This is a genomic window from Priestia sp. 3CA3, from assembly GCF_056836725.1.
Genome location: NZ_JBXENJ010000001.1, coordinates 691125 through 921810, shown reverse-complemented (window position 1 = coordinate 921810; position 230686 = coordinate 691125). Strand labels below are relative to the sequence as shown.

The 230686-nt window shown below is 38.8% G+C and carries 230 protein-coding genes, 1 pseudogene and 2 riboswitches (1 of these 233 running past the window's edge); of the genes and pseudogenes, 32 read left to right on the top strand and 199 right to left on the bottom strand.

The window, feature by feature from the left end; translation table 11 throughout:
- From AC1VNJ_RS04710 to AC1VNJ_RS04685, 6 genes are all read right to left on the bottom strand, one after another.
- Positions 1 to 399: the 5' portion of a GNAT family N-acetyltransferase gene (locus AC1VNJ_RS04710; protein WP_028415070.1), read on the bottom strand. Its footprint begins 48 nt before the window's first position; only the first 399 of its 447 coding nucleotides appear in the window; it begins with the start codon at positions 397 to 399; the stop codon falls past the left edge of the window.
- Positions 400 to 480: 81 nt separating this feature from the next.
- Positions 481 to 921 carry a hypothetical protein gene (locus AC1VNJ_RS04705; protein ID WP_028415071.1) on the bottom strand — a complete coding sequence of 147 codons (441 nt, stop codon included), beginning with the start codon at positions 919 to 921 and terminating at the stop codon, positions 481 to 483.
- A gap of 107 nt (positions 922 to 1028) precedes the next feature.
- Positions 1029 to 2018 carry a glycosyltransferase family 2 protein gene (locus tag AC1VNJ_RS04700; RefSeq protein ID WP_049166047.1) on the bottom strand — a complete coding sequence of 330 codons (990 nt, stop codon included), beginning with the start codon at positions 2016 to 2018 and terminating at the stop codon, positions 1029 to 1031.
- A 12-nt stretch (positions 2019 to 2030) separates the two neighbouring features.
- The gene (locus AC1VNJ_RS04695; protein ID WP_155010507.1) at positions 2031 to 3716 is read right to left on the bottom strand and encodes a DUF6044 family protein; all 1686 of its coding nucleotides are present in this window, start codon (positions 3714 to 3716) and stop codon (positions 2031 to 2033) included.
- A gap of 37 nt (positions 3717 to 3753) precedes the next feature.
- Entirely contained in the window at positions 3754 to 4173 is a 420-nt protein-coding gene (locus tag AC1VNJ_RS04690) for a GtrA family protein (RefSeq protein WP_033579883.1), read from the bottom strand.
- Positions 4174 to 4331: 158 nt separating this feature from the next.
- The gene (locus AC1VNJ_RS04685; protein ID WP_033579882.1) at positions 4332 to 5657 is read right to left on the bottom strand and encodes a metallophosphoesterase; all 1326 of its coding nucleotides are present in this window, start codon (positions 5655 to 5657) and stop codon (positions 4332 to 4334) included.
- Positions 5658 to 5878: 221 nt separating this feature from the next.
- Between AC1VNJ_RS04685 and AC1VNJ_RS04680 the strand changes: the two genes are divergently transcribed.
- Positions 5879 to 7264: a protoporphyrinogen oxidase gene (locus tag AC1VNJ_RS04680; RefSeq protein WP_033579881.1), complete on the top strand. Its 1386-nt coding sequence runs from the start codon at positions 5879 to 5881 to the stop codon at positions 7262 to 7264.
- A gap of 474 nt (positions 7265 to 7738) precedes the next feature.
- Here AC1VNJ_RS04680 and AC1VNJ_RS04675 read toward each other — a convergent pair whose 3' ends face one another.
- The 4 genes from AC1VNJ_RS04675 to AC1VNJ_RS04660 all read right to left on the bottom strand — a co-directional run bounded on the left by AC1VNJ_RS04675 (position 7739) and on the right by AC1VNJ_RS04660 (position 11166).
- Positions 7739 to 8590: a VOC family protein gene (locus AC1VNJ_RS04675; protein ID WP_034270678.1), complete on the bottom strand. Its 852-nt coding sequence runs from the start codon at positions 8588 to 8590 to the stop codon at positions 7739 to 7741.
- 207 nt (positions 8591 to 8797) lie between these two features.
- Positions 8798 to 9661 carry an MBL fold metallo-hydrolase gene (locus AC1VNJ_RS04670; protein ID WP_482640353.1) on the bottom strand — a complete coding sequence of 288 codons (864 nt, stop codon included), beginning with the start codon at positions 9659 to 9661 and terminating at the stop codon, positions 8798 to 8800.
- A 99-nt stretch (positions 9662 to 9760) separates the two neighbouring features.
- Positions 9761 to 10687 (bottom strand): DMT family transporter, encoded by a 927-nt coding sequence (locus AC1VNJ_RS04665; RefSeq protein ID WP_098626900.1) that lies wholly within the window; start codon positions 10685 to 10687, stop codon positions 9761 to 9763.
- Complete coding sequence (locus AC1VNJ_RS04660; protein ID WP_033579878.1) at positions 10684 to 11166, bottom strand: GNAT family N-acetyltransferase; 483 nt, start codon at positions 11164 to 11166, stop codon at positions 10684 to 10686. Before AC1VNJ_RS04660 ends, AC1VNJ_RS04665 begins: the two co-directional genes overlap by 4 nt.
- Before the next feature lie 220 nt (positions 11167 to 11386).
- On the opposite strand from AC1VNJ_RS04660, the gene AC1VNJ_RS04655 reads away from it, so the two are divergent.
- Positions 11387 to 12007 (top strand): LysE family translocator, encoded by a 621-nt coding sequence (locus AC1VNJ_RS04655; protein ID WP_049166051.1) that lies wholly within the window; start codon positions 11387 to 11389, stop codon positions 12005 to 12007.
- 275 nt (positions 12008 to 12282) lie between these two features.
- A complete protein-coding gene (locus tag AC1VNJ_RS04650; protein WP_028415081.1) occupies positions 12283 to 13716 on the top strand; it encodes an alanine/glycine:cation symporter family protein in 1434 nt (477 codons plus the stop codon).
- A gap of 61 nt (positions 13717 to 13777) precedes the next feature.
- On the opposite strand, the gene AC1VNJ_RS04645 is transcribed toward AC1VNJ_RS04650, so the two are convergent.
- Together AC1VNJ_RS04645 and AC1VNJ_RS04640 are read right to left on the bottom strand one after the other, a co-directional pair.
- Positions 13778 to 14230: a CBO0543 family protein gene (locus AC1VNJ_RS04645; RefSeq protein WP_028415082.1), complete on the bottom strand. Its 453-nt coding sequence runs from the start codon at positions 14228 to 14230 to the stop codon at positions 13778 to 13780.
- Between the two features lie 157 nt (positions 14231 to 14387).
- Positions 14388 to 15353, bottom strand: coding sequence for a bile acid:sodium symporter family protein (locus AC1VNJ_RS04640; protein WP_048019912.1), 966 nt, complete (start codon positions 15351 to 15353; stop codon positions 14388 to 14390).
- Positions 15354 to 15645: 292 nt separating this feature from the next.
- Here AC1VNJ_RS04640 and AC1VNJ_RS04635 point away from each other — a divergent pair, with 292 nt between their 5' ends.
- Complete coding sequence (locus AC1VNJ_RS04635; protein ID WP_025750169.1) at positions 15646 to 16752, top strand: mechanosensitive ion channel family protein; 1107 nt, start codon at positions 15646 to 15648, stop codon at positions 16750 to 16752.
- A 40-nt stretch (positions 16753 to 16792) separates the two neighbouring features.
- On the opposite strand, the gene safA is transcribed toward AC1VNJ_RS04635, so the two are convergent.
- From safA to AC1VNJ_RS04610, 5 genes are all read right to left on the bottom strand, one after another.
- Positions 16793 to 17416 carry a SafA/ExsA family spore coat assembly protein gene (gene safA / locus AC1VNJ_RS04630; RefSeq protein WP_074677042.1) on the bottom strand — a complete coding sequence of 208 codons (624 nt, stop codon included), beginning with the start codon at positions 17414 to 17416 and terminating at the stop codon, positions 16793 to 16795.
- 137 nt (positions 17417 to 17553) lie between these two features.
- Positions 17554 to 18918 (bottom strand): hemolysin family protein, encoded by a 1365-nt coding sequence (locus tag AC1VNJ_RS04625; protein WP_028415084.1) that lies wholly within the window; start codon positions 18916 to 18918, stop codon positions 17554 to 17556.
- Positions 18919 to 19531: 613 nt separating this feature from the next.
- A complete protein-coding gene (locus AC1VNJ_RS04620; RefSeq protein ID WP_016765278.1) occupies positions 19532 to 19762 on the bottom strand; it encodes a YuzI family membrane protein in 231 nt (76 codons plus the stop codon).
- A 114-nt stretch (positions 19763 to 19876) separates the two neighbouring features.
- Positions 19877 to 20596, bottom strand: coding sequence for an NAD-dependent protein deacylase (locus AC1VNJ_RS04615; protein ID WP_154991787.1), 720 nt, complete (start codon positions 20594 to 20596; stop codon positions 19877 to 19879).
- A 12-nt stretch (positions 20597 to 20608) separates the two neighbouring features.
- Positions 20609 to 21007, bottom strand: coding sequence for a universal stress protein (locus tag AC1VNJ_RS04610; protein ID WP_013058676.1), 399 nt, complete (start codon positions 21005 to 21007; stop codon positions 20609 to 20611).
- Between the two features lie 158 nt (positions 21008 to 21165).
- Between AC1VNJ_RS04610 and AC1VNJ_RS04605 the strand changes: the two genes are divergently transcribed.
- Positions 21166 to 21309 carry a hypothetical protein gene (locus tag AC1VNJ_RS04605; RefSeq protein WP_013058677.1) on the top strand — a complete coding sequence of 48 codons (144 nt, stop codon included), beginning with the start codon at positions 21166 to 21168 and terminating at the stop codon, positions 21307 to 21309.
- Positions 21310 to 21335: 26 nt separating this feature from the next.
- Here the strand turns inward: AC1VNJ_RS04605 and pfkA are convergent, their stop codons facing one another.
- Positions 21336 to 22295 carry a 6-phosphofructokinase gene (pfkA, locus tag AC1VNJ_RS04600; protein WP_028415086.1) on the bottom strand — a complete coding sequence of 320 codons (960 nt, stop codon included), beginning with the start codon at positions 22293 to 22295 and terminating at the stop codon, positions 21336 to 21338.
- A 345-nt stretch (positions 22296 to 22640) separates the two neighbouring features.
- On the opposite strand from pfkA, the gene AC1VNJ_RS04595 reads away from it, so the two are divergent.
- Positions 22641 to 23318, top strand: a complete 678-nt coding sequence (locus AC1VNJ_RS04595) for a C40 family peptidase (protein WP_016765281.1) — start codon at positions 22641 to 22643, stop codon at positions 23316 to 23318.
- Between the two features lie 134 nt (positions 23319 to 23452).
- Positions 23453 to 23995, top strand: coding sequence for a 5' nucleotidase, NT5C type (locus tag AC1VNJ_RS04590; RefSeq protein ID WP_028415087.1), 543 nt, complete (start codon positions 23453 to 23455; stop codon positions 23993 to 23995).
- 150 nt (positions 23996 to 24145) lie between these two features.
- Here AC1VNJ_RS04590 and AC1VNJ_RS04585 read toward each other — a convergent pair whose 3' ends face one another.
- The 3 genes from AC1VNJ_RS04585 to AC1VNJ_RS04575 form a co-directional block, all read right to left on the bottom strand.
- Positions 24146 to 24271, bottom strand: a complete 126-nt coding sequence (locus tag AC1VNJ_RS04585; protein WP_013058681.1) for a hypothetical protein — start codon at positions 24269 to 24271, stop codon at positions 24146 to 24148.
- Between the two features lie 586 nt (positions 24272 to 24857).
- Positions 24858 to 24983, bottom strand: coding sequence for a hypothetical protein (locus AC1VNJ_RS04580; RefSeq protein WP_016765283.1), 126 nt, complete (start codon positions 24981 to 24983; stop codon positions 24858 to 24860).
- 103 nt (positions 24984 to 25086) lie between these two features.
- Positions 25087 to 25491 carry a secondary thiamine-phosphate synthase enzyme YjbQ gene (locus AC1VNJ_RS04575; protein WP_251440033.1) on the bottom strand — a complete coding sequence of 135 codons (405 nt, stop codon included), beginning with the start codon at positions 25489 to 25491 and terminating at the stop codon, positions 25087 to 25089.
- A 118-nt stretch (positions 25492 to 25609) separates the two neighbouring features.
- Between AC1VNJ_RS04575 and AC1VNJ_RS04570 the strand changes: the two genes are divergently transcribed.
- From AC1VNJ_RS04570 to AC1VNJ_RS04560, 3 genes are read left to right on the top strand one after another with little or no spacing between them, the layout of a single operon-like run.
- Complete coding sequence (locus AC1VNJ_RS04570) at positions 25610 to 27040, top strand: spore germination protein (protein ID WP_098626902.1); 1431 nt, start codon at positions 25610 to 25612, stop codon at positions 27038 to 27040.
- Positions 27041 to 27061: 21 nt separating this feature from the next.
- Positions 27062 to 28165, top strand: coding sequence for a GerAB/ArcD/ProY family transporter (locus tag AC1VNJ_RS04565; RefSeq protein WP_034270713.1), 1104 nt, complete (start codon positions 27062 to 27064; stop codon positions 28163 to 28165).
- On the top strand, positions 28162 to 29289 hold the full coding sequence (locus tag AC1VNJ_RS04560) for a Ger(x)C family spore germination protein (protein WP_328132241.1): 1128 nt from the start codon (positions 28162 to 28164) through the stop codon (positions 29287 to 29289). The genes AC1VNJ_RS04565 and AC1VNJ_RS04560 overlap by 4 nt, the downstream gene beginning before the upstream one ends.
- A 5-nt stretch (positions 29290 to 29294) precedes the next feature.
- On the opposite strand, the gene AC1VNJ_RS04555 is transcribed toward AC1VNJ_RS04560, so the two are convergent.
- Positions 29295 to 29663 (bottom strand): hypothetical protein, encoded by a 369-nt coding sequence (locus tag AC1VNJ_RS04555; RefSeq protein WP_033579870.1) that lies wholly within the window; start codon positions 29661 to 29663, stop codon positions 29295 to 29297.
- Between the two features lie 230 nt (positions 29664 to 29893).
- Between AC1VNJ_RS04555 and AC1VNJ_RS04550 the strand changes: the two genes are divergently transcribed.
- Positions 29894 to 30496, top strand: coding sequence for a DUF3885 domain-containing protein (locus AC1VNJ_RS04550; protein WP_013058688.1), 603 nt, complete (start codon positions 29894 to 29896; stop codon positions 30494 to 30496).
- A 38-nt stretch (positions 30497 to 30534) separates the two neighbouring features.
- On the opposite strand, the gene AC1VNJ_RS04545 is transcribed toward AC1VNJ_RS04550, so the two are convergent.
- From AC1VNJ_RS04545 to AC1VNJ_RS04525, 5 genes are all read right to left on the bottom strand, one after another.
- Complete coding sequence (locus tag AC1VNJ_RS04545) at positions 30535 to 31230, bottom strand: hypothetical protein (protein WP_033579869.1); 696 nt, start codon at positions 31228 to 31230, stop codon at positions 30535 to 30537.
- Positions 31230 to 32099, bottom strand: coding sequence for an ABC transporter ATP-binding protein (locus tag AC1VNJ_RS04540; RefSeq protein ID WP_028415094.1), 870 nt, complete (start codon positions 32097 to 32099; stop codon positions 31230 to 31232). Before AC1VNJ_RS04540 ends, AC1VNJ_RS04545 begins: the two co-directional genes overlap by 1 nt.
- Positions 32096 to 32464 carry a GntR family transcriptional regulator gene (locus AC1VNJ_RS04535; protein WP_028415095.1) on the bottom strand — a complete coding sequence of 123 codons (369 nt, stop codon included), beginning with the start codon at positions 32462 to 32464 and terminating at the stop codon, positions 32096 to 32098. The genes AC1VNJ_RS04540 and AC1VNJ_RS04535 overlap by 4 nt, the downstream gene beginning before the upstream one ends.
- A 105-nt stretch (positions 32465 to 32569) precedes the next feature.
- Entirely contained in the window at positions 32570 to 33325 is a 756-nt protein-coding gene (locus tag AC1VNJ_RS04530) for an alpha/beta family hydrolase (protein ID WP_033579868.1), read from the bottom strand.
- Between the two features lie 214 nt (positions 33326 to 33539).
- Positions 33540 to 34430 carry a YitT family protein gene (locus AC1VNJ_RS04525; protein WP_014458576.1) on the bottom strand — a complete coding sequence of 297 codons (891 nt, stop codon included), beginning with the start codon at positions 34428 to 34430 and terminating at the stop codon, positions 33540 to 33542.
- A gap of 260 nt (positions 34431 to 34690) precedes the next feature.
- Between AC1VNJ_RS04525 and AC1VNJ_RS04520 the strand changes: the two genes are divergently transcribed.
- The 3 genes from AC1VNJ_RS04520 (at position 34691) to AC1VNJ_RS04510 (ending at position 37067) form a co-directional block, all read left to right on the top strand.
- Positions 34691 to 35500: a DUF4397 domain-containing protein gene (locus AC1VNJ_RS04520; protein ID WP_034270733.1), complete on the top strand. Its 810-nt coding sequence runs from the start codon at positions 34691 to 34693 to the stop codon at positions 35498 to 35500.
- On the top strand, positions 35497 to 36120 hold the full coding sequence (locus AC1VNJ_RS04515; protein ID WP_028415098.1) for a class F sortase: 624 nt from the start codon (positions 35497 to 35499) through the stop codon (positions 36118 to 36120). The genes AC1VNJ_RS04520 and AC1VNJ_RS04515 overlap by 4 nt, the downstream gene beginning before the upstream one ends.
- Before the next feature lie 128 nt (positions 36121 to 36248).
- Complete coding sequence (locus AC1VNJ_RS04510; RefSeq protein WP_482640352.1) at positions 36249 to 37067, top strand: glycerophosphodiester phosphodiesterase family protein; 819 nt, start codon at positions 36249 to 36251, stop codon at positions 37065 to 37067.
- A 27-nt stretch (positions 37068 to 37094) separates the two neighbouring features.
- Here the strand turns inward: AC1VNJ_RS04510 and AC1VNJ_RS04505 are convergent, their stop codons facing one another.
- The 12 genes from AC1VNJ_RS04505 to AC1VNJ_RS04450 form a co-directional block, all read right to left on the bottom strand.
- Positions 37095 to 37781 carry a hypothetical protein gene (locus AC1VNJ_RS04505; protein WP_014458572.1) on the bottom strand — a complete coding sequence of 229 codons (687 nt, stop codon included), beginning with the start codon at positions 37779 to 37781 and terminating at the stop codon, positions 37095 to 37097.
- Between the two features lies 1 nt (position 37782).
- On the bottom strand, positions 37783 to 38625 hold the full coding sequence (locus tag AC1VNJ_RS04500; RefSeq protein WP_033579865.1) for an ATP-binding cassette domain-containing protein: 843 nt from the start codon (positions 38623 to 38625) through the stop codon (positions 37783 to 37785).
- Positions 38626 to 38744: 119 nt separating this feature from the next.
- Positions 38745 to 39254, bottom strand: coding sequence for a GNAT family N-acetyltransferase (locus tag AC1VNJ_RS04495; protein ID WP_033579864.1), 510 nt, complete (start codon positions 39252 to 39254; stop codon positions 38745 to 38747).
- 35 nt (positions 39255 to 39289) lie between these two features.
- A complete protein-coding gene (locus AC1VNJ_RS04490; RefSeq protein WP_034328202.1) occupies positions 39290 to 40495 on the bottom strand; it encodes a TolB family protein in 1206 nt (401 codons plus the stop codon).
- Positions 40496 to 40596: 101 nt separating this feature from the next.
- Positions 40597 to 41415 carry a membrane protein insertase YidC gene (yidC, locus tag AC1VNJ_RS04485; RefSeq protein ID WP_014458568.1) on the bottom strand — a complete coding sequence of 273 codons (819 nt, stop codon included), beginning with the start codon at positions 41413 to 41415 and terminating at the stop codon, positions 40597 to 40599.
- Between the two features lie 505 nt (positions 41416 to 41920).
- On the bottom strand, positions 41921 to 43300 hold the full coding sequence (locus AC1VNJ_RS04480) for a sucrose-specific PTS transporter subunit IIBC (RefSeq protein ID WP_028415103.1): 1380 nt from the start codon (positions 43298 to 43300) through the stop codon (positions 41921 to 41923).
- Positions 43301 to 43478: 178 nt separating this feature from the next.
- Complete coding sequence (locus tag AC1VNJ_RS04475) at positions 43479 to 44306, bottom strand: PRD domain-containing protein (RefSeq protein WP_033579862.1); 828 nt, start codon at positions 44304 to 44306, stop codon at positions 43479 to 43481.
- Between the two features lie 37 nt (positions 44307 to 44343).
- Complete coding sequence (locus AC1VNJ_RS04470; protein WP_028415105.1) at positions 44344 to 44841, bottom strand: PTS sugar transporter subunit IIA; 498 nt, start codon at positions 44839 to 44841, stop codon at positions 44344 to 44346.
- Positions 44842 to 45075: 234 nt separating this feature from the next.
- A complete protein-coding gene (locus AC1VNJ_RS04465) occupies positions 45076 to 45273 on the bottom strand; it encodes a hypothetical protein (protein WP_372452798.1) in 198 nt (65 codons plus the stop codon).
- Between the two features lie 133 nt (positions 45274 to 45406).
- Positions 45407 to 46033 carry an FMN-dependent NADH-azoreductase gene (locus AC1VNJ_RS04460; RefSeq protein ID WP_028415106.1) on the bottom strand — a complete coding sequence of 209 codons (627 nt, stop codon included), beginning with the start codon at positions 46031 to 46033 and terminating at the stop codon, positions 45407 to 45409.
- A 140-nt stretch (positions 46034 to 46173) separates the two neighbouring features.
- Complete coding sequence (locus tag AC1VNJ_RS04455) at positions 46174 to 46629, bottom strand: transporter (RefSeq protein ID WP_482640351.1); 456 nt, start codon at positions 46627 to 46629, stop codon at positions 46174 to 46176.
- Between the two features lie 158 nt (positions 46630 to 46787).
- Positions 46788 to 47333: a hypothetical protein gene (locus AC1VNJ_RS04450; RefSeq protein ID WP_028415108.1), complete on the bottom strand. Its 546-nt coding sequence runs from the start codon at positions 47331 to 47333 to the stop codon at positions 46788 to 46790.
- Positions 47334 to 47998: 665 nt separating this feature from the next.
- Between AC1VNJ_RS04450 and AC1VNJ_RS04445 the strand changes: the two genes are divergently transcribed.
- On the top strand, positions 47999 to 49165 hold the full coding sequence (locus AC1VNJ_RS04445; protein ID WP_014458560.1) for an FtsW/RodA/SpoVE family cell cycle protein: 1167 nt from the start codon (positions 47999 to 48001) through the stop codon (positions 49163 to 49165).
- 243 nt (positions 49166 to 49408) lie between these two features.
- Here AC1VNJ_RS04445 and AC1VNJ_RS04440 read toward each other — a convergent pair whose 3' ends face one another.
- Together AC1VNJ_RS04440 and deoD are read right to left on the bottom strand one after the other, a co-directional pair.
- Positions 49409 to 50857 carry a SulP family inorganic anion transporter gene (locus AC1VNJ_RS04440; RefSeq protein ID WP_482640350.1) on the bottom strand — a complete coding sequence of 483 codons (1449 nt, stop codon included), beginning with the start codon at positions 50855 to 50857 and terminating at the stop codon, positions 49409 to 49411.
- Between the two features lie 214 nt (positions 50858 to 51071).
- Positions 51072 to 51776, bottom strand: coding sequence for a purine-nucleoside phosphorylase (gene deoD / locus AC1VNJ_RS04435; protein WP_482640349.1), 705 nt, complete (start codon positions 51774 to 51776; stop codon positions 51072 to 51074).
- 194 nt (positions 51777 to 51970) lie between these two features.
- Here deoD and AC1VNJ_RS04430 point away from each other — a divergent pair, with 194 nt between their 5' ends.
- Positions 51971 to 52123 (top strand): hypothetical protein, encoded by a 153-nt coding sequence (locus AC1VNJ_RS04430; protein ID WP_013058712.1) that lies wholly within the window; start codon positions 51971 to 51973, stop codon positions 52121 to 52123.
- A 51-nt stretch (positions 52124 to 52174) separates the two neighbouring features.
- Here the strand turns inward: AC1VNJ_RS04430 and AC1VNJ_RS04425 are convergent, their stop codons facing one another.
- From AC1VNJ_RS04425 to AC1VNJ_RS04405, 5 genes are all read right to left on the bottom strand, one after another.
- Positions 52175 to 52498: a hypothetical protein gene (locus tag AC1VNJ_RS04425; RefSeq protein WP_013058713.1), complete on the bottom strand. Its 324-nt coding sequence runs from the start codon at positions 52496 to 52498 to the stop codon at positions 52175 to 52177.
- A gap of 246 nt (positions 52499 to 52744) precedes the next feature.
- Positions 52745 to 53371: a phosphatase PAP2 family protein gene (locus AC1VNJ_RS04420; RefSeq protein ID WP_028415110.1), complete on the bottom strand. Its 627-nt coding sequence runs from the start codon at positions 53369 to 53371 to the stop codon at positions 52745 to 52747.
- Positions 53372 to 53606: 235 nt separating this feature from the next.
- Positions 53607 to 54377 carry a sporulation protein gene (locus AC1VNJ_RS04415; protein ID WP_028415111.1) on the bottom strand — a complete coding sequence of 257 codons (771 nt, stop codon included), beginning with the start codon at positions 54375 to 54377 and terminating at the stop codon, positions 53607 to 53609.
- On the bottom strand, positions 54364 to 55197 hold the full coding sequence (locus AC1VNJ_RS04410) for a serine/threonine protein kinase (protein ID WP_482640348.1): 834 nt from the start codon (positions 55195 to 55197) through the stop codon (positions 54364 to 54366). Before AC1VNJ_RS04410 ends, AC1VNJ_RS04415 begins: the two co-directional genes overlap by 14 nt.
- Before the next feature lie 6 nt (positions 55198 to 55203).
- Positions 55204 to 55458 (bottom strand): hypothetical protein, encoded by a 255-nt coding sequence (locus AC1VNJ_RS04405; RefSeq protein ID WP_080754470.1) that lies wholly within the window; start codon positions 55456 to 55458, stop codon positions 55204 to 55206.
- Between the two features lie 117 nt (positions 55459 to 55575).
- Here AC1VNJ_RS04405 and AC1VNJ_RS04400 point away from each other — a divergent pair, with 117 nt between their 5' ends.
- Positions 55576 to 56637, top strand: a complete 1062-nt coding sequence (locus AC1VNJ_RS04400; RefSeq protein WP_033579858.1) for a DUF2515 family protein — start codon at positions 55576 to 55578, stop codon at positions 56635 to 56637.
- A gap of 58 nt (positions 56638 to 56695) precedes the next feature.
- On the opposite strand, the gene AC1VNJ_RS04395 is transcribed toward AC1VNJ_RS04400, so the two are convergent.
- The 3 genes from AC1VNJ_RS04395 to AC1VNJ_RS04385 form a co-directional block, all read right to left on the bottom strand.
- Entirely contained in the window at positions 56696 to 56866 is a 171-nt protein-coding gene (locus AC1VNJ_RS04395) for a YozD family protein (RefSeq protein ID WP_013058720.1), read from the bottom strand.
- A 265-nt stretch (positions 56867 to 57131) separates the two neighbouring features.
- On the bottom strand, positions 57132 to 57818 hold the full coding sequence (locus AC1VNJ_RS04390; protein WP_013058721.1) for a hypothetical protein: 687 nt from the start codon (positions 57816 to 57818) through the stop codon (positions 57132 to 57134).
- Positions 57819 to 58048: 230 nt separating this feature from the next.
- A complete protein-coding gene (locus tag AC1VNJ_RS04385) occupies positions 58049 to 58264 on the bottom strand; it encodes a YozE family protein (protein WP_013058722.1) in 216 nt (71 codons plus the stop codon).
- A 408-nt stretch (positions 58265 to 58672) separates the two neighbouring features.
- On the opposite strand from AC1VNJ_RS04385, the gene AC1VNJ_RS04380 reads away from it, so the two are divergent.
- Both AC1VNJ_RS04380 and dat read left to right on the top strand, forming a co-directional pair.
- Positions 58673 to 59710, top strand: a complete 1038-nt coding sequence (locus AC1VNJ_RS04380) for an acyltransferase family protein (protein WP_013058723.1) — start codon at positions 58673 to 58675, stop codon at positions 59708 to 59710.
- 121 nt (positions 59711 to 59831) lie between these two features.
- Positions 59832 to 60677, top strand: a complete 846-nt coding sequence (gene dat / locus AC1VNJ_RS04375) for a D-amino-acid transaminase (RefSeq protein ID WP_028415114.1) — start codon at positions 59832 to 59834, stop codon at positions 60675 to 60677.
- A 35-nt stretch (positions 60678 to 60712) separates the two neighbouring features.
- Here dat and AC1VNJ_RS04370 read toward each other — a convergent pair whose 3' ends face one another.
- The 13 genes from AC1VNJ_RS04370 to AC1VNJ_RS04310 all read right to left on the bottom strand — a co-directional run bounded on the left by AC1VNJ_RS04370 (position 60713) and on the right by AC1VNJ_RS04310 (position 73699).
- Positions 60713 to 60991, bottom strand: coding sequence for a YokU family protein (locus tag AC1VNJ_RS04370; protein WP_013058725.1), 279 nt, complete (start codon positions 60989 to 60991; stop codon positions 60713 to 60715).
- Between the two features lie 14 nt (positions 60992 to 61005).
- Positions 61006 to 62418, bottom strand: a complete 1413-nt coding sequence (gene kamA, locus AC1VNJ_RS04365) for a lysine 2,3-aminomutase (RefSeq protein ID WP_482640347.1) — start codon at positions 62416 to 62418, stop codon at positions 61006 to 61008.
- A 67-nt stretch (positions 62419 to 62485) separates the two neighbouring features.
- Positions 62486 to 63334 carry a putative beta-lysine N-acetyltransferase gene (gene ablB / locus AC1VNJ_RS04360; protein WP_482640346.1) on the bottom strand — a complete coding sequence of 283 codons (849 nt, stop codon included), beginning with the start codon at positions 63332 to 63334 and terminating at the stop codon, positions 62486 to 62488.
- Between the two features lie 26 nt (positions 63335 to 63360).
- Complete coding sequence (locus AC1VNJ_RS04355; RefSeq protein ID WP_482640345.1) at positions 63361 to 64626, bottom strand: peptidase; 1266 nt, start codon at positions 64624 to 64626, stop codon at positions 63361 to 63363.
- Positions 64627 to 64639: 13 nt separating this feature from the next.
- Complete coding sequence (locus tag AC1VNJ_RS04350; RefSeq protein WP_029715086.1) at positions 64640 to 65302, bottom strand: 3-oxoacid CoA-transferase subunit B; 663 nt, start codon at positions 65300 to 65302, stop codon at positions 64640 to 64642.
- Positions 65287 to 65988: a CoA transferase subunit A gene (locus AC1VNJ_RS04345; RefSeq protein ID WP_028415119.1), complete on the bottom strand. Its 702-nt coding sequence runs from the start codon at positions 65986 to 65988 to the stop codon at positions 65287 to 65289. The genes AC1VNJ_RS04350 and AC1VNJ_RS04345 overlap by 16 nt, the downstream gene beginning before the upstream one ends.
- Entirely contained in the window at positions 65989 to 67338 is a 1350-nt protein-coding gene (locus tag AC1VNJ_RS04340) for an aspartate aminotransferase family protein (protein ID WP_482640344.1), read from the bottom strand.
- A gap of 108 nt (positions 67339 to 67446) precedes the next feature.
- Positions 67447 to 68682, bottom strand: a complete 1236-nt coding sequence (locus tag AC1VNJ_RS04335; protein ID WP_033579852.1) for a dicarboxylate/amino acid:cation symporter — start codon at positions 68680 to 68682, stop codon at positions 67447 to 67449.
- A 180-nt stretch (positions 68683 to 68862) separates the two neighbouring features.
- A riboswitch (cyclic di-AMP (ydaO/yuaA leader) is annotated at positions 68863 to 69017 on the bottom strand.
- 603 nt (positions 69018 to 69620) lie between these two features.
- Entirely contained in the window at positions 69621 to 71090 is a 1470-nt protein-coding gene (locus AC1VNJ_RS04330) for an NAD(P)/FAD-dependent oxidoreductase (protein ID WP_221783451.1), read from the bottom strand.
- 217 nt (positions 71091 to 71307) lie between these two features.
- A complete protein-coding gene (locus AC1VNJ_RS04325; RefSeq protein WP_482640343.1) occupies positions 71308 to 72708 on the bottom strand; it encodes an ATP-binding protein in 1401 nt (466 codons plus the stop codon).
- Between the two features lie 153 nt (positions 72709 to 72861).
- Positions 72862 to 73035 (bottom strand): YjcZ family sporulation protein, encoded by a 174-nt coding sequence (locus tag AC1VNJ_RS04320; RefSeq protein WP_080518349.1) that lies wholly within the window; start codon positions 73033 to 73035, stop codon positions 72862 to 72864.
- 87 nt (positions 73036 to 73122) lie between these two features.
- The gene (locus tag AC1VNJ_RS04315) at positions 73123 to 73548 is read right to left on the bottom strand and encodes a hypothetical protein (RefSeq protein ID WP_232217062.1); all 426 of its coding nucleotides are present in this window, start codon (positions 73546 to 73548) and stop codon (positions 73123 to 73125) included.
- On the bottom strand, positions 73538 to 73699 hold the full coding sequence (locus tag AC1VNJ_RS04310) for a hypothetical protein (protein WP_176544773.1): 162 nt from the start codon (positions 73697 to 73699) through the stop codon (positions 73538 to 73540). The genes AC1VNJ_RS04315 and AC1VNJ_RS04310 overlap by 11 nt, the downstream gene beginning before the upstream one ends.
- A gap of 214 nt (positions 73700 to 73913) precedes the next feature.
- Between AC1VNJ_RS04310 and AC1VNJ_RS04305 the strand changes: the two genes are divergently transcribed.
- The gene (locus AC1VNJ_RS04305) at positions 73914 to 74669 is read left to right on the top strand and encodes a DUF4397 domain-containing protein (RefSeq protein WP_205664291.1); all 756 of its coding nucleotides are present in this window, start codon (positions 73914 to 73916) and stop codon (positions 74667 to 74669) included.
- A 30-nt stretch (positions 74670 to 74699) separates the two neighbouring features.
- On the opposite strand, the gene AC1VNJ_RS04300 is transcribed toward AC1VNJ_RS04305, so the two are convergent.
- From AC1VNJ_RS04300 to ilvA, 7 genes are all read right to left on the bottom strand, one after another.
- On the bottom strand, positions 74700 to 75272 hold the full coding sequence (locus AC1VNJ_RS04300; protein WP_028415126.1) for a YpmS family protein: 573 nt from the start codon (positions 75270 to 75272) through the stop codon (positions 74700 to 74702).
- A gap of 12 nt (positions 75273 to 75284) precedes the next feature.
- A complete protein-coding gene (locus AC1VNJ_RS04295; RefSeq protein ID WP_028410895.1) occupies positions 75285 to 76169 on the bottom strand; it encodes an SGNH/GDSL hydrolase family protein in 885 nt (294 codons plus the stop codon).
- Positions 76170 to 76405: 236 nt separating this feature from the next.
- Positions 76406 to 76984, bottom strand: a complete 579-nt coding sequence (locus AC1VNJ_RS04290; protein ID WP_028410894.1) for an SCO family protein — start codon at positions 76982 to 76984, stop codon at positions 76406 to 76408.
- Between the two features lie 24 nt (positions 76985 to 77008).
- Positions 77009 to 78625, bottom strand: coding sequence for an ATP-binding protein (locus tag AC1VNJ_RS04285; protein ID WP_482640342.1), 1617 nt, complete (start codon positions 78623 to 78625; stop codon positions 77009 to 77011).
- Positions 78626 to 78775: 150 nt separating this feature from the next.
- Positions 78776 to 79618, bottom strand: a complete 843-nt coding sequence (locus AC1VNJ_RS04280) for a DegV family protein (RefSeq protein WP_028415129.1) — start codon at positions 79616 to 79618, stop codon at positions 78776 to 78778.
- A 169-nt stretch (positions 79619 to 79787) separates the two neighbouring features.
- The gene (locus AC1VNJ_RS04275; protein ID WP_013058743.1) at positions 79788 to 80039 is read right to left on the bottom strand and encodes a YpmP family protein; all 252 of its coding nucleotides are present in this window, start codon (positions 80037 to 80039) and stop codon (positions 79788 to 79790) included.
- Positions 80040 to 80200: 161 nt separating this feature from the next.
- Positions 80201 to 81472, bottom strand: a complete 1272-nt coding sequence (gene ilvA, locus AC1VNJ_RS04270) for a threonine ammonia-lyase IlvA (RefSeq protein ID WP_013084697.1) — start codon at positions 81470 to 81472, stop codon at positions 80201 to 80203.
- A gap of 231 nt (positions 81473 to 81703) precedes the next feature.
- Here ilvA and AC1VNJ_RS04265 point away from each other — a divergent pair, with 231 nt between their 5' ends.
- A complete protein-coding gene (locus AC1VNJ_RS04265; RefSeq protein ID WP_482640341.1) occupies positions 81704 to 81922 on the top strand; it encodes a hypothetical protein in 219 nt (72 codons plus the stop codon).
- Between the two features lie 294 nt (positions 81923 to 82216).
- On the opposite strand, the gene AC1VNJ_RS04260 is transcribed toward AC1VNJ_RS04265, so the two are convergent.
- The 12 genes from AC1VNJ_RS04260 to AC1VNJ_RS04205 all read right to left on the bottom strand — a co-directional run bounded on the left by AC1VNJ_RS04260 (position 82217) and on the right by AC1VNJ_RS04205 (position 96236).
- Positions 82217 to 82702: a dihydrofolate reductase gene (locus AC1VNJ_RS04260; protein WP_028415131.1), complete on the bottom strand. Its 486-nt coding sequence runs from the start codon at positions 82700 to 82702 to the stop codon at positions 82217 to 82219.
- Positions 82699 to 83493, bottom strand: coding sequence for a thymidylate synthase (locus AC1VNJ_RS04255; protein ID WP_013058746.1), 795 nt, complete (start codon positions 83491 to 83493; stop codon positions 82699 to 82701). Before AC1VNJ_RS04255 ends, AC1VNJ_RS04260 begins: the two co-directional genes overlap by 4 nt.
- A gap of 267 nt (positions 83494 to 83760) precedes the next feature.
- On the bottom strand, positions 83761 to 84663 hold the full coding sequence (gene purU / locus AC1VNJ_RS04250; RefSeq protein ID WP_028415133.1) for a formyltetrahydrofolate deformylase: 903 nt from the start codon (positions 84661 to 84663) through the stop codon (positions 83761 to 83763).
- Positions 84664 to 84948: 285 nt separating this feature from the next.
- Positions 84949 to 86754 (bottom strand): IucA/IucC family protein, encoded by a 1806-nt coding sequence (locus AC1VNJ_RS04245; protein ID WP_033579849.1) that lies wholly within the window; start codon positions 86752 to 86754, stop codon positions 84949 to 84951.
- Positions 86751 to 87905, bottom strand: coding sequence for an MFS transporter (locus AC1VNJ_RS04240; RefSeq protein ID WP_033579848.1), 1155 nt, complete (start codon positions 87903 to 87905; stop codon positions 86751 to 86753). The genes AC1VNJ_RS04245 and AC1VNJ_RS04240 overlap by 4 nt, the downstream gene beginning before the upstream one ends.
- A gap of 3 nt (positions 87906 to 87908) precedes the next feature.
- Positions 87909 to 89198: a lysine N(6)-hydroxylase/L-ornithine N(5)-oxygenase family protein gene (locus AC1VNJ_RS04235; RefSeq protein WP_049166069.1), complete on the bottom strand. Its 1290-nt coding sequence runs from the start codon at positions 89196 to 89198 to the stop codon at positions 87909 to 87911.
- The gene (locus tag AC1VNJ_RS04230; RefSeq protein WP_028415137.1) at positions 89177 to 89770 is read right to left on the bottom strand and encodes a GNAT family N-acetyltransferase; all 594 of its coding nucleotides are present in this window, start codon (positions 89768 to 89770) and stop codon (positions 89177 to 89179) included. Before AC1VNJ_RS04230 ends, AC1VNJ_RS04235 begins: the two co-directional genes overlap by 22 nt.
- Positions 89767 to 91521, bottom strand: a complete 1755-nt coding sequence (locus AC1VNJ_RS04225) for an IucA/IucC family protein (protein ID WP_482640340.1) — start codon at positions 91519 to 91521, stop codon at positions 89767 to 89769. Before AC1VNJ_RS04225 ends, AC1VNJ_RS04230 begins: the two co-directional genes overlap by 4 nt.
- Positions 91499 to 93019 carry a pyridoxal phosphate-dependent decarboxylase family protein gene (locus tag AC1VNJ_RS04220; protein WP_155007685.1) on the bottom strand — a complete coding sequence of 507 codons (1521 nt, stop codon included), beginning with the start codon at positions 93017 to 93019 and terminating at the stop codon, positions 91499 to 91501. Before AC1VNJ_RS04220 ends, AC1VNJ_RS04225 begins: the two co-directional genes overlap by 23 nt.
- Before the next feature lies 1 nt (position 93020).
- Entirely contained in the window at positions 93021 to 94385 is a 1365-nt protein-coding gene (locus AC1VNJ_RS04215) for a diaminobutyrate--2-oxoglutarate transaminase (RefSeq protein ID WP_480381465.1), read from the bottom strand.
- 262 nt (positions 94386 to 94647) lie between these two features.
- Entirely contained in the window at positions 94648 to 95340 is a 693-nt protein-coding gene (locus tag AC1VNJ_RS04210; protein WP_014458532.1) for a copper homeostasis protein CutC, read from the bottom strand.
- 251 nt (positions 95341 to 95591) lie between these two features.
- Positions 95592 to 96236 carry a hypothetical protein gene (locus tag AC1VNJ_RS04205; RefSeq protein WP_482640339.1) on the bottom strand — a complete coding sequence of 215 codons (645 nt, stop codon included), beginning with the start codon at positions 96234 to 96236 and terminating at the stop codon, positions 95592 to 95594.
- 165 nt (positions 96237 to 96401) lie between these two features.
- Here AC1VNJ_RS04205 and AC1VNJ_RS04200 point away from each other — a divergent pair, with 165 nt between their 5' ends.
- Both AC1VNJ_RS04200 and AC1VNJ_RS04195 read left to right on the top strand, forming a co-directional pair.
- Positions 96402 to 97829, top strand: a complete 1428-nt coding sequence (locus AC1VNJ_RS04200; protein ID WP_482640338.1) for a cryptochrome/photolyase family protein — start codon at positions 96402 to 96404, stop codon at positions 97827 to 97829.
- Positions 97830 to 98068: 239 nt separating this feature from the next.
- Positions 98069 to 99274, top strand: a complete 1206-nt coding sequence (locus tag AC1VNJ_RS04195; protein WP_033579817.1) for an ATP-binding protein — start codon at positions 98069 to 98071, stop codon at positions 99272 to 99274.
- A 36-nt stretch (positions 99275 to 99310) separates the two neighbouring features.
- Here the strand turns inward: AC1VNJ_RS04195 and AC1VNJ_RS04190 are convergent, their stop codons facing one another.
- Positions 99311 to 99805 carry a metal-dependent hydrolase gene (locus AC1VNJ_RS04190; RefSeq protein WP_228459494.1) on the bottom strand — a complete coding sequence of 165 codons (495 nt, stop codon included), beginning with the start codon at positions 99803 to 99805 and terminating at the stop codon, positions 99311 to 99313.
- A 107-nt stretch (positions 99806 to 99912) separates the two neighbouring features.
- The gene (locus AC1VNJ_RS04185) at positions 99913 to 100080 is read right to left on the bottom strand and encodes a hypothetical protein (protein ID WP_165573659.1); all 168 of its coding nucleotides are present in this window, start codon (positions 100078 to 100080) and stop codon (positions 99913 to 99915) included.
- Between the two features lie 123 nt (positions 100081 to 100203).
- Here AC1VNJ_RS04185 and AC1VNJ_RS04180 point away from each other — a divergent pair, with 123 nt between their 5' ends.
- Entirely contained in the window at positions 100204 to 100446 is a 243-nt protein-coding gene (locus AC1VNJ_RS04180; protein WP_482640337.1) for a hypothetical protein, read from the top strand.
- A gap of 36 nt (positions 100447 to 100482) precedes the next feature.
- On the opposite strand, the gene AC1VNJ_RS04175 is transcribed toward AC1VNJ_RS04180, so the two are convergent.
- The 3 genes from AC1VNJ_RS04175 to gabT form a co-directional block, all read right to left on the bottom strand.
- Positions 100483 to 101907, bottom strand: a complete 1425-nt coding sequence (locus tag AC1VNJ_RS04175; RefSeq protein WP_482640336.1) for an NAD-dependent succinate-semialdehyde dehydrogenase — start codon at positions 101905 to 101907, stop codon at positions 100483 to 100485.
- A gap of 31 nt (positions 101908 to 101938) precedes the next feature.
- A complete protein-coding gene (locus AC1VNJ_RS04170) occupies positions 101939 to 103309 on the bottom strand; it encodes a sigma-54 interaction domain-containing protein (RefSeq protein WP_028411358.1) in 1371 nt (456 codons plus the stop codon).
- A gap of 148 nt (positions 103310 to 103457) precedes the next feature.
- Positions 103458 to 104813 carry a 4-aminobutyrate--2-oxoglutarate transaminase gene (gene gabT, locus AC1VNJ_RS04165; protein WP_482640335.1) on the bottom strand — a complete coding sequence of 452 codons (1356 nt, stop codon included), beginning with the start codon at positions 104811 to 104813 and terminating at the stop codon, positions 103458 to 103460.
- A 276-nt stretch (positions 104814 to 105089) separates the two neighbouring features.
- On the opposite strand from gabT, the gene AC1VNJ_RS04160 reads away from it, so the two are divergent.
- On the top strand, positions 105090 to 105515 hold the full coding sequence (locus tag AC1VNJ_RS04160) for a DUF2621 domain-containing protein (RefSeq protein ID WP_028411360.1): 426 nt from the start codon (positions 105090 to 105092) through the stop codon (positions 105513 to 105515).
- Between the two features lie 31 nt (positions 105516 to 105546).
- On the opposite strand, the gene AC1VNJ_RS04155 is transcribed toward AC1VNJ_RS04160, so the two are convergent.
- From AC1VNJ_RS04155 to AC1VNJ_RS04145, 3 genes are all read right to left on the bottom strand, one after another.
- The gene (locus AC1VNJ_RS04155; protein ID WP_013084715.1) at positions 105547 to 106038 is read right to left on the bottom strand and encodes a CcdC family protein; all 492 of its coding nucleotides are present in this window, start codon (positions 106036 to 106038) and stop codon (positions 105547 to 105549) included.
- 104 nt (positions 106039 to 106142) lie between these two features.
- Positions 106143 to 106712, bottom strand: coding sequence for a DUF2179 domain-containing protein (locus AC1VNJ_RS04150; RefSeq protein WP_482640334.1), 570 nt, complete (start codon positions 106710 to 106712; stop codon positions 106143 to 106145).
- 211 nt (positions 106713 to 106923) lie between these two features.
- Positions 106924 to 107631 carry a cytochrome c biogenesis CcdA family protein gene (locus AC1VNJ_RS04145; RefSeq protein WP_033579815.1) on the bottom strand — a complete coding sequence of 236 codons (708 nt, stop codon included), beginning with the start codon at positions 107629 to 107631 and terminating at the stop codon, positions 106924 to 106926.
- Between the two features lie 139 nt (positions 107632 to 107770).
- On the opposite strand from AC1VNJ_RS04145, the gene AC1VNJ_RS04140 reads away from it, so the two are divergent.
- On the top strand, positions 107771 to 107947 hold the full coding sequence (locus AC1VNJ_RS04140) for a Spo0E family sporulation regulatory protein-aspartic acid phosphatase (protein WP_482640333.1): 177 nt from the start codon (positions 107771 to 107773) through the stop codon (positions 107945 to 107947).
- Between the two features lie 22 nt (positions 107948 to 107969).
- On the opposite strand, the gene AC1VNJ_RS04135 is transcribed toward AC1VNJ_RS04140, so the two are convergent.
- The 8 genes from AC1VNJ_RS04135 to yneA all read right to left on the bottom strand — a co-directional run bounded on the left by AC1VNJ_RS04135 (position 107970) and on the right by yneA (position 116037).
- Positions 107970 to 109775, bottom strand: a complete 1806-nt coding sequence (locus AC1VNJ_RS04135) for an ABC transporter ATP-binding protein (protein WP_482640332.1) — start codon at positions 109773 to 109775, stop codon at positions 107970 to 107972.
- Positions 109765 to 111528 carry an ABC transporter transmembrane domain-containing protein gene (locus tag AC1VNJ_RS04130; RefSeq protein WP_482640331.1) on the bottom strand — a complete coding sequence of 588 codons (1764 nt, stop codon included), beginning with the start codon at positions 111526 to 111528 and terminating at the stop codon, positions 109765 to 109767. Before AC1VNJ_RS04130 ends, AC1VNJ_RS04135 begins: the two co-directional genes overlap by 11 nt.
- Positions 111529 to 111618: 90 nt before the next feature.
- The gene (locus AC1VNJ_RS04125; protein WP_013058772.1) at positions 111619 to 111831 is read right to left on the bottom strand and encodes a YneF family protein; all 213 of its coding nucleotides are present in this window, start codon (positions 111829 to 111831) and stop codon (positions 111619 to 111621) included.
- Between the two features lie 90 nt (positions 111832 to 111921).
- The gene (sirA, locus tag AC1VNJ_RS04120) at positions 111922 to 112362 is read right to left on the bottom strand and encodes a sporulation inhibitor of replication protein SirA (protein ID WP_028411364.1); all 441 of its coding nucleotides are present in this window, start codon (positions 112360 to 112362) and stop codon (positions 111922 to 111924) included.
- Positions 112363 to 112511: 149 nt separating this feature from the next.
- Complete coding sequence (gene tkt, locus AC1VNJ_RS04115) at positions 112512 to 114518, bottom strand: transketolase (RefSeq protein WP_050689598.1); 2007 nt, start codon at positions 114516 to 114518, stop codon at positions 112512 to 112514.
- Between the two features lie 167 nt (positions 114519 to 114685).
- Entirely contained in the window at positions 114686 to 114916 is a 231-nt protein-coding gene (locus AC1VNJ_RS04110; protein WP_013058775.1) for a DUF896 domain-containing protein, read from the bottom strand.
- Between the two features lie 69 nt (positions 114917 to 114985).
- Positions 114986 to 115654, bottom strand: a complete 669-nt coding sequence (locus AC1VNJ_RS04105; protein WP_482640330.1) for a YneB family resolvase-like protein — start codon at positions 115652 to 115654, stop codon at positions 114986 to 114988.
- A gap of 53 nt (positions 115655 to 115707) precedes the next feature.
- On the bottom strand, positions 115708 to 116037 hold the full coding sequence (yneA, locus tag AC1VNJ_RS04100) for a cell division suppressor protein YneA (protein WP_028411366.1): 330 nt from the start codon (positions 116035 to 116037) through the stop codon (positions 115708 to 115710).
- 146 nt (positions 116038 to 116183) lie between these two features.
- On the opposite strand from yneA, the gene lexA reads away from it, so the two are divergent.
- Both lexA and AC1VNJ_RS04090 read left to right on the top strand, forming a co-directional pair.
- On the top strand, positions 116184 to 116801 hold the full coding sequence (gene lexA / locus AC1VNJ_RS04095; RefSeq protein ID WP_013058778.1) for a transcriptional repressor LexA: 618 nt from the start codon (positions 116184 to 116186) through the stop codon (positions 116799 to 116801).
- A gap of 210 nt (positions 116802 to 117011) precedes the next feature.
- Positions 117012 to 118457, top strand: coding sequence for a hypothetical protein (locus AC1VNJ_RS04090; RefSeq protein WP_482640329.1), 1446 nt, complete (start codon positions 117012 to 117014; stop codon positions 118455 to 118457).
- A 67-nt stretch (positions 118458 to 118524) separates the two neighbouring features.
- On the opposite strand, the gene AC1VNJ_RS04085 is transcribed toward AC1VNJ_RS04090, so the two are convergent.
- Positions 118525 to 118659 carry a hypothetical protein gene (locus tag AC1VNJ_RS04085; protein WP_275210797.1) on the bottom strand — a complete coding sequence of 45 codons (135 nt, stop codon included), beginning with the start codon at positions 118657 to 118659 and terminating at the stop codon, positions 118525 to 118527.
- 282 nt (positions 118660 to 118941) lie between these two features.
- On the opposite strand from AC1VNJ_RS04085, the gene AC1VNJ_RS04080 reads away from it, so the two are divergent.
- Genes AC1VNJ_RS04080 through AC1VNJ_RS04070 form a run of 3 tightly spaced genes read left to right on the top strand, consistent with a single transcriptional unit; the run spans position 118942 to position 121834 of the window.
- The gene (locus tag AC1VNJ_RS04080; RefSeq protein WP_328172310.1) at positions 118942 to 120447 is read left to right on the top strand and encodes an ArnT family glycosyltransferase; all 1506 of its coding nucleotides are present in this window, start codon (positions 118942 to 118944) and stop codon (positions 120445 to 120447) included.
- Positions 120448 to 120467: 20 nt separating this feature from the next.
- Positions 120468 to 120860, top strand: coding sequence for a GtrA family protein (locus AC1VNJ_RS04075; protein ID WP_028411369.1), 393 nt, complete (start codon positions 120468 to 120470; stop codon positions 120858 to 120860).
- Positions 120857 to 121834 (top strand): glycosyltransferase family 2 protein, encoded by a 978-nt coding sequence (locus AC1VNJ_RS04070; RefSeq protein ID WP_028411370.1) that lies wholly within the window; start codon positions 120857 to 120859, stop codon positions 121832 to 121834. The genes AC1VNJ_RS04075 and AC1VNJ_RS04070 overlap by 4 nt, the downstream gene beginning before the upstream one ends.
- 40 nt (positions 121835 to 121874) lie before the next feature.
- Here AC1VNJ_RS04070 and AC1VNJ_RS04065 read toward each other — a convergent pair whose 3' ends face one another.
- The 7 genes from AC1VNJ_RS04065 to hflX form a co-directional block, all read right to left on the bottom strand.
- Positions 121875 to 122852 carry a cation diffusion facilitator family transporter gene (locus tag AC1VNJ_RS04065; protein ID WP_028411371.1) on the bottom strand — a complete coding sequence of 326 codons (978 nt, stop codon included), beginning with the start codon at positions 122850 to 122852 and terminating at the stop codon, positions 121875 to 121877.
- A gap of 109 nt (positions 122853 to 122961) precedes the next feature.
- Complete coding sequence (locus tag AC1VNJ_RS04060) at positions 122962 to 124788, bottom strand: APC family permease (RefSeq protein WP_028411372.1); 1827 nt, start codon at positions 124786 to 124788, stop codon at positions 122962 to 122964.
- 162 nt (positions 124789 to 124950) lie between these two features.
- Positions 124951 to 125094, bottom strand: a riboswitch (cyclic di-AMP (ydaO/yuaA leader).
- A 191-nt stretch (positions 125095 to 125285) separates the two neighbouring features.
- Complete coding sequence (locus AC1VNJ_RS04055) at positions 125286 to 126326, bottom strand: N-acetylmuramoyl-L-alanine amidase (protein ID WP_014458506.1); 1041 nt, start codon at positions 126324 to 126326, stop codon at positions 125286 to 125288.
- 923 nt (positions 126327 to 127249) lie between these two features.
- Positions 127250 to 128584, bottom strand: coding sequence for a type I glutamate--ammonia ligase (glnA, locus tag AC1VNJ_RS04050; RefSeq protein ID WP_013084732.1), 1335 nt, complete (start codon positions 128582 to 128584; stop codon positions 127250 to 127252).
- An 83-nt stretch (positions 128585 to 128667) separates the two neighbouring features.
- Complete coding sequence (locus tag AC1VNJ_RS04045) at positions 128668 to 129075, bottom strand: MerR family transcriptional regulator (protein WP_014458504.1); 408 nt, start codon at positions 129073 to 129075, stop codon at positions 128668 to 128670.
- Between the two features lie 182 nt (positions 129076 to 129257).
- Positions 129258 to 130520, bottom strand: coding sequence for a methionine gamma-lyase family protein (locus AC1VNJ_RS04040; protein WP_033579808.1), 1263 nt, complete (start codon positions 130518 to 130520; stop codon positions 129258 to 129260).
- A gap of 14 nt (positions 130521 to 130534) precedes the next feature.
- A complete protein-coding gene (hflX, locus tag AC1VNJ_RS04035) occupies positions 130535 to 131797 on the bottom strand; it encodes a GTPase HflX (protein WP_482640328.1) in 1263 nt (420 codons plus the stop codon).
- A gap of 277 nt (positions 131798 to 132074) precedes the next feature.
- On the opposite strand from hflX, the gene AC1VNJ_RS04030 reads away from it, so the two are divergent.
- A complete protein-coding gene (locus tag AC1VNJ_RS04030) occupies positions 132075 to 132686 on the top strand; it encodes a trimeric intracellular cation channel family protein (RefSeq protein ID WP_013058789.1) in 612 nt (203 codons plus the stop codon).
- Positions 132687 to 132717: 31 nt separating this feature from the next.
- On the opposite strand, the gene spoVK is transcribed toward AC1VNJ_RS04030, so the two are convergent.
- The 94 genes and pseudogenes from spoVK to flgB form a co-directional block, all read right to left on the bottom strand.
- Complete coding sequence (gene spoVK, locus AC1VNJ_RS04025; protein ID WP_223546698.1) at positions 132718 to 133656, bottom strand: stage V sporulation protein K; 939 nt, start codon at positions 133654 to 133656, stop codon at positions 132718 to 132720.
- 205 nt (positions 133657 to 133861) lie between these two features.
- On the bottom strand, positions 133862 to 134086 hold the full coding sequence (gene hfq / locus AC1VNJ_RS04020; RefSeq protein WP_013058791.1) for an RNA chaperone Hfq: 225 nt from the start codon (positions 134084 to 134086) through the stop codon (positions 133862 to 133864).
- A gap of 32 nt (positions 134087 to 134118) precedes the next feature.
- The gene (miaA, locus tag AC1VNJ_RS04015; RefSeq protein WP_034265185.1) at positions 134119 to 135069 is read right to left on the bottom strand and encodes a tRNA (adenosine(37)-N6)-dimethylallyltransferase MiaA; all 951 of its coding nucleotides are present in this window, start codon (positions 135067 to 135069) and stop codon (positions 134119 to 134121) included.
- A gap of 100 nt (positions 135070 to 135169) precedes the next feature.
- Positions 135170 to 137047, bottom strand: a complete 1878-nt coding sequence (mutL, locus tag AC1VNJ_RS04010; RefSeq protein WP_482640327.1) for a DNA mismatch repair endonuclease MutL — start codon at positions 137045 to 137047, stop codon at positions 135170 to 135172.
- A gap of 18 nt (positions 137048 to 137065) precedes the next feature.
- Positions 137066 to 139723 carry a DNA mismatch repair protein MutS gene (mutS, locus tag AC1VNJ_RS04005; RefSeq protein ID WP_028411377.1) on the bottom strand — a complete coding sequence of 886 codons (2658 nt, stop codon included), beginning with the start codon at positions 139721 to 139723 and terminating at the stop codon, positions 137066 to 137068.
- A gap of 163 nt (positions 139724 to 139886) precedes the next feature.
- Positions 139887 to 141284 carry a branched-chain amino acid transporter BcaP gene (gene bcaP, locus AC1VNJ_RS04000; protein ID WP_033579805.1) on the bottom strand — a complete coding sequence of 466 codons (1398 nt, stop codon included), beginning with the start codon at positions 141282 to 141284 and terminating at the stop codon, positions 139887 to 139889.
- Positions 141285 to 141461: 177 nt separating this feature from the next.
- Positions 141462 to 142007: an outer spore coat protein CotE gene (locus AC1VNJ_RS03995; RefSeq protein WP_013058796.1), complete on the bottom strand. Its 546-nt coding sequence runs from the start codon at positions 142005 to 142007 to the stop codon at positions 141462 to 141464.
- A gap of 225 nt (positions 142008 to 142232) precedes the next feature.
- Complete coding sequence (locus AC1VNJ_RS03990) at positions 142233 to 142664, bottom strand: YlbF/YmcA family competence regulator (RefSeq protein ID WP_013058797.1); 432 nt, start codon at positions 142662 to 142664, stop codon at positions 142233 to 142235.
- Between the two features lies 1 nt (position 142665).
- A complete protein-coding gene (miaB, locus tag AC1VNJ_RS03985) occupies positions 142666 to 144195 on the bottom strand; it encodes a tRNA (N6-isopentenyl adenosine(37)-C2)-methylthiotransferase MiaB (protein WP_025601388.1) in 1530 nt (509 codons plus the stop codon).
- Positions 144196 to 144449: 254 nt separating this feature from the next.
- A complete protein-coding gene (locus AC1VNJ_RS03980) occupies positions 144450 to 145316 on the bottom strand; it encodes a 2-oxoacid:ferredoxin oxidoreductase subunit beta (RefSeq protein WP_013058799.1) in 867 nt (288 codons plus the stop codon).
- Positions 145303 to 147060: a 2-oxoacid:acceptor oxidoreductase subunit alpha gene (locus AC1VNJ_RS03975; RefSeq protein ID WP_482640326.1), complete on the bottom strand. Its 1758-nt coding sequence runs from the start codon at positions 147058 to 147060 to the stop codon at positions 145303 to 145305. Before AC1VNJ_RS03975 ends, AC1VNJ_RS03980 begins: the two co-directional genes overlap by 14 nt.
- A 17-nt stretch (positions 147061 to 147077) precedes the next feature.
- Positions 147078 to 147254: a hypothetical protein gene (locus AC1VNJ_RS03970; RefSeq protein ID WP_155278273.1), complete on the bottom strand. Its 177-nt coding sequence runs from the start codon at positions 147252 to 147254 to the stop codon at positions 147078 to 147080.
- Between the two features lie 182 nt (positions 147255 to 147436).
- Positions 147437 to 148354 (bottom strand): dipeptidase, encoded by a 918-nt coding sequence (locus tag AC1VNJ_RS03965; RefSeq protein ID WP_033579803.1) that lies wholly within the window; start codon positions 148352 to 148354, stop codon positions 147437 to 147439.
- 75 nt (positions 148355 to 148429) lie between these two features.
- The gene (spoVS, locus tag AC1VNJ_RS03960) at positions 148430 to 148690 is read right to left on the bottom strand and encodes a stage V sporulation protein SpoVS (protein ID WP_003181955.1); all 261 of its coding nucleotides are present in this window, start codon (positions 148688 to 148690) and stop codon (positions 148430 to 148432) included.
- A 223-nt stretch (positions 148691 to 148913) separates the two neighbouring features.
- On the bottom strand, positions 148914 to 149711 hold the full coding sequence (locus tag AC1VNJ_RS03955) for a TIGR00282 family metallophosphoesterase (RefSeq protein WP_028411380.1): 798 nt from the start codon (positions 149709 to 149711) through the stop codon (positions 148914 to 148916).
- Positions 149712 to 149792: 81 nt separating this feature from the next.
- On the bottom strand, positions 149793 to 151352 hold the full coding sequence (gene rny / locus AC1VNJ_RS03950; RefSeq protein ID WP_482640325.1) for a ribonuclease Y: 1560 nt from the start codon (positions 151350 to 151352) through the stop codon (positions 149793 to 149795).
- 280 nt (positions 151353 to 151632) lie between these two features.
- The gene (gene recA / locus AC1VNJ_RS03945; RefSeq protein WP_028410857.1) at positions 151633 to 152670 is read right to left on the bottom strand and encodes a recombinase RecA; all 1038 of its coding nucleotides are present in this window, start codon (positions 152668 to 152670) and stop codon (positions 151633 to 151635) included.
- Between the two features lie 199 nt (positions 152671 to 152869).
- Positions 152870 to 154111, bottom strand: coding sequence for a competence/damage-inducible protein A (locus AC1VNJ_RS03940; RefSeq protein ID WP_482640324.1), 1242 nt, complete (start codon positions 154109 to 154111; stop codon positions 152870 to 152872).
- A gap of 16 nt (positions 154112 to 154127) precedes the next feature.
- Positions 154128 to 154712 carry a CDP-diacylglycerol--glycerol-3-phosphate 3-phosphatidyltransferase gene (gene pgsA / locus AC1VNJ_RS03935; RefSeq protein ID WP_028411382.1) on the bottom strand — a complete coding sequence of 195 codons (585 nt, stop codon included), beginning with the start codon at positions 154710 to 154712 and terminating at the stop codon, positions 154128 to 154130.
- Positions 154713 to 154856: 144 nt separating this feature from the next.
- Positions 154857 to 155840, bottom strand: coding sequence for a helix-turn-helix domain-containing protein (locus tag AC1VNJ_RS03930; protein WP_223546233.1), 984 nt, complete (start codon positions 155838 to 155840; stop codon positions 154857 to 154859).
- Positions 155841 to 155852: 12 nt separating this feature from the next.
- Complete coding sequence (locus AC1VNJ_RS03925; RefSeq protein ID WP_013058808.1) at positions 155853 to 156644, bottom strand: DUF3388 domain-containing protein; 792 nt, start codon at positions 156642 to 156644, stop codon at positions 155853 to 155855.
- Between the two features lie 213 nt (positions 156645 to 156857).
- A complete protein-coding gene (locus AC1VNJ_RS03920) occupies positions 156858 to 157118 on the bottom strand; it encodes a DUF3243 domain-containing protein (RefSeq protein WP_013058809.1) in 261 nt (86 codons plus the stop codon).
- Between the two features lie 65 nt (positions 157119 to 157183).
- The gene (ymfI, locus tag AC1VNJ_RS03915) at positions 157184 to 157909 is read right to left on the bottom strand and encodes an elongation factor P 5-aminopentanone reductase (protein WP_034265198.1); all 726 of its coding nucleotides are present in this window, start codon (positions 157907 to 157909) and stop codon (positions 157184 to 157186) included.
- A 63-nt stretch (positions 157910 to 157972) separates the two neighbouring features.
- Positions 157973 to 159256, bottom strand: a complete 1284-nt coding sequence (gene yfmH / locus AC1VNJ_RS03910; protein ID WP_025750276.1) for an EF-P 5-aminopentanol modification-associated protein YfmH — start codon at positions 159254 to 159256, stop codon at positions 157973 to 157975.
- Complete coding sequence (gene yfmF, locus AC1VNJ_RS03905; RefSeq protein WP_028411385.1) at positions 159243 to 160538, bottom strand: EF-P 5-aminopentanol modification-associated protein YfmF; 1296 nt, start codon at positions 160536 to 160538, stop codon at positions 159243 to 159245. The genes yfmH and yfmF overlap by 14 nt, the downstream gene beginning before the upstream one ends.
- Before the next feature lie 258 nt (positions 160539 to 160796).
- Complete coding sequence (locus AC1VNJ_RS03900; protein WP_013084750.1) at positions 160797 to 161756, bottom strand: ABC transporter permease; 960 nt, start codon at positions 161754 to 161756, stop codon at positions 160797 to 160799.
- Positions 161753 to 162814, bottom strand: coding sequence for an ABC transporter permease (locus AC1VNJ_RS03895; RefSeq protein WP_014458483.1), 1062 nt, complete (start codon positions 162812 to 162814; stop codon positions 161753 to 161755). Before AC1VNJ_RS03895 ends, AC1VNJ_RS03900 begins: the two co-directional genes overlap by 4 nt.
- The gene (locus AC1VNJ_RS03890; protein ID WP_221817782.1) at positions 162811 to 164340 is read right to left on the bottom strand and encodes an ABC transporter ATP-binding protein; all 1530 of its coding nucleotides are present in this window, start codon (positions 164338 to 164340) and stop codon (positions 162811 to 162813) included. The genes AC1VNJ_RS03895 and AC1VNJ_RS03890 overlap by 4 nt, the downstream gene beginning before the upstream one ends.
- Before the next feature lie 119 nt (positions 164341 to 164459).
- Entirely contained in the window at positions 164460 to 165548 is a 1089-nt protein-coding gene (locus AC1VNJ_RS03885) for a BMP family lipoprotein (RefSeq protein WP_028411388.1), read from the bottom strand.
- Positions 165549 to 165681: 133 nt separating this feature from the next.
- Positions 165682 to 166407, bottom strand: coding sequence for a GntR family transcriptional regulator (locus AC1VNJ_RS03880; RefSeq protein WP_482640323.1), 726 nt, complete (start codon positions 166405 to 166407; stop codon positions 165682 to 165684).
- Between the two features lie 639 nt (positions 166408 to 167046).
- Positions 167047 to 169404, bottom strand: coding sequence for an FtsK/SpoIIIE family DNA translocase (locus AC1VNJ_RS03875; RefSeq protein ID WP_482640322.1), 2358 nt, complete (start codon positions 169402 to 169404; stop codon positions 167047 to 167049).
- Between the two features lie 138 nt (positions 169405 to 169542).
- Positions 169543 to 169752 (bottom strand): YlzJ-like family protein, encoded by a 210-nt coding sequence (locus AC1VNJ_RS03870; protein WP_028411391.1) that lies wholly within the window; start codon positions 169750 to 169752, stop codon positions 169543 to 169545.
- Positions 169749 to 170501: a ClpP family protease gene (locus AC1VNJ_RS03865; RefSeq protein WP_013058820.1), complete on the bottom strand. Its 753-nt coding sequence runs from the start codon at positions 170499 to 170501 to the stop codon at positions 169749 to 169751. Before AC1VNJ_RS03865 ends, AC1VNJ_RS03870 begins: the two co-directional genes overlap by 4 nt.
- 105 nt (positions 170502 to 170606) lie before the next feature.
- On the bottom strand, positions 170607 to 172274 hold the full coding sequence (locus AC1VNJ_RS03860; protein ID WP_482640321.1) for a ribonuclease J: 1668 nt from the start codon (positions 172272 to 172274) through the stop codon (positions 170607 to 170609).
- 194 nt (positions 172275 to 172468) lie between these two features.
- Positions 172469 to 173341, bottom strand: coding sequence for a 4-hydroxy-tetrahydrodipicolinate synthase (dapA, locus tag AC1VNJ_RS03855; RefSeq protein ID WP_482640320.1), 873 nt, complete (start codon positions 173339 to 173341; stop codon positions 172469 to 172471).
- A gap of 75 nt (positions 173342 to 173416) precedes the next feature.
- Positions 173417 to 174649 (bottom strand): aspartate kinase, encoded by a 1233-nt coding sequence (dapG, locus tag AC1VNJ_RS03850; RefSeq protein WP_028411393.1) that lies wholly within the window; start codon positions 174647 to 174649, stop codon positions 173417 to 173419.
- Between the two features lie 39 nt (positions 174650 to 174688).
- A complete protein-coding gene (asd, locus tag AC1VNJ_RS03845) occupies positions 174689 to 175732 on the bottom strand; it encodes an aspartate-semialdehyde dehydrogenase (RefSeq protein WP_013058824.1) in 1044 nt (347 codons plus the stop codon).
- Positions 175733 to 175923: 191 nt separating this feature from the next.
- On the bottom strand, positions 175924 to 176529 hold the full coding sequence (locus tag AC1VNJ_RS03840) for a dipicolinate synthase subunit B (protein ID WP_013058825.1): 606 nt from the start codon (positions 176527 to 176529) through the stop codon (positions 175924 to 175926).
- On the bottom strand, positions 176529 to 177428 hold the full coding sequence (dpaA, locus tag AC1VNJ_RS03835) for a dipicolinic acid synthetase subunit A (protein WP_013058826.1): 900 nt from the start codon (positions 177426 to 177428) through the stop codon (positions 176529 to 176531). The genes AC1VNJ_RS03840 and dpaA overlap by 1 nt, the downstream gene beginning before the upstream one ends.
- Positions 177429 to 177616: 188 nt before the next feature.
- Positions 177617 to 177883 carry a YlmC/YmxH family sporulation protein gene (locus tag AC1VNJ_RS03830; RefSeq protein WP_013058827.1) on the bottom strand — a complete coding sequence of 89 codons (267 nt, stop codon included), beginning with the start codon at positions 177881 to 177883 and terminating at the stop codon, positions 177617 to 177619.
- 98 nt (positions 177884 to 177981) lie between these two features.
- Positions 177982 to 179226, bottom strand: a complete 1245-nt coding sequence (locus tag AC1VNJ_RS03825) for a M16 family metallopeptidase (RefSeq protein WP_028411394.1) — start codon at positions 179224 to 179226, stop codon at positions 177982 to 177984.
- A 28-nt stretch (positions 179227 to 179254) separates the two neighbouring features.
- Positions 179255 to 180235, bottom strand: a complete 981-nt coding sequence (locus tag AC1VNJ_RS03820) for a polysaccharide deacetylase family protein (RefSeq protein ID WP_033579798.1) — start codon at positions 180233 to 180235, stop codon at positions 179255 to 179257.
- A 142-nt stretch (positions 180236 to 180377) separates the two neighbouring features.
- Positions 180378 to 182504 (bottom strand): polyribonucleotide nucleotidyltransferase, encoded by a 2127-nt coding sequence (gene pnp / locus AC1VNJ_RS03815; protein WP_014458473.1) that lies wholly within the window; start codon positions 182502 to 182504, stop codon positions 180378 to 180380.
- A 168-nt stretch (positions 182505 to 182672) separates the two neighbouring features.
- Entirely contained in the window at positions 182673 to 182942 is a 270-nt protein-coding gene (rpsO, locus tag AC1VNJ_RS03810; RefSeq protein ID WP_013058831.1) for a 30S ribosomal protein S15, read from the bottom strand.
- A gap of 149 nt (positions 182943 to 183091) precedes the next feature.
- Entirely contained in the window at positions 183092 to 184048 is a 957-nt protein-coding gene (gene ribF / locus AC1VNJ_RS03805; RefSeq protein WP_042991925.1) for a bifunctional riboflavin kinase/FAD synthetase, read from the bottom strand.
- Between the two features lie 28 nt (positions 184049 to 184076).
- Positions 184077 to 184994: a tRNA pseudouridine(55) synthase TruB gene (truB, locus tag AC1VNJ_RS03800; protein ID WP_182420401.1), complete on the bottom strand. Its 918-nt coding sequence runs from the start codon at positions 184992 to 184994 to the stop codon at positions 184077 to 184079.
- 92 nt (positions 184995 to 185086) lie between these two features.
- Positions 185087 to 185452: a 30S ribosome-binding factor RbfA gene (rbfA, locus tag AC1VNJ_RS03795; protein WP_013058834.1), complete on the bottom strand. Its 366-nt coding sequence runs from the start codon at positions 185450 to 185452 to the stop codon at positions 185087 to 185089.
- Between the two features lie 14 nt (positions 185453 to 185466).
- Positions 185467 to 185745 (bottom strand): DUF503 domain-containing protein, encoded by a 279-nt coding sequence (locus AC1VNJ_RS03790; RefSeq protein WP_013058835.1) that lies wholly within the window; start codon positions 185743 to 185745, stop codon positions 185467 to 185469.
- Positions 185742 to 187610 (bottom strand): annotated as a pseudogene (gene infB, locus AC1VNJ_RS03785) (translation initiation factor IF-2); the annotation flags it as partial. The pseudogene infB and the gene AC1VNJ_RS03790, both read right to left, overlap by 4 nt.
- A gap of 22 nt (positions 187611 to 187632) precedes the next feature.
- The gene (locus AC1VNJ_RS03780; RefSeq protein ID WP_028411400.1) at positions 187633 to 187932 is read right to left on the bottom strand and encodes a YlxQ family RNA-binding protein; all 300 of its coding nucleotides are present in this window, start codon (positions 187930 to 187932) and stop codon (positions 187633 to 187635) included.
- The gene (gene rnpM / locus AC1VNJ_RS03775) at positions 187932 to 188213 is read right to left on the bottom strand and encodes an RNase P modulator RnpM (protein ID WP_013058838.1); all 282 of its coding nucleotides are present in this window, start codon (positions 188211 to 188213) and stop codon (positions 187932 to 187934) included. Before rnpM ends, AC1VNJ_RS03780 begins: the two co-directional genes overlap by 1 nt.
- 13 nt (positions 188214 to 188226) lie before the next feature.
- On the bottom strand, positions 188227 to 189339 hold the full coding sequence (nusA, locus tag AC1VNJ_RS03770) for a transcription termination factor NusA (protein WP_028411401.1): 1113 nt from the start codon (positions 189337 to 189339) through the stop codon (positions 188227 to 188229).
- A 37-nt stretch (positions 189340 to 189376) separates the two neighbouring features.
- Positions 189377 to 189847: a ribosome maturation factor RimP gene (gene rimP / locus AC1VNJ_RS03765; protein ID WP_482640319.1), complete on the bottom strand. Its 471-nt coding sequence runs from the start codon at positions 189845 to 189847 to the stop codon at positions 189377 to 189379.
- A 364-nt stretch (positions 189848 to 190211) separates the two neighbouring features.
- Positions 190212 to 194522, bottom strand: coding sequence for a PolC-type DNA polymerase III (locus AC1VNJ_RS03760; RefSeq protein WP_028411403.1), 4311 nt, complete (start codon positions 194520 to 194522; stop codon positions 190212 to 190214).
- A 118-nt stretch (positions 194523 to 194640) separates the two neighbouring features.
- Positions 194641 to 196338: a proline--tRNA ligase gene (locus tag AC1VNJ_RS03755; RefSeq protein ID WP_482640318.1), complete on the bottom strand. Its 1698-nt coding sequence runs from the start codon at positions 196336 to 196338 to the stop codon at positions 194641 to 194643.
- Positions 196339 to 196442: 104 nt separating this feature from the next.
- Entirely contained in the window at positions 196443 to 197702 is a 1260-nt protein-coding gene (gene rseP / locus AC1VNJ_RS03750; RefSeq protein ID WP_028411405.1) for an RIP metalloprotease RseP, read from the bottom strand.
- A 78-nt stretch (positions 197703 to 197780) separates the two neighbouring features.
- Complete coding sequence (gene dxr, locus AC1VNJ_RS03745) at positions 197781 to 198929, bottom strand: 1-deoxy-D-xylulose-5-phosphate reductoisomerase (RefSeq protein WP_482640317.1); 1149 nt, start codon at positions 198927 to 198929, stop codon at positions 197781 to 197783.
- 35 nt (positions 198930 to 198964) lie between these two features.
- Positions 198965 to 199756, bottom strand: a complete 792-nt coding sequence (locus tag AC1VNJ_RS03740) for a phosphatidate cytidylyltransferase (protein WP_033579794.1) — start codon at positions 199754 to 199756, stop codon at positions 198965 to 198967.
- An 18-nt stretch (positions 199757 to 199774) separates the two neighbouring features.
- Complete coding sequence (locus tag AC1VNJ_RS03735) at positions 199775 to 200557, bottom strand: isoprenyl transferase (protein WP_028411408.1); 783 nt, start codon at positions 200555 to 200557, stop codon at positions 199775 to 199777.
- A 134-nt stretch (positions 200558 to 200691) separates the two neighbouring features.
- Positions 200692 to 201249: a ribosome recycling factor gene (frr, locus tag AC1VNJ_RS03730; RefSeq protein WP_013058847.1), complete on the bottom strand. Its 558-nt coding sequence runs from the start codon at positions 201247 to 201249 to the stop codon at positions 200692 to 200694.
- A 2-nt stretch (positions 201250 to 201251) separates the two neighbouring features.
- Positions 201252 to 201974, bottom strand: coding sequence for a UMP kinase (gene pyrH, locus AC1VNJ_RS03725; RefSeq protein WP_028411409.1), 723 nt, complete (start codon positions 201972 to 201974; stop codon positions 201252 to 201254).
- Positions 201975 to 202050: 76 nt separating this feature from the next.
- Positions 202051 to 202932, bottom strand: a complete 882-nt coding sequence (tsf, locus tag AC1VNJ_RS03720; RefSeq protein WP_013058849.1) for a translation elongation factor Ts — start codon at positions 202930 to 202932, stop codon at positions 202051 to 202053.
- Between the two features lie 107 nt (positions 202933 to 203039).
- The gene (rpsB, locus tag AC1VNJ_RS03715; protein ID WP_013058850.1) at positions 203040 to 203759 is read right to left on the bottom strand and encodes a 30S ribosomal protein S2; all 720 of its coding nucleotides are present in this window, start codon (positions 203757 to 203759) and stop codon (positions 203040 to 203042) included.
- A 158-nt stretch (positions 203760 to 203917) separates the two neighbouring features.
- Positions 203918 to 204445: a hypothetical protein gene (locus AC1VNJ_RS03710; RefSeq protein ID WP_033579793.1), complete on the bottom strand. Its 528-nt coding sequence runs from the start codon at positions 204443 to 204445 to the stop codon at positions 203918 to 203920.
- A gap of 15 nt (positions 204446 to 204460) precedes the next feature.
- On the bottom strand, positions 204461 to 205222 hold the full coding sequence (locus AC1VNJ_RS03705) for a FliA/WhiG family RNA polymerase sigma factor (protein WP_025750299.1): 762 nt from the start codon (positions 205220 to 205222) through the stop codon (positions 204461 to 204463).
- 56 nt (positions 205223 to 205278) lie between these two features.
- On the bottom strand, positions 205279 to 205773 hold the full coding sequence (locus AC1VNJ_RS03700; RefSeq protein ID WP_165635194.1) for a chemotaxis protein CheD: 495 nt from the start codon (positions 205771 to 205773) through the stop codon (positions 205279 to 205281).
- Between the two features lie 50 nt (positions 205774 to 205823).
- Positions 205824 to 206252 (bottom strand): chemotaxis protein CheW, encoded by a 429-nt coding sequence (locus AC1VNJ_RS03695; RefSeq protein ID WP_014458457.1) that lies wholly within the window; start codon positions 206250 to 206252, stop codon positions 205824 to 205826.
- A gap of 30 nt (positions 206253 to 206282) precedes the next feature.
- Positions 206283 to 208262 (bottom strand): chemotaxis protein CheA, encoded by a 1980-nt coding sequence (locus tag AC1VNJ_RS03690; RefSeq protein WP_098626921.1) that lies wholly within the window; start codon positions 208260 to 208262, stop codon positions 206283 to 206285.
- A 14-nt stretch (positions 208263 to 208276) separates the two neighbouring features.
- Positions 208277 to 209320: a protein-glutamate methylesterase/protein-glutamine glutaminase gene (locus AC1VNJ_RS03685; RefSeq protein ID WP_098626922.1), complete on the bottom strand. Its 1044-nt coding sequence runs from the start codon at positions 209318 to 209320 to the stop codon at positions 208277 to 208279.
- A 9-nt stretch (positions 209321 to 209329) separates the two neighbouring features.
- Positions 209330 to 210199 (bottom strand): MinD/ParA family protein, encoded by an 870-nt coding sequence (locus AC1VNJ_RS03680; RefSeq protein ID WP_482640316.1) that lies wholly within the window; start codon positions 210197 to 210199, stop codon positions 209330 to 209332.
- Positions 210192 to 211292, bottom strand: a complete 1101-nt coding sequence (locus tag AC1VNJ_RS03675) for a flagellar biosynthesis protein FlhF (RefSeq protein ID WP_482640315.1) — start codon at positions 211290 to 211292, stop codon at positions 210192 to 210194. The genes AC1VNJ_RS03680 and AC1VNJ_RS03675 overlap by 8 nt, the downstream gene beginning before the upstream one ends.
- Entirely contained in the window at positions 211292 to 213328 is a 2037-nt protein-coding gene (gene flhA, locus AC1VNJ_RS03670; protein ID WP_482640314.1) for a flagellar biosynthesis protein FlhA, read from the bottom strand. The genes AC1VNJ_RS03675 and flhA overlap by 1 nt, the downstream gene beginning before the upstream one ends.
- A 30-nt stretch (positions 213329 to 213358) precedes the next feature.
- Complete coding sequence (gene flhB / locus AC1VNJ_RS03665; RefSeq protein WP_033579789.1) at positions 213359 to 214441, bottom strand: flagellar biosynthesis protein FlhB; 1083 nt, start codon at positions 214439 to 214441, stop codon at positions 213359 to 213361.
- 2 nt (positions 214442 to 214443) lie between these two features.
- Positions 214444 to 215220, bottom strand: coding sequence for a flagellar biosynthetic protein FliR (fliR, locus tag AC1VNJ_RS03660; protein WP_033579788.1), 777 nt, complete (start codon positions 215218 to 215220; stop codon positions 214444 to 214446).
- A 2-nt stretch (positions 215221 to 215222) separates the two neighbouring features.
- Positions 215223 to 215492, bottom strand: coding sequence for a flagellar biosynthesis protein FliQ (gene fliQ, locus AC1VNJ_RS03655; RefSeq protein ID WP_033579787.1), 270 nt, complete (start codon positions 215490 to 215492; stop codon positions 215223 to 215225).
- A gap of 10 nt (positions 215493 to 215502) precedes the next feature.
- On the bottom strand, positions 215503 to 216171 hold the full coding sequence (gene fliP / locus AC1VNJ_RS03650) for a flagellar type III secretion system pore protein FliP (RefSeq protein ID WP_028411420.1): 669 nt from the start codon (positions 216169 to 216171) through the stop codon (positions 215503 to 215505).
- Positions 216164 to 216805: a flagellar biosynthetic protein FliO gene (locus AC1VNJ_RS03645; protein ID WP_328173622.1), complete on the bottom strand. Its 642-nt coding sequence runs from the start codon at positions 216803 to 216805 to the stop codon at positions 216164 to 216166. Before AC1VNJ_RS03645 ends, fliP begins: the two co-directional genes overlap by 8 nt.
- Before the next feature lie 63 nt (positions 216806 to 216868).
- On the bottom strand, positions 216869 to 217231 hold the full coding sequence (locus AC1VNJ_RS03640) for a response regulator (protein ID WP_033579786.1): 363 nt from the start codon (positions 217229 to 217231) through the stop codon (positions 216869 to 216871).
- Positions 217232 to 217252: 21 nt separating this feature from the next.
- On the bottom strand, positions 217253 to 218383 hold the full coding sequence (gene fliY / locus AC1VNJ_RS03635) for a flagellar motor switch phosphatase FliY (RefSeq protein WP_328575404.1): 1131 nt from the start codon (positions 218381 to 218383) through the stop codon (positions 217253 to 217255).
- Positions 218373 to 219374, bottom strand: a complete 1002-nt coding sequence (gene fliM, locus AC1VNJ_RS03630; protein ID WP_482640313.1) for a flagellar motor switch protein FliM — start codon at positions 219372 to 219374, stop codon at positions 218373 to 218375. The genes fliY and fliM overlap by 11 nt, the downstream gene beginning before the upstream one ends.
- Before the next feature lie 20 nt (positions 219375 to 219394).
- Positions 219395 to 219826, bottom strand: a complete 432-nt coding sequence (gene fliL / locus AC1VNJ_RS03625) for a flagellar basal body-associated protein FliL (RefSeq protein ID WP_028411424.1) — start codon at positions 219824 to 219826, stop codon at positions 219395 to 219397.
- Between the two features lie 3 nt (positions 219827 to 219829).
- Positions 219830 to 220039 (bottom strand): flagellar FlbD family protein, encoded by a 210-nt coding sequence (locus AC1VNJ_RS03620; protein WP_025750317.1) that lies wholly within the window; start codon positions 220037 to 220039, stop codon positions 219830 to 219832.
- Between the two features lie 35 nt (positions 220040 to 220074).
- A complete protein-coding gene (gene flgG / locus AC1VNJ_RS03615) occupies positions 220075 to 220899 on the bottom strand; it encodes a flagellar basal body rod protein FlgG (protein ID WP_014458441.1) in 825 nt (274 codons plus the stop codon).
- A 25-nt stretch (positions 220900 to 220924) separates the two neighbouring features.
- Complete coding sequence (gene flgD, locus AC1VNJ_RS03610) at positions 220925 to 221353, bottom strand: flagellar hook assembly protein FlgD (protein WP_063248582.1); 429 nt, start codon at positions 221351 to 221353, stop codon at positions 220925 to 220927.
- 9 nt (positions 221354 to 221362) lie between these two features.
- Positions 221363 to 223603: a flagellar hook-length control protein FliK gene (locus tag AC1VNJ_RS03605; RefSeq protein WP_482640312.1), complete on the bottom strand. Its 2241-nt coding sequence runs from the start codon at positions 223601 to 223603 to the stop codon at positions 221363 to 221365.
- Between the two features lie 17 nt (positions 223604 to 223620).
- Positions 223621 to 224253, bottom strand: coding sequence for a MotE family protein (locus AC1VNJ_RS03600; protein ID WP_482640311.1), 633 nt, complete (start codon positions 224251 to 224253; stop codon positions 223621 to 223623).
- A gap of 9 nt (positions 224254 to 224262) precedes the next feature.
- Positions 224263 to 224706 (bottom strand): flagellar export protein FliJ, encoded by a 444-nt coding sequence (gene fliJ, locus AC1VNJ_RS03595; protein WP_028411429.1) that lies wholly within the window; start codon positions 224704 to 224706, stop codon positions 224263 to 224265.
- Between the two features lie 2 nt (positions 224707 to 224708).
- On the bottom strand, positions 224709 to 226022 hold the full coding sequence (fliI, locus tag AC1VNJ_RS03590; protein WP_482640310.1) for a flagellar protein export ATPase FliI: 1314 nt from the start codon (positions 226020 to 226022) through the stop codon (positions 224709 to 224711).
- Entirely contained in the window at positions 225997 to 226785 is a 789-nt protein-coding gene (fliH, locus tag AC1VNJ_RS03585; protein WP_482640309.1) for a flagellar assembly protein FliH, read from the bottom strand. Before fliH ends, fliI begins: the two co-directional genes overlap by 26 nt.
- Positions 226778 to 227797, bottom strand: a complete 1020-nt coding sequence (fliG, locus tag AC1VNJ_RS03580) for a flagellar motor switch protein FliG (RefSeq protein ID WP_025750326.1) — start codon at positions 227795 to 227797, stop codon at positions 226778 to 226780. Before fliG ends, fliH begins: the two co-directional genes overlap by 8 nt.
- A gap of 11 nt (positions 227798 to 227808) precedes the next feature.
- Complete coding sequence (gene fliF, locus AC1VNJ_RS03575) at positions 227809 to 229389, bottom strand: flagellar basal-body MS-ring/collar protein FliF (RefSeq protein WP_482640308.1); 1581 nt, start codon at positions 229387 to 229389, stop codon at positions 227809 to 227811.
- A gap of 49 nt (positions 229390 to 229438) precedes the next feature.
- Complete coding sequence (gene fliE / locus AC1VNJ_RS03570; protein WP_028411433.1) at positions 229439 to 229729, bottom strand: flagellar hook-basal body complex protein FliE; 291 nt, start codon at positions 229727 to 229729, stop codon at positions 229439 to 229441.
- 12 nt (positions 229730 to 229741) lie between these two features.
- Positions 229742 to 230191, bottom strand: coding sequence for a flagellar basal body rod protein FlgC (gene flgC / locus AC1VNJ_RS03565; RefSeq protein ID WP_014458431.1), 450 nt, complete (start codon positions 230189 to 230191; stop codon positions 229742 to 229744).
- Positions 230192 to 230193: 2 nt separating this feature from the next.
- The gene (gene flgB, locus AC1VNJ_RS03560; RefSeq protein ID WP_028411435.1) at positions 230194 to 230583 is read right to left on the bottom strand and encodes a flagellar basal body rod protein FlgB; all 390 of its coding nucleotides are present in this window, start codon (positions 230581 to 230583) and stop codon (positions 230194 to 230196) included.
- Between the last annotated feature and the right edge of the window lie 103 nt (positions 230584 to 230686).

The following is a 230686-nucleotide window of genomic DNA, read 5'->3' as shown; positions in this document are numbered from 1 at the left end:
AAATCCAAGTTCACGGTACACATGCTGTGCAAAATTCCCAGCATGAACGCTGAGTCTGATTTCAGGGTATCCTTTGATAGACAATTCATCAATTGCTTTTTGCATTAACGGCTTGGCTAGACCTTGCCCGCGGTATTCTGGTAAAACATATAACTCGTAGATAAAGCCAATTTCTGCTTTTGAAAAGAAGTCGGCAGATGGACCGACAAAAACCCAGCCTGCAAGTTTATTTTCTTGTCTAGATACTAAATAATAACACCCTTTTTCAAGGGCATTATCAATTAGTTCATTTACGCGTTCAGTTGACGGTTGAAACTGATGCGTTGTTCCTTCAAACAGCGCATCAGCAGATTTCGTCCGAATTTCCTGTATTTCTTCTTCAGTAGCTTTTGCAATCATCACAATCTCTCCTTTCGTGTTCGTTTTCCACATACAGAGATAAATTCCTGCAAAAAAAAGTCTTCGCCTAAGCGAAGACTTTTATTTAAATTCAAAATGTTCTTGATGGTTGCCTTGTTCATCCGTCCAGTTAATCATGATGTCTAAGCCTGCCGCTTTTCCAGGAACAGCAAAATTGGCATAGCGAAAACGCTGACCGCTTTTGCTTAAGTTAGACCTTTCAATAGGAGAAAACAAGCTGTATTTCGCCTTATTTTTTCCTTCGTGCCGAAAAGCTTGGACCTGCACACGCTCTACGTCTTTTCCAATGTTTTCAACGGTTAATCCATATGTATGATAGACGTTATTTTTCCACTTTAGCTGATTATCTCCCGTCATGCTCGCTTTTGTCAGTTCGACCGACCATTGTTCAGATGATTTCTTCATTGGAAGTTTCTCAATCGAAAGAGCGCTGACATGAATGGTTGCAAAAGCAAGCCAAACAAAACAAAAAGTGCTGACTGTATAAAGTAGTCTTTTCATAGATTTTGATCTCCTTAGAAATTTTAGTAGTAGCATCTCCTATTACCTTAAAAATTATGATAAACACTTTAACAAAAAAGCCTCTCCATTCAGGAGAAGCTTCTTAATTAATGCATCAGCAAATCTTTTTGTGTGTCTAACGAGTGTTTTGTATATAAATCTCTTTCAATCGCATATTTAGGACGCTGTTTCACTTCGTTGAAAATCTTGCCAATGTATTCTCCGACAAGACCTATTCCCATTAGCTGCAGGCCGCCTACAAGCCAAATTGATAAAATAAGAGACGTCCAGCCAATTTGTGTATGATCTAAATATTTTTGAATCAGCGCATAAATGCCAAACAAAATACTAAAGAGAAACGAAGCTCCTCCAAGCAGCGTCAGTAAGCGTATAGGTGCTACGCTAAAAGACGTAATCCCGTCAAATGCAAAAGCGAGCATTTTCTTTAGCGGATATTTTGACTCACCCGCCGTCCGTTCTTTGCGGTCATATGTGACTTCCGTGGAGCGAAATCCTACTAATGGTACAAGGCCCCGCAAAAAGACGTTTCCTTCTTTATATTTCATGAGTTCACCAAGAGCACGTTTGCTCATAAGGCGAAAATCAGCGTGATTTTGAACGAGCTGAATTCCTAGCTTGTTCATAAAACGATAAAACCCTACTGCCGTGGTTCGTTTGAAAAATGTATCGGTTTCTCTGCTGTCTCGAACGCCATATACAACTTCATACCCAAGCCAATATTTCTCTACAAAAGTACGAATGACGCTGATATCATCTTGCAAATCCGCGTCAATGGAAATGACGCAGTCAGATTGCTTATGAGCTACTTCTAGTCCTGCAAGCAAAGCATTTTGATGTCCTACATTTCGCGCTAACTTTAACCCTTTTACAAACAAATTGCTGCAGCTTTCTTTTTCAATAAGCGACCACGTGCTGTCTTTACTTCCATCGTCTACAAATAAAATGGTGCTTTCACTTGATACAAGTCGTTCATTAATTAGTTCTTTTACTACAGTAGTTAATTGAAAAGACGTCTCTGTGAATACTTCTTCTTCGTTGTAGCATGGAACCACGATCGTTAAAATAGGTCTGTTCATGTTATTGCCCCCTTACTTTGCTTCATATACATACACTTTCCAAGCGGACTGTTTATCGTTAAATGCTTTTAAAAAGTGCAAACCGTCGCTTTCAGCATTTTCAATTGGCACAGCTGAAAAAATATAGCGACCGCCCATTTTCTTAAATTGGCTGATATTAAGCTGCAAATGACGGATTTTTTTCGTTGAGTCTTTTCGGTAATCATATTTTTTCCCTAGCTCGCTAACAAACACATAGCAGCGATTGCCCCAATGATCATAGTAGCTTTCTAGTTTTTTATTTTTATCAAGCTCTTTGGCAATAATTTTGCGAAACTCATGTTTATATGTTAATGGATAGAAGTTGTTATACGTATCTAGCGTATAAAAGCCGTTATACTGAGCAATTGATGGATGAAGCCCTATGCTCGCTACGCGATAAGATGATTTAGGTTTTCCAATATATCTGCTTATTTCATCAAATTGATGCACAGCATAAAATTCTTTGACTGAAGGCTCGTGATTGTAGCGATAGTAAAGTTCAGGATTTGCTATAAATAACACAAGCAGCTGTAAAATCAAACATGCCCACACAAACTTTTTCCACGCCTTGCTCCTTTTCCATAAAACATAGCTGCCAACGGCAAACATCAAATAAATAATGAGCGGGCGTAAAAAGTGAAATCTAGCAAAGTTGAACGTATTAAAAAGCTGATATTTTTCTTTTAGCGGCTCCCAACCTTTATAAAACCAAAACGCATACCAAATCGACAGTAGTAGATTAAGAATAAATAACTGCAAAAACGTTTTTTCAAGCTTTTCCTTGCGATTTCGAGCAACAAACCACAATACGACAAAAGAAAGCGGTAAAATGACAAAAGTATGAAGCGTCATTACATGCGTATGCCCGAGCGTATAGTTCTTCAAAGCAAGGCGAACGGAATGTCCAAAGCTTAGAGTAGAGCTCAAAAATTCATTTCGACTCGTCGGGGCCTCCGGAAATAAAAGCGAATCAACAAGTCGGTATTCAATGAGCAGAAAGACAGCAGTCATCGCTGCAATACTGCTTAAAAAAGGAATATTCCACGCTCGTTTTTTTACTACGTCTCTTAGCCATAGCAGCCCCATCGCTGCTAAAAAGAAGAAAAACCCGAGCACAAAGCTCGCGTAAAACGGGAGCAGTAAAAGTGTAAGCCATTCCTTCCACGTTCCTTCGCGGTTTCGAATGGTTAAAAACGCCCACAGCGCCAGCGGCTGTCCTAATGTACTCAGCATGCCCGAAGGCCAAAATGGCGTAAGTGCAAAAGCAAGCGATACAAGCACTCGAATCGCATACGCATCCTTGCTTTTAATAAAATGCTTTTTTAATAATAAATACATTCCAATTAAAGCAAATACGCGCGTGATCGTTTGACTCAGGCTGTATGCAAGCATGGTCGGGAATACACCATACAGCCACTGGATACCGCTAAATTCTGTTCCAAACGTATTCCTCGGCAATCCGTTAATAATTTGAGGTAATACGGCATGACTGGAGCCAAACAGCTCTCCGCTTCGATGCAGAACTTTATACCACGTAATATTTGAGTCTAAATTATCATGCACGCGTATATGTGAATTTTCCCCAAGCAAAAACATAGGAGATACATACGCAAGCAGCAAAAGGAAAGCGATAATAAGCAATGTTTTTTCTTTATTCATAGCTGTTTCTTTCTTCATCTGTTAACACCTATTTCCATTTCATAATGACTAAAAGCTAATCGTGGACGACTGCTTCTTTTTTTGTATTAAATACAAAGTATTTTTGACCCGTATAATTTAAAAGCGTATACAGACCTGTTCCAATTAATATACCGACGTCTTTTTTGAACGGATGCACCGCAACAGGAAGTTGATGCAATAACCAGCTGGAGAACTGCAGTCCAATATAGTAAGACAAGCCGTAGCAAATGCCAATAACTAAAATAAAACGCAGTATGCTTTTTGATAAATGAACTCCGCTTTTAAACGTAAATATTCGATTTAACACGTAGCTGACGACTGCCCCCGCTGCATTGCCAACGAACGTCGCTATCCAGTAATGATGAAAGATATGAAGCAACACATACATAATGGAGAGACCTACTGCTGTATTGACCAGTCCCACTACTAAAAAACGTACAAAAGATCCTTTCATATAAACTCCTTTTGATTTTGATACTTTCATAAAAATTACATATTATGACTTTAAATACAGTTTCAGTGTAGCAACTCCACTTAAAAATCTAATGAAAATAACATTAAAAACAGATGAAAAAAAGCTAAAAGAATCAATAAAAATCAGGATTCTTTCAGCTATTTAGTAGAGCCTTCAATCATTAATTTTTGATCGCTTTGATTATCAAACGCATCCACTGCCGCTACTTCTATTTGATACGCAGTATGAGGCTGCAAACCGGATAACGGAAGACTTAAAACATCCGGAACAGGATCGCTGTAATATTGAGAAAATGCATTATATGTTTTGACCACTTTTCCAGTTTCTTTATTTTTGACGGTAATGCGATAAGAATGAACCATCAGATTATCCACCGCTTGCGTAAACTGGATATAAAGCTGATTTGCTGAAGCTTTTTCTTGTATAACAGAAATAGTAGAGCTTGGAAGAAAAATCGGTTTTACTAAATCTCGCTCATTCGTGTAGTGAAATTTTTTTGTATCTGCAGGTATGTCAATTTCCCACGCTTCTCCCGTCCACTTATTTGCGTGAAAATCCCGCCTTTTAACGACTACTTTTCGATTATAAACCTCTACAAGAAGACCTTGACTCACATCTCGGTAGCCAGGAGGAAGTTCACCTTGTAAATATCCAGCACCAGGCCATATATACCGAACAGAAGACGTTGCAAGAGAGGTGAAATCTCTTTGAAAAATAGTACGAGGGTCGTCCAACGGATGGTGGGTATGACCAGAAAACGTAATGACCTGCGGATAAGGTTTTAACGTATTGTAAAGAAGCTGTTCATTCACTTCTATCCCCCATCTGTTTTTCCCGTACAATGTATTGTTAATAGGCTGATGAATAAAGACAAAAATCGGTTTTTTAGGATCGTCTCGCTTTGCTATCTTCAACTGTTCAGCAAGCCAGTTAATTTGTTTGATTGAATAATCACCGGCGGTCAGACGGCTTTCTGTTCCAAGCATGATAAAATGATATCCTTTTATCACTTGATGAAAGTAAAGAGACTTCATTTTGGTTTTAGATAAAAAACGCTGCTGCGCTTGCTGATTGGTTACACTGTCCCGGTATTCATGGTTGCCAATTGTAAAAAGAGACACGGCCTGCGACTGTTTATTTTGATTATAAATAGAAAAAAAGCGATCGTATTCTTTTAACGCGCCTGTGTCGGCCAAATCTCCTACGACTACAAATGCATCTTGTTTCGGTGCCTGTTCATTTAATTGCGTTAATGCATGTTGAAAAGTACGCAAATCAAGCGTTCCTGTTTCCTTAATATGAACATCACTGATCACAGGAAAAACTAGCTTTGGTTCGATGTATCCGCTTCGTCCGCTCTTCTCTTCAGCTCGTACATTTAAGGTAATCCCGCATATAAGAACACTTATTAATACTAAAGCGAGCCAGTCTTTTTTCAGCGTTTCCATAAAACCGCCGAGCATGATGCTTCCTCCTTCCTTCACTGCTGCGTCTCAGTCATTTTCTCTACGTGTATGAGCTTTTATTTTATGTAATTTCAAAATATCTAATCGTATAGTTTCAATATTTCTTTTCGTGTTTGCATACACTATGTTCACAATCAATTCATTACACTTTTCCTAGTCATAGTGGTATGATTTTCGTATATTACAGACTAATTGTTGAAAATGTAGGAGTGAATATTTTGAAAACGGTCGCTGTTATTGGAGGAGGAATTACGGGCTTAACCACTCTGTACTATTTGCAGAAACTAAAACGAGAACGTAATCTTCCGCTTAAATTATTATTACTAGAGAAACATCCCCATCTAGGAGGGAAAATCAATACGCGTGAAGCTGGGGAATTTATTATGGAAACAGGGGCGGATTCTATTGTGGCTCGAAAAGAAAACGTTATGCCTCTGCTAGAAGAGCTGTACTTAACAAACGATTTAGTCTATAACGAAACGGGCAAATCATTTATTTACTCTGCTAATGAGCTGCTTCCAATTCCTGAAGATACCATGTTCGGTATTCCAACAAGCGTGGAATCTCTTTTTAAAAGCGAGCTGATTTCTTCAAAAGCGAAAATTACAGCTTTAAAAGACTTAATTACTAAAAATACAACGTTTACGAAAGACAGCTCGATTGGACTCTTTTTAAAACATTTTTTAGGAGAAGAGCTAGTAGAAAAGCAAATTGCACCTATTTTATCGGGCGTCTACTCTGGCGATTTAGACAAGCTCACGATTTCTTCAACTCTCCCGTATCTGCTCGACTACAAAAACACGTACGGCAGCATCATCAAAGGAATGGGCGCCAATGAAAAAAAATTTAAAACGGCAGGAAATAAAAAATTCATTTCGTTTAAACAAGGTTTATCAACGATTATTCACCGCTTAGAAGAAGAGCTTTCTGATGTAACGATTTTAAAAGATACGCCAACCACCAGTATAAAACGGAACGGTGAACGCTACCAAATCAGTACGCCGGGGCAAGCCCATTCAGCGGATTACGTGGTGTTAGCTACACCGCACACGGCTGCTCAGCACCTGTTGAACGATCCCGAATTAAACGAAGACTTTGAGCAGTTAAAAGATTCTTCTCTCATTAGCGTGTACATCGGCTATGACGTTCCAGACGAATACCTTCCCGCTGAAGGCACCGGGTTTATTGCTTCTCAATCAAGCAACTTAATCGCCAATGCCTGCACGTGGACGAGCAAAAAATGGGCTCACACCTCTAAGCGAGGGAATTTGTTAGTTCGCCTGTTTTATAAAAGCACGAGTCACCACTTTGACAGCCTGCGGACGATGTCAAAAGAAGAGCTGCTAGCAGTGGCACAAAAGGACATTAAAAACAGCTTAGGGATCAAAGAGCAGCCCATTGAAAGCGACGTAACAAATTGGGATAAATTGATGCCTACCTATCACCTTAAACACGGTGAACTCGTACGCAGCTTGACTCAAAAATTGTATGACAAGCACCCCGCTATTACATTAGCCGGCTGTTCTTACTATGGAGTGGGGATTGCAGCGTGTATAACAAACGGCAAACAAACGGCCGAAGCTATCTCTCAACAGTTGACTTAAACAAGGTTTGAAAACAATAAAAGGCCTGAAAATAAATATATTATTTTCAGGCCTTTTATTACCTTTTCGTTAGCATATAAAGCTACTTTCCTTACTATTAACAACTCTTTTATCGCTTTTCTTTTTGCAAAGCAGCAGTAGCAAACAATACAAGATAGCGCTCGTCTGAAGTTAATCTAAGCCAATGTTTCACTTTATATCTCACAGGTTTCCGCTCCCTTCCTTCAAGGTTTTATATGGAAAGACTTTATATAAAGATTTAATAATGATAAGAAATGATGCTTGATATGTATTTTATTCCCACGCACGCTTGTTTACAAACTTTTTTAAGCATAAGACTCTTCGTTTATTTCCCTGAAAATAACACTATTTTCGCCATTATCATCTTACTATTTGAGAAAAAAGTGTACATTTCTTGCCTATTTTGACGAACATTGCGATAAATAAAAGCTGCCAACTGCGGCAGCTTTTATGTTAAAGGACTAATCTAATTATATTTCCTGATGGATCTTTTGTGATGAAATCTTGGTTTTCTTTAGACACAGCTGCTCCAATTTCACGAAGCTGATTTATTGCCTGCTCCCTTGCTTCTTCATCTGGAAAAACAAGTGTAAATGAGTCCAAACCAACGCTGTTTTCAAGAGGACTAGGCGCTCCAATTCCATTCCAAACGTTTAGTCCGATATGATGATGATAGCGCCCAGTTGAAATAAACAAGGCTTGATTATGGTAATTGCTGACAACCTCAAAACCTAATCCATTTCGATAAAAGTTTTCCGTTTGCTCTAATTCAGAAACGTGAAGGTGAATATGTCCCATTAAGGTAGCTGAAGGTAATCCTGTCCATGGTTTACCGTTTCCTTCAGATAATATCGCTTCTGCGTCTAAAGGTTTTGTAGCCATTACTACTTCACTGTCGTTCCATTCCCATGTACTTGACGGACGATCTCGATAAATCTCTATGCCGTTTCCATCTGGATCTGCCAAGTACAGCGCTTCACTCACTAGATGATCAGACGCCCCTTGAAGCGGATAACCGCTATTTAACAGATGCTGCAGAATACTTCCTAAATCAGAACGAGTCGGCAACAATAGAGCAAAATGATATAAGCCTGTTGTACGAGGCTGTTTTGCTGTAACGTTTTCCGGCTGTTCAATCGATAAAAGCGCCGTGCGTCCATCAGCTGTTAACAAGGCTTTGTTCTCTTTTCTCCCTAAAAGTTTAAACCCGATTATTTGCTGATAAAAAGCAAGTGAACGCTCTAAATTTTCTACTTTTAAATTTACTTTCCCAACAAATACATGGGGTGCACGGTGAAAGTTCATGATTATTTCTCCTTTTAAATAGATCATTTTTTAATTAACTTACTTTATGTAACTTATTATATTTTTATAACTTTGTTTCGTCAAGTTATTTATTTTACTATCATAACTTAAAACTCATATCACAGCATAACCAATTAAATAAGCCCGCCTGCTCATAATATAGTATGAACAGGCGGGCTTACTTACCATTAGGCTATGCATAAACTATCAAAATAGTTCTCTGCTTTTACGTTTGACATTTCCATTAACAAAATACTGTATTCTCTCTTTTTGCTCATTTGTTGGCTTCTTATACGTTTCACATTCAAACTGAAAACATGCTTTTTCTAAATCGACTTCATTTCCTACAATTTCTCCAATCGCACTCAATTGGTTTAAATCTCTCCAAAGTTCCTCAGAAGTTTCAGGGTCAAAATGAGATGAAAGATAATACTGCGCATCATATTTTTTAAGTTCTCTCTGAATCCGCTCAAGGTCTTCTTTATCATAACTCCAGTCACCGCTATAAAAATCTGGACATAGACAATCACCTAAAAACAGTACTTTTTCTTTTGGGACGTAGACAACGGACGAGTCCTGCGCGTGTACCCCTCCAATATGCTGAATGCAACAAGTGATTCCACCTAGGTCAACTTCCATATGATGATGAAACGTTACGTCCGGCTCCCGTAAAATTAACGTCTCTCGACACGGCATTTCTTTCTTTATCATATCCCGGCAAAATTCGATTTCCTCCCCTTCCTGGACGCGTTTATCCAAGGAATCATCGTCCCAGCGCAGTGTCTTTAAATAGGCCAGCTTTTTCTTCGTCAAATGATGGCTGATTGTATATTTGTTCATTGCATGAATGCCAAATGTATGATCCCAGTGCCAATGCGTAATAGCTACTCCTTTGATTGGAGGGGCTCCCATTTTTTCCACTTCTTCTAAAAATGATGATGCATGCGCAGGAGAATTCCCAGCATCTACGAGGAAACTATACTTCTCCCCGCATATAAGCCCGAGCACCGGCCGATCCGTTTCTTCAGAATGAGGAAAGTAATAAACGTGGTCCGTTAGTTTTTTCAGCATATTTACACCTGCTTTATGTAGTTTAATAAAAACCTCTTTACTAAATGGTAAATAATGATAAGTAAACTGTATCATACTCGGTGCTGCTTGCCTATCCCATTAGCTGATATTCGACTTTTCTTGAAAAGCTATAACTTTTTCGGGCTCTGCTGCTTTGTACTTTAAGAAGATCATCACACTAATCATCACAATCATTCCTCCCGCTAGCTGAGAAATGGTTGTCATTTCTCCAAGCAAGAAATAGGCGAGAATGATGGCACCAATTGGCTCGCCTAAAATAGCCATCGAAATCGTTGTAGCACCTACATACTTTAACAGCCAGTTAAATAAGGCGTGACCAAAAATATTAGGAATAAGCGCTAAAAGCAAAAAGATCCACCAATCCTTTGTGTCATACTGAGTCAGCGATACGTTTGTACAAATATTGTAGACAAATAGAACCAGTCCACCGATTAAAAAAACGGCGAAGCTATAGAAGATTGGAGGCATTTTCCTGCATAGATCTTGCCCCGCCAGCATATGAACAGAAACGGCCACTGTACCTAAAACAGAAAGTAAGTCTCCGTAAAGAGCCGTTTTAGATACTCCGATATCGCCCGATGCGATAATCACCGAGCCGCTAACAGCCATTAAAATACTGATGACTCCTACTTTGCTTGTTTTTTCTTTAAATAAAAAATAAGCTCCAATCACTACGAAGACCGGCTCGAGCGCAGTCAAAATCATAGCGCTAGCAACTGTTGTATGTGAAAAAGATTCCATCCAAAACAGAAAGTGAAGCCCTAAAAACACGCCTGATACAGCTAGCATTAGCCATTCTTTTACCGTGCTGTTTTTAAAAAGAATTTTCATTTTTCTCCATGGTAAAAACGGTAAAAATAAAAGGACGGTAAACAGCAGTCTATACATTCCTAAAATAGAAGCAGGCGCATCCGACCATTTAATTAAAATAGAAGAAAAGGAAACGGCTAATACACCGATTAAAAGAAAGACAGGAGGCGGTAAAGGAAGAGTTAATTTATTCATGCCATTACTCCTTTTAGAATCTCTTTTTTCATATTTACTACGGGAATATTCACTCCCCCTCTATGTACGATTTCTTTTTCCTCTATGTAAAAGCCGATTGATTCATATAAAGCTATATTACGAGAAACACTCATTCTCACCTTGCATGATAAACTTTCCTTACCACACTCTTTGGCGTATGTTTCTAACCATTGAATAAGCCGTTTAGCCAGTCCTTTTCCTTGAAAAGCAGGAATAACAGACAGACGGTAAAAATATAAGCTCGTTTCTTCTAGCGTAAAGCGCGCCATCGCTACGGGCTTATTTTCGACGTATAAAATGACAGCTTCTTTTCCATGCTTTAACGATTGCATAATAGATTCCGTTGTTTCATCAAGAGCACTGGAAGGTGGGACAGAATCGCGATAGACGGAGAAGGCTTGCAGCATAAGATCGTGAACTGTAGCAGCGTCCTCCGGCTGTGCTAAACAGTAGTTCATAAATTTTACCTTCTTTCTATAAAAATTAAGTATATCGAATTATTATACAACACCACCTATTTTTTTCCTACACCTTTTATTGATTTTTATTAAGGAGAATAACCTCTTTTTACGCTCTTATACCTTCTTAGCTTTACTCCATTAAACCATTAATTCATTAGCACACACTCTTGAGAACTTTTTGTCGAAATGGTTAAAATTCTGTTGGGAGGGAATTATCATGACATTTTCTTGGCTTATACCTTACATAGCCGTGTCACTTATCATTGTCTTAATACCAGGACAAGACATGATTTTTGTAATGACACAAAGTATTGCTTCAGGCGTCAAAGCAGGCATCAAAACCGTACTGGGATCCATTACGGGAACATTTGTACATACTCTTTTAGCCGCAGTGGGGCTATCTATTATCTTTCAAAAATCAATTATTGCCTTTACGATTCTAAAGGTTGTAGGTGTTCTGTACCTTCTGTTTTTAGCCTACCAATCGTTTCGCGAAAAAAGCGGTCCGTTGGAATTAACAGAAAACGTTCAGCACCACCATCACTTTAGAAAAGGATTTGTTAGCAACTTAACCAATCCAAAAGTAGCTATTTTCTTCATTACGTTCTTACCGCAGTTTGTTAATTCGTCTCTTGGACATGTAAGTTTGCAGATGATTTTGTTTGGGATCATCTTTATCGCCGAAACGCTCATCATCTTTTCACTTATTGCGCTATTTGCTTCTGGCCTTGGGAAAAAAGTCAAAAGAAGCCGTATCTTTCAGCACACATTAAAATATGTAAAAGGAACCGTTTTTGGGGTACTTGGCCTAAAACTTTTATTTTCTAGCAACAATTAAGTAAAACAAAATGAAATTTCTTTCATCCCTGCTGTTATCACCTTTTCATACCCGCTTCATTTGTCATATCACCCTATTTTTCCATGTGAGGTTAGTTGACAAAAGACCAAAATTATTATTTTATATATATAAGGTTCAGATTTAGCAACAAGATTCGACAAGGATAATGAAGAAAAACAGCGGGGAAATAGGGAGATCTATCTAAATAGAGGGAAAATTCTATAAATTCACGTTTTTTATTATTATTCTACTATAATTCATGAAGAGGTGAAACTATGCAAGAAGTAGTTCAAGGTTTTGTTAGTTCAATCAACGAATTTCTTTGGTCCTACTTACTGATTGCGATGCTGATTGCATTTGGTTTGTTTTTTACATTCAGGTCAAAGTTTTTACAAATTCGGTTATTAAGAGAAATGATTCGTGTATTAAAAGAAGGTGCGGACAGCTCTTCTAAAGACGGAATTTCGCCATTCCAAGCGTTTTGTATCAGTATGGCAGCCCGCGTTGGTACGGGGAATATTACAGGTATTGCGATTGCGATCGCTTTAGGGGGACCTGGTGCTGTATTTTGGATGTGGGTACTTGCCGTTATTGGTTCAGCTTCAGCATTTGTCGAAAGTACGTTAGCACAAATATACAAAGTAAAAGACAAAGACGGCGGCTTCCGAGGCGGACCGGCTTACTATATGGAAAAAGGGTTAAAAAAGCGCTGGATGGGCGGACTGTTTGCTGTCTTAATCACTTTATCCTTCGGCTTAATTTTTAATGCTGTACAATCAAACACGATTACCCTTGCGTTTGAAAATGCGTTCGGAACGAATCGTCTAGTGTTAGGAATTATTATGACAGTGGCTTTCGCTGCCATTATTTTTGGCGGAGTTAAGCGTATTGCAAAAATGTCAGAATACATTGTTGTGGTACTAGCTGTTGCCTACATTGCAGTAGCACTCTTCATTATTATTATGAACATTCAAGAAATGCCCTCTCTTATTGCGTTAATCGTTAAAAATGCATTTGGTTTCGAGCAAATTGCTGGCGGTTCTCTTGGAGCAGCTCTTATGCAAGGAATTAAACGCGGATTATTCTCAAACGAAGCGGGTATGGGTAGTGCGCCAAACGCAGCCGCAGCTGCAACAACAAGCCACCCGGTAAAACAAGGATTAATTCAAGCCTTTGGTGTATTAACGGATACGCTTATTATTTGTAGTAGTACTGCCTTTATCATTTTACTTTCAGGTGCTTATACAAATAAAAATTTAAGCGGTATTGAATTAACACAAGCTGCTTTAAGCACTCATATTGGTTCTTGGGCAACAGGTGCTCTTGCAATTATGATTTTCCTATTTGCGTTTAGTACATTAATTGGTAACTACTACTACGGAGAAACAAATATTGAGTTCTTGAACACAAATAAAGCTTGGCTGATGACTTATCGTGTTGCTGTGCTTGCAATGATCGTGTTCGGTTCTATTTCTCAAATTCAGCTTGTATGGGACTTAGCAGACCTGTTTATGGGCTTTATGGTAGTAGTCAACTTAATCGCAATTCTCCTGCTCTCGAAAGTAGCCTTTGCCGCACTCAAAGATTATCTTGCCCAAAAGAAAGCTGGAAAAGACCCTGTCTTCTATCAAGACAGCATTTCTGGACTTGATAATATTGATGCATGGGATCATTCAAAAGATAAATCTAGCTCGAAAGAAGCGATCTAATAAAAAAAGCCGTGAATATTCACGGCTTTTTTTATTGTGCAAATTTACTTCTTTTTTTCTTCTAGTGAAGCAGTCTAAGACTAACCAAATACCTATAGTATAAATAAATTACGCTGTACGGAATCCAGTAGGAAAAAAATGTCCAGCCGAGATTCCATCCGTTTCCGTATATAACTCTTTCCATATACATATACGTTCCTTCTAAAAATGTTGTAAACAGCGCTATAAGAAAAATAAAAAAATGAGGCTTTCCGATTCGCTGGATTAAAAAAATCATATAGCTGGCCAATACAGGATAAACACCTAAATTAAAAGGCAGCGCTTCTAATGCTTCATTTTCTAAAGAAGTCCGGAGTTTCCAAAAGCCATAATAGCTCCCTAATTCATTGATAACGATTGCTAAAATGCAAAAAGCAGTTCCTACTAAAGGCAGTAAACGACGATTTCTAGGATGTAAATAGAGGGTGCCAAAAATCCAAGGTAAAACAAACGCCAGCGCTATATTGATAAGCAAAAATATCCGACCTTTTTCTTTCTAGTATGCCACACCGCACCTTTTTCTAATCATCTCATTATCTTGAACGCAGCAAGTGTAAAAGTATCTTATCTCTGATCGTTAAAACAGAGTGCTTACTTTATGATTACTGTGGTTCGTCCCTTGCTTTTTTCATTTATTTTAATGAAGCAAATTCAGCGTCTTTTTTCTGGTAATAGTTTTGAACTAAACGCCCTGATAAAGCAGCTAATACCTGCTGAAATAACATCCCTAATACGACCGGTACAGCAACGGGAGCTGGAAAATAAGATACGGCTAATACGGCTCCGGCGCTAATATTTCTCATGCCTCCGCAAAACGTAAGCGTCACAACTTTTGCTCGGTCCCATCTTAGCCATTTGCCAATCATCCAGCTGAAGAAATAACCAGCTGAACTCATTAAAAAGACGATCACGATAATAAACAGCAGTTTTTTATCAATATGTTTTAAATAAGGTGCAATCACTCCCCCGTTTACCATAACCATCACACTTAACCCTATTTTCGAAACAGGTGCCAGCTTTGGTCCTAAGGTCTGCTTAATTGTTCCTTTTGTATATTGATTTAAGCACATGCCTAACAGAGATGGAAGGACAATCATAAAACATAAATCTTTGACTAACTTTAGCGCTTCCAAATGCACAGTGTCTCCAACCACCAATAAAAGCGTATAAGGAACGATAAGCGGTGCTAAAAGAGTATCAATTAAAATAATGGATAGTGCAAGAGGAATGCTTCCTTTGTAAATCGAGACCCATATAAAACTAGTCACTCCCGTTGGAATAATTGCTGCTAGCAAAAGACCCGTGCTTGTAAATACATCATGTGGAAAAATCACTTGGCCAACGCTCCAAGCCCATGCTGGCATAAAAATATGTAAAACAAACAGAGCCATAATGATTGGAAATGGACGGTGTATCGTGGCATTTAACTGGTGAAAGTTTGAATTCAAACTTCCGGCAAACGTCATTAATGCAAAAAGCCATGGAATTAAGAAGGTATACTGACTTAATGATGAACCGATAAGAACTCCTATGAGCAAGCTGACCGGCGTAATAAACGGCATCAATTTTTCTAGCATTCTATTTAATTGACTTAACAAAGCTTTCTCCCTCCAACGAACGTTTTAAATAAATAATAAGATAAATTAATGTTTATAATATCACCTATTTATTATACAACTTATTTTCAGACTATTGTCTGTCTCTTTTACTAAAAAGAGATATATTCATAATTATCACTTAAATAGATTTACAGGTATTTTTGTGCTATTTTAATAGGGAAGAAGCTTTTAAAAAGCATGAATTTAGGGTAAAGAACACTCTACATAGGAATGCTTTCAATTGACGGATATAAATGGACTGTAGCACAGTTTTGGTAACTAGGAGGATTGTATGGATTTTTTGAAGTCTCTATCATCATTAGATGATTGGAAAAAAATCGTGATTGCGATTGGGATCTTTTTGATCTTTTTAATTCTTCGCAAGCTTTTCACGACTTATTTGTTTAAGTTTATTATTGGTTTTGTCAAAAATAAAAAAATCAATTTAATTACGAGCGTTTTAGAAGCTTTTGAAAAGCCGCTGCGCTGGATTTTTGTGATTATTGGTTTCAAGCTTGCTCTTCCCTATCTTCCCTTTGATGTTTTAACAGCCGACACGGAAAGACATTTAGTTCGTTCAGCTTCTGTTGGCCTTGCAGGATGGGGCTTGTATAATTTAGCTGCTTCTACCAATTTATTTTTTGCAACGTTTGCCAAAAATTTTGATATCCAAGTGGATCGAATCATTATTCCTTTTATTGAAAAGTTTATCCGCATCGTTGTTGTTATGCTTTCTATCTCCATCATCGCAGAAGAATGGGGTTTTAACGTAAACGGCTTTGTAGCGGGTCTTGGCTTAGGTGGTCTTGCTTTTGCCCTAGCCGCAAAAGACACCGTTAGTAATTTATTCGGCGGAATCGTAATTATTACTGAAAAGCCTTTTACCATTGGAGATTGGATTAAAACACCAAGTGTTGAAGGCGTTGTAGAAGATATTACATTTCGAAGCACCAAAGTTCGAACGTTCGCTCAAGCAGTCGTAACGGTTCCAAATGCTACTCTTTCTAATGAACCTATTATTAACTGGGCTAAAATGGGGAAACGTCAAATTGCCTTTCATTTAAACTTGAATTATAATACACCAAAAGAAAAGTTAGAAACCGTAGTGGCAAGAATTAAAAAGATGCTGACTGAGCACGAAGAAATTCACAATGAAACGATTCTTGTAAATTTTGACGGTTTCTATGAATCTAGTTTAAATATCTATCTGTATTTCTTTACAAATACAACCGTTTTTGCTGATTACTTAGATGTAAAAGAAAATATAAACTTCGAAATTATGGACATTCTTGAAGAAGAAGGCGTAGAATTTGCTTTCCCTACGCGCACACTCATCGTTGAGCAGGACGGAAAGCTTTCTGGCAATCCAAAAGAATTTCTAGAAAGTGCTCGAAGCTAAAAAAAGCTGACTTAGTAGTCAGCTTTTTTTCCTTTCTTCTTTAGTTTGAAATGAACATTTGAGTCCAGTAATGACCGTAGCTTCCGCCTTTAGCGTAACCTACTCCGATTTCGGTAAATTGACTTGATAGTATGTTTTTACGGTGACCTTCGCTATTCATCCATGCGTTAACCACTTCTTTTGGAGTTGCTTGTCCAGCAGCGATATTTTCACCTGCTGTACTGTATGTAATGCCAAATTTTTTCATCATGTCGAACGGACTTCCATACGTAGGCGATGTATGACTGAAATAATTTTTATCAATCATATCCTGCGATTTATAGCGAGCCACGCGAGCTACTTCCCAATTAGACTTTAAAGGCTTAAGCCCTACTTTAGCACGTTCTTGATTCACTAGCTGAACCACTTGCTCTTCGTATGAACTTCCCGCTTTATCTGTTGGTATGGTAATTTTTTGTCCCGGATAGATCGAATTAGGGTTTTTAATAGCAGAATTCGCTTCAATCAGCTCGGAAACACCCACCTGATATTTTACTGCTATTTTCCACATCGTATCTCCCGATTGAACGGTATGTACGGTTGCTGCTTGCGCAGTGTTATTAAGACCAAAAGCTAGAGTGACAGACAACAATGTTACTAATAAAAGTTTTGATAGAGTTTTCATACTTTTATTAAAGCAAATTGATTTCAAGATTCATAGCGGTAATATTATCCCATAGTTCCATCATATGACTTTGTCATCTTCCCTCCACACTTTCTTTATAAAAAAGACGCACTGCTCTTTCGCAATGCGCCTTCTTATTATGAAGATAAAGCCTGTGACTGGTTCATGTCCGACACATTAACCGCTTCATCCGTACTTTGATGTACCTGACGTTTTTTAATCACATCAATATATTGAATGTGATGGCCTTCCATTTTCGTAACGGTAAAATCATACTGATCAAAGCTAAGGCTTTCTCCTTGTTTGACGTCATATTTTTCCGTTAAGACCCAGCCTCCAATTGTATCAACATCCGTATCATCAATTGTCGTGCCAAGCAGCTCGTTAAGCTCACTTACTAATAATTTTCCATCTACAATATAATGATCGGGTTTGACTTTCTGAATTAATGGAAGTTCATCCGCATCAAATTCATCACGAATTTCACCGACAATTTCTTCTAAAATATCCTCTACTGTTACAATCCCTGCTGTTCCACCGTATTCATCAATTAAAATAGCCATATGGATGCGTTCACGCTGCATCTTAAGCAATAAATCATGAATAGGAATCGATTCAATTACTTCAATAACAGGACGGATATACTGTTTTAAATCTATTTTTTCCTTGCTGTTGTTCATGACAATCTCGGTTAAAATTTCTTTCATATTGACCATTCCAATAATATGGTCTTTATCTCCATCGATGACCGGATAGCGGGTAAACCGTTCTTCTTGGACCATCTCAAGGATGTATTCGACCGTATCTTCCTGGTCAATTGAAACGACTTCCGTACGCGGCACCATAATCTCCTTGGCAACGCGATCATCAAAGTCAAAAATTTTACTTACATATTTAAACTCCGATTGATTGATTTCACCGCTTTTATAGCTTTCTGATAACAAGATGCGAAGCTCTTCTTCACTGTGTGCAAGCTCATTTTCTGAAGCAGGCTTTAGACCAAATAACCCTGTTATTAAACGAGAAGAACTGTTTAATAGCCAAATGAAAGGATAGGTTACTTTATAAAAGAGTATAAGCGGACGAACAAATAATAAAGTGACTTTCTCTGCTTTTTGAATTGCAAATGTTTTCGGAGCAAGCTCTCCGACCACAACATTTATAAATGTAACAACCGCAAAAGAAATCGCAACAGATAGTACTTTTGTTAACGCTCCGCTTATCCCTAGTTGATCAAGTAATGGTGACAGGAGATGCGAAAGCGTAGGCTCTCCTAACCAACCAATTCCCAGCGCAGTAATCGTAATACCAAGCTGGCACGCAGATAAGTATTCATCTAAATTTGAAATAACTTGCTTCGCAGCTTTTGCATTGCTGCTCCCTTCTGCTATAAGCTGATCCACTTTGGAACTCCTCACGCGAATAATCGCAAACTCGGTAGCAACGAAAAAAGCAGTTAATGCAATCAGTACCGCTAGTAAAATCAAGTTAAATATGTCCAATCAAGTTCCTTAGCTCGTTTAAAAACGAGTAAGGACTCACCTCCTAAAAAATAAAAAATTTGGATAAAGAACTCTATCCCTGTACTGATCACTTGGAAAAGTGCATATAAGGAGGAATCACATGATAAATGTATAAACATTTTTATATGGAGCAAAACTGCCAGCCTTTCTTCCTTATCTCACGTTTCACTCGTTAATGTAGCAGGTCATTCTTTATTCTGCTGTTCTAGATGTGAAGCAATGGCTCACATCGCTTCATTTCATGATGTTGCTTCAGCGCTGATTCTCTCTTCCAATTCATTTATAAAAAATTTAGTAGTTTCCAATCTTTATAAAGTTAAAGTCTGTTAACGCCTTAAAAGAGCGATTATGTGATAAAGAGCGATATGCGTGAAGCAAATGTAGGTTTGTATAATACTGTATTGTACGCTTTGACACTGGTGCATATAATGCTACTTCGCCAACGTGGTACACTGCCCCATCCAATCACCTCTATTTCCGTATATCTAAAAAGATTCAGGAATAATTATCCTATTTCTTTTTAAACTTATTGACTTTATTTTAAATGTTAAAAACTTTGCAGTCAAACGTTTTAGTTAGTCTCCTGCCCTTGCTATTTACTGGTGCGGCGATTTTTAGCAGGCAAATAAAAGCTTGCTGCTACACAAAAAAAACCAAGGACAAAACAGATAATGGGGAGTTTCATACCTATCGCTTCAGCATAATAAGTGAGACTCCTTCCGTGAATAGGGACAAGATTCATTTCAAAAATCAAAGTCAAAACAGCTGTCACTTTGAGTGCAATACCAACAATGAAAAGACAAACTCTCAGGCCTCCACTCATATGCAAAAACATCCCTTCTATCCATTAGCGAATGGATGATGTACTACACCATATGATACATCCCTACACTTTATCACTAAATGCTAAAAAAGCGCTATGTCCATGCATAGACGCTTATAAATTTGCAACCACTTGTCCAATGGAATCATAGATAACCAAATCAAACAAATAATCGTAATGCGTAGGTTCTTTATTAATGATCACCATATTTGTACGATTGTACCGGCTCACAAGCAGCGGAATCTGATTAATCGGTGCTACTTCAAGCGATGAACCAAGCACGATGAATAAATCAGATGACAGCGCTGCTGTAACTGCTTCATCGAACTGATGAATGGCATCTCCAAAGAGAACAACATTTGGCTTTAAAAGGCGCTCACACGCTGTACATTGTGGAAGAGCTGACTGATTTAAATACGCTAAGTCATACTCTTTTTTACACCTCGGACAATGAGCTCTCTTAATGGAACCATGAATTTCAAAAACGTTCGTGCTTCCTGCATCTTGGTGCAGCCCATCGATATTTTGCGTAATCACATGCACGGTTTTGGCGTCTTCTAGTTCAGCAATAAAGCGATGGCCCGTATTTGCTTTATAATGATGCAGCATTTTAATATGAAAAATTTCTTTAAACAGCGGCCAAAATTCATGAGGATACTGTTCATAGAAGTCAGCAGCTACTATGTCCACAAAGCTTTTGTTTTGGCGATATAAGCCATTTTGAGAGCGAAAGTCAGGTATGCCCGACTCTGTGCTCATTCCTGCTCCCGTAAAAAAACAAATGTGTTTAGCATTATCAATGAGCTGTTTTAATTCTTTGTACTGGTTTGACATTGCATTTCTCTCCTATTTAACAATTAGCACAGGAATTGTTACTTGCTGTGCTATCTTAGAACTAACGCTTCCAAGCAGCATGCCTTTTACAGGATTTAACCCTCTGCTTCCTATTACTACAAGGTCAAATGAATTTTGATTAGCAAATTGAATCACTGTTTTAGCCGCGTCTCCGTGCATAAAGGTAATCTCATACTCCACGTTTCCTTGCTTTAAAATTTCATCCGTTGTATGTATCCGACTTTCCCGTTCCTCGTCGCGGCTAAGTGATTTTAATCTTGAATCACCTTCTACTGCATAAATAACTTGAATAAAACTGTTTTCCGTAAGCTGAGCCAGCTGAACGGCTTTTTCTGTTGCTTTAGCTGCATGCTCTGAGCCATCTGAGGCAAGTAAAATTCGTTTAAACATCACGCTTCCTCTCCTCTTTTATAAAATGGTCTTCTCTCTTTACTATATCACTCGCTGTTCAAATGTAATCATTTTTTTGATTATTTCTATAATTTTTAAAATTATTTGTCTACTTTTATGATAAACTGAAAGAAAACGTGTACAGAGGGGATGAACCAATGTTTGGTTTTGAATTAATTTGCACTTTTTGCAAAGGGCTCGGAAAGCTAGCTGTTATTCCTGGTATCGGTTACATGAAAACATGCAAACACTGTGAAGGGACAGGCATGCAATCAAAAAAAGACGAAACTCCTTCTATATAAGAAGCTTCGCCTCAGAAACACTGGGATTAAATTGAAAGTTCTTTAGATAAACGGTACATATCAGCATTGATATGGTGAGGTTCACCTAAAATTTCCATAATATCATAATCTACAATTTCATTTTTACGGATACCGATTGCACGGCCGCCCTTACCTTCTAGTAGAAGTTCGACTGCGCGACCGCCGAAACGGCTTCCTAGCACACGATCTTGAGCAGTTGGAGAACCACCGCGCTGAATGTGTCCTAATACTGTTACACGCGTTTCAATACCTGCAGCTTCATGAAGCTGCTTCGCTACTTCATTACCATTAGCTACACCTTCAGCTACTACGATAATGCTGTGCTTTTTACCGCGCTCTTGTCCTTTTCTCAAACGATCAACCATTTCTTGGAACTCATCTTTTGCTTCTGGGATAAGGATTGTTTCCGCACCGCCAGCAAGACCTGACCAAAGAGCAATGTCTCCTGCATTACGCCCCATAACTTCAATAATAAACGTACGCTCATGAGAAGTCGCCGTATCACGGATTTTATCAATTGCATCGATAACCGTATGAAGAGCCGTATCAAATCCTAATGTAAAATCTGTTCCTGGAATGTCGTTATCAATCGTTCCTGGGATGCCGATACAAGGGAAACCAAGCTCTGTTAGTTTTACAGCTCCCATATATGATCCGTCTCCACCAATAACTACTAAGCCTTCAATACCGTGCTTCTTAAGGTTTTCAATACCTTTTAAACGCCCTTCTTCTGTTTTGAATTCTGGACATCTTGCAGAATAAAGCATCGTTCCGCCGCGTTGAATGATGTCACCAACATCTCCAACTTCTAGCTTTTTAATATTTCCTTCTATTAATCCTTGATATCCTTGGAAGATACCATAAACTTCCATACCTTCATGAATTGCTTTACGCACAACAGCACGAACCGCAGGATTCATACCTGGAGAATCTCCGCCGCTTGTTAATACACCTATTCTTTTCATTACTTTCACCTCATCAAAGTCACATATATGACTACTATATTATAGTTCTACATTTTACCCGAGTTCGAACTTTTTGTGTAGTAATTCACAACATATTTCTTTGTTAAATTTTAAATGTACATACTTTTTCATATCTTTTAGTTATTTACCGTCAAATATTCAAAGTTTTTCTAGCAATATTACACATCTAAAGAACCCTTTTAATTACAGCTTTTATAAGACTATATTCACCTTTATATTTCATTTTTTTCATATATGTAATGAAATTGTAACGTAGAACACTGTCGAAAGATGATATGATGAATTTACTCAAATCAGGAAAAATTTTCAGGGGGTACTAGTTTTATGAAAAAAGTAATAGCAGCTCTTACGCTTGCTGGCGTTATTGTTTCTACTAGCCCGATTGTCAGCCAAGCGGCTCTAGGCGACCAAACGCTTCGCCAAGGCATGAATCACCAAGATGTTAAACAACTACAACAAACGTTGAAAAATAAAGGTTATTTTAAAGGGAATACGACTACATACTTTGGGACTGTTACAACTTCTGCTGTAAAATCATTTCAGCGCAAAAATGGACTAGCAGCAGATGGTATTGTCGGAAAAGGAACGTACGCTAAACTAGGCGTTTCAGCAAAGGGCAAATCGCCTTCTAGCTCAGCGCGCTATAACCCTAACGCAGTGATTAACAAAGGAAAACAGTACATGGGCGTTCGCTATCGCTGGGGCGGAACAACGCCAAGCGGCTTTGACTGCAGCGGTTTTATTGGCTATGCGTTCAAACATGGCGGCGGGGTTCAGCTTCCTCGAACAGTAGCTCAGATTTATCAAAAAGGAACGCGCGTCTCAAGTCCAAAAGCTGGAGATATTGTGTTCTTCCAAACCTATACAAAAGGGCCTTCTCATGCAGGAATTTATTTAGGAAACAACCAGTTTCTTCACTGTTCTTCATCTAAAGGTGTGAGCATCTCTTCTCTAAAAGAGAGCTATTGGAGCAAACGCTATTTAGGTGCTAAAAGAATGTAGTTTCGATAAAAAGGGCAAGCTGTGCGATTTTGATGCGGCTTGCTCTTTTTCTGCATGTAAAAGATTTGGTATAGTAGAAGCAGCGCATTGCAAAACCAAGCGTGTAGATGAATACTGTAAAGGAAGTTGAATAAATGCACACCCTTTTAATTGACATGGATTCTGTCATTTGTGATCTTATGACGGATTGGCATAACCAATATAACAAAGATTATTGCGACAGCTTATCGGTTGAAAAGTTAAAATGCTGGGAATCAGAAAAGTATGTAAAGCCGGAATGCGGCACAAAGATTTATGACTACCTCGATCAGCCGGGGCTTTTTTTACATTTACAACCTCTGCCTCATGCTGTTGAGGTTCTTAAACGACTTTATGAAAGGTTTTCCATTTTAATTGTCACAAGCAGCCGTACCTATGCTTATACAGAAAAAGAGCAGTGGGTTGAAAAACACCTTCCGTTTATCGGAAAGTACAATATCGTGTTTACACACCAAAAAGATAAAATATACGGAGACTTGCTATTTGATGATGCACCTCATAATTTGAAGGCTTTTCAAGCTACAGGCCGCCATGCTGTTGCCATGAGCTACCCGTATAACGAAGAAGTAAATGTTCCTCGCGTGGACGATTGGCTTCAGTTTGAACAGTACGTAAATACTTATTTTAACGAATGTTAATCAAAAAAACACGTAGACTTTGTCATCAGAGAATGAATGCAGTGCGTTTGTGAGCACAGCTATAAGCCTAAAAAAACCGCCTTTTGGGCGGTTTTTGACGGATAGCCCGCTAAGGGCTATCCGCTTTTTATTTAAAAAAGATATCGTTTTTTAGTACTTATCAGCTGATGAAAAAAAGTCCATAATGGCATGGATAATTTCAACGGACTGAAAAGAAAACAATGATATGGCTGTTAATGAAAAGAAACCAATCATGGCCATACGTACAAGTAACATAGACTAATCGCCTCCCTGTTTTGAACTAAATGAACGCACCCAAAACAATTCGCTATCTGTCTTTGTTTGTACGACGTTTTCGCCAAGCAAAGGCAGCTCATTCACTGCGTGTAACAATGACAATGAATCTTCATCTTTCTCTTAAAGACTAAGCGTATAGTTAGTATATCAAATGAAACTTTTTCTTCAAGGCTATACTAGCGGTAAAAAAGGAAATAGTATGAAACGATGCGTTTTATCTTTATTTCATACAATTCAGTACCCTAATATTTATTATATTAAACCTTTTAGAAAAATTGCTACTATTATATCTTTTTTATAAAAAAGATATTAAGACCTAACTAAATTATTCCAATCCAAAGACGAACAAACGAGATAAATGATCTCAACTGCTTGTTACGTTGCTGTTGATTTCCTTGTAAGACTTCGCTTTCCCCAGGAGGCTGATGAGCCTCCTCGTCTACATACATAAAATCTACGTTCACTATATCAATGAAAAAATCCGAATGCGTTGGATTCTCCAGCAAGAATCTAACTCATTCGGATCTTCTTTCAATTAAAATAATTTTGTCTCAGTCTCTTCACTTTACCGACACGTACTGTAATACTCGTTGACAATGTCTAAAATAGTTGGGTATTCTTCCACCCATGTAAAATTTGTTTTTTCGTTTTCTTTTTTTACTGTTTCTTGTTCTGCACCTATCTTTTCCATTGTTCAATCTCTCCCTTTAACTGTTATATAACATTTATATTAAACTAACTTTGTTTTATAACAATTTTCAGAAGAAAGTTGGACAATGACGTATGAAAAAAAGTTATTGTAGGGATAAAATTTTCACATAATACGTACGAGTCCTCGGTCCATCAAACTCACAAAAATAAATTCCTTGCCACGTTCCTAGCAGCAGCTGCCCATCGTGAATGATTATATGCTGAGAGGGGCCGACCGTGCTCGCTTTGAGATGTGCCGCCGTATTTCCTTCCATATGAAGATCTAACTTATGTTCCCAAGGATATACTTCATCGAAGCGTCGGATCATATCCGTTTTTACATCGGGATCCGCATTTTCATTAATTGTTATACCAGCGGTTGTATGAGGACAGTAAACAACTACAGCCCCTTCTTTTAATCCTTTTGTTCTTATTACTGCTTGTACCTGACTCGTAACGTCGATTATTTCGTCACGCTTATTCGTTTTTAACGTAAATGAATGTAGCATGCCATCATCTCTTTTCTTTACCATAACATATCTTTTCTATTCTTCCACATTTTTCGCATAACTCGTTTTTACATCGTAAACACTAAGCTCATTAACACAACAGGCGGTGAGTTTATTTATGCTTGATTCAAAATTTCAGCCCAATGCAGACTACACCGTTCAAACGTTTCTAGATTTGGTGGGTCAAAATACAGATGTTGGTTCCAAAAAATTATGGCTGTCCCCCACAAAATATATATGCATTATTTATCTCCAAGGATTAGTCGACGGAGAAAAACTTGATAATCTCACTCAGCATATTGTTGAGACCAAAGCAAAAAGTGAAACGCAAACACTCGATGACATCGATTCGTTTATTTCTGTCATTAAAGACAAAGAAGTTTATACATACAAGCAAGCGATCTCATGTTTTTTTAAAGGTCAGCCCTTGCTGTTCATTAGCGAAAGCACCACGGCATATTCGCTGAATATGTCTATGACCAAACAGCGCTCTTTAAGTGAACCTACAACAGAAAAAGTAGTGCGTGGCCCTAAAATTGCGCTTATCGAAAACTTAGATGAAAACCTTGGTCTTTTAAGGCAGCGTTCTACCGAAGAAGAAATGGTTATTGAAGACATTTACATTGGAAATACAAAGGAACATCGAACAAGTATCGTTTTTCATAATAAACACTGTCAAACTCACATCGTGAATCAAGTCCGAGAGAAATTATTAGACATTCCTTTAGATAACATTCAAGACTCAGGAATGATTGAAGAATTTTTAGAAGAAGCACCCTACTCACCGTTCCCTCAAGTGCAAAATACAGAAAGACCGGATCGGGTTCTCGCCGCGGTGAATGAAGGGCGAGTAGCCATTTTAGTAGATGGCTCTCCTTTTGCTCTTTTAGTGCCTACAACTTTCGATATGATTATGAAATCACCCGATGATTATTACGAAAGATGGATAGCGGGTTCATTGCTAAGATTACTAAGGTACTTGTCTATTTTTATTACCCTATTCTTTTCAGCTATTTATATTTCACTCGTTTCGTTTAACCAAGGTCTGCTTCCGACGGAGCTAGCTATTACTATTGCGGCTACACGAGAAAACGTTCCTTTTTCTCCTTTTATAGAAGCAGTGGTCATGGAAGTGACGCTTGAATTGTTGCGCGAAGCCGGGCTGCGTCTCCCTACTCCTGTCGGACAAACAGTTGGACTTGTAGGCGGAGTTGTGATTGGTCAAGCAGCGGTGGAAGCCCATATCGTTAGCTCTGTGATGATTATTGTTGTATCCGTATCGGCAATTGCGTCCTTTACTGTTCCTCAGTACGGAATTGGCCTTTCGTTTCGAATTTTGCGTTTCGTATCTATGATGATTGCAGCAATCTTTGGATTATACGGAGTTACCATGTTTTTCCTTGTTCTTGTCATTCATCTAACCAAGCTCGAAAGTTTTGGTATGGCTTACTTCAAACCGTTTTTTGCGTTAAATAAAAAAGCGTGGAAAGACTCTTATATTCGTCTGCCAAACAAAAGTCTAAAACAGTCTAAAAATAAAGCGAAATAAAACTGACAAAAGGAGGACCATATGGAACAATCACAGTCACAATCAAGCAAGCTTCTTTCAGACTTTTATGCCATTTCAATTATCTCTTCAACCATGCTTGGCGTCGGTTTATTAACACTGCCAAGCAGCATTACAAACCAGACAAATAATGCAGACGGATGGATTGTACTTATTATGGACGGCCTTTTGTTTATTGGAATTGTTCTTTTTTTAGTCTGGATGGTTAAGTATTTTGCAATTAGCTGTATGTTTGATTTCACGCAAGAAGTAACCGGTAAGCTGATTGGAAATATCTTCAACTTCGCCATAGTCGTTTATTTCACATCTGTAGCAAGTTTTGAAGTAAGAGCTATGGCAGAAATGATTCATTTTTATTTACTGGAAACGATGCCCATTGAGTTAATTATCCTTTCGTTTATTTTGACAGGCGTCTATCTAATCACTGGCGGTATCAATTCTATCGGAAAAGTAATGGCGCTATGTTTTCCTGTAACGGTCATCATTCTTCTTATCTTATATCTTCTTAGTATCGGAATGGTCGATTTAAAAAACTTACAGCCCGTTTTAGCCGATGGATTCAGCCCGCTTCTTTCTGCCTTTACAACCGTCTCTGTTTCTTTTTTAGGAATTGAAACGATTGTCTTTCTTCCAAAGCATATGAAAAACAAAAATCATTTACGAAAAGTTTCTATCATCGGATTTTCCATTCCTTTGCTTTTATATATTATCACTTACGTATTAGTTGTCGGCGCGTTATCCGTTCCGGAGGTAAAAACGACCGTCTGGCCTACGATTGAATTTGTTCAGACACATGAAGTAAAAGGAATTTTCTTTGAGAGGCTTGAATTATTTTTACTTATTGTCTGGCTTCTTCAGTTTTTTTTAACTTTTGTAATGTATTTCTTTTTAGCTGTTTCAGGATTTAAAAAGATTTTCAAAAACCGGTCAACTACTAATATTATCTTTCTTGTACCCGTTTTATTTATGAGCTCTTTAGCGCCCAAAACAGCAAGCGACGTGTCGAATTATTCAACTGTTCTAGGCTGGGCATTTTTAGTAACATTTTTGGTTATCCCTCTTTTTTTCAGCATGTTAATGAAAATAAAAAAGGTTGTGTTCAAATGACGAAAAAATGTCTTCCTGTCATAATGACCATTTTTTTATTGTGTGGCTGTACAAATCATCGAAACATTGAACAACTTGCTCTTGTTATAGGAGTGGCAATGGATATTACATCGAAAATCGAACCAAAAACAGGAAAAAACCAGCTTGTGCTGACTCATCAAACGTTAACCGAAACGGAATCCGGAAATATGTCTTCTTCCATTCCATACAAAAACATTACAACAGCCGGCCCTACCATTCATGAAATCACACGAAATATTTCGCTGAAATCTGACCCTATATACAGCCAGCATCAGCGAGCACTTTTAATAGGAGAAAAAGCGAGCAAGACAATCCCTCTTGATGCGCTTATTAATCAGTTTGTACGTGATAACGAGATACGGCGCAGCAGCCTTGCGTTTGTTACAAAAGGCGATGCTAAAAACGTTTTAACGATTCAAGGAATGTCTGTGCCTCCAGTCAACTTAATTTACGAGCTTGTTTACAATAAATTCAAAACGAATAAAATTCTAAATCCCTTAACTATGGGAGAGCTATCTGCTAAGTTAAAAACAGATCAAAGCTTTTTAATACAGCGGCTTTCTAAAATAAAAAACAGCGTTGAAATAGACGGCGCGGCAATTATAAAAGATAAAAAAGCAAAATTCATCTTAACTCAGCACCAAGTAGAGGCTTTAACGTGGTTAACGGGGAATATTAAAGGCGGAATTATTTACGGCAAACACGGTCCATATCCCTTTTCCTATGAAATCGGAGATGTTCAGCAAGATGTGAAGGCCCGCATTGATTCAAATCACTCCGTTCATTTTGACATCAACGTTCAAACAAGCGGCAGGCTATCAGAAGATTGGGAGACTTCAAAACAGGCTCTTGCCGCCTCTAATGTAAAGAACACCGAAAAAAAAATAGAAAAAATTATTCGAAAAGACGCGAAAAAAACACTTCGCTTATTACAAAATAATTACAAAGCTGATGTGATTGACCTGCATGATTACGTACGAATTCATCATCCTCATTTTTGGAAAAAACATCAGCATGAATGGGATGAAATATTTAGCCAGTCGACCATCGACTATCATATTGATGTTCAAATTAAAGATTTTGGTACACAGGGCAGAGATTAGTCTTATTACTCAACGCCAGCTTCAGTCAGCTCTTTTTTCTTTAGTTCCATAATCGTGAACTTATCGGTATAGTTTTTGCTGACGAACAGCTGGCGTTCATCATCGTTATTAAAATAAAACTTTTTATCGTCTTGATATTGAAAATTCACTTTTTTCTTTTTCATTTGTTTAATAAACGTTAAATAGTCATTTGAATGAATGAGGTACCTCTTAGGCTTATCAGATATTTGAACAACATCTTCACCTGAAGACTTTAATTTTACAATACTCCATGCAATGGGAAGAGGATTACCTTCTTGAAAGATCGTTTTGTGAAAAATAAGCACAAAGAAAGCAGCTGTAACAATTGAAATAAGAACAAGCTGTTTTTTCACCGTCTATCACCCTTTCTTCACGTCGTTACTACGTTAAGTAATACGACAGGCGTATGAAAAAACCTGTTCATCCGCAAAGGTTGTGTAAAGAAATAATGCAAAATCAACAAAATATAACAGTTTGGTTACCTTTTGATTAAATAACATTACTTCTTTACAAATTTAGCTAATCACGTGATAGACTAAATTCAACATATTAAGTCAGGACTAAACTAAATGAGGTGTTGCGTATGACCACAATGCGGCTTCAATCATACTTAACAACAATGTTTCCAAATGTTCAAATGAAAAGACCTCTTTTTTATAACGCGCCCGCGGGTATTCGCTTTACGCTTACCAATCAAAAAGGCGTATGGGAACGAGAATACATGAAAAATGTGTACGCACGCGCTTACGAAATTTTTGAGACACTCCATGAAAAAAATGATGAGCTGCTGCTTGTTTTCAAAGCGAATGCTGCACAGGATGATTTACTTTTAAAAAAGAAAAAAGAAACAGCTATTAAAAAATTCATCCGCTCTCGCCTGAAGAAACAAGAAGTTCAATCCGTAGCATTATTAAATAACGCTGAGTATATTATTGCCTGTAAAACAAATGATGTGAAAGAAAAGCTTCTTTTGCAATCAATTGCCAACCGTGATCTTCATATTCATCCGGCTATTGAAGAAGAGTGTTACATTGTGAATTTGAATAAAGAAACCATCTTCCACCTATACGACGAGCGCGGCCTGGACATCGTATCAAACAATCAGTCTTCTCTTCAACTGCTTCAGCAAAAGTTTCACGACTGGATTCTAGATATTGATGCAGCTTGTTCAAAAAAAGTACAGTAAAAAAGCAATCATTCAGTAAAGGAATGATTGCTTTTTTATTAGGCTTGATGGACAGGAGACGCTTTTTTTAAAAACAGCCAGTTGATAAGAAAGAGTAGGAAGCTTACGATAACCATTGTTCCGAATGTAAGCAATAACGACCCGCTCGAAAAGCTTTTTATAAAATGAATAATCGGCTCTTTTGTTACTGGAATTGTGAACAGTAACACCAGAACAGCACCGCTGATCATCCCTCCTGTTTGCCCGAATTTGTAGACAATGCTGCCAAGCAAACACGCGGCTGCTGTAATAAAAAAGATAAAGACAGCGTCCGTTAAAAAGTGAACAGCGAGAGTAGGATCATGGAAGATAAAATCACTTGCATAATAAAGCTGAACATTCATTAAATTCAAACTATTAATCACCTTCATTGAAATGCTCATGATGACAACATTGATAAAAGACATTACAATTGCAAATAGAGCAAAAACACAGGTCATCGTTGAAAGATATGCTTTACGAGTAGCTCCTAACTTTAAGCAAAAGGAAAAACTTTTTCGAATGATAATAAAACTGACAATACCTGAAAAGATATACTGCGGCATACTTGTTACTAACAGAAGATGCTCATTCACCTGACTGAACACTAAAATATCTACTGCAACAAAAGCTAGCAGAATCGTCCAAAAGCGAATCATTAAATACTTTAGTTCAACGTAGAGCGAATAACTAATGGCTGCAAACTGTCCTTTCATTACGCTACACCTCCACGATTGGCTGTAAGATAAATCATAATATCCTGTATGTGAACGGCTTCTACATGAAACGAACTGTCGACAAGTTCTTCAGCATAAATATCTTCATTAAACAGCACTATTTTTTTCTCTCCCCCGAATACTTGTTCATGGATGACTTGCTTTCCTTTTTCATATTCTTCAATTTGACTTTTAGGTCCTTTCACACTTACACAGCGCTGCTGCAAATTTTCTGCTGTATCCTGAAGAATCAGCTTTCCTTTTTGCATAATAAGTACTTCTTCAAACAAATTACTTACTTCATCAATTAAGTGCGTTGAAATAATGAACGTGCGTGGATATTCTTCATATTCATCCAATAAAAGCTCATAAAAGCGGGCTCGCATCGCAGCATCAAGTCCAATATAAGGTTCATCAAAAATTGTGATGCTTGTGCGAGAAGATAACCCAACAATAATTCCTAACGCTGATTCCATACCTTTAGACAATGCTTTCACTTTCCTATTACAATCTAAATCGAACTCTTCCATAAGCCTCTCAGCAGCTTCCTGGCTCCAATAAGGATAAAAAAAGGAGGCAATTTTTAGCACGTCTTTGACTTTTAATGTTTTTTTGAAATTTCCGCTTTCGTTAATTAAGCAGATGTTTTGTAGAACAGAGCGGTTTTCAAACGGAGATTGATTTCCCACTTTTACCTCTCCTGTTGTAACTGGAATATGTCCGGCTACAATTTGCATCAGAGTCGTTTTACCCGCTCCGTTTCTACCTAGCAGTCCGTATATTTTATTTTGTGCTAGCGTAAGTGAAATATCCTTTAACACTTGCTTAGATCCGTAGCATTTATTTAACAGCTGCGCTTCTATATTCATTCTATTTCCCCCTTGTCTAACAGCTCTTTTAACTCGGTTACCGTAATTCCTAAATGCTGTGCTTCTTTTTTCAGCGGAACGATAAAACGGTTATAAAATTCTTCTTTTCTTTGTGTAAGCAACACTTCTTTGGCACCCGCACATACAAACATCCCGATCCCTCTCTTTTTATACAATATTCCGTGGTCAACTAGCTGATTAATTCCTTTAGCTGCCGTTGCAGGGTTAATGCGATACATTTTGGCAAATTCATTCGTAGACGGTACTCTTTCTTCTTCTGGAAAAGCATCATTTAAAATATTCTCTTCGATGGTTTCTTTGATTTGTTGAAAAATTGGTCGCTGATGATCTAATGATTGTTTCATTTTGACTACCTCACTTAAGTGGTTCATTACTCATGTAACTAACTATATAACTAACTGGTTATTTTTTCAAGTATTATTTCCAAAAAAAGAAAAAAAGTCCGTCAGTTAGTTACTGACGGACTTTTTCATTTGACTGTTTAACCACTTGACCGTTCTTTTTACTAGCTCATCCTGCTGCTCTTTAGGAGAAATACTGGCTTTGTTGTCGCCTTTTTGTTTCCCGTACATTCCAAACTGTGCGTGATTAGCTCCTTTTACTTGGACCAGCTCCGTATTTTTTGAAAGTAAATGCTTGGTTTCTTTAATTTTTTCAGGGGTCGACAAACCATCTTTCTCACCGGTTAAAGACAAAATAGGGTAAGTGGAGGTTGAAAAATCATTTTTATTCATCGGATACGATGCTAAAAGAACTAAGCCTTTTATTGAGTTTTGATGATCATACGCATAAGACGCTGCACTCACTCCTCCAAGGGAATGCCCTCCGATAAACCATGCGGCAATCTTCGGGTAGCTCTTCACAATATCCGTCGCTTTATTTTGACTAAAGAAGCTCATATTAAACGGAGAATCTACAACAGCAACAAGATATCCTTCATTTGCAATTTGCTGAGCATAATAGCCATATGCTAACGGCTCTACTTTAGCACCTTGATAAATAATATAGCCGGCCTTTATCTCTTTGTTCGTTTGAGGCTTAAATACGTAATAATCGTCTTTTTTCACTACTTTTTTCTCATCTACCAGTGAGTGAAGCTGTTTTGAAGGTTCATAATCAAAACCCGACCATATAACAAAAAAAGCCGCGGTTACTGCAACAAGAACGGCAAGACTGACTCCTAGTATTTTTAACGTTTTTTTCATGTCACTCCCTCTTTCTGTTTTTTTACTATGTACTCTTTTTATATCTTTTAGACATTTTACATGTTTGTTTCAAAGACATACAAGAAAAAAGAGGGGCTCAATATGCATGAAGCAGCAAAAGTAACGTAAACCATTACAAACAATCAAGCAGAGAAAGCTAAAAATTCGGCTGTAAGCTATAATAAGGGGCAGTCTCATTAGCAGACAACCTTCATTAATGAATATCTCGTTTCTTAAACCTTCCTCCCCTGACTTCAGCAATAGCTGCTACAGCAAAAAAAGCAGATGGATCTATCTCATCGATAATTGCTTTTAACTTTGCTTCTTCAAGCCTGGTAATAACACAAAAAATCACTTTTTTATCATCTCCCGTATACGCACCTTCCCCGTTTAAATACGTGACACCTCTCCCTAAACGAGCAAGGATTGCTTCACCAATTTGTTCATATTGTTCGCTAATAATCCAAGCTGACTTGGACTCATCTAAACCTTGAATCACAATGTCAATCGTTTTAAAAGCAATGAAGTAAGCCATTAAAGAATACATAGCGCGGTCCCAGCCAAATACAAAACCGGCACTTCCCAAAATAAATAAATTAAAAAACATAATCGTCTCACCTACGGAGAACGGCGTACGCTTATTAAATAAAATAGCTAATATCTCGGTTCCGTCTAAAGAACCTCCGTATCGAATAACAATTCCTACTCCCACACCGAGAACAATTCCGCCAAACACAGTTGCTAAAAGAGGGTCGTCTGTTAAGACCGGCAAGTCGTGAAAAATAGAGGTAGCAATGGATAGAATGATAACACCTAATAGCGTAGATAGCGCAAATGTTTTTCCAATTTGCTTGTATCCAATAAAAAAGAATGGAAGATTTAATACGAAGATATAAAAGCCGATTTGAACATCCGTTAAGTGGGATAAAATAATAGATATACCTACAATTCCACCGTCAATAACCTCATTAGGGACAAGAAAAAATTCTAGCCCGACGGCCATTAAAAGGGCCCCCACTAAAATAAATAGCATACGCTTTACAATCATTTTAGCTGATAGCGAACGATGAACAACCTTTTTTATTTCATGATTCGTTTGCAGCACATAACTTCCCCTCCTTTTTGTGATAGAGACATCAATTACTAACTAAACGCTCTATTTTAATATTATCACAAAATTCAAACTATTTATCTGCTCTTTTACAAAAATTTCATCTAATGAAATAAATTATGCATATATTGGATAAAATTGTAGATGATAACAAGTGAATAAATGCCCGAGTACGTTCAAAAGTGAATGCACCCCGACCACTTTTCATACGGGATTAACAGGACAAACTTAGATTAAAAGGAGAGTAAAACGTTATGAACCGTGTAAAGATTATTGCTGCTTCTTTACTCGCAGTTTTATTGCTAGCTTTTTCAGATAATTTCACTTCTGCAGCTGTGCAGGAGGCAATGATACGAGTTGTGCATGCATCACCTGATGCACCTGAAGTAGATATATATGTGGACAATCAAAGCATCGTAGTCGGCGCATCGTTTAAAGATGTGACAGATTACCTTAAGGTACCTGCGGGGTCTCATAAAGTAGAGGTATATGCTATAGGTACAAAAGGAAAAGAAAAACCTGTCATTTCCACTAATGTAACCGTCGAAGCAAACAAAGCCTATACCCTTGCTGCTATTAACCAAGTTGCACACTTAGAATTAAAAGTAGCTCAAGATGATATGAACGTAGCTAAAGGAAAGAGTAAAATCCGAATTGCTCACTTTTCTCCAGATGCTCCCGCTGTTAATGTAGGTATTAATCACGGCCCTGCTTTGTTTAAAGACACTGCTTTTAAACAAATGACAAATTATTCTGAAGTAAATGCCGGAACTTATGATTTAACCATCGCAACTAGTCAAGACAATAAAAAAATACTGGAAATTCCAAACCTTAATTTAGAAGCCAACACGGTCTACACGGTGCTCGCTATTAACAAAGCCGACAGCCTTGAAACGCTGTTATTAAAAGATAATACCGCTATGCCTTCCGAAATGCCAAAAACCGGTATGGGCGGTGCTTCAGAGGATAATTATAATTCAATTGTGCCGGTTCTTACTTTATTGGGAATTGGAGCGGTCGCTATATTTGTTGTTCGTCGTCACAGAGGATACGAAAGCGAATGAAATGGATAGGAGGGGTTTTCACCTTTTCTTTTATACTATTCATGAGCAGCTGGTTTGCCCAATCAGCATTTGCAAACAGCTCGACGGATTTTGTTGTGAAGATGGCTGAAACAAAATCGGCTCAATCCTTGAAATCTTCAGGGACCGCTTCTACACCTCTTCCATCTCAGCTTATTATTCCGAAGCTTCATATCAAGGCTTTTATAAAAGGAATGGGCCTTACTAATCAAGGTGAAATGAGCGTTCCTGATAATGGTCATGATGTAGCATGGTTTAAGCTTGGAGCAAGACCCGGAGAGGAAGGAAATGCGGTCATTGCAGGACATGTTGATGACCAAAAAGGACCCGCTATCTTCTATCATCTCGACAAGCTCACAAAAGGAGATGAAATTTTTGTAACCGATCAGCAAGGTCAGCAGCTGGCCTTTGTTGTTACCAATAAAGCTTCTTACCCCCGAGAGTCTGCTCCTATCAGAGAGATTTTTGGTCCAACTTTTCAACACCAGCTTAATTTAATCACCTGTACGGGAACATTTGATCATAAACAGAAAACTCATGAGCGCAGACTCGTTATTTATACAAGCCTCCGCCCGGAAAAAACAGCCGATGTTTCTCACTAAACATCGGCCTTTATTACTTTTAATTACACACTGGTTCGTTTTATTTAAATATTTACACAGCCTTAATATGAACACAACATCTCGCTGGTAAACTAATGCACGACCCCTCAATAAAAAGGAGTTTTGATATGAGACGAAAATGGTGGTTTGTAAGCTCACTCACTTTTTGTTTATGCGGTATTTTTATGTTTATACATACGCAGGCAGCTTCTACTCAAGCAGAAACAGTAGCCATTATTGCTCATCGAGGCGCATCAGGATATGAGCCAGAGCATACGATGCAATCTTATCTCGCTGCCGTACAGCAAAAAGCGGATTACATTGAACTTGATCTTCACATGTCTAAAGATCAGCAGCTTGTAGCCATTCATGACTACAAAGTTGACCGCACGACAAATGGAACAGGATATGTAAAACAGTATACAGTGAAGCAGCTTCAGAGTTTGAACGCAGGAAAAGGTCCTAAAAAAGCCGTCATTCCAACTTTAGAAGAAATATTCCGTAAGTTTGGCAATCGAACAAACTATTATATTGAAACAAAATCTCCTCATGAATATCCAGGTATGGAAAAAGAATTGTTAACGCTGATGGCTAAGTACAACATTCATACCAATCACGTCATTGTACAATCATTTAGTCCTGAAAGCTTAAAAACCGTCCATCGATACCGACCTACTATGAAACTAATTCAACTGATTCGTTCCAAGCAAACCAATATGTTAACAGATCAGCAGTTCAGACAAATTAAAACATACGCGAACGGCATCGGTCCTAACGCAAGCACGCTGACAAAACCATATGTACAAAAAGCTCGCTCGTATGATTTAGACGTCCACCCGTATACAGTAAATGATGAAAAACAAATGAGAACACTTATCGAGTGGGGCGTAACCGGCATGTTTACTAATTACCCGGATCGTCTTTATAACGTGCTTCATAAAAAATAAACACTTGCCGCGGCAAGTGTTTATTTTTTATACATCTCTTCTATTCGCTCGCCACAAGTACAGGCTAATTAATGCTATGGCATAAAGCAAAGCCCAGCCAAACACCAAAAATTTATTTAATCCTTCGTTAATAAATTGAATGATTGCAGATACGGGCGGCAGTACATACAGCAGCAGTCCGCCTCCTTGATACGGAAATGAAACGCCTGCCGCTGCAAGCGTAACGATTAAAATAAATAGAGGTCCAAACCACGATAAGCTGCCTTCTCTTACAACATCTCTTGTGAAAACAAGACCTATGCTCATACCAAGCAAACTAAACGTCCAGTGAATAATAAACCCAAACACCATTTGCTTAGTGGATATATCCACTTCAAACATATCAAGCAGCACGGGATAGGCAATTGAAACCGCTGATAAAAACGTAAACAGCAGCATACAGCTAATAAGCTTGCTTATAAAGTACTTGTTCTTTTTCCCTACATGAAGTTTTGTAATAACTTCTTGACTGGAATCTTCCGCGTGAAACAGCGACATTGTAAACCAAGTGGTTAGAAAAAAGAGGAAAAGCGCCGTATTAAAAAAGCTATCAAGCACCGGGTTCGGTCTATATGTATAGTTCATACACAGCGAAATAATATAAAGTGCAAGCGGCGGAATATATCGATACGATTTAATATATGTAATAAAATGATAGCGAATCAATGCACCCATCTTAAATTTCTTCCCTTTCCATATGATATAGCTTTACAACTTCACCTTGAACAGCAAGTAATTCTGCAAGAAACTCGTTTACATATTTTTTATCTATATAAAAAATCCAGTAGTTTCCGTGCTGTTCAATTTTCGTGCACTTTTCTTTTAATAAACGAAGTGGCTTATTAAGAATCACATTTGCCTCAATAACCGTTAAATGCTCAATGAGTTGAACGCGCTCATTTTTTAAAATGCGCTGTGACCCAATAGTGATAACACGATCTGCTACAGCATGTATGAGCCTTTCTTCATGACACGTAAATACAATGGTCATCCCTCGTTCTTTTAGCTTTGTAAAAATTCGTTCTACTTCTAGCTGAGCACGCGCATCTAATCCTGATAGAGGTTCATCAAGCAATAGCAGCTTAGAAGAACTCAGCAGTGCTTGCATCATGTTGACTTTTTGCTTCATTCCTTTTGAAAAAGAAACGATTTCTTCATGTCTAAACTCTACCATTTCGAAAGTTTCGAGCAGCTCTTCAATTCTAGAGCTGCGCTTTTTCTTAGACAATCCTTGAATTCGTCCCATGTGCTGCAAATAACCTGCTAGGGTAAAACGCAGCTCCTGAGGAAATTGCTCTACCACAAATCCAGGCGTACCGGTTTCTTTATCAAGGTGAATTGTTCCTTTAGTCGGTTTAGATAATCCGCCAATTAGCTTTAAAAACGTACTTTTTCCCGCCCCGTTTTTTCCAACAATCGCAACAGTCTCTCCTTTATAAAGGGTCGTATGAATGTTTTCTAATACGGTATGTTTTTTGTATACTTTTGCAACATTTTTTAATTCAATCAGTTTTTCCATCCGCTGCCTCGCCTCTCCATAATCCTATATGTTAAATCATAGCATATTTATGGGGAATGTGCTTCCATCTCTATACGTTTCAGCTAAATTTTTCCCGTACAAAAAAGCCTTTGATATGGTCAAAGGCTTTTTATAGACAATACCATATGCTCTTCATCAATAAATTCACCATCTACTTGAAGAGCTCTTTTTTCATACGCATAAGAAGTAAAACCGAGGCTTTTGTATAGGGCTTTTGCCCCTTCATTTTTAGCAGCGACAGCTAGGTAGATTTGCAAAACATTCGTTTTGGAAAAAGCTTGTTCAACAGCGGCTTTTAACAGCTTCTTCCCAAGACCTTTCCCCCTTGCTTCAGGGGCTACGTACATGCCCCAAATATCTCCTTTATGCTGAACTTTTAAAGGCTTTTGCTGCTGAAACCCTACAATCCCTACAAGCTGGCTTTCCATAAAAGCTCCTACTACAAATTCTGATTGGCTGCTTGGAAAATAATTTCTGATATCAGCAATTTCTTTTTCATATTCTTCTTCATAACTTAAAATAAAACTTTCGGGATGATCTTTTAAAGCACGAAGACGGAGTTCAAAGTACACGTCAGCGTCTTCTTTTGCCAACAATCGTATATTCATCTTTTCACCTTAGTTTCTTATGTTTTAATTAGCTATTAAGGACTGTACACGCTAAATACTTCATTCCACCGATACAGCTCATAATAATTTCCCGGCAGGTCTAAATCTGAAATGAGTACCTTGTCATTTTTCGTATCTTTTACGCGTGTTAAAAGATTTGCTTGTTTTCGATTTGTACGAATCCACATCGTTTGATTCGTTGCTTTATGATAAACAGGCGCGTAATCGCCTAAGCCTTTTTGCGGAAATGTGAACTGACTTTGCTTATTGGTCTTTACATTCATGCTATATAAAAAAGGCAGCGGCCTCTTTTTTTCATCATTCGACCACCCTGCTTCGGGCACACGTGAAATGATGATGTTATCTTTTTCTGTCCAAGTGAAATCCCAATCTGCGAAGCCTTTTGGCGTAAACACATGTTCTTTAAAAACGGGCATCTCTTTTAAAGTGAACTTTTTATTTTCGGTGGCAAATCTTCCTTCTCCATTAATAAATGCCAGTACTTGCTCTTCATTACTCCACTTAAACCAATTGGGTACATTAAGCATATCTCCCACCACTTGAAAAGCTTTTCCTTCTTTTGTAATGATGCACAGCTTATTTGCATCTGCAGACATCGAAGCCGTTGGAATAGCGATAAAACTAATCCATTGACCGTTAGGAGACCATTTAAAGCTGCTTGTTGTATACGCAAAAAATGAATCATTTTCTGCTGGCAGCGTCGTAAAAGCCTCTACTTTTTTCACATCTAACCCTGCATATTTGCTCACTGTATATAGCTTTACCGGTCCCCATCCCGTGGGCGCCAGCGCAGCAGCTGACGTAATTAAAAATCGATCTCCTTCCGGAAACCATGAAAACTGATCAACTCCTATGGCTACACGCTTCTTTTCATGCGTTTTAACGTTGTAATATACTAAGATTCCATTCGAAATATACGCAAGCTCCTCGGCAACCGGTGACCATTGATAATGAGTCACATCATGTTCAACAAGCAGCGGTTTTCCTTTTAACGGTGCAATCATTAAAGAATCATTTTCTGCATACGCAACTATATCTCCATGTGATGACCATTGAGGCATAGAGGCATGACGGGCATAGGATAACTGCCTTTCGGTACCGTTATCATATACCCATAGGTTTCCTTGCCGTATAAAACTGACCTTCACTGTATTGGCAGCATTTATTTGCATAGGGAACAACATAAGAAAAAGCAGACATAACGCTATTTTTTTCACCATGTTCACTCCTGTCTTTTTTTATAGCGTTACACAAATCTCCTCATCTCATCACATTTTTGAAAAAATAAAAAAGCGCAGCGGATAGCTGCGCTTTTTGTATATTATGATTTTGACTTAGATTTTGGTGATGGCTTTGTTTTAGCTTGTGCTGCATTATTAGCCGCATCTTTTTCTTTTAATAAACTCATACGTTTTTTCAAGTAGTAACCTTGTCCAATTCCGAATAAGTTACCAATTACCCAATATAGTGCAAGAGCAGATGGAAGTGAAATTCCCGCTACTAAGATGAAGATTGGCATAATGTTCATCATCATTTTCATTGGAGGTTGAATTTCATCCGTCATACTTACACGAATTTGTAAGAATGTCGTAATCGCTGCAACTACCGGTAAAATGAAGTAAGGATCTGGCTTTCCTAAACTTACCCATAAGAATGAATGCTGCGCAATTTCATGCGTTCGTGCAATGGCATTATAAAATGCGATAATAATAGGCATTTGAATAAAGATTGGCAAACATCCGCCAACCGGATTAATTTTATGCGTTTGGTAAAGCTGCATCATTTCTTTTTGCTGCTTTTGCTGTGTTTCCGGATCTTTTTTACCAGCATATTTCTTTTGAATCTTTTCCATCTCTGGACGAAGTGCTTGCATAGCCATCGTGCTCTTTTGCTGTTTTAAAATAAGTGGCAATAGAACTAAACGAATGATAACCGTTGCAATAATAATAGACAGACCATAGCTTCCGCCTGCCCACTCAGCAATTTTCGTTAATGCCATAGATAAAGGGTAAACAAAATAATGATCCCAGAATCCGCCACTTGTAGCCGTAACCGGTGTTTTTGTACTGCTACAGCCGGCTAGAGCTAAAAGAAGCGCTCCCATTAAACCAAGCAATAATAATTTTTTATTTCTTTTCATATTCTTTCCTCCTAATAATGACTAAATGTATGAAGTGTTTTTCAGAAGGAAAGGATCTTCTTCATCATTATTCTTCTCTTTAACTGGTGTTTTTCTATACACATGTATAAATACATTTCGTCTTTTCCATATCGTTAATACTGAAGGATCGATCCCTGCATTCACATGGTCAGTGACAGGTTCCGCATGAAAAGCCGTAAACCTAGCTTCACGAAGCATATAATAACAAAGGATGTATAAAACGAAAGCAGATAAATACGGCGCATATAGAAAAAGATCGTGATAAAATTCCATGTGCCAGCTCTCTTTCTGACTATAATAGTACAATCCAATATATGTAGTGTAGCATTTACGTTCCTGTTACACAACATCAACTTATCTCTTTGACTGTTCTACGTATTACTTTTTAAAAAGTTTCATATTTACGACACAAAATTTGCTCATCATAAAATATGATGAGCAAATCTAATCCCATTCTCTATTCTCGTATGCTTAGCGCTGGTTCTCAGTCTTCTTTTAGTTTCATGAACCACGTAACGCCGAATGCTACACCCACAGAAATAATCATACCGATGATATAGTGAATTAAATTGCTCATACCAAGCGGTGCGGCGATTGCCATCATTGGAATACCTGTGAGTCCGTATGCATTGGCTACTACGTGCATAAGTACAACGTAGCCTCCCCCGGCTGCCCCGCCTATAGCCGCAGCAATAAATGGCTTGCGAAGCCGTAAGTTGACGCCAAAAATAATCGGTTCTGTAATTCCTAAGAAAGAAGAAATAGCCGCCGGAATCGCAATTTTCTTCGTTTTGGCATTTTTCGTCTTAAAGTAAACAGCCAGCCCTGCTCCTCCTTGCGCTACATTCGCGCAGGCCCAAATAGGAAGTAAGAAGTTAACACCAATCTTCGGGTTAGCAAGCAGCCCTGCTTCAATAGCATGAAAACTATGCTGCAAGCCTGTTAATACAATGGTTGAATATAAGCCACCAAACAAAATTCCTGCAAACACTCCGGCTACATCGTATAGAGACTGAAGGCTAATGGAAATTAAATCTCCAATATAACGGCCGAAAGGACCAATAAACACAAGTGACACAAAGCCCGTGATAATAACAGTTAAAAAAGGCGTAACAAGTAAATCAACCGAATTCGGCACAATTTTCCGCAGGCCCTTTTCAATTTTACTCATCACGTAAATAGCTAATAAAATTGGAACGACCGTACCTTGATAGCCAATCAGCGGAATACTTAAGCCAAACAAATCCATATATTCTGGCTTAGCATCTGCTAATGTCCATGGATTTAATAACATCGGATGCGTCAAAATCCCTCCGATAACCGCTCCAAGATAAGGGTTTGAACCAAATTCTTTTGCAGCTGAAAACCCGATTAAAATCGGTAAAATGATAAATGCTGCTCCTGAGAACATGTCCAATAAAACAAATAACGCACTATCTTCTGAGACCCAGTGGAACGCTTTCATCATACCGAGCAATCCCATTAATAAACCGCTTGCTACAATGGCTGGAATAATCGGAACAAAAATATTGGAAAGCATGCGAGCAAAACGGGCAAATGGGTTCATCTTCTTCTTCATTTCTTCTTGGTGATCTACTGGGGCAGCAGCCTCTTCAGCGCCTAATTCTTTAACAAAAGCAGCGTGGATTTTATTAACGAGACCGGTTCCAAAAATGATTTGAAACTGTCCTGAATTTGAAAAAGCCCCTTTTACATCCTCTATTTCATCCAAACCTTTTTGATCGATTTTGCTTTCATCTCGAATAACGAGGCGCAAACGCGTAGCACAGTGCTGGGCACTAGCAATATTTTCTTTTCCACCCAAAAGCGGAACAAGCTTTTTAGCAATTTCTTTTACGTCCATCTTACTTCCTCCTTGTTGTATGTCATAAAAAAAGCAAGACCTAAAACACGCTTATAAAAGACACACTTGTCCTTTATGCGCATTCTAGGTCTTGCCTGCTTTACCAGTCACAATCCCGATTATTCAATTAATACGCTTTCATTGTACTCAATACAACAATATTCGTCAATGCTTTTTTCTATATTCTTTGCTCTATTCGGCAAATGTGAAGCGTGATGTAGCCTAACTCCGCTTCTGGAAAATTAATATCGTACTCCTCTTTGACAAATTGCTTTATCGTTTCAGCACACTGATACGATTTTTTATATTTGACTTTTAATACGTCGAGCATCTCTTCATCCATCTCATGAAAAGGTTCATTTTGCGCTAAACGATTTAACGCAAAGCGCAAGTGAGTCAGCAGACGCTGATAGGACATGCTGTTTTCATCAATCTCCATATTCAGCTCTTTTTTTATAATCGTAACCATTTCATTAATAATCGTTGTATTCATCATGAGCTGCTGCATTCCCGGTGAATTCAGTTTCGCCGTATGAATATGAAGCGCAATATATCCCGCTTCATCAATCGGCATCGTGATGTCTAACCTCTTTTTGATATGCTGAAGAGCCCACACTCCTATTGCATACTCAGGCTGATAGAGTGATTTAATTTCATTAAGCAATTTATTTTGGATGGAAATTCCGCGGGCTATCCTTTCGACAGCAAAGGATAAATGATCGCTCAAAGCAATATGCACATGATGACTTAGCGTAGCAGAAAGCTGCTGCTCAGCATACGAAATGATTTCTTCCGCCACTTGAATATGCTCTTCAGGAAGATTTTTTAATAGTTCTTGAAACTTTTCCTGTTCTTCTTTCATGACAAAGACTTTCTCCACTTTTGTAGCATTAATAAGATCATTTTTACCTTTTTGAAAAGCGATGCCGGGACCCATCGCAATCTTTTCAACTCCGCCTTCCTTAAAGACAACGGCGTTGTTATTTAACACTTTTAATATCTTCAAATGCGCTCTCCTTTCTTAAAGGAAAAGGCCTTGCTTATTACTTCATCGTTACTTTTGCACAAGCAGTTTCGCCTTTTTGAACCGTCCCTTGAGCCAAAATTTCGAAACTTTCACTTGCATCACTATTTGTAATAACAATTGGTGTGATAATGCTTTTCGCTTTTTCTTGAATAAGCGCTAAATCAAATGTAATAAGAGGTGTTCCTACACTTACTTTGTCACCTTGTGTTACGTGAGCTTCGAATCCTTCGCCTTCCATTGCCACTGTTTCAAGGCCGATATGTATTAATACTTCTGTACCGGCTTCTGTTTTTAAGCCTACCGCATGTTTTGTATGAAAAAGCTGAACGACTTCCCCAGCAACGGGTGAAACAACTTGTCCTTCTGAAGGTTCGATTGCAAAACCGTCTCCCATCATCTTCTGTGCGAACACTGGATCTGGCACTTCGCTGATTGGCAGGATATTACCTGAAAGCGGAGCTAGAACGGTTGTTTCTTTTGATTTTGTCTTATTACCAAATAATTTTTTAAACATCTCAATCACCCTTTTTTAGATTGTACTTGTAGCATACCCCAATGATTCTGCAGAAAAACTTCCCCTATCCTGATGGTACGTTAACATGGTCATTATTTAACCATGCTTTTTTTATCTTGTAAATAAAAATGTATAAGCGCTTTTATAAGAAGCACGTTCCCTATGCTGCACTTTATGTAACCCTTTCTACATCTTCTGAAGGGTGGATATTGAATTTCAACCCTAAAAAAGAGGTTAAGACATAAACAAATGAATCCAATCTAAAGACGAATAACTCGTATACATGAGCCGAACCGCTTTTGACACCGCAGTTGATTTCCGTGCAAGACTTCGCTTTCCGCGGGCGGATGCTGAGCCTCCTCGTCGCATACGCTCCTGTGGGGTCTCACCTATTCCGCTTTTCCCGCAGGAGTCTTCGGCTTGCCCTCCCATCAACTGCTAGAAAGACTTACAAACATGAAACCTACGTTCACCGTAACAAAAAAAACGAACCACTAATCAAACATCTTGATCAGTGGTTCGTTTTTCACTTCGTCTAAAATCCTTTTGTCCCAGCCTCTTGAGATTAGAACGTTGACGCAACTTCTTTTGCTTTTTCAGATGCTTTTGCTAGAATATTGTCTGCTTCTGCTGGCGTGTAAGCCATGCCTTCTGCAACAACCAGTTGGAAATCTTGAACACCAATGAATCCCATTACTGTACGTAAATAGCTTTGAGTAAATTCTAGCTCTGCCGCAGGGCCTTCTGAATACACTCCTCCACGAGCTTCTAGTAATACTACCTTTTTATCTGAAGCTAATCCTACTGGACCATTTTCAGTATATTTAAACGTTTTTCCTGCAATTAAAATGTTATCAATATATGCTTTCATTAGTGGAGGGAAACTTAAGTTCCACATTGGAGCTGAGAAAATAACTTTGTCAGCTTGTAAAAACTGCTCTACTAATTCACCCATACGCGTTACTTTTTCTAATTCAACAGCTGATAATTCGTCACCAGCTCCAGCTTTTCCCCACGCCGCTAAAACATCTCCGTCGATGAATGGAACTGTTTCTTTATACAGATCAAGCGTTGTCACTGTATCAGTCGGGTTTGCTGTTTTATACTCATCCAAGAAAACCTGTGCTAAACGAGTTGAAAATGATGCTTCATCAACCTGTGGATTTACTTTTACATATAATACATTTGCCATAAATGTCATCTCCTAAAAAGTGTATATTATTATCAATTCGAGATATTACTAAACAAATTATCTTTAATTCGAGATTTATTATATAACGTCATTTTTTATGCGTCAACCTTTTCGCACAAAAAAACTCCGCAAGCGGAGTTTTATACACATTGAAATTCTCGAATTTGATTTACATCTACCCCAGCATACACCCAGAAAGATCCTGTCCAGCGATATCCTGCAACTGAGCGTCTGCCCACAAAGGTTGGGTAAAACCAGTAAGGTCGACCATTTCTCGGCCATATATAGGTGTATCGGTATAGGCATCCTGAAATAGCGCCTGGATCAACAGCATAAAGCGATGGACCTCCTGAACCTAGCTTTGGTGCAGGTGTAAAACCTGGCGGCGGACTTGAAGGTGGCTGCGCTCCTCCCTGCGGCGGAAACCCTTGGCCCCCTCCTCCAGGTGGTGACGGTGGAAAGCCTTGACCTCCTCCTCCAGGTGGCGGCGGCGGAAAGCCCTGACCTCCTCCAGGTGGAAACGACGGAAAGCCTTGGCCTCCTCCTCCAGGTGGAAACAAATTTTGAAAACGTGGATCGTATTGATATGGATACATACGCACTCCCCCTTTATAATGCTTGCTACGTTACAATATGCATCATAATGAAGATAGGTGAATGTCTACTTTTACCTTCTATAGACTAATGGAACGATGTCAAACTTGGTGAGCTTAAAGGAGGCTTACCCGAAGAAATAATAAATCCAACACGGAAACTACTTGCGTGTTGGATCTGCTTGCGGAAAATATTTTTCAATAAAATTATACAGCCAAAATACGGTAATCAAAATAGGCGCTATCAGAAAAGGATGTTGAACCCACATTTTCACCAGTACCTTTTCAAATGACGGAATCGATTTTAACACTTGAAATAACGAGCTTCCGCTAAAAATAACGCTCGTTCCTATCAATAAAAAAGACAGCGAGTTAAATTGATCTATCCACATACTCATAGAGATATAAAAACTAACACTCGTTCCTATGCCCCCCATTATTCCGCTTAAAATACTTTTTACCGAAAAAGGAATCCCTACAAACCATCCGGCTCCTAGTCCTGCACACCCTGCTAAAATGCTAGAAAAAAGCAGCGGCTGCTCAAGCCAGAGACATGCATTCACTCCAACCACTAAGGTAACATGTATTCCTACGTGAAGGGAAATTCTTTTGCCAACAGGCTCTGAAACATAATGATGGTAGCGCCCGCTATAAAAAATTGTCCACCATAATAATAAAAATGCTGTCAAACTTGCCCCTATAATCATAAACACACCTCTCTACGTTATGATTCTATTAATCTCTATCTATTATTTTCCTAATATCCTGTGTCTCTTATTCGGTAATCTACCCTATGCCTTCCATACGTTCATCAGTAAGAAAGTAGACTATGACTGTTTACTTGTAGGGAGCTAAGAAGTTGAATGTCTGCATGTAGAAAAAGATAGTGTAGAACACTTTCTCTTACCTTTACTATTATTCATATGTATAGCTTGCTAGATTTAGTCCTTGCAGTTTAGAATTTTTCAGTCGTTCATATGAAACTATTTGCCCCTTTCTTTCGTTATATATATACATGTTTCTTTATCTTTTCACGTGCAAAAAAAGATAAATTCCTATAATATGTTTTCATATTAACCTTTAAGGAGATAAAGAAGATGAATTGAATCAATCCTTATAAATAGAGTTTTTAGAAAAAAGAAATTGTTATCATTTCTCCTATTTATGTTATAGAATAATTCATGTATAATAAAAGGCTGTATGGTAACGCAGCTTGCGACATATCTTTTCTTACTTTTAGCAAGTCTATATTCAAAGTAAAAACTGCAAAGTGAGGTTAGTGCGACTCTTCATTAATCAACTTTGCACTAAAAACAGCATTTTTCTTTTATCATAAAGAAAGAATGAGATTTAATAGTGACAGGTGAATAATATGGGTGAAAATCAAAGAAATGTTAGTAGATTTGACTGGAATTTGGCTTTCCTAATCTTCCTATTGTTTTGCGTAAGCGTCGTGGCAATTCATAGTGCTGAAAAAATTGGGCAGTATGATAAGAACTTCGTAGCGCAACAAGTTGTTTTTTATATTATTGGAATGGTGATTATAGGATTTGTCATGCGTTTTGACTCCGATCAGCTTCAAAAGCTAACGTGGGTTTTTTATGGATTTGGGAACTTTTTATTGCTTCTTTTACTAGTGGCTCCTTCAAGTATTGCCAGAGAAATTAACGGGGCAAAAAGTTGGTTCACACTTCCCGGCTTCTCGTTGCAGCCATCAGAGTTTATGAAAGTGTTTTTGATTATCACACTGAGTACGGTCATTGTTAAACACAATGAAAAATATCGTATCCGAACAGTAAGAGAAGACTTTTTACTGCTTGGTAAACTAGGCGCTGTACTTGCTTTACCTTTATTGTTAATCATGCAGCAGCCTGATTTAGGTACCGCTCTTGTGTTCTTAGCAATCACAGTTGGACTTGTATTTGTTTCAGGCGTAAGCTGGAAAATCATCGCGCCTGCATTTTTAGGTATTACAGCGGTTGGTTCTGTTATTTTGGGACTTGTTGTTTATGCACCTAACTTATTAGAAAAGTATTTAGGGGTTAAGCAATACCAATTTGGACGTATTTATTCTTGGCTTGATCCTGAGTCGTATAGTTCGGGAGAGGGCTATCATTTAAAGAAATCGTTAGATGCGATTGGGTCAGGAATGGTAAACGGTAAAGGGATCGGAAATGGAGTTGTCTATTTGCCAGAAGGACAGACCGACTTTATTTTTGCGGTTATTGGAGAAGAGTTTGGCTTTATAGGCGCCAGCATTGTTATTAGTCTTTTCTTCGTACTCGTTTATTACTTGATCAAGCTAGGGCTTGAAACAAAAAATGAATTCAATTCTTACTTATGTGTAGGCGTTATTTCAATGCTTACGTTCCACGTATTTCAAAATATCGGTATGACCATTCAAGTCTTACCTATTACCGGAATTCCACTTCCTTTTATTTCATATGGAGGTAGTTCACTGATGGGGAACATGTTTGCAATGGGTCTGATGTTTGGAATCTCATGGCATCACAAACGCTATATGTTTGGAAATGATTAAAGAGAGACAATGGTCTCTCTTTTTTCTTTTATCTCCCTATTAAGCATGCTACAATAAAGAAAACGCTTTCAAAATCTGTTTTAAAAGGAGTAGATATGCATGCTTGATTACCAATATCGTCGCAAAGCCTATGCTATTTTGTTAAAACAGACATCCGCACCTTCATCTACAACTTCTTTTTCCACCTGGCTCATACAGCTACTAAAACGAAACAAGTAAAAAAGGTGTGCTACTGCACACCTTTTATTTGTTCGACAGCGACGTTAAGCCAATCTGCCTAACGATTTTTTTACTGTCTTCATTTAATCCTTTTACAATAACCTTTTTATTCAATCGCTCATACTTATCGATAATTTTTGAGATGCCGATCACGGCCGATTGATCCCATATATGAGAAGAACTAAAATCAATAATGATGGTATCTGGGTCTGTTTCATACTGAAATTCATCCATAAAGAAACTGATGGTAGCAAAAAATAATTGCCCTGAAACCCTGTATTGCTTCATATTGCCTTCTGTTTGTGAAGTTGTTTTGATTTTAGCCATCTTCCAGCCAAATACAATCGTACTTAAAACAATACCTACCATTACTCCTAATGCTAAGTTATGTGTAAACAATACGATAACCACCGTAACAACCATTACAATAGCATCCGATAGCGGATATTTCGTTAAGTCTTTAAGGGACTGCCAATCAAATGTACCGGCAGCTACCATAAACATAACGCCTACAAGAGCAGCCATTGGAATTTGTTTAACGACATCGCCAAGCACCATAATTAAGAACAATAAAAAGACTCCGGCGACTAAGGTAGATAACCTTCCACGTCCCCCTGATTTTACATTAATCATAGATTGTCCAATCATGGCACAGCCAGCCATCCCTCCAAAGAAACCTGTTACAATATTAGCAATGCCTTGACCGCGCGCTTCTTTATTTTTATTCGAAGGCGTATCTGTAATTTCGTCCAGCACCGTTGCCGTTAGCATAGATTCAAGTAGGCCTACAATCGCCAAAGGAAGCGAATAAGGTAAAATGATGACCAGTGTCTCCACTGATAAATCAACCTTTGGAAAGTGAAGAACCGGCAGCGAACGCGTAATATTCCCCATATCTGCTACCGTTTTTAAATCTAAATGAAAGACAATCGCTACAATCGTCATCAAGACAATAGCAACAAGCGGAGATGGTATTGCCTTGGTCATGAGCGGAAATAAGTAGACGATGAGCAGCGTTCCGGCTACCATGGCGTACATCATCCAATTTGCTCCTTCAAAATGCGGAAGCTGTGCGGTAAAAATCAAAATACCGAGCGCATTTACAAAGCCAATCATCACTGTTTGAGGAAGAAACGATAAAAACCTTCCTACTTTCAAAACACCAAGTAAAATTTGAATAATTCCGGTTAAAACAGTAGCTGCAAATAAATACTCAATGCCGTGATCTTTGACTAAGTTAATCATCAATAAAGACATTGCTCCTGTTGCAGCTGAAATCATAGCTGGTCTTCCACCTGTAAAAGCAATCACAATTGCCATGCAAAAAGATGCATACAGACCAACCATAGGATCGACACCGGCGATAATGGAAAAAGCAAGGGCTTCTGGAATAAGCGCAAGAGCAACTGTCATCCCTGACAAAATGTCTGCTCGAACATTTGAAAACCACTGCTGTTTAATACTTGCCATCATGATGGTTTATCACCTCTTATGAATTTTTTATACGATTTTCGACTTTCACGAAAATCGAGGCCGTTTTTAACGTATCAAATCGTACCATACAATTTCCTATTTGGAAACAATTAATTTTCACAAATAAAAAGACGAGAAGCTTGATTGCTTCTCGTCTTTTTATTTGTTACGCGGCAGCATTTCGCTTCCATTCAGCAAATAAATGAAATTATGTTCATTCATTAATTGCTGCTTCAAGCGCAACAACAATCATATCGTTGAACGTCATTTGACGTTCTTCTGACGTTGTTTCTTCACCAGTGAAGATGTGATCACTTACTGTTAAAACCGACAAAGCATTACGGCCGTATTTAGCGGCTAGCGTATACAGAGCCGTCGTTTCCATTTCAACTGCCAATACGCCGTGAGCTGCTAATTTTTCTAGCTGGCCGTCTTCATTGTAAAATTGATCAGATGTAAATACACTTCCTACTTTTAACTGAAGGCCTTTTTCAACACCTGCATCGTAAGCGCGCTTTAATAAATCAAAGTTAGCTGTCGGTGCATAGTCAATAGGACCAAATTTAACGCGGTTCATTTGTGAATCACTTGACGAAGACATGGCTAAAATAACGTCACGTACTTTTACATCTTTTTGGATTGCTCCGCATGTACCCACGCGAATTAGGTTTTGAACACCATATTCATTCATTAGTTCATTTACATAAATAGCAATCGATGGTACACCCATTCCCGTTCCTTGAACAGAAACGCGCTTTCCTTTATATGTTCCTGTAAATCCAAGCATACCGCGCACTTCGTTATAGCACGTTACGTCTTCTAAAAACGTTTCTGCAATGTATTTTGCACGAAGTGGATCACCTGGAAGTAAAATCGTTTCTGCAATATCACCTTGTTTTGCCCCAATATGTACGCTCATTTCGTACCTCCTATATGTAAAAAATCTTACGCTTTCACTATACCATATTGTATCCCTTGCATGTCTATTTACTTCTAACATTATGCATCAAAAATAAAAAGACATACTGCCCAAAAAATGGCGTAGTATGTCTTTTTATATAAGGGTACGCTAATAGCGCAAGGGATTTACTAACTTTAGCTGAGGTGATATGTATGGGGAAAAAACATCGCAACCGAATTAATTCGCCTAAAAAGAATAATCACATTCCAAAAGAAGCAATTATAGCAGAACATGAAGCCCATGGAGATGAATATTCAGCAACAAACCGAAAAAATGGCCCTGGTCATCATACTCGTGATTACTAAGAGTCAACATATAAATAAAAAGCGGCCAGATAGGTCGCTTTTACCTTATGTTTAACGTACATGCAGGCGATTCACTTTTTGCCATCCGTCTGTCCATAGCTTGTAGTAATATTTCCCTCGAGTACCTTCATCAATTAACAAAATATCGCCTGTGCTAATAAATCTCGCATCACAATCTTTTGGCAAATTATCAGCAATATTAAACATCTGAAATACTTGTGTTGCAGCGTCTTGATGATCGAATGCTGTAATCGTTAGACGATGGACAGGCTTATATCCGCGCTTTTCGCCTTTTTCTTCTGTTTGCATAATGGTTACATCATATTCTGTGCTAATATTAAATTGTTTTTTTATTGTGGTCCACACACTCAACATTCTTCCCTCCACCCAAAAGCAAGTATTTACTCTTTTACGTCATGTATTCTTATATAATTAGTGATAAAATCCGAAAACCCTTTATCGAATCAAAACGTTTTTTGTCGAAATTACTAGTTTCTCCTTATTAAACATGTACATAAAATATTTGTTTCCCATTTTATCATTAGTTGTTTTTGAATGGATGAATCAATAGACCTACTTAAACAAAATGAAATATTAACGAAAAAAATGTAACCATTGCTCCTATTTTTGGTTATATAGGCGCTTAGAAAGGAGGTAGACTCCTAATGACCAAGCAAGTCCTACACAATATCCTGCTAGTATATCCGTTAAAAAGTGTACGCCTAAATACAAACGGCTAAATCCAATTAATAAAATAATAATAGCAATTACGCATGCAGCTGCCGTTTTAATAGCCCTGCTTCTTGTATACATCCATATTAACAAAAGCACTCCGCTGTAAAACGCCATCGAGTTCATGGCATGTCCGCTCGGAAAACTATAGTGAGAGGCGGGAACGACTTGACTCCAATCAGGTCTTGGTCTTGCAAAAATCTCCTTCAATCCCCAATTTAAAGCGCGAACTCCCCAAAAAACAAGCGTGATATATAAAGCGAGCAATCCTTTTCGTTTATAAAGAAGAAATACTATAATGGCAAACCATATTGGCGCAGTGACATACCAAGATCCTACAGTTGTTATAAATATGATGATGGGTGTTAACGTATCCGTCCTCCATCCTTCAATGGTATGAAGTACATTAAAGTCAAGCTGTTTCACCCAAGGTGTATTAAACGTAAATAAAATGAGTAAAAAGAAAGCTAAAAGCGATACAATAAATAGAGAATATTTTGTAGTGCGATTTACCATTTTTTATTTCCTCCAACCTATTAAAAGAAAAAGCATGTAGCGTGCTACATGCTTTACTTATTCACACGTTTTGGCTGAATATAGTCTTCCGGCTTGGGAGCTTGATGAACGACAAATTCAGCCGAAAATTCCTCTTTTGCATTTATTTTTTTCGTTTGTTTTGATTGCGGCATATACCTCTCTCCTTTCTTTTTACTGTCTTTAATATACGAAAAATAAAGGAGAGCTATGCACGTTAGCTATAGCGTGAAATAATATTGGTTAATCTATTTTTTAACTGAGGAATTTCTTTTTCAGAAACATGAACATGAACGAGCGACTCATCTGCATCCAGCATTTCAGATAAAAACCCGCCAAATCCTCTGGCCCGTCGATCTACTTCTATAAATAAATCGTAGTCATGTAAGCCGCTCGGCTGCACGATGATTTCAATTTCATCTACTTTCCCAGCGTACACTCCACCGCTTGGAACAAATTCAAATTCTTGAACAAAAGGAAGTCTTTTTCTCATCCTGCGAGGAGCTTCTTCGCACTCGACTTGACGCAAGCGAAAGCCAAGCTGTTCCATCGCTTCAATTGTGCTTGTTACCATAAGGTTAGGGAGCACTTTTACATGATCAATATCCGACGGATCAACCGCATCTTTAATATCGAGGCTCGTCGCCACCCACACTCGGGTTCTCCCTAATGTAACAGGCGTATCATCAGGTAGCTGAAAGGTAAAAGGAATAGACTTGGTTTCAGATGGTTGGATCGTAAACGGGTCGTTAATCTTAAACGTATTAAGTTCAATGTCCTGCTTGTATTTTTTATCGTCTCTTTCTTTTACATAGGTTGTGAATAGACGCAGATAGATGCTGTCAATTTTCTGCTCAACATTTCCGCCGTACACTTCAACAATCCCTTCAATCGTTTCACCAGCACGAAATTCATCATTGACAAGCTTAGCATCCACTCGCGCTGCACCAATTCCAATGCGGGCTAACGCTTTATTAAATAGCGCCATGCTTTTCCCTCCCCGAGTTCTTACTATTTATATAGTCATCAATGTCTTTTTGTAAACTTTTAATACTTTCATACGCTTCATCTGCTCTCAGCATTTTTTGAATGATGGTTTTAATGGGCGCCGACAAGCTTAGCTCTTGTTCCCAGCTTTTTTCTTGTTTATCCGTCGGCTCATAACCAGAATACAATAAAAATAAAAGAAAATGACCAAGCGCATAGATATCGCTTGCAACCGATGTTTGTCTCGTAAACTGCTGTTCTTCTATAAGGCTGCTTGTTTCTTCATGAGCTCCCAAAAATCTTGCAAGACCAAAGTCAATAACATAAATGGTCCCGTTAACATCAATAATGTTTGGAATACGAAGATCACGGTGAACGATTCCTTGCTCATGAATAACGGAAACTACTTTTAGAATATCAAGTAAAATGTCAAGCGCTTTTTCTTCTGTATATACGCGCTTCTCTTCAAAAATTAAATCTTCAAACGTTTTTCCTTGAATCAACTCCATCACTAGAAAACACCCTTCATCTATTTCAACAGCTTCATACAGCGAAGGAATTTGAGGATGATCTAGTTGAGACAGCAGTTTTGCTTCATAATGAAAAGACTTCAGCCCCTGAGGCGTGCGCTGCTTCGTTTTGCGGAGTTGCTTTATTACTACCTCTTTTTGTTGCACAATGTCACTAGCAACATATGTTATACCATAGCTCCCCATTCCCAGTACATTTATGATTTCATAGCGCTCACAAATGACTGTTCCTTTTTTAAAAGGACGGTCAACTAGCCAGCGATGAAAGTGTTTGAACATTCGATTTTTCATTCCAAATCAACTTGAGAAAAAGCTTGAGAAGAAGCTTCCGCTTTTGCGTTTACGCTTGTAATGGTGATGACCATATTTTGAATGACTGTGGCTGTCATAATATTTGCTTCGTTTATAATCGCTACTGCTGCTATGGTGACGCGGACGTCTGTGATGATGATCACTGCTGCTGTAGTGGCGTGGACGTCGGTAGTGTCGATCACTGCTGCTGTAGCGGCGATGTTTAGATCCAGTTAATGATTCAAATATTTTTCTGAACATAAAGAAAACCTCTTTTCTTAACATTTGTTACCCTTTATACGTACGAAATGTTATAAAGGTTTCAAAAAGTCCCTTACCCTTTTTTAAAATAGTTAAACGTTTCAAAGGAGGCTTAACATGACTTCTACTGACACAAATCCCCTCATTAGATTGGAGGATGTTCTTCGTCTGCAGCAGATGATGCAGCACAAACCTCCTGCTATTCTCCCGCTCTCTTTTATTGGAGAAGATGTAAAATGGATTAAAGAAATTCGAAGAAAAGTGAAAAAAGCTAATCAAAACAATGTTACACGTACACAAGCTTATTTGGACTATTATCAAAAACACCCTGAAATTCACTGGGCTCTTTTAGCACACTTAGTTTCACGAAACGGCGGCTATTATATGACAGATCTCTCCACTACCTTAATAAAATCCCTGCTTTCATCAGAGAAACAGCACGCATACTTCTTGTTTTTAGAACATTCCAACTCAGCGATATTTCATGATGCTTACGCTCAGCTGTTACTCTATGAAAAAAGCAAAGAGCAAAACAGCAATCTGTTTCATTTACTCCCCGCCTTTCACATATCTTCTTTTATGAAAGCTGTTTGGAATGACTTTTGGCAGCATAGAAACAAAACGCTCTTATCAATAGCCCTGATTGTGAACGAACAGTATCATATCGAAAAAAATGTTCTCTTTAAAAAAGAGTTTCAGCGTAATGTTCTTCACTCTTGGCAGTTTCACACTCAAAATTTTCTCGGTATGACTCAAATCGTCTTTCCCTATTATTCAGGTAATAAAATTGATTTATGTGGAACGAAAGTGTACCATTTTGAGTCTGTGATAAGACGGATTGAAGTGGGAAAAACCCTATACGTTCTTCTTTTTTATTCAAACTTGCATGATGCTATTTATACCTTTAGCCTTAAACACCCTCATACAGGGTCTCGAAGCGATTATAATTCAGATATATTTACAAATGACAGAACTCATTCCAAAAAGCTCTATAGCCCGACTTTAACTATGAGCTGGGGAGACCGCGTACATCTTTTTTTAAGAAAAGAAGAATGGTTTGAAGACGAAAGCATATTTTCTCTTCTTGACTCTATTCCCGCTTCTTCAGTTAAAAAAATTCCCCTTCAGCATCATATAAAAGTGCAATCCGCTATAAAAGCTGCTAATCCTTTTTCATAACCGCTGTCTCATAAACAAAACGACGAGTTTCCCCGTCGTTACAGATGTATCTATCTTTTTATTCTTCATCTTGCTCATCAATAATACATTTATCAATGAGATAATCAAAAGTTATATCCGCTAATTCGCCTAGCTCTTCTTCAGCGGGAACATAGCCTCGCTTGACTAGTTCATTGTAAAAGAACTCCGCAATTTCTTCCGTATCAATGACCACTTCGATTTCTTTCACAATATCACTCCTTATCCCGTTTGAACGGATTAGCGTACCTTATTTTTCTTAAAAATAGGTTCACTCCATCTTCTGCTTGAAGTTTTACCTTATACACATTTATGAACAATTTGGCAATAGTATGTCTAAAATTTCAGCAGTTTAAATAGAAAGGTAATTATACCCATTCTTTTTTCATTACCATCGCCGTATACACAATAAAAGATAGCTAAGAGAGATGTGATGATCTATCTCGGCTATCTTTTATTTATTAGGCATCTACCTGCTATTTTCCTTGTTCGGATTTTGCTATCTTTTTTAAATGTTTCAGCACTAAGTTCATGACTTCAGCGTATTCTTCATCTTCAAAAAGCTCATACAAAAATTTATAATCATTGTACACATCTAAAAGACCGTTTATAATCTCATGCTTTTCTTTAGTTAACCTCACTTCTTCTTTTTCAGAACCGTTTTGTTTTTTCATCTTTGGTAGCAACTCCGTCTTTTTAATTTCTTTACCTAAATACAACATATCAACACTTTGAGCGTAATTTTCTGTTTCCTCATGAGGAGTTACGAGAATGAGTTCTTCTTCACTAGCCTCAAGCCATTCTCCATCTGTTACACGTGACAATTCATAGACAATATCTTCCCATGAATCCTCTTTATAACGCCATATTTCTGTTCGAATACCAATGATTTTAAATAACTCTTTTCCATAATTAAAAACCTGGACGATATCGCCGAAGAAAAATTTATATTCAAGCTCTACTCTTTCCTGTACTAATATTTGACCTTCATATTCTTCTAGAAGTTCAATTGTATCTTCTAAAAAAAGACCTTCACTATGGTTGATTTCGTATACAAAAATCCCATCCATCACTTTTATATCGGTAATAGTGCCAACGGTCCCGTATATTGTTACAACGACTGTTTCACCAATTCCGTATTTAGGTTTTTTCTTCCCTGCCATCGTCGCACCTCCTTAGTAAACATACACCTACTGAAAAGTTACAATATTATATGCAGTAACTAAAAAAGGGGAAGTATAACATCTTTAGAACCAAGCCTTTATTATCTATTGCCCTCTATCATTTTTTTCTGCTTATTGTACAGGCTAAGGAAAATAAAAAGATCCGAACGATGAATCGTTCGGATCTTCCTTCAACTAAAATACTGTTGTTCTAGCCTCTTTTTATTTTCTCACGCATTATTTTGATAAAGCTCCCATGCTTCATCAAATACGGTCATACTTGATAAATAATGTCCGTTGAGCTCTAAATAAGAACTCAGTTCGTCATAGTCTGTTGAAGATTTCGGGAAGCTGTGATCATCATAAGCACTTCGCGCAAACTCTCCCATTCGATCATGTTTTTTATTTGATCGGAATTTCATTATATAGTGATAAAAGGATTTCATCGTACTCCCCCTCCAGCGGTATGTGTATCTTTTCTATCATTTTTTCAAGAAATCTACAACTTTCTTCTGTGATATGTAGATGTCGAACACTGCAATATGAGTGTTTTACTGGACAAAAAATATTAAATTCATGTTACAGTTGCAAAACAAATTTCACTATTAGCGTAACGAATAAATATTGTTATATCAATATTTTTCTTTTTTCAAAAAGACATTTGTAACAAAAACACATCGTTTTTATAACAAAAGCGTTGATTCGACAGGTTTCTCAAGCCTTTATGTAATTGCAAAAAAGAAGAATTCATGTTTTAATTCCGTAGTGAAAGGTTATTCTAACAATAATCGCCATTTAAATAAATCTTGTTGGTGGGAGGTTTACATCAGCATATGTTGAGGAAAAATAATACTATGAATACTCGAAATGCTTACTTTGATAATGCTAAATTCGTATTAATTTTTTTAGTTGTATTTGGGCACATGATTTCTCCGTACCGAACAGATAGCAGCGGAATGCTGTCCATTTATCACTTTATCTTTATTTTCCATATGCCTGTCTTTATTTTACTAGCAGGTTATTTCTCGAAAAATTTCCATAAAAAAGGATATTACAAAAAAATATTTACAAAGGTGGCTCTTCCTTACTTAGCTTTCCAAACGATCTATACTCTTTATTATAGTGTGCTTTATACAGATGAAACGTACACGCTTCAATATTTGGTTCCTAGATGGGCAATGTGGTTTCTACTGAGCTTAATTTTTTGGAAATTAATGCTTCCTTTCTTTGCAAAATTCCCAATGTGGATTAGCTTAACTGTCTCTATTTCGCTTGGACTTGCAATGGGCTTCATTGATATTGACGGATTTGATAAAATTCTAAGCATTAGCAGGATGTTTGTCTTCTTCCCGTTTTTCCTTTTAGGCTACTATTTGTCACAGCGACAAGAGCCTTTTACAAATCTTTTGACAGCGCGAAATCGAATCATTGCATCCATCGTATTACTAGTTACATTAATTGGAAGCTATTCTTTCTTAGACGACACGGCTTACACAGATATGCTGTATGGAACGAACACGTACGACAATGTGGCCGAATTTTTAATGCGCGTTTCTCACTATGGAATTGCTTTTCTTGTATCTTTTGCCTTTATGGCTTTAATTCCAACGCGCGGTTTTGCTTTAACAAGCATTGGACAGCGATCACTATACGTGTATTTATTGCACGGCTTCATTTTAAAATGGTTCTTTACAACTGACTTCTCAAAAAGTCTAGAGCCAACATCATGGGGTATTATCGTCTTAATCGCACTGTCCATTTTAGTAACGATGCTTCTTGGCAGCCGTATTGTCGATTGGTTCATCACCGGTACCAAGCTCATCGTTCAGTTTGTTACACCTAAAAAAGCCATTCAGAAATTTTCATTAGCATTCAAACGTACGTTTTCATAAAAGTCATACTCCTAAAGGAGTATGACTTTTTTCATTTTCTTTAGAGAAACCAAGTAAATAATTTCATTTTGCTGAATTTTATGTTAACGTTTTAATATCTAAAGGAAGGGAGTTTTTCAAGATGGAATTAGCATATTATGCTGGAGAGTTTAGAGATATTAACGAGGCTGTTATTCCAATTGATGAACGCGGTCACCAGTTTGGAGACGGTGTTTATGAATTTATTCGTGTATACAAAGGAGTTCCGTTTTCGATTGAACGTCACTTAGACCGCTTAGAAAGAAGTGCAAAGGCAATCTTTATTGAACTGCCGGTTTCAAGACAGGAACTAAAGGACATCATTCGTCAAGGAATGGAAAAATCAACGTTAAAAGACGCTGATATTTATATTCAAGTTACGCGCGGGATTGCTCCTCGAAATCATTTATTTCCTGATGTACCTGCACAATTAGCACTCACAATACGCCATCCTCGCCAAACACCTGAAGAAGCCTATGAAAAAGGCATCTCCACTCTTCTATTGGAAGACGAACGATGGGCTAATTGCTATATCAAATCATTGAACCTACTTCCTAACCTTCTGGCCAAACAAGCTGCGGCTTCTAAAGGGTGCAAAGAAGCTATTTTAGTAAAAGACGGATACATAACCGAAGGGTCGAGCAGCAATGTATTTGCGATAAAAGACAACGTCTTGTTCACGACTCCTGCCACAAGAAAAATTCTATCCGGTATTACGCGCGCTAACGTACTGGAATGTGCGCAGGAACAAGCCATTCAAATCCGAGAACAAAATATGACTCCTTCCTTTTTAAAAGACGCTGATGAAGTTTTTATTACGAGCACGTCTGTTGGTCTTTTGCCCGTTTCGAAAATAGACGAAGTCGAACTTCCAACTGTTCGTCCTGTTACAGTAGCTTTAAAGCACGCATACAGCCTACGTACTGCTGGAACAAAGGCTTATCAATAAGAAAATCCGCCCCTTACAAAATAAGGGGCGGATTTTTAGAATTTAAAGTAGTTGCGCTTTAATAATCTTGGCACTTTTAATAGCTCATCATACCGAATGGATTCATCAAGTTTTTTTGTATCGACAAGAAGCAGCTGTGTTTCCACTTCTTCTATGATCTCTTCTTCTTGATATGACATCCCGCAACCTGAACAGCTGATACATGGCATATGAGTAATTTCGATACTTCTCGTTCCATCTGGCAATTCCCAGTATGCGGTATTGGTTGTTTCTACCGCTTTTTCTTCTTCGCACCATGCGCATTGAACAGTCATATTACAGGACCTCCTTAAGATGATGGAGCATCGTCGCTTTTACCGTCTTTTTTCAATTGAGCTTTAAACTTTTTATCTTTTAATTCATCTCTTTTTTCACGTTTGTCTTTTAGGCTTTCGTGAGCACTGTCACTTTCATATGTTTTACGTCTTTTTACTCTCCCTAACCCTTCCGGTACAAGGTTGAATTGAGCATCATTCATAAGACCCGAGATGCCGATGGAAGAATCTTTAGCATCCGATTCTGGATAAACAGCTCGAAAATAATCATCTGCACGCCCAGGCACATAGCTTTCTGGCTCCGGATACGTCGTAATCACGCCTTCAAAGTTTCGCAGAACAACTTTACTTGCGCTTTGACTAATAATATAGTTTGGCTGAACGGCAATCTTTCCTCCACCTCCTGGCGCATCAATAACAAACGTTGGAACAGCGTAGCCAGACGTATGACCTCGCAGCCCTTCCATAATTTCAAGCCCTTTGGAAACAGGTGCTCGGAAATGCCCAATTCCTTCTGATAAATCACATTGATAAATATAGTAAGGACGAACGCGTATTTTTACTAAATCGTGCATAAGCTTTTTCATGATAGCTACGCTGTCATTAATCCCAGCTAAAATAACCGCTTGATTGCCAACTGGAACGCCTGCATCGACAAGCATTTCACATGCTTTTTTTGTCTCTTCCGTAATTTCAATGGATGTATTAAAGTGAGTATTTAACCACACTGGATGATATTTTCTTAAAATGGCACATAAATTTTCCGTTATTCGCTGTGGAAACACAACGGGTGCTCTGGTGCCAATTCGAATAATTTCCACGTGGGGAATAGCTCTTAAATTTTTCAAAATATATTCTAAAATGTTGTCATTAATCAGCAAGCCATCACCGCCTGAAATGAGTACATCTCGTACTTCAGGTGTTTTGGCGATATAAGCAATCGCAGCATCTAACTGCTTTTTTGGAACGCCCATTCCAATTTGTCCTGAAAACCTTCTTCGAGTGCAGTATCTGCAGTACATGGAGCATTGATTGGTAACTAAGAACAAAACGCGATCAGGATAGCGATGAGTCAATCCTGGCACTGGAGAATCTTCGTCTTCATCTAGGGGATCTTCTAGATCATATTTTGTTTTATGAAGTTCTTTGCCAACCGGAACAGACTGCATACGGACGGGGCAGCGAGGATCATCTGGATTCATCAAAGATGCATAGTAAGGCGTAATATTGAGCGGAATGGTTTTGGTTGAAATGCGTACTCCTTCTTCTTCCTCAGGAGTTAAGTTAATAACCTTTTTTAAATCATCTAATGTTCGAATTGTGTTTGTTAATTGCCAAATCCAGTCATTCCATTTTTCTTCAGGAACATCTTTCCATAACTCAATATCTTTCCAGTGTCGGGACGGCTTATATAAATCATATAACATACAATCGCTCCTTTATGAAGATTTACTATTGTTATATGTTACAGCCCATAAATTGGTTAATTATTTCTCACCCTTTACTTTTTGACAGATCCTTCACCCATACGTTCATATCTTCTAACGATTTATAAATGTAACAATTATTCGTTAACCTTCCCGTATAGGTATAGCCAAGCTGCTGAAAGGCGGCATTCATCCCAAATGAAAGCGCTCTCGCTATTGTATATGCACAAAAAATATGCCGCTGTTTTAGCTCCGCCTCTAGTGCGTTTAATAAATGCTTCATGAATCCATACTTTCGGTAAGCAGGGAGAGTCGCACAATCCGTTAGTTCAGCATTGTGATAGACATAGTCAATTTCAGCAGAAGCAGCGCTAACGATATCGTTCTTGTCAACGATGATATAAAACAAGCTATCTTCTTGAAGCAAATTAGAGAGATACTCTTCTTCGTAGAGGGGAGTAGGATACACTGTGAAGATTTGACGGTAGAGCTGAGAAAGTTGTTTAGCGTCAGATGAAATGGCTCGGCGCATGATCAGTTGATTCGATAAAGAAGAATAATCAGATGTCGGCAAATTCAACACATCTTGAAGCAGCTCTGTTTCTTTTAACGTCTCCCCGCTGTCTCGGCGGGATTGAGACGTATAGTAGCATAAAAGATACGCGTCGCTTCCGTTAAAATAGTAGGGAACAGTTGCTTCTAAAGAAAATCCCAAGCTTATCCAGTCCAGCAGATGTTCAGTACGTGCTTTTATAATCCACTTTTCGTACGTTTTCTTATCAATTTCTTTATATATATAGCTGTAAATATCGTTCACATTTCCCCGGTAATCATCCATTCTCAGACGCTTGTTACATTCATCTAAAAAAAGAGTCATAGCAAAGGTTGGTTGACAAATAGTTTCTTGTTTCGCCATTTGTTTGTATCCTCTCCCTTTTTAGCTTAGTCCGCAATACTGCACCAGTCTGCTACGGTGAGCGCAATAATTTCTGCTGCATTAAGCATCGTTTGAATACAAATATACTCATTCGGAAAGTGGGCTACTTCTGTTACTCCTGGTCCAAACACAACTGTTGGAATATCTCCAACTTGTGACAATATCCCTCCGTCCGTTCCCCAAGGAGATGCTTCAATGATCGGCTGTTTCTGTTTCACTTGATAAAAAGAGGACGAAAGAGAGGTCATAAGCGGATGCTCTAATTCAATTTCACCAGGAAGCCAGTGGGCCCCAAACCATTCCAAGTCGACAGGATGCTCAGCAAACCACTCATCACACTGAGGCAAAAGTTCAAGCCACGATTTCATTTCCGCTCTGACATTTTTCATTTTTTCATGCGGAGCAACTCCTATCCTGCCTTCTAATACTACTTGATCAGCAACTGAAGAAGGCCACGTTCCTCCTTGTATATTTCCGATATTAATGGGCACGGGAATGGGAATTTTATTATAGAGCGGGTCTGTAATTCGGCTGTTTCTCTCTTTTTCAAGACCCTCAATATGTTTAAGCACAACAGCTGCTTTTTCAATGGCACTCACGCCTTCATACCGAGTCCCTCCATGTGCTGCTACTCCATGTACGGTCACGCGAAACCACATCGAGCCTTGCTGTTTAGGAAAGATCTTCATGTTGGTTGGTTCTGGAATAATGGCACCATCTGCTTTATACCCTCTAAGCACGCAGGAAAGTGTTCCTGCCCCTCCACTTTCCTCTTCTACTACGCTTTGAAAAATAACATCTCCTTTTAATGAAATACCTAGCTCTTTTAATGCTTGAATCGCTAAAAGTAACGACACATTTCCTCCTTTCATATCCGTTGCACCGCGCCCATATAAGTTTCCATCTTTTACAACGGCCGTATAAGGGTCTTCCTTCCATTGTGAAAGATCGCCGGGAGGCACAACATCAATATGTCCGTTTAAAATGATGGATTTTCCCCCACCTTTTCCTTTTAACACGCCTACCACATTCGGGCTATCTCGGAAACTAGAACGGTTGGAGGCAAAAGCTTCATGGGTACGAAGTGTTTTTTCGTCTGGTTCCCATATATCAATATCTAACTGCAGCTGTCGAAGGCGTTCAATGACAATTGCCTGCGCATGCTTTTCAGAACCCTGTACGCTTGCTTCTTCTACGAAACGCTTGAGTAAACGCACTGCACTTTGACGATGCTCTGTCATCCAGTTATGAATAGATTGCTGTATGTTCATGTAATGGTCCTCCTTATGGTATCGTAATCAATTGATCACTCAGGCGAACTGTCGCTTCTGTTGAACTCAAAATATCCTCTACGGTATAAGGAGACATTAACTCGGTTAGAAGAAGCGCATCTTTTTCTACTTTAAAAACCGCCCGATCCGTAATAACTAATCCCACGCAGCCCGAAGCAGTAAGAGGTAAAGAGCATGTCTTGACCAGTTTTGGTTCTCCTGTCTTGCTCGTATGATTCATTAGCACAATGACTTTTTTCGCTTTTTGAGCTAATTCCATCGCTCCTCCCATCCCAGGAACTCGCTTACCTGGCACAATCCAATTAGCTAAATCCCCTTTTTCACTCACTTCTAACGCACCAAGAATGGTCATATCGACGTATCCTTTTCGAATCATCGCGAAGGCTGTAGCACTATCACAGTATGAAGCCCCTTGAACAGTAGTTGTTGGATAGCCTGCTGCATTGCAGACATTCTCATCTTCTTCACCTAAAGGAGGCGAAGATCCTAACCCTAAAATTCCGTTTTCAGCATGAAACATCACATGAACAGCGCTTGGTACATAATTAGGAATAAGAGAAGGAATGCCAATCCCTAAGTTAACAATCATGCCGTTTTTGATTTCAGCCGCAGCACGTCTTGCAATACGATGACGAATATCTATTCCCAAACCCATTTCCAATTCACTCCTTTTGAAGGCACAATATAATCCACAAATACGCCTGACGTCATCACATTCTCTGGGTCAATGTCGCCAAGAGGAACGATTTCCTCCACTTCAGCAATAGTTATACGACCTGCCATAGCCATTAATGGATTAGTGTTTCGAGCGCTTTTATCATAGAGCAAGTTGCCGAATGGATCTGCTTTTTTTGCATATACAAAAGCCACGTCGGCTGTGAGCGGTTTTTCAACTAAAAATGTCTTGCCGTCTACTTCCACTTTTTCTTTTCCAAATTGAATAATGTCATTTTCTATTCCTACATCAATCAGTACTCCTCCAAGTCCAACTCCCCCCGCTCGAATCCGTTCAGCAAGCGTTCCTTGAGGAGAAAACTCAACTTTCAGCTTTTCTTCTGTCATAAGCGTTCCAGCCACGGGATTCGATCCAATGTGAGAAGCGATCAGTTTTTGAATTCTTCCTTGACTTACTAATTTTCCCGCACCAATATGAGGAAAGCCTGAATCATTACATATCAGTGTGAAATTTGATTTTTCGCTTTCAATAAGACCGTCAATGAGAGAAGGCGGACTGCCTACGCCTCCAAACCCTCCTATCATCAGCGTAGCAGCATGATCCACGTATTCAATTGCTTGTTCCACAGTTGTAATCTTTTGAAATGAGTTTTCGACCTTTGTCACTTATTTCACCTCATCTCCCTGTTTTTCATTTTGTACTTCATACAATGTTTTCGAAAGCAACACGACCGCTTCATCAAGTTGGCGATGAGTAATCGTAAATGGTGGCGCAATAATAATACCGTCTCCTTCTACTCCATCTGTTCCTGCTTGTGAAGGATAAAGGAGAAGACCATTTTTATGGGCTTTACTTATTACGCGCGCCGTCATATTTTCGGAGGATGAAAAAGGCTCCTTCGTTTTTGGATTTTGTACAAGCTCAAGACCAACTAGTAAGCCTTTGCCACGAATATCACCAATGGTAGGGTAAAGAAGTTGAAGCTCCTTCAATTTTTTTACTAAATAGTCTCCTTTCAGCGCTACTTGTTGAACAAGATCGTTCTTTTCAATATAGGCTAAGACAGCTAGCCCTACAGCGGCTGACAGCGGATTAGCGCTTAGCGTATGGCCGCTCATAATTAATTTGGATCCGTTCATGATAGGTTCAATCGTTTTGCTGCTAGCTAACGTAACGGCTATCGGTGTATATCCTGCTCCCACTCCTTTTCCAAGCGTCATGATGTCTGGTTTAGCTCCCCAGTGCTCATATGCAAACATCACGCCTGTACGCCCAACTCCAGTCATGACTTCATCGGCTATCCATAACACATCATATTTATCACAAATTTCTCTTATCACTTCATAATAACCGGGTGGAGGTGTGAGAGCTGCTCCGGCAGCTCCTACAATGGGCTCTGTAATAAAAGCAGCAATATGTTCAGGGCCGGTTCGTTTGATAACTGTTTCCAATTCGTGTGCACAAGCAAGATTACAGGATGGATAGGTTTGATGAAACGGACATCGATAGCAATAAGGAGGTGAAACCGAAGGATAATCTTCAAGCAAAGACGAGAAACGTTTTCGTCTTCCAACGTGCCCTGACATAGACAGCGCTCCTATTGTAATACCGTGATAGCTCATCCAGCGTGACAAAACCTTTGTTTTGGTTGGCTTTCCTTGCTCTTGAAAATGCTGAATGGCTGTTTTCATAGCCGTTTCAGTCGCTTCTGTCCCGCTGTTAACAAAAAAGCTCCACTGGAAATGATTGCTGCTTAATTCACATAGTTTCTTAGCTAAGGCTTCCGTCGGATCGCTTGTAAACTGCGACCGATATACAAACGCAACTTTCTGTGCCTGATCCGTCATCGCATCAATAATTTCTTTTACGCCGTGTCCGATACTTGCTGTAACTGCCCCTGACGAAGCATCTATGTACTTTTTTCCATCTTGGTCGTACAAATAAATTCCTTTTCCATATGAAATAACTGGGTAGTCGTCGTCGAGCAGCGGCTTTATCACATGGGTTTTATTCATTTCCGCACTCTCCTTTCAAACACACACTCTTATTAAACTGTATGCTGAAAAGAAGAGTTTCTTGCCAATAAAAAAAGCCCTAGCATATAGCTAGAGCTTTTACACATATTAAGCTGATTGCGTTACAGATTTATCGATACGCTTTGCTTCTGACTCAGCCACAATAACGGCACACGCAGCGTCTCCTGTAATATTTACAGACGTACGAAGCATATCAAGCAAGCGATCAATTCCGATAATTAATCCGATACCTGCTACAGGCAGGCCAACCGAACTCAGTACCATCGCTAGCATAATAAGACCAACTCCCGGCACGCCTGCTGTACCAATACTAGCAAGCACCGCTGTCAACACAACCGTCACAAGAGCGCCCAACGACAGATCAACCCCGTATACTTGCGCAATAAAAATAGTCGCTACACCTTGCATAATTGCCGTTCCATCCATGTTAATAGTTGCACCTAATGGCTGAACAAAACTGCTGATAGACTCGGGGACACGAAGATTTTTTTGCGCCACATTCATTGAAATCGGAAGCGTTGCATTACTGCTTGATGTACTGAATCCAACTGTCATCGCAGGAGCAAACCCCTTAAAAAATTCAATAGGGTTACGTCTGGCCATAAGAGCGACTGATCCCCCATATGTTACGATTGAATGGATGAACAGCGCGAGCACGACTACAATCATGTATAGCCCCATCGCTTTAATTGCCTGCCAGCCTTGACTTCCAACCGCGGTTGCAAGAAGCCCAAATGTTCCGTACGGAGCAAACTTCATCACTAGATTCACAAGGTACATCATCAATTCATTTCCTTGCTCAAGTAAATTGTAAAGTCCTTTTGTTTTACTTCCAAGCATCGTGATACCAAAACCGATAAAGATAGAGAAAACGATAAGTTGAAGCATATTCCCTTCAGCCATCGCTTGAATTGGATTGACTGGAATCATATTTAAGAATGTCTCTCCAACAGGTGGTGCTTTTTCAGCTTCAAAAGAAGCGTTTTGTGTATCAAAAGATCCAAATGTACCCGGTTTAATTGCATACGCTAAAATTAAACCGATAATAATTGCAACGGTTGTTGTCACTAGGAAGTAGGAAACTGTTTTTGCCCCGATTCTTCCTAATTTTTTAGGATCTCCTAAACCTGCTACACCTAACGTGATAGAGAAAAACACAATTGGTACAACAAGCATTTTAATTAAGCTTAAGAAAATTTGGCCAAGCGGTGTAAACAAGTACTTGTCCAGCGGAGCAAAAGCACTTGGAGCAAAAGCATTGATTAACACTCCTACAATAGCACCAGCAATTAGCGCGATAATAATCTTTGTCGATAGCTTCATAGATTTACCTCCCGTAAATAAATTATATTAGAATGATTCTAACTACCATACTTATTTTACCATGCATTGAGGGCGATAACACTCAAAATATACAATATATTAAAAATTTTCAGATTAATAGTTTAGGAATATTTTTAGCTATACAAAAAACCATGAGAATATCATGGTTTCATAGACCTGTTATTCCCTCACTGAATGCTTACGGAGTTAGCTGTCGGATTCGGGTATGTGAGTTACCCTACTTGATTCATTCAAGATTCACCCCAAGTACATTACGCACAAATATGGGTCCTCCGTTCTCTTATAAAACAAAAGAGATTAAGCAAATAATTTTCTTTAATATTTTTGCATGATAATAATTGTTACTTTAATTAAAATTCATTTTATATGTTTCTGTCAAGTTTTTATTCAAAAATAATGCATGATTTTATCGTAAAAAGTTGAGAATTGTTATATTTTAAAATATTTACATCATATTTCAATAAACTAAAAACACCTATTTAACAAGACTTACAATCTAATGAATAAAAAATTAATTCAAAAAATAGTTTATAAAGTGAACTTTCTTCTCATTAATATCATTCATAAATATGTATAATTATTCTGACATCCATGTACTTTACTGCTTCCATAAATATTTTACTTATCAAAAAAATAACTCTTTCCAACTGTTGATTTTATCCTTGTACTGCTTGATATACACTCCTTAAAATTTCACTGACTTTATTGATGCGAAGAAATCGACATTATCAATTCCCTTTATTCTACTTAATTCTGCTCAAGATAGAAGTATAGATTTCCTACTATCTTTTAAAAAAGGAGCGGGTAATTATCATATAAAACTATCGGAGTTGGAACGGTACAAGTTCTTTACTTTTTACTTATTCCCTCTCGTTATTTAACACATATAAAAAAAGAGGCCGTGACGGCCTCTTTTTTTATACAGTAACAGGTTCAGAACTTGCTTTGCGATTCTTTAATTTTTCAACAATGTCACGCGCTACCCACACACCGCACGCACTTGCCTGCGCGAGTCCTCGCGTAATACCAGCTCCGTCTCCTCCCACGTATAAACCGGAAATTTCAGTTTCAAACTTATCATTTAACTTCGGACGGGCTGAGTAAAATTTCGCTTCCACACCGTAAAACAGCGTATGTTCAGATGCTAACCCAGGCGTTACATGATCCAGTGCTTCTGTCATTTCAATTAAGCTTTTCATCGTATTGTAAGGAAGCACTAAGCCTAAGTCACCCGGTACAGCTTCTTTTAACGTTGGTTCTAAAAAGCCTTCTTTAATTCGATTCGCTGTTGAACGGCGGCCCTTTAAAATATCTCCATACTTTTGAACAACTAAGCCCCCGTTTGACAGCATATTAGCTAATCTTGATACTTCGTGCGCATATTCGTTCGGCTGATCAAATGGATCCGAAAATTTATGAGAAACAAGCAGCGCAAAGTTCGTATTTTGACTTCCAAGCTTCGGATCTTTGTATGCGTGTCCATTTGCTAACATAATACCTGAATGATTCTCTACTACCACATGTCCTGAAGGATTGCTGCAAAACGTTCTAACTCTTGTACCTACGGACGTATTGTAAATGAATTTCCCTTCGTACAAGTGCTTGTTGATTTCTTCCATAACAACGTTGGATGTTTCTACTCGAACGCCGATGTCCACTTGATTGTTAATCATTTTCAAACGACGTTTTTTTAGTAAGTCGCTCATCCACTTCGAGCCGTCTCGACCTGGTGAAACCACCACTTTATCAGCCGTAATTCTTTCACCATTTTTCAATTCAATACCGCGCACGATATGCTGACCATCTTCTTTTTCTGTTATTAAATCGGCTACTTCCGTTTTATACTGCATATCAATTTTTTCTTTTAAATATTCATAAATGCTTTTTAAAATTTCTAAATTTTGCTCTGTTCCTAAATGACGCACTTGGGCACGCAATAGCTTTAATCCTGCTGCGTATCCGCGTTTTTCAATTTCACGAACTTTATCAGTTAACGGATCCGTAATCGTATCGGTTGCTCCGTGTTTTAAATTAATTTCATCCACGTATTTAATTAAATCTACCACCTGTGATTCAGACAGATAATCCGTCATCCAGCCTCCAAATTCACTTGTGATATTAAATTTTCCATCTGAATATGCGCCGGCTCCACCGAAACCATTTGTGATAGAACAAGCAGGCAAACAGCCAGCAAACTCTTTTTTGCCAACCGCAGGCGGACATTTTTCAATTTTTTTCTGAAGAATCGGACAATTACGTCGATAGATATCGTGTCCTTTATCGATTAATAAAATAGTTGCTTCCGGTAATTTTAACGTTAGCTCATAGCAAGTAAAAATCCCAGCGGGTCCTGCCCCTACCACAATAACATCATAATTTGAGTTCATTGTACATTCTCCCATCATCTTTTTTCTTTGGGTAAAAGATAAAAGTTATTGACCGAATTTTCTTTTTTTATTATCATTCGGTTATTTTCTAGCCATTTGATAATATATCAAAAACAAACCATTTAGTCAACAATATACACGAACATTAAAATAAAAAAATAAAAAAACATTCGTTTTTATTTTAACCAAATAAAAACCAGCGAACGAATAGCAAGCGCTACGAAATGTTCACTGGTTCTTTAATATACGGAAGAGCAATTTCTACTTTTGTTCCTACTCCTACTTTACTCGCAAATGAAATATGCCCTTGATGCTGTTCGATTATTCGGTAGCTAATCATTAATCCTAGCCCTGTTCCTGTTTGTTTGGTGGAATAAAATGGTTCACCTAGCCGAGCTAAAGATTGCTCATCAATTCCACATCCTTCATCCTCGATAATGACCATGCCGTATTCATTTCTTTTCTCAACGGTAACTTTAACTGTACCTTTGCTCATTGACTCAAGCGCATTTTGAATTAAATTAATAAAAACTTGTTTAAGCGCATTTTCTTCACAAAAGATTGTAATCTCATCACTAATCTCATTAATAATACGACAATTTTTATAATTGGCGTGTGTATCTAATAATAATGTCACGTGACGTATGATTTGATTGAGACTTTTCGGATGGTATGAATTTTCAATTTTAGGCTTGGCCAGTGTTAAAAATTCTTGAATAATGGATTCGACGCGATTCAATTCTTCAAGCATAATATCATTGTATTCTTCATTATACTGTTTCGATGCTTTTAGCAGCTGAATAAACCCTTTAATCGCCGTCATTGGATTACGGATTTCATGTGCTACTCCTGCCGCTAGCTTGCTCACCATTGTAAGCTTTTCAGATTTGCTTGCCATTTCATCATATTTTTTTCGATCCGTTACGTCGCGAATAATATACTGAATGGCATCCTGTCCTTCAAACTTAATTTTGGTTGCCGAAGATTCAATAATGACGACCCCTTTTTTAGTCAATAGTTTCACATCAACACGCGGCCTCACGGACATTCCATTCATCAGCTGAACCATTCGTTCTTTTACAATTTCTAAATGTTCGGGATGAATAAAATGAAGCCAAGGACGCCCGATATACTCTTCTTTTTTCTCGCCGCCAAGAAGTTTAACACCAGCGGGATTCAAATATTGAATTCTGCCTTCTCTCGTTACAATAAATGCATCTTGACTTTGCTGGACAAACTGCTTATATTGCTTCATTTTCCGAATGACTTCCTCTTGCTTTTCAATACTTGAGGAAAACTCTTTCCACTGAACAACTAAGAGCGGAATATCCCCTTCCGTGCGCTGAATATGGATATGCATCGGAAACTGCTGATCTACTTTTTTCTTAAGTAAAACAACTTCTTCCTCTTGCTTTCTTAACGGTTCCACTTCATGCTTTTCAATAAAAAAGCGATTTGGCTCTTCAAATACATTACAGGAAAGAAGCCGTTCCTCCGTCGTTCTAAAAAGGTGGCAGCAAGCTTCATTTAAAATTTGAATATCGCCATCCATATTCATTACGAGCATTGGTGTAAATGACATTGAAAATAGCTGTTGAAATACTTTTTCCTTTTCCATATATTCACCTTCGCTTATTGAGTTACTAGCTATAGTATAATATGGTAAATGTTGATTTGGCAAAATTTTTTTATTATTTAAACAATTTATATGTAAGTTTGTCCTTTTCCATCTTTTATAAAAAGCTCGCACATGCGAGCAAATGAGACCTAATCAGCAAAAACAAGTGCAGCCAATGATGATTAATAAAATAAATAGCACAACAATTAATGCAAATGACTGGCCCGTTCCGCAATGATGATAACCGCCAATTGGATAGTGGCAAGTATCATATAGGTGGTGATAGCCTCCGTGATGGCATGGGTCGTAACAATCGTAGTTATACATAGCAATCTCTCCTCTTGTTTTTTTCATTTCGTACACTGTACTTTATATGCGTTAGTTGATTGTCCTGTATGTGCATTCGCCCATTTTTTACTTTCTCTTACGCCATATTCGCCTTTTGGGCTGCAGCGTATACGAAAACAACAAAAGTAAAATACTGCCCATCACCAGTAGCGTAGTAAAATCTTTCATAAACTCAATAATGACCCCTATATACGGGAGATGGTATGCGTAGCTTCCAATCACTTTAAAAGAAGCAGGCAAAGAATTTCTTTGAGCTGTAACCAGTACATCAGGGTCTTGATTATGGGCCAGTACAAGTTCATTCTTTGAAGAAGATGATTCGTCTCTAAAGACAACCATATCTCCGCGATGCAGGTGGTGATAATCCGTTTCTTGAACGGTTACAGTGAAACCAAATAGGCTTGGAACTGTGCTAACAAATAAAAATGTAAAGCAAATTGCATAAAGAACAAGTACATATCGAAACGCAGAAAACATACATTTATTGATCATAGGTAATCAGCTCAATTCGCTCGGTTACTTTATTTAGCGCGGGGGTAATTTGATTAAATGAAGTAGAGCGCTCTGTAAATTGAATTAAAAGTAGCAGCAGTAAAAAACTTAACATGATTAACCGTAGCATCCGAGCATAAAAATCACGCATGCTCTCACTCCTTTTTTCTATACTAAATTCGGTCGTACAATAAGCCTTCAGTCAATAATTTGATTCAGTATATGCACATAGAGGGCGTTTGGCTCATTGTTTCTTCTTGGAGGTCTCGGGAGTGATCAGTGATCGGCATAAATTATGAGTTTTAGCATATGTTTGGTTACGTATGGAAATGTTTTTATACTCCGACAATAAGGGAGCTGAACATATGGCTAATTATTCCTTTGATCAATATATTAAAAAAGCAATGAAATACGATTTTCTAGCTAACTACTATAAGTATAGTGATCCATCTAAGCATATTCATTATTATCAAAAGCATTTGTACTATATCCAGCAGGCCATCTTAACTTCTTCTGAAAATACGAATTTACGCGTAAATCCGCCGCAAATTCGTACACTTCACGCTTCTCCAGATTCTCCATCTGTAGATATTTATATTAACAACAAACGAGTGATTCGCAACTTAACTTATAAACAAGAAACAGATTATATTGAATTACAAGAACCTGGAAGATACACAATTTCTATTTATCCCGCTGGAGAAACGGGAAGACCTGTTTTAACGGAATCATTTACATTTGAAGGAAACCAAAATTACACGGTAGCGGCGGTAGATGAGCTAAACAAGCTTGATTTATTATTTATCTATGACAATACGGATGTACCAAGTGGAGAAACGAAGCTTCGGTTTGTGCACCTTTCTCCTGATGCTCCTGCTGTGGATATTGCGGCTAGAGGCGGAGACGTCATTTTTTCTGGCGTGCAGTTCAAAGAAGTCACAAAATATTTGCCTTTATCCCCCATGCATGTTCAACTTAGTGTGCGCATAGCAGGAACCAAAAATGTAGTACTCGAAATCCCAGCACTGAACCTTCGCCCGAATCGAACATATACGGTATATGCCGTCGGATTTGCTAAAAACCGTCCTGCATTAGAAGCGCTGATTTCCCAAGACCGTTAACAAAAAAAACCTTCCAAATTGGAAGGTTTTTTATTCACTGCGCGAAATTAAACGTACGCGAATATCATCATTTTTTAAATCAAACTTTTGTACTTTTACAGCAAAATCACTCTCTAACTTCATCTGCTGTAACGCTACGTATACTGATTCATTCTTTGGATCGATTGTTACCCATTCTGGTAGCGCAAAATTATTATTTACGTATCGAAGCACTGTGCGGACAGGCAGCTGCAGCTTCCCAACAGAAAGTGACTGCTGTTCAAGCACAATATCTCCATTTTTTTGTACGATCGGATCAAATGTCATTCGAATATTAATATCATCGCCGAATACTTGAATCGTTCCGTCTACTCTTACTACATCGGTAAGAGTAATTTTGTAGTTAAGCGGCTGATTCTTAAATTCTTTTTTTAAATATTTATCAATCAGTACATTTAAGTCCGCTTTTTTAGCCAAAATAGTTAGTTCTGCGTCTCCTTCTACTTTTTCAGAGGGAGTTGGATTGACCTTGTCAACCGGTTGAAAAATAAACGCAATAATAAGGATAGCCCCTAGAACATTAATCCCTAATAACGCGATAAATAGGGTTTTCCACTTCTTCATATAACAATCTCCTTACTCGTTCCCACTCTCTTTCGTGTTTTTCTCTTTTTCATCAGATGTAACTTCTTCTGCTGTTTCCTTTTTCTGGTCTCCAACGAGAGGATCTTCTTCCTCCATTGATTTACTAATGCGCTCAGCCATTAGTTTGTACCCTTTTTTATTAGGGTGAAACTCGTCTTTCCCTAATAAATTTACGTCAGAATCATAAAAAATATCATCAATTTTTACATAACTTACATTATCATATTGAGAAGCAATTTTCTCGCTTGCCGCATTCCATTCATTAATAACGACATTAATTTCTTTCACATCACTTAACGATTTAAAGAATGGATTATAAAAACCGATTAAATAAATATGGGCATTAGGATTAAGCTTACGTATGCGTGAAAACACGTCATTTAGACGTTTTTCATATTTTGACTGCTGTGATTCAAACGTCTTAATTGAGATATTGTAAAAGTAATCCCTTACCACTTTCATCACGTCATTGCCGCCAATCGTCAAGAAAACGATGTCTGCTCTTGATACTTCAGCTGCTACTCCCGGCTGATTTAACCTCGCTAATAGCTGATCCGTCCGATTTCCTCTTTTGCCTAGATTCTCTGTTCGTACATTTTGCACTTCATTTTGTTTAGAAAGGTATTTAGTTAAGTATGGTACATAACCGCCTTTTTTAGACTCATCTCCTACTCCTTCAGTTAATGAGTCGCCAATGGCTACAATATCTAAATCTACAGGAAAAAATCCTTTCGGAATATGCTTTTTAGGTGTTAAATCCACTTCTTTCTGAACGGCTTCTTCTTTATTGTCCGTTGGCAAAAAAGTCGTCGTCGAACAGCTTGCTAACACCACCGCACTTATACTGCTTATCACTATACTTTTCCATTTTCTCATCATAACACCTACTAACTATGCTGTATTCTCGCTGTCACAAGCAATACTGCTTACCGCTCTGAATAACTATATCTTTATATCTTATCATACTATGTCAAGTTGATATTTTACTACGTTTCTTATATATAGTATATGTAAAAAAAAGGATAAGCATGTTTCTTTCATAAAAATATCCGCTAACACATCACTATAAAGATAGCTGTGTTTGACGGATAGTTTTGACGGATTTATAGCTCTTACTGAAGGGTTTTGATATCTTTTAACATATCTTCATAAGGAGGGTCAGTCACTCCCTGATAAGATTTTTGAACGACTCCATCTTTGTCAATTAGAAAAAAATCTGTACCGTGAATAACCTGCGGATTTTCTTGCGGCTTTTTCACAATCGTTTTAAATTGGTCCAGCGCAAACTTCTCAATTTCTGCTTGTTTATACCCCGTTAAGAAATCCCAATTCGAAAAATCAGCGCCAAATTTAGTCGCATAGTCCTTCATTTTTGGTGGAGTATCGACTTCAGGGTCTACGCTAAATGAAACAAAGCGAACATTCAGCCCTTCATCCTTGGCCATTTTTTGTAATTTAGCCATATGAGCCGTCATTGGGGGACATACGGTTTCGCAGCTTGTGAAGATAAAGTTAGCTATCCAGACGCTCCCTTTCAGCTGACTTAGCCCTACTTTCTTTTGATCTTGGTTAACGTAAGAAAAAGAGTCCATCTTCCAATTAAGCGGATTTTCTATTTTGGAACCACAGGCTGCTAACATCATACAACTAATGAACAGTAAAAAAAACAATTTATAAGACCAGCTTTTCATATGTTCCTCCTGCACGGTTAAAGTTTAGTCATAGCTAGGGAAAATCAAGGTAAACGTTGAACCTTTTCCTGGTATGCTTTCCACTTCAATTCTTCCATTCATTTGTTCGACCAGCTGATAAGAAACCATTAGACCAATCCCTGTTCCTTTTTCTTTTAAAGAATAAAACGCTGTTCCCAGCCGGTTCACTTGTTCACTGGTCATGCCTATACCAGTATCTTCAATTTGAATATGTACATGCCCTTCTCGCTTGTAAAGTCCTACTCGAAGCGTTCCTCCAGCTCTCATAGCTTCAATTCCATTTTTCATAATATTAAGCAGAACTTGATTCAATTCGTTTCGGCTGCCGCGAACATACATCTCTTCTTTTGCGTCTAATTCTATGAGTATATTGTTTGTTAACAAAGCATAAGAAGATAATAAGTCTACTAAGCTTGTAACACACTCTAAGCAGTTAATAAAACGATGCTGATGAACATCCGGCTTGGCTAAAGATAAATAGTCATGAATAATCGCTTCCGCTCTGTCCATTTCGTTAATCATAAGATGAATGTAACTTAATTCAGTGTTTGAAAGCTTTGTGTTATCTTGAAACAGCTGCAAAAACCCTTTTACCACCGTCATAGGATTTCGAATTTCATGCGCTACAGAAGCAGCTAATTGACCAATTGCATTCATTTTCTCTGCTCGCTGCAATTCCTTTTGCATCCTCGTTTTTTCCATAATAACTTCTAATTCATCAATCGCTTTAGCAATTCCATCTTTTGAATGACTGAAATTCGTTTCTACGTTCAGCTGTTCTTTTGTTGCTGACACTTGATGAAAAAGCTGCTGCAGCCGCTCGGTCATTTCATTAAATCTTGTGTGTACATTCCCTAACTCAGAATCATCTTCGTGTGTCAGCTTCACATCAAATTTCCCTTGACTCACCGCTTGAATTCCTTCTATTAATTCCCCAAGGGGCGACATTAATCGCCTTAGTCCCCAGTCTTGAATCACAATAATGAAGGTAAACAGAAGCGTAAACGCAACGACCAAAGACACAATTAAACGTTTTTTATAGATATAGATAGCGCTTGCATCTACATCTACACCAAGAATAGCCACAACTTTTCCAGAGCTGTTTGTAATAGGGGCTAAAACGGTTATCCACGTCCCGAATTCGTCTTTGTATGTAGATGTTACGATATTTTTCTTTTTTCGTTCTGCTTCCTTAAATGATTTGTAAAATTCTTCTCCCCCATAATAAATCATGGACGGCTCTAGCGATTGCTTAATTTTCTTATTCGCTGTTACGATAATCTTATTTCCATGCGATTTAAATTTTTCGGTCGTCATAATATATCCCTGCAAGTACGACGGATGCAATTCATAAATCTTTCTGAACTGCTTTTCTAGCTCGTCTTTTTCAGGAATCGGCCCGTTCCTTGAATCCACTGCTGCTATTACGTCTTGTTTAGATAAAGACTCCCTCCATAAATCGGCCATAATTAACACATGCTGCGTTAACGTCTCTTTTGCCATTTTTTTTTGAACTTGATAGCTAATGGCTAAAGAAATGACTCCAAGGGCAACTACAATTAAAGTAGAAAATAAAACCGTTTTGTTAAACACACTCAAATTTCGAATATATTTTTTCATCGGTATACTCCGGATTCAAAAGAATAGTAACCAGCACAGCATTCGCTGGTAGAAAGTTGATTCTATTATATCACACGTTCGTCCACTTCTCTTTCTCCTTTTTCCAAAAAAGAGAAAGCCAAAAAAGTGACTTGCAAAAAGCAACTCACTTTATTCAGCAAAATACATAAAACCAATTGCACCAATACCCGTATGCGTCGAGATAATAGGCGTCGTATCTTCAATCGAAAATTGCGTATAGCCTCTTGCCTTCACGATTGATTCTTTTAGCTTAGAAGCGAGCCCAAGTCCATCTGCATGTACAAGCCCTACTCCTTTAATACTTTTTCCTTCTGTATGCTCTTCGAACTGCTTCGTTAAAAACTTAACAATTTGAGAATGGCTGCGCACTTTAGCAACAGGAGTGTATACTCCGTCAGCTAGGGAAGCAATTGGCTTAATATTTAAAAGAGAACCGATTAGCCCTTTTCCACGTCCAATACGTCCACCTTTAACCAAATTTTCAAGCGTATCGACTACGACAAAAAGATTCGTATTTTGACGCACCTCTTCCAAGCGCGCGACAATTTCTTCTACCGTATGCCCCTCTTCAATCATTTTCACCGCTTCAAAGACTTGAAACGAAAGAGCTTTTGTAATGTACATAGAATCGACAACGGTGATATTTCCTTCCACCATTTGAGCCGCGCTTTCAGCTGCTCGAACGGTTCCGCTCATTCCTCCAGTCATATGAATGGAAATGACGTCATACCCTTCACTCACTAATCGTTCATATACTTCAACAAAAGAACCAATAGCCGGCTGAGAGCTTTTTGGTAATTCTTTTGAATTTTTCATTTTTTCAATAAAATCTGTCGGCGTTAATTCCACGCGATCCAAATATGTTTCATTATCAATATTAATACATAAAGGTATCATCTCAATACCGTATTTTTCAGCTTCTTCCAACGTTAAATCAATTGTTGAATCCGTTACCACTTTAATTTTCGACATGTGTTCACCCCTATAAGATGCATTGCAAACTAGTATAACATGAACGCTTACAACAATATAGTTATAATAGAATGCAAGTTTTGCTAATTCGTAAAATGCATGTTCAACCTTTTAGATCAACAAAAAAAGTTGACTCTGCTGAAATATTCAGAAAAGTCAACTTTTACGTTTATGCATTATGCTTTAATACATGAGACTTAAAGAGCTGTTCGTAATCTTTCCATTTCAGCACGCGTTTTAAATATTCTTGAAACGAGTAGGTTTGCTTCGGAACTGATTCGTTCGTGATTTGTCTAATAAATAAATCAAGTTTTGCAGATAACATGAACCGAAACGTGCTATTTTCCTCTAAAACTGGAATTTCAGTAATTTTTACTTTTTGACCACTGACATGTTTAAATTCAAGGCTTTTTAATAGCAAGGCGATCAACCCTCTTTTTACCCGTTTATTTTATTATAATGCTTGAGGTACTTTCTGTCTTGATAAAATAAAAAGAAAACACAAATATTTTTTAAAATAAAAATGCTTCATCAACTTATTCGACAGTTGATGAAGCATTCCTTTTTAAAACGACCTTCTATTTAAATAAATAAGTGAAACAAGTTGCTTTCTTTATTAATTTCTGTGTAAGGAAATCCTTTTTTATCCATACGATTAATTAGTGGATAATAATCTTCTTTATGCTTAAGCTCGATTCCCACAAGTGCAGGCCCGCTGTCTTTGTTATTCTTTTTCGTATACTCAAAGCGCGAAATATCGTCTGTCGGTCCAAGCACTTCGTCTAAAAATTCACGAAGAGCTCCTGCGCGCTGAGGGAAGTTAACGATAAAATAATGCTGTAATCCTTCATAAATCATCGAACGTTCTTTGATTTCTTGCATACGTCCAATGTCATTGTTGCCTCCGCTGATGACGCAAACAACCGTTTTTCCTTTAATTTGCTCACGGTATGAGTCAAGAGCAGCAATCGAAAGAGCTCCTGCTGGTTCTGCTACAATCGCATTTTCATTGTATAGAGATAAAATGGTTGTGCAAACCTTGCCTTCAGGAACAACTACAATATCGTCCACAAGCTCTTTACTGATGTCATACGGAAGCGTTCCAACTGTTTTAACAGCCGCTCCGTCTACAAATGGATCGATTGCCGGTAGCGTCACTACATTTCCATTTGCTAAAGATGTCTGCATACCAGGCGCGCCTGCTGGTTCTACCCCAATCACAGCTGTTTGAGGCGAGATGCTTTTTACGTATGTGCCGACACCGGAAATTAATCCGCCCCCGCCGATACCCGCAAATACGTAGTCAATTTCATCTTCACAGTCATTGAACATTTCAACGGCTACTGTACCCTGTCCTGCAATAACGTCTACATCATTAAATGGATGAATAAATGTTCGATGCTCCTCTTCACTGCATGCAATAGCTTGTTCATAAGAATCATCAAACGTATCTCCGATTAGTACGACCTTTACGTTATCTTTGCCTAGAAATTTCACTTGATTAATTTTTTGGCGTGGCGTTGTGCTCGGCATAAAGATTTTACCATCGATATTTAAATGACGGCACGCATATGCTACACCTTGTGCGTGGTTTCCTGCACTTGCACAGGCAATTCCATTTTCTAATTCTTCTGGGGATAACTTTTTGATTCGATTGTACGCACCGCGGATTTTAAATGAGCGCACCACCTGTAAATCCTCACGTTTTAAATAGATATTACATTCATATCGTTCAGACAAAACGTCATTACGCTGTAGTGGTGTATGCACAACAACATCTTTAATCAATTGATTTGCAATCATGATGTCCTCTAAATGTACGTGTTTTGTTCGATTATCTACTTGTTGTTTCATAACCAACTTCCTTCCTCTTCTACCATTATTAATTTGTACATTATATCACATAAAATTTAGAAAAATCATTATTTTTCATTAATAATGACTAAAAAAACTTTTCCAACTATTTTACTGTCCACATACTTTACATATGTTTAGCAAACGCTAAATAGACTTACAAAATTGCCCATACTTTCTACATGCAGCTGATGCTATAACAGGTATAAATTAAGAAAGGTTGTGGAATAAATGGAGTTTTCACTTCAAAGTTATGAAAGTGCCATTCCGTGCGAAGTAGTTGCAGATGAAGAAAACGGTAGATATATGCTTCGCAAAGCAGATACAAGCGGAGAAGTTTTTAATACACCAAGCGAGCTGATTCAATGGATTGAAGCAAACTGGAGCGCTGAACAGTTTGTTAGCACAGCCGCTTTTCACAAAATGATGAAGCAATTAAAATCAATATAAAAAGAGATTGAGACATAACGAAATAGACCCCACCTAAAGACGTCTAATATGAATCGGTTTTTACACCGCAGTTGATTTCCGTGCAAGACTTCGCTTTCCGCGGGCGGTGAGCCTCCTCATTGCTTCCGCTCCCGCCTGAGTCTTCGCCTTGCCCTCCAATCAACTGCTAAAAGCACCTACAGACATGAAACCTACGTTCACCATCACAAAGAAAGATCCGAACGATGAATCGTTCGGATCTTTCTTCAACTACCATACTTTTGTCCCAGACTCGCATTTTTTTAATAAGGGAAATCAGCTTCGCTCGTATACGGTAAAATAATACGTGTAGGGATTTTTTTCATCTTTAATTCCTTGCTGCTTCGAAATAACTTTCCATTCGCTCAAATCAATCGCAGGAAAATGTGTATCGCCGTCAAAAGATTCTTCAATATGCGTAATATAAAGTCGGTTTGCAACGTCTAATGTTTGCTCATACAGAGTAGCTCCACCAATCACAAAGAGCTCGTCTTCTTTTTCAGCATCTAATGCTTCTAGTTCCTCAACTGAATGAATAACGGTTGCTCCTTCTTGCTGATAATCTTTTTGACGCGTAAGAACCACATTTTCGCGATTAGGGAGCGGTCGTCCAATTGATTCAAATGTTTTTCTTCCCATTACAATCGTATGACTCGTTGTGATGCGCTTGAAATACTTTAAATCTTCCGGAAGACGCCATGGCAAATCATTCTCTTTACCGATCAGCCTATTTTGATCCATTGCGACAATGAGGGAAATCATACGCTCACAGCTCCTTTAATGTGAGGATGCGCATTATAATCTACTAATTCAAAGTCTTCAAATTTAAAGTCAAAAATTGATTTTACGTCTGGATTGATTTTCATTTTTGGTAATGCATGAGGCTCGCGCGTCAACTGCAGGTTTACTTGTTCGATGTGATTGCTGTAGATATGCGCATCACCAAACGTATGAACAAAATCACCTGGCTCTAAATCACACACTTGTGCCACCATCATTGTAAGCAGCGCATATGAAGCTATATTAAACGGTACGCCTAGGAAAATATCAGCTGAGCGCTGATACAATTGACAAGACAATTTGCCGTCCGCTACATAAAACTGAAATAAGCAGTGACAAGGCGGCAAAGCCATATTGTCTACATCAGATACATTCCAGGCGCTTACCATTAAGCGGCGCGAATCAGGATTGTTTTTGATTTGATTAATAACATTTGTAATTTGATCAATTTTTTCGCCGTCCGGCGTTGGCCATGAACGCCACTGATGACCATATACAGGGCCAAGCTCGCCGTTTTCATCCGCCCATTCATTCCAAATGCGCACGCCGTTATCTTGTAAATACTTAACGTTTGTATCTCCTTGTAAAAACCAAAGCAGTTCATGAATAATTGATTTCAAATGAAGTTTTTTTGTCGTTAATACCGGGAAACCTTCTTGTAAATTAAAACGCATTTGATAGCCAAATGTGCTAATTGTACCTGTTCCTGTCCGATCTTCTTTTTTTGTTCCATTTGCTAACACATGCTCGCAAAGTTCAAGATATTGTTTCACTTCCGACACTTCCTTTATTAAAAAGTCCTTTTCTATTGTATAAGTGTTCACGGGCTAAGTAAACAACTAAATCTCAGCTCATATAGAAAAGTTCTTTATCATGTAGGTACGCGATTTCCCCGAAAAAAAACGAGAATGAGACCTAATGAAACCTACGTTTACCATGACCATAAAAAAATCCGAACGAATTTCATTCTCTCTCAAGAATCTCGATTCATCGTTCGGATCTCCCTTCGGCTAAACTACTTTTTAACAGCTTAGTCTTTGTTAATTAAATACAATTGTGCGGTTTTCATGCACTAAAATGCGGTCTTCTAAGTGCCATTTCACAGCGCGTGCAAGCACCGTACGTTCAATTAAGCGGCCTTTTTTCTTTAAGTCATCCGCATCATCACGGTGATTCACGCGTTCAATATCTTGTTCAATAATTGGTCCTTCATCCAAGTCGTCCGTTACATAGTGAGACGTAGCACCAATTAATTTTACGCCTCGTTGATATGCACGTTCATATGGACGTGCTCCAATGAATGCCGGTAAGAATGAATGGTGAATATTAATAATGCGATACGGATTTTCAGCCACAAAGGTCGGCGTTAAAATTTGCATATAACGCGCTAAAATAATTACATCAATATCATAATCTTTTAATACTTGAAGCTGTTTTGCTTCTGCTTCTTGACGAATGTCTTTTGTCGCTGGTATATGCTTAAATGGAATGCCAAACGATTCAACTACTTCGCGCGCATCTTCGTGATTGCTTACAACGACAGCGATGTCTGTCATCAAGTCTCCGCTTTCCCACGCCCACAGCAGCTCTAGCAGACAGTGAGGCTCTTTTGACACAAAAATAGCTGTTTTTTTCAAATTATGAGCATATGTAAACTGCCAGTTCATCGAAAATGTATCCGCAATCTTTTTGAAGCTTTCTTCTAGCTTTACTTCTTTAGCTAATAAATCCTCACATTCAAATTCGAAACGGATAAAAAACATGCCGCCTTCATGGTTTGTTGAATGTTGACTTGATTCTACAATATTTGCACCGTGCTCATGTAAAAACGTAGACACAGCGGCTACAATACCCGGTTTGTCCGGACAGCTAATTAGCAGCCGACCTCGGTTTTTATATTTCTCTTTATATGAAGTTAAATGTTTTTGAATATGCGATTTCATGTAATTCCCTCTCTTTTTTTAAATATACAGACAATTGTACCATTATCCTTGTAGCGATGCGACATTGAAATAAGGCTTTGACAAAAGAAAGCCGAAACGTTTGCTTCGGCTTTCATATTTGTTGTTCTACCATCTACTCCATCAAATCGTTCATTCACTGATCTTTACGTTCTACACATACATAAAATGAGTGTTTCCTAAAGTGCTGCCGCTCATCCCCTTAGCTGCCTGCTTTAGAATTAACCATAAAAAAGCCGCTAGTACAACACCAGCGGCTTTTCCTTATTATTGCACGGCTTTTTCACTCACTTCATGCAAAGCATTTCTCACCGTACCATATTCACTTGCGTGAGGACGATCTCCGTCATCTTCGTATCCGTAGTCAAACATTCGATTTCGATTTAACGTTAACTTCGTAATCGTTGGACGCAACAAATCAAATAATTCAAATCGTTTTTTCAAATGTGGAAATGATGCTTGATAATGCAAGATTTCTGCTCGTACACTTTTCCAAAAGTCCTCTTCTTCTACACCTTCATGCTCTTCTAAGATGCTTGCTAAATAGCGGAAGTGACAAACAAATAACCCTGTTAAAATAAACTGCGTCAATCCTTCCGGCTCTTCGCTGCGCAGCACTTCTTTTAATTCAAAAGATAGCTGCTGCAATTCTTCAAACGGCTGATCGCTAATATTCACGTCGTCTACAAAATCTTTCATAATAATTCGAACCGGCTTGTTGTTTTTAAGAACCAGTACCGTATTTTGACCGTGCGGGGAAAATACAGTGCCGTATTGATACAAGTAATGAAGTAGTGGCGGCAACACAGCGCTGGTTAGCGCATTAATCCACTCGTTAGGAGTTAAGCCTGACTTTTCAATATATGACGAAACTAAAGCCTTCCCTTGACCGTCAACATGTAATAGCGCAGCTAGCGTAATCGCATGCTCTCCTTCTTCTAGCTCTTGATAAATGCTTTCACGCCAAACGACTCCAAGCATCTCTAGATACTGATAAGGCGCATTTTTAATAGAAGCGAACGTCGGCTGAGTGACGTTTAACGTAGCCACTTCTCCTAAAAGTCCTACTTTGCACGTATCTTTTAAAAACGTATCACGATCTCTTATACCTTTTATATGCTGAGTGACTTGAGGAGCAATGACCGTCCTCTCACTTGGAAGGCCTCTGTACACAAGCGTATTTAATATACTCATTGGAAGCTTTACGTGATACTTATCTCGATTTGTTGTATTCACAAATGTACGAATCGACTGCTGAGGCAAGTATTGATCCTGCCCTTCTCCTAAAGGAACAATTAAATTATTTGCAATGTATTCAGCGAATAAAGGAACAATTACGTTCAGCCACTGCCATTCATGGACAGGAATATAATAATAGTCCGCAGGTAAAAGACTTTGGCTTGTTAACTCTTTTTCAAATTCAGCTAGCGTCTCAGCGCTTAACTCCTTCTTCATGACATCATCAAAACCAAGGGTATCCAACGAATGAAATGAAGCAATTTGCTTCTCTACAGCAATCCATGAAAGCTGAATTTCTTGTTTTTGCTCGGGCGCAAACCGAAGATAGTCATCATAACCAAACCCAATGCGCCCTTTATTATACGTAATCCAAGGATGCCCCGTCATTTCACCTTCTAGCTCTGCATAATCCATATCTGCTAATTCATCAGCTGATTTTCGATTTTGCAAATGCAAATCTGCTACTAATGTATGAAAATATTCTTTTGCTAAGTGGCCTGCAGTTGAGCTAGACATTCCTTTGTCTTCAGATAAGCTAATTAACAGCTGTAGTGCTTCTGAAAATGTGGGGTTTGACGTTTGAGATGTTAGTTTAATACTTTCTGGCAGTACAGAAAAACTATCAAACATTCGCTGTTTCGCTTGATATGTATACGTAACGCCCCGATGGTCTTCCCATTGATACATAGCAATCGCACCCTGTTTTTGCAGTTGTTTCGGCTCAATAATATGTTCATACATGAATTCCTGCAGCATTTTAGCTAAAAGCTGTCGATTTGCTTTTTCCCATGATTGCTTATTAAATACAGAAAGATTCGTTTCTTTGATTTTCATCCTTCATTCTCCTTTACTTGTCTTAGAATAGGGATTGTTTTATTACGCAGCGGCATTACAGCGCTAGCAGCTAGCAAAGCAGCTGCTCCCGCTACTAAAGGAAATGCCAAATCCACTTTGCTGATTTCTAATGCTAAAATCGGTGCAATCAGCAGAGCGATATTTTGAACAGCAATAAGCCAGCTGTAATAGTAAGCAGCCGCTTCTTTACTTTTTCGAAATAAATAGATATCCAGTATAACCATGCTGAGATAAAACCCGGCTCCATATAAAATTCGGCTGATAATAAACACGCTGAGATGATCAGCATATGCCTGCAAACACAGCACCAAAACACTAGCACCCGTTATGCCATAAAAAAGCGGTATAACGTTGCCGTTCAATAGTTTGGTAGGTACCGTAAGCTTTAAGACAATCGCCATAATACTCGGCATCGCATACAGCAAAGCGCTGCCTTGACTGCTCATGCCATATGTTTCATGTGTAAACAATGTAAAATAAGGGCGAATGACATTGTGCCCAAGGTAAAAAAAGAAAATCGCCAGCAAATAAAAAAAGATGGGCTCGTTTATACTTTGAATGGATGGCGTTTTTTCTGCTTTTAAAGGTAATGCTTTTCTTGTTAAGAGCCATACGGCCAGTACCATATCAATTAAAGCAAAGTATTGATATACGTTAAGCGGCATTTCCCATGCAATAACCGTACTTCCAAACAAGCTAGCGACAATAATAGCCGTATGAACAATAAATACATACGTTGTTGCAGCACTTGCCTTTTTCTGTCCTTTTTTCATGTGGCCTACTAAATAGGGGTACAAAAGATATAAACTGCTTTGAAATAGGAGCAGCACTAAGGAAGTAGCTAAAAATTCATAAAAAGTAGAAACTTCGCTCAAAATGACTTTAATTAAGGCCGTCATTAAAAGTGACGTTACAACTACATATTTTACGTTCCATTTCTTAAACAGCATTCCCCATAAAGGTGTCATAACAATGACCACAATCCGGCAGCAAATAATGAAAAAAGACGTCATCGCCACTCCATCTACATGAAATGCATGTGTAAAATACTGTGGATAAAATGGTGATAATAATACTTCTGACGTCATGGTCATAAACAAGCAGATAAAAACAAAACGCGCGGAAATCATTTCTTAAAATCCGAACTTTTGGAAAACAGTATTTTTATATATTTTGTACACGCTTTTGCCTGCAATTTGGTTAATCAAAACAGCATTGCGATAAGCGCCTAAACCTAAGTCCGGTGCTCCAACTCCGTGTGTATGAAGCTCTCCGTTTTGCACAAATAGCGGGGCTCCTTTCTTCTTCATCTCAACTTGATAGCGTTCGTTAATTTTCAGCTGGCCTTTTTCATCGAATAGTACATGTTCTTTTAAACCTTCCATAAAAGCAGGCTCTTTTGCATGATAGCCAGTAGCCATAATGACAATTTCACTTTCTTCTTTTTCAAATGAGTCCTGCTCGTATTGGTGAAGAGTCAGAAGATGTGTATCGTTTATCTTTTCAACGCCTGCAAGTTCCGTAAGCGCGCGCATCGTTAGAGGCACTTCTTTTCCTCCAATTGTTCGTTCGTAAATCAAATCATAAATATTCCCGATTGTTTCAAAGCTTATTCCTTTATAGAGGAGAGCTTGATTTCGTAAAACGCTCTCTTTTTTCTCTTCGGGCAATCTGTAAAAATAGCGGGTATAATCCGGTGAAAAATGTTCAAGGCCAAGCTTTGAATATTCCATTGGATAAAAACCTTTTGAGCGCGTATACCAATTCAGCTTATACTCAAACTCAGGCTGCTGTTGAAGTAAATCATAGACAATTTCAGCTGCACTTTGACCAGAGCCAATTACGGTTATGCTTTTAGCCTGCAGCGTTTGCTGACGCTTCATTTTGTAATGAGCGGAGTGATAAAACGTATCGCTTGCCACTGTTTGAAAGTCTCTTGGCACTACGGGCTGCGTACCTACTCCAGTAACAAGATGATAGCTGTAATAGGTATAAAGCTTTCCTTCTTTTTCAACTGTTACTTCGTAGTAAGGCTTAGCGTCTTCATGCATTTTTACTTCTTTTACTGTGCTGTTAAATTCAAGCCCACTCAGCTGGCTCGCTACCCAGCGGCAATAGTGATTGTATTCATTTCTCGGAATATGAAACTTTTCAAAGAAATAAAACTGATACAAGCGCTCATGCTCATGCAAATAATTTAAGAACGTGTATGGACTCTTCGGATCCACCATCGTGACCACATCTGCCATAAACGGCACTTGAAGTGTTGTACCTTCTAAAAGCATTCCTGGATGCCAATTAAACTCATTTTTTTGTTCAAAACATTTATATGTACAATCTTTTTTATCAATTAAAGCGGCTAATCCTAAATTAAATGGACCAACTCCTACTCCAATTACGTCTAAAATGTCCCGTTGTTCCACTCGCTCCACCTTCTTTCAAATACTTCTCTTTCACATTTCATCAGTACACCCGTTTTATCAGGCAGCGACACTTCTTTCATGAATTGAAACCCGCATTTTTTAAATACTGCAATCATTTTTTCATTTCGTCTATCTGGCTCCGCTATTACTTTAGCAGTGTCTGCTACGTTAAACTTATGCTTTAGCAAACTAAGAAGGAGCGGATAAATATAGCCTTTTCCTAAAAAAGCAGGTTCTCCAATCAATAAATGAATTCCTTGATCTCCTTTTTCATAAGGATAATAGTTACTGATTATGTCACCTTCAACCATATAAGATTCCCAATAGCTCATAGGTACACCATCAATTTCTCCGATTAGCAGCTTTTGATGAGAATCAGCTAAAAATGTTTTTAAATGCTGCTCGTACGCCTGTTTTGAAATATTTAAATTCCAATACGGAATAACATGCGGTTCATGCATCCACTTGTACAGCCGTTCGAAATCTTTTGCAAAAGAAACAGAGCGAAAGGTAATGCTCTGCTCCTTTTGCTGAATCATAAATGGATACTGCGTTTGCAAGGCTGATTTCATACACGTACACCTGCATATTCGAACAATGGATTCTCGACATTTACATAAACAGACTGTGTTTCAAGAGATCCTACCAGCTCATCCATATCATGAACGCGCGTTAAGAAGTTGGCTTTGCAAGGAAGCACTTTCTCTTCTAACATTGATGAAACAAGCCCTGTATGATCTTTTTCTTTGTACATCTCGATCTCTTGTCGCAAAATCAATAGCAGATCTGATTCTTGAGTGAGGCCAGCTGCACCAAAAGCGTTAACTAATCCTAAAATATGATTAAAAAATACGTAATAACGAAATCTTTCTTCTGCTACAGCGTCATCACAGACCGTATCGCTTTCTCCATTTAAGAAAGGAAGCAGCTTGCGAAGCTCTTGTTCCTTTGATTTCATAAAGTAATAGCCTTGGTTATCGCGGTAGTAAAACACCGATGGATATCCGTTTTCATCAAGTTTAATAACGGAGTTTTGCTGATGAGCTTCCAGCGCAATTCCTTTTTGAGTGTAAAGCCACATCATAGGATGAAAAGATACGTCTAAATAGCGTTTAAACCAGCGCTTGCTTACATCTTCAGTCGTGCTATTTTCACTTGCAGCAATGTGATGAATAATATTTTCAATTTGAGAAGCTTCTCCAAACACATGATCTTGACACAAACTGGCTAGAAGTGTTGTACGATCCCCTTGCTTACCTTGAAAAGGATTGCTTCGAATCATAACTTCAAATCCAAGCTCCTTTTCTCCAAGCGTGATGTAAGCAGGGTCTTCAATTACTTGAAAAGCCGGATGATTTTCGTGAAGCTCCGCCTGTAATCCCTTTTGCAATAAACGGCTAACTTCTACCCCTCTGCTTAATTCTTTGCGTTTGTTCACTCTCAGTGAATTAGTGATCTTTACCGGAATGGAAAATTTGTACATCACATCTGCATTGTTACTGTATACGGTTCGAACAGACGAAGTCGGATAAAACGGCTGACCGTGTGGCCCTAGATAAGCAAGCCTGCCTTTTTGAATCCATTGGCACACTTCTTCTTTTCCTAAAAGATAACGAGCTTGCAGCGGATGCATAGGTATAAGTGAATAATCGTCCGCTTGGCAATAAGAATGTATGAATTCTTCAGAAACCGTCTTATCTTTTTTCAGCTGCTCTTTAATAAGCTGTGAAGCGGTTTGATTTCCAGCGGACTGTTCTGCAACGAGAGATGCATGCGCTTTAAAATAATGAAGCTGAAATTCCCCGTTCACTTCAGGTCCAAATACCTCTTCTTCTTCAGGTAATATCCCTTGGCGGCTTTTAGGTGTTGGATGCAGCTGGTGGCCAATAAGCAATGACTGCTCAGATTCTAAGAACGTTTTGTCCCATTTATAGCACGTCTCTAACTCTTTCTGCCTTTTTTCAATGAATAATTTCATATTTTCATAGCTTAATAGAACACGTATAATTAGCTCATTTACTTGTACTAAATGATCCGTTACTTCTTTTAAAAGAAAGGCCAAAAGAGTGACGATATCTAACTCCTTAATCTCCTCTTGCTGAATACGATAAGAAAAGTTTGAAAAGAACAAGTGACGTCCGGTGGCTGAGCGGTACTTTACTGGAAAGTAAAGAGTTACCGGCTGTTTTTCTAGTCTAAGAACGAGCGTTTCCTCACTTTTTATTTCTGAAACGGACTCCCATACTCCCTTACCTGTCTCTCGAATATAGCAATTAATAATGTTTTGCATCGTAATAAAATTAGCCGATAACTGAGCGTTCACGTAATCGCTCCTCCTTTTTCTCCAACTGTTTGCCTAAAGCAACAACTTCCTCTAAATGAGTGACAACAGAATCAAATGTAATCATAGGATTTAACATCGTTAGTTTTAAATAGACTCGTTCTTTATGCTTTGTTTTTGCCATGATAAACGTGCCTTTTTCGTATAAGTGCTGCTGAATACGCTGATTCAACCTATTTTCATAATGCTGATGCTTTTGACAATCACTATATAAAATATCTGGTACATAGCGAAAGACAACCGCGTTCATATAAGGGTCATTTAACACTTCTACATTGCTTTGTTTTTGTAAGTAGTCAGCTGTTTGCTTAGCAGTTTCAATCGTGTGGTCAACCATTTCTCCGTATTCATTTGCACCTACTGCACCGAAAGTAAGCCAGAGCTTCAAGGCGTCAAACCGCTTTGTCGTTTGAATGCTGCGGTCTACTAAGTGCACATGCTCATCTTCTTCAGGATTTAAATAATCTGCATGAAGCTGAATGTGTTTAAACATAGCTGAATTTTTCAGTAAAAATGCTCCGCAGCTTACAGGCTGATAAAACCATTTATGAAAATCCATCGTGATAGAATCCGCTTGTTCAAGAGCTTGTAAGCGTTCACGGTACTTATGGGAAAACAGCAGCCCTCCTCCATAAGCGGCGTCAGCATGGAGCCAGAGCCCTTCTTTTTTAGCAAGCTCACTTATTTCAAAAAGAGGATCTACGCTGCCAAAATCTGTTGTACCTGCCGTTGCTACAATAGCAAAAGGGAGGTTGCCCTGAGCTTTCACTTCCTGTATTGCTTCTTCTAAGCTTTTTATATCCATTTCATGCTGCTCATTGCACTTTACACTCACCACTGCACGCATGCCCAGCCCAAGCTGAGCTGCAGATTGTTGCACCGTAAAGTGCGCTTTTTCCGAGCAGAAAATCCGCAGTTTTTTAGCTTGGAACGGTAAGCCTTCTTTACTAACATCCATTGAAAAGGCAGAATGGCAATATTCATTACGAGCAAGCAGGAGTCCCATATAATTTGACTGCGTCCCTCCGCTTGTAAAAATGCCTGAAGATGAGCTTGGATAACCAATTTGTTGTGTTAACTCATCAATCACTTTATCTTCTATATACGTAGCTGCCGGACTTTGATCCCACGAGTCCATAGATTGATTCAAAGCAGAAATCATCACTTCCGCAGCAAGAGCGGGTATAATCGGAGGGCAATGCAAGTGCGCCATTGCTCCGGGATGCGAAATATGAAGCGAATGATTCATCACTACTGCTTGTACGTTATCAAATAAATCTTCTAGCGGCTGTTCGTGCTTGCTAAAATAGACAGAACGATTGACTAAGTTTGACAACTCTTCAACGTCGATGTGAGTATAAGCGGACTTTAATTCATAGTAGTGACGTTTGATCATCTCAGTCATTCCGCCTATCATCGCTTCATAATTCTCGAGGCTTTCCTTTGATGATGATAAAAACCACTTTTCAAACGGTGCCATTCTATTTATTCACCCACTTCTCTTCTGCTGCTTTTACCGCTTCTTCAAATTTCGTTAATATTTCATCCGTTTGTTGTTTCGTTAAAATTAATGGAGGAAGCAAACGAATAACAGCACCATGCCTTCCACCGACTTCTAAAATGACGCCTCTGTTAAAACATTCTTTTTGAATCAGCTTAGCTAACTCACCGTTTGCAGGATGACTGCCGATTTTATTAGCCGGCTTTGTCGCGTCGATGATTTCAACACCCAGCATCAAACCTCTTCCACGTACATCTCCAATCGACAATACTTGCTTTTGAATATGTCTTAGCTGGCTTTGAATGTAGGCTCCCAACTCGTGAGCATGCGCAGGTAAGTTTTCTTGTTTTATAAATTGCAGAGTAGCCCGTCCTGTAGCCATTGCAAGCTGATTTCCTCTAAAGGTGCCGATATGTGCACCTGCTTCCCATTGATCAAGCCTTTTATCATACAGAACAACGGATAATGGAAGGCTTCCTCCAATTGCTTTAGACAGTACTAATACATCCGGTTCGATATCAGCGTGCTCAAATGCATACAGTTTTCCTGTTCGTCCAATTCCAGTTTGAACTTCATCCACAATAAGCGGAATATCTCGTTCTTTTGTAATTCGGCGAAGCTCTTTTAACCACGGAATCGGTGCTGGAACAGAACCTCCTTCTCCTTGTACAATTTCTACTACAACACCGGCAGGAGTCACAATTCCGCTTTCAGGATCATCCAGCATATTTTCAATATATGTACTAATATACGTGTGTCCTTCAGCACCTACGCCAAAAGGGCAGCGATATTCATATGGGTAGGGTAAAAAATGTGTATCTGGCACTAGCGCATGAATGTGCTTTTTTGGACTCGTTGTACCGCTGATGCTTAATGTTCCGTGTGTGGAGCCGTGATATCCCCCTTGAAAAGATAAAATCGTTCGGTTGCCTGTTGCTGTTTTCACAAGTTTCAAAGCCGCTTCAATTGCGTCTCCTCCAGTGGGACCGCAAAACTGAATTTTCGCTTTGTTTGCGAAATTTTCCGGCAAACTAGCGAATACTTCATCGATAAAAGCTTCTTTTACAGGCGTTGTTAAATCTAATGTATGTAAAGGAATAGATTTTGCTAAAACGTCTTGAATTGCTTCATGAACTACGTGATGGTTATGACCAAGAGCAAGTGTGCCGGCTCCTGCTAAACAATCAATATACTCTTTTCCATCCATATCCGTGATCACGGCGCCTTTTGCCTGCTTAATCGCAATAGGAAGGCGTCTAGGATAAGATCTTGCATTGGATTCTCGTTCATTTTGCATAGCAAGCAGCATTTCGTTTGATGTAAGTTGTTTCGTTGACGTTGACATATCATATCCTCCTGTTTGTTCAATTGATAATGATTTTCATTAACAATTACAACAATAAATGATAATGATTATCACTGTCAATAATTATTCTGAAAATATGAAATTATTCCTATTTCACTCTACAGTCGCAAAAACTCAGTATTTCTCTTATGTATCAAGGGTTAAAAGAGTTTTATGTTGTTTTCCAATTAGGGAAAACTATGTAATAAGTCCCTTTCTATTTCCAAATAAAAAAGTGCTACAATTTCTTGTAGCACTTCTGTTACTTTTGCTTATTCATCGTTTCTTTTGCAGCTTTTACACTCCTTGGGTCAAGCGGTTTCGTATATTGACAATTTACTCGAACCCCTGAACCAATACGAATTTCTTTCACGGGAGTAACGGATAAGAACGCTTGAAGATTTTCAGGCTTCAGCCCTTTTGTCCCGATTAAAATAATATCTTTATCTTTCATTCTTCTTAACAGCTTTTTAATATGAGGAATACCGTTTAGCGCACTTTTATCCGCTCCTGAAGTCATGACACGCTGAATTTGCTTATAGCTTAAAAGCGTTTCAAGCGCCTTTTCTTGATCACTGATTTCATCAAATGCTAAGTGGAACGTTACGTTCATTTCTCCTGCCGCATCCAGCAGTCGCTTTAAAGCTTGCTCATCGATAATTTTGTCTTCTGTTAAACAGCCAATTTCAATTCCATCAATGCCAATTTCTCTTGCATAGTGAATATCTTCAATCATTGTTTGCAAATCATCTTCATCATATTGAAAAGATTGATTATGCGGACGAATCATTACAAATATTGGGATATGTATCGTTTCTTTTACTTTTTTCATCAAACCGTAGCTTGGGGTTAAGCCGCCTTCACCGATTCCAGTTACAAGACTTATACGATCGGCACCATGTTCCTGGGCAACTTTAGCATCATGCAAGGTTGCAGCTGTGACTTCTAATATCATTCTAAAAACACCCTTTCCCCTTTAATATAGAGCTTTTGCCTTCTTTTCCCTGTATTTATACTTAAAAAACTCTACCAAACTCTCTTATGTAAGAAAACACCCAAAAGATGTGATTAATATTTGCAAAAAATTGAATGTCATGGAAAAAGAGTAAGAACTATTCTTTTTCTCATGACGTTTCAATTAATAAAATTCTATATTTATACTAAAGATCCAAAAATACATCCCTTTTATCTAGGGTAAAGGATTTATTAAAAAGGGCGTGGATTTGTTTGTTGCATGAACATCCACTCATTTAAAGAATGAGGCTGCTGATGACCAACGGGTGCTGAGACATCGCGGCATCCGCAATCATGCATCGGCATTTGACCCATTCCTCCGTGCATTGGCGGCATTCCTCCATGCATCGGCATTTGACCCATTCCTCCGTACATTGGCGGCATTCCTCCATGCATCGGCATTTGACCCATTCCTCCGTGCATTGGCGGCATTCCTCCATGCATCGGCATTTGACCCATTCCTCCGTGCATTGGCGGCATTCCTCCATGCATCGGCATTTGGCACATTCCTTCGTGCATTGGCGCCATTCCGTCTTTCATGGGCATTTGATCCATCCCTCCATGCATTGGCGGTAGTTCTCCGTACATTGGCATTTGATTCATGTCTTTTTGCATAGTTGGCATTTGACTCATTCCGCCATGCATCGACGGCATTCCGTCTTTCATCGGCGGCATTTCTCCGTGCATCGGCATTTGACTTGTGCCTTCTTGTATCGGCATTGCCTGCATTTCCTTTGCAGAAGGCATCGGCGGCATTTTAGCAGGCTTAGGTGCTGCTTGCATATATGGATTGGATATCGGTTGTCCGGTTTGTTTCATTCCATACGAATTTCTCATTTTTAAGGGCTCCTTCCCATTCTCTTACTCTGTTTACGTTATTCTTTTTACCATCAATCTGAAATTCGTCCATAAGAAAATAGGCCTTCTACACATTCAAAATTGTAGAACGTATGAGAAAAAAGCTATAATCGAGGCAAATTGCAGATAGAAAGGTGGCACATGATGAATAAAACCATTATCGTATGGATTCGAAAAGATTTTCGGCTGGTTGATAACCCAGCTCTATTTCACGCAGCTAAAGAAGGAATGGTTGTACCTGTTTATATCCATGACGACCATGAAGAAAACTCAATGGGAAGTGCAAGTAAATGGTGGCTTCACCATGCGCTAAATGACTTTAAAACTTCGATCGAACAAATACAAGGAACGCTAATTGTACAAAAAGGAAACCCTAAAGATGTGTTGCAAAAATTACTCCATGAAACGAATGCGCAAGATATTTATTGGAACAGACGCTATGAACCATATGCGCTAAAAAGAGATAAAGAGCTTCAAGCTTTTTTTTCAGAGCAACAAATAAATATTCGCACATTTGAAGGATTTCTCCTTCATGAACCTTGGAAAATCACAAAAGAAAATGGAGATCCTTATAAAGTATTTACAGCTTACTATAAAGCTTCTCAAAAACATGCCGTATCTTCTGCTGTAAAAAAAGTTACTTCCATACAGGCCTTCTCTAAACCAATTGAATCTCTTTCGGTCTCAGATCTCGATTTACTTCCAAGCATCCCCTGGGACGAAACGATTAAGTCGACGTGGGAAGCTACGGAAAAAGGCGCTGTTAATGCCTTTAAAACGTTTTTAAAGAAGAAGTTGCTTCACTATGAAAAAGGACGAGATTTTCCCGCTGAAGCATTAAATTCATTTCTATCTCCTTATTTTTCTACAGGACAGCTCTCAGTTCGAGTCCTTTATCATTATTTGAGAACTAAAGCAGAAAAAGTAAGCTCTGATGCCTTTGACCATCAAGCTGAAATGTTTATTCGTCAACTTGTATGGAGAGATTTTGCTTATCAGCTGCTTTATCATTTCCCACACACTACAAGTGAACCGCTGAATGAAAAATTCAAGCAATTTCAGTGGGCGGACGGCAATGAAGAGCTTCAAGCTTGGAAAAATGGAAAAACCGGCTATCCCCTTGTCGATGCCGGAATGCGGGAGCTGTGGGAAACAGGTTTTATGCACAATCGAGTTCGAATGGTAGCTGCTTCCTTTTTAGTAAAGCATCTTTTAATTCATTGGAAACACGGAGCCAATTGGTTTTTTGATACCTTAGTAGATGCAGATTTAGCTAACAACACAATGGGCTGGCAGTGGGTTGCAGGCTCGGGAGCAGACGCCGCGCCATATTTTCGTATCTTTAATCCAACTGCTCAATCAGAAAAATTTGATAAAGAAGGAGAATATATTAAAAAGTGGCTTCCAGAGCTTAGAGATCTTCCTTCCTCCTACATTCATAAACCTTGGGAGGCTCCAGCAGACGTATTAGAAAAAGCAAACGTTACGCTTGATAAAACATATCCGACTCCAATTGTTGATCATAAAGCAGCTAGAGAGCGTGCGCTAGAGCATTATCAAGACATCAAATAAGAGGTATTATTCACCTCTTATTTGACGTCTTGATTTTTTAAATGTGTAAAAATTCCCATTTCGCATCTATTTGCAACTAAAAACATGTATTTGAAATCCATTTATAGGGTTTTCAAGCCCAGTTTCCCTCTCTATAGCACATTTGATTTTTCATATTTTTTCCTATAATTTGAATATATAATAATGATTATATGTGCTTGAGAACTCTCTCACTGCATAGATCTGATTGGAGTGATTCGATGCCCGTTTGTCCTTCTTGTAACTATAAGGAAGATTATAATTTTTGCAGAATGTGCGGCACTCAAGTTCGTCACACCTTCACCAACCAAGAAGATCAGCTTTTTTATCCATTAAAAGATCGAATCATTGCCGATGACAATGAACCAAAGCATCAAGCTATTTTATCTCATACCCATGATTTAGTATGTGCTATTACTGAAGATGGCATTTATGAATACGCTTCTCCTTCTTACGCTAAAACATTAGGGGTTTATCCTGATGAACTTATTGGACAACATGTGCTTATCAATGCGTTTCCTGAAGACAAGCACCTAATCTCGACTATTTTAGCTAACATGAGCAAAACAAAAGATGCCTCCACATTTGAATACCGGAAGTTTCACGTGAATGGCACCATCGTTTTATTAGAATGTAAAGGCGCTCCAATTATCACAGCTACTGGAGAAATCGAAGGGTTTGTATTTATCTCACGAGACGTAACAGAGAAAAGACAAGCAGAGAAAAAGATCCAGAATTCAGAAAAACTCTCTGTCATTGGTCACCTTGCTGCAAGTATCGCACACGAGGTTAGAAATCCTTTGACAACCATTAAAGGGTTTATACAACTGTTCAGTGAGACACAGCAGCCGAAAGAAACAATGGTTTATCGAGATCTCATTCAGCACGAACTCTCACAAATTGAACATATTATCGCAGAATTTATGAGCTTAGCTAAACGAGAGTACGCTTATACAGAAAGCCTTATTATGACAGACTTGCTAGATGAGGTATTAAAGCAATTTGAACCAGTTACCGAAGTCAAAAACATCCACATCATTCGCCATTATCCAAAAGAATATCCCCTGCTCATTAGTGGGCAAAAAACACAGCTAACCCAAGTATTTATTCATATTATACAAAATGCCATTGATTCTATGGAAAGCGGCGGCAAGCTGGCTGTATCGATTGAAAAATCAGCTAGAGAAACGCTATGCATTGTGATAAAAGATAGCGGATGTGGAATTGACTCAAAGCGTATCCCTCATATAGGAGAGCCTTTTTATACAACAAAAGAACGAGGAATAGGCCTGGGACTAACCATTTGCAACAAAATTATTAACGAGCATAATGGTTTTTTCCACGTATCAAGTGAAGAAAATGACGGCACAAGCATTACCATTACCCTGCCTATGAAAACGCCTGAACTTTATGTGGTAGAAGTGTAAAAGAAGCCATCTAATTTACTCAGATGGCTTCTTTCTTTAAAACAGCTGGGTGTACAGCTGATACTTATAAAGCATATAGAAACTTCCTATCACTGCCAGGTAAAAGATGAGAGTCTCTGCTCCACCACCTGTTTCATATGTTAAAGGAGGCTTAAACTTCTTCTTGCTAAGAGGAGAGAAAAAAGGTACCCCTCGTTTAGAAAAGAAATCTCCAAGAATATGAAAAGCGTATCCATAGGCTATCCCTAATGTAAAATCGTTGTTATACATCGTATGTAAATAAAAAATAAGTCCACTTGCAAGAATAGAATGCGTGATACCTCGGTGTCCAAAAATAGATTTAATGACTTTTGCGAGACCAAGAGATCTTCTACCAATATATGAATTTGGTTCATCTATATCAGGAAGCAGCGCTCCAATCGCAATGCCTACAACATAAGGAAATGTAAACGAAGCGTCTCCTGTTATAGCCACACCGGCACCGGCAGCAATCGATGTTGCAATATGTGTGTGATATCTCAAATATGCCACCTTCTTTCTTTTTCAACTTAAGGCAAGCACCGTAACCAAAATCATACATATGTTCGCCCAACGTTAACTATAAGTGAAGGTGGTAAAAATGTCAAAATAATCTATAGTTATGTAAACTGCATACCGACTAACCCGATAAGCATCACAAGAAAACTAATAAGAGTACCCTTTCCATTTTTCTTTGCTCTTCCATCTTTTTTGACAATGGAATAAATCCACGTACTCGAATACACAGCGAATCCAAGAAAACCAAATAACGTAATATATGTAAACATGCCGAAACTCCTTTGCTTGTCATTACTATTAACTATACGAGATTTTTTCAAAAAAACAAAGTAGTATGACGGCTTGTTTAATATCTCTTTCTTTTTCTTATACTAAGAAGAGGAGGGATGTCTATGCACCAAAAGCAGTTGGAAGATATATTTGACTTTTATGGACTGAGCGAGGTTTATCAAGGCAAATTTGAAGATGTTGATCACCACTGGTTATTTAAAGACGCCGAACCAACTATACTAGAAGATTTTTTTAATTCTCACGATTGCGAAGACCTTGCATGCTGTACTCTTGAGGAGTTTTGTTTTTCATTCATGAATTTTCAATCAATCCATGCACAAATTCCCCACGTGTACTATTACTAAAAAAGTGATTTCGCAGGAAAGCGAAATCACTTTTTATTAAAAGCCTAAAGAAATATATTTTACTTCTAAATATTCTTCAATTCCGTAATGTCCGCCTTCACGTCCAAGTCCACTTTCTTTAAAGCCGCCAAACGGCGCTTGTGGTGTAGAAGGTAGTCCATCATTTAGTCCTACAATACCATATTCTAAAGCTTCAGCAATACGAATAGCTTCTGAAATATTTTCAGTGAACACATAAGCTGCTAATCCGTAAGGCGAGTTATTTGCACGGCGAATAACTTCTTCTTCTGTTTGATACGTCGCAATTGGAGCAATCGGTCCGAATGTTTCTTCGTACATACAAAGCATATCATCCGTTGCACCATCTACAACCGTAGGCTCAACAAAAAGTCCGCTTCCCTCTTCGCGTACAGCCCCTCCAGTTAAGACGTTTCCACCCTTTGCTACAACATCATCTAAGTGGCGCTTTACTTTTTCTAACGCTTTTTCATCGATTAAAGGTCCGATATCCGTACCTTCTTCTAAGCCGTTTCCGACTTTCAGCTGACTAACGGCTGCTGCAAACTGCTCTGCGAACGGTTTAGCAATAGACTCGTGCACGTAGATGCGGTTTGTACATACGCATGTTTGACCAGCGTTACGGAATTTAGAAGCAATTGCATTTGTTACTGCTTTATCTAAATCAGCATTTGCTGTTACGATAAACGGAGCGTGTCCTCCTAATTCTAAAGACACTTTTTTAACCGTATCAGCTGCTCCACGCATTAACAGTTTACCTACTTCTGTAGAGCCCGTAAACGATAGTTTGCGTACGCGTCCATCTTGAAGCCACGCTTCTCCAATCGCTTTTGCATCTCCTGTAACTACATTCATTACGCCTTTTGGGATACCTGCTTCCTGCGCCAACTCTGCTAGACGAAGAGCCGTTAGTGGCGTTTGTTCTGCCGGTTTAATAACCGCTGTACATCCAGCTGCTAGAGCTGGGGCTACTTTACGCGTAATCATAGCTGCCGGGAAGTTCCAAGGTGTAATAGCTGCCATAACTCCCACAGGCTGCTTATGAGCAAATAATCGTTTATTAGGAGAAGAAGCTGGAATTGTTTCTCCGTAAATGCGTTTTCCTTCTTCTGCGTACCATGAAACGAATCCGTTGGCATAGCCAATTTCACCTTTTGCTTCTTTAAGAGGCTTACCTTGCTCGACTGTCATGATTTCAGCCAGTTCATCCGTGTGTTCTTCGATCAGCTGATGCCATTTAAATAATAATTTACCGCGCTCTTCTGCTGTTTTTTTAGACCATGTTTGAAACGCTTCATAAGCAGCATCTGCTGCTAGCTTTGCTTCTTTTTCTCCGCCTTTTGCAACGGTAGCTACTACTTCATTTGTTGCTGGATTTACCACTTCGTATGTATCATTTGCCGAAACAGATTCTCCGTTAATATATAAGTTTACTTGCTTCATATTTCTTCACTCCCTGCTTAAATTTATCTACTCACTGTTCGGTACTGTCCGACACATATTTTCGAATTTTACGGCTCGCTTGTGATTGACTAATACCAAGCTGTTCGGCTACTTTGTAAGATGACCTATGCTGTTCAAACGCCTTGATGACCATTTCTTTTTCCACATGTTCAATCATTTCAGGAAGCGTATGCACAGGTGGATCGATAGCAAACTCTTTTGCAAATGGCAAGTCTTTAAGCGTAATCATTTCTTCTCCTGTAACAACCAGACGCTCAATGATATTTTCCACTTCGCGAACGTTTCCTTTCCATTCCTGCCCTAAAAATGCATCTAATGCCTTTGGTGATAAGCGTACATTACGTTCGTATACCGTATTAAAATGATGAAGAAACTGATAGACAAGAGGCAGAATATCTTCTTTTCGCTCTCGTAGAGGTGGGATCGTAATTGGCACCACGTTAAGTCGATAGTACAAATCACGTCTAAACTTTCCTTCTTCGACCATTTGCTCCAGGTTTTGATTCGTAGCAGCAATAATTCGTACGTCTATTGATACTGCTCTTGTTGAGCCCACGGGACGAATTGTACGGTCTTGCAGTACATGGAGCAACTTACTTTGTGCTGAAAGAGAAAGTTCACCAATCTCATCTAGAAAAAGCGTGCCTTCGTTCGAAAGCTCAATAATCCCTTTTTTCCCTTCGCGAAATGCTCCAGTGAAAGTACCGCCTTCATAGCCAAATAGCTCTGACTCAATAAGCTGTTCAGGAAGCGCTGCACAATTAAGCTCATGATACGGCTGCTGTTTTCTTGTACTAAGCTGATGAAGCAGTTTTGCTACTCTGCTTTTTCCTACCCCTGTTTCTCCAAGTAAGAGAACGGTTGTATTTACAGAAGCAACTCGTTGAATGGTTGAAAAAACTTTTTTCATCGCTTCGCTTTTTGTTACGATTCCTTCTAAATCTACGGATTCGTTTAACTCTTTTTTATAGTTTTCAAGCTGTTCTTCCATCTCTTCTACTTTTCGTTTTAGTTCCATTAAGTCTGTGAGATCTCGAGAATAGCTAATAACACTTTTCAATTGCCCGTCATTGGTAAATACTGGCCTAGTCCGCACATGAAGATATCGGCCTGAGTTTGTTTTTTGAACCAATTCAATTGCTTGATTAGATTCAATCACCTTTAACGTGGCCGAAGGATAAAAGATGCCCATTTCCTGAAGTTCTTTTACGTGCTTTCCAATAAAATCTTCCACTTTCAAAGCATAATTTTTTTCACACTCTGAATTTACAACTAATACATACCCATTTGCATCAGTTACAAAGATTTCATCAAATGATGACTCAAATATATCGTAAAGTTCGTCGTTAATTTGCTGAATCTGCTTTTTATGAATGGTCATTTGAATCACCTTTTCGTCAAAAAATAATTATTATTTTATTTTATCAGAAAATGAAAAATCTATAAATAGAGTGTCCAAACATATCCATTCTTTGTGATTTATGAAGAATGAGTGAAGAGTTCTCTCTTCACTCATGCCTCAATTTCTCTTATACTTCAACCGTTTGCTGCACGCTTGCTTCTAGTGCTGCTTCAAAAATAGCTAAGCCTTCTTCTAGCTGCTCATCTGTAATAACAATCGGCATTAAGATACGAAGAACGTTTCCGAATACTCCCGCGCTAAGCAGTAATAATCCACGGTTGTTTGCTTCTTTTACGATGCGCTGTGTAAGCTCTTTATCCGCTTCTTTTGTTTCGCGGTCTTTCACAAGCTCGATAGCAGACATAGCTCCTAATCCGCGGATATCACCGATACAGTCATATTTTTCTGCTAATTTTTCAAATCGTGATGTTACCACTTTTCCAAGGTACTCACCGCGTTCATTTAGCTTTTCTTCTTCAATGATATCAAGTACAGCTAAAGCCGCTTCACATCCAAGAGGGCTTCCGCAGTACGTTCCGCCAAGCTCACCAGGATTAGATTCATCCATGATTTCAGCGCGGCCGATGACACCACTAATCGGTACACCAGCTCCCAGTGATTTAGATACTGTAATTAAATCTGGTGCAACGTCAAAGTGTTCAATACCGAAGTAGCGGCCCGTACGTGCAAAACCAGCTTGAATTTCATCTGATACAAATAAAATTCCGTGCTCTTTACATAATTGATACACTTCTTGCACAAAACGTTTACCTGGAACAATGAAACCACCTTCGCCTTGAATTGGCTCCATTACAACAGCTGCAATCGTTTCTGGTGCTACTTCTGTATTTAAGAAGTTTTTGAATTCAGTGATCATAAACTCTTCGTATGCTTCAACTGATAATCCTTGTGGGCGGCGATACTCATAAGGATATGGAGCTTTGTATACTTCAGGAGCAAACGGTCCAAATTCATATTTATATGGCTTTACTTTACTTGTCATTGTCATTGTCATTAATGTACGGCCGTGGAAACCGCGGTTAAATGAAATAATTCCTTGACGCTTTGTATATTTACGAGCAATTTTCACTGCATTTTCTACAGCTTCTGCTCCGCTATTTAAAAGTAATACTTTCTTGTCAAATTCACCAGGAGCAATTGCTGCTAGTCTTTCTGCAAGCTCTACATATGACTCATACATCATGACATTAAATCCTGTGTGAATAAAACGGTCTACTTGCTTGTGAAGCGCTTCTTTCACTTTTGGATGACTATGACCTACATTGATTGTGCCAATTGCCCCTACGAAATCAATAAACGTATTGCCATCGACATCTTTAACGATCGCCCCTTCAGCCGTATCAGCAAATGTCGGAATGCCATAACTTACACCTTTCGGAATGGCACGGTGTCTTCTATCTAATAATTGCTTTGCATTTTCTCCCGGTAAATTTGTTGCTACTTTGCTAAAAGTTTGACTCATTTTTTATCTTCCTCTCATATTAAATAATTCTTCAATTAGTTTATATGCAAAAAACGTGCCAACTTTTAAAAGGCTGAAAAATAAGCATTTTTAGATAATTCTAACGATAATTCACTCATTAATGAGTCAATATAAACTTATCAGTAAGTCAAAAATGACTCTATTTTCACATAAAGTGCAGGAATTTTATATTGCCATAAAAGGAACAAGGCTTTTATAATAAATGTATAAATATAGTAATGTTATGATTAATCTCTTTATAAAGGAGTGAAAAATATGCTAGAGGGCTGGTTTTTATGGGTTATTTTATTTTGGGTTGTCTTTTTAATGAGCATGTTTGCTATCGGCGGATTTTTTATGTTCAGAAAATTTTTAAAGCGCTTACCAAAAGAAGACGGCATGTCTGAACTTGATTGGCAAGATCACTATCTTTCCAAAACCATTCACCTTTGGTCAGCGGATCAAAAGCAGCTATTAAACGTTCTTGTTGAACCAGTACCTGAACTATTTCGCGATGTGGCCAAACAAAAAATTGCAGGGAAAATTGGGGAACTCGCACTTGAGGAACAAGCCGCCTCTATAACAGAAGACTTAATCGTACGTGGATACATCTTAGCTACGCCTAAACGTGATCATAAATTTTTATTAAAAACATTAAAAAAGCAAAAAATAGATGCCGTCCCTTATCAGCATTTATTTTAAATCAAAAAAGGTGGCTGCGTAGCCACCTTTTTTAATTTAATATCGTTGTATTTCCAAGACGATCATTGTGCAGCTTTCGTTCGAGCTTTTTGTACGATGTGTACATCGCAATGCGCCAAGGTACAATCATACCAAATGCTAAAATCCAGAACATACCGCCAAGCTGGCCAACATCAATTGAAGAACTTAAATATATTTTCATTGCAATTCGAATAATAAGCAAACCAATAATAATGAATGCAAAAGCTTTTGAACGCTTCAAGTAAATATGATCGTCACGAATTTCAAATTTAGACGTTTTAATTAACAGGATTGAGAAGATCATGCCTGCTATTAACGCCTCAAGCAGTTCTGCACCCGTTACTCGAAACATTGGAAAGATAAACATTAACGCTCCCGTACTCATAAAAAAAGGCGGAAGTATAATTTTTTTTGCATTCGTTGGTTTATCAGCAGCTTTCATTCGAACAACTAATATGAAAGAAGCCATAAAAATTGCGACAAGTGTTGAAGCAATAACCAATGAAATCCTTCCTTTACTATAGTTTAGTGTGTACTTATATTATAATCCAAAAAACATCAGAAGTAAAAGTGCAACAAAAAAACAGAAGAGGATCTCTTCTGTTTTTATTTAGTAGAGGTAATATCTGCTTTTGCTTTTTGCTTTTGTTTTTGCTTTTGTTTTTGCTTTTTCATTGCTTTTAGTAAGAACCCGCCTTTAAATTTACGCGGCTCGTATGAAATAATGAAAGCACGAGGCTCATATTCTTCAATGAATGCTAATAGCTCTTCTTCTCTACTTCTTTTTGTTAAAATGTCTAATCTATAGCGTGCACTGTCTCTTCCTTCACCTTGGTACACAGTAACACCAAAACCTTCCTGTCGAAGGCGGTTAATTAACTCTTCATTTTTGGTCATAAGGTTAACTAAGAATGTTGTATATCCGATAGCAAGCCTAGATTCGATATAACTTCCAAGTATAATTCCCACTCCAAATCCAACTGCGTATACAACCATAGCAAGCGTGCTTTGATCTCCTGAAAATACTAGGGATAAGCCAAATACATAAATTAACGCTTCAACAAATCCAAAAACCGAGGCATACATACTCATACCTTTGACTAAAAAAATTGTGCGCAGCGTCAAGATCGGTACATAGATCAGTTGCAAAAGCAAGATTAACAAAATATCTTTCAATTTATACACCTCTTTTTAACAATTAAAAATATGACGATTTCATTGTATCACTCCGTATTTATAGAAGATATAGTAAAAATAAATTTTTTCTATATATTTTTTCGAGTCATATTCTTGCTTCTTTCCTAAGAGCTAAAATGAACGTTTGGTCTTTAAAAAACAAAAAAGAACCTGCCAACTTCCAGATTCTTTTTTGTATCATTTTCCCTTTTTAAAAGCCCGTAAACCCTCCAAATACGCTCGTTGTATAAATAATAATTTTTGTCATCCAGTCAAAATATAAAATAAACCCCATGCCAATCATTGCGTATCCGCCAACTTTCATCATGGAATTCATATGTTTTTTTAACCAGTTCATTTTTCCAATAAAGAATGTCATGATAAAGAACGGAATAGAAAACCCAAGTGAATACGTTATCATGTACAAAAGACCGGAGCCTGGGTTTGTCGCTGCAAGCGCCATAACCGATACTAAAATAGGTCCCGTGCAAGGAGTCCAGCCGGCAGCAAAAGCCATACCAATAAAAGAAGAACCTAAGAGTCCAGCCGGCTTATTGGCGAATTGAACTTTATGTTCCTGCATAAGAATTCGAGGCTTAAAAATCCCTAGTACAACTAGACCAAAGAAAATAATAAGAATAGCGCCAATCTGCCGAATTAAATCCTTATAGTTAAAAAACCACTGACCAATAAAGGATGTCGCAAAACCAATCATAATAAAGATAACAGAAAATCCCAGCAGGAAAAAAGCTGTGTGAATAAAAGCTTTGCGCTGATGTGACTTAGCGCCTTCCTTTAGCTCGCTGACTGATACTCCCGTTATGTACGATAAAAAAGCTGGATACAAAGGCAAACAGCAGGGTGAAATAAACGATAAAAAGCCTGCGCCAAATGCCAAAAATAAATTTAAATCTCCCACATTTCCCACTTCCCTTTTTTGTTCTTTTTGTTCTTTTTCGTTACCATTTTGTAACCAAATTGTCTTATCTCACTTCTTTCAAATAGTACCATTATCTTGTATAATTAGGTAAACGACTTGTTAGAAGGGATACATAGCATTGGCCAAAAAAGATATTCTATTAGCGATTGAAAAGAAACGAGAAGAACTCATCCGCATAGTCCGAGTAAGTGGATTAAACTCTCCAACTGCTATTAAACATAGTCAAGAATTAGATCATTTATTAAACGTTTACAATGAATTCCCTGCTCAAACAACAGAAACAACCTCTTCATGAAGGTTGTTTCTTTTTTTCACCTTCACTCTATCAATTCTTTATAAATCTCTTTTACTCCTGTTTCTTTATTGAAATTTTCCTCTTTTTCACTGTGCTGAAGCTGATACATATTATAGTACAAACCGCCTTTATCTAGCAGTTCAGCATGCGTTCCTTTTTCGACGATTTTCCCTTTATGCAATACTAAAATACAATCGGCGTGTTGAATAGTTGATAAACGATGGGCAATCGCAATCGTTGTGCGGCCTTTTCCCATATCTCTTAACACTTCTTGAATCGCTTCTTCCGTTTCTGTATCGATATGGGCTGTTGCTTCATCAAGAATAAGGATTTTAGGGTTTCGAATCACCGTTCTTGCAAATGCTAAGAGCTGACGCTGACCGCTTGATAAAGTTGAACCTCTTTCCACTAGCACTTCATTATACTTATTAGGAAGAGCTTCGATAAATGCGTGAGCTTGCACAAATTTCGCCGCTGCTTTTACTTGCTCATCAGAAAAATGGTCTTCATGCAGCGTAATATTTCGCTTTACGGTATCGGCAAATAAAAAGGCATCTTGCAGCACCAGCCCTACCTGATCTCGAAGCTGTTTATTTGAAAAGGACGACAGTGGTTTATTATCGATCAAAATGTCTCCTTTTTGCTGCTCATAAAAACGCATTAATAAATTAATGATGGAGCTTTTCCCGCTTCCAGTATGGCCTACTAAAGCCACTGTTTCTCCTTCGTTTACCGTAAATGATATATCAGAAAGCACATCTCGAACACCGTCATAGGAAAACGTGACGTTTTTGAATTCTACCGTTCCTTTTTGTACCCCCTGCTTTTGTTCTCCTGTCATCACTGGATTTTTTTCTTCCTCATCCATCAAATCAAATACCCGGGAGGCTGATACCATCGCTTGCTGATACATAGAAAGACGCTGCATCATTTCATTAACGGGCTCAAAAAAACGATCCAAATAGTTGATAAACGCGTAAAGAACACCCATTTTAACAGGACTGTCAGCTACGGAAATGCCAAAATAACTGAGCACAAGAATAACGGCTAAAATATAAAGAATTTCGACAGCAGGCCTCAATAGCAAACCATCTAACTTAATATTGCGCATGCCCGCTTTGTAGTGCTCATCATTAATTTCTTCAAATTCCGAGCGAAGCCGCTTTTCTTGACGAAATAATTGAATAATGGGCATGCCTTGCAAAGACTCATGAAGCTTGGCATTTAACTGACTTAGCTTTTCTCGGAGCTGTCCGTAGTAAATAGCGCTGTAATGCTGATAAAGCTTCATAAGTCCCCAAATAAACGGGAGAAGAACTAAACAGTAAAAAGCCAGCTTCACATCTAGCATAAACATCGCTATAAAAATACCAATCAAAAATACCCCATTTTGAATAAAAACCGCGATGACTTCTACAAACATTTCTTTCATAGCTTCCGTGTCATTTGTAATTCGAGAAACAAGGCTTCCCGTTGGCGTGTTGTCAAAAAAGCGAAGCGCCAGACGATGAACATGAGAAAAAACGTCAATTCGAATCTGCTGAATAATTTGAAGCGCAATTTTCTGAAACTGCAGAAGCTGAAAGTATTGAACGACAATTTTTAAAAGCTGTAAAAGCAAATAACTGCTTGCAAGCCACACCAGAGGCTGAAGAGGCAAATACTTAGGAGTTAAATAATCGTCAATGAAAATTTTAATCAAAATGGGCCCTAATAAATCAGCAGCCGTAGCAATTAATAATAGAGTGAACGCTAAAAAAAATGATTTTTTATGCGGAATTGTATAGTGAAACAGACGTTTATGTACCGAAGAATGCTCAATTTTCATTTTTCGTCTCTCCTTCTTCTACCGCACGTTCAAACTGCTGTCTATCGTACATATCCTGATACCAGCCGCTCACGCTAAGCAGTTCCTCATGATTTCCTCGCTGAATAATTTTCCCTTTATCAAGGACAAGAATCAGGTCTGCATGAGTAACCGAGCTCAGCCGATGCGCTGTAATAATCGTTGTTCGATTTTGACGTTTTTGCCTCAACGCTTGTAAAATACCCGCTTCCGTTTTTCCATCTACCGCTGATAGCGAGTCATCTAAAATTAAAAGCTCAGGATCTAATAGAAGAGCTCTTGCAATCGAGATACGCTGTTTTTGTCCACCAGATAACGAAACGCCTTTTTCACCTACTATTGTTTGATAGCCATCTGTAAAATCGAGGATGTCTTTATGTACATTTGCAACTTTAGCCGCTTCTTGGATTTCTTGATTGCTTGCGTCTTCTTTTCCGAACGCGATATTAGCAGCGACTGTTGTTGAAAACAAAAAGTGATCTTGAGGAACATATCCAATGCTTTTGTACAGTGAATCAAAAGCATAATCTTTAATGTCTTTTCCTCCCCATAAAACAGCTCCGTCGCTTACATCAAATTCACGAAGCAACAGCTTTAAAAGCGTGGTTTTCCCAGCACCCGTCTTTCCGACAATCCCTAACGTTTGACCGCGAGAAAGTGTAAAGTAAATTTCGTTTAACGTGTATTCGTCTTCTTTACCATACGAAAACCTATGAATAACAGCTTCAATATTTCCTGTTGGCAGTTCAACACTAGGATGCGCTGCTTCTTCAATCGAATTTTCTTCTTTTAATAAAGAAAATACCCTGTCATATGATGCTCTTCCTCGTTCCACAATGTTAAATAGCCAGCCAAACGCGAGCATCGGCCAAATAAGAAGGCCCAAATAAGTTGTAAAGGTAACAAGCTGTCCCAGTGTTAACTCTTCACTAATCACCATCTTGCTGCCAAAAATAAGAGCAAGTAAAAAAGAAAGTGCTACAATAATCGAAATGGTCGGATCAAACAATGCATCTACTCGTGCTACTTTCATGTTCTTTTGAACAACATCTGCAGACTTCATACGAAATTCTTCGACATCAGCTGCTTCTTCCCCAAACGTCTTAATGACTTTAATTCCGCTAATGCTTTCTTGAACCTTATCATTTAAAGTAGAAAATGCTGCTTGTGCGTGATGAAACCGCGCATGAAGCAATGTACCATAGTAACTTGTTAAAACGGCCATAAGCGGCATAGGAATAAGGCAAATAAGCGTTAATTTCCAGCTGATTGTTAGGGCCATTGTGCATAGAACAAGCCCTCCTGTGACAATGGAATCCACGAGCGTCAAAACGCCCGAACCTGCAGTTTGTTGAATAGCTTGAATATCATTCGTTGCATGGGCCATCAAATCCCCAATTCGCCGCCGCTGATAAAAGGCCTGATTCATCCTGGTAAAATGAGTGTAGAGAGTATTTCTCAGCTGCTTGGCTAGTTTAACAGATGAACCAAATATCATAATACGCCATATGTATCTTGTGAAATAGGCCACAACAGCAGCTCCTAGCAAAATACCAACCATCTGCATTAAGCGCTTTCCATTCAGCGTCCCTTCTTTAATGCCATCTACCGTTAAACCAATAATTTTAGGCGGGAGAAGTTCTAATGCTGCCACAATAATGAGCAGCGCTATCCCCGTTATGTAAGACTTTTTTTCCTGTTTGAAAAACCACCATAACTCTCGAAAAATTTTCATCGTATCCCCCTAGCCCCACAACCATTTTCTTATCTCTATCATAAAACAAAAGACACCCTTCTGAATAGAGAGTGTCTGTCCAATTAACCATTATTTAATTTGGCCGTTCATTGCTTTCATCATTTGGTTAATTTTTTTCTGCGATGGTTTCATGCCCATTTGCATCATCATCATTTTTAACATTTGTTCATTAATTGGTGGATTTTTCTTCAGATAGCTCATCATATACTTACGAGCAATGAAAAATCCTAGCGCTATCCCAACAATTAATGCTAGAACACCAACTAGAATATACATTCCCATGGTATTACTTCCTCCTTCGTGTTGTCTAACTTACAGTGTACTAGACCATACGCTATTATACAATATTTCCGTTCCAATTTCCTTAAATAATTACACAAATTTTCTTGTTTTCACAGGCCTCAGCCAGCCGTATTCATCCGTTCCATAATTCACTGCTAAAAAACAAGGATCTAGCTTGCGTAATACTTCAAAAAAAGCTGTCTCAGCATCAACATTGCCATCTCCTTCAATTGTTATACAGCGATTCGTTAATTTTATAGATGCTCGACTTTTTTTATGAGGATATTCTAGCACAAACGTCTCTTGATGAGTAAAAAAATGAGGATAATGAGAAAACGCCTGAAGTAATTCTCGTTGAATAAATGAATTGGGCAGTTGGCGAGTAATGTAATGAACTTGTTTTTGTAAATGCGTTTCCTGCAAGTGACGTTTCATTTTATATTCAATCAGCAGCTGATAAATGAGCTTTTCTCTTCGAAAATAGGATGATGCAACTTCTTCCTCCATTAAATATACTTCATACGTTCTCACGATTCATCCTCCCTTTCGGCTCGTTCTTTTTTGTACCATTATACCGAATGGTGTACGCAATGCTTGTCTATCGATGAAAAAATTTCTTTGTTTTTTTGTCGAAAAAAAAGAGCAGACCATAGGAGTCTGCTCTTTCTTGTAAAAAAGAATTATGCATTAAGCAAGCTTTTCACTTTTGCTACTACATTTTCAACTGTAAAACCAAATTCTTTCATGATTGTTTCACCAGGAGCAGATGCACCAAAGTGATTAATACCAAGAACTTGTCCCTCGTCTCCAACATAGCGTTCCCAGCCAAGTGTAGAAGCCATTTCAATACCTAAACGTTTTTTCACTGATTTAGGGATAACACTTTCTTTATACTCAGCAGATTGCTCTTCGAAACGATCCCATGCAGGCATACTTACTACAGATACATCAATGCCTTCTGCAGCTAATGCTTTTTGTGCTTCTACTGCTAGGCTTACTTCAGAGCCTGTTGCAAGTATTAATGCATCCGCTTGGTCTTTACCAGCTTTAGATACAACGTACGCGCCTTTAGACACGCCTTCGTATGCATTTTCTTTTGTACCTTCAAGCGTTGGCAAGTTTTGACGAGTCAATACAAGCGCCGTTGGGCGGTCAGTTGATTCTAATGCTAAGCGCCATGCAGCAGCTGTTTCATTTGCATCTGCAGGACGAACCACTGAAAGACCTGGCATTGCACGAAGTGATGGCAATTGTTCAATTGGCTCATGTGTCGGGCCGTCTTCTCCAACTGCGATACTGTCATGTGTGAATACATATGTTACAGGAAGCTTCATTAAAGCTGCTAAGCGAATTGCTGGGCGAAGATAATCAGAGAATACAAAGAATGTTCCTCCGAATACTTTTACACCGCCGTGTAGAGCCATACCGTTTAATGCAGCTCCCATTGCAAATTCACGTACACCGAACCAAATATTACGTCCGCTGTAATCAGCTGCAGTGAAGTCTTCTGAACCTTTAATCATTGTTTTATTTGACCCAGCTAAGTCAGCTGAACCGCCGAAGAATTGAGGTACAGCTTGTGCTACTGCGTTTAATACTTCTCCAGAAGAAGCACGGCTAGCTAAGCTTGAACCCGTTTCGTATGCTGGAAGCGTTTCTTCCCAGCCTTCCGGTAACTTTCCTTCTACTGCTAGTTCAAATTGACGACCTAGTTCAGGATATTTTTCTTTATACTGTGCAAATACATCGTTCCATTCGTTTTCTTTCTTTTGGCCATCTTCAGCAATTGTAGCTTTGAAGTGAGCATACACTTCTTCTGGCACATAGAAATCTTCTTCAAATGTCCATGCATAAGCTTCTTTTGTTAATTTTGTTTCATCGGAACCTAATGGAGAACCGTGCACGCCAGAAGTACCCGCGTGATTTGGAGAACCAAATCCGATTGTTGTTTTTACTTCAATTAACGTTGGGCGTGTTAAATCGCCTTTTGCTTCTTCAATTGCGTTTGCAATCGCTGTCAAGTCATTGCCGTCTTCAACGCGGATTACTTGCCATCCGTAAGCCTTGAAACGATCTTCTACGTTCTCAGAGAACGAGCGATCTAAATCTCCGTCTAAAGAAATATCATTTGAATCGTATAAAACAACTAAGCGTCCTAATTTTAAGTGCGCCGCTAATGAAGCTGCTTCAGCAGATACACCTTCCATTAAGTCTCCGTCACCACAAATACCATACGTAAAGTGGTCTACAATTTCTAAACCTTCTTTGTTGTATGTTTCAGCTAAATGACGTTCTGCCATTGCTTTACCAACAGCCATTGCAATACCTTGTCCTAGTGGACCAGTTGTTGCATCAATACCTGCTGTATGACCGAACTCTGGATGACCTGGTGTTTTACTTCCCCATTGACGGAAGTTTTTAAGGTCTTCAATTGATAAGTCATATCCAGCTAAATGAAGCAAGCTGTATAATAGTGCCGATCCGTGTCCTGCTGATAATACAAAGCGGTCACGGTTGAACCAGTTTGGGTTCTTTGGATTGATGTTCATGAATTTTGTCCACAATGTATATGCCATTGGAGCAGCTCCCATTGGCATACCTGGGTGACCTGAATTTGCTTTTTCAATCGCATCGATTGATAAAGTACGAATTGTTGCAATCGAAAGATCTTCAATACGTTGTGTCATACTCTTCATTCCTTTCAAAACTATGTACATATGTTATCATACTAATGATTTGCTTATTTGTACAATACTTGAACCAAAAAAATTTTCACTTTTACAGTTTTTGTGTGCCTTATTAAAAATATACAAAAAACTAGAGGGAACTCTCCCTCTAGTTTTACTAGAACGTCTTAGTGAAGACGCTTCTTTTTACTCTCTTTTAACTTCTTAGGCGTAACATCTTTACCTTCCTCGTCCACGACTTTAATCGTATGAAGGTGGTTTGTCATAGATTGTCGGAAAACTTTTAAATATTCCTGACGTAGCTCTTGCTGTTCTTTCGCTTCAGATTCTGTCAGACCTTCAGCCTTTGCCTTTTTTGAAAGAGCATTAATACGAGCAAGTTTATCTTTTGATAGCATATAAAACCTATCTCCTTATAATCAATAATTAAAATTACCGAACCGTTCCGGCAACATGTAGTCATCTTACTAAATCTCTTTCGTTTTATCAAGAGATTGAGCACTCTTTTGATACTCTTGATAGCGACGATGTACCGTTGCTTTTGAAATATTATAACCAAAACCTTTTAGCGTAACTGAAATTTCAGCAAAGGTTAAGCCGTTATGACGAAGGCGCACAATTTCTTCAATCGGCGCTTCTTTTTTTTCTCTTCCTGAGTTAACTCCTTGATTTTTTAAATTTTGCTGCGGACGATAACCGTTTTCTACGGCTCTTTTCATTCCTCTTTTAATTTTAGCATTATGTAATTTCCGCTGATGCTCTTCCACTAAGCTAATAATATCTAACACCATCGAATCAGATTCTGAAAGCTGAAGCTGACCTTGATGACTAATCGTATAGATCGTAGCATTTTCTTTGTGAAAAGCATGAAGAAGCGCAATTCGGGCATTTCCTCTGCCTAATCGCGTTTCGTCTTGAATGAGCAGCACAGATATTTTTTCTTCTTTCATTGTATGAAGAACATCCAATATACCCTCTCTGTCTACGTCATATCCGCTTGCCTTTTCCATTACGACCTTTTTTACGTTTAGATGGTGAAGATCAGCAAGCTTTTTTAATTCTTCTTGCTGGCGCTGTAAAGATGTTTCTTGGGTTTTTTTATCCGTACTTACACGGCAATAAATAATGGCGTCCACTTTTATCACAACCTTTTCGGCTTCTAACAATATTCAGGAACGGCCGTTACACACTACTGTTCAATTGCCACTTGATTATGTAACTCTTTTTTTAAAACAGGAATATATAATTTATCTCCAGGAGATAAAGACTGGGCAGTGTCTGAGTTTAGATCATTGACGTCTTCAACCCATTTGACAAATTCATTGGTGGTCAAATGATGGTGATTATGATACTTGTTGGACAAGTCCCAAAGCGTATCTCCTTTTGTAATAGTAACCGTTGAATATTTGTCTAAATCTACTTTATCCGCTCCTAAAACCAGCGTCAATACATATGTAAGTGCAGCGATAACTGCAAAAAAAATAGCGTAATGTTTCATAGAATGTAAGAATTGGTGCATATTATGATCCCCCTATCAGAATATATGTTCTTATTTTATTGAGAACATTTGTTTCTGTCAATGGAATTCTTCGAACTTATGTTTGTATATTGACACATCACGTGGTATAATTCACCTAAAGAATAGCTAAAATCGAGGTGAAAAATATGAAGCTATCAAAACGTCAACAAGACATACTAGATTTTATTAAGCACGAAGTAAAATTAAAAGGTTATCCGCCTTCTGTTCGTGAGATTGGGGAAGCGGTGGGATTAGCCTCTAGCTCCACTGTACACGGGCATTTAGCTCGTTTAGAAAGTAAAGGGTTAATTCGCAGAGATCCAACAAAACCAAGAGCAATCGAAGTTCTTCAACTAGACGAAGTAAACATCCCTAAAAGCAACGTCATTAATGTTCCTGTTATCGGTAAAGTAACAGCGGGTCTTCCTATAACAGCCGTTGAAAATGTGGAAGAATATTTCCCTCTTCCAGATAAATTCGTTTCTCCAGATGATCATGTATTTATGCTTGAAATTATGGGAGAAAGTATGATTGAAGCAGGTATTCTAGATGGCGATATGGTAATCGTACGTCAGCAGCAAACTGCTAATAACGGAGATATTGTGGTCGCTATGACCGAGGACAACGAAGCAACGGTAAAACGTTTCTTTAAAGAAGAAAATTTCGTTCGTTTACAGCCTGAAAATTCAACGATGGCGCCTATTATTCTTCGCCACGTAACGATTTTAGGAAAAGTCACTGGTGTATATCGTACGATTCACTAATTACACACTATACGTAAAACCAACTAATCATGATGTTAGTTGGTTTTTTTACGTTTGTTTTCTAAAAAAATTGGCATATTATAAATGATACGTCGAATCATTACAGGCGGGTAGAGCGGTTTTTATAAAGCCTGTTTTACCTTTTACTTTCTGTCTGCATTTTTTCGACTCTCAAAAAAAATACAACCGACCATAAGAAGGATGTAGTTTATGACCAATACACCAAGGAAAACAGAACCATTTCAAACTATTATGCCTACCAAAGCAATGAACATGTTTCTTTTTCCTTTTTCCTTTGATCGAAAAAATAAAGAGCAGCTTGTTCATGCACTAGAAGCAAATATGTTTGAGTTTTTTTCCATTCAAAACAAACGTGTAGAAAAAGAATACTACGGAGAACAGTATTACGTATCTCATGATAGCTTAGATCAATATTTTCTTCCTTACATTGAATGTATTCTATTTCCTGATTCATGCGAAAAAGAAGGCTTGCTTCGATTTTCAAAAAAAATAGACCATACCGTTACGCTAGAAACTTCCTCCACCACCGTGTCTAGCAACGTGCTGTCTGTGGATGTTTTTTTATGTCCTTTTGAAATTGGCGTCATGACCATTCGCACTGAGATGAGTCATAATCATTACACCTATGATGACATTTTAGAATTCATGAATCATTTTCGTGTATTAGAACCGAAGCTTGCTGAAGAGCATGGATCCACCATTACCTATGAACATCATCGCTATAGCAAAGTACAGGATTATATTTTTTCACAGCTCGCGCCATTTTTGAACGAACACATCAAAAAAGAAGCGACGCGTGAACAGCACATCGGGAGTCTTCCTTATTTTATCGATGAACGGATGTTTGTATTAAGTTATGTAACGGTAAATCAAGAGCAAGAGATTAACTCCACAACTTTATTTCGTACTGGGCAGCTAAATAGCTATACGCCTGACGGGAAACCGTTTATCTCTGCACACAACCATGAGTATATTAAAACGTATAATACCAAACACGTGTATTCCAGATGGGCTCCTGAAACCTATTACGTTATAACAGACCATGTGTTTTCGTGTATTTCTAAATCGACAGACTCTAAAACGGATCAGCTTTTGATGAATCATCTATTTGGCCAACATTACTATAATTTATTTTTGCATTTTTTCTATAAAATCGTGTTGCTAAAACTATCCTATGAGTATTCTCAGCTCACGTTTCATAAAAATTCAGAGGGCATCGAGCGACTAATTCGCTCTATTACTGTATTTTCAGGTAAATATTTATTTTTAGAAATTAGCTCTCGCACGGAAGGTCAAGAGTTTTCTGAGCTCTTAAAAAAAATCTTCCACATCAATTCTCTTTATCAAGAAGTCAAAGAAACCCTTGGTACTTTGTATCAAAATCAAGAGAAAATTGCGGCCAAGCGTCACAATTACTTATTATTAATTTTAACGATTTATACCGTTCTTTCCGGTATTTACGGAATGAATTTAGTTATTAGCAAGCTAAAGGGAAACATCCATTGGGATAGTATGAAGCAGTTTTCTATCTTTGAATATATCGCTTTAATAGTAGCTTTATCAGGAATTCTGATCAGCATTAGTCTCGGAGTGAGTTCTCTATGGAATTTATTAAAAGATCGATTTAAAACATAAAAGCTGTTCGCATCAGAAAATACATTATAAAAAAGAAGAGATTGAGACATAACTAAATCAAGCAAGTCTAAAGGGAAACAAATAGAATAAATAAGCTAGCAGGGATCGCTTGTGACACCTCTGTTGATTTCCGTGCAAGACTTCGCTTTCCGCGGGAGTCTTCGTCTTGCCCTCCAATCAACTGCTGGAAAGAACTAAACAAATGAAACCTACGTGCACCATAAAAAACGAACCACTAATCAAACATGATGATTAATGGTTCGTTTTTCGCTTCGACTAAAATCCTTTTTTCCCAACCTCTTTTATCTATTACTAAATCACTGCTTACTCCACTGAACCTTTTATTACACGTTATGCCGCTGTTGTAATTTCAGAACAATCTAATATTATACTCTATAAGAAAAATATATACAAAATAATAAAATATGGTATCATAGGGTAGGAATTTTGTACCTTATCTTTGAAATAATTTGCAGGAGGTCATATGCTTAACTCATTTTTATCCAAAAGCCTGATTCTTTTATGTGTCATGATTCTTACATGGTCTCTATGGGGCAGTTATAGTGCGATGACAAATTCATTGGACTTAAAAGGCTTGGCTTTAAGTAATTCATTTATTATTGAAGGAATATGTATCACTTTCCTTGTCATTTTTCTAATAGCTATTGCAAGTAGATACATGAACAAAACTGTTTTTTTTATTTCACTGATTGTTTTGACCTTAGGTGTTCGATTAGCATGGATGCTTTCTGTTCAAACACCTGTAAAATCTGACTTTCTTGTCATGTTAGATGCCGCACGTAATATCGCAAAAGGAAATTATGAATTTAACCAAAGCGTTTATTTCACTACATGGGTATATCAGCTAGGCTTTTCATTCTATGAATCTATTGTTATTCGCTGTTTTGGAGATAGCATTTTTACATTAAAATTGTTAAATATTTTTTATTCTACTGGAACCGTTATTTTTATTTATCTAATTGGCGCTAAAGTATTTAACGAACTTGCTGGGAGAATGGCAGCTTTCCTATATGCGTTCTACATTCCGAACATTCTCTACAGCTCAGTGTTAACCAATCAGCATTTAGCTACTTTTTTATTTTATGCAGCTTTTTACCTTATTATAAAAAGATTTGCTCATAACAAGTTTAGCTGGCTTTATATTGGTCTTCTATTGTCGTTAGGAAATTTAATGCGCCCTCTGGGACCCATTATTATCGTTGCTGTTTTCATTTATTTCATCTTGCAAATTCTTCAACCTTACATTAAAGCGAAGGATGCTGCTGAGTTAAAAACTCGTCGAAAGAAAATAGGAAAAAACCTCGTAGGCGTACTGGCTACTTTTTTTATTGCAAATGCGCTGATCAACTACTCTTTTGTAGCGAGCGGTATTTCTAAATATCCTTTAAGTAACAGAGATCCTTTATGGAAATTCGTTATTGGCTTTAATTATGAAACAAGCGGTTCTTATTCTTCAGAGGATGCTAGTCGTTTTATGGGTATGCCAATTGGAGAAAAACGAGCTGAAGCAGAAAAAGAAGTAATTAAAGAGCGAGTAGCAGATAAAGAGCAGCTTTTAGATCTCTTTCACATTAAATTCCTGAATATGTGGGGAGGAACGGATGCATCTACATTTTGGAGTATTTCATTAACTCCTCAAGAAGATGTACCTTTTAATAAAGAGAAATTAATTAGTGCTGCTCAAAGTTGTGAAAGAATCATTTACGTTTCAACTACTATTCTTTCCATTATTGGACTTATATGTTTATTCCTGAAGAAGCAGGATAAATATCCGTATACACTGTTTTTATTACTAATCATAGGATACGTTCTTATTCACTTGCTTATTGAAATTCAAACTCGCTATCGATTCTTTATTTTCCCAAGCTTTATGCTGCTCGAAGGGTTTGGTATTTCAGTGATTCTATCTTATTTACTAGTACGGTTTACTAAAAATAAGACCCAGGCAAAATGTGAAGAGATAAATTAAATGGAAGGGATTATGCAACCGTGATAAAATTCCTGAAATTCGGATTTGTAGGTATAATGAATACCCTGCTCACTATTATCAGTTACTTAGCACTGATTCATTTTGATATGAATTATATATTGGCTAACGTACTATCCTATTTCATTGGCGTCATAAACAGCTACTATTGGAACAAATCGTGGGTGTTTCAAGCAACTGTACATAAATGGATGTTAGCTCAATTTTTCATCGTAAACCTTATTACTTTAGCAATTAATACATCTTGCTTATTCCTTCTTGTACACTATACACCTGCTAATCCGATAATTGGACAACTGTTGTCTACTTGTATAGGAATGTTTTTTAATTTTTTTCTTAATAAAATATGGACGTTTAAGCACACAAACAATCACTCGATAGGAGGTAAAGCATGAAAGAACTAATTTCAATCGTGGTACCTATGTATTTTGAAGAAGAAGTAGCTAATGAATGCTATAATCGCTTGCTTTCCGTCATGCATGAAAATCACATTAACTATGAATTCATTTTCGTCAATGACGGCAGTACAGACCGAACAATTGAAATCTTAAAGGACGTAGCAGCTATGGATTCTAACGTAAAAATTATTGATTTTGCCCGTAATTTCGGGCACCAAACTGCCGTCACAGCAGGTATTGACTATGCTCAAGGTGATGCTATCGTAATTATTGATGCTGACTTACAGGATCCGCCTGAAATGATTCCTGAATTAATTGCTAAATGGCAGCAAGGCTATGAAATTGTATACGCAAAGCGCAAGAAGCGAAGCGGAGAGACCTTTTTTAAATTGACAACGGCTAAGTATTTTTATCGCTTTTTAAATTATATGTCCGATATTGAAATCCCAAAAGACACGGGAGATTTTCGTATTATCGACCGAAAAGTTGCGGACGTATTCAAAAAAATGACTGAACGCAATCGTTTCGTAAGAGGAATGATGTCTTGGATCGGCTTCAGGCAAACATATGTAGAATATGAGCGCGATGAGCGTTTTGCTGGTGAAACAAAATATCCTTTAAAAAAGATGATCAAGTTTGCTTCAGATGGAATTATTGGGTTTTCAACGAAACCTTTACGTTTAGTAATGGTTATTGGCTTGTTATCAGTTTTTGTATCACTTCTCGTTTTAAGTTATTCGATTGTTGTTTGGCTGATAGGTGAAAATATTCAGCCTGGCTGGACTTCGATTATGGTAGCTATCACTTTCTTTAGCGGTATTCAGCTACTTGGTTTAGGTCTAGTGGGACAATACATCGCAAGAATTTACGATGAAAGTAAAAATAGACCTATTTACGTTGTACGTGAAACTATTAACTTTTCTGCGGCTTCAACAGATTCTCAAAACGTGCGTGAAAAAGTATATAGCTAAAAAAAACAAGGAAGAAAACAACTGTTTTCTTCCTTGTTTTTTATTCTTTTTGAAGCTGTAAATCGCTTGTCACCCAGTCAGGAATTCCATCATCTTCATCAAATTCAATAATGACATCCGTTATTCCTTTTTCCTGTAAAATACGATTTTCGAGACGATCTTTAATATCATCCGCTTCTGCTACTGTTAAAGAAGGATCAATTTCTACTTTTAATTCAACGTGAAGCTCTTCTCCTTCTTTCATCACCATTAACGTTTGAATATCACGCACTTGTACATCTTGCATAACAATGGCGCCAATTTTCATTTCCATTTCTTTATCTGCTTCACCAAGCGCTCCAGCAGCGTTATCTAAAAATACTCGTCCTACTACAAAAAACATCATAAGACCAATTAGCATAGAAGCAATTCCTTCAGCTTGATGAAAAGGCGTAAACCGCGAAATAAAAACGGCAATTAAAGCCAATACGCCTCCTCCAGTGGCTACCAGATCTTCCATAAAAACAAGCTTAGTTGCTGGCTTTGCTTTCTTTAGATGAACAAAGCTTTGCGTAAAAACATTGACCTCTGCAGTATTCATTCCGACATCGTGCAAAATTTCTTTCATTGCCTTAAAGAGGACAAACATCTCAAGTAATACCGAGATGCCAAGTACTGCAATATTTAAAATAAAGCCTGAAGACTTCGTCGGATGAAGAATATGATGATACCCTTCTTTAATCGTTTCAAATGCCATAATTCCTACTACAAGTACCGCCCCTAATAAAACGAGATTAACCAATCGTCCAAATCCGTTTGGAAATCGTTTGGTCGGAGCTTTTTTGCTTAATGCTGAACCTATAAAAACAAAGAACTGATTTGCTGCGTCCCCTAAGCTGTGCATCGTTTCAGCAAACATCGCTACATTTCCCGTTAAAGCAAAAGCAATCCCTTTAATAATGGATATAATGGTATTAACTATAGCGGCCATCATGGCCGATTTATTTCCTTTTCGCAATAACTTAATTAATTCACTCATGCAATCCCTCCGTTTGTGCCTTTGATGAGATTCAATTATGGTTAGTGTATGTGAATTTAAAAATTAAAAACCTCCAACATATAAGTTGGAGGTTTTTAGTCATGTTTCATTATTTTTTAAAACGATAAGGTACCGTTGTAACGATTACGTTTTTACGGTAAAGCAAATGTGCTTTTAACAGCAGACTGGACTGATTATGAAGGATGTTTTGCCAGCTTTTTTTCGTGATGAACTGCGGAATAACAACCGTAATAGCCATATTATTTTCACGGGCTTTTTCCTCAGCCATATCGATGAATCGAAACAGCGGACGCACAAGACTGCGGTATTGAGAATGAAACGTAACAATACGAATATCAGGCTGCCACTTTTCCCACTTCTCTTCCATTCTCTTTTCGCTTTCTCGGTCAAAAGCAACGTGCACCGCAATAACGGTATCACCAATCGTTCTTGCATAGTTCAATGAATTTTCCACTACCTTTGTCATTCCTGCTACAGGAACAATGACCACACTTCCTTCAAGCTTTCCAATCTTTTCTCCTTGCTTAATACGAAGCTGCTCTCCTACCGCTTCATAATGCGTATGAATGCGATGAAAAATATAAACGATAACCGGTAAGAAAACGAGCACGGACCATACTTGTGAAAACTTCGTTGTAAACAAAATGATTAGCACCGTTAAGGTAATGAGGGCACCAATTAAGTTAATGGTTAGCTTTCCTTGCCAGCCGGCCGGCTTTTCTCTAAGCCATTTGACAATCATGCCTGTTTGAGAAAGCGTAAATGGAATGAACACTCCAACTGCATAAAGAGGAATTAATTGTTCCGTCGCTCCTTTAAAGGCGACAAGTAAGACAATAGAAGCAATTCCAAGGGTCACAATTCCATTTGAATAGCCTAGTCGATCGCCGCGAATTTGAAACATTCTTGGCATGTATTTATCAGACGATAAGTTTACGGCAAGCAAAGGGAAAGCTGAAAAACCTGTATTCGCCGCTAGCACTAAAATCAGAGCTGTGGTACCTTGAATAAAATAATAAAATCCATTTCGTCCAAATACACTCGATGCAATTTGTGATACAACCGTTTCATCTGCTTTTGGAGAAATGCCAAGCCAATAAGCTAAAAACGTGATGCCAGAAAATAAAACGGCTAAAATACCGCCCATTAGCATTAATGTATGAACAGCATTTTTTGCACCTGGATCTTTAAAGTTAGGCACTGCATTTGAAATAGCTTCTACACCAGTCAATGCCGAACAGCCTGATGAAAAAGCTTTTAATAATAAAAACAAACTAATACCTGGCACCACGGTACCGAGAGATGTATGAAGCTCAGGTGAAACTTGACCTGTCACTATTTTGAAGAAGCCCACCGCTATTAACAAAATAAGAGCAATAACAAATAAATAAACCGGATAAGCTAAGACAGAAGCGGATTCTGTTACACCTCGTAAATTTAAAACCGTAATAAAAATCACCAGCAAACACGCAATTACTACGTTATAGTGATGCAGCGTTGGAAAAGCCGAAGTTAAAGCATCGGTTCCTGCTGAAACACTCACGGCAACTGTTAAAATATAATCTACTAACAGTGATCCCCCAGCGATAAGTCCAGGATTTTCTCCTAAATTGGTTTTCGAAACAATATAAGCTCCTCCGCCTTGCGGATACGCATAAATAATTTGACGATATGAAAGAATTAAAGCCGTCAGCAGCACCAATACCCCAATCGCAATTGGAATCGAATACCAATAGGCAAGCACGCCCACTGTTGCAAGGACAATCAAAATCTGTTCTGTTCCATAAGCCACTGAAGATAAGGCATCTGATGATAAAATAGCCAGCGCTTTAAGCTTACTAAGCTTTTGATCGCCTAACTCTTTTGTTTTGAGCGGCTTTCCAATCAATAATCTCTTGAGAACTGAATAGTTCACGTAATTTCCCTCCGATGATTGCTTAGCTACTATTCACTGTTCGTTGCTAAGCTCCGTTACAAGTTCATGAATAAGTGATATTATCCCTAAAAAATACCTTTTTATGTTAAAAAAGCGCACAAAAAAAACACTAAGGGTTCTCAGCGTTTTTACACAGCTTAAACCTCCTCTCCAAAACGCTTATGGGGTTAGCTGTCGGATTCGGGCTATGAGAGTAGCCCTACCTTTTTAAAAAAAGGATTCACCCCAAGTGACAATGCACAAATTTGGGTCCCCCACTTCTGACGAATTAAGCGATAACAGGTCAATATAATTTTCGGTTAAAGAGTATGATCGATAACATGTTTCTTTCATAACTATCCTTTGTTCTTAGATAATATACTCCCGTACAAATGGTTTGTAAAGCATTATTTTACGTAAACGATAAAATAGTACTTAAGGCGCTTTTAAGGGGAAAACGAAAGGCCTTCTGCCTGCTTACAGAAGACCTGCTTTCTTTAACTTTTTGCTTTTAAAACGGCTGCTAGCTTGTTTTTCGTTTGAGGACCATAAATGCCATCTACATCATAAGGAAGATACACAAGCTGAAAACGTCTGACTGCATCTTTCGTTTGTACTCCATATATTCCGTCTACTGACCCTACTTTAAAATTAACCGCGTTTAATGCTCTTTGAAGCTGTTTCACTGCTTCTCCAGAATCGCCTTGTTTTAAAATTCCATTTGGAAGTGGATATTGTTCAGAAGGTGGTGTTGGAGTAGGTGTTGGTGAAGTTCCTGAAGGAATAACAATTGTTTTTCCAACCTGTAGTGTTAAAGGATCAGAAAGCCCTGTATTCGCTTCTTGAAGCTCCTGTACTGTTATGCCGTACTTCTGTGCAATACTGTACAGCGTATCTCCTTGCTTAATTGTATACGTTTTTTCACCTGGTTCAGAAGGTGATGGATTTGGTGTCGGTGTTGGAGATGGCGATGGATTTGGAACTGCACGACGAGGTAAATTTAAATATACGGCAATTCCTTTTGCATACGATTCACCCATGCTTTTTAAAAAAGCTTCATTTTGAAGAAGTGCTGCATCGGCGCTCCTATCAATAAAAGCTATTTCAGTTAGTACTGCAGGCATATTTGTTAAGCGAAGCACCGCATAATTGGCCGATTTTCGTCCACGATTCGGATGATTATACGACAGCAGCGTTGGCTGTACTTGCCCGTGCACAATCGATTGAAACGTTTTACTAGCATTGCTAGCGCTTCTATAAACATAATCTTCGTATCCTGTTCCTCCACCGGCATTTACGTGAATAGACATAAATGCATCTGCTCCCCATGAATTAGCTTGAGAAGCGCGCTGAGATAACGATAAAAAAGTATCTGTGGTACGGGTGGTTTTAATCGTAAAGTCACTGTAAGTGCTATTTAAATAGCTTATTAAATATTGTTGAATTTTTAACACTAAGTTTTTTTCATACAGTCCATTCGCTCCAACTGCTCCTGCATCTGCCCCACCATGTCCTGCATCAAGATAAATTTTTTTCATATTACTTGTCCCTCCTTATTGTTAACATATGCATGAGGGAAAAAAGTGCTACGTATACTAGCCTACTTAGTGAAAAATTACTAAAAAAGGAGATTGAGACATAACGAAATCACTTCAAACTCAAAACGAACAAATGGGATAAATGCGCTAGTATGGATGGCTTGTTACATCGCTGTTGAATTCCGTGCAAGGCTTCGCTTTCCGCGGGGGGGGCTGGTGAACCTCCTCGTCGCGTGCGTTACTGCGGAGTCTCACCTATTCCGCTTTTCCCGCAGGAGTCTTCGCCTGCCCTCCAATCAACTTCTAGAAGCAACTAAATAGATGAAATCTACGTTCATCCTACCAATAAAAAAATCCGCACAATTCATCGTGCGGTTCCCTCCTCCTAACATACTTTTGGTCCAGATTCTATTCTGGTTGATTAAATAGACCAGGAGGGTCTATTATTTATAACGTTAGGACCTATTTAAAAAGCAGAACGCCTACAACAATGAGAATAATCCAAATTGGAATGCTTATCAATATCCCTATCACTAAACCTTTAAAGAAATTTCCTTCTTTCATTTTTATTACATTCCTCTCCAACAGTATTTTCTAACGATACTATGATTGGCTGAAAACTCTCTGAAGTTATACTGAAATACAGTGCAGAGTGAACACATAAACAATCTCACTATCTGTTATACACTACTTTTACTTATAGATTCAATGAGACAAAAAGCTCATCCTTTTTGATTCATGTAAACAAATTCTTTCTTGTATGTAACAAAACAATAAAAAAGCTCCCTGTAAATTATACGACAGGCAGCTTTTTTATAAACAAGCTATATTATTCAATTTACGTATGTAGAATGTTATTTATTCATTGTGAAAAACAAAAAAGTCGGAGAGAACGTACAAACGATCTCTCCGACTTTTAAAAATTAATATTGGCTCATGTATTGGTCACGTTCCCAAGGATGAACTTGTGTACGGAACATATCCCACTCGATTTCTTTCGCTTCAACGAAGTGCTCTGCTAAGTGTTCACCTAATGCAGAAACCATCACTTCGTTTGATTGGAAGCTATCTAAAGCTTGAGCTAATGTTGCAGGTAAATCTACGATACCTTCTTCAACACGCTCTTCTTTTGTCATTACATAGATATTACGATCAATAGGTTTTGGAGCTTCAAGATTGTTCTTGATTCCATCTAAACCAGCTTTTAATAGAACAGCCATTGCTAAATATGGGTTAGCAGCTGGGTCTACGCTACGTACTTCAACACGAGTTCCTACGCCGCGAGAAGCTGGGATACGGATTAATGGGCTACGGTTGCGAGCAGACCATGCAACATAACAAGGAGCCTCATATCCAGGTACTAGACGCTTATAAGAGTTTACAGTAGGATTTGTTACTGCTGTAAAGCTGTGTGCGTGCTTGATGATACCTGCGATAAATTGACGAGCAGTATCACTTAGCTCTAGATTACCGTTCTCATCATAAAATGCGTTTTGGCCATCTTTGAATAACGAAACGTTACAGTGCATACCTGAACCGTTCACACCAAATAATGGTTTTGGCATAAATGTAGCATGTAAGCCATGTTTACGTGCAATTGTTTTTACAACAAGTTTGAACGTTTGGATATCATCACAAGCTTTTAATGCAGCAGCATATTTGAAGTCGATCTCGTGTTGTCCAGGAGCTACCTCATGATGAGATGCTTCAATTTCAAAGCCCATTTCTTCAAGCTCTAATACGATGTCACGACGGCAGTTTTCACCAAGGTCAGTTGGCGCTAAGTCGAAGTAGCCACCTTTATCATTTAATTCTAATGTAGGTTCGCCTTTTTCGTCTAATTTGAATAAGAAGAACTCTGGCTCAGGTCCAAGGTTAAAATCAGTAAATCCTAACTCTTCCATCTCTTTTAACACACGTTTTAAGTTATTACGTGGATCGCCATCAAACGGAGTTCTATCTGCATTGTAGATGTCACAAATAAAACGTGCTACTTTACCTTTTTCAGATGTCCAAGGGAAAATAACAAATGTATCAATATCCGGGAATAGGTACATATCTGATTCTTCAATACGTACAAACCCTTCAATAGAAGAACCGTCAAACATCATTTTGTTGTCTAACGCTTTTTCTAATTGACTTACTGGAATTTCAACGTTTTTAATTGTTCCTAAAATGTCAGTGAACTGAAGACGAATATATTTTACATTCTCTTCTTGAACTTTGCGGAAAATATCTTCTTTTGTGTACTTTGCCATCGTGTGATCCTCCCCTAAATCTCTATATAATATTTATAATCTATACCCCTCATATACGAACGGCATAAATATTGATAACTTTATTAATGAAAGAACCTGGACATATCTCCTTGATTTAAAGTTGCTCGATTAAAACGGCCTGCTTGCATAAGTTCTGCACGAAGCATTTTTCGCAACTCATCGTCCGTTAATTCTGGCTTTGCTGTTTCTGCCACAACTTTTTCTTCTTGCTTATGCCCTTTTTGCTCCTTTTGAAGATGAAACAGCTGTTTTACACCTGCTAAGTTTACACCTTGTTCGATTAGATCGCGGATTTCAAGCAGCTTATCAACATCGTTAAATGAGAATAGTCGTCGATTTCCCTCTGTTCTTACCGGTGCAACTAATTCATGTTCTTCATAGTAGCGAATTTGGCGAGCAGACAACTCAGTTAACTGCATCACAATTCCAATCGGGAAAAGTGGCGTATTTCTTCGAATGTTGTCACTCATTTCAGTTCCTCCTTTGGATTAACTATTTACATTGTATGCTATGTTAGTTCACCTGTCAACCGAATGTTAGTAATTCTAACATAAATTTTTCTGAACATTTTTTCTATACAAATAAATAGCACTTCGTTTATTTTTATAGCTTATTTTTTTACTTGTTAACGGGGAGAAATAATCTTTCTATCTTATAAAAGTTCTTTTGTCAGTAATTGATCTACCGCCATGCATATTGCTACTTTTACATGAGCATACGTTAATCCGCCCTGCACGTAAGCGACATAAGGCGGCCTGATAGGACCATCTGCCGTAAGCTCGAGGCTCGCTCCTTGTATAAACGTTCCTGCTGCCATAATCACATCATCTTCATACCCTGGCATATAAGCAGGATACGCCGTTACGTGTGAATTAATTGGCGAAGCGAATTGAATTGCCTGACAAAAAGCCACCATTTTATCGCGGTCATCAAACTGAACAGATTGAATTAAATCTGTTCGTTCACTGTCCCACTTCGGTTCACTTTGCATACCAAGCTCTTCAAACATAGCGGATGAGAAAACCGCTCCTTTTAAGGCTTGACCTACTACGTGCGGCGCCAAGAAGAACCCTTGATACATTTCTTGCAAGCTATACAGCGTCGCTCCAGCTTCTGCACCGATTCCAGGAGTTGTCATTCGGTATGAACAAGCTTCCACTAGGTCTTTTCGTCCTGCAATATAGCCACCGATTTTAGCGAGACCTCCACCAGGGTTCTTAATAAGCGACCCCGCCATCAAATCCGCTCCTACATGCGTTGGCTCGATTGTTTCTACAAATTCACCGTAGCAGTTGTCAACAAATACAACAACGTCAGGCTTAATGCTCTTTACAAACGAAATCATTTCTTTTATTTGAGCGACTGTAAAAGAAGGACGAATGCCGTACCCTTTTGAACGCTGAATGCCTATCATCTTTGTATGCTCATGAATAGACGCTTTCACTTCTTCAAAATCCACTTGACCTTCCTCAGTTAAATCTACTGATTTATAGCTAATGTTATATTCTTTTAAAGAACCTACACCGCTTCCTCGTATGCCAACGATTTCTTCAAGCGTGTCATAAGGCTTTCCAGTTATATATAATAGTTCATCTCCAGGACGCAGTACACCAAACAGCGAAATGCCGATTGCATGCGTGCCTGAAATAATTTGCGGACGCACTAGACATGCTTCTGTTCCAAAAACGTCCGCATATACTTTCTCCAACGTATCGCGGCCTAGATCGTCGTAGCCATACCCCGTTGTCGGATTAAAATGTGAATCACTCACTCGGTTTTGCTGAAAGCTTTGCAGCACTCGAAATTGATTTGCTTCAATACGCTCGTCAATTTTCTCATGTACGGGCTTAATCTGCTTTTCTACTTTTGCAGCAAGTTCCCGAATGCGTGCCCCGTTTTTTAACTGATCAAACATCATTTCTTTGTTCCTCAACTTTCTTCAAGCGTTTGTAGCTTTTTGTAAAGGGGATGCTCTTTTGCAATATACCCTTTGCACTGATACTTCTCAGTTTCTTCATTGAACTTTAACGACTCAAGAATAGAGACCGTTTTTAGTTCAGCGAGCATTTTTCCTTCATAAGCCGGCAGCAGCACATGAAAAAACGCCATTTCTTTTTTCATTTCTTCTTGAATTCTTTTCCCAAGCTTCACTAAATCCGTAGCTTTAAAAGCGCTCATTGATAACGATGTTGAAGCGGATGGGACAAATAGTTCATGCTGCATATCTTCTTTATTGTAAACTGTTAGCATCGGAATGTCCGTTACGTTCAGCTCTTCTAGTAAGCGATGCACTGTTTTTTCGTGGTTGTTGTAATCTGGATTAGATGAATCTACCACGTGCAGAACAAGGTCAGCTTCGGTTACTTCTTCAAGTGTTGAACGGAAGGCGGCTACTAACGTTGTTGGAAGATCTTGAATAAATCCAACCGTATCCGTTAACAGCGCCGTTAATCCTGACGGAAGCGTATACTGTCTTGTCGTTGGATCAAGAGTTGCAAACAGCTGATTTTCTTCAAAAATACCAGCTTCGGTTAAGCGGTTAAAGATCGTCGATTTACCAGCGTTCGTATAGCCCACAATTGCAATTTGATAGACATGATTACGCTTACGTCTTTCTCGATAACGTTCGCGGTGACTTACCACTGTCTTTAACTGACGCTTAATTTCATCAATTTTACGGCGAATATGTCTGCGGTCACTTTCAAGTTTCGTTTCACCAGGACCTCTTGTTCCAATTCCGCCTCCAAGACGCGACAAAGCGGTACCTTGTCCTACTAACCTAGGCAGCAGATAATTTAATTGAGCAAGTTCCACCTGCATTTTTCCTTCTCGCGTTTGAGCACGCTGTGCGAAGATATCCAAAATCAGCTGCGTGCGGTCAATAACACGCGCAGATAAACCTGCTGACAAATTGCGGATTTGACTCGGTGACAATTCATCATTAAATACAATTAAATCAGGCTCTAACTCTTCTTCAAGAGCCACAAGTTCTTCTACTTTCCCTTTTCCAATATAAGTAGCTGGATGAATGCGATCGCGCTTTTGCGTTAACCTTACCAGCACTTCGCCTTTTGCAGTCTCAGTTAAAGATGCTAGCTCATCCATTGAATATTCAAAACGTTCGTCATCGTCATGAAGCTGACATCCGACTAAAATTACGCGTTCAAGTTCAGTATTCATTTCTGCTGTCAAAGATTTTTCCTTCCCTTACTATTAAATTGACAAATCATTCATATCATATCAAAAAAATGTCCATTTCTCCATCTTTGCAAAAGAGACAGAATACATTGTCTTTTACTAGTTTAACACCCTTTTTAAAATCTATAAAACGATGATTAAAAAAACATTGAAATATCACGAAATTCTGTATACAATTTGAATTGGTTTACTTATCGAAATTTGAATCAGGCTGCCTGATTTTAAAATAATAGTCGCTACTTGGTGAAAACAGAATAAAGGGGATAGCATCATGACTTGGGACGTACTTAGCATTATTGGAACGATTGCTTTTGCAATCAGCGGAGCTTTCATTGCCATGGAAGAGGAATATGATATTTTAGGCGTTTACATACTCGGAATCGTAACGGCTTTTGGCGGAGGAGCCATTCGAAACCTGCTTATCGGTGTACCGGTGTCTGCCCTTTGGGAACAAGGACTCTTTTTTCAAATTGCTTTATTATCTATCACTGCCACTTTTTTATTTCCAAACAATATCTTAAAACATTGGAAGCGATGGGGAAATTTTTCGGACGCCATTGGCCTTGCAGCATTCGCGATTCAAGGAGCGCTTTATGCCACTCATATGAACCATCCGCTTAGCGCGGTTATTGTAGCTGCGGTCTTAACAGGAAGCGGCGGGGGGATTATCCGAGATTTATTAGCACGCCGAAAGCCTACTGTTCTTAAAGATGAAATTTATGCCGTATGGGCGATTATCGCAGGATTTAGCGTAGGGCTCCATATTACAAACACGCCTGTAGAACTTTATACGTTATTTATCTTGCTTGTAGGCCTTCGGATGTGTTCATACATTTACAAATGGCGCCTGCCGATTAAAACGATTCGACAACCAAATATGTAGAAAAAAGCCTTTCATGACGAAAGGCTTTTTTTCACAGCTGAATATCGCTTGACGTTAAAGTTAAAAGCTCGTTGCGTTCAAAGCTTTCTTCTTCTAAAAGCCTCATGGATTGAGTACGTATGGAACGTTCAATAATGTTTCGCACATATCGACCGTTACTAAAATCCCTAGGCGTCTGATTGTACTTCACGTCCATAAAATGATCTTTTAGCTTTTTATAGGCCTCTGTACTAAACTGATACTGCCTGTCATTCATCATGTGACCCGCAATGTCCATCAGTTCATTAACATCATAATCCGGAAAATCAAAAATAAACGGAAACCTAGAGCGCAGTCCTGGATTAAGACTTAAGAAATTTTCCATTTCTCTTGGATAACCAGCTAAAATCAATACAAACTTATCATTTGAATCTTCCATATGTTTGACCAATGTATCAATCGCTTCTTTTCCAAAATCTTTTTCTCCCCCTCTTGCAAGAGAATAAGCCTCATCGATAAATAAAATACCTCCAAGCGCTTTTTTTACAAGATCTCTCGTTTTCTGAGCGGTATGACCAATGTATTCTCCAACTAAATCTGCACGCTCTGCTTCAATTAAATGTCCTTTAGACAAGATGTTCATATTCAAAAATAATTTACCCAGCAGGCGGGCTACCGTCGTTTTCCCTGTTCCTGGATTTCCTTTAAACATCATATGCAGCGCCTGCTTTCCCGCTTTTAAGCCCTGTTCCTCTCTTTTTTTGTTAATATATAGCCACGCATATATTTCTTTTATCATTTTTTTCAATTCTTCCATTCCAACCAGTCCGCTCATTTCTCGTTCAATTTCCCGAAGCGGCTCATGATTTATCACAGCTTTTTTGGCAGGACGCGGAATTGATGTCGTATACGATTTTTCCTTTTTTGTTTCATTATTTAAAATGATATTAATTTGCCCATTATTTTTAAGAGTTATCGGCTGTTCCACCATGTTCACCTCTCGTTTCATCCCACTTCTCTGTATCGCATAGCTGCATGCGATGAACGATACGAAGACAATGATCTCTTATTACCGAAGAAATAATCGTCTATTATAAGGTTTATGTTCAATGAGTAAAAACAATGTTAAGAAACTTTTCTAAGCCTTTATTTACATAAAAAAAGCATCCGAATATGCGGATGCTTCTCTTTAATCTCTATTCAAGTTCTACTGTAATATTTTTATTTGGTACAAATGTCGAAATCGCATGTTTATAAATCAGCTGCTGTTTTCCTTCAGATTCAATTAGCACAGTAAAATTATCAAATCCTTTAATTAGTCCTCTTAATTGAAAACCATTTAAAAGAAATACCGTCACATAGATATTTTCTTTACGTAATTGATTTAAAAATTGATCTTGAATATTAACTGATTGTTTCATTATTCGGCCTCCTCGTTTCTCTATCTGTTTACTTAATTCGCTTCTTTCTTCAGCTTTCCTGCAATATATGTAAAAATTTCAGCAAACTTTTCGGGAAATTTGTCAACTTCCATCTCTATCCATTTTACAGGCATTTTATTTCGAAACCATGTTAACTGACGCTTTGCATATCTGCGTGAATTTTGTTTCAACTGTTCAACGGCTTCTTCGAGCGTACAGCGTCCCTCGAAATAAGCATAAAGCTCTTTGTAGCCGATAGCTTGAATTGATTGTACATCATGCAGACCACTTTCGTACAATGATTTGACTTCCTCAAGCAGTCCAGCCTGCATCATCATATCGACTCGGTGATTAATTCTCTCATATAATACGTCTCGATCCATTGTAAGTCCAATAATGGTTACATCGTATAATAACTCTTGCGACTGTTCTTTTGTATAGTCACTGAATTTTTTGCCGGTTACTTCATAAACTTCAAGGGCTCGAATTACACGGCGATGGTTATTTTTATGAATAGCAGCCGCACTGTCTGGGTCAATTTCTTTGAGCTTCTCATACAGGGGATCAATGCCATGAGCTTTAATAAATACTTCCATTCGTTCACGAACTTTTTCATCACTAGGCGTCTCTGTGAACTGATAATCATAAATAACGGATTGAATATAAAGACCCGTCCCTCCAACAATCATCGGCATTTTTCCTCTAGCACGAATATCATCGATTTGTTTTCTTACAATCTCTTGAAATTCTGCCACAGAAAACGATTCATCCGGCTCCTTAATATCGATCAGGTAATGGGGAACACCCTGCATCTCTTCTTCTGACACCTTTGCTGTTCCGATATCCATCCCTTTATAAATTTGCATCGAATCACCTGAAATAATTTCACCGTCTAACTGTTTGGCAAGTTCAATGCTTAATTTTGTTTTACCAACCGCAGTTGGTCCAATAATGACAATAAGTTTTGGTTTCTCTCCCGTCATAACAACACTACTTTCATCTATAGGCATTCACATCATTCCATTTTATCCAAATGGTCATGATTTATTCAACAAAACGGCTAGCTGCAGCTAGCCGCATTGCTTACATCACTCGCTTAAACATTTTTTCCATTTCATACGTCGAATGATGAATAATAATTGGTCGTCCGTGCGGACACGTAAATGGATCCGTTGTTTTTCTTAACGTTTCAAGTAAAGCAAAAATCTCATCGTTTCGCAAATGATGATTCGCTTTAATCGATCCTTTACAGCTCATCATAATAGCCGCTTCTTCTCGTAACTTTTCGATATTGACTCGTTTCATCGTAAAGATTTGCTGAATCATCTCTTCAATGGTTTCCTGTTCCTCTCCTTTTGGAAACCACTGCGGATGTGAACGAACGATATAGGAGTTTTGTCCAAACGGTTCTAAAAAGACTCCTACTTCAGCAAGCATGTCTTTGTATTCTTCTAAAATCAAGGCTTCATTTCCCGAGAACTCTAGCGTAAGCGGCATAAGCAGTTCTTGAACTTCTGAATCTACTTCTCCAAGCTTTCGCTTAAAATATTCGTACTTGATTCTCTCCTGCGCCGCGTGCTGATCAATAATAAATAACCCTTTTTCATTTTGTGCCAAAATATACGTTCCGTGCATTTGGCCAATTGGGTACATCGCAGGAACACGCGGTTCTGGCTGCTCTTTGGCTGAACGGTTTGGTTCTGGAATAGGTGCGTTTTCTTCCACCAATTCTTCATAGTGTTCTATTTCTCGAAACGTTGGTTCAAGTTCTTCATCTTGACGTATGACCTCTGTTTTAGCAGGCGGCATGATCTCGTCTACACGAGCGGGAGTCTCCTTAAAGCTAGGCTCGCGAACCGTATCAGACGGCTGATAGCCAGACGGTTTAGACTGATGATCAAATGTAAAGGTCTGCTGCTCAGTTGGCTGCACAGCTGATTTTGACTTGGTTGGTACTACAGCATCCGGAATTAACTGCTGCTTTTTAAAAGCAGCTTTTACTCCTTGTTCAATAAGCTCAAACAGCTCCGCTTCTTTACTTAAACGCACTTCTAGTTTCGCTGGATGAACATTCACGTCCACTAACAAAGGGTCCATTGTAATGGTTAAAAACACGATTGGAAAACGGCCGATAGGTAAAAGGGTATGATAGCCCTGCTGTACCGCTTTTAACAACCCGTAGTTTTTAACAAAACGACCGTTAATAATGGTGGACATATAGTTGCGAGAAGCTCGTGTAATTTCAGGAAGAGCAACGTAACCATTCACTTCATAATCAAGAGACTGAACGTTAATCGGAATCATTTTTTTTGCCACTGCCATTCCATAAATAGCTGCAAGCACTTGGCGCACATCTCCGCTTCCGTTCGTATACAGAAGCTGTCTTCCTTGATGCATCAGCCGAATTGAAACTTCAGGATGAGACATCGCAAGGCGATTGACGACATCCGTTACGTTACCAAGCTCCGTGTTTACCGTCTTCATATATTTTAAACGTGCAGGTGTGTTAAAAAATAGGTTTTCAATAACAAGTTCGGTACCTTTTCGGCTTGACGTTAATTCGTGATGAACGATTTCTCCGCCTCTAAGTTTAAGGTGAGTGCCGGCTTCTTCTCCCGTACTCGTTTTGAGTTCAAGCATTGAAACCGAAGCAATACTTGGCAAAGCTTCACCGCGAAATCCTAACGTTCGAATTCGAAATAAATCTTGTTCTGTTTTGATTTTACTTGTCGCATGTCTTTTAAAAGCGGTCAAGCAGTCTTCAGAAGCAATGCCGTCTCCATTATCCAATATACGAATTTTTGAAAGCCCAGCTTCTTCTAGTTCAATTTCAATAACTGTACTGTTTGCATCAATAGCATTTTCGACTAGTTCTTTCACCACCGAAGCAGGTCGTTCAACAACCTCTCCGGCAGCAATTTTATTTGAAAGTTCGTCTGAAAGCTGCACAATTTTACCCACAGACTCACTCCTCTCAATCTATTTCTTTTTTAATGATTTTTGCAGTTCATACATCGCATTCATTGCGTCTAAAGGCGTCATTTCTAAAATATCGAGCTCTTTTAAACGATCGATAATTGCTTTTTCACGTTTTGAAAGCGCAGGCTTTTCTTTTTTCTCTTCTATTTCAAAGAACGAAAGCTGATTGGCTTCATCTGCTTTTTTACGATCTGCACGTTCTTCTTGAACCAAAGAAGCACCTTCTTGTGGAACTTGTTGTGTTATCTCTTCTCTTTTTGGAGCCTGACGTACAGGTTCACGCTCAGAAAATTGTTCTAAATCGTGTAAGATGACGCGAGCTCTCTCCAGAAGCGGATCTGGAAGTTCTGCTAGTTCCGCTACGTGAATACCATAGCTTTTATCTGCGGCACCATCTTTGATTTTGTGTAAAAAGACGACTTTCCCATTTTTTTCAACCGCGCTTACATGAACATTTTTAAGCGCAGGAAGCGACTCATCGAGTACGGTTAATTCATGATAATGAGTAGAAAATAGTGTCTTACAGCCAATATGTTCATGAACGTATTCAATAATTGCTTGAGCAAGAGCCATTCCGTCATACGTAGACGTGCCCCGTCCAATTTCATCTAACAGGATCAGACTCGACTGAGTGGCATTTGTCACTGCATTCTTCGTTTCTAGCATCTCGACCATAAACGTACTTTGGCCTGAAATTAAGTCATCAGCCGCTCCGATACGTGTAAACACTTGATCAAAAATCGGCAGAACCGCTTCGTCAGCTGGCACAAAACAGCCAATTTGAGCTAATATCGCCGTTAAAGCGACCTGACGCATGTACGTACTTTTACCAGACATATTTGGTCCTGTAATCAGTAAAATTGAACTATCATCTGTCATTTGACAGTCGTTTGGCACATATTCCTGCGAATTCATTACTTTTTCTACTACTGGATGGCGTCCATTTTGAATCGAAATGTCTTCACTTGAAAAAATAGGCTTCGTGTAATGACGTTCTTCACTGATTTTTGCAAAGCACTGCAGTACGTCGAGCTCACTTACTTTTTTAGCAAGTTCTTGCAGCCTTGGAATATATGCTTTTACTTCTTCACGAATTTGTAAAAACAATTCATATTCCAGCTCTACAATTTTCTCTTCCGCTTCTAAAATTAGCGCTTCTTTTTCTTTCAGCTCAGGCGTAATAAAACGTTCTGCATTTGTTAACGTCTGTTTTCGTTCATACATTCCTTCAGGCAAAAGATGCAGATTTGCCCGCGTTACTTCTATATAATAGCCGAACACACGATTATAACCAATTTTCAGTGAGCGAATCCCTGTTTTCTCACGCTCTTGCTGTTCAAGTGACGCAATCCACGTTTTTCCGTTTCGGCTTGCATCTCGATATTGATCAAGCTGTTCATGATAGCCGTCATTAATAATGTCTCCTTCTTTAATTGACAACGGAGGGTGCTCTTTTAATCCTCTTTCAAGAAGATTAGCTAATCGCTCACAAGGATCAATGTCTTCAACAAGCTTTGTGGCATAAGGATGATTCAAACGATTCACAACCTCTTGAATATGAGGCACATTTTGCAATGATTTTTTTAATTGAATTAAATCACGAGCATTTACATTCCCAAAAGCTACTCGACCAGCTAAGCGTTCTAAATCATATACGTCTTTTAGCAACTCACGCAGTTCTTCTCGTTCAAAAAACTGTTTCATTAAGACATCTACCATATTCAAACGATTATCAATATCCGCTTGTTTTAAAAGCGGACGGTCAATCCAATTTTTTAATAAACGGCCGCCCATTGCCGTAACGGTCTGGTCTAATAGCCATAGAAGCGAGCCTTTCTTTCCTTTTGAACGAATCGTTTCGGTTAACTCTAGGTTTCGCTTAGAGAACAAATCAATTTTCATATATTCATTGATTTGATAAAACTGCACGGGCTGTAAGTGCTCAAGCGAACGCTTCTGCGTGCGAGTTAAATACTGAAGAATACGCGCAAACGTTGTAATAAGCTTTTGCTGCTGAAGCGACTCTACTAAATAATCTAGTCCTTCTACTTGATCTGTACTATTTTCATAAGAAATGGTAATCGTCATGCGCTCTTTTAGTGTTTGTAATAAGTCAGCAGGAAACTCAGAGCTTACAACGACTTCTTTTGCTTCTTTTGCATAAATTTCTGAGACGATATCGTGAAACGAACTAACAAGCGTTACGCTGTTTTCTCCTGTAGACAAATCAGAAAGAGCAAGACCAAACGTTTGATCCTCGAACGCAGTAACAGAACAAATATAGTTATTTTCCTTTTCATGCAGTCCGCGTTCGTTCATCAGTGTTCCGGGTGAAATCACCTGCACCACTTCTCGCTTTACAACACCTTTTGCATGCTTAGGGTCTTCTACCTGCTCACAAATAGCTACTTTAAATCCCTTTTCAATTAAACGCTCGATATACGTAGGAGCAGAGTGATACGGAACCCCGCACATCGGAATTCGCTCTTGTCCTCCTCCGTCTCGACTTGTTAATGTTATTTCAAGTTCTTGAGAAGCTGTCGTAGCATCTTCAAAGAACATTTCATAAAAATCACCTAATCTAAAAAATAAAAAGGCATCTTGATACTCTGCCTTAATTCTCAAATATTGCTGTATCATTGGCGTATACGCTGCCATACTATTCCTCCATACCACATCTAGTTGTGCGTTTTTGCTACACGTATTATAACATAAGTCTTTCTTAAACTTAATTTATTCAAATAGAACAATCTTCAATTTCTTTTCATCAAACAAATAAAAAAGCTTCGGACGAAGGAAGAAGCTTGTCCGAAGCTTTTCATTATTTACTGCTGTTCAAATGACTATGCTTACGTCCGTATAAGAAGTAAACCACTAGCCCTAGTACAAGCCAAATTACGAAACTAATCCATGTTAACTTTGGAAGCTGAAGTGCTAAGTATAAACAGAACACAAAAGCTAAAATTGGAACCACCGGCACGAACGGTACGCGGAAACCAGTCGATTCTGAAGTTTGTTTTGATTTACGTAAATATAAAATTCCAATTGATACAGTCATGAAAGCAAAAAGAGTACCGATATTTGTTAACTCTGCTAATCTTCCTAATGGTACTAAACCAGAGAAGATAGATACTAGTAAACATGTAATCCACGTATTTACTACTGGCGTTTGTTTTTTCTCACTGATTTTTGAAAAAGGCTTCGGCAATAGACCATCTCGACTGATCGCATAAAATAAACGAGTTTGTCCATACATCATAACGAGTAATACCGTTGTAATACCAACAATTGCACCTAATGAAATAAATCCTGCTACCCAGTCTTGATTAATGTAGCTTAAAGCAAATGCTACAGGGTTTTTAACATTTAATTCAGTATAAGGGACGATTCCTGTTAAGATAAGCGATACGACGATATAAAGGACTGTACAAATCGCAAGAGATGCGATGATTCCAATTGGCATATCTCGCTGAGGCTTACGTACTTCCTCGGCCGCTGTTGCTACAGCATCAAATCCAATGTAGGCGAAGAATACAGTTGCTGCTCCTGTCGCTACTCCCGAGAAACCAAACGGCATAAACGGCGTCCAGTTTTCTGGCTTAACATAGCTAACTCCTACCCCGATAAACAGAAGTACAACAGCCAGTTTAATAATAACCATGATAGCATTAAAACGTGAAGATTTTTTTACTCCTTGTGTTAAAAGCAAGGTAATTAAGAAAACAATCATAATTGCTGGAATATCAATGTACGTGCCGTTTGCAGGATTGTATGCACTTGTTAAAGCTTTCGGAAAATGTATGCCAAACCCTGCTAACAATCCTTGGAAATACCCCGACCATCCGCTCGCTACAGCAGAAGAAGCAAGACCGTATTCCAAGATAAGATCCCACCCTAAAATCCAAGCGATTAATTCACCAAATGTTGCATAACTGTAAGTATATGCACTTCCTGAAACGGGAACTGTTGAGGCAAACTCCGCATAACAAAGAGCTGCAAACACACACGCAAGTCCTGACATAATGAAAGATATAACTAAAGCTGGACCGGCATGTTCAGCGGCGGCTACGCCCGTTAATACAAAAATTCCGGTTCCGATAATGGCTCCGATTCCTAACATCGTTAAATCGAAAGCGCCTAAATCCTTTTTTAATTTAACACCTTTAGAGTTGGTTTCACTAATTAACGTTTGAATTGATTTTTTACGAAATAAGCTCATAGTAAACCCCCAAAAAATACTTATCTGATATAACTAAATTTTCTGAAAATTAATGCATTATTTTCTTTAGATTTACTATACACTGCGCATTCGACAAAAAGCAATATATTTTTTTATTTTTATAATAATTTTCTGAAAATAGTAAAAATAAAAAAACTAGGAAGAACTTCTTCCTAGTTACTCATCGTCTCCTAATATAAAATCAGGATCTAAATCTTCAAATTCATCGTCATCTACGTCTAAATCAAACTCGTCTTCATCATCGCAGCCTTTCGGATTTACTGCAACACAAACCTTGGTTTCGCCAATCACTTCTGCCAACAATTCTCTCTCTACTTGAACAATCGTTTTATTGCCATTTGGTGAAATTGTGCACTCTAGACAATTTGGCTGCTGCAGCACGCGAACAATTACTTCGTAATCGTCTCCAATCGAATCTTCATCTTTATAGCGCAGCTTAATATTATCTTTGTATGATACGGTTTCCGTCCAAACTTCGGTTTTTGTATTATTATTGTACGAATACCAGATGTTAATATCATATCTGCCGTCAACTTCTACATTGCTGCCGCTTTTCTTTGCTTTGTACTCATGGTTAATCACCCAGCATCCTAAGATGCTTGTTGGTCGATTTTTCGGTGCAAGCGTATGAGACGATTGTGTAAACTTGCGACCTTTACCTACGACTGCTTTTGTAATAATTTCTCTATAGTGTTGTGACATGTGAGCATACCCTCCTCAAACTATCTTCATTTCATCCTATGCAGGCTCATTCACTTGTTTGCACATTATTTTTAAGAAACTAGGTTTAAGGCATAAAAAACCTATGTTCCATTGTATGCAAGGATATAGAAAAACGTGACAATTATTAGAGAGAAAATCTGCCCAATTTTCGTGCAACGTGATGCACAAAAAAATGCCTCAGCAATTTGCTAAGGCATTTTTTCTTTATGAGCAGCTAGATCCAGGGCTGTTTCGCACCTGTGAACCTGTTTCACCGCGCAGTAAATCACCATCTGTTGACACAATAATTTCATCTGTTACTGTGTTTGAAATAGTGTTAGCGACAAGTTGAAGCAAATCATTCACGTTTATTTGAGACTCTTGAAACTGCTGAATAATCGGCAGTTCATCCAGCTCTTCCTGTAAACGATCGATTTTTGCCTCCACTTGTTTTAACGCTTCTGTCTTACCATAATGTTGGAAATTAACAGCTTGTTTTTGCAAACTTTTAATGCTTGCAATGGTTTCACGCACTTTTTGATTTTCGTTAAGCTGAGCTTCGGCACGCTTGAAGAAATCTACTTCTTCCGTTTCAGCAATCATTTTTGCCAGCTCTTGAGCACGTTTAATTACGTCACTCTTGTTATACTGCGCCATATTACTTCACCTCTGCTGTTTCTTCTACCATTTCCCCGTTTAATGTCCATGTTTTGGCTTTTGTAACTTTTACTTTTACAAGTTGCCCAATCACTGACTTAGGTGCTTTGAAGTTTACAAGCTTACTTTTTTCCGTGTAGCCTGCTAATACTTCCGGATTATTTTTACTTTCACCTTCTACTAATACTTCGACAACTTTACCTTCATATTCCTTCAATTTCTTTGCAGAAATTTCATTTACAAGAGCATTTAAACGCTGAAGACGCTCTTTTTTCACTTCCATTGGTACGTTGTCTTGCATCTTAGCAGCCGGCGTACCTTCACGAGGTGAATAAATAAACGTATAAGCACTATCAAATTCAACCTCACGATATAGCGACATTGTTTCTTCAAACTGCTCATCCGTTTCATTTGGGAAACCAACAATAATATCAGTTGTTAATGATGCCGTTGGAATGGCTTCTTTAATTTTACGAACAAGCTCTAAATAATGTTCACGAGAATATTTTCGTGCCATAATTTTTAAGATATCACTGCTTCCTGATTGAACAGGCAAGTGAATGTGATCGACAAGATTTCCACCTTTAGCAAGAACTTCAATTAAACGGTCATCAAAGTCACGAGGGTGACTTGTTGTAAAACGGATACGAGCAACGTCAATTTTACGGATTTCGTCCATTAAGTCGCCTAAGCCGTACGTCATGTCTTCAAAATCTTTTCCGTATGCATTAACGTTTTGGCCTAGAAGCGTAATTTCTTTGTAGCCTTGAGCAGCTAAATGACGTACTTCTTGGATAATATCTTCTGGACGGCGGCTTCGTTCTTTTCCTCGCGTATACGGAACGATACAGTACGTACAGAACTTGTCACAGCCGTACATGATGTTAACCCATGCTTTGACGCTGCCTTTACGTGCTCTTGGAAGGTTTTCAATAACGTCCCCTTCTTTAGACCATACTTCAATCACCATTTCTTTTGCTAAGTATGCTTCGTTCAAAATGTGAGGCAAACGGTGAATGTTATGTGTACCAAAAATCATATCCACGTGCTGATGTTTTTGTAAAATTTTATTTACAACTGACTCTTCTTGAGACATACATCCGCAGACGCCGATTAATAGCTCAGGACGCTCGCGCTTTAAGGCCTTCAAGTGTCCTAATTCACCAAACACTTTATTTTCCGCATTTTCACGGATCGCACACGTATTCAATAAAATAACATGAGCATCTTCAACAGAGTCAGTCGGCTCGTAGCCAAGCCCTAGAAAAATACCAGCCATTACTTCTGTATCGTGCTCATTCATTTGACAGCCGTACGTACGGATATAAAACTTACGTCCCTGTCCCATTCCATGAAACTGTTCATCGATTGCAAAATCGTTGTGATAGGAAACTTCTTCTTTTCCTCGTTTTTTCGCATCTTTTAAAGAAGGTGGCATGTATACTGTTTGAAAATATTTGCTGTAATCCTTTTCGGATTTTTTGTCCGCTGGATTAACTTGGTTGCTTTCTAAACGTTGTTTTTCGTTCATAAAAAAATCTCCTTTCGCCATGACAATTGTCACGTTGCACCTGTAAATCGCAAAAAAATGTGACAGCCTTATGCTTATGCATAAAACTCATCACATTAACATAGTATATAACTTTCAAGTAGCGAACACAATCATATACCTATTTTCTATACCTATCACTATGAAAAAATCCGAACGAGCTGGATTCTCCATTAAGAATCTCAATTTACCGTTCGGATTTCCCCTCTACTAAACTGCTTTTATTGCAGCCTCTTTTACATAAATTCAGCCACTAGCTCATCAAATTTTTCCTCAGTCATACCTAAGTCTGCTTTTGACAGCGGCTCTTCACTATAGCCGTGAACAAGCTGCTGATACGACGGCTGATGCGCATTTTGATAAATAAGCCCTGTTACTAAGCCATTATGCTCCATTAACGTCTGCATAGCTTGCATACGATTGTTTGCATCATAACCTTCAATTGTGCTAAGACTAGTTAGGTTTTCTTTAAACCAATCATACGTGTTCACTTTGTTATACGTTACGCACGGGCTAAATACGTTAATTAAAGAAAAACCTTTATGCTGAATGCCTTGTTCAATTAAGCTTGTTAACTCTTTTAAATTCGTTGAAAAGCTTTGCGCTACAAACGTTGCCCCGGAAGTTAACGCCAGCTCCATGACAGATAAAGACGACTCAATTGATCCTTCAGGCGTACTTTTTGTCTTGAATCCTACTTCACTGCGAGGAGATGTTTGTCCTTTTGTTAAACCATAGATTTGGTTATCCATTACGATATACGTTACATCGATGTTTCGGCGAATCGCATGTACCGTGTGTCCCATACCGATAGCAAACCCATCTCCATCACCGCCAGATGCGATAACGGTTAAATCACGATTAGCCATTTTTACACCTTGAGCGATTGGAAGCGCACGTCCGTGAATACCGTGAAAACCATATGAATTAATATAACCAGAGATACGTCCAGAACATCCAATACCTGAAATAACAGCAAGCTCATGAGGTTCTAAACCTACGTTAGCAGATGCGCGTTGAATGGCTGCTTGTACGGAGAAATCTCCACACCCCGGACACCAGTTAGGTTTTACACTGTTACGAAAATCTTTAAACGTTGCCATTTAACACAAACATCTCCTTACTTTTTGCGTATACTTCTTGCGGAAGAAATGGATTTCCATCGTACTTCAATACGCTTTGAATTTTATCATGACTTGCGATATTCATTTTTAAAATATTAGCAAGCTGTCCAGTAGCATTGTTTTCAACGACAACTACTTTTTTAGCTCCTTGCACGTAAGGAAGCAGTTCGTCAGCTGGGAAAGGATGAATTAAACGAATGTGAGCGTGATTTACTTTTATACCGTCCTGTTCCAAACGTTCCATTGCCTCTTCAATAACTCCGCGCGTCGAATTAAATCCAACAAATAAAATATCAGACTCTTTTTCATGAGAGTGAACATGAATTGGCGTATTAAAACGAATTCCTTTTGTTTTACGAAGACGCTTATTCATTTGATCATCGCGGTTCACCGGAGATTCAGATGGCTTTCCTGTCTCATCATGTTCTACTCCCGTTACGTGATGAATGCCATGCTTCATTCCTGGAATGACGCGTGGTGATACGCCGTCTTCTGTTACGCGGTAGCGCTTGTAATATTGTTTTTCTTCCAACTCTTCTAGCTCTCCTTGCTGAAGCTTGCCGCGGCGGATTTCAACGCGGTTATAGTCAAGCGGTTCTACCGACTGTTTCCCAAGTGAAAGCTGTAAATCCGTTAGCATAATAACTGGACACTGATATTCTTCTGCTAAGTTAAACGCTTCAATCGTATCGTAGAATGCTTCTTCAACCGTACTTGGCGCCATGACGATCTTCGGAATTTCACCGTGCGTACCGTAAATCATAGCCATTAAGTCAGACTGTTCTTGCTTAGTTGGAAGCCCTGTACTTGGACCGCCGCGCTGCGTATCAATAATCACAACAGGCTGCTCAGTGATGCCCGCTAATCCAATCGACTCCATCATTAATGATAGACCAGGTCCAGCTGATGCTGTCAGCGCACGTACGCCTGCATAGTTAGCTCCGATAGCCATCGTACATGCTGCGATTTCATCTTCTGTTTGAATAACAGTTCCACCGAATTGAGGAAGCTTTTTAATTAAGTATTCCATGATTTCTGAAGCAGGGGTAATTGGATATGCTGGCATAAAACGAGCCCCACCGGCTAAAGCACCTAGTGCAATCGCATCGTTTCCAATCATAAACATACGTTTTTTACCATCCGCTGGATCTAGTTTCATTGTTTCTAATTGTTCGCCTAGCTGTTCACGAGTGTAATCTGCACCTTTTTTAATAGCTTCCATGTTTTTTTGTACAACTTTTTGGCCCTTTTTACCGAAGATTTCAAGCACTACTTCTTCAAATACTTCTGTGTCAATATGAAGCACAGCACTTGAAGCGCCTACAGCAACCATGTTCTTCATTAGCGACGTTCCTAGTTCCGTTGCAATTTCTGTAAACGGAACAGCGTATAGCGTAGCAGTTGTACATGTTTCGGGCAGACTTGGGTTGAATTTCGCATCTGCAATTACAACGCCTCCTACGCGCAGCTCATGGACGTTTACATCGATTGTTTCCTGATCAAACGCAACTAAAATATCCAAATCATCTGACACAGATCGAACCTGAGCTGTACTCACTCGGATCTTATTATTTGTATGTCCACCTTTGATACGAGAAGAAAAATGACGATAGCCGTATAAGTAATAACCTAATCGATTTAAAGCGGTTGAAAAGATTTCTCCCGTACTTTCGATTCCCTCACCCTGCTGTCCGCCAACTTTCCATGAAAGTTGCTGTACCATAAATCAACGCCACTCCTTTAATTGCTCTTAATATAGAAATCTATTTTATTGATAAAAACTGAAAAAAGTAAATTAGCAAACGATTTCATTTGCTTCTGCATTTCACGAACAAAAATCATCCGCAAAACTCCCACAGCACCTTGTCGCTGTGCAGGATACGTTTCTGCTTGAACAGCTCCATAATCCGTTTTCAATTTTATTCCGATTGCCAGAAAAATGCAACCCTTTCCATTGAATTCTCAATCGTTTTAATTATATTTATATTTAATGAATAAGATGAAGTTTTTTAATGATCTTTTCTGCCTTCACATGAGGTATTATTATATAAATAACTTCTATAAAAAGAGCTTTCCAAAAAGAAAAAGCTCTTTTTTTATTAGTTGCATACACGATCGGCAAAGTTTTGAAACAGAAAACGTTTTACCTGCTCCTCAGTGTAATACTTAAGGAGTTCTTCAATTAAATTCGTATACTGTTCATATCTTCCGAGACGATAAACCGTTTTGTCAATGCCGTCAAAGTCTGAGCCAAAACCAACGGAGTATTCGCCTCCTCTTTCACATATGTAATCAAGATGACGGATCACATCCGCTATGTGCGCTTTGGCAGAACTCGTTAAAAATTCAGGGACAAACGTAATACCAATCACGCCGTTTCGCTTTATTAAAGCATGAATTTGATCGTCTCTTAAATTCCGGGGATGAGAACACAATACGTGTGAATTGGAATGAGTAGCCACTACATATTGTGCTAGCTCAATCACATCCCAAAAACCTCTTACTGATAAATGAGAGACATCCGTCCATACTTTATGTTCATTATTCAATTCAACAACTTCTCTTCCAAAAGACGATAACCCCGCGCCTCGAGGTTCTAAAATACCATCACATACAGCATTGCTGTAATTCCATGTCAAGCCTACTGAACGTACACCCAGTGAAAAAAGTGTCTTTAAGCGAACTAAACTTGTATCAATGGCATCGCACCCTTCAAGCGTCAGCATGGCTCCAAGTTCACCTTTTTTCAAGCTATCTATATCGCGCTTTGAACGAACCCATTTTACACCGGGAAGCGATAAAATATGACTCTGAAACAGCTGAATCATTTCTAACGCAACATCAAAGCGCTGAGCTGCCGGAACCGCTTCTGGAATATAAATAGCGAATAGCTGAACTTTCCCTTTTGCTTTTTTTATGCCTTCTAACGTAACATGCAGCGCTGAATCATATGTAAAAGATAAACGTTTATTTAACCAGAGCTTCATTAATACATCACAATGAGCATCAAATATCACAACCAACACCCCTTTAACTCTATACAAAAAGGACCTGTTTGGCTTCTATGCTTTACAGGTCCGTGGTTTTTATAATTATCGCGGCTCTACAATTAATTTAATGGCTGTTCGCTCTTCTCCATCAATTTGAATATCTGTAAAAGCTGGGATGCAGATTAAATCAACCCCACTTGGTGCAACGAACCCTCTTGCGATTGCTACAGCTTTTACTGCTTGATTAAGTGCCCCGGCCCCAATGGCTTGAATTTCTGCTGCGCCGCGTTCGCGCAGCACGCCTGCTAAGGCACCAGCAACTGAATTTGGATTAGACTTTGCTGAAACTTTTAATATTTCCATATCTAGCTCCTCCTTATTCTTTACAATGTATGATGAGAGATCATTAGACCAATGACTTAATTGATTTCAATGTTACTATATTCACGATATGTCAAACGTATTCCTGCTTGTTTTTCCTAAATATTCAAAAACTTATATTTCTACACCTTTCTTTTTTCTTTTTACGTTTTTGACAAAATAAAAAAGCCAATGTATCGCCTTTCGACACATTGACTTTTTCCCTTTATTCAAAAAACGGATGATCTTCGTTAATTAAAATTCGCTCTGTTTTTGTTGCTTTCCCCGTCTTTTGATCAATATCAATAACGATTCCACTAAGCTGCGTTCTTCCTTCTTTTGGCACTTCAAATCGAACAGGAAGAGACGTTAAAAAACGCTTAATAACAGCTTCGCGCTCCATCCCTAAAATGCCGTCATAAGGTCCCGTCATTCCTACGTCAGAGATGTAGGCTGTTCCTTTTGGCAATATACGATTGTCAGCTGTTTGAACGTGCGTATGAGTGCCGACAACAGCGCTGACACGACCGTCCACATACCAGCTAATCGCTTGCTTTTCACTTGTTGTTTCAGCATGAAAATCAATAAAAATAAGCGGAGTGCGCTGGCGTGCTTCTTCAATTAATTCATCTGCTTTTTGAAATGGACAATCGAGCGGAGCCATAAACGTACGCCCTTGTAAATTAATCACGGCTACCTCAAGCTGATTGTACGTAAAATACGTAATTCCTTTGCCCGGTGTACCTTCAGGAAAATTTGCTGGACGAACAAGATTTTTTGCATCGTCAATAAAATCAAAAATTTCACGTTTGTCCCACGCATGGTTACCAAGAGTAATAATGTTAGCCCCTGCTTGTAAGAACTGACGATAAATCTTTTCGGTAATTCCTTTTCCTGAAGCTGCATTTTCTCCATTCACAATTGTAAGTCCCGGAGAGTATTTTCTTTTTAATCTCGGTAAATATTCTTCAACCATTTCACGGCCTGGAGAACCAACTACGTCTCCAATAAATAAAATTCTCATGTAAAAGCTCCTATACTTCATTCTTAATCTGCATCTTCATCTCTACGAAAAAAAATAAAGTGGCGAAACGCCACTTCATTTTTATTTTGCATACTCTACTGCTCTTGTTTCGCGAATAACCGTTACTTTGATGTGACCAGGATAATCCAGCTCATCTTCAATTCGTTTTCGGATATCTCGAGCAAGTCGATGCGCTTCTAGATCACCAATCGTATCTGGTTTCACCATAATACGAACTTCACGCCCTGCTTGAATTGCAAATGATTTTTCAACGCCTTCATAAGACTCTGAAATTTCTTCTAACTTTTCAAGACGACGAATGTAGTTTTCTAACGTCTCACTGCGAGCACCTGGTCTTGCAGCAGATAATGCATCCGCTGCTGCAACTAGTACAGCAATGATTGATGTTGGTTCTGTATCTCCATGGTGAGAAGCAATCGCGTTAATAACAACCGGATGTTCTTTATACTTTGTAGCTAATTCAACACCGATTTCTACGTGGCTTCCTTCTACCTCATGGTCAATTGCTTTACCAATATCATGTAACAATCCTGCTCGTTTGGCTAACGTTTCATCTTCACCTAATTCAGCAGCCATAAGTCCTGATAAATGAGCTACTTCCATTGAATGTTTCAGCACATTTTGACCATAGCTTGTTCTGAATTTTAAGCGACCAAGAATTTTCATCAAGTCTGGATGCAACCCGTGAACACCGACTTCAAACGTCGTTTGTTCACCGACTTCACGAATATATTCGTCCACTTCGCGGCGAGATTTTTCAACCATTTCTTCAATACGTGCGGGATGGATACGACCATCTTGAACGAGTTTATCAAGTGCAATTCTTGCTGTCTCACGACGAATTGGGTCAAATCCTGATAAAATAACTGCTTCTGGCGTATCATCAATAATAAGATCAATTCCTGTCAAAGTTTCAAGCGTACGGATGTTTCGACCTTCTCGACCGATAATTCGGCCTTTCATTTCGTCATTTGGCAAGTTAACAACTGAGACAGTCGTTTCAGCAACATGATCTGCTGCGCAACGCTGAATAGCAAGTGAAAGAATTTCTTTCGCCTTTTTATCGGCGTCTTCTTTTGCACGGTTTTCTGTTTCTTTTACCATTATTGCAATGTCGTGGGAAAGTTCATTTTCAACACGATCTAAAATAATCGCTCTTGCATCTTCTCTTGTTAAGCTTGAAATACGCTCTAGCTCTGTTTGCTGTGCACGTACTACTTCTTCAACTTTGCTTTCCATCTCTTCAATATGCTGTTGTTTAACAGTAAGAGAATCATCTTTCTTTTCAAGTAACGCTTCACGTTTATCAAGTGATTCGTCTTTACGATCAAGATTTTCCTCTTTTTGCATTAATCGATTTTCTTGTTTTTGAAGTTCTGCTCGACGATCACGAATATCTTGTTCTGCCTCTGTACGAAGCTGATGGATTTCATCCTTCGCTTCTAGTAAAGCTTCTTTTTTCAAAGCTTCCGCCTCGCGGGTTCCTTCATCAATAATTTGTTCTGCACTAGACTTTGCTCCCGCAATTTTAGCTTCAGCAATCGATTTACAAACAAAAAAGCCAACAACTGCACCGACGATTAGGCCAAGCAAAGCGAAGATGATTGTATTAATATCCATCATTTCACCTCCCCTTGCTATAAACTTGTAAGTTTTAAATTTCATGTCGGCATGTACATCGTATTCACCTTTCAATATACACACAAAGGCTTTTAAACGCTAAAATGTTTTAAAAAGGGAAAATATACATCTTAATTGTAAATCTGTGCATTTTTATTGTCAAGCCTGCCTCTACAGTATATATTGAAATTTCGTATGTTACTTTTCTAGCATTAACAATTTTTACAAAAAAAAGACCCCTTCTTTGAAATAGAGGAGTCTTTTTTTATCTCGCAGCAAATTAAATATTTAAATCGCTTTGATCGTCATCCTCAGGAGCTGGCTCTCCATCTTGGTCTAAACCATGATGTTCACGCACTTGTCCCGCAATTTCCTGACGAATATCAGTATTTTCTTTTAAGAATTGCTTTGCATTTTCACGGCCTTGACCTAGACGCTCGTCATTATATGAATACCAAGATCCACTTTTTTGGACAATATCTAGTTCAGAAGCGATATCCAAAATTTCACCCTCTTTTGAAATACCTTCTCCGTACATAATATCTACTTCGGCAGCACGGAAAGGCGGAGCTACTTTATTTTTCACAACTTTAATTCTTGTTTTGTTACCTACGATATCATTTCCTTGCTTTAACTGCTCTGCACGACGCACTTCTAGACGCACTGAAGAGTAGAATTTAAGCGCACGTCCACCAGGAGTTGTTTCAGGGTTACCAAACATTACGCCGACTTTTTCACGAATTTGGTTAATAAAGATAGCGATTGTTTTAGACTTGTTAATAGCTCCAGATAGTTTACGCAATGCTTGAGACATTAAACGAGCTTGTAGACCCACGTGAGAGTCTCCCATTTCTCCTTCAATTTCCGCTTTTGGCACTAACGCTGCTACTGAGTCAACAACAATAATATCTACTGCGCCGCTTCGAACTAAAGCTTCTGCGATTTCTAAAGCTTGTTCTCCTGTATCAGGCTGAGATAATAACAGCTCATCAATATTAACACCTAATTTTTGAGCATATACAGGATCTAACGCGTGCTCCGCATCGATAAATGCAGCCTGTCCGCCCTGCTGTTGAACTTCTGCAATCGCGTGAAGAGCAACTGTTGTTTTACCTGAGCTTTCTGGGCCATATACTTCCACCACACGTCCACGTGGATATCCACCTACGCCTAAAGCTATATCTAATGCTAATGAACCACTTGGAATTGTAGAAATTCTTTTTTCCGTTTGTTCACCTAATTTCATAATTGAACCTTTACCAAATTGCTTTTCAATTTGCTTTAAAGCCATATCAAGGGCTGCTTGACGATCGTTCACTCAATTTCCTCCTCTATCTCTTTGAAATCATCTATAAACTGCAAACTTACTACGATGTAGTAGCAATGTCGAATTAACAACTTTCTATAACTTACTATACTAGTTTTTGGGTCGTTTGACAAGCAAAAAGCGAATAAATGTTCGTTTTTTATAAAATTAAAAAAAGGCTGCTTTGGTAAAACTAAGCAGCCTTTTTTCTTTATTTTTTTATCGTCTTCAATACGTAATGACAGCCGTAATTAACCGTTCGTGAACGAATTCCTTGGCGGCTTCCAGATAGCTGCAAGCTGTAAACTTGAGGAGTTTGATCCTTATAAGCGACCCCTATATGCACTGTTCCTACAGGGTGTCCTTCTTGTTTAGAGGGTCCAGCTACACCCGTAAAACCGATGCCAATATCCGTTTTGTATAACTGTTGAATACGCTGAGCCATTTCAGCCGCGCACTGCTCGCTAACGGCTCCGTACTGATTCAGCGTGTGTTCGCTCACTCCGAGAATATTTTGCTTGATTTCATAATGATAGGCTACCAGGCTGCCTTTAACAACTTCTCCAGCACCTGAAACAGTTGTTAAACGTTCGCTGAATAACCCGCCGGTTAAACTTTCGGCTGAAGCAATCGTCAAGCCTTGTGCCGTTAATTCTTTTACCAATTCATTATGTAAAGAAGTTGCTTCGTATCCATATAAATACTCGCCTACGCGCTCTGAAATGGTTTTTTCCACTTCGTCTAACATGCGCTGTGCTCCAGCAGCATCAGCGTGCTTAGCAGTTAAGCGAAGCGTCACTTCTCCATCTCCTGCAAGCGGTGCAATCGTCGGGTTTGTTTGCGCATCAAGCAAATCTTCAATTTCCGTCTCAAGCTGTGATTCTCCTATTCCGAAAAAACGAAGAACGCGTGATTCAATACTTTCTTTTAATTCAAGCTTTTGAGCTAAAAATTCTTGACCATATGCTTCATACATTGGATAGAGCTCTTTTGGCGGCCCTGGGAATAGCATATAGTGTTTTCCCTCTACTGTAAGCCCCATACCTGGAGCCATTCCGTAATCATTAGGGAGCACTGTCGAACCTTCAAGTACAATTGCCTGTTTTTTATTGTTAGGTGTCATGATACGATTTGACTGTTTGAAATAGGCTTCAATGCTTTCAAGTGCTTCCGCATTTGTTGTCAACTCTACTCCTAGCACACTCGCAATTGTTTCTTTTGTTAAATCATCTTTTGTAGGACCAAGCCCGCCTGTGAAAATAATTAACTCTGCACGTGTTTGAGCTGTAGCAATCACTTCTTTCAAGCGCTGTGCATTATCTCCTACTACTGTATGATAGTAAACATTAATTCCAAGTTCGGCTAATTTTTTCGATAAATACTGAGCGTTTGTATTGGCAATTTGCCCAAGCAGCAGCTCAGAGCCGACTCCAATAATTTCAGCGTTCATCATATCATCTCCATCTTACTTATTTTGAATTAACAAAAGCCTGTTTGTTTTTAGCAAAGTAGTCCCAGCCTGAAATAACCGTAAAAATCACTGAGATCCAAAGCATTACGCTAGCAAACGGAATGGAAATCCATTCAAAAGGCAAGTTGTACAACAGAATAGCTGAAATAGCTAAAATTTGAGTCCATGTTTTAATTTTACCTAACATATTGGCTGCTACAACTTCTCCTTCCCCTGCTAGTACAAGTCTTAAACCTGTGATAGCAAATTCACGGCTAATAATGATGATAGCAGCCCATCCTGCACCTGCAATTAAATCTAAGTCAACAATAGCTACAAGCGCAGCTGAAACCAACAGCTTGTCTGCTAGTGGATCTAAAAACTTGCCCAAGTTCGTGACTAAATCGTACTTTCTTGCATAGTATCCGTCGATCCAGTCTGTTGTAGATGCAATAATAAATAATGCCGCCCCTAATAGATGAGCGATCGGAATCTCTTTTCCTGCTGCCTCTACTGTGCCAAATGGTAGCGGCACCATCATAAAAATGAGGAATACGGGAATTAGAAAAATTCGCGAAATGGTAATCTTGTTTGGTAAATTCACTTCTTCTGCCTCCAATTACTGTTACAAACTGAAAGCGTGCAAACGAAGTTGTTTGCACGGCTTTGGTTTTATTATAGCGTGAATGAGTGTTTAATTCACATATTATCTTTATTTACACCCTGACCACTTTTTAAAACAGGCTGTTTACTGTGCTTCTGCCGGCTGATATTGAATCGTTACAACTTGTCGAACTTGCTTGGATGAATCAAACGGCAAGTCAACCGCTTTTCCATTTACTTTTAACTCTACTCCAGGTGAATAACCGATGTTGACACGAGCTTCCGTTTCTTTCGTCAAATCAAATTCTTTTGTTTCACCTTTTTTTAGAATGGAGCTAAAGAAAGCATTTCCTTTTCCATTTTTCACATCTAACCAAGTATCTGCTTGAGTGGATGTTACTTCTAGGTTAAATGCATCTGTACCGGAAAGAGCATACGTAGCACTTCTGCCTGTTTTTTGAACTTCCTTGTATTCTTGTTTACCGCTGTCTTTCTTTTCTTTTTCAGCTTTTTCTTTCTCAGCTTTTTCTTTTGCGGCTTTTTCTTTTTCAGCTTTTTCTTTTTCTTGTTCTTTCTTATCAGCAGCACTTTGTTCATCTTCTGACTTGCTATTGTCATTTTTTGCAGTAGTTTCATTCGTTTCTTCCTGCGTGTTAGACTGCTGAACTTCGCTGTTTGGAGCTTCTTGGTTAGCCTGCTCCTTGTTTTTATCCGAGACGATATTTTGAGCGATTACCCAAATAATAATCCCAACAACTACAACTCCCGCCACCACTAGAACAGTTGGAAGGTAGTCATATGCTTTTGAAACTCCTTTTGTATGCTGAGGAATTTCTTTGCGGCTGCGAACGCGCGAAAGCTGCTGCGGCATGTCTTCTGTTTGAGTTGAAGGAATGTCTGATTTGTATTCTTCAAAAATAGCATCTGTGTCCAACCCAATTGCTTCGCAGTATTGCTTAATAAACGCTCGTACGTAAAATTTCCCTGGCATAACCTCATAATTGCCTTCTTCAATGCCAAGTAAATAGCGTTTTTGAATTTTCGTTAGTTTTTGTAAATCCTCTAACGACAATCCTTTGCTTTCTCGTTCTTGTCTTAACCTTTGTCCTAACTCTGTCAATGCTAACACCTACCAATTATGCTAAAAATCAAACATCGATAATCCACCGTCTTGAAACATTTGAGGACCTTCCATTATTTCATATGTAATCTTCTCATTGGGGTCATTTCTTATTTCAATAATGTAGGCAAAATCATCTAACGAATACTCGGTATTTTGTACAAATACATCCGGATGCTCCACGATTTTTGTCGCGGGTACATTCATTACTTCTCGAACAAGCTGCCAGTGCTTTTCATTCGCTCGTTTTGTCGATACAATCCCGTCAATGATAAAAATATTATCAGCGTTGTATTCGTCAGCAATAAGCTGACTGCGAATCGTTTGTTTTAAGAGTGTAGAAGACACAAAAAGCCACCTTTTGTTCGCACATACGCTAGCTGCTACAATCGATTCGGTTTTGCCTACTCGCGGCATACCTCGAATACCGATAAGCTTATGACCGTCTTGTTTAAACAGTTCCGCCATAAAATCTACGAGCAAACCTAATTCATCTCTTACGAAACGGAATGTCTTTTTATCATCTGCGTCACGCTGAATATAGCGACCGTGACGCACTGCTAACTTATCACGCAATTTAGGCGGTCTCATTTTTGTCACAATGATATTATCCATTGTTTTCAAAATAGATTCAAGCCTGTCTATTTGCTCATGTGAATCACAGCGCAGCAATAATCCACGGCGAATATCATCCACTCCATTAATTGTGACAATATTAATTGACAACATTCCAAGAAGCGATGAAATATCACCTAAAAGACCCGGACGATTTTTTTGTATTTGATATTCTAAATACCACTCAATTTTCTCCATCAAACCCCTCCCATTTCTTGGCTGGCCTTCGAGAGGTGCCCCCTTTTTTTCACCTAGTTTAACTATAAATGATTTCCATTATATTATAAACCCTAAAGGCAAGTAGTTCTACATTTGTTATGTATGTAAGCGCTTATTTATTTGTACTATTTAATTCTAAGAAAAAAGGAGCTTTCACACGCGGTGAATTAGCTCCTTTTTAGAAACGATAACTTATTTTACTGATCCGTTATTTTGAACTAATTTCACCATGCTGCTCGCAATCGCATGCTGCTCTTCTTTAGAAGCAACGCTCCAAAGGTCTGCTAAAATTCGCTCTTGATCATTTTTTGCATCAACTTGGTTTGCTAAATATCCACCAATTTGATAAGCAAGATCATGAATAACTTCTTCTTGCATTCCTTCGTTTTGTGCATGATGTAAACGGTCGCCTAAAAAATCTTTCCAGCTATCCCAGTTTTCTAATACTGACATGAGTAGCCCTCCTTAAGGTTTATTCATATCATAGTTTGTACCTTGTTTTTAATTTTATGCACACTTTATATGTACCAACCGCCATTAACCGATAATATTTGTCCAGTTATATACGAAGCACGTGAAGATATTAAATATGAAACCGCATCTGCCACTTCTTTTGGATATCCTATTCTTCCTAAAGGGATCTCTTCAGCCAGCTCTTTAACCTCTTCTTTTGAATAGCTGGCCATCATATCCGTTTCAATCGCTCCGGGCGCAACTCCATTGACGCGAATTCCACTTAATGCAACCTCTTTTGCCAAAGCTTTTACAAACGTATTTTGGGCGCCTTTTACCATTGAATAAAGAACTTCAAACGAAGCTCCTGTAAGTCCCCAAATAGAAGAAATCATGATAATTTGTCCGCTTTTAGCACTGATCATTTTAGGCAGCAAAGCTTTTGTAATAACAAAGGGAGCCGTGATGTGAAGATAGATCATTTCTTCGGTTTCATTTGCCGAAGCATCTGTCATTAACCCGCTAACGCTTCGTCCGCTGTTATGAATAATAACTTCTACCGGAACAATAATCTCCTTTAAAAACTTCTCCACTCCCTCTTTACATGATAAATCCGCTTGTACTGTAAACACGGTTTTCACCTTTTCAGCTAGCTCATGTGCAAGCGCCTCTATTTTGTCTTTTCGTTGATGATAGTGCAAAATAAGCGAGTATCCATCTTCAGCCAATTGCTTAGCAATCGCTGTGCCAATTCCTCCGCTTGCACCTGTCACAAGGGCAAATTTCTCCATAGCCTTCTCTCCTTTACATGCAAAAAAGCTGATGAACATCAGCTTTTTTGGCAACAATCATCTTTATTTAGGTACTACTTCACAAACCGTAAAGTTCTTTTCATCAATAATCTCGTTTAGCACATCTTTTATTTCGTTTACCTTCAGTTTTTCTAGCGTTTCAACAATATCAAATAAATTCATATCATTAAACGCATAGCGTGTAAACTGATTAGCGATAAACTCAGGTGAGTTTAATGAACGTAAAAATCCGCCGATTTTCTTTTTACGAATACGTTCAAGTTCCTCTTCTGTTAGTGATTTTGTTTTCATTTCAAGTAAAATTTGTTTAACTCGATCATACAGCTGTTCCGGTTGATCCGTATCTCCTCCGATAAGAGCAAAACCAAATCCTCTTTCCTCCGTATAATCATACGCAAACGTTTCATCAATGAGTCCGTCTGCATACAACTCCTCATAGTACGAAGAGCTTTTTCCAAATGCATAATCTAAAATGATATTCATTGCTAACTCGTATTTAAGCATTTCTCCGCCTGAACGCTGCGGATTTTTCGCTTTTAGACCCACCATACATTTCGAAGACTGCACCGGCATTTTTAATACTTGTTTTTCTTGATCCACCGTTTCAGGCTCTTCGTCAAAATGACGCTGTATGTCAGAGATTTCTTTATAATCTTTTTTCTGCTGATTGTCTCGAACTTGCTTCATTACTTTTTCCGCATCAACAGGACCTACAATGAACAACAGCATGTTGCTCGGATGATAAAACGTTTCATAGCATGTGTACAGTAAATCTTTATTAATATGTGAAATTGATTCGATCGTGCCAGCAATATCAATTTTAACAGGATGGTTTTTGTACATATTTTGAATGGTACCAAAATACAAGCGCCAGTCCGGATTGTCGTCATACATTGTAATTTCTTGACCGATAATGCCCTTTTCTTTTTCTACCGTTTTTTCTGAGAAGTACGGCTCTTGTACAAAGTCCACTAATGTTTCAAGATTTTCTTCAAAGTTAGATGTACAGCTGAATAAGTAAGCTGTGCGGGTAAAAGAAGTAAATGCATTGGCCGAAGCACCTTGTTTACTAAACTGCTGAAAGACATCTCCGTCTTCTTTTTCAAATAATTTATGCTCTAAAAAGTGGGCAATTCCATCCGGAACTTTTGTCATTTCATTTTCATTTAGCGGTACAAATTGATTGTCAATCGATCCGTAGTTTGTTGTAAAAGTGGCAAACGTTTTGTTAAACTCCGGTTTTGGCAAAATGTATACCTGCAGCCCGTTATCCATTTTTTCATGATACAGCTGTTCTTGAAGCTGCGAAAATTCAATTTTCTCCATTTTCTTCACCGCCCGTTCCTGTTAAGAAATAAATTGTATCCATTTCAATTTTCTCAGCCACTTTAATAATTTCCTGCTTAGATACCGCATCAATATGCTTTAAGTATTCATCAATTGAAATATCTTTACCCGTTAATTCATTATGATACATAACCTCTACTAGTCCTCGTGGAGTATCCACCGTTTCAAGCAGCTGGTTGTGAATAACGGCTTTCGTTTGAGCGATTTCGCCGTCTGTAAACGATCCTTGTTTCATTTCCTGCATTTGTTCTTTAATAATCGTAACAGCTTGGTCGTAATTTTTAGCATCAATACCCGACATGACCATTAGTAATCCTTTATGACTCTCTACTCTCGAAGCAGCATAGTAAGCTAAGCTCGCTTTTTCACGCACGTTAATAAATAGCTTGGAATGTGAGAACCCTCCGAATATCCCATTGAATACTTGAAGAGCAAAATACTGTCTATCTCCGTATACAACGTTTGTACGATAGCCAATATTTAATTTCCCTTGTTTGACTTCTTGTTTTTCCACCACTTCATTTACGTTTGAGATCTCTTTAGACGTGATAGAATCTTCAATGTCTTTTTGCTCGCGCTTTGGTAAAGTAAATGTTTCTTTTACTGTTTGTAAAACCTCTTCGACTTGCAAATCTCCAATAGCATAAAGGTGAATGGCATCTTCTTTTAACACCTGCTGATAATAAGCGTACAAACTTTCACCTGTAATTTCTTCCACATCGTCAATTTGACCGTTTACATGTAAAGAGTAAGGTTCTTCCTTACACATTTCTTCAACTAGTCTTAAATTAGCATAGCGCATTTTATCATCAAATACGGCTTGAATTCGCTGACGAAGCGAACGCTTTTCTTTTGTCATAATATCCGTTAAAAAAGAGTCCCCTTCAACTGCTGGCTTTAATAAAATATCGCCAAGAAGCGCTAACGCTTTTTGTAAAAGCGGAGTTGAATCTTTCAAATATTTTTCATTCGCTATATCAATGCGAATCGTAATATCGTGGTTATCACCTTTTTTTGTTAAGTCTACTTGTAAAGTAGCACCATAAAGCTCATCTAAATATGTACGAAGCTTTGTCGTAGACGGCAGCGACTCGGTAGCGCTTTGAAGCACATAAGGTAAAAGGGCACGCATTGTCACCGTTTTCTTATCTAAAGGGGCATTTAGTTTTAAAATGAACGTGTTTGTTTTGTACTTAGCTGTTTGAATGGTATGAACAGTCAATCCTTCTAGTTCATGTTTTTGTTCAGTCAATAATTTCATATATAAACCTCCTTTTAAATTTTGATGTATTAACTAGACAATACTTCTATTTTGAATCTTTAACGCTAATTTTAGTCTTATAACCACTATATCGAATTCAAGGAAACATTTTCAAGTAACTTGCCGCGCGCTTCCTCATTTCTTTTCATATTCTTTCTCTCAATGAAAAAAAGGCGGAGAAAAGAATATGATTTCTTTGTCTCCACCTTCTATATTTATCCAACTTTAGTCATTGTTAGACCTCGTATAGAGGATTTATTAGCGGCGGCCTTTTTCATAAGGAACGCCCAGCGCTTTAGGAGCCTCAGCACGTCCTACAAAACCAGTAAGCGCTAAGATTGTTAATACGTACGGTGCAATGGTTAAAAGGACGGATGGGATATCTTGAATAACCGGAATCTGAGCTCCAGTGATACTCAAAGACTGTGCTAATCCGAAAAACATGGCTGCACCTAAAGCACCAATAGGATGCCACTTCCCGAAAATCATGGCCGCAATAGCAAGGAACCCTTGTCCAGCAATCGTACCCGCTGCAAAGTTTGTAGCGATAGACGTGGCATACACCGCTCCGCCGATTCCAGCGAACATGCCGGAAATCATAACGCCAACGTAACGCATTCTCACAACTTTGATCCCCATCGTGTCTGCTGCCATTGGGTGTTCACCAACTGAACGAAGACGGAGACCAAACGGCGTTTTATAAATGATGTACCATACAGCAAAAGCTAGCGCAATCGCAATATAAGACGTAATAGGAACGTTCGAAAACAGAATTTTACCGATTACTGGAATGTCTGATAAACCTGGAATACTTACTTTATCGATACGGAATTGAATAAAATCTGTTTGTCCTTTCCCAAAAATCTTTTTGATTAAAAAGATTGAAAGACCCGCAGCTAGAAAATTCAGGGCTACACCACTTACAGTTTGATCTGCTTTTAATGTAATGCTTGCAACAGCATGAATCAGTGAGAACACAGCGCAAACAACAGCCGCAATTACTATTGCTACCCACGGGGCCCAAGCACCTAATGAATCCTGAAGTAAAAGGGTTGAAACAATACCTGTGAACGCGCCAAACATCATCAGCCCTTCTAATCCAATGTTCACGACCCCGGAACGTTCACTAAATATCCCTCCGAGCGCGGTAAAGATAAGCGGTGCAGCTGAATAAAGCGCCGCTGGAATAATAATGGCTAACACCTCTAAGAAGTTCATTTTGCTCCCCCCTTGCCTGCACGGCCAAGCACCCAGCGAATTAAATAACTAGATGCAACAAAAAAGATAATAAGCGCAATGACAATTTGAATTAATTCAGACGGTACGCCTGTCATAAAGTTCATTTGAGGAGCCGCAGTTTGCAGTCCTCCGAAAAAGAATGAAGCTAATAAAATTCCAATTGCGCTGTTAGCTCCTAAAAGGGCTACGGCGATACCGTCAAATCCCGTACCCGTAAACGCAGTGAATGTGCCCATATATTGAAATGTTCCAAGCCCTTCCATAGCTCCGGCAAGCCCGGCAAAAGCGCCTGAAATAGCCATGGATAACACAATGTTTCGGCCTACATTCATTCCTGCATACTGTGAAGCATGCTGATTAAAACCAACGGCTCTTAGCTCGAATCCCTTAGCTGTTTTATTCAAAATAAACCACATTACGACGGCTGCAGCGATGGTAATAAGAATGCCGTAATGAAGGCGGGAGTTATTGGTTAACTGTGCTAAAAAGCTTGATGCTAAAGATGCCGATTCTTTAATATCATACGATTTTTCATTACCCGCGTATAAATACGTACGGATTAAACTGCTCGTGGTGTAAAGAGCAATATAGTTCATCATGATGGAAACAATTACTTCATGAACATGAAATTTTGCTTTTAAAAATCCTGGAATAAACGCCCAAACTGCTCCAGCTGCAGCTGCTGCTAATACAGCTAAAGGAATATGAATGACTGCTGGTAAATCAAACGCATACCCAACCCATACTGAAGCCAACCAGCCAACTAAAAGCTGTCCTTCTACTCCAATGTTAAAGAGACCGGTTTTATAAGCAAACGCAACCGCAATACCGGCCAGAGCAAGAGGAGTCATGGCACGAATCGTTTCTCCAATGGCTTTTGGCGTTCCAAACATCCCGTCAAAAAGAGATTGATAGCCAAGCATTGGATCATAGCCGCCTAGTAACATAATAACCGCTCCGGCAATGAGTCCTAATATGGCCGATACAACAGGGATCAAAATCATCATTACACGTTCATTTTTCACAAGTTTATTCATGCTGTTCCACCCGCTTTCTCACGCGTACCGCCTGCCATTAATAGACCTAACTCTTGTTCATTCGTTTCTTTTGGATCTACAATGTCAACTATTTTCCCTTCATAAATAACCCCAATGCGATCGCTTAGATTCATTACTTCATCTAGTTCTAGCGAAACGAGCAGCACTGCCCGTCCTTTATCTCGTTCTTCAATCAGCTTTTTATGAATAAATTCAATGGCTCCTACATCCAGCCCCCTCGTTGGCTGAGCTGCAATTAATAGTTCCGGACTGCGGTCTACTTCACGGGCAATAATGGCTTTTTGCTGATTTCCGCCCGATAGCGATCGCGCTTGCGTATATTCACTAGGGGTTCGCACATCATATTCTGCAATTAACTCTTTTGCTTTTTTATACAGCTCTTTATAATTCAAAATACCTGATTTAGACATCGGCTTTTGATAATACGTTTGAAGACCTATATTTTCACCAATTGTATAATCTAATACAAGCCCGTGCTTATGGCGATCCTGCGGAATATGTCCTACTCCTGACTCCGTAATTTTACGCGTGGATAACGTAGACAGTTCTTGATTTTTTAACGTGACCGAGCCCGACTTTATTTTTCTTAGACCCGTAATTGCCTCAATCAGCTCTGTTTGGCCATTTCCATCCACACCCGCGATGCCTACAATTTCGCCTGCTCGAACGCTTAGATCAAGTGAACTTACAGCCTCTACTCCTCGGCTGTCTTCTACTACTAATTCTTTTATTGTTAACACAGCTTCTTTTGGAGTCGCTGTTTTCTTTTCAGTTTTAAAATGTACTTCTCTTCCTACCATTAAAGCAGCAAGTTCATCAGGGTTGGTCTCTTGCACATTTACCGTACCAACCCCGACACCTTTTCGAATAATTGTACAGCGGTCACACACTGACATAATTTCTTTTAATTTATGCGTAATTAAAATAATCGACTTTCCTTCTTGAATTAATTTTTTCATAATTTGAATTAATTCCGTAATTTCCTGAGGTGTTAAGGCGGCAGTAGGTTCATCAAAAATAAGAATGTCGGCTCCTCTGTAAAGCGTCTTTAAAATTTCCACTCGCTGCTGCATGCCAACTGAGATATCTTGAATCTTCGCATATGGATCTACCGATAATCCATATTGATTTGAAAGCTCTTGAATATCTTGAGCTGCTTTTTTAATATTGATTTTCCCCGTTCGCGTCGGTTCGTTCCCAAGAATAATATTTTCTGTGACTGTAAAGTTTTGAACAAGCATAAAATGCTGATGAACCATTCCAATTCCTAAGTCATTCGCTACGTTAGGGTCCGTGATTTTGACTTCTTGGCCGTTTACACGAATCTGCCCTTTTTCAGGCTGATAAAGCCCAAATAAAACGTTCATCAGCGTTGACTTACCTGCACCATTTTCTCCTAACAAAGCATGAATTTCTCCCTTTTTCACTTGGAGTGTAATATTGTCATTAGCGACAATACCGGGAAACTCTTTGCGAATATCTAGCATTTCAATAACATATTCCACTACTTTCACTCCCTATTCCTGCCTGCTACAGGATTCTGTCTTCCGTTTTTTGGCTATGAAAAAGGCTAGTTTTCACTAGCCTTTTATACTCATATAATCATTGCTTAACAGATATCAGCTTATTTTTTAAGCGTTTTTTCAAACTCTTTAAATTCTTTATCCGTTTGAGGCACTGTAATGTCACCGTCTAGAATTTTTTGCTTATACTCATCAACTGCTTTTAACGCATCTTTGCTTACATTATCTTGTGATGGAGCAATTCCCACTCCGTCTTCTTTTAAGCCAAACACAACCTCTTTACCGCCTGGGAATTTGTCGTCCATTGCTTGTTTTGCAACATCTTCTACAGCCAGGTCAACGCGTTTTACCATCGAAGTTAACGTTACGTTTTCAGGCATACCTTCTTCATGCTGATCGCGGTCAACTCCAATTACCCAAACCTTTTTGTCTTTACCGCCTTTTGAACGGTTTTTAGCTTCTGTAAATACGCCGTTTCCAGTACCGCCAGCCGCTTGATAAATAATATCAGCGCCTTTGCTGTAAATGGTAGAAGCGATAGCTGAGCCTTTTTCTGGAGAGTTAAAACTTTCCGCGTATTGAGAAATAACTTCAGCGTCTGGGTTTACAGATTTAACACCTGCTTTAAATCCATTTTCAAACTTCTTGATTAATGGAGATTCAACGCCTCCGATAAAGCCGATTTTGTTCGTTTTCGTTTGTTTCGCTGCCACTACACCTACTAAGAAAGAGCCCTGCTCTTCTTTAAATAGAATGCTCGCCACGTTATCTAAGTTTTCTGATTTTAACGTATCGTCTACTAATGCAAAGTTAGCATCTGGATACTGCTTTGCTGCTTTTTTAATGTCTTCTTTTAATAAAAAGCCAATTCCATACGTCAAGTTGTAGCCACTCTCAGCAAATTTAGAAAGGTTGCTCTCGTATTCAGATGCTTTTGTAGACTGCAAATATTTGTATCCAGTCCCTTCATCAAGTCCGTTGTCTTTCCCAAACTTTGTTAGACCTTCCCAAGCAGATTGGTTAAACGATTTATCATCTACCCCGCCCGTATCTGTTACCATTCCCACTTTAAAATCTGCTGCTTTTTTATCTCCGCTGCTCTTATCTGCGTCGTTTGAGCCACACGCGCTTAAAAGTGTTCCTGCCGCTAATACTAGTGATAATGCAAGTCCCGTTTTACGTTTTAACATGTTTTAACCCCCTGAATAGTTTTAAAAGTATAAAGCCAATTTTCTATTTCGTCCCTGTGACCTACATTTGACACCTCCTTAAAAGGACAATGTTAAATAGTTGTAAATTTTCTGACATTTAACCATAAAAAAACTAGACGCGTTTACGCAGTACTTGGAAACTAAATTGATCTGCTTTAAAATAATTGATGGAATATAAAATGGGTTCATCACACTGGTCATAATGCATTTGTTTCAGCACAAGCAAAGCGGTTTCTGGCTCGCATTGTAAAATAGGAGAAACTTTTTCATGATAGCCTAGAGGCTCAATATTTGCCACGGCGTATGAAATGTGCTTTCCTGCTTGTTTTTCAAGAATTTCTAGCAAAGATTCCTGTTTATATTCGAAATTTTCAGGCAATATTTTTTGAGGAACCTTGTCCATGCAATATACAACAGGCTCTCCGTTTGCCGTTCTCACCCGTTCAACAAATAAAATCTGTTCGTCTTCCCCGCAAGCAAAACGTGTTAAATCATTTTCAGACAACTCTTGTATTTGAGAAGATAAGAAGATTGTTCCGGCCTTCATACCAGCTTGTTGAATCATATGTGTTATACTATTTAATTGCTCAATCCCTGACAAAAAAGTAGGCTTCGTGTTGACAAATGTTCCCACGCCGTGTCTGCGAACAATAATATTCTCTTCTTCTAATATGCGAAGTGCCTCACGTAGCGTTGCGCGGCTAACCCCTAGCTGCTTTGATAAATCAAACTCTGAAGGGAGTCTTTCCTTTTCTTTAAAAATTCCTTTTTCTATATTTTGTTTAATTTTATCAATCACTTGTAAATACAAGTGCCGATTATCCGCACGTATAGACATCACTCTTCCTCCATATTAAAAAGTCATCAGACCTCTGATGTTCGACTACTTAATCGAAAATAATATATCATTTTTCGACAGATAAATAAATAGGTTATATTAATTTTTTGTTAAAATTTTTAATATTTTTTAAAAAAATGAATTTTTGTTATTTTTTAATGTCAGCATACCTAACAACCTACTTTTCTTCTAATATTAGATAAAACCCAAACATTTTAGTTATTAAATTTTTTAATATTCGTTTTTATTTTATTTATTTAGCATGACATATTTTTGTATAATACTATTCTTACCGTCTCTTCTTCCATAAAAAAATGAGGTTGAGACATAACTAAATGAATCCAATCTAAAGACAAACAAATAAGATACATGAGCTGAAACGCTTGCGACACCGCAGTTGATTTCCGTGCAAGACTTCGGTTTCCACGGGCGGGCGATGGGCCTCCTCGTCGCTTACGCTCTTCCCGCAGGAGTCTTCACCTTGTCTTTCAGTCAACTGCTAGAAGGAACGAAACGGATGAAACCTATATTCACCCTAACAAAAAAAACGAACCGCTAATCAGACATGTTGATTAGTGATTCGTTTTTCACTTAGGCTAAAATACTTTTGTCCCAGCTCCATCTTTTCTAATAACCTTATTAAGATCCAACATCTTCATTTTGCTGAGAAATCAGCACCGAACGCGGCTTACTTCCTTCGTAAGGCCCAACCACTCCACGATCTTCCATCGCATCGATTAAGCGTGCAGCCCGGTTATAGCCAATTCGAAAGCGTCGCTGCAGCATAGAAACAGAAGCTGTTTGCATTTCTGCCACAAGCTGAACCGCTTCGTCATACAGCTCATCTGCAAAATCATCGACTTGTTCAGGGGCATCTGTTGGAATCATTTCTTCTTGATACTGTGCTTTTTGCTGTGCAATTACAAAATCAACAATCTCTTCTACTTCTTCATCTGATAAAAAGGCACCTTGCACACGCACAGGTTTTGAAGCTCCAACAGGCATGAACAGCATATCTCCTCTTCCTAGAAGCTTCTCAGCTCCTCCCATATCTAGGATCGTACGAGAGTCAGTTTGTGAAGATACACTAAAAGCGATTCGGGAAGGAATGTTTGCTTTAATAACTCCAGTAATAACATCTACTGATGGTCGCTGTGTAGCAATAATCAAATGAATGCCGGCAGCACGAGCCATTTGAGCAAGACGTGTGATCGAATCTTCGACGTCAGATGAAGCAACCATCATCAAGTCAGCCAACTCATCAACAATCACCACAATATAAGGAAGAGTCGGCTGTTTTGCATCGACGTCTCCATCATCATTCATACGTTTTACTAAATCGTTATACCCTTCAATGTTTCTCGTTCCGCTGTGTGAGAACAACTCATACCGTCGCTCCATCTCACTTACAACTTTCTTTAATGCTTGAGAAGCTTTTTTCGGATCTGTTACGACAGGAGCCAATAAATGCGGAATACCATTGTACATATTCAACTCAACCATTTTAGGGTCAATCATCATTAATTTTACTTCATGAGGCTTTGTTCTCATTAAAATACTAATAATAATACCGTTGATACACACACTTTTTCCGCTTCCTGTTGCCCCTGCTACAAGCATATGAGGCATTTTATTAAGCTCTGCTAGCACAGCTTCGCCTGAAATATCTCTTCCTAAACCAACTAATAGCTTTTTATCAGGTCGGTTATTTTCAGTCGCTTCAAGTACTTCTCTAAGTGAAACCATCGCTACTTCTTCGTTCGGCACTTCAATTCCTACCGCTGATTTCCCGGGAATTGGAGCTTCAATCCGAATATCTTTGGCAGCTAATGCAAGTGCTAAATCATCACTTAAATTGACAATCTTACTTACTTTTACTCCTACATCAGGATATACTTCATATTTTGTAACAGCTGGTCCAAGGTGAACTTTTGCCACTTTTGCTTTTACGCCGAAACTTTGAAACGTTTTTTCAAGCTTTTCGGCATTTTTATAAATGTTTTTATGCTCTTTTGCCTGGTTACTTTTCTTTGGCATCGTCAATAGCTTGATAGGAGGAAGCTCATACTCTTTATTTTCCGTTTCAGTAAAGGTAATCATAGGAGCTTTTTCTTCTTCCTGTTCCTTTTGCGGCCTTGGCTGTTGCGGTGCAGCAGCTACAGGCTTCGATTCCATAACCGGAGGCACCGGAGCTATAGGAGCAGCAGGAGATTGACTAGACTCTTCCTCTCCATAATCAAAGTGTTCAATAATTGGAGGCGAAGGTGCTTCCACTTCTATTTCCACGCTTTCTTCTGGTTCTTGAACAGCTTTTTCTTGGCGTCTCTTTTTTGTTGTTTTAGGGGCTTTTTTCTTCTTATGTTTCCACGTCTGAATATCTTGCCAGCCTTCTTTTAACTCCGTTGTTAAAAAATTAACTAGAGGTGACAGAAGTTTTAATACCGTTTCGTGAAGCGAACGTCCGGTAATGAGCAGTACCCCAATCACAATAAGCAAGGCAGCGATAAGTTCTGTTCCTAAGCTATCAAACAGATAGTAGAACATGGCAAACATAATAGCTCCTATCATCCCTCCCCCTAAATCACTGTGATTCGATTGTCCCGTTGCTTCGAGCATATACAAATCCCACGTATTCATAATGACAGATGGATCTGTAAACGTTCCGTTTTTCGATAAATTGTCAAATAACGTCACGTGACTAAACAGTAAAATAGATAAAATAATGAGGTATGTACCGATAAGCTGCCGCGTCACTAAAGGAGGCATTTCTCTTTTCCAAATAATATAAACAGATAGAATAACCATTCCGATTAAACACAGCATATACCATTCGCCAATAAATAAGCGGACCACGAGCACAAGAGCCTGTCCTACAGCACCGAGTCCTGCCATGGCAATTAACGTCAACGCTAATAAAAATAATCCAATAAGCTCAAAGCGCAATATGCGTTTCCATTCATCCTTTTTTATTTGACCTCTTCGTTTTTTCTTTGCCATTTTTCCACTCCAATCAACGTCCAACACCCTATGTTGATTTTGTTTCTTTTATCAGTTGAATAAAAAAGCAGCCAATACAGCGGCTGCCTTCTTCGTCATATTCATTATACCATATTCACCATAATTATACTGAAATCCTTACGACAAAATTTGACCAGGATAATAATTTTCATTCAAATAATCTTGAGGATTCGTGCTTAAAACCCTTACAATTTGCTGTTGTTTTTGTTCATTTTCTTCAACGATAACCGGGATTCCATTATGATTAATAAGCTTTGGCTGAGATTGTTCTTGATGATAAGACTGCTGAAAAATCAGTTCTTGTGGCATCATTGTATATAAAATCATTGCAGCAGCTGCTCCTCATTCTGACGTCCTTGCTCAATCAGTTCATTCAATTTTTTGATTGCTTGAGCAACTCCGCCTACTTCGTTAATTAACCCGTATGAAACAGCATCTCCGCCAACTACATTTGTCCCGATATCACGCGTTAAGTTCCCTTTTGAAAACATAAGTTCTTTAAACTTTTCTTCTGAAATATGAGAGTGTTCTCTCACAAAGTTAATCACGCGCTCTTGCATTTTATCTAAGTATTCGAATGTTTGCGGTACACCAATAACAAGACCCGTTAAGCGAATGGGATGAATGGTCATGGTCGCTGTACCGGCAATATACGAATAATCAGTTGAAACCGCAATTGGAACACCGATTGAATGTCCGCCTCCTAGCACAATGGACACAGAAGGCTTGGATAACGAAGCAATCATTTCCGCAATGGCAAGACCTGCTTCTACATCTCCACCTACTGTATTCAAAATAATAAGCAATCCTTCAATTTTTGGATTTTGTTCAATCGCCACAATTTGCGGGATGACATGCTCATATTTTGTCGTTTTATTTTGAGGAGGCAGCTGCATGTGCCCTTCGATTTGTCCTACAATCGTTAAACAGTGAATATTAGAATCCTGAGGAAGCTGAGCCACGTTGGTCTGTCCCAATTGTTGAATTTTATCTAATATTCCGCCCTTGCTTTCTTCATTTTTATTAGGCTGCTGAGGCGCTTCATCAGAATGTAATCTTTCGTTATTTTCAAACATATTCTAGCTCCTTTCACTTATTGATAGTAGTAGTATGAACTTCTCATAGTTATTACATCCGCATCAGCTGCAAATAAAAAGCCTTCCCAGCGGGAAGGCTTCACATTAGATTTCCATGATAATCGGTAAAATCATCGGTTTACGACGGGTTTTTTCATATAAAAATTGATTTAAACTTTCTCTCATTTTTAATTTTAATGAAGACCACTCGATCACTTTGTCTTCCATACACTTTTCTAAAATTTGCTGAACAATCTTCGTTGCTTCTTCTAAAAGCTTTTCTGATTCTCTTACATAGACGAATCCGCGGGAGATGATTTCTGGCCCCGCTACTACTGTTTTTTGACGTTTATTAATCGTAACTACTACCGTTAAGATTCCGTCCTGTGACAGCAGCCTGCGATCCCTCAGAACGATATTCCCAATATCGCCGACGCCTAGTCCATCAATGAGCGTATTTCCCGCTTGAATAGAACCGCTAGGGTATATGCGAGCATCTTTAAACTCAACTCGCTCACCTTTTTCAAGCAAACAAATATGATCTTCTGATATTCCTAATTGACCGGCTAGCTTTGCATAAGCTTTTTGTTTTCGATACTCTCCATTCACAGGCATGACATATTTCGGCTTTGTTAAGTTAATCATAAATTTTAATTCTTCTTGACTGCCGTGTCCGGAAGCCTGCACTTTCTTCTGAGCAAACACTACGCTTGCTCCTAAACGAAAGATGACGTCAATTGTTTTTGAAAAGGTCGTTTCGTGCCCCGCCACGGGTGTAGCAGCCAGCAGGACCGTGTCATCTTGTTTGATTTGAATAAATTTATGGGACTGTTTAGCCATTCGAGTAAGACCTGAAATCGGCTCTCCGTGATGACCTGTTGTTAAAATAACCGTTTCATGTTCTGAAAGATCCTTTAGCTTTTGCACAGGAACAATTAAATCCTCAGGCAGCTGCAAATGTCCAAGTTTTGCTGCAATATCAATGATTTTCAGCATACTCTTTTCCATAACGATCAGGTTACGGCCATGCTGATATGCGGCATGAATAACTTGCTGAATACGGTGCAGATTGGAACTGTATGCAGCAACAATGATTCGACCTTTGCTTTTATAAAAAGCGTCGGTAATATTTTGTCCGATGACGGCCTCGGAAACTGTATAGCCTGGCTTATCCGCATTTGTACTGTCTGAAAGCAAACACAGGACGCCTTTTTCCCCAATGGCAGCCATTTTTCCAATATCAGCGCTTTGAATGCTGACTGAGTTTTGATCAAATTTAAAATCACCTGTATATACAATCGCACCTTGATTGGTTTGTAAACAAATGCCGACTGAATCTTGTATACTGTGCTGCGTTCTAAAAAATGAAATATCCACTCCTTCAAACGATAAAACCGTTGACGAAGTGATAGGATGTAAAGCCTCATATTTTTTAATTCCATACTCTTTTAACTTTTCTTTGATAAGTGCTAGCGTTAATTCTGTACCATATACCGGCACGTCCAATTTTTGAAGTATAAAGGGAATAGCCCCAATTTGCTCTTCATGTCCATGAGTAACAAAAATGCCTTTTACGTTCTGCTGATTTTCTACTAAATATGTAATGTCAGGAATGACAATATCAATTCCTAACATTTCCCCTCCCGGAAACTTTGACCCTGCATCTAACACATATATGTTTTCATTGATTTCCACCACATACATGTTTTTTCCAAGTTCTCCGACTCCACCCAAGGCTGAAATTTTAATATTTTCTGTCTTTTCTAGTACCATAAGTTCCTCCTACTTACTTTCACCCGTACAATTTCATTTGCTTACATTATAACTGAAGTAAGAATTGGAATACAAGAAATTTCATTCGTCTATTTCCGTCATGTGCTCTTCTATTATCTTATAAGAAAAAAACGTCTCTTCATCAACTCGTATATACGGTCAATGAAGAGACGTTTAAAAAACATACTTATAGCTTATAGCGTATTTAATGTGCTGACTAACGTTTGGCGTTCTTCTTCCGTTAACGGAACTAAAGGCAATCGTACCGATCCTACGTCTAACCCTTTTAGCTGTAAAGCTGTTTTAACAGGCGTTGGACTTGGAGCCGCAAAAAGAGATTTCATCACAGGTACAATACGCTGATGAATTTTTGCTGCTTCTTTCGGATTTCCTGACTCATACAACTTAACCATCTCTTGCATTTCATTTCCAATAACGTGAGAGGCAACAGAAATAATCCCAGTTCCTCCAATTGCTAATACCGGCAGTGTTAAGCCATCATCACCGCTGTATAAAGCAAAACCATCGCTTGTTTGTGCGATAATAGCTGTCATTGCGTCAAGGTCGCCGCTTGCATCTTTTAACGCTACAACATTTGGCAGTTCAGCTAGGCGTACAATTGTATCCACAGACATATTGATCACGGATCGCCCTGGAATATTGTATAACATGACAGGCAGCTCTGTACTTTCAGCAATTGTTTTAAAGTGCTGATATAAGCCTTCCTGATTCGGCTTGTTATAATAAGGTGCTACAATCATAATCGCATCTACGCCGATTTCTTCTGCCTTTTTCGTTAATTCAATTGATGCATACGTATTATTGCTTCCTGTACCTGCAACAACAGGTACACGGCCATCTACTACCTTTACTGAGTGGCGGAACAGCGCCAGCTTTTCTTCTGTTGAAAGCGTAGGAGATTCACCAGTTGTTCCTGCAATAACCAACGCATCTGAACCGTTGCTGATTAAATAGTTAATAAGCTGCGTTGTTTTTTCAAAATCAATATTTCCTTTATGATCAAAAGGCGTTACCATCGCTGTTGCGACTTTCCCAAAATCAATCATGTTTTCACTCCTTGAAATTGCATTATCCCTATTCATGTAATGAACCGTTAGCTTATAGCTAACGGAACATGTAGTTTATCTTTTTTGCGGTGCTTTTGACAAGTCAAAGGCACCATGAAGAGCATTAACGGCTTTCTTTAAATCCTCTTCTTTTACAAGCACCCAAATCGTCGTATGGCTGTCAGCAGATTGTAAAATCTGAATACCTTCGCTAGAAAGAGCTGTAACAATTTTAGATGTAACACCAGGCACCCCTGCAATTCCTGCTCCAACCGTTGATACTTTGGCACAGTTGCGAATAACAGCCGGCTCATACCCTAGCGCATGAAGCACATCAATTGCTTTGTCAGTTGCTTCATCTGTTACGGTATATACAACACCCTTCGGTGAAATATTGATAAAATCTACGCTGATTTTTTCTTGTGCCATTGCTTTGAATACCTCTGCTTGCGTATCATAATGGCCTTCTTTACTAAAAACTTTAATTTGAGTCACGTTAGATACGTGGGCGATTCCTGTTACAAGGCGTTCTTGCACATCGCTTCCACGCTGCTGTGCTTCACCTTGAGATGTAACGAGCGTACCTTCTGAATCAGCATACGTGGAACGGACGCGCATCGGTACTTTTGCTTGCATGGCGATCTCTACGGCACGTGGGTGAACTACTTTTGCACCTTGATAAGCCATGTTGCATATTTCGTTATATGTGACAACGGATAGCGGTCTTGCATCTTCTACAATACGCGGGTCCGCTGTCATCACACCTTCTACATCCGTGAAAATGTCAATGTAATCAGCCATAAGGGCTGCACCTAACGCTGAAGCAGATGTATCGCTGCCTCCGCGTCCAAGCGTTGTTGTATCACCTTCAGCAGTTGCCCCTTGAAAGCCTGTTACGACAACGACATCATATTCTTCTAATTCTTTTAACAAACGGTCGCATTTCATTTCTAGTATCTTGGCATTGGTAAAATCATCATTCGTCACAAACCCTGCCTGTGCACCGTTTAATGCTGTAGCTTTAATCCCATTTTCGTTTAATAAATTTGTAAATACAACCGATGAAATTAATTCTCCGCATGCCATAAGCATATCAAGCTCACGTTTGTTAAGAGACGCTTTATTTCCATCAACAAGTGAAAGCAATGTATCCGTTGCATACGGTTCACCTTTTCGTCCCATTGCCGATACAACAACGACTACTTTGTAACCCTCACTTAATGCATTATTTAAATGATAGATTGCTCTTGCTCTTCCTTCTTCGTTACGAACGGAAGTTCCTCCAAATTTTTGGACGATTATTTTCATACTTACACCTCATCATGTTCCGAGACACTCTGGTTGCGCTTATTTTACTAAGCTAAGCTTAATAAGTGATTCTGCAATTTGTACAGAATTCCAAGCTGCACCTTTTAACAAGTTATCAGAAACGATCCACATATGGAAACCGTTATCGCGATCTAAATCTTTACGAATACGGCCGACAAACACATCTCGTTTACCTACACAGTCTGCTGGCATTGGATATACTTGATTTTCTGGATCATCTTGCAATACGATACCAGGTGCATCAGCCAATAAATTTTTCACATCAGCTACCGTTACACCGTCTTTTTCAATTTCAATGTACACTGACTCTGAATGACCTGTTACAACCGGTAGACGAACACAAGTAGCAGCTACTGGCAATTCAGGCATGCTCATAATTTTTTTCGTTTCATTAATCATTTTCATTTCTTCAAATGTAAAACCGTTATCTTGAAATTTATCAATTTGCGGAATGGCATTAAAAGCAATTTGATAATGTTTTTTATCTCCACCAACCGGTAAAATTTCCGGTGTAAACTCTTTTTCTTCTAAAATAGCTTTAGCTTGTTCTTTTAATTCATTAATTGCAGCAGCGCCTGCTCCAGAAACGGCTTGATACGTTGATACTAGCACTTTAGATAAGCCGTATGTTTCGCGTAATGGCTGTAATGCTGCTACCATTTGAATTGTAGAGCAGTTTGGATTAGCAATGATTCCGTTATGTGCGTGTAATGCATCTTCGTTCACTTCCGGCACAACTAACGGGACATTTTCATCCATTCGATAAGCGCTTGTGTTGTCTACAACGATTGCTCCGCGTTTTACTGCCTCTGGTGCAAGTGCTTTTGAAATGCTGCCGCCTGCACTGAATAAAGCAATGTCTACGCCTTCAAAGCTATCAGGAGTTGCTTCTTGCACAACAACTTCTTCTCCGTTAAACAACACTTTTTTACCAGCTGAACGAGCTGAAGATAATAACGTTAATTTACCAACTGGAAAATTACGCTCCTGTAGGGTTTTAATCATTTGTTGTCCTACTGCACCTGTTGCTCCTACTACTGCTACATGTAATTCTCTTGTCATTTTAATACCGCCTCCAACAATTTTCAACTACTCAACATTTATCTGCATATACTGACTATTTTAACATATTATTATGCTTCATTGCGTCAAAGAAGAGAAGATTTTTAAAATCTTCTCTTCTTTGAGATTGAGAGTTCTCTTACAGCCGCAGTATTGAACAGATTCATACAACAGCAAGAGGCATATATGTCCTATGACTCTTGACCGTCGCGGAACCTTTCGACAATAACAGGCTGAATCTGTTTATCTTCAAGCGCTGCGTACACCGTGTCTGATAACATCGTCATACGCGCTACCATTGAATTTGGTTTAAGCACCGGGTCATCTTGACCAAATGGAATAAAATAAATATTTTTAGTCGCCATTAGCCTCATTAAGTTTACACCATTTAGCCCTAGTGCGTCATTAGTCGAAATTCCCAGTACCACTGGCTTATTATTACGAAGCGTTGCTTTAGCTGCCATGAGTACCGGAGATTCAGTCATTGCATTCGCAAACTTACTCATCGTATTCCCAGTGATTGGGGCAACTACCATACAATCAAGCGGAATCTTTGGTCCTAGAGGCTCTGCTTTTACAATTGTATTGATGACGGCGTGACCTGTTAATTCCTCAATTTTCTTCACCCAGTCTTCTCCATCTCCAAAACGAGTATTTGTGGATTGTACAGTGTAAGAAACAACCGGTAACACTTCTGCTCCCAAATTAACAAGCTTTTCAATTTCCGGCATAACCGCATCATACGTACAGTGAGATCCGGTCAAGCCGAATCCTATTCTTTTACCTTTTAATGACATTATTTTTTCTCCTCTCTCGCATCCGCAGCGTCTTTTAATAAATTCACTAATACATTAGCGACAATCTGACCTGCTGTTTTTGGAGCCACAATCCCTGGAAGACCAGGTGCTAAAATAGCTTTAATTCCTCGTTTTTCTGCATAGCGGAAATCGGTTCCTCCAGGCTTTGAAGCTAAATCAATAATGAGCGCGTGGGTCGGGACATTAGATAATGTCTTAGCCGTTAAGATGGGGTATGGAATGGTGTTAATACATATATCACTATCAGCAATTTCTTTATCGAGTTCAGAAAGATAGAAAGGCTGCAAACCCATTTCAGCAATACGTGCTAAATGTTCAGATTTTCTAGCTCCTACTTTTACATTGGCACCAAGTGCAGCAAAGGACCTCGCCACGCTCATTCCTACTCTTCCTAAACCTAGGACAGAAATATTTGAACCGTGAATGGTAAAATCCGTATGTTGAATAACAAGCATGATGGTACCTTCAACAGTAGGAATAGAGTTATAAATTGCTACATCATCACGCTCAAATAGCTGAACGAGTTTACGGTTTGTCGTTTTGACTAATTCGTTTAAATACCCATTGCTAATACCAGAATAAATAATGCAGTGCTCAGGCGTTTTTTTAAGTATTTCTTCAGTCAATACTACTTTTTCATTTGAAAAAATAGTATCTACTTGCCCTTCGTGATTTGTTCCAGGCACTGGAAGGATGATGGCGTCAACATCTGAAAAATCCAGCTCCTCTATCTGATATTTCGTCGCACCTGTAAAACCATGATCTAGCTGATCAAAACCAATAAGAGAGGTTTTTGCATCTAATTGAATTAATTTTCGAATGACTTCAAGCTGCCTAGCATCACCGCCAATTACAGCTATGTGCAAATCCGTTAACATGTTTCATTTTCACCTTCTTTAACATTAAATAGATGTATCCTTCGCTTAAACCATCGAGATGTAAAGTGCTATCATTACGCCCTAGAATGCCTATTGCTTTTCTTCAACATACTATGTAAACACACAGGAATCGGTGAATCTTTATCCCTGAAAATAAAAGAAACGAGATGCAGGAAGCATCTCGTTTGTTATTTTGTTGACTCATTATTTATGTCTTCTAGCTGATGAACATTTACAATCACCATATCCGTACCAATTTTTTCGATATTCCCCCACGGCACTCGCACTTCATCTCCTTGTTTTCGAAATCCAAACCACTTCACAGATGGAATAATAAGCGCATTAATTTGTCCCGTATGTTCATTAATTTCAAGATCTGTTTGCCCTAAAATACCCAAACGCTCTGCTCGCTTAACATCTACAATTTCTTTTCCACTCAGCTCACTTAATCTCATGAAATCCCTCCTTTCATCTAATTTATTGAACAACCATACAAAAAATGACATAAAAATAAGGCTGGCTCAATTATTTTAGCCAACCTTACTTTTATGGTTTAATTTCCTTTAAAACCCTTAGGTAAATCTCCACTCGGGCTTATTAATGAAAGCGCAAATTCGTCTTTGAAAATATCTCGTGCAAGACCATTTACACTATCTTTAGTCACGGCATTAACAAGGTCTAAAATCTCATCTAATGAACGGTGATAGCCCAGCATTAACTCATTTTTTCCGTTTCTGCTCATACGGCTATTTGTACTTTCAAGACTCAGCATTAAGTTTCCTTTCAGCTGCTCTTTGCTGTTAGCAAGTTCTTTATCTGTAATACCTTTGTCTTTCAAATCATAAAGCGTTTCTTGAACCGTATCATATAATACGTCGAGCTGATGGCTTCCAGTTCCCCCATAAATCGTTACAAGACCACTGTCTCGATAAGAAGAATGATAAGAGAAAACAGAGTAAGCCAAGCCGCGCTGTTCACGGACTTCTTGGAACAAACGACTGCTCATGCTTCCGCCAAGCACGTTGTTTAATACAATTAAGCTATATACATCTTCTCCGCCGATTGGCAAACCTTTAAAGCCAAGGCAAAGATGAGCTTGTTCTGTCTCTTTTTTGCGCGCAATATGATTTGTATGGAACTCAGGCTGAACATATTGATGAGCGGAATGACTTGACGTATATGTACCAAAATAGTTTTCCACCTGTTGTATAAAACTCTCATCAATGTTTCCAGCTACTGAAATAACGATGTTTTCAGGAATATACATTTGCTCCATATATTGACGAAGCGAATCACCGTTAAATGTTTTTAACGTATCTTCCGTTCCTAAAATTGGATACCCTAATGGATGATTGCCATATACGGCTTTTCCTAATAGATCGTGTACAATATCGTCAGGTGTATCTTCATACATTTTAATTTCTTCATATACAACATTTTTTTCACGAGCTAATTCCTCTTCATCAAATGAAGAATTAAAGAACATATCCGCCAGCACATCTAGCGCTTGATCTGCGTGTTCGTCTAATACTTTTGCATAGTAGCACGTGTATTCTTTAGAAGTGAATGCATTTACTTGTCCCCCAATGCGGTCGAAGCTTTCTGCAATTTCACGAGCAGATCTTGTTTTTGTTCCTTTAAAAAACATATGTTCAAGAAAATGTGATACACCATTAATTTCAGGGTGTTCACTTCGAGAACCCGTTCCGATCCATACCCCAATGGCCACAGATCGAACAGTTGGGATATTTTCCAATACAATTCTTACACCATTTTTGCACGTATATCGTTTTATCAAGCTAGTGCCTCCCTTTTGCTTATCTCACTTACTTCTTAGTAGAAGAAGGTAGTTTCATCATTCGTTCTTCATCTAGCATCGTTGACACATCGCTAACTTTCAGGCCTTTGCGTTCAATATCGGTTAACAATTGGTCAAGCGATTCAGCCGTTGATTCAGTCGGGTGCATCAGTACAATAGCCCCTGGATGAATCTTTTTCATTACTCGATTAATTAACACTTCTGAACTCGGCTTTTGCCAATCGATTGTATCAACTGTCCACATGATTGTACTCATTTTTAACTGAGAAGCAAGCGTTACTACTTCGGGGCGAAAACTGCCGCTCGGCGGAGCAAACCATTTTACTTTTTGTCCCGTAGTAGATGTAATAATATCATTCGTTTTTTTAAGCTGCTGATTGATTTGACTAGCCGATAAAGTGGCCATATCAGGATGAGAATAAGAGTGGTTTCCCACTTCATGCCCTGCGTCTACAATCATTTTTGCCATATCTGGATTATTTTTAACCCATTTTCCTTCTAAAAAGAAGGTTGCTTTAGCATGGTGCTTTTTCAGCACTTCTAACATTTTAGGCAAATACTCGTTCCCCCATGCTACGTTCACTGTAAACGATACCATAGGCTTTTCATCGTGTCCACGGTAGATAGGTTCCTGTGGTAAATCCTTCAAGTGAACCTTTGGTCTAACCTGTTTGTACACTAATTTTTTTTCATCAAATTTACCCGCAGGTTTCATATTTTTATAAGAAGCAGCAAGATCAACTTTTATGCCGTTATAGCCAGGAACCCGTTTCCAAACGGGATCGATTCGTGCATTCGCCGCTGGCTTTTCATAATCTTTTGCTTTTTCTTCAATCTTTTGATATAACGCATCATGCTGAGCTGATACAAGTTGTACATCGGATTTAAGTGCTTCTATATATGCTTCAGCAAAAGGATTATAAATAGATTTATATGTAATTGCCAGTAAAAATAGAAATGCTGTAAATTGCACAATGGTTCTCTTCACTTATCCTTCCCCCTTTACCATTTAAAATATGTATAAAGAGGACAAGGTAGAACAAACATCTACAAACGATAAAATCGCCCTACACATGGATTTTCTTCATGTATGGACGATTTCACAATATCTATATAGTAGTAAAAGAAGATTATTTTGTTTCTTTTGCTTTTTCTTCTTTTTCTTTTTGTTCTTTTAAAATTGCTTTACGAGATAAGTTAACGCGACCTTGTTTATCAATTTCCATGACTTTAACTAAAAGCTCGTCACCAATCGCTACAACGTCTTCTACTTTTCCAATACGCTCTTCTGCAAGCTCTGAAATATGAACAAGCCCATCTTTTCCGCTGAAGATTTCTACAAATGCACCGAATTTTTCAATTCGTTTTACTTTTCCTAAGTACATTTGGCCGACTTCAACTTCGCGTACAAGATCTTCAATAATTTTCTTCGCTTTTTCATTCATCGGCTGATCAATAGAAGAAATGAAGATTGTACCATCTTGTTCGATATCAATTTTAACGCCTGTTTCTTCGATGATTTTATTGATTTGCTTGCCGCTTGGTCCAATAACATCACGAATTTTATCAGGGTTAATCGCCATTGTAAGGATCTTAGGCGCATATTGAGAAAGCTCTTGACGAGGCGTAGCAATCGTTGACATCATATGATTTAAGATTTGCATACGGCCTTTTTTTGCTTGTTGAAGGGCTTCGTCTAAAATTTCACGAGATAACCCGTCAATTTTAATATCCATTTGAAGCGCAGTTACGCCATTTTCCGTACCTGCTACTTTAAAGTCCATGTCTCCTAGGTGATCTTCCATTCCTTGAATGTCCGTTAGAATCGAGTAGTGTTCACCTGATTTGATCAGACCCATTGCAATCCCTGCTACAGGTGCTTTAATTGGAACCCCAGCATCCATCATTGCAAGCGTGCTTGCACAAATACTTGCTTGTGAAGTAGAACCGTTTGACTCTAATACTTCAGATACAAGACGAATTGTATAAGGGAAATCTTTTTCATTTGGAATAACAGGCTCAAGTGCACGTTCACCTAGCGCACCATGTCCAATTTCACGACGACCCGGTCCGCGCATCGGTCTAGTTTCACCAACACTAAATGAAGGGAAGTTATAGTGATGCATGAAGCGTTTAGATTCTTCTACACTTAAACCATCTAAAATTTGCACATCGCCAAGTGCACCTAATGTACAAATGCTAAGCGCTTGAGTTTGTCCACGCGTAAATAGTCCAGATCCGTGTGTACGAGGAAGCAAGTTTGTTTCAGAAGAAAGTGGACGAATTTCGTCAATACTACGGCCATCAGGACGCACTTTTTCTTCTGTGATCAAGCGACGCACTTCACTTTTAACAAGCTTCGACAAAATTTCATTCACTTGATTTAGTACTTCTTCTTCTACATCTTGCTCTTCAAATTTTGCAGCTACTGCGCTTTTTACTTCTTTAATGGCATTTTCGCGCGCATGCTTTTCTTGAACTTGAACAGCACGGTTCATGTCACCTTCTGCAATTTCGCGAACTTGACGCTCAAGGTCCGCATCAACAGTATAAAGCTCAACTTCTACTTTCTCTTTGCCTACTGCTGCTACAATTTCTTCTTGGAACGCAATTAATTTTTTAATTTGCTCGTGTCCAAACATAATTGCTTCTAACATTACTTCTTCCGGTACTTCATCAGCGCCTGCTTCAACCATGTTGATCGCGTCTTTTGTACCAGCAACCGTCAGATGAATATCGCTTTTTTCAAGCTCATCTACCGTTGGGTTTACCACAAATTCATTGTCTACACGGCCTACGATTACGCCTGCAATAGGACCTTCAAATGGAATATCAGATACTGATAATGCTAATGAAGAACCGAACATTGCCGCGATTTCTGAAGAACAGTTTTGATCTACGCTCATTACAACGCTGACAACTTGAACTTCGTTTCGGAAACCATCTGCAAATAAAGGACGAATCGGACGGTCGATTAAACGGCTGGCCAAGATTGCCTTTTCACTTGGTCTGCCTTCACGCTTAATGAATCCACCTGGGATTTTACCGACTGCATATAAACGCTCTTCATAGTTTACTGTTAACGGGAAGAAATCTACATTTTTAGGCTCTTTTGAAGCCGTTGCTGTACTTAATACAACTGTGTCTCCATAGCGGATTAATGCTGCGCCATTTGCTTGTTTTGCCAACTGGCCAACTTCAACTTCTAGCTTTCGTCCAGCTAGATCTACGGAGAACACTCGTTTTTCTTGTTCCATATCGACGAGTACCCCTCTCTACATATAAAATATGTATGTAATCAAATGTGATAGTTTTATTATAAACGAAATATCCAAAAACAATAGCTTTTTTCACATTATGTAGCATCTTTAATGTTTCTTAAATGTACATACTAAAAAAGCGGGAATGCTCCCGCTTTCTTCTTATTATCGACGTAAACCAAGTTTGTTGATTAACTCACGATAACGAGTAACGTCTTTGTTACGTAGGTAGTTAAGTAAGTTACGACGTCGACCTACCATTTTTAAAAGACCACGACGTGAATGGTGATCCTTTTTATGAGTACGTAAGTGACCGTTTAGATTGTTAATTTGCTCTGTTAGGACAGCGATTTGAACTTCTGGAGAACCAGTGTCGTTCGCATGAGTTTTGTACTCACTAATGATTTCATTTTTACGCTCTTGTGTGATAGCCATCCTATTCACCTCCTTATTATTAAACCCCAGTTACCGAGCAAAACGTTGGTGAATCGTAATGCCAAGCAATGGTTGTTTTACATACAAGTGTTATGTTACTACTTATTGAAGCAAAAAGCAAGTCGTAGCAACTATTTATATATATTTTTTTATTTCTTATGCTTTTGAATTCCTTCAAAATAGGAAAGGGCTTCTTCCTTATCCTTTGAGATCTGACCAACAAGCTCTTCGATGCCGCTGAACTTTTTTTCTGACCGAATCATTCGGTGCCATTTCACCGTTACGTGCTGATCGTAGATTTGCTCGTCAAATGACAATAAGTGGACTTCGATTGTTGGCTTTTCTAAATTATCGTGAAAAGTCGGCTTATAGCCCACGTTGCATACTCCTGCATACCACTTGCCGTGGAGCTGAAGCTCAACAGCATACACGCCGATGCGCGGAAGTAAATACTCGTCGTCTAAAGCGATGTTAGCAGTAGGAAAACCTATTTGCCTGCCTCGCTTTTCTCCATGAGTTACTGTACCTGACACTTCATAATAGCGGCCGAGCAGCTCTTTTACTCGATGCATATCTCCATTTGCTAAACTTTCGCGAATAAGCGTTGAACTAATTTTTTCTTCGCCATTTGTTAACTTATCAATTGTTGTTTGCGTGAATTTTGATCGAGAATGAAATGGTAGTATTTCCATTGTTCCTTTACCTAACTTTCCATACGTATAGTCAAATCCAGCTACCACATGCTGCACATTCAGGCCAATAATATACTGATCAACAAACTCTTGAGGCAATAGTGCTGCAAACTGTTTATCAAAATGAACGATATATAAAAAGTCAATTCCCATTTCCTCAATGAGTTTCTTTTTTTCTTCAAGTGGTGTGATCATATCAATGTGCTGTACATTGCGCCCGAGCACCACAGAAGGGTGAGGAGTAAACGTCATAACAGCACTAGCTATGCCTTTTTCATCCGCTAACTGTTTCGCTGAATTTATCACTTGCTGATGCCCTAAATGCACACCATCAAAATAACCAAGCGCTAACACTGATTGTTGAACAGCTTCTCGTTGAAAGTGGTGTGGATGTCGAATTTCAATCGTTTCCAAAACACAGTTCACCTTTTCCCTAACCGGTCTAGTCGATTGCCAACACTTTAACCGGCTTCATTAAATGTTTTTTTGTTGGGTGCTGAGCATAAATCGCTAAGCACTTGCCTGCAGAATTTATCATTAAAAAGAATGTTTCTTTTTTTAACTCTTCATCTTCCGTACACGGCAATACCGCGCCGTTTTTCACTTTCTCTGCTAATGTATCACTAATTTGAAGTTTCGGCAAATGATTAAGAGCTTCTTCGATGGAATGCAGTTTCTCATTGATCGTTTCTTCTTCGACCGCTCGTTCAATATCTTCAAATGTCATACAATCTTCCAGTGAAAACTGCCCGGAACCCGTTCGCTGCAAATAAGACATATGAGACGGATAGCCCAGAGCTTCTCCAATCATCACAGCAAGCGTTCGCACATATGTACCTTTGCTGCACGTTACGCGGAATTTGAAGGAAATTTGTTCTCCCTCAAATGTAGCGCGATTATCCAGCAGTTCAAAGTTGTAAATATGAATGGTTCTCACAGGGCGCTCTACTTCGATTCCTTGCCTTGCATATTCATATAGCTTTTTACCTTTGACTTTTACCGCGGAGTACATTGGAGGCACTTGCTGAAGTTCTCCCGTCATCGAAGACAGCACTTCTTCGATTTGAGCACGCGAAAAAGAATCTGCTACTTTCTTTTCTTCTACAACCTCTCCCGAAGAATCTTCTGTTGTTGTAGAAAATCCGAGTGTCACTTCTCCTTCATAGGTTTTAGTAGCTCCTGTTAGATACTCTACAATTTTGGTAGCTCTACCGATACAAATAGGTAATACCCCTGTAACGTCTGGGTCTAATGTGCCTGTATGCCCTACTTTTTTAGTGCGAAGCAGCTTTCGGACTTTAAACACACAGTCGTGCGAAGTCAGGCCAGCTGGTTTATGTAAAACTAAAACACCGTCCACTCATTCTTCATCTCCTTTTCATTTAAAAAAGGGTGTCTCAGAAGCAAAAACCACTTTTGAGACACCCTTTTTTGTTTCTACATTCACTGATCTTATTCGTTCTCTTGATGGTCATCGCTTTCTTTTTTAATTTCATGAAGCAATGATTCAATTCGATTACCATAATCAATTGATTCATCAAACTCAAACGTAATTTCAGGTGTTTTACGTAAGCGAATGCGCTGACCGATTTCTGAGCGGATAAATCCTTTTGCTTTCGCAAGGCCTTTTAACGTATTCTCACGCTGTTCAGCATCTCCTAAAACAGAGATATAAACTTTCGCTTGCTGTAAATCGCCTGATACTTGAACATCTGTTACAGTCACAAAACCGATGCGCGGATCCTTGATTTTACGATTTAAAATCTCGCCCATCTCTTTTTTCATTTGTTCTCCGACTCTAGTTGCTCTTATGTTCATCTGTGTCACCCCTTTTATAACCAATCAAAAGTTGTAATGGTACGTTCAATCTCTGGAAAAGAATCAATCAAGCTTAGCGCTTTTTGCAGTTCTTGTTCCGTTGTGACACGGCTAGATGAGACTGCGACAATGCTAATTTTTGTTCGTTGCCACACATCTTGAAAATCAGTTTCTGAAACTGATACGTTAAACCGCTGCTTCAAGCGCATCAAGATGCGCTGAAGCACGGCACGTTTTTCTTTAAGAGAAGCAGCATCGTAAATTAAGCATTCACACTCCACTAGTCCAATCATTTAGGATCAATTTGCTCCATTACATATGCTTCAATAATATCTCCTTCTTTAATATCATTGAAGTTTTTAATTGTAATACCACACTCATATCCTTGAGCAACTTCTTTTGCATCGTCTTTAAAGCGTTTTAGCACATCTACTTCACCTTCAAAGATAACAATTCCGTCACGGATTAAACGAATTCCACTATTACGCGTAATTTTACCGTCTGTTACGTAACTTCCTGCGATTGTACCAACTTTTGATACTTTGAATGTTTGACGTACTTCCACTTGACCGATGATTTTTTCAGCAAACTCAGGATCAAGCATTCCTTTCATCGCAGATTCAATTTCTTCAATTACTTTATAAATAATGCGGTGAAGACGAATATCTACGTTTTCTACGTCAGCTGTACGTTTTGCTCCAGCATCTGGACGCACGTTAAAGCCGATAACGATTGCGTTAGAAGCAGTTGCAAGAATGATATCAGATTCTGTAATCGCACCTACACCCGTATGGATAATACGAACATTTACACCCTCTACATCAATCTTTTGAAGAGCAGCAGCCAATGCTTCTACAGAACCTTGTACGTCTGCTTTTACGATAAGGTTTAAGTCTTTCATTTCACCTTGTTTAATTTTTTCAAATAAATCATCTAAGCTTACGCGAGATTTTTCACCGCGCTGTTGTTCAAGCTGCTTTTGAGCACGAGCTTCTCCGATTTGACGAGCTGTTTTCTCATCTTCAAATACTAAGAAACGATCTCCAGCTAATGGAACTTCGTTTAAGCCAGTAATCTCAACCGGAGTAGATGGTCCTACTTCCTTCACACGGCGGCCGATATCATTTACCATTGCGCGAACGCGGCCAAACGTATTTCCGACTACGATTGGATCACCTACGCGTAGTGTACCAGTTTGAACAAGAAGCGTTGCTACAGACCCACGGCCTTTATCTAGCTGTGCTTCTACAACTGTACCTGCTGCACGACGGTTAGGATTTGCTTTTAACTCTTCTACTTCACTTACAAGTAAAATCATTTCAAGTAATTGATCGATCCCTTCACCTGAAATGGCTGAAAGCTTACAGAAGATTGTTTCTCCGCCCCACTCTTCAGCTACAAGGCCGTGCTCCATTAGTTCTTGCATAACGCGATCTGGATTTGCTGCTTCTTTATCCATTTTGTTAACCGCAACAATAATTGGCACTTCTGCCGCTTTTGCATGGTTAATCGCTTCAATTGTTTGAGGCATTACACCATCGTCTGCTGCAACAACAAGGATTGTAATATCCGTTACTTGCGCACCGCGAGCACGCATTGTTGTAAATGCAGCATGCCCTGGTGTATCAAGGAATGTAATTTTCTTTTCATCAACCACAACTTGATAAGCACCGATATGCTGCGTGATACCGCCTGCTTCTGCAGCCGTTACTTTTGTGTTACGGATAGAGTCAAGAAGCGTCGTTTTACCGTGGTCAACGTGACCCATGATTGTAACAACTGGAGGACGCACTTGAAGGTCTTTTTCGTCGTCAATAATTTCTAATGATTCAAAAGCAGTGTCATCTACTACTACTTCTTCTTCAACTTCTACACCGTATTCTCCGGCAATTAGTTCGATAGAATCTTTATCTAACTCTTGGTTAATTGTTGCCATTACACCAAGCATAAATAATTTTTTAATAATTTCAGAAGGCTCTTTGCCTAATTCTTTTGCTAACTCAGAAACCGTTAAGCTTCCGACAAACGTTACTTTTTCCGGTAACTCTTTTGCAGCTGCTGGAGCTGGTCTACCTTTTGGTGCCTGTGACTTTTGTGCCTGTGGCTTTTTGTTACCTTTATTGTTTCCTTTGTTAGCTGTTGATTTTGTATTTTTATTCAATACTTTCACCCCCATAAAATTAACCGAGCATCGTTGCTAGCTTTTTAGCAAATCCCTCGTCCATAACGGCTACCACAACTCGAGCATCTTTACCAATCGCTTGACCTAGCGTGTAGCGATCGGGAACCATTCTAACCGAAACGTTGTAGTAAGAACATTTATCCGTTACTTTTTTCTTTGTGTTTTCAGACGCATCGCTTGCTAAAAGTACTAACTTTGCTTTTTGTTTCCGAACTTCTCTAACCACAAGTTCTTCTCCAGAAATCAATTTGCGTGCACGGTTTGCAAGCCCTAAAAAAGAGATCCACTGTTCATTCATTAGCGTGACTGTTTCTCCTTTTCTACAAGCGCTAGCAACTCTTCATAAACCGCTTCATCTATTGACGCGCCTAAATGTGTCGAAAGCACATTTTTCTTTTTTGCCAATAAAATTGCTTCTTTATCCTTGCTTACATAAGCTCCGCGCCCGGACTTTTTACCCGTTACATCAACTGAAACGTCGCCTTCTTTTGAACGTACAACGCGTACTAGCTCTTTTTTAGGCTTCATTTCTCCAGTGGCCACACATTTTCGCATCGGGACTTTTTTACGATTGTTCACCTTGGCTCACCTCTTATTCCATATCTTCATCTGAATCAAATGCATGTTGACTTACTAGCATATCATCGCTACTTTTTACAACCATACCTTCTTGCTCAGCTTCTGATTGACTTTTAATATCAATTTTCCAGCCTGTCAGCTTAGCGGCTAGACGTGCATTTTGTCCACGCTTACCAATTGCAAGTGACAGCTGATAGTCAGGAACGATAACAGTTGTTGCTTTTTCATTTTCATCTACAATCACATCTACTACCTTAGATGGACTTAGGGCATTGGCAACAAATTCAACTGGGTCATTTGACCAGCGAACGATGTCAATTTTTTCACCTTTTAGTTCATTCACAACAGCCTGTACGCGCTGACCTTTTGGCCCAACACAAGAGCCGACTGGATCTACTTCAGCATACTCAGAATGAACAGAGATTTTTGAACGGTCTCCAGCTTCGCGAGCTACTGATTTTAATTCAACTGTACCGTCATAGATTTCCGGAACTTCTTTTTCGAAAAGACGTTTTAAAAGACCTGGATGCGTACGTGAAACATAGATTTGTGGTCCTTTTGTTGTTTTTTCTACTTTCGTAATATACACTTTAATACGATCATGAGGTTTATACTGCTCATTTGGCATTTGCTCGCTTTGAGGAAGCAATGCTTCAATTTTGCCAAGGCTCACGTAAATGAAGCGAGAATCTTGACGCTGAACAATACCTGTCATAATATCTTCTTCACGATCGCTGAACTCTGAGTAGATAACGCCGCGCTCCGCCTCACGAACACGCTGTGTAACAACTTGTTTTGCTGTTTGAGCCGCGATGCGTCCAAAGTCTTTTGGCGTTACTTCGATTTCAACCACATCGTCTAGCTGGAAGTTAGGGTTGATTGTTTGTGCTTCTTCAACCGAAATTTCTAGACGTGGATCATATACTTCATCAACCACATCTTTGCGAGCAAACACGCGCATTGAACCTCTTTCTAAATTTAAATCAACGCGTACGTTTTGCGCTTGGTTAAAGTTGCGTTTGTAAGCAGAAATTAGCGCTGCTTCAATTGCTTCAATAATTACATCTTTGCTAATGCCTTTCTCTTTTTCAAGAATGACTAAGGCATCAAATAACTCACTGCTCATCGTTGGATAATCCCCCTTTAATATTGGCCCCTACACATTAAAATACAATCGCTAATCGAGCAAAAGCGACTTTGTCATATGGTAAAATCACCGTTTTTGTGCGTGTTTTGATACGAATAGATAATGTGACAGTTTCTCCGTCAAATGATTGTAATTCGCCTTCAAATTCTTTTGCACCTTCAATTGGTTCATATGTTTTTATGTATACATGCTTACCAATTGCACGTTCAAAATCTTTAACTTTTTTTAATGGGCGTTCCGCACCAGGCGATGATACTTCTAAAAAATAGTTATGAGGGATTGGATCTACTGCATCCATTTTCTCACTCAATTTTTCACTTACTGCTCCGCAGTCTTCGATATCCACGCCGGTATCAGAGTCGATAAACACACGTAAAAACCAATCTTTTCCTTCTTTTACGTATTCAATTTCAACAAGCTCTAAATTCATTTCCTCTAAGATAGGGGAAACCATTTCTTCCACTGTTTGTTTTACATTTTTACTCATTCTAATCCTCCCTTCGAGACATTGCATGGTATGTTTAGGTTACGCGTTTTTTATGTCTCTTATATCAAAAAAGAGTGGTTTATTTGCTATTTTTATTTTGCACTCTATAAGAGGTCTAACCTACTAGAGTGGAAATGTTGTCATTTGTGTTGCAGGATTTTAAACGTCACATAATAAATCAATCATGGTGATTGAAAATCTACAGAAAAAACGAATCATGCTAGAAGCCGATTCGTTCTCCATACTACTTACTATGACAGTAAGTTCATATCAATAAGAAAGAGCGGGTTTCCCCACTCTTTCTCGTCCGTATCCTTAGCATTTCCACAATTACTATATCATAACCGCTTATTTTATGCAAATGTTAGAAAAGAGAAAGCTGGTTCTGATCAGGTAATGATTCAAGGCATCCATGGTTGTCTAGATACTCTAAAATCGTCTTCGATACTTTGCCTCGCTGCTGCAAGTCTTCTTTCGATAAAAACTCTCCCGTTTCACGAGCTTTTACAATGTTCAGCGCTGCATTTGTGCCAAGACCAGGAATGGCATTAAACGGTGGAATTAAAGATGTGCCGTCAATTAAAAATTCGTCTGCGCTCGATTCATATAAATCTACTTTTTTAAATGAATAGCCTCGTTCGCACATTTCCAAAGAAAGCTCAAGCACCGTTAATAAGTTTTTCTCTTTAGGAGATGCATCTAAACCTTTGGCATTGATTTCTTCCATCTTCGCTCGAATGGCAGTTGATCCTTTAATCATCGTATCAATATCAAAGTCATCTGCACGAACCGTAAAGTATGCTGCGTAATAAAGAAGCGCGTGGTGCACTTTGAAATAAGCAATACGCACGGCCATCAATACATAAGCAGCCGCATGGGCTTTAGGGAACATATACTTAATCTTTTTACAAGAATCAATATACCAGTCCGGAACACCATTTTTGATCATTTCTTCTTCAAATTCAGGTGTTAGCCCTTTCCCTTTACGCACAGACTCCATAATTTTAAAAGCAAGTGAAGGTTCAAGACCTTGATAAATTAGATAAACCATGATGTCATCACGACAGCCGATTACTTCACTTAAGTTGCAAATATCATTGCGAATTAGCTCCTGCGCATTACCAAGCCATACGTCCGTCCCGTGCGACAGTCCCGAGATTTGAACAAGTTCCGAAAACGTCGTTGGCTTCGTATCTTCTAACATTTGACGCACAAAGCGCGTTCCAAATTCAGGTATGCCAAGCGTTCCTGTTTTACACATAATTTGTTCTTCTGTTACGCCAAGTGATTCCGTTCCACTAAAAATTTTCATCACTTCAGGATCATCCGTCGGAATTGTTTTTGGATCAATTCCACTTAAATCTTGAAGCATGCGAATCACGGTCGGATCATCGTGTCCGAGTATATCAAGTTTTAATAAATTATCATGAATCGAATGGAAGTCAAAATGAGTTGTTCTCCATTCGGAATTACGGTCGTCAGCTGGAAACTGGATGGGTGAAAAATCGAAAATATCCATATAGTCCGGTACAACAATAATTCCTCCTGGATGCTGACCAGTTGTACGTTTTACGCCCGTACATCCTGCTACTAAACGATCCACTTCTGCGTTTCGTAAATGTAAATCACGGTCACCAGCATAGCCTTTTACATAGCCATAAGCTGTTTTTTCGGCAACTGTACCGATTGTTCCCGCACGGTATACATTATCTTCTCCAAACAGTACTTTTGTATAGTTATGAGCTCGCGGCTGATACTCTCCGGAGAAGTTCAAATCGATATCGGGAACCTTGTCTCCCTTGAATCCTAAGAACGTTTCAAACGGAATATCGTGTCCATCTTTAATAAACGGTACGCCACAATCGTCGCAGCTTTTGTCCGGCAGATCGAATCCAGAACCTACGGAACCGTCATTAAAAAACTCGGATTTCTTACATTTTGGACACACATAATGCGGCGGCAGTGGGTTTACTTCTGTAATTTCCGTCATCGTCGCAACAAATGAAGACCCTACGGAACCACGTGAACCAACTAAGTAACCATCATTTAATGATTTTTTAACGAGTTTATGCGAGATCAAGTAAATAACGGCAAACCCGTGGCCGATAATACTTTTCAACTCTTTCTCTAGACGAGCTTCTACTACTTCAGGCAGCTCTTCACCGTAGATGCTGCGTGCCATCGCATAACTCATTTCACGCATTTCTTCGTCCGCACCTTCAATTTTCGGCGTATATAAATCATCTTTAATTGGTTTAATATCATCGATCATATCGGCTATTTTTTGCGTATTATGAACAACAATTTCTTTCGCTTTGTCCCCATCTAAAAATGAAAAACAATTCAGCATCTCATCCGTTGATCTAAAGTGAACATCCGGCAGCTGATGACGGTTTAAAGGATTAGCCCCGCCTTGTGAACCAATTAAAATTTTTCGATAAATTTTGTCTTCCGGATTGAGATAGTGAACATTTCCTGTTGCTACAACCGGCTTTCCAATCTTTTCACCAAGCTTCACAATATTGCTAATAATATCTTTTAAGGCTTTCTCATCTCGCACTAAATCTAGTTCAATTAAGTGCTTGTAGTTGTCAGGAGGCTGTACTTCGATGTAATCATAAAATTCAGCTACTCCTTCTACTTCATCAATTCCTTTTTGCATCATGCCTTCGAATACTTCGCCTCGGTCACATGCGGTTCCAATCAAGATGCCTTCTCGATATTTGTCGAGCTGAGATCTTGGAATTCGCGGAACTCGATAAAAGTAATTTAAATGAGAAATCGAAACAAGTTTAAATAGATTTTTTAATCCTACGTCGGTTTGTGCTAAAAGAGTCGCATGATAAGGACGGGCCCGCTGATAGGCATTCCCTTCTCCCATATAATCATTTAAGCGATCATGCATTGTAATTTCCCGTTCAAATGCATCTTTCAGCATTTTATTTAACAAATAGCCAGTTGTTTCCGCATCATAAATCGCGCGGTGATGCTGCACAAGTTCAATATCAAACTTTTTAGCAAGAGTATTCAAACGATGGTTTTTCATATGCGGGTACAAAAATCTTCCGAGTTCAAGCGTATCAATAACGCCGTTAGCTGCTTTTTCTAAACCGATTTTTTGCAGTCCCATATTTAAAAATCCCATATCAAAGCTTGCATTATGAGCGACTAAAATACTGTCACCCATCCACTCGTGAAAATCACGAAGTACTTCTGAGATTTCAGGCGCATTTTGGACCATATCATCTGTAATACCCGTCAGCTCAATTGTTGTTGCCGACAGAGGATGATGAGGATTTGCAAACCGTTCAAATCGATCGATGATTTCTCCTTCTTTCATCTTCACGGCAGCAAGTTCAATAATGGTATCGTATACGGCTGACAAACCGGTTGTTTCGACGTCAAATACTACGTAAGTTGCTTCTGTTAAATCCACATGCTTCGGATTATAGGCAATCGGCACGCCGTCGTCTACTAAATTAACTTCCACTCCGTACAGTATTTTAATGCCGTTCTTTTTCCCGGCTCCATATGCTTCAGGAAACGACTGTGCAACCGCATGATCAGTTATCGCTACAGCCGGATGTCCCCATTTTTTAGCTTGTCCGACTAAAGCTCCAACAGATGAAACGGCATCCATTTGACTCATTGGCGTATGCAAGTGAAGCTCCACACGCTTTTCATCTTCAGGCGCTGTATCTTGTCTAGCAGGACCGGTAATCTCGTTGACATCATTTCCAATCATAACTAAATCACGGACAAATGTATCATTTTGTACACTTCCGCGAACCTTTACCCACATTCCTTTTTTAATCGCTTGAAGTAAAGGAATATCTTCTTTGTCACGTGAAAACATTTTAACCATAATAGAGTTTGTATAATCTGTCACTTTAAAAATAAGAAGCGTACGTCCGCTTCGTAATTCTCTAGTTTCTGCATCAAATACGTATCCTTCAACGGCAATTCGTTTTTCTTCATCCACAATGGAGTCTAGGCGAACCGTCTCGTCTTTAATCGTATATCCAATTGTAAGCGGACCTTTTGGTAGGTCTGGTCCATCACTTTTTTCATTTTCTTTATTTTGCATTTCTGTGATGGCTTGTAATACTTTTTCTGTATCTTCTTGTTTTCGTTGCTCTACAAACTGCTGAAATGCTTCTTCTGAATGTACAACTTCCGTCATTAGCTGAAGGTTCGGAAAGCCATAGGACGCATACTGATCAGCAATTAACTGACTGTACTTTTTACGTAAAGCCGTTCCTTCTGCATCATGTCGTGCGTTCACAATCAATTTGGCACCGTTCAATCTCGGCATTTGATCTTGTAAAAGCGACTGTAAAAGCGGGGATATTCCCTGCATTTCTCCAATACAATGCTTCCAATATGACTGTACATGCTCTTCCGTACATTCTTTATTAACGGTTTGAATAGAAAAAGAAACACTCGCAATATGAGAAAAAGCTGAAGACATGCGAGCATGGAATAACTCATAGATCTCAAAAGGTAATAACCCTTCTAAAGAAAAATGAAAATGCCATTTTTTTTGTTCTTTCTGAATGACGAGCTTTTCAATCGCTGCGTTTTCAAAATAAGGAACAATTTGATCACTCGTCAGCTCTAACTGCTGCAGCAGCAACTTAAAACGCTCTTTTTTTCCTAGCGTTTGTGCTTCCAAGTTTTCTGCCTCCTTTTATAAATGAGTGCAATCTATTTTAACATAAATGACTTCTATTCTGTCATATGTTCTGTTTATAAACATAAAAACAGCAGGGATACAAATCCCCGCTGCTTCATTAATTCGCTAGCAGTTCTTTCACTGTTGAAACAAGACTGTCAACTGACACTTCTAGTGACTCCCCAGTTTTCCGTACTTTTACTTCTACAATTCCTTCAGATGCACGTTTACCAACTGTTACTCGAACAGGAAGACCAATTAAATCTGAATCTGCAAATTTTACTCCTGCACGCTCTTGGCGGTCATCTAACAGAACTTCAAAGCGATTATCTAATAACTCATTATATAATTTCTCACCTAGTTCACGCTGTTCATCATTTTTCACGTTAACTGGAATAACGTGCACTTGATAAGGCGTAACAGCCTCTGGCCATAGAAGACCGTTTTCATCATTGAATTGTTCTGCAATCGCAGCTACTGTACGAGAAACACCGATACCATAGCAACCCATAATCATTGGCTGGCTGCGTCCGTTCTCATCTAGATACGTTGCTCCCATCGCTTCACTGTAGCGAGTTCCTAGCTTAAAGACATGTCCGACTTCAATACCTTTAGCGAACTTAATAACACCTTGTCCATCCGGTGACTGATCTCCTTCTTGGATGAAGCGGAAATCTTCGTAAGTTGCATTAAAGTTACGTTCATTCACATTTGTATAGTGATAACCTTCTTCATTTGCTCCGCATACACCGTTAACGATTGCTTTTACCGCATGATCAGCTACCACTTCTACTGAATCACTTACACCAATCGGTCCTACTGAACCAACTGCGCATTTTAATGCTTCTTTTGTTTCTTCTGGAGTTGCCAGTTCAACGACGGAAGCTTCAAAATAGTTTTTCACTTTAATATCGTTTACTTCGTGATCCCCGCGAACAAGTACAAGCACAAAACGATCATCTACTTTAAATAAAAGGGACTTGATACAAGAAGTCGCTTCAACATTTAAGAAAGCAGCTACGTCTTCAATGCTATGCTGATTTGGTGTTTCCACTTTTGTTAATTCTTTTTCAGCTTCATCTGATTTTTCATACGTATTTACAACCGGTGCCATTTCAACATTTGCTGCATAAGAAGATGTATCTGAATAAGCAATTGTATCTTCCCCGATTTCAGAAAGAACCATAAATTCATGCGTATCTTTTCCGCCCATTGCACCTGAATCAGCGATAACCGCACGGAAATTTAATCCGCAGCGCTCAAAGATGCGGCTGTAGGCAGCAAACATTTTATCATACACTTCATCTAAACTTTCTTGAGAAGCATGAAACGAATATGCATCTTTCATAATAAATTCACGACCGCGTAATAAGCCAAAGCGTGGACGTTTTTCATCGCGGAACTTCGTTTGAATTTGATATAAATTTAGCGGTAAACGTTTGTATGACTTCACTTCGTCACGAAGCAAGCTTGTGATAACTTCTTCGTGTGTTGCTCCCAAAGCAAATTCACGGCCGTGACGATCTTTCATACGCATTAACTCAGGCCCATATGAATACCAGCGGCCAGACTCTTGCCACAATTCAGCTTGTTGTAAAGCAGGCATCAATAATTCGACAGAACCTGCACGGTCCATCTCTTCACGAACAATTTGTTCAACTTTTTGCAATACACGCTTACCAAGCGGTAAAAAGCTGTACACGCCGCTTGCATTTTGGCGCATATAACCTGCGCGCAGTAGAAGCTGATGGCTTTTTATATCCGCATCAGCTGGCACTTCTCTTAATGTAGGAATCAATGTAGAACTTTGTCTCATAACCTCGCACCTCTTTGCTTACTTCTCTATCTTATTTTTTAAGGCGGACCATGCCGCAATTTTCATATAATCAGCGAGGGAATATCCCTCGCTGAGCGTATGTCTTATAAAAAGAACTTTTGAATATCGTTCCACGTTACAACGAGCATCAGCAGCATTAATAAAGCAAAACCGATAAAATGAACAATCCCTTCTTTTTGACGATCAATTGGCTTACCGCGAATTCCTTCTACAGCGAAGAATAATAGTCGTCCTCCATCTAAAGCAGGAAGTGGAAGCAAATTGACAATCCCTAAGTTAATACTTAAAACGGCTGCCCATTTCATTAGGTAATAAATGCCTGACTGTGCTACTTGATCGGTTGCTGCGTAAATACCTACAGGACCAGAAAGCATATCCAGTTTGAACTGTCCTGTCACAAGCTTCCCAAGGCCCGTTAAAATTTCTTTCATCCACGTATATGTTTCAGTAGCTCCGTGCGTGATCGAACCAATGAATGACTTTTCAACCGGTGCATATACGCCAATTAATCCAATTGTCTGTTCCCCAACCTTGCGGCTTTCAGGTGTAATTGGAATATCTAGGGTTTTGCCGCCGCGCTGAACCGTGAATGTAATTTGCTGTTCAGGATGTTTTTGAATTACTTTTACGACATCATCCCACGTTGAAACACTTTGTCCATCAATTGCTTGAACTTTATCTCCTTGTTTAAGTCCCGCATCAACGGCTACTCCATCTGATGTTAATTTGCCCATCACAGGTTTGTCAACAACATATCCTTGAGAAATCCCAAGAACGATAAAAATAACAAAGGCTAATATAAAGTTCATTAGCGGACCAGCGAAAATGGCTAGCGCACGCTGACCAAGAGTTTTGGAAGCAAACTGACGGCTGTAAGGTGCAATTTGAATGTCTTCTCCGTCCATAACAAAGTAAGATTCTTCTGCTACCTCGAATTTTTGCAGATGTTCATCTTCACCTTCTTCATAACCTGAAATAAATAGATTATGCTCTAAGTCTGCTTGCTCTACCTCAATAACTTTTGCATTTGGATGCTGTTCCTTGTTATTAATAATGACTTTATTTACTTTGCCTTCCTTATCAAACATGAGGCCCACCATTTGACCAGGCTTAACTTCAATCATTTCCGGGTCTTCTCCAGCCATTCGAACAAATCCACCTAGAGGCAGTAAGCGAATGGTATAAACTGTTTCATCTCGTTTAAATGAAAAGATTTTGGGACCAAACCCAATGGCAAACTCACGGCATAAGATGCCTGCACGCTTTGCAAAAACTAAATGACCAAGCTCATGAAAGAATACAAGAGCTCCAAAAATGACGACAAACGCAATGACTGTGTTCAATGGGTATTACCCCCTTCATGTAATAGAGTCAAACCTCCACCCACCAAAAATAAGGGAGTGGCTTCTCTCGCACGCACATTATCGAGAGATGGCGGATCTAACAAACTCTCTTGCTTCTAAATCTACTTCTTTAATAGTAGATAAACAAGGTTTCTGTATTACAGTATGTTCATTCATTGCTTTTTCAATCACATCTTCAATTTGTAAAAATGTAATGTGACCATCTAGAAAGGCTTGAACAGCTTCTTCATTAGCTGCATTTAAAACAGTCGGAAGTGTTCCACCCACTTTGCCAGCCTCAAATGCAAAAGCTAAACAGCGAAAACGCTCTTCATCCATTTTAGCGAAGTGAAGCTGACCAATATCCGCCAAACTTAAACGCTTGGTGTCAGGCAAAGACATGCGTCTTGGATACGTTAACGCGTATTGAATTGGCACGCGCATATCGGGCGTTCCAAGCTGAGCAATAACGCTTGTATCAGAATACTCTACCATAGAATGAATGATGCTTTCCTTATGTAACAATACATCAATTTTCTCATAGGGAAGATCAAAAAGCCAATGTGCTTCAATCACTTCTAGTCCCTTATTCATCATCGTTGCCGAATCAATTGTAATTTTAGCTCCCATTGACCAGTTTGGATGATTTAACGCATCTTCAACCGTTACTCCCTGTAGTTCTGCTCTCGTCTTATCTCGAAAGCTCCCTCCAGAAGCCGTTAAAATTAAACGGTCTATTGCTTTTTGATCTTGCCCTTGCAAACTTTGAAAAATAGCTGAATGCTCACTGTCTACCGGTAAAATATCAGCGCCATATTCCTTGGCTGCTTCCATGACAAGGTGACCAGCGGTAACAAGTGTCTCCTTATTTGCAATAGCAATTGTTTTTCTCATTTTGATTGCTTCTAGCGTAGGAGTCAACCCTACACTTCCAAGAACAGCGTTTACCAACACTTCTGTAGAAGGATGAGTTGCTACTTCCACAAGTCCTTCTTCTCCATAAACAAATCGAATAGAAGGGAATTCTGCTTGCAGTGACAGACAATCTTCTTTCTTCATTACAGAAACAAGGGCTGGCTTACACTGCTGAATAATCTTTCTTGCTTCGTTAATATTTCGACCTACAGAGATTGCTGAGAGCTCAAAATGCTCAGGATGCGCTCGAACAATATCAACGGTTTGAGTACCGATTGAACCTGTAGCTCCTAACAAGGAAATTTTCTTCAAGTATATTCACTCCTATTAAAACAAAGACATCTTTTTTATAGAGATAATAAAAAAGCTAAAATTGGCATGATGAACATTAAACTGTCAAAACGGTCTAAAATCCCACCATGACCCGGTAAAATTTTCCCTGAATCTTTTACGCCATAGTGACGTTTGAACGCTGATTGTACAAGATCACCCATCTGTCCAAATAACGATACGATAATACCAATTACAAGTAGCTCGATCATAGTTTGATCAATATTTGCTAACAGCTTAAATACAATGGCTACTATAATAGCGCATACGACGCCACCAACAAAACCTTCAATTGTTTTATTGGGACTGATTTCCGGCCATAGCTTTCGTTTCCCCATTGCTCGTCCAATAAAATAAGCTCCGGAATCCGTCGCCCAAATAATAAGGAAAGCAAAGAACAAATAAGCTAACCCGAACTCTTGACGAACCTCGATAAAATAATGAAAGCCAAAGCCAACATATACTGTTGTTAATAAAATAAACCCAACGTCATCGAAGGTAAATTTATTTTTAACTACAACCGTGTACATTAATAAAAGAAGGACAGCAGCAAGCGCTACTTCTATCTTATGTTCACTTAAGAATTGAAATGCAACATCTCTTCCGTTTGGTAGTAAAAACACCCAAGTTAGTAATAAACTAATGATACTTGGAAAAGACATTGCTTTCAAATGTTTCATTTTTAAAAGCTCAATTACACCAACTGTTCCGATCACATACATGATAAGGGTAAAAGGTAACCCTCCAATTAAAACAATCGGCACAAATACCGCAAGTGCTACAATCGCGGTGATAATGCGCTGTTTCATCTTGTTTTCCACACCTTCTTATACACCACCAAAGCGGCGACCGCGCTTTTGAAACGCCTCGACTGCTTCGATTAAATGATTTTCTTTAAAATCTGGCCATAATACTTTTGTAAACCAAAACTCTGTGTACGCTAGCTGCCAAAGCATAAAGTTACTTAAGCGAAGCTCGCCACTTGTGCGAATAAGCAAATCCGGATCTGGAAGGCTTTTGCTCATTAAATAGGAAGAAAATAAATTTTCTGAAATAGAAGAGGAAGCCACTTTTCCCTGTTCTACATCTTCTGCCAATGACCGAATAGCGCCCACAATTTCGTGACGGCTACCGTAATTAAGCGCGAAGTTTAAAATCATCCCCGTGTTATGCTTTGTTTTTTCAATTGCCTTATCCACGGCTCGAATCGTATGGGCAGGGAGCTCACTTTTATCTCCCATAATACGAACTTGCACATTTTTTTCAATTAGCTCAGGCAAAAAGGTTGTTAAAAATTCCTCTGGCAGTTTCATTAAAAACTCAACTTCAGTTTTGGGGCGCTTCCAATTTTCAGTGGAAAATGCATATAAAGTTAATACTTTAACACCTAATTCATTGGCCAGTCTGGTCACATGACGTACTACTTTCATTCCTTCATGATGGCCCATCATGCGAGGAAGAGCTCGTTTTTGCGCCCAACGACCGTTCCCATCCATAATAATTGCAATATGTTCAGGAACAGGGTGCTGTTTCACTTGATCTTTTCGTTCTGACAAAGACAGTGTATTTAAATCTTGACTTTTCTTCCATGCTTGAAATTTTCTTAACATGCAAAGGTCCCCCGTTGTACGCTCTCACATAAACGTGTAGCTTATGTGAGTTTTTTCTTACTACACATTATTAACAAAAAAACCCCCTGTAAACAATAGAGGGTCTTTTACAATATATTTTACCTTGAAATGACTTAAACTGCCATAATTTCTTCTTCTTTATCTTTTGCCACTTTATCCACTTTTACGATATGGTCATCTGTTAGTTTTTGAATGTCATCACTGTAGCCGCGTAGATCGTCTTCAGTAATTTCACCTTTTTTCTCTAACTTTTTGAAATCATCGTTTGCATCACGGCGTACGTTACGAACCGCAACTTTTGCTTCTTCAGCATATTTTTTAACCATTTTCACTAACTCACGACGACGCTCTTCCGTTAAAGCAGGAATCGATAAACGGATAATAGTTCCATCGCTTGTAGGTGTTAATCCTAAATCAGATTTTAAAATAGCTTTTTCAACTTCACCAATTTGTGATTTGTCATAAGGCTGAATAACAAGCATACGAGCTTCCGGTACGCTTACTTGCGCCAATTGGTTAATCGGTGTTGGTGCACCGTAGTATTCTACCGTTACGCGGTCAAGAAGTGACGCGCTTGCACGTCCAGCGCGAATTGATGCTAGTTCGCGGCTAAATGATTGAATTGCTTTTTCCATTCTTTCTTTTGCGTTTTGCAACACTTGTTTTGGCATGTTTATTTCCCCTTTACAATTGTTCCAATGTTTTCGCCTGTAACGGCACGTTTAATATTGCCTTCTTCCGTAATTGAGAAAACAATTAGCGGAATATCGTTGTCCATACATAATGAAGAAGCTGTAGAATCCATAACAGCTAGTCCATCTTTTAAAACATCAATATATGTTAATGTTTCATATTTTACAGCATCAGGTACAAGCTTAGGATCTGCATTATAAACGCCATCTACGTTGTTTTTAGCCATTAAGATAACGTCAGCTTCGATTTCAGCTGCACGCAAAGCTGCTGTTGTATCTGTAGAGAAATAAGGGTTTCCTGTACCCGCAGCGAAAATAACAACGCGTTTTTTCTCAAGATGTCGAACAGCTTTTCTTCTAATATAAGGCTCTGCTACTTGTCTCATCTCGATAGAAGTCTGAACTCGTGTTTGCACACCAATGTTCTCTAAGCTATCTTGAAGAGCCAGCGAGTTCATCACCGTTGCTAGCATTCCCATATAATCAGCAGCTGCACGATCCATACCCATTTCACTACCAATTTTACCACGCCAAATGTTTCCACCACCAACGACTACAGCAATTTCCACACCTAATTCATAAACGGCTTTTACTTGTTCAGCAACAGATTTGATGATGGATGGGTTAATACCAAAACCATCTTCACCAGCTAATGCTTCTCCACTTAACTTTAATACGATACGATTATATTTTGCTTGACTCATGCTTACCTCCATCGTTAACGGTGAGATCTCTTTTGTAAAAAAGGGAACACACAGTGTTCCCTATACGGTCAAACCCTTACTTTTTAACTTGGTTCATTACTTCTTCAGCGAAGTTGTCTTGACGTTTCTCAATACCTTCTCCTACTTCAAAACGAACGAAGCTTTCAACAGTAGCGCCTTTGCTCTCAACGAACTGACGTACTTTTTGATCAGGATTTTTAACAAATGTTTGATCTAGTAAGCAAATATCTTCGAAGAATTTGCCAAGGCGACCTTCAACCATTTTTGCAACGATTTTTTCTGGTTTGCCTTCGTTTAATGCTTGTTGAGTCAATACTTCGCGCTCACGCTCAGTTTCTTCAGCAGAAACTTGGTCACGAGAGATGTATTTAGGGTTGATTGCAGCGATGTGCATAGCAACGTCTTTTGCAACAGCTTCTTCAGTTGTACCAGATAATACTGTTAACACACCGATACGTCCGCCAGCATGTAGGTAAGCACCGAATGCATCAGCATCAGTTTTTGTTGCTACAGCGAAACGACGTAGAGATAATTTTTCTCCGATTGTAGCGATTGCAGAGTTGATGTGTTCTTCAACAGTTGCACCGTTTTCCATTTTTTGAGTAGCAGCTTCAGCAGCGTCAGCTGGTTTGTTAGCTAAGATGTGAGCAGCTAATTCTTTTGTTAATTTTTGGAAACCTTCGTTTTTCGCAACGAAATCAGTTTCAGAGTTAACTTCTAAGATAACAGCTTCGTTACCTTGAGTTTCGATGTAAGTTAGACCTTCAGCAGCAATACGGTCTGATTTTTTAGCAGCTTTTGCAATACCTTTTTCACGTAAGAAATCGATTGCTTGCTCCATATCACCGTTAGTTTCAGTTAACGCTTTTTTACAATCCATCATACCAGCGCCTGTTTTTTCACGTAGTTCTTTTACCATTTGAGCAGTAATTGCCATAATGTGTAGCCTCCTTGTTTGGGTATGTAATTAATGTATATAAATGGGTTAAATCTTTTCAAAAAAAGGTGATAAAAGGCTATTCCCTCTTATCACCTTTCACGGAATTAAGCAGTAGTTGTTTCAGTTTCAACTGCTGTTTCTTCACCTTGTTTAGCTTCTAGAATAGCATCAGCAACTTTAGAAGTTAAAAGTTTAACAGCACGAATTGCATCATCGTTTGCAGGGATTACATAATCAATTTCGTCTGGATCACAGTTAGTGTCTACGATACCAACGATTGGAATGTGTAATTTTTTAGCTTCCGCTACTGCAATACGCTCTTTACGAGGGTCAATGATGAATAATGCATCTGGAAGTTGTTTCATATCTTTAATGCCGCCTAAGAATTTTTCAAGACGCTCTAACTCTTTTTTAAGTTGAACTACTTCTTTCTTAGGTAGTACTTCGAAAGTACCGTCTTCTTGCATTTTTTCGATATCTTTTAAACGTTTGATACGTTTTTGGATAGTTGAGAAGTTAGTTAATGTACCACCTAACCAACGTTGGTTAACAAAGTACATACCAGCGCGAGCTGCTTCTTCTTTAACAGAATCTTGAGCTTGTTTTTTCGTACCTACGAATAAAACAGTACCGCCGTCTGCAGCTAATTCTTTAACGAATTTGTACGCTTCTTCTACTTTCTTAACTGTTTTTTGAAGATCGATAATGTAGATGCCGTTACGCTCAGTGAAGATATATTTCTTCATTTTTGGGTTCCAACGGCGAGTTTGGTGACCGAAATGTACACCAGCTTCTAGTAATTGTTTCATTGAAATTACTGACATGTGTTTTTCCTCCTAATGGTTTTAAGTCTCCTCCGCTTATATCATCTTCAGCCGAAACTACAAAAAGTAGCACCATCAACCGAATCAACAAGCGTGTGTAATAACACCAAAAACTAATATAGCATACTCCTTTTTCACAAGCAAGCGTTTCATTAAGTTTATTGATGAAATTTCAATAATAATTCAATTTCAGTTTTCCCTCTGTGTAAATGTTTTGCAATTTCTTCAATTGTTAAACCTTTTCCCTTTAAATAAACGGAAAATTCTTTTATCTCTTCACCTGACAAATCTTGAATTTGGTCTGTAGTTAATTCATCAAAAGATGTGCTTATATGTTTCTGATTTTCTTCTATAGAGAGAAGTTCATGCAGCGACTGGGAAGGCTCACTTTTTAGATCCACCCTTTGAACAGGCACGTCTTCTTCATCTACCAAAGGTGATTTGGCGCTGCTTTCTTCCATTTCGGAAGAAAGCGAAGTTGAACGCTCACGAAGCTGCCGTAAAAACTGCTCGTTTTGTTCCTGAAATTCAGCGAGATATGAACTCATTGCAGCTTCCATTTTATTTATATTTTGCTGGTGCAAGCGTTCAATCCTTTTCACTTTGGTCACTTGCATATATAAAAGAATAATGCAAAACAGTGATAGACCATGAATTAAAAAACTAACTGTGAGTAAAAACCCCATCACTTTACCTCTTTGTTAAATTATTTTGCTTAAACTCGTACGCATTTTAAACAGCGCTTTCGAATGAATTTGAGAAATGCGTGAAGTGGATAGCCCTAACAGCTGCGCGATCTCTGTGAAAGTCAACTCCTCTTTATAAAATAATGAAACAACAAGCTGCTCTTTTTCATTTAGCTGCTCGATAACTTCAGCGAGCTCTTGATATCGTTCGTCGTTAATTAGCTCCTCTTCAGGAGAGAGCGTTTTTTCATCTTTAATCGTGTATTTTTGCTCTCCATCTTCATACTCTTTTGGCTGTTCTTCCATTGACAAAACGTTAGCTAAGAAGCCTTCATTCATTGTATGAACAACATCTGCTTCTGTCATGCCTACTTCTTTTGCAACCTCACTTGGTGCAACTCTGCGCAAGTATCTTTGTTCAAGTGCTTCTGTTGCTTGCTCAATTCTTTTCGTTTTTTCCCTTGCGCTTCTTGATAACCAATCTTCTTTACGAAGCCCGTCTATTATCGCCCCTCGAATTCGAAAAGACGCATATGTATCAAACTTTAAGTCTCTACCGTAATCAAACTTTTCCAAAGCATCGTAAAGGCCGATTAATCCTAAACTACGAAGCTCTTCTTTATGAATATTCTTCGGCAGCCCTACACTAATCCGCTGAACGTGATAGTTAACAAGCGGCATATACTTTTTAACAAGCATGTTTCCCGCATGGGAGTCTCTCGTCTCTATCCATTCCTGCCAAATTTTATGTTCTTCAACTTCTTGTATACTTTTCAAGGGTCTTTCAACTCCTTTTTATAGCGCTATTAAACGGTCAACGGTCAGAGCGCGCTTTATATCGTTTTTATCCCTTCATTAATCGTACGAACCTTTAAAATAGCCGTTTGAGGATCAAATTCAATTGTGCGTCCGTTGTGTCCTCCCGTAGCTTTTGCTGCAATTTCTACACTGTTTCTATGCAGTTCTCTCTCCACTGCTTGAACATTTCGAAGGCCAATTCGCATCACATCATTTCTTGGTTCCAATTGAAACATCTGTGCGCCCCCTGCTATTTTTGCTTTTAATAATCTTCTATGTGCACCTTGTTTAATCAACATATTTATCAAATCAAAAATAGCTGTATCTGCATATTTAGCTCTATTAAAAGGACATTTAGCCCCACTTGAATCGGGAAGCATTACATGAGCGAGCCCAGCTACTGAGTGAACAGAGTCGTAAACGACAACTCCTACACATGACCCTAATCCCGTTGTTCGAAGCACTGCGGGTGCATGTGTAACATTCATTTCGGCAATTCCTACCTTAATCACTTGTTTATCATCTCTCACGATTCTTCAACTCCTACAAACTTCAGCGTGATATCCATTATTCGCTTGGCTCACTGGAGGTGGTCTTCTAAAGAGAGCACTTTAGGTAAATTTAGAAGAACAATTAAACGGCTATCTACTTTAACAACTCCGTTCAAGTATTCTACAGCTGTTCCTTCAACTGTTTCAGGCACTGAAGCAATCGTTTTTTCATCAATGTCTACTACATCATTTGCGGCATCCACAATCAAACCTGCTTCTACATCATTAAGACGAACCATAATAATACGTGTCAGCTCATGGTTAAGCTGTTCTTGTAAGTTAAAACGAGTGCGCAAATCAATAATCGGTGTAATAACACCGCGAAGATTAATAACACCTTTTACATATTCTTTTACTCCAGGAACGCGTGTTATGTGCTGAATCTTTTCAATCGATTGCACTTCTTCTACTGAAATTCCGTACTCCTCGTCCCCCAATTGAAACACAATAATTTTCATGCCTTTCTCCCTTTCTTTTTACAGCATTTGTTATTTGATCAAAGCGTTGCAATCAATGATAAGTGCTACTTGTCCATCGCCTAAAATCGTGGCTCCTGAAATAGCAAATACACCCGGCAGATAATGACCTAAAGATTTTAAAACGATTTCCTGCTGACCGATAAAAGAATCAACAATTAGCCCGGCGGTCTTTTCTCCTTTTTTCACAATAACGACGGAATAATGATCTCTTTGTACCGAGTTAGGCACAGTAAATAGTTCTTTTAAATCAATAAGAGGAATAATGGCTCCTCGAAAGTCAATAACCTTTTGACCATGTACATGCATGACCTCTTTCGGCTGAACAATAGCTGTTTCAATAATCGAAGAAAGCGGTAAGGCATAGCGCTCTTCACTCATTTGCACGAGTAAAGCAGAAATGATAGACAGAGTGAGCGGCAGTTGAATAGAAAAACGCGAACCGTATCCTTCGTTAGAATCGATCGTTACAGAACCCCCTAGCGATTCAATCGTGTTTTTCACGACATCTAGACCTACTCCTCGTCCGGAAACATCTGAAATTTGTTCAGCCGTCGAAAAGCCCGAAGCGAAAATGAGCTCGTACACTTGTTTATCCGTCAGCGTTTCAGCAGTTTTCCCATCGATAATTCCTCGATCTAACGCTTTTTGCAGTACCTTTTCACGATTGATGCCCGCCCCGTCATCTTCTAAATCAATAAAGACATGATTTCCGCTATGATAAGCTTTAAGGCGAATCGTTCCCTTTTCATTCTTTCCGTTCTTTAAGCGTGCTTGAGGCATTTCAATTCCGTGGTCAACGGCATTTCTTAATAAGTGAACAAGCGGATCTCCAATTTCATCAATGACGGTCCGGTCCAACTCTGTATCAGCTCCGACAATTTGAAGTTCAATTTGTTTCCCTAAATCTTTTGAAAGCTGTCTCACCATACGGGGAAACCGATTAAAAACGGTTTCTACAGGCACCATACGCATATTTAAAATAATCGTTTGCAAATCTCCAGAAATACGGGACATCCGCTCTACCGTTTCGTCTAATTCGCTATTATTCAATTCTTTTGATATTTGTTCTAACCTGCCTCTATCAATAACTAGTTCTTCAAACAAGTTCATGAGACTGTCCAAACGGTCAATATTGACTCGAATCGTCTTGTTATTTGATAGCTGTCTTTTCTCTTCAACAGGCGATTTAGAAGGTGCTGACACAGTAACTTCCTGTATAGCTGCTGCTTCTTCTTGTGAAACAAGCTCCTGCATTTCTGTCTCCTTTTTTATGGGGACCGCAGCAATTTTCACGCTTTCTACTTCAGAGACCTCCATAATGCTCGCCTTCAGCTTTTCTTGCGATTCGCTTGTTACTAATATAACGATAAAAGATGATTCAAATTTTTCTTGTTCGATATCTTGAACAGTTGGCGCTGACTTAATGACGTCTCCCGCTTGCTCTAACACATCAAATACCATATATGCACGCGCAGCTTTTAACAGACAGGTGCGTTCGAGCTGTACGGTTATTTCAAACGCATTAAATCCTTGCCCTGCTGTTTGACTGAGCAGCGTTTGTAAGAACTCATCATACTCAATAGAAGAAGCCGCATGCTCTGCTGCGGGTTCCTCTGCTACAATACGCTGCAGCTTTTGAACAAGCAATTTGACATCAAGCTGACCATCGCCGCCTTCAGAAATAGATTGAACCATTATTTCTAGCGCATCGACTGATTCAAACAAAGCATCAAGAACTTCCGTGTGAGCGTCGATTTGATGATTTCGAACGGCATCTAGCACGTTTTCCATTTTGTGAGTTAATTGTGCTAAATCATCAAATCCCATTGTTGCAGACATACCTTTTAACGTATGAGCAGACCGAAAAATTTCATTTACATAACCAAGATCATCGGTATTTTTTTCAAAACGCATTAGCTGGTCGTTAACGTTTTGAAGATGTTCCTTGCTTTCTTCAATAAACACTTCTAGATATTGATTCATATCCATCGTAACTTTCCCTCCTATTTCTGTGCGTAGCGAGAAATAAAGCTTCCAACGTTTCGCAGCGGTTCAATATAATCAACAAGCTTTGTAGAAACAGCTGATTTGGGCATCCCATAAATGACAGCTGTTTCTTTAGATTCAGCCAATATAAGCGCGTCTTTATTTTTCTTTAAATCAATAATGCCTTCCGTTCCATCCGCCCCCATTCCCGTCAACACAATAGCAAGTTTTTGATAACCTGAAATTTTACTAATCGACTGAAACAAACGATCCACTGAGGGGCGATGTCCCTTTACAGGTGAAGAAGTGTCTAAACAAATGCTGAGCTGTCCTTCTTTCTCTACAACCGTCATATGAAAACCTCCAGGCGCAATGTACGCACATCCTGAGCGCGCGATTTCATTGTCTTGTGCTTCTTTCACTTCAATATCAGCTAGCTGATCTAGTCTAACCGCTAATGATTTTGTGAAATTTGGAGGCATATGTTGCACAATAAAAATAGGTGCGTGTATGTCTTTTGAAACAGTTGATAATACTTCTTGCAGCGCACGCGGTCCTCCAGTAGAAGTGCCAATACAAATCATTTTGTTCACTTTCGTCCCCATCGGGAGGTTATATACACTTCTGTTTTGCACGTGCTGATGACTGCTTGAAGATATGTTGGCTTTACTAGCAAGCAATAGTTTAGAGATAAGCTCATCTTTCACTTTATGTAAGTCCAGCGAAATAGCTCCCGAAGGTTTAGCAACAAAATCAACTGCGCCGTACTGCATAGCGGTCAGCGTATTTTCAGCACCTTCTATTGTTGTACTCGATAACATGACAACAGGAAGGGGCTTCACACGCATAAGCTGCTTTAACATATCTAAGCCATTCATTTTAGGCATTTCGATATCAAGTGTCACAACGTCTGGCGACAGCTCGAGCGCTTTTTTCAACCCTTCTTCACCGTTACGTGCGGTACCCACAACGTGAAAACGACTGTCACATGCTAAAAAATCGCCGATTAGCTTTCGCATAAATGCAGAATCATCCACAATAAGCACCTTTATTTCATTCACTCTCATTTCCTACCTTTCAAGAAAAAATCGTTTGAGGCGCCGAATAAACATTCCCTCGTTTTTAGCCGTTATCCTATTATCTTGAGGAATAAGAATATTCACCATTTCTATTAGTGATACACTTGCTTTAGATGTTGGGTTTTGAAGCAAAAAAGGCATTTGGCGATTGACCGCTTTCTGGACAGCTTGATCGTTTGGCACAATACCTAATAGAAAAATAGATATGTTCAAAAACTGCTGAACAGCTCGGTTAAATCGTTCATACGTCTCATTTCCTTCTTTGTCAGAAAGCGTTTTGTTAATAATAAGACGAACCGGTGCTGATACAGAATAGGAAGCTGCTAGCTTAATAGCAGCGTAAGCATCTGTGATAGATGTAGGTTCGGGTGTTGTGACCACGATCATTTCATCTACAGCTTTTAAAAACTTAAGCACACTCTCTGACATGCCCGCTCCCATATCAAAAATCATGTAATCGTATTGATTTGTTAAAGAACTCAATTCTTGTATTAAATGAGCAAGGTCCGATGGAGACCATTCAAATACAGAGGAAATTCCCGTTCCACCAGCCACATAAGCTAAATCTTCAGGACCTTTTTTAATAATTTGCTGGATGGAAAGCTTTTTTTCTAGCAAATCAACCATCGTATAGGAAGCAGTTTGTCCAATCAAAATATCAATATTTCCCATCCCTATATCCATGTCAAAAAGAAGAACTCTTTGCTTTTGCTTCGTTAGCGCAAGAGATAAGTTTAATGATAGATTCGACTTTCCAACTCCTCCTTTTCCGCTTAACACGGCTATCGTTTTACAATTTCTTAAAGAGTTTTGATGTTTCTTTAACACTTTTTCTCTTAAAACTGCTGCTTGATCATTCATCTTTCCAATCTCCAAACACATCGTCGATAAACTCTTCTATTTTAAATGACGAAACATCTTCTGGTACATCCTGCCCGTTTGTTGTAAAAGCAGCTCGTTGGCCGTAACGATACAACATATTTAAAAGCGAGCCTTTGTGAGTTGTTTCATCTCGCTTCGTAAAAATCAGTTGATCAACAGGGAGACTAGCAAAACGTTCATATATAGCTTTCATATCTGATGCTTTTGACGTTAGTGCTAGAACAAGAAACGTTTGCAAATCTTCTTGAAACGTAATAATTTTCTTTAAATCATTTACATATTGCGGTTCTAAAAAGTTACGGCCTGCTGTGTCAATAAAAATCACATCGTATGCTTTTGTTTCCAGCAAAGCTTTTTTAAAATCTTCTCCGTTATAGCAAATCGTTAAAGGCGCATTTAAGATCGAAGCGTACGTCTTGAGCTGCTCAATCGCTGAAATTCTATAGGTGTCCGTTGTGATAAATGCTATTTTTTGATTTTGTTCTAGGACACACTTTGCAGCCAATTTAGCAAGAGTGGTTGTTTTACCGACACCTGTTGGCCCTACTACACTTACATATTTTTTGAAAGGACCGCTCCATTCACTTGCTTTAAACTGATTGGTAAACCAGTTTTTCGTCCACTTCATGAGTTGGTTTGAGTTAGGGCGGCGATGTAAGTAGTAGTACTCTAGCATAGGAGCCTCCAAGTTTTCTAAAATAGCTTCGTCTATTTCTTGCAAACGCAAATAAGCAAGCACTTCTTCCACTACTTTTGGATATGAACCTGAAGAAACCTTTGGCATTTGACTCATTTGTGAGACAAGAGTATTTAACTCACTGAGCTGCTGCTTCATAAAAGATTGATTATCTTCCATACTGGGTTCTGGCGGCGCTGAGTTCTTCTTTACGCTCAGCTTTTCTACGGGATCGACAGCTGCCAATACTTCTATTTTCGCCTTAGTAAATAAGCCAAGAAAACCTCCTGTTCGAATTTGTTTCGAATGTAAAATAACCGCTTCCTCACCTAAATCTGAACGAATGGCTTTCATAGCTTGCGGCATAGATTCTACTACATATTTTTTTACTTTCATCAGATATCCACCACTCCAACACTTTGAACTTCAACATTTGCTTCTAACTCGTTATATGATAAAACCGCCATATGAGGAAAATACCGCTCAGTGATTTGACGCACGTACATCCTCACTGCAGGAGAACATAACACAATTGGAGACTGTTCTTGAAAAGAAAGTGTTTCTATTTGCTTAGCTATACTTTCCACAATAGCTTGTGAAACGTTAGGGTCTAGTGATAAATAGTTCCCATGCTCCGTTTGTTGAACAGCTTCCGCCATCGTTTTTTCAACTTTTCCTGAAAGGGTAAGAACTCGAAGCAGACCTTCTTGGACCGTATATTGACTGGTAATTTGCCTTGCAAGTCCTTGCCTGACATATTCAGTTAACAAATCGGTGTCTGACGTCATTTTTCCGTAGTCGGCCAGCACCTCAAAAATAATGGGTAAATTTCGAATTGAGACGCTCTCTTTTAAAAGTTTTGCCAGTACCCTTTGAATGTCTCCAACGGAAAGCGGATTAGGCGTTACTTCCTCAATTAAAATAGGATACGTTTCTTTTGTGTGATCAATTAGTTGCTTTGTCTCCTGCCTTCCAATCAGCTCATGCGCATACGATTTTATAACTTCTGTTATGTGCGTAGACACAACCGACGGTGGGTCCACAACGGTATATCCAAACATCTCAGCCTGCTCCTTCACCGACTCGCTAATCCATTTCGCAGGCATTTTAAAAGCTGGTTCTAACGTATCAATTCCTTCAATCAACTCATCATCCATTCCGGGACTGATTGCTAAGTAGTGATCGAGCAGCAGCTCCCCTTTCGCCACTTCATTGCCCTTTATTTTAAGACAGTATTCGTTGGGCTGAAGCTGAATGTTATCTCTGATACGAACAACTGGAATGACTAATCCTAGCTCAAGTGCCAGCTGGCGCCTAATCATAACAATTCGATCGAGTAAATCGCCTCCTTGATTCGTATCAGCAAGCGGAATTAATGCATACCCAAATTCAAATTCAATCGGATCAACGCTTAATAGATTGACAACACTCTCTGGACTTTTCATTTCATTGTCTTCTAGCTCTTCTTCAGTAGGGGCCATTTCTTCACGAACCGCCTGATGGTTAGCCTGAGACAAATAATAGCCTCCCGCCCCTAATAAAATAGCAATAGGCATTGTAATGACATCATTAATTGGCGTGATTAAACCAAGAGCGGCAATTGTTCCTCCAGTTACATAAAGCATAACGGGAAAAGCAAACAGCTGCCGTGTAATATCTTCGCTCAAATTGCCTGTTGAAGCAGCTCTCGTGACGATAATTCCCGTCGCTGTTGAAATCATGAGGGCTGGAATTTGACTCACTAATCCATCGCCTACTGTTAACAAAGTAAACGTTTGGGATGCTTCAGTGATGGACATTCCCATTTGCAGCATGCCGATAATAATTCCAAACAAGATGTTAATAAGGGTAATGACAATCCCTGCAATGGCATCACCTTTGACAAATTTACTAGCTCCATCCATTGCTCCGTAAAAATCTGCTTCGCGCTGAATTTTTTCACGGCGGTCAATTGCTTGTTTTTCTGAAATCATACCTGCATTTAAATCTGCATCAATGCTCATTTGTTTCCCTGGCATCGCATCCAAGGTAAAACGTGCGGCTACTTCAGAAACACGCTCCGCTCCTTTTGTAATAACGAGAAACTGAATGATAATTAAAATAATAAAGACAACAAACCCCACTAACGGATTTCCACCAATCACGAAGTGGCCAAATGTTTCCACTACTCCGCCTGCTTCTCCTGTTCCTAAAATTGAACGGGTTGTCGATACGTTCAAACCTAATCGAAACAGCGTAAGAACCAGCAGCAAAGACGGAAACACCGATAGCTCTAAAGGTTCTTTCATATTCATGGAAACGAGCAGTACAAGCAGCGCAAGAGAAATGTTAATCATGATTAAAATACTTAATAACCATGAAGGCAACGGAATAACAAGCATAACGATAATGAGTACAACACCTATAACAACTGGCAGTTCTCTTGCAGACATTAATTTTTCTCTCCTTACAATAGCGTAACGTTACATTTTATTTTGAATGCGGTATACGTAAGCTAATATTTCAGCCACCGCTTTAAAAAACTCTTCTGGAACCGCATCCCCTACTTTGGTTTGATCAAAAAGCGCTCTTGCCAGCGGGCGGTTCTCTACCATGATAATTTCATGACTTTTGGCAATTCCTTTGATCTTTTGAGCAATAAAATCTACGCCGCTGGCTACAACATAGGGAGCATCCATTTTTTCTTCATCATATTTTAAAGCAATGGCATAATGAGTAGGGTTTGTAATGACGACATCTGCTTTTGGAACTTCTTGCATCATGCGAGACATTGCCATTTCACGCTGCTTTTGCTTTATTTTTGATTTGATTAGAGGATCTCCTTCAATGTTTTTATGCTCATCTTTGATATCTTGCTTTGACATTCGAATATTTTTCTCGAAATCAAACTTTTGGTACAAATAATCAAGCAGCGATAAAAATAAAAGCATAAGCGAAGCTGCAAGTCCCATTTGAAAAACAAGCTTAGACAGAACAACCAGCGAGTCCCCTATACTTTTTTGAGATAAATTTAATACATCTTCTATGTGAATCCATAAGATAAAAAACGTGACGGCTCCGATACACATAATTTTCAGCGTTGACTTGATTAGTTCTACCAGCGCTCTCATGGCAAAAATTCGTTTGGCTCCGCTAATAGGGTTAATCTTTTCTAACTTAGGCTGAAGGGACTCCGTGGAAAAAAGAATGCCAACCTGCATATAATTCGCTCCGAGCGCAGCAACAAAAGCTGCGAGCATGACAGGACCCGCTGCAAGAGCAATTGAAGGAAGAAGATGCTTAAACATCGCAAATACGCGCTCTGCCGTCACTTCCTCAAGCATATACGTTTGAAAAGCTTCTCTTAACAGCTTCATCATTTGCTGTAAAAATTGTTTGGCTCCAAACAAAAAATAAAGAAAAACCATTAAAAGAATGAGCGCAGTGGTAACGTCTTGACTTTTAGCTACCTGTCCTTTTTTTCGAGAGTCCTGCTTTTTTTTAGGTGTAGCTTTTTCCGTTTTTTCTCCTGCAAAAAATTGCAAATCAACTTTTACTAAAAACAAAGCTACACCCCTCCTAATATGCGGATCATCGCGCGCATCGCTTCTATCATTTGTTCAAATATGATTTGCATCATATAAAACATGCTCCCCATCACTACAATTAGTAAAATAAAAGCAACGATGATTTTCACCGGAAATCCAACTACGAAAATATTTAACTGCGGAACCGTTCTCGCGACGATGCCAAGCGCGATATCGACTAAAAATAATGAACCAACCAAAGGCAAAGACATTTGAACGGCTACTAAAAACATCGATGAAAAAACAGTTATGATGTGTGTAGCAAATGCTTGGCTTCCCACAGGGAAAGCTACTTTGTCTAACGGAATAATTAAATAACTATTATAAATGCCATCTATTAATAAATGATGCCCATTGGTCGATAATAAAAATAGAAGAGCAAATACATATAAATATTGACCTAGTATCGGACTTTGCGCCCCTGTCTGCGGGTCTATTACACTGGCAATGGCAAACCCAATTTGAAAATCGATGAGACCTCCGGCGATTTGAATAGCCATAATAAATACATACGCAGTCAAACCAATAAACAACCCAACAGCACATTCTTTTACTACTAAAAGTACAAACTGTGCATCTAACGAAACGACGGGTAAATCAATCGTTGTCGCAATAATGACGGATAGCGAGGCAGACAAACCTACCTTATGAACTGCGGGAATCGTTTTGTATGAAAATAGCGGAACAGTGATGAAAAAAGACGTTACCCGCACTAGTACTAGTAAAAACGCGGGATAGGATAAGATCAACTGACTCATAGCTATCCTACGTACCGATACAGATTTGCAAAAATTTCATATGTAAATGAAATCATTTTCGATAACATCCACGGACCAAAAAATACAATCCCTACTAAGACCGCTACAATCTTAGGAACAAAAGCAAGAGTTTGCTCTTGAATTTGGGTAGTTGCTTGAAAAATACTAATAATGAGCCCAACTACAAGGGCCAGCAGTAATAGAGGACCAGATACAATTAAAATCGTATACACGCCTTTTTCTGCTAACGAAATGACAAATTCTCCATTCATTGTCTATCACCTATTGAAAACTTATTAATAATGATTTAACAACTAAATTCCAGCCGTCAACCAGTACAAATAGTAAAATTTTAAATGGGAGCGAAATCATAACGGGAGGAAGCATCATCATTCCCATAGACATCAGCACGCTTGCTATAATCATATCGATAATGAGAAAAGGAATAAAAATCATAAATCCAATTTGAAATGCCGTCTTTAGCTCACTGATCGCATAAGCTGGAACGAGCGCAGTTAAGGGAATATCTTGAACAGAGGATGGTTTATCTATATCCGCATATTCTAAAAAAAGAGCTAAATCTTTTTGTCTTGTATGAGCACTCATAAATTCTTTCATTGGTTCAGCTGCTTTTTTATAGGCTTGATTCAACGTGATTTTTTCTTTTAAAAGCGGCTGAAGCGCCTGTTCATTTACCTGAGAAAAAGTTGGTGCCATAATAAAAAATGTTAAAAACAGCGATAAACCAACTAATACTTGATTAGGAGGCATTTGCTGTGTCCCAAGCGACGTACGTACAAATGAAAGCACAATGACAATTCGTGTAAAGCAGGTCATCATGATTAAAATTCCAGGAGCTACTGAAAACACCGTCAGCAGCAACAAAAGCTGGACAGAAGTTGAAATATTTGTAGGACTGCTCGAGTTAAAGAGATTCATCACTTCATTCATCGTTCTTTTTGTTCCTTTCTAACTCTTTCAGTGCGTTTTGTCTTTTTATTTTCATTTCATTCATTTCTCGCTGAAAAAGCTGCTGAAAAGAATGACTAGATTTCTCTTCTTTTTTAGAAGTGAATTTTTCTAAAAAAGACGGTAATACGACTTTATATTCGCCCTCGTTTTTCTGTTGTTCCTCATACTGCGTAAGCAGCTGCTGTTTCTCTTGCCCTGTAATTTCTGAAAGAAGCTGCACGTTTTCACCGACTCCAATAACAAAAAGCTGATTTCCAACTTTGACTACTTGTACAGACTTGCTGCTTCCAACATTTGTACCACCCAAGTTTTGTACGACTTTATTTTTTTGTAGAAGCCTTCCTTTTTTATTTACAAATTTTAAGAGCGCAAAAAGCAGCCCAATTACAAGTAAAAACGCGAATATCATCTTCACGATATCTCCAGCTGAAAGCGCAGGCGTCGCCTGGAGTTCAGTTTTTTCTTTTGAATCAGTACTCTCACTCTCTGAACACTTCTCCGTTTTCTCCAAACATTCTTTTACCGATGCAGATCCACTTTCTGCATAGACGATTTGATTTGCTCCTGCTAATACGCTTATTAACAGCGCAACAATTACGAACTTTCGCAGCAATGTCTGCCACCTCTTACTTCAACATAGTGTAAGATTAGCGGGAAAGTCCCGCCAATCTGTTGTTTATCCAATTGCTTTTGAAATTGCCTCTAATACACGATCTGCTTGAAACGGCTTAACGATAAAATCTTTTGCCCCTGCTTGAATGGCATCAATCACCATTGCCTGCTGTCCCATCGCTGAACACATGATCACCTTGGCATCACTTTTTATGTTTTTAATTTCTTTTAAGGCCGTAATTCCATCCATTTCAGGCATCGTAATATCCATTGTGACAAGATCTGGTGCATGCTCTTTAAATAACTCCACAGCCTGCTGGCCATCTGCCGCTTCCGCTACTACTTCATATCCATTTTTCGTTAAAATATCTTTAATCATCATGCGCATGAATGCAGCATCATCTACAATTAAAATTCGGTTTCCCATCTCTACTCCTCCTAAAAATCATTACTTTAGTTTGTTAATACGGTCTCTTTGACTAATAATATCAGTTACGCGAACGCCAAAATTCTCGTCAATGACGACCACTTCACCTTTTGCAATTAATTTGCTATTAATCAAGATATCTACCGGTTCGCCTGCTAGTTTATCAAGTTCAATGATTGCACCAGAAGATAATGCTAAAATCTCTTGAACCGTTCGCTTAGTCCTTCCAAGCTCCACGGTAACTTGAAGCGGGATATCAAGCAGCATGTCTAAATTTCGTGAATCCCCTTGAGGAGAAGACACGTGCTCGAACTCTGAAAACGATGCGGGCTGAACATCAACTGGTACATGAACAGGTTCTGCCTGCTGTGTTTCTTCATGCTGTATGTATTCAGCTGCTGGCTGTTCTGTTTGCTTTTCATTAAGACCTGATTCTTTTTCAATAGAAGCTGCCGTACCTTCTGCGCTTGGAACTAAGAGCTCTTCCACCAAACTTTTGGCAAAAGATATCGATAAAAGCTGCATAATATTCGAATCGATTAATGTGCCTACCTTCAAATTAAAAGAGACTTTTACAAAGACGTCATCTTGGGGAATCAGCTCTGTACCTTCTCCTTTTTGAATATTTAAAATATCTAAGCTCGGCGGAGAGATATCAATTTTCTTTTGAAATACCGTAGACATAGACGTCGCTGCAGAACCCATCATTTGATTCATCGCTTCCTGCACTGCACTCAGCTTAATTTCATCCATGATTTCCGTTGGATTCTCACCCGTTCCACCAAGCATCAAATCTGAAATAACAGCTGCATCTTCATGTTTAATAACTAACAAATTCGTACCAGAAAAACCTTCTGTATACTGAACTTGCACAGCGACATGAGGATTTGGAAATTCATCCGTCAGCTCTTCTTTATATACGAGCGATACAAACGGTGTGGTAATATCGACTTTTTGATTCAATAAAGCCGACAGCGCTGTTGCTGAACTGCCAAACGAAATATTTCCAATTTCGCCAAGCGCGTCTTTTTCCATTTCCGTAAAGTAATCGTCTACTTGACTTGACTTATTCGGCTCTGAAAACTCGTCAAGTGAAGAAGTTCCTTTTAACAACGCATCAATTTCATCTTGCGAAAGCATGTCATCGTTCATTCCTTTCGTTCCTCCTCTTAACACCATCTAGAATTTGCACAGCGACTTTCCGACTGACTTTTCCAGGCTGTGCAATAAATTTAGGTTGTTCTCCGACGTAAATAGTTAACGGATTATGAACGCTTGTTTGCAGTCGAATAACATCTCCCGCATCTAATGCTAGGAAATCTTCAATGGAAATATCCGCTTTTCCTAGCTCGGCTACAACCTGCAATTCCGCATCATTAATTTGTTCCTTTAGCTGCTCAACCTCTTGTACGTTAGGTTCTTTTTTCGAAGATTGCATCCAGTAATGAACGGACAGTTTGGACACAATCGGCTCAAGCGTCACGTGCGGAATACATAGATTGATCATGCCCGTTTCATCTCCAATTTGTACGTTTAATGAAATGACGATGACAATTTCATTTGGTGAAATTACCTGCAAAAACTGAGGATTCACTTCAAACTCTGATGTTTCAGGTTCAATTTCCGCAATAGAACTCCAAGCTTCTCTCATACTGTCTAACGTTTTCTCTAACAAGTTTCGAACCAAGCTCGTTTCAATCTCCGTTAAGTTACTAATTTTCCCACCGCTCTCGCCTTGTCCCCCGAGCAAGCGGTCAAGCATCGCATAGGCAATGTTCGGATTGACTTCCATAATGATATGCCCTTCTAAAGGAGGGACGGCTATCACGTTTAAGATGGTTACTTTCGGAACAGAGCGAATGAACTCCTCATACGGAATTTGATCCACTGATACAACGGACACTTGTACAACGTTACGAAGCTGCGCCGAAAAGACGTTAATTAACATGCGCGCATAATTTTCATGAATTCGCGTCAAACTGCGAATCTGATCTTTCGAAAAACGCAGGGCGCGTTTAAAATCATATGTACGAATACGCTGTTTTTTATTTTCCTTTTTTAACTCATCCGCATCCATCTCTCCGGTTGATAACGCGGATAATAGGGCATCAATTTCATTTTGTGATAATACATCCCCAGCCACTAGCTTCCCTCCCTTTTTCTTTACTGCAACACTTTAGACGTTGTATAAATTTTAACAACATGTCCGTTTTCCATTAATTGATCAATTTGCTTTGCAATATCTGTTTCTAACGTACTGAGCCCTTGCGTTCCTTCAAAATCTTGAGCACTCATATCGGAGAGCCGTTTGATAATAATGTCTCTTACTTGAAAGTCTCTTTTTTGAAGCTCTGCTGCCGCTTTTTTACTATCCATTTGAATTTTAAAGGAGATGCTGATGTAGTTATTGCTTTTTAAATTGGTTTTGATATCCGTTACATCCACAGAAGCTTTAATCACATCGTCGATAGATGGACCTTTTTCGGTACTTGCCTGCTCCGTATACTTTAACGTCACAATAACCGCAATGCTTCCTATTAAAGTAAGAGAAAGCAGGATAATAATCATCTTACTAATTAGCTTATTTTTGAACACACTTTATTCCTCCGTCGTTTGCTGCAACCCTAATACGTTAATTCGCTGATAATAACTCGTCACTTTCTCATTCACTTCTTCAACTGAATCCTTTACCACTAGCTTTTTGTTATTTGTTAGCGTAATAGTTGTATCTGGAAATGCCTCAACCTGCTCGATGTAAAGAGCATTTAACGTAAATGTTTTGCCGTTTAGCCTCGTTAAAGTGATCATAATCAACCGGAGTAATACCTACTCCTTCCTCCCGCCTATCGTTTTAGATTCACTAATTCTTGCAGTATTTCATCGGATGTTGTGATAATTCTTGTATTCGCTTGAAATCCGCGCTGTGCAACAATCATGTCCGTGAATTCCTCCGATAAATCAACGTTGGACATTTCAAGGGCGCTTGAGACGAGCGTTCCTGTACCGCTATTTCCAGGAGTAATGTTTGCAGGAGTTGTAACTAGCCCCGCATTTGGAGTATCTGCAAACAAGTTTCCTCCTACTTTTTGAAGTCCTTCATTGTTAGCAAACTTCGCAAGTTTAATAGTACCTGCAACTCTCGATACACCAGTATTGTCTATATAATTCACTGAGCCATCCGAGCCAATTCCATAGCTTTGACTATTTGGAGGAATAACGATTTTCTGATTGGTCGAACTTTGCAAATAAAGGCCACTCCCTGTTACCAAGGCTCCATTTCTATCTAAATAAAAGTTTCCCGCCCTCGTATACATGGGGTTTGTGACCGTTCCATTGTTTTGTGTACCACTATTTCCGACAATAAAATACCCATCCCCAGAAATAGCTAAATCAAGCGGCCGTCCCGTTGACTGAATACTCCCTGCCGTTTGAACTGTATCAACCGTGCCAATTTGTGAACCTAACCCAACTTGTTTAGCGTTAACACCTCCACGGTTAGCTCCCGGTGCCGTCGCTCCTGCTACCTGCTGACTTACTAAATCTTGAAACGTTGTACGTCCTTTTTTATAGCCGTATGTATTAACATTGGCAATGTTATTTCCTAGGACATCTAATTTAGTTTGAAAATTTTTCATGCCGCTGATTCCTGAATACATCGAACGTAACATAAAATCACTCCTTAAATTTGGTTGGTTAACTGCTTACTTCTAAGATATCGTTTAGCGAAAGTACCGTATGATTTTCATCGTTGATCGTAAACGATATCTCATTGTTTTTGACGGATGCTGTTGAAATGACTCCTTGCTTTTTATTTCCTTCTTCATCTAACCATGCAGCGGTTTTACCAATTAATTCGCTTCCTTTTAAAATAGGAGAAGCCTGAGACTGCGTTACAAACGTATTGAGCGATGTGCTCATATTTGTCATTTGTTCAAGGGATGAAAACTGAGCCATTTGAGCAATAAAGTCTTTGTCTTCCATTGGATTCATTGGATCTTGATTTTGAAGCTGAGCAATCAAAAGCTTCAAAAAGTCATCTTTGCCAAGCGAGCTGTTTCCCGTTTGCTTCACTTGTGTTTCCCTATTGCTTAGATACAAGTCAGACGTAATTTCATTTGTCATTGTTATCACCTATACGTTGTAGTTAATAAGCGCTGCTTCAAAAGAAGACAAAAATGAAGCCCCTTCTTCCAAGTGTTGTGAATCTTGATCTTCCTCTTCGTTTCTAAACAGCTCTTTTTCCTGTCTTTCTTTTTGCTGGTCGTTTTCATTGTTATACGACATCGCTTGTTCTGACAGTAGCACATCGATTTTATCAATTGATACATGCTGAGACGCGAGACCGTGCCGCAAAGTTGAAAGATTGGAGTCCAATAACTCTTTTGTTTTTGCTGACGATACGACAATTCGCGCAACCGTTTCGCTGTCTTTCTGAAGCATTTCAATTGAAATCGCACCTAGCTGTTTGGGAAATAACTTAATGAGAAGCTTGGATGTTCCCTCTTCGGCACTAAACGAAGCTTTACTCCATACTTTCTCAAGCTCGTTTACCAAATTGCTAGACTGCTGATAGTCAGATTTTGCTTGCCCTAGATAAATAGAGAACTGCTGAAGCTTAGGCATTTCTCCACTTCCAAAGGATGATGGCTGATTCTCTACTGGCGCCCCGGTTGTGTGTGTACCTGCCGAACTTTCGCTATTTTCCAAAAAGCTATTGGTATCTATACTTCCGCTGGGTACAACCACATCTTTTTTCCATGGAAGCTGATTAAAAAACGGTACTTTTTCTTCTTTAGGAAAAGCAGTCATATTTTTCACAGAACTTTCTGAAGCTGTATGAACAGCGTCCACATCCCCTTGTTCAACCGATACATGATGAGACCCGAGAGCTTGCCGTAATCTGAAAAGATTGGCATCTAACAGCTCTTTTGTTTTCGCTGACATTACCACAACCTGCGCAATCGTTTCATCGTCTTGTTGAAGCACTTCAATTGATATTGTCTCTAGCTTCTTTGGAAATAGCTGAATGGAAAGCTTGGATACTCCCTCTTCAGAACCACTCGAAGCTTTACTCCATATTTTCTCCAGCTTGTTTACCAGATCGCTAGACTGTTCATAATCTGATTTCGCTTTCCCTAAATCAATAGAAAACTGCGGCCTTTTTTCTTCTTTACCAAAAGCAGTCATATCTGTTACTGAACTTTTTGGAGCTGCTTGAACAGTAGCCACATCCACTTCATCAACGGATACATGCTGAGACGTGAGAGCTTGTCGTAAACTGAAAAGGTTGGCATTTAACAGCTCTTTTGTTTTCGCTGACGATACAGCTACTTGTGCAACCGTTTCATTGTCTTGTTGAAGCACTTCAATTGAAATCGTCCCTAGCTGCTCTGGAAACAATTTAATGGAAAGCTTGGATGCTCCTTCTTCAGTACTGATCGAAGCTTTACTCCATATTTTTTGCAGCTCATTTACCAGATCGTCAGACTGTTGATGATCAGAGTTTGCTTGCCCTAGATCAATAGAAAACTCTTGGATCTTAAGCATTTCTCCAGCTCCAAAAGCTGATGGGTTATTTTTTAACTTCAACCCGGCTGTTTTAGCAGTGAAAGAACTTTCACTATCTATACTTGGGTTACCTAAAACCAAATCTTTTTTCCATGGAAGCTGATTAAATAGCGGCCCTTTTTCTTCTTTACGAACAGCGCTCATATCTTTTAGAGAATTTTTTGAAGTTGAATGAACAACGGCGAAAAAACCAGCTGAGCGCTTTTCATGTAAGGTATCGGTTAATACACGTGGTTGTTTATGAATTTTCTCTATTTTTTCAACAGCAGCTTTCCGCAAGCCTTGAAGCTGCGAATCTGAAATCTTCACTGACTGTAGCTGCGGTTTTTGTAGTTTTTCCATCAGCTGAGCAAACTCTGTTTGAAACGCAGACGACGTGTTTTTGCATATAGTCAACAAGCTAGAAATAGAAGACAAATATTGTTCTTGACTGTCTGTTTTAGATGAAACAGGTTCGTGCTGCATTTCTGTTAACACGTGCTGCAGCTTTAGAAGCGGCTGTTCCAAATCTAGACTACTTGGAATACTACTAATCATCTCGGCTAGATGTTCGTATAAGACAGACGGTTCATCTCCTTCATCTTCTGTTTCGCTTAACTGAATCGCCATTAACCCGACCGCGTTAAAGACGTCTTGATTTATCGCTTGTTCATTCAATGATTTCTCCCGGCTCGCTAAAGGTTGCGCATTTAGCTGCTGAAGCTGTTGAACGATTTCTTCAAAAAAACCCTGAGTCTGACTAGCAGCTACTTTTTCATCGCAGTTTACCTTTGATGCAGCTGCTGGACGTAGTGAAATTTCCACTTTTTTCACCTCTGCTTTTATTCATCAATCTGATCTGTTAGCAATGTCGTATAGCGGGCAGCTACTTTCGGATCCATTTTTTCTAAGATTGCCGTTCTTGTACTTGCTTTGAACTGCTTAAGCATCGCGACCGCTTTGTCTTCTTTTAATTCGGCAAAGATGAGCGCTGCATTTTTAGGAGACATGTTTTCATAGGTAGCAATGACATCTTTTTTTGCCAGCTGATTTTTTTTTTGTTTTTTCGCTTCATTGTCGGCTTTTTCTTCCATATCGCGCATTTCAATTTTTAGTTCATCCATTTGACGGTCTTTTGTAGTGATTGTTTTCTCATAAGCTGCGATTTGCTTTTCTTTTGCGCTCAGCTTCTTTTGAAGACTTTCAACCTGCTTTTGTATCTCTTCATTGCTTTCTTGAATATTTTCATTTTTTTGTGACTGCTCACTTGATACAAATGGAATGGCGTGTGTAACAGCAGAAACCTTATCATTTATATTGACGCCTAAAAGTGTCAGGACAATGTAAGCTGCCAAGATGAGGAACACCGCTGGAATAAAGATTAAAAATAAAAACACCTGGCTTTTACTGTAAGATTTCCCATCTTCATAGTTTTCTTCTTCGTACTCTTCTCTTAATTCTTTTCGTTTAGCCATGTTTTTCACCTAATTTCTATGCAGCATGTACTGCTGTAAAGACAGCTCATCCATTTGCTTCGCTTCTAATTGTTTTTCCGCTGTTATATAAGAATCGTAGTCTTTCTTTTTTAATTTTTCATACTTCTTTACTTCTATATTCTTTTCTTCTAGCTTCAGTTTCTTTAAGTTCATTTGCTGTCTGGCAAACATGACCTCTTGTTGCAGCCTTTCAATCACTCGTTCGGCACTTGTTAAAAACTGCTGAAATGATGTAATTTCTAAAATAGAAAGCCCCTGCTTCATTTTGCCCGTATGCTGTTCAATCAGCGTTTCTTTTTCTTTTAACTTTTTATAAAGCTTTTCACCCGCTGTTTCAAACTGCTGTAGGGACTGATTATATTGAGATAGCAGTTCATCTTTTTCATTTGACTTAATTGCCATTATTTTAGATAACCTAAATTCATATGCCATATTTACTCACCTTTCACAAACAGTTCACAGAGCTTTGTTACACTTGTTTCAAACGATGGATGTTCGTTCGTTTTTTGCTTTAAAAATGCCTCAATGACAGGATGATAGTGGATTGCCTCATCAATGTAAGCAGAAGATCCTCTTTTGTAGGCACCTATGTTAATTAAGTCTTCAGAATTAGCGTAGGTAGCCATTAATGAACGCAGTTTTTCAGCTGCTTCTTTATGCCGTTCACTTACGATATGGTTCATCACGCGACTAACGCTTTTTAAGACATTGATGGCCGGATATTGACCTTTATTGGCAAGCTCCCTGTCTAGTACAATATGTCCGTCTATAATGCCTCGCACCGTATCCGAAATAGGTTCGTTCATATCATCACCGTCTACTAATACAGTGTAAAAAGCGGTAATAGATCCATGTTGATTAGTCCCTGTACGTTCAAGCAGCCTTGGCAAGCTAGCAAAAACAGATGGTGTATAACCTTTGGTAGTCGGAGGTTCACCTACGGCTAATCCAATTTCTCTCTGAGCCATTGCTACACGGGTAACAGAATCCATCATCATCATGACGCTCAGCCCCTCATCTCGAAAGTATTCAGCAATAGAAGTAGCTGTATATGCTGCTTTCGTTCGAAGTAGAGCAGGCTGATCCGAGGTAGCAACTACTACAACGGAGCGCTTTAACCCTTCCTCTCCAAGATCTCGTTCAATAAATTCTCTAACTTCTCTTCCTCGCTCGCCTACAAGGGCAATGACATTGATATCTGCTTTTGTATTACGAGCAATCATCCCAAGCAGCGTACTTTTCCCAACACCGCTTCCTGCAAAAATACCTATGCGCTGCCCTCGGCCTACGGTTAACAAACTATCAATCGTCCGTACACCTACTTCAATAGGCTGTTCAATAGGCGGGCGCTCTAAAGGATTAGGGGGGTCTTGATCGGTTAAAACAAAAGGCAAATAATGAGAAAGTTCAGACCCATCTAAAGGGTTGCCTAACGAATCAAGCACTTGACCTATTAACTCTTTCCCCACGCTTACCTGCAGAGGTTTTTCTGTTGTTTCCACTAGGCAGCCAGGTCCGATATATCGAACAGACGTATAAGGCATTAAAACGACGTGCTCACCGTTAAAACCAACAACTTCTGCACAAATTTTATCTCCTCGTTCACTGAGATGAATAAAACAAACATCTCCTATTGACGTTCTAGGTCCTTTAGATTCAATCATCATTCCTACTACTCGGCTGACTTTCCCGTACCGTTTAAAAGAAGATGTGCGCGGGATTTCATGAATGAGTTGTGTGACTTTCATGTTTACTCCCCTCTAACAAACGTTCTTTTAATTTTTTCTTCATTTCCATTAACTGACTATCAAAAGAAGCAACAAGACGCCCATAAGAGGAATCGATGACACAATCCATTTCCTGAAGATTTTCATCTGCATAAATAAACAGCCCGGTTTCTCCGTTTAATAAATCGAACAGTTCTCGTTTATGTTCACATACATATGCATATTTTTTGGGAGAAACAAAAAGCTGGATTTCTTTATGTTCTCTAACTTCTTTTAAAGACCTTGCAACAAGTGATAAAAATGATTCATCTCTTTGAAGCTGCTCATTTAAAAGCGTTTCTGCTAGGGTGAAACCTAATTCAAAAATGACTTCTTCAGATTGATTTATATATTCGTAGTACTGATTCTTTGTTTCGTCAACAATGTTTCGCGACATGGCTAATACATGCTCATACTCTTGTTTCCCTTGAAGCAGTCCTTCTTCGTACCCTTCTTCATAGCCGCGTTTTTTTTCTTGTTGAAACAGCAGCACCTTCTCTTCTTCCCACTGCTTTTTCAAACGTTCAACTTCGTTTTGAGCTTGTTTGCGGTAAGCGTCTGCCTCGGCCTTTATCATTTCAGCTTCACTATGCGCTTGTTCAATAACGTGCTGTGCATTTTCTAGCTGAAGATGTTCTTCTGTCGGCTCATCTTGTATCGGAAAACCAAATGGAATGACTTGAATGTGCTTAGCATTTTCGTCTGAAAGTTTGTTCGTATAAGTTGATTTAATGATATTAGACAATAATATCGTCTCCTCCACCTCGAGCTAGTACAATTTCACCAGCATCTTCTAAACGTCTAATTGCAGCAACGATACGTGACTGGGCTTCCTCTACATCTTTCAAACGCACAGGGCCCATAAATTCCATTTCTTCTTTAAACGTTTCCACCATACGGCTAGACATATTTTTAAAAATAATAGATTTCACTTCTTCACTTGCTACTTTTAAGCTCAACAATAAATCATCATTTTCTACATCTCGTATCACACGCTGAATAGAACGGTTATCGAGCGTTACGATATCCTCAAATACAAACATTCGCTGTTTGATTTCTTCTGCTAATGCCGGATCTTGAATTTCAAGCGTATCAATAATAATTTTTTCAGTCGCTCGGTCCACTCCATTTAATACTTCAACTACTGCTTCTAAACCACCTGTTTGAGTATAGTCTTGGGTAACGGTAGCTGAAAGCTTTCTCTCTAAAATTTGCTCCACTTCATTAATGACTTCCGGAGACGTACTTCCCATCGTTGCAATCCGCCTTGCAATATCCGCTTGCCTTTCCTGAGGCAGTGATGATAAGATTTGTCCTGCCTGCGGCGGTTCTAAGTAAGATAAAATAAGGGCAATCGTCTGAGGATGCTCATGCTGAATAAAATTTAACAGCTGCATAGGATCAGCTTTTCTGGCAAAGTCAAACGGACGAACTTGCAAAGATGAAGTTAATCGATTGATAATCATCATAGCCTGCTCTGGTCCAAGTGCTTTTTCTAACACCTGTTTCGCATAGCTTACTCCTCCTTTTTCAAGGTAGTTTTGAGCAAGCGTTATTTGTTCAAACTCATGAAGCACAGCTTCTTTTAGGGAGGGCTCTACCTTTCTCACTGAAGAAATTTCAAGCGTTAGTTGCTCAATTTCATCTTCACTGAGATGTTTATAGATAGAAGCTGATACATCCGGACCGAGAGAAATCAACAAAATTGCTGCTTTTTGCTTTCCAGTTAACTCATTTTTTTGCATAGCCTTTACCATTAGCTTTCCTCCTAATCCTCACTAATCCATGTTCGTAGCAGCTTTGCAAACTCTTCCGGGTCTTGCTTCGCTAACGTTTCAAGATTGCTTTTTGTTTGCTGTTCAGCACTTAAAACAGGGGCTTTTTGTGCCGCTTCATATACTTCAAAAGTTTCATCATATTCGTCTTCATCTAAGTCTTGACGCCTTTTCCTAACCAACAGCACAATAAGAACAACAATAATAAGCAGCAGTGCTCCTCCGATTATATACATCCACAATGGAATCGAACTTGCTGTGCTGTCAGCTGTTTCTTGTCCATTAAACGGCTGAACGGAAACGGTAATCTTATCGCTGACCGCGTTATCCGAGAGAGCTTTCGTATTTGCATCTTTTGAAATAGAAGTACGGACAATTGTACCTAACATTTTTTGAACGTCTGACTCAAGTGTATCGGACACTTGTGATTTCCCTTTTGCATTGGAGGGATCTATCATTACTTGAATGCCAAGGTCTTGAATTTTGTATGGACTTTCAACGATTTCTTTATGAATTCGATTCACTTCATAATTAATACGTTCTTCGTTTTTTTCGTAGTCTCCGTCTCCACTTGCTGTGCTAGATGAGTAATTTGTTGTATCTTCTTCTCCTGTTCCAGCAACGCCTCCATCTTGAGCATTTTTACCAGAAAATGTTTCATTGATTTTTTCAGCGCTAACGGCAATTCCTTGCATATTATCTTTATCAACAGGCTCTACTAGCTTTTCTTCGCGATTTTCCTGTGTAAAATCAAGATCTGCTGTAACAGAGACCATTACTTTGTCTTGACCGACCAGTCTTCCTAGCATTTGCTGTACTTGACGCTGAATATCCCGCTCAACTTCTTTTTTCGCTTCGTTCTGCGAAGCAAATGAGCTAGAAGCTGAATCCGTTTCATTTCCTTTTAAATCAAAGTACTCAAAATATTGGTTCATAATGACGATATTATCTGTAGGAAGGTTTGGCACACTTTTGGATACTAAATGATAAAGAGATTTAATTTGCTGATCATCAAATTTATAACCAGCCTTTGTATTAAGCACAATCGATGCAGAGGCTTCTCCCTGCTTTTCATTCGCCCATACACTTTCATTGGGAAGCGTAATCATCACTTTTGCATCGTTGACTCCTTGAATGTTTTTCATTAAGTTAGCCAATTCAGTTTGCATCGCATCGAGTTTTAACACATCAAATTCATTGTCTGTCATACCAAAGCTCGCATTTTTTCCAAAAAACGAATAGTCGATACTTCCGCTATCAGGAATTCCTTGTGCAGCTAAATCAACTTTTAGCGAGTCAACGCTTTGTTCAGGCACCGAAATGGTTGTTCCGTTATCAGAGATTTCTGAAGGAACGCTTCTAGCATCAAGCTCTGCTTTGATTTGTCCTGTTTCTTGAGCTGATAGATTGCTATAAAGAGGGACAAATTTATCTTTGTTTAAGAAAACAGATGCTAAACTAATGACTAGAATAGCCGCAAGAGGAGCAGCGATAAGGGCTATTTTCTGTCCTTTTTTGCGGTTATTCCAAAAGACTTTCATCTTATCTCGATAAAGAGCTATTCTTTCATTCATGGTATTCCTCCGGTTATTACTATTTTCATTTTCTTTAATAACCGCTCAATTACATTTGCATTCTCATCATTTCCTGATAGGCTTCAACAGCTTTATTGCGTATTTCAAGAGCCGTTTGCATCGTAATACTTGCTTTTTGAGCAGTAATCATTACATCTTGGAGTTCGACATTTTCTCCTTTAGCAAGCTTTTCAGTCGCTATATCCGAAGCGCGTTGAGCATTGTTTAACTCATTGATTGAGTCTTTTAAAAACGTTGAAAACTGTTGAGTTGTTTGTCCAGTGCCAGTCGAAGCGGCTGTTTTTGCTATTGCTATTTGATTGCTGATACCATTAATCATTTTATCGCTCCTTTATTTTCCAATTTCTAACGCCTTTGTTAATATACTTTTGTTTGTATTAAAGACCGTCACGTTTGCTTCATAGGATCGAGTAGCACTAATTAAATCCGTCATTTCCTTTAAGGGATCTACGTTCGGCATCTGCACGTACCCTTGGTCATTAGCATCTGGATGCGTCGGATTATATACTAAATTAAAAGGAGTATTATCTTCTACGATATCTGTGACTTTTACACCATTGTTTTGACTTTTATTGATTTCGGAGTGTAAGAGAGACGAAAAAGAAGGCGAACGATCAGACTGCATGACAACCATTTTTCTTTTGTAAGGCTGCCACTCACCATTAACGTACGTCCCTCTTGTCGTTTCAGCATTCGCCATGTTAGATGAAACAACGTCCATCCTTAAACGATTGGCAGTTAAAGCTGAAGATGTAATATTCATATTTTGAAAAATTGTCAAACTTATTTCCCCCCTCTAATGACTGTTTGAAGAGAATTAAATTTTCCGTTTAAACGATCTACTAGCGCCTCATAGTAAATTTGATTTTCAGCCATATCCGCCATCTCTTTATCCATATCCACATTGTTTCCATTTGCTTGATAGGAAGTGTTTCCTTGCTGGGTAATCACTCGCTGGGATGAATCGGAAAATGGGATATGTTTTGAATCAGTCTGATATGCTTCTAACTCGTTATGTAATAAATCTCGAAATTCACTCGTACGCGATACTGTTTTCGATTTATAATTTGGAGTATCAACGTTTGCGATATTTTGTGCAATCGTCTGCTGCTTTTGTGACGCGTAGCTAATTCCATTTTCAATTGTTTGAAAAGTAGTTGAAAACAAACTCAATTCTTACACCTGCTTACCTATTCTATTTTTCTCAAAAATGAGACAAATTTCGACTTTAGTACCATAGAACTTATTGTAAGAAAAACTTCATGCAATGTCTATC

What these genes read in the sequence shown, in the direction of transcription:
- AC1VNJ_RS04705 (WP_028415071.1), bottom strand. Translation starts at nt 921, where the DNA reads ATGAAAAGACTACTTTATACAGTCAGCACTTTTTGTTTTGTTTGGCTT.
- AC1VNJ_RS04700 (WP_049166047.1), bottom strand. Translation starts at nt 2,018, where the DNA reads ATGAACAGACCTATTTTAACGATCGTGGTTCCATGCTACAACGAAGAA.
- AC1VNJ_RS04695 (WP_155010507.1), bottom strand. Translation starts at nt 3,716, where the DNA reads ATGAAGAAAGAAACAGCTATGAATAAAGAAAAAACATTGCTTATTATC.
- AC1VNJ_RS04690 (WP_033579883.1), bottom strand. Translation starts at nt 4,173, where the DNA reads ATGAAAGGATCTTTTGTACGTTTTTTAGTAGTGGGACTGGTCAATACA.
- AC1VNJ_RS04685 (WP_033579882.1), bottom strand. Translation starts at nt 5,657, where the DNA reads ATGCTCGGCGGTTTTATGGAAACGCTGAAAAAAGACTGGCTCGCTTTA.
- AC1VNJ_RS04675 (WP_034270678.1), bottom strand. Translation starts at nt 8,590, where the DNA reads ATGAACTTTCACCGTGCACCCCATGTATTTGTTGGGAAAGTAAATTTA.
- AC1VNJ_RS04670 (WP_482640353.1), bottom strand. Translation starts at nt 9,661, where the DNA reads ATGCTGAAAAAACTAACGGACCACGTTTATTACTTTCCTCATTCTGAA.
- AC1VNJ_RS04665 (WP_098626900.1), bottom strand. Translation starts at nt 10,687, where the DNA reads ATGAATAAATTAACTCTTCCTTTACCGCCTCCTGTCTTTCTTTTAATC.
- AC1VNJ_RS04660 (WP_033579878.1), bottom strand. Translation starts at nt 11,166, where the DNA reads ATGAACTACTGTTTAGCACAGCCGGAGGACGCTGCTACAGTTCACGAT.
- AC1VNJ_RS04655 (WP_049166051.1), top strand. Translation starts at nt 11,387, where the DNA reads ATGACATTTTCTTGGCTTATACCTTACATAGCCGTGTCACTTATCATT.
- AC1VNJ_RS04650 (WP_028415081.1), top strand. Translation starts at nt 12,283, where the DNA reads ATGCAAGAAGTAGTTCAAGGTTTTGTTAGTTCAATCAACGAATTTCTT.
- AC1VNJ_RS04635 (WP_025750169.1), top strand. Translation starts at nt 15,646, where the DNA reads ATGGATTTTTTGAAGTCTCTATCATCATTAGATGATTGGAAAAAAATC.
- safA (WP_074677042.1), bottom strand. Translation starts at nt 17,416, where the DNA reads ATGAAAACTCTATCAAAACTTTTATTAGTAACATTGTTGTCTGTCACT.
- AC1VNJ_RS04620 (WP_016765278.1), bottom strand. Translation starts at nt 19,762, where the DNA reads ATGAGTGGAGGCCTGAGAGTTTGTCTTTTCATTGTTGGTATTGCACTC.
- AC1VNJ_RS04615 (WP_154991787.1), bottom strand. Translation starts at nt 20,596, where the DNA reads ATGTCAAACCAGTACAAAGAATTAAAACAGCTCATTGATAATGCTAAA.
- AC1VNJ_RS04610 (WP_013058676.1), bottom strand. Translation starts at nt 21,007, where the DNA reads ATGTTTAAACGAATTTTACTTGCCTCAGATGGCTCAGAGCATGCAGCT.
- AC1VNJ_RS04605 (WP_013058677.1), top strand. Translation starts at nt 21,166, where the DNA reads ATGTTTGGTTTTGAATTAATTTGCACTTTTTGCAAAGGGCTCGGAAAG.
- pfkA (WP_028415086.1), bottom strand. Translation starts at nt 22,295, where the DNA reads ATGAAAAGAATAGGTGTATTAACAAGCGGCGGAGATTCTCCAGGTATG.
- AC1VNJ_RS04595 (WP_016765281.1), top strand. Translation starts at nt 22,641, where the DNA reads ATGAAAAAAGTAATAGCAGCTCTTACGCTTGCTGGCGTTATTGTTTCT.
- AC1VNJ_RS04590 (WP_028415087.1), top strand. Translation starts at nt 23,453, where the DNA reads ATGCACACCCTTTTAATTGACATGGATTCTGTCATTTGTGATCTTATG.
- AC1VNJ_RS04585 (WP_013058681.1), bottom strand. Translation starts at nt 24,271, where the DNA reads ATGTTACTTGTACGTATGGCCATGATTGGTTTCTTTTCATTAACAGCC.
- AC1VNJ_RS04580 (WP_016765283.1), bottom strand. Translation starts at nt 24,983, where the DNA reads ATGGAAAAGATAGGTGCAGAACAAGAAACAGTAAAAAAAGAAAACGAA.
- AC1VNJ_RS04575 (WP_251440033.1), bottom strand. Translation starts at nt 25,491, where the DNA reads ATGCTACATTCATTTACGTTAAAAACGAATAAGCGTGACGAAATAATC.
- AC1VNJ_RS04570 (WP_098626902.1), top strand. Translation starts at nt 25,610, where the DNA reads ATGCTTGATTCAAAATTTCAGCCCAATGCAGACTACACCGTTCAAACG.
- AC1VNJ_RS04565 (WP_034270713.1), top strand. Translation starts at nt 27,062, where the DNA reads ATGGAACAATCACAGTCACAATCAAGCAAGCTTCTTTCAGACTTTTAT.
- AC1VNJ_RS04560 (WP_328132241.1), top strand. Translation starts at nt 28,162, where the DNA reads ATGACGAAAAAATGTCTTCCTGTCATAATGACCATTTTTTTATTGTGT.
- AC1VNJ_RS04550 (WP_013058688.1), top strand. Translation starts at nt 29,894, where the DNA reads ATGACCACAATGCGGCTTCAATCATACTTAACAACAATGTTTCCAAAT.
- AC1VNJ_RS04545 (WP_033579869.1), bottom strand. Translation starts at nt 31,230, where the DNA reads ATGAAAGGACAGTTTGCAGCCATTAGTTATTCGCTCTACGTTGAACTA.
- AC1VNJ_RS04540 (WP_028415094.1), bottom strand. Translation starts at nt 32,099, where the DNA reads ATGAATATAGAAGCGCAGCTGTTAAATAAATGCTACGGATCTAAGCAA.
- AC1VNJ_RS04535 (WP_028415095.1), bottom strand. Translation starts at nt 32,464, where the DNA reads ATGAAACAATCATTAGATCATCAGCGACCAATTTTTCAACAAATCAAA.
- AC1VNJ_RS04530 (WP_033579868.1), bottom strand. Translation starts at nt 33,325, where the DNA reads ATGAAAAAAACGTTAAAAATACTAGGAGTCAGTCTTGCCGTTCTTGTT.
- AC1VNJ_RS04520 (WP_034270733.1), top strand. Translation starts at nt 34,691, where the DNA reads ATGAACCGTGTAAAGATTATTGCTGCTTCTTTACTCGCAGTTTTATTG.
- AC1VNJ_RS04515 (WP_028415098.1), top strand. Translation starts at nt 35,497, where the DNA reads ATGAAATGGATAGGAGGGGTTTTCACCTTTTCTTTTATACTATTCATG.
- AC1VNJ_RS04510 (WP_482640352.1), top strand. Translation starts at nt 36,249, where the DNA reads ATGAGACGAAAATGGTGGTTTGTAAGCTCACTCACTTTTTGTTTATGC.
- AC1VNJ_RS04505 (WP_014458572.1), bottom strand. Translation starts at nt 37,781, where the DNA reads ATGGGTGCATTGATTCGCTATCATTTTATTACATATATTAAATCGTAT.
- AC1VNJ_RS04500 (WP_033579865.1), bottom strand. Translation starts at nt 38,625, where the DNA reads ATGGAAAAACTGATTGAATTAAAAAATGTTGCAAAAGTATACAAAAAA.
- AC1VNJ_RS04495 (WP_033579864.1), bottom strand. Translation starts at nt 39,254, where the DNA reads ATGAATATACGATTGTTGGCAAAAGAAGACGCTGACGTGTACTTTGAA.
- AC1VNJ_RS04490 (WP_034328202.1), bottom strand. Translation starts at nt 40,495, where the DNA reads ATGGTGAAAAAAATAGCGTTATGTCTGCTTTTTCTTATGTTGTTCCCT.
- yidC (WP_014458568.1), bottom strand. Translation starts at nt 41,415, where the DNA reads ATGAAAAGAAATAAAAAATTATTATTGCTTGGTTTAATGGGAGCGCTT.
- AC1VNJ_RS04480 (WP_028415103.1), bottom strand. Translation starts at nt 43,300, where the DNA reads ATGGACGTAAAAGAAATTGCTAAAAAGCTTGTTCCGCTTTTGGGTGGA.
- AC1VNJ_RS04470 (WP_028415105.1), bottom strand. Translation starts at nt 44,841, where the DNA reads ATGTTTAAAAAATTATTTGGTAATAAGACAAAATCAAAAGAAACAACC.
- AC1VNJ_RS04465 (WP_372452798.1), bottom strand. Translation starts at nt 45,273, where the DNA reads ATGGGAGGGCAAGCCGAAGACTCCTGCGGGAAAAGCGGAATAGGTGAG.
- AC1VNJ_RS04460 (WP_028415106.1), bottom strand. Translation starts at nt 46,033, where the DNA reads ATGGCAAATGTATTATATGTAAAAGTAAATCCACAGGTTGATGAAGCA.
- AC1VNJ_RS04455 (WP_482640351.1), bottom strand. Translation starts at nt 46,629, where the DNA reads ATGTATCCATATCAATACGATCCACGTTTTCAAAATTTGTTTCCACCT.
- AC1VNJ_RS04450 (WP_028415108.1), bottom strand. Translation starts at nt 47,333, where the DNA reads ATGATTATAGGGGCAAGTTTGACAGCATTTTTATTATTATGGTGGACA.
- AC1VNJ_RS04445 (WP_014458560.1), top strand. Translation starts at nt 47,999, where the DNA reads ATGGGTGAAAATCAAAGAAATGTTAGTAGATTTGACTGGAATTTGGCT.
- AC1VNJ_RS04440 (WP_482640350.1), bottom strand. Translation starts at nt 50,857, where the DNA reads ATGATGGCAAGTATTAAACAGCAGTGGTTTTCAAATGTTCGAGCAGAC.
- deoD (WP_482640349.1), bottom strand. Translation starts at nt 51,776, where the DNA reads ATGAGCGTACATATTGGGGCAAAACAAGGTGATATTGCAGAAACGATT.
- AC1VNJ_RS04430 (WP_013058712.1), top strand. Translation starts at nt 51,971, where the DNA reads ATGGGGAAAAAACATCGCAACCGAATTAATTCGCCTAAAAAGAATAAT.
- AC1VNJ_RS04425 (WP_013058713.1), bottom strand. Translation starts at nt 52,498, where the DNA reads ATGTTGAGTGTGTGGACCACAATAAAAAAACAATTTAATATTAGCACA.
- AC1VNJ_RS04420 (WP_028415110.1), bottom strand. Translation starts at nt 53,371, where the DNA reads ATGGTAAATCGCACTACAAAATATTCTCTATTTATTGTATCGCTTTTA.
- AC1VNJ_RS04415 (WP_028415111.1), bottom strand. Translation starts at nt 54,377, where the DNA reads ATGGCGCTATTTAATAAAGCGTTAGCCCGCATTGGAATTGGTGCAGCG.
- AC1VNJ_RS04410 (WP_482640348.1), bottom strand. Translation starts at nt 55,197, where the DNA reads ATGAAAAATCGAATGTTCAAACACTTTCATCGCTGGCTAGTTGACCGT.
- AC1VNJ_RS04405 (WP_080754470.1), bottom strand. Translation starts at nt 55,458, where the DNA reads ATGTTCAGAAAAATATTTGAATCATTAACTGGATCTAAACATCGCCGC.
- AC1VNJ_RS04400 (WP_033579858.1), top strand. Translation starts at nt 55,576, where the DNA reads ATGACTTCTACTGACACAAATCCCCTCATTAGATTGGAGGATGTTCTT.
- AC1VNJ_RS04390 (WP_013058721.1), bottom strand. Translation starts at nt 57,818, where the DNA reads ATGGCAGGGAAGAAAAAACCTAAATACGGAATTGGTGAAACAGTCGTT.
- AC1VNJ_RS04385 (WP_013058722.1), bottom strand. Translation starts at nt 58,264, where the DNA reads ATGAAATCCTTTTATCACTATATAATGAAATTCCGATCAAATAAAAAA.
- AC1VNJ_RS04380 (WP_013058723.1), top strand. Translation starts at nt 58,673, where the DNA reads ATGAATACTCGAAATGCTTACTTTGATAATGCTAAATTCGTATTAATT.
- dat (WP_028415114.1), top strand. Translation starts at nt 59,832, where the DNA reads ATGGAATTAGCATATTATGCTGGAGAGTTTAGAGATATTAACGAGGCT.
- AC1VNJ_RS04370 (WP_013058725.1), bottom strand. Translation starts at nt 60,991, where the DNA reads ATGACTGTTCAATGCGCATGGTGCGAAGAAGAAAAAGCGGTAGAAACA.
- kamA (WP_482640347.1), bottom strand. Translation starts at nt 62,418, where the DNA reads ATGTTATATGATTTATATAAGCCGTCCCGACACTGGAAAGATATTGAG.
- ablB (WP_482640346.1), bottom strand. Translation starts at nt 63,334, where the DNA reads ATGGCGAAACAAGAAACTATTTGTCAACCAACCTTTGCTATGACTCTT.
- AC1VNJ_RS04355 (WP_482640345.1), bottom strand. Translation starts at nt 64,626, where the DNA reads ATGAACATACAGCAATCTATTCATAACTGGATGACAGAGCATCGTCAA.
- AC1VNJ_RS04350 (WP_029715086.1), bottom strand. Translation starts at nt 65,302, where the DNA reads ATGGGTTTGGGAATAGATATTCGTCATCGTATTGCAAGACGTGCTGCG.
- AC1VNJ_RS04340 (WP_482640344.1), bottom strand. Translation starts at nt 67,338, where the DNA reads ATGAATAAAACCCATGTGATAAAGCCGCTGCTCGACGACGACTACCCA.
- AC1VNJ_RS04335 (WP_033579852.1), bottom strand. Translation starts at nt 68,682, where the DNA reads ATGAAGCTATCGACAAAGATTATTATCGCGCTAATTGCTGGTGCTATT.
- AC1VNJ_RS04330 (WP_221783451.1), bottom strand. Translation starts at nt 71,090, where the DNA reads ATGAACTCAAATTATGATGTTATTGTGGTAGGGGCAGGACCCGCTGGG.
- AC1VNJ_RS04325 (WP_482640343.1), bottom strand. Translation starts at nt 72,708, where the DNA reads ATGGAAAAGGAAAAAGTATTTCAACAGCTATTTTCAATGTCATTTACA.
- AC1VNJ_RS04320 (WP_080518349.1), bottom strand. Translation starts at nt 73,035, where the DNA reads ATGTATAACTACGATTGTTACGACCCATGCCATCACGGAGGCTATCAC.
- AC1VNJ_RS04315 (WP_232217062.1), bottom strand. Translation starts at nt 73,548, where the DNA reads ATGATCAATAAATGTATGTTTTCTGCGTTTCGATATGTACTTGTTCTT.
- AC1VNJ_RS04310 (WP_176544773.1), bottom strand. Translation starts at nt 73,699, where the DNA reads ATGCGTGATTTTTATGCTCGGATGCTACGGTTAATCATGTTAAGTTTT.
- AC1VNJ_RS04305 (WP_205664291.1), top strand. Translation starts at nt 73,914, where the DNA reads ATGGCTAATTATTCCTTTGATCAATATATTAAAAAAGCAATGAAATAC.
- AC1VNJ_RS04300 (WP_028415126.1), bottom strand. Translation starts at nt 75,272, where the DNA reads ATGAAGAAGTGGAAAACCCTATTTATCGCGTTATTAGGGATTAATGTT.
- AC1VNJ_RS04295 (WP_028410895.1), bottom strand. Translation starts at nt 76,169, where the DNA reads ATGAGAAAATGGAAAAGTATAGTGATAAGCAGTATAAGTGCGGTGGTG.
- AC1VNJ_RS04290 (WP_028410894.1), bottom strand. Translation starts at nt 76,984, where the DNA reads ATGAAAAGCTGGTCTTATAAATTGTTTTTTTTACTGTTCATTAGTTGT.
- AC1VNJ_RS04285 (WP_482640342.1), bottom strand. Translation starts at nt 78,625, where the DNA reads ATGAAAAAATATATTCGAAATTTGAGTGTGTTTAACAAAACGGTTTTA.
- AC1VNJ_RS04280 (WP_028415129.1), bottom strand. Translation starts at nt 79,618, where the DNA reads ATGTCGAAAATTAAAGTGGTAACGGATTCAACAATTGATTTAACGTTG.
- ilvA (WP_013084697.1), bottom strand. Translation starts at nt 81,472, where the DNA reads ATGAAACAACAAGTAGATAATCGAACAAAACACGTACATTTAGAGGAC.
- AC1VNJ_RS04265 (WP_482640341.1), top strand. Translation starts at nt 81,704, where the DNA reads ATGGAGTTTTCACTTCAAAGTTATGAAAGTGCCATTCCGTGCGAAGTA.
- AC1VNJ_RS04260 (WP_028415131.1), bottom strand. Translation starts at nt 82,702, where the DNA reads ATGATTTCCCTCATTGTCGCAATGGATCAAAATAGGCTGATCGGTAAA.
- purU (WP_028415133.1), bottom strand. Translation starts at nt 84,663, where the DNA reads ATGAAATCGCATATTCAAAAACATTTAACTTCATATAAAGAGAAATAT.
- AC1VNJ_RS04245 (WP_033579849.1), bottom strand. Translation starts at nt 86,754, where the DNA reads ATGAAAATCAAAGAAACGAATCTTTCTGTATTTAATAAGCAATCATGG.
- AC1VNJ_RS04240 (WP_033579848.1), bottom strand. Translation starts at nt 87,905, where the DNA reads ATGATTTCCGCGCGTTTTGTTTTTATCTGCTTGTTTATGACCATGACG.
- AC1VNJ_RS04230 (WP_028415137.1), bottom strand. Translation starts at nt 89,770, where the DNA reads ATGAAATCAGCCTTGCAAACGCAGTATCCATTTATGATTCAGCAAAAG.
- AC1VNJ_RS04220 (WP_155007685.1), bottom strand. Translation starts at nt 93,019, where the DNA reads ATGGCACCGTTTGAAAAGTGGTTTTTATCATCATCAAAGGAAAGCCTC.
- AC1VNJ_RS04215 (WP_480381465.1), bottom strand. Translation starts at nt 94,385, where the DNA reads ATGTCAACGTCAACGAAACAACTTACATCAAACGAAATGCTGCTTGCT.
- AC1VNJ_RS04210 (WP_014458532.1), bottom strand. Translation starts at nt 95,340, where the DNA reads ATGATATTAGAAGTCACAGCTGCAACCTTGCATGATGCTAAAGTTGCC.
- AC1VNJ_RS04205 (WP_482640339.1), bottom strand. Translation starts at nt 96,236, where the DNA reads ATGAGAAATTCGTATGGAATGAAACAAACCGGACAACCGATATCCAAT.
- AC1VNJ_RS04200 (WP_482640338.1), top strand. Translation starts at nt 96,402, where the DNA reads ATGAATAAAACCATTATCGTATGGATTCGAAAAGATTTTCGGCTGGTT.
- AC1VNJ_RS04195 (WP_033579817.1), top strand. Translation starts at nt 98,069, where the DNA reads ATGCCCGTTTGTCCTTCTTGTAACTATAAGGAAGATTATAATTTTTGC.
- AC1VNJ_RS04185 (WP_165573659.1), bottom strand. Translation starts at nt 100,080, where the DNA reads ATGTTTACATATATTACGTTATTTGGTTTTCTTGGATTCGCTGTGTAT.
- AC1VNJ_RS04180 (WP_482640337.1), top strand. Translation starts at nt 100,204, where the DNA reads ATGCACCAAAAGCAGTTGGAAGATATATTTGACTTTTATGGACTGAGC.
- AC1VNJ_RS04175 (WP_482640336.1), bottom strand. Translation starts at nt 101,907, where the DNA reads ATGAAGCAAGTAAACTTATATATTAACGGAGAATCTGTTTCGGCAAAT.
- AC1VNJ_RS04170 (WP_028411358.1), bottom strand. Translation starts at nt 103,309, where the DNA reads ATGACCATTCATAAAAAGCAGATTCAGCAAATTAACGACGAACTTTAC.
- gabT (WP_482640335.1), bottom strand. Translation starts at nt 104,813, where the DNA reads ATGAGTCAAACTTTTAGCAAAGTAGCAACAAATTTACCGGGAGAAAAT.
- AC1VNJ_RS04160 (WP_028411360.1), top strand. Translation starts at nt 105,090, where the DNA reads ATGCTAGAGGGCTGGTTTTTATGGGTTATTTTATTTTGGGTTGTCTTT.
- AC1VNJ_RS04135 (WP_482640332.1), bottom strand. Translation starts at nt 109,775, where the DNA reads ATGAAAATTGAGCATTCTTCGGTACATAAACGTCTGTTTCACTATACA.
- AC1VNJ_RS04130 (WP_482640331.1), bottom strand. Translation starts at nt 111,528, where the DNA reads ATGAAAATTTTTCGAGAGTTATGGTGGTTTTTCAAACAGGAAAAAAAG.
- AC1VNJ_RS04125 (WP_013058772.1), bottom strand. Translation starts at nt 111,831, where the DNA reads ATGGGAATGTATATTCTAGTTGGTGTTCTAGCATTAATTGTTGGGATA.
- tkt (WP_050689598.1), bottom strand. Translation starts at nt 114,518, where the DNA reads ATGACACAACGTATTGAAGATCTTTCGATTGCAACAATTCGTACTTTA.
- AC1VNJ_RS04110 (WP_013058775.1), bottom strand. Translation starts at nt 114,916, where the DNA reads ATGCTATCAAAAGATAAACTTGCTCGTATTAATGCTCTTTCAAAAAAG.
- yneA (WP_028411366.1), bottom strand. Translation starts at nt 116,037, where the DNA reads ATGCACCAATTCTTACATTCTATGAAACATTACGCTATTTTTTTTGCA.
- lexA (WP_013058778.1), top strand. Translation starts at nt 116,184, where the DNA reads ATGAAGCTATCAAAACGTCAACAAGACATACTAGATTTTATTAAGCAC.
- AC1VNJ_RS04090 (WP_482640329.1), top strand. Translation starts at nt 117,012, where the DNA reads ATGACCAATACACCAAGGAAAACAGAACCATTTCAAACTATTATGCCT.
- AC1VNJ_RS04080 (WP_328172310.1), top strand. Translation starts at nt 118,942, where the DNA reads ATGCTTAACTCATTTTTATCCAAAAGCCTGATTCTTTTATGTGTCATG.
- AC1VNJ_RS04070 (WP_028411370.1), top strand. Translation starts at nt 120,857, where the DNA reads ATGAAAGAACTAATTTCAATCGTGGTACCTATGTATTTTGAAGAAGAA.
- AC1VNJ_RS04065 (WP_028411371.1), bottom strand. Translation starts at nt 122,852, where the DNA reads ATGAGTGAATTAATTAAGTTATTGCGAAAAGGAAATAAATCGGCCATG.
- AC1VNJ_RS04055 (WP_014458506.1), bottom strand. Translation starts at nt 126,326, where the DNA reads ATGAAAAAAATTTATCTTGATGCAGGACATGGTGGGGCAGATGCAGGA.
- glnA (WP_013084732.1), bottom strand. Translation starts at nt 128,584, where the DNA reads ATGGCAAAGTACACAAAAGAAGATATTTTCCGCAAAGTTCAAGAAGAG.
- AC1VNJ_RS04045 (WP_014458504.1), bottom strand. Translation starts at nt 129,075, where the DNA reads ATGAGTGACAACATTCGAAGAAATACGCCACTTTTCCCGATTGGAATT.
- AC1VNJ_RS04040 (WP_033579808.1), bottom strand. Translation starts at nt 130,520, where the DNA reads ATGTTTGATCAGTTAAAAAACGGGGCACGCATTCGGGAACTTGCTGCA.
- AC1VNJ_RS04030 (WP_013058789.1), top strand. Translation starts at nt 132,075, where the DNA reads ATGACTTGGGACGTACTTAGCATTATTGGAACGATTGCTTTTGCAATC.
- spoVK (WP_223546698.1), bottom strand. Translation starts at nt 133,656, where the DNA reads ATGGTGGAACAGCCGATAACTCTTAAAAATAATGGGCAAATTAATATC.
- hfq (WP_013058791.1), bottom strand. Translation starts at nt 134,086, where the DNA reads ATGAAACAATCAGTTAATATTCAAGATCAATTTTTAAATCAATTACGT.
- miaA (WP_034265185.1), bottom strand. Translation starts at nt 135,069, where the DNA reads ATGACGGGAGAGAAACCAAAACTTATTGTCATTATTGGACCAACTGCG.
- mutS (WP_028411377.1), bottom strand. Translation starts at nt 139,723, where the DNA reads ATGGCAGCGTATACGCCAATGATACAGCAATATTTGAGAATTAAGGCA.
- bcaP (WP_033579805.1), bottom strand. Translation starts at nt 141,284, where the DNA reads ATGAGCTTATTTCGTAAAAAATCAATTCAAACGTTAATTAGTGAAACC.
- AC1VNJ_RS03995 (WP_013058796.1), bottom strand. Translation starts at nt 142,007, where the DNA reads ATGTCACAACACTATAGAGAAATTATTACAAAAGCAGTCGTAGGTAAA.
- AC1VNJ_RS03990 (WP_013058797.1), bottom strand. Translation starts at nt 142,664, where the DNA reads ATGGCGCAGTATAACAAGAGTGACGTAATTAAACGTGCTCAAGAGCTG.
- miaB (WP_025601388.1), bottom strand. Translation starts at nt 144,195, where the DNA reads ATGAACGAAAAACAACGTTTAGAAAGCAACCAAGTTAATCCAGCGGAC.
- AC1VNJ_RS03980 (WP_013058799.1), bottom strand. Translation starts at nt 145,316, where the DNA reads ATGGCAACGTTTAAAGATTTTCGTAACAGTGTAAAACCTAACTGGTGT.
- AC1VNJ_RS03975 (WP_482640326.1), bottom strand. Translation starts at nt 147,060, where the DNA reads ATGGTACAGCAACTTTCATGGAAAGTTGGCGGACAGCAGGGTGAGGGA.
- spoVS (WP_003181955.1), bottom strand. Translation starts at nt 148,690, where the DNA reads ATGGAAATATTAAAAGTTTCAGCAAAGTCTAATCCAAATTCAGTTGCT.
- AC1VNJ_RS03955 (WP_028411380.1), bottom strand. Translation starts at nt 149,711, where the DNA reads ATGAGAATTTTATTTATTGGAGACGTAGTTGGTTCTCCAGGCCGTGAA.
- rny (WP_482640325.1), bottom strand. Translation starts at nt 151,352, where the DNA reads ATGGATATTAATACAATCATCTTCGCTTTGCTTGGCCTAATCGTCGGT.
- AC1VNJ_RS03940 (WP_482640324.1), bottom strand. Translation starts at nt 154,111, where the DNA reads ATGATGAACGCTGAAATTATTGGAGTCGGCTCTGAGCTGCTGCTTGGG.
- AC1VNJ_RS03925 (WP_013058808.1), bottom strand. Translation starts at nt 156,644, where the DNA reads ATGGAGAAAATTGAGTGGTATTTAGAATATCAAATACAAAAAAATCGT.
- AC1VNJ_RS03920 (WP_013058809.1), bottom strand. Translation starts at nt 157,118, where the DNA reads ATGTCAGTATTAGAAAACTGGGATAGCTGGAAAGATTTTTTAGGCGAC.
- ymfI (WP_034265198.1), bottom strand. Translation starts at nt 157,909, where the DNA reads ATGGAGAAATTTGCCCTTGTGACAGGTGCAAGCGGAGGAATTGGCACA.
- yfmH (WP_025750276.1), bottom strand. Translation starts at nt 159,256, where the DNA reads ATGGAGAAAATTGAATTTTCGCAGCTTCAAGAACAGCTGTATCATGAA.
- yfmF (WP_028411385.1), bottom strand. Translation starts at nt 160,538, where the DNA reads ATGAAATTATTGACTGAACAAAAACATGAACTAGAAGGATTGACTGTT.
- AC1VNJ_RS03900 (WP_013084750.1), bottom strand. Translation starts at nt 161,756, where the DNA reads ATGAACTTCTTAGAGGTGTTAGCCATTATTATTCCAGCGGCGCTTTAT.
- AC1VNJ_RS03895 (WP_014458483.1), bottom strand. Translation starts at nt 162,814, where the DNA reads ATGAATAAACTTGTGAAAAATGAACGTGTAATGATGATTTTGATCCCT.
- AC1VNJ_RS03885 (WP_028411388.1), bottom strand. Translation starts at nt 165,548, where the DNA reads ATGTTAAAACGTAAAACGGGACTTGCATTATCACTAGTATTAGCGGCA.
- AC1VNJ_RS03880 (WP_482640323.1), bottom strand. Translation starts at nt 166,407, where the DNA reads ATGTCTATACGTGCGGATAATCGGCACTTGTATTTACAAGTGATTGAT.
- AC1VNJ_RS03875 (WP_482640322.1), bottom strand. Translation starts at nt 169,404, where the DNA reads ATGGCAAAGAAAAAACGAAGAGGTCAAATAAAAAAGGATGAATGGAAA.
- AC1VNJ_RS03870 (WP_028411391.1), bottom strand. Translation starts at nt 169,752, where the DNA reads ATGATTTTATATACAATGATGCCACAAGAACTGATTTTTCAGCAGTCT.
- AC1VNJ_RS03865 (WP_013058820.1), bottom strand. Translation starts at nt 170,501, where the DNA reads ATGTTTGAAAATAACGAAAGATTACATTCTGATGAAGCGCCTCAGCAG.
- AC1VNJ_RS03860 (WP_482640321.1), bottom strand. Translation starts at nt 172,274, where the DNA reads ATGGTACTAGAAAAGACAGAAAATATTAAAATTTCAGCCTTGGGTGGA.
- dapA (WP_482640320.1), bottom strand. Translation starts at nt 173,341, where the DNA reads ATGATTGATTTTGGGAAAGTCGCAACAGCGATGGTAACGCCTTTTGAT.
- dapG (WP_028411393.1), bottom strand. Translation starts at nt 174,649, where the DNA reads ATGAAAATAATCGTCCAAAAATTTGGAGGAACTTCCGTTCGTAACGAA.
- asd (WP_013058824.1), bottom strand. Translation starts at nt 175,732, where the DNA reads ATGACAAGAGAATTACATGTAGCAGTAGTAGGAGCAACAGGTGCAGTA.
- AC1VNJ_RS03840 (WP_013058825.1), bottom strand. Translation starts at nt 176,529, where the DNA reads ATGTCATTAAAAGGTAAAAGAATAGGATTCGGCTTGACCGGATCTCAC.
- dpaA (WP_013058826.1), bottom strand. Translation starts at nt 177,428, where the DNA reads ATGTTAACGGATTTGCACATAGCTGTAATTGGCGGTGATGCTAGGCAG.
- AC1VNJ_RS03830 (WP_013058827.1), bottom strand. Translation starts at nt 177,883, where the DNA reads ATGAGATTAAGTGAGCTGAGTGGAAAAGAAATTGTAGATGTTAAGCGA.
- pnp (WP_014458473.1), bottom strand. Translation starts at nt 182,504, where the DNA reads ATGGAACAAGAAAAACGAGTGTTCTCCGTAGATCTAGCTGGACGAAAG.
- rpsO (WP_013058831.1), bottom strand. Translation starts at nt 182,942, where the DNA reads ATGGCTATCACACAAGAGCGTAAAAATGAAATCATTAGTGAGTACAAA.
- rbfA (WP_013058834.1), bottom strand. Translation starts at nt 185,452, where the DNA reads ATGAACATAAGAGCAACTAGAGTCGGAGAACAAATGAAAAAAGAGATG.
- AC1VNJ_RS03790 (WP_013058835.1), bottom strand. Translation starts at nt 185,745, where the DNA reads ATGATTGGACTAGTGGAGTGTGAATGCTTAATTTACGATGCTGCTTCT.
- AC1VNJ_RS03780 (WP_028411400.1), bottom strand. Translation starts at nt 187,932, where the DNA reads ATGAATGAACAGTGGATCTCTTTTTTAGGGCTTGCAAACCGTGCACGC.
- nusA (WP_028411401.1), bottom strand. Translation starts at nt 189,339, where the DNA reads ATGAGCAGTGAGTTATTTGATGCCTTAGTCATTCTTGAAAAAGAGAAA.
- rimP (WP_482640319.1), bottom strand. Translation starts at nt 189,847, where the DNA reads ATGAGTAAAAATGTAAAACAAACAGTGGAAGAAATGGTTTCCCCTATC.
- AC1VNJ_RS03755 (WP_482640318.1), bottom strand. Translation starts at nt 196,338, where the DNA reads ATGAGACAAAGTTCTACATTGATTCCTACATTAAGAGAAGTGCCAGCT.
- AC1VNJ_RS03740 (WP_033579794.1), bottom strand. Translation starts at nt 199,756, where the DNA reads ATGAAACAGCGCATTATCACCGCGATTGTAGCACTTGCGGTATTTGTG.
- AC1VNJ_RS03735 (WP_028411408.1), bottom strand. Translation starts at nt 200,557, where the DNA reads ATGTTAAGAAAATTTCAAGCATGGAAGAAAAGTCAAGATTTAAATACA.
- frr (WP_013058847.1), bottom strand. Translation starts at nt 201,249, where the DNA reads ATGCCAAAACAAGTGTTGCAAAACGCAAAAGAAAGAATGGAAAAAGCA.
- pyrH (WP_028411409.1), bottom strand. Translation starts at nt 201,974, where the DNA reads ATGAGTCAAGCAAAATATAATCGTATCGTATTAAAGTTAAGTGGAGAA.
- tsf (WP_013058849.1), bottom strand. Translation starts at nt 202,932, where the DNA reads ATGGCAATTACTGCTCAAATGGTAAAAGAACTACGTGAAAAAACAGGC.
- rpsB (WP_013058850.1), bottom strand. Translation starts at nt 203,759, where the DNA reads ATGTCAGTAATTTCAATGAAACAATTACTAGAAGCTGGTGTACATTTC.
- AC1VNJ_RS03710 (WP_033579793.1), bottom strand. Translation starts at nt 204,445, where the DNA reads ATGGGGTTTTTACTCACAGTTAGTTTTTTAATTCATGGTCTATCACTG.
- AC1VNJ_RS03695 (WP_014458457.1), bottom strand. Translation starts at nt 206,252, where the DNA reads ATGAAAATTATTGTGTTTCAATTGGGGGACGAGGAGTACGGAATTTCA.
- AC1VNJ_RS03690 (WP_098626921.1), bottom strand. Translation starts at nt 208,262, where the DNA reads ATGGATATGAATCAATATCTAGAAGTGTTTATTGAAGAAAGCAAGGAA.
- AC1VNJ_RS03680 (WP_482640316.1), bottom strand. Translation starts at nt 210,199, where the DNA reads ATGAATGATCAAGCAGCAGTTTTAAGAGAAAAAGTGTTAAAGAAACAT.
- AC1VNJ_RS03675 (WP_482640315.1), bottom strand. Translation starts at nt 211,292, where the DNA reads ATGAAAGTAAAAAAATATGTAGTAGAATCTATGCCGCAAGCTATGAAA.
- flhA (WP_482640314.1), bottom strand. Translation starts at nt 213,328, where the DNA reads ATGTCTGCAAGAGAACTGCCAGTTGTTATAGGTGTTGTACTCATTATC.
- fliR (WP_033579788.1), bottom strand. Translation starts at nt 215,220, where the DNA reads ATGAGTCAGTTGATCTTATCCTATCCCGCGTTTTTACTAGTACTAGTG.
- fliQ (WP_033579787.1), bottom strand. Translation starts at nt 215,492, where the DNA reads ATGAATGGAGAATTTGTCATTTCGTTAGCAGAAAAAGGCGTGTATACG.
- fliP (WP_028411420.1), bottom strand. Translation starts at nt 216,171, where the DNA reads ATGAATGAAGTGATGAATCTCTTTAACTCGAGCAGTCCTACAAATATT.
- AC1VNJ_RS03640 (WP_033579786.1), bottom strand. Translation starts at nt 217,231, where the DNA reads ATGGGAAACCGAATTTTAATTGTAGATGATGCTGCATTCATGCGCATG.
- fliY (WP_328575404.1), bottom strand. Translation starts at nt 218,383, where the DNA reads ATGAACGATGACATGCTTTCGCAAGATGAAATTGATGCGTTGTTAAAA.
- AC1VNJ_RS03620 (WP_025750317.1), bottom strand. Translation starts at nt 220,039, where the DNA reads ATGATCACTTTAACGAGGCTAAACGGCAAAACATTTACGTTAAATGCT.
- flgG (WP_014458441.1), bottom strand. Translation starts at nt 220,899, where the DNA reads ATGTTACGTTCGATGTATTCAGGAATCAGCGGCATGAAAAATTTTCAA.
- flgD (WP_063248582.1), bottom strand. Translation starts at nt 221,353, where the DNA reads ATGACAAATGAAATTACGTCTGACTTGTATCTAAGCAATAGGGAAACA.
- AC1VNJ_RS03600 (WP_482640311.1), bottom strand. Translation starts at nt 224,253, where the DNA reads ATGGCTAAACGAAAAGAATTAAGAGAAGAGTACGAAGAAGAAAACTAT.
- fliJ (WP_028411429.1), bottom strand. Translation starts at nt 224,706, where the DNA reads ATGGCATATGAATTTAGGTTATCTAAAATAATGGCAATTAAGTCAAAT.
- fliI (WP_482640310.1), bottom strand. Translation starts at nt 226,022, where the DNA reads ATGAAAGTCACACAACTCATTCATGAAATCCCGCGCACATCTTCTTTT.
- fliG (WP_025750326.1), bottom strand. Translation starts at nt 227,797, where the DNA reads ATGGTAAAGGCTATGCAAAAAAATGAGTTAACTGGAAAGCAAAAAGCA.
- fliF (WP_482640308.1), bottom strand. Translation starts at nt 229,389, where the DNA reads ATGAATGAAAGAATAGCTCTTTATCGAGATAAGATGAAAGTCTTTTGG.
- fliE (WP_028411433.1), bottom strand. Translation starts at nt 229,729, where the DNA reads ATGATTAATGGTATCAGCAATCAAATAGCAATAGCAAAAACAGCCGCT.